Origin of the sequence: Pseudomonas sp. G5001 (assembly GCF_013385475.1) — a bacterium.
Lineage (GTDB): Bacteria > Pseudomonadota > Gammaproteobacteria > Pseudomonadales > Pseudomonadaceae > Aquipseudomonas.
Genome location: NZ_JACAPZ010000006.1, coordinates 1 through 223,883, shown reverse-complemented (window position 1 = coordinate 223,883; position 223,883 = coordinate 1). Strand labels below are relative to the sequence as shown.

The following is a 223,883-nucleotide window of genomic DNA, read 5'->3' as shown; positions in this document are numbered from 1 at the left end:
CAACACTCAAGCCGGCCGGGAGGCCGCTGTGCTCTTGCTTTTGATCTTGATCTTAGGCGCCCCGTTAAACCACGCTGGCCGAACGCAGGCTTTGGAGCGTGGGTAACCCGGCAGGACGCCGGGTTAGCCGCGCTGGGCCAAGGATGGCCCATCGCGGCGGCCCACGGTCCAAAGCCGGAGNNNGCGAGGTGCCGAGTGGTGGGGCAAGAGCGTTTTGCTTACTTTTGCGCTCTTCAAAAGTGAGCCGCTGTAAGAGCGGAACCATAAGCCGCCGTTACCTAAATAACGGATATGTCCCCCATCTAACCCACACCAATCATCCCCCAGCCTTATCGCGCACCATTCACCCCCAGCCGTATTTATTGTGACCCCAGGCCCCGTGCCTGACACTCAACCCATCCACCCCTAACCACCCCTGGAGTCCCCAATGAGTGAGCCTGTGCAGTTCCAAGACAAGGTCGTGATCGTCACCGGTGCCGGCGGCGGACTAGGCCGCGCCCACGCACTCCTGTTCGCCAGACACGGCGCCAAAGTGCTGGTCAACGATCTTGGCGGCTCAACCCAGGGCGAAGGCGCCAACGCCTCGGCGGCCGACCGCGTCGTCGCCGAAATCCGCGAAGCCGGCGGCATCGCCGAGGCCAACCACGACTCCGTCACCGACGGTGACAAGATCGTCCAGAACGCCCTCGACGCCTTCGGCCGCATCGACGTCGTGGTCAACAACGCCGGGATCCTGCGGGACAAAACCTTCCACAAAATGGAAGACAGCGACTGGGACCTGGTCTACCGCGTGCACGTCGAAGGCGCCTACAAAGTCACCCGCGCCGCCTGGCCCCATCTGCGTGAACAAGCCTACGGCCGGGTGATCTTCACCGCCTCCACCTCCGGTATCTACGGCAACTTCGGCCAGTCCAACTACGGCATGGCCAAGCTCGGCCTGTACGGCCTGACCCGTACCCTGGCGCTGGAAGGCCGCAAGAACAACATCCTGGTCAACGCCATCGCCCCCACCGGCGGTACACGCATGACCGAAGGCCTGATCCCGCCGCAAGTCTTCGAACGCCTCAAGCCGGAATTGATCAGCCCGCTGGTGGTGTACCTGGGCAGCGAGGCGTGTCAGGAAACCTCCGGGCTGTTCGAGGTGGGCGGCGGCTGGATCGGCAAGACCCGCTGGGAGCGCAGCCTGGGGGTGGGGTTCGACCCTGAAGCCGGGTTCTCCCCGGATGATGTCGCCGCCCACTGGCAGCAAATCTGTGACTTCGACGGGGCCGCTCACCCCAAGGACAACATCGAGGCCTTGAAGGAGATGATGGCCAACCTGCAGAAGTACAGCCTGTGATCATTACGTGAAAAAGTTTTAATCAAGCGGGGCGCCATGGCGCCCCGCTTTATTTCAGGCATAAAAAAAGCCGCTGCAAAGGCAGCGGCTGAAGTAAGACGTTTGATCAAGGAGCAATAAATCAACGTCAGTGAACACCGGTAACAGATTGAAAATATTGATCAATCCATAAAAAACTGGCTGTTCCTCCAGGTTCTGGAAGCGGGCGGTTTGCCCTGAAAGCCAGGCAAGAATAGGCTTTTGTTACAAAATGAAAAATAGCGATTCGAGACAAGGACTGTTACCAAACCCGCAACAGTGGCAATAACACCTCATCCATCCTCCTGATAATCCTTCATCCATCTCGTCCATGGCCTCTCCAAGACCCCGGCCAGAGCGCCCTCTCATCCTTTCGAGCGACAACACGAATACCTCCTTGGTGCGCTTATCGCTCCTGATCGCGGGCAGTAGGGTGGGGCCTTCTGTCACACCACCGGGGAAGACGCATGACAAAAACAACAATGCGCGCCATCTTCAGGCCACAGGCGCTGGCCGCTGCGGTTGCTTTGGGTTGCTGTGCCCAGGCGCAGGCTGTTTCGTTCAACATCGGCGAGATCGAAGGGCAATTCGATTCCTCGCTGTCGGTCGGTGCCAGCTGGGGCATGCGCGATGCCGACAAGAAGCTGGTGGGCATTCCCAACGGCGGAACGGGCCAGGCTTCCACCGGCGATGATGGTCGCCTGAACTTCAAGAAGGGCGAGACCTTCTCCAAGATCTTCAAGGGCATCCACGACCTGGAACTCAAGTACGGCGACAGCGGCGTGTTCGTGCGCGGCAAGTACTGGTACGACTTTGAACTGCAGGACGAAGACCGCGAATTCAAGCAGATCAGCAATAACCACCGCGACGAAGGCGCACGCTCTTCCGGCTACGAATTACTCGACGCGTTTGTCTATCACAACTATTCCATCGGCGATTTGCCGGGCAACGTGCGCGTCGGTAAACAGGTGGTCAGTTGGGGGGAAAGTACGTTCATCGGCAACTCCATCAACAGCATCAACCCCATCGACGTTTCCGCGTTCCGCCGCCCTGGCGCCGAGATCAAGGAAGGCCTGATTCCGGTCAACATGGTGTTCGCCTCCCAAAGCCTCACCAACCAGTTGAGCGTGGAAGGTTTCTACCAGTTGAACTGGGAAAACACCGTGGTGGACAACTGCGGCACCTTCTTCGGTAACGACGTGGTGGCCCATGGCTGTAACGGCAACTACACCGTCGGCAGCCCGGCGATTGCGCCGTTGCAGCCGGTGGCGGCGGCGTTTGGCCAGGGCTTCCAGGTCACCAACGAAGGCGTTGTAGTGCAACGTGCAAAAGACCGCGAGGCGCGCGATGGCGGCCAGTTCGGCATGGCGTTGCGCTGGCTGGGAGATGACACCGAGTACGGCCTGTACTTCATGAACTATCACAGCCGCACGCCCACCGTCGGTACCATCACCGCCAACACCAACCTGGCAACCATTGGCGCTATTGCCAACGCGGCCAACGGGATCGCCCCGGGTTCCGGGGCCGGCCTGGCGCAAAGCACGATGCTCGGTCGCGGCCAGTATTACCTCGACTACCCGGAAAACATCCGCCTGTTCGGTGCCAGCTTCTCGACCACCTTGCCCACCGGCACCGCCTGGACCGGCGAAATCAGCTACCGCCCGAATGCTCCCGTACAACTCAACACCACCGACCTGACGCTGGCCCTGGTCAACCCGATTGCCGGCAACGCCGCTTCACCGATCAGCAGTTCCTTCGGTGCCGACAACGCCGGCTACCGCCGCAAGGAAATCACCCAGATCCAGAGCACCATGACCCAATTCTTCGACCAGGTACTGGGCGCCGAACGCCTGACCCTGGTGGGCGAGGCGGCCTTTGTGCACGTCGGCGGGCTGGAGGCGAAATCCAAGCTGCGTTATGGCCGTGACTCGGTCTACGGCCAGTACGGGTTCGGCGGCGACACCGATGGGTTTGTCACGGCCAACTCCTGGGGTTATCGCGCCCGGGCCATCCTCGATTACAACAACGTATTCGCCGGGGTCAACCTCAAGCCCAACGTGTCGTGGTCCCAGGACGTCAGCGGCTACGGCCCCAACGGCCTTTTCAACGAAGGCGCCAAGGCCATCAGCGTCGGCGTGGATGCGGACTACCGCAACACCTACACCGCGAGCCTGAGCTACACCGATTTTTTTGGCGGTGACTACAACACCCTCACCGACCGCGACTTCATCGCCCTCAGCTTTGGCGTGAACTTCTGATTTGGCTTAAGTAAGGACAAGAGACTATGCGCAAAATGATTCTGCAATGCGGGGTGTTGGCCCTGAGCCTGTTGGCCGCCAACGTGATGGCCGCAGTGTCGCCGGAAGAAGCGGCCAAGCTCGGCACTACCCTGACCCCGGTGGGCGCCGAGAAGGCCGGTAACGCCGATGGTTCGATCCCGGCATGGACCGGTGGTATCCCGAAAAACGCCGGGGCGGTGGACAGCAAGGGTTTCCTCGCTGACCCGTTCGCCAATGAAAAGCCGCTGTTCGTGATCACCGCCGCCACGGTCGACAAATACAAGGACAAACTCTCCGAAGGCCAGGTGGCGATGTTCAAGCGCTACCCGCAAACCTACAAGATTCCGGTGTACCCGACCCACCGCACGGTCAACCTGCCGCCGGAGATCTACGAGTCGATCAAGCGCAGCGCGCTCAACGTACACGCGATCAACGACGGCAACGGCCTGGAAAATTTCACCGGCAACCGCTACTACGCCTTCCCGATTCCGAAAAATGGCGTGGAAGTGCTGTGGAACCACATCACCCGTTACCACGGCGGCAACCTGCGCCGCATCATCACCCAGGCCACGCCGCAGACCAACGGCAGCTACACGCCGATCCGTTTCGAGGAAGAAGTGGCCGTGCCGCAACTGATCCCGGACATGGACCCGGTCAAGGGCGCCAACGTACTGACCTTCTTCAAACAATCGGTGACCGCCCCGGCGCGTCTGGCCGGCAACGTACTGTTGGTGCATGAGACGCTCGACCAAGTGAAGGAACCGCGCCTGGCCTGGGTCTACAACGCCGGCCAGCGCCGGGTACGCCGTGCGCCGCAAGTGGCCTACGACGGGCCGGGCACTGCGGCCGACGGCCTGCGCACCTCGGATAACTTCGACATGTTCTCCGGCGCTCCCGACCGCTACGACTGGAAGCTGGTGGGCAAGAAGGAGATGTACATTCCCTACAACAGCTACAAGCTCGATTCGCCGACCCTCAAGTACGACGACATCATCAAGGCCGGCCACATCAACCAGGACCTGACCCGCTACGAGCTGCACCGGGTCTGGGAAGTGATCGGCACGGTCAAGCCGAGCGAGCGGCACATCTACGCCAAGCGCCACATGTACATCGACGAAGACAGCTGGCAGGTGGCGCTGGTGGACCACTACGACGGCCGCGGCCAGCTGTGGCGTGTTGCTGAAGGTCACGCGCAGTTCTACTACGACCATCAGGTGCCGGCCTACACCGTCGAAACCCTGTACGACATCATCGCCGGGCGCTACATCGCCCTGGGCATGAAGAACGAAGAGAAGAGCAGCTTTGTGTTCGGCTTTGCGGCCAAGGCGGCCGACTACACGCCGGCAGCATTGCGCTCGGAAGGCGTGCGCTAAAACCTGATTGAAGTGCGATGAAACTGTGGGAGCGGGCTTGCTCGCGAAGGCGGTCTGTCAGTTAAAGCATCAGTGACTGATACACCGCCTTCGCGAGCAAGCCCGCTCCCACATTTACGGTGTTCCACCTTTAGAACGAGTGCCGGGCTGCCTTTTGGCTCCCGGCTTTTTTATGCCCGCCAATCAGCCTGCTGAATACTCCTCAACAACCGCCAGCCACAGGACTAGGGTAGGGCGCACGCCGCCTAATAATAAAAAACAGGGACGCAGTAATGACCGCCATGACCCGTTGTCTGGATCGTCCTGGATTCATGCCACGCTTGTCTCCCCATCATCTGTTGCGCCCGCGCCTGGCCGTGCCGCTGCTCAACGCCACCGCGCGGGTGAAGTTGCTCTGCGCCCCGGCCGGCAGTGGCAAGAGTGCATTGCTCGCCGAGTGCGCGTTGCAGGCGCCTTCGCAGTGCCAGGTGTACTGGTTGCCGCTGAATGGCGTGGCCTCGGATTTGTGTCAGCGCCTGGCGCAAAGCCTTGGCCTCGACTTTGTTGATGAGCCCACGTTGCTGCTGGCCCTGAACCGCTGGCAAGCGCCGGGCTGGTTGTTTCTCGATGACTTCTGCCGCGTGCCGGCGCCTGAACTGGATGGGTTGCTTGACCGCATTCTGGCGGCCAGCAGCCCGGCCTTGACCTGGTGGATCGGCGCGCGGCGGCGGCCGGCCTGCAACTGGCCCCGGCTGTTGCTTGATGATGAACTGTGGGAATGCAGCGCTGCCGAGTTGGCGTTTGACCCCAGCGAAATCCAGCACTTGGCCGGGCCCAGCGCCGACAAGGTATTGCAGTTCAGCGCCGGCTGGTGCGCCGGAGTGCGTATCGGATTGCTTGAAGGCGACGGGCACCCGGACAAAACCTTGCTCGACTACCTGCAACACGAGTTGTTCACGGGCCTGGCGCCGGAATTGGCTGAGGCCTGGCGCGTGCTCGCGCACCTGCCACGCTTCAACCCGAGCTTGTGTGACCACCTGTTCGGCTTTGGTGACGGTGGCGACTACCTGCGAGACTTGCAGACGCTGGGCGCCTTTATCGAGCCCTGGGAGGAGTCCACCGACTGGCTGCAAGTCTTCCCGCCACTGGCCCAACTGATGCGCGCCGAACCCTGGCCAGCCAGGCGCTCCTGGCACCGGCGCGCGTGCCAATGGTTTACCGCCGCCGAGGACTGGCAAGCAGCGTTTGAGCAAGCGTTGCAGGCCGAAGAGTACGAAGTGGCCGTGAGCCTGTTGCAGCACTTCAGTTTTGAAGACCTGTTCCGCCAGCAAAATGCGGTGCTGTTGTTGCGCCTGCATGAGCAGCATGGTGATGAATTGATGCTGGGCTCGGCGCAACTGGTGGGCTTGGTAACGGCGGCGTTGCTGTTTGCCGGGCGTTTCGACCAGGCGGCGTTGTGCATTGACCAACTGGCGCGTTTCACTCCGCAACCGACCGCGCACCTGCAGCGTTATCTGCTGGCCCGCTGGCAGGCGCAATGGGGCTGGCTGTTGCATCTGGGCGGCGAAGCCGCACGGGCCCGGGAACATTTTCTCGAAGCTCTGCAAGACTTGCCCGAGAGCGCCTGGACGTCGCGCCTGATGTGCCTGTCGGGCCTGACCCAGCAAGCCTTGCTGCGTGGCGAGCTGGACGTGGCCCAGGCGCTGAACCGCGAGGCGTTGTGCCTGGCGCGCTCCCACGGCTCACTGCTGTTGGAGGCATTGTTGGAGCTCGATCATGCGCAGTTGCTGGAGCAGCGCGGCGCGCCGTATCGGGCCCAGAGCCTGCTGGAAAATGTGCAGCGCATGCTGGTGCAACAGCGGCTTAAAGCCGGGCCGTTGATGGGGCGGATTTGCTTGCGACGTGGGCACCTGGCGCTGCGCCAGGGCCACGACGCCGTGGCCGCCGAATGCTTCGAATCCGGCCTGGGCATGTGCCTGCACAGCCAGGACAAACGCGTGCTCTACGGCTACCTGGGACTGGCGCTATTGGCCGCCAACAAGGGCGATTACGCCCAGGCGTTTATCCAGTTGCGCGACGCTGAACGCCTGATGCAGCAACGCCAGGTGCCCGACACCGTCTATCGCGCCGTATTGCTGTTGCTCAGCGGGCATTTCTGGCTGCAACAGGGCCGTGCCGAACTGACCCTGGAGGCGGTGACCCGGGTGCTGCGGCACTACCGTGGCCCCAAGGCGAAACAAGCACCGCCGGCCACCCTGGAGTTGATCCCCAGGCTTGAATATTTGCAGGTGCTGGCCGATGTGAAATTGCATCGCGCCGAAGAGCCTGTCGCCCGCCTGAGTGCGTTACTGGAGGCCGCCCGTCAGCGGGGCATGCTGTGCCTGGAAGCGGAGTTGCACTTGGTGCTGGGGGAAGTGGCCTGGCAAGTCGGCGATCGCCCGTTGGCCGTGCGCTCGCTGGAAGCCGGATTGGAACTGGCGGGGCGTTGCCAGGTACAGCAGGCGATTCGCGAGCTGCGCCTCAGGCAACCGGGGTTGTTGAGTGCATTGGGGCTGGAACCGCAGGAATGCCCGGCGGCGGCGGGGGAAAATCCCCTGAGCCAGCGCGAGCTTGAGGTGCTGCAACTGATTGCCCAGGGCAATTCCAATCTGGAAATTGCCAGCCAATTGTTTATCTCGCTGCACACGGTAAAAACTCATGCGCGGAGGATTCACAGCAAGTTGGGGGTGGAGCGGCGCACCCAGGCAGTGGCCAAGGCCAAGACGCTGGGCTTGATGGCTTGAAGCCATGCACTATTCGTCAAACAATGACGATCAAATGTGGGAGCGGGCTTGCTCGCGAATGCGGTGTATCAGTCACTGATGCTTTAACTGACAGACTGCATTCGCGAGCAAGCCCGCTCCCACATTTTGTTCTGTTGGGTGCCTGATACTGAGCGTTACGGCTGATAACCCATGCGCCAACTCACCGCCTGGGTCGCCGCCAGCAAACGCTTCGCCGCCGGGCCGTCTTCATCGGCATGGAACAGCGACGTCGGCCCCACCACGGTCAACACCGCCGCCACTTGCCCGACCGCGTTGAACACCGGCGCCGACAACGCGTCCACACCCGGCATCAGCAAACCATGCACAAAGTGCAAGCCGCGCTGGCGGATCTGCTCACAGGTGGTCGCGTATTCCTGGTCATCCGCCAACGCATGGGCGACGCCCGCCTGAATCTCCCGCTCGCGCAACTCCACGGTTTCCCGCGACGGCAGGAACGCACTGAACACCAGCCCGGTGGACGAACTGAGCAACGGCAACACCGAGCCCAATTGCGTGACCACCGTCACCGCGCGCACCGCCGGCTCGATATGCACCACGGTCGCGCCCTGGTTACCCCAGACGGCCAGGAAGCAGGTTTCATTCAACTCATCCCGCAGTTCCGCCAGGGGCAGGGCGGCGACTTTCAGCACGTCCATGCTGCCCAGCGCGGCCAGCCCCACGCGCAAGGCTTCGCGGCCCAGGCCGTAATGGTTGGTGGCGGTGTTCTGTTCGGCAAAACCCGAGGCAATCAGCGCCTGCAAATAGCGGTGGACCTTGCTCGCCGGCATTTGCACGTGCTCGGCCAGACGCGACAACGAGGTGGCCGGCGACAGTTCAGCCAGGGCCTTGAGGATGTCGGTGCCCACTTCAGCCGAGCGGACTTTCTGTTTACCGGTGTCGCGGGGGACGGGCGGCTTTTCCATGGAGGGCATGAATCCGAAAGACGAATGGGCGTCTTTATAGCTTGACGGTCAACAGGTATCAAATTACGTTATGCGTAACTGGATTACGATAAAAACAACTTCCGCTCAGAGGACGATCCATGACCCTCGAATACCTATCGGGTTTTGGCAATGAATTTGCCACTGAAGCCTTGCCCGGTGCATTGCCCGTCGGCCAGAACGCCCCGCAGAAAGCGCCCTACGGGCTGTACACCGAACTCTTTTCCGGCACCGCCTTCACCATGGCCCGCAGCGAAGCCCGGCGCACCTGGTTGTACCGCATCCAGCCGTCGGCCAATCACCCGGCGTTCGTCAAGCTGGAACGGCAATTGGCCGGTGGACCGCTGGGCGCTGTGACGCCCAACCGCCTGCGCTGGAACCCGCTGGATATTCCGGGTGAGCCGACAGATTTCGTCGATGGCCTTGTAGGCATGGTCGCCAATTCCGGATCGGAAAAACCCTCGGGCATCAGCATCTACAACTACCGCGCCAACCGTTCGATGGACCGCGTGTTCTTCAACGCGGACGGCGAACTGTTGATCGTTCCCGAGCAGGGCCGCCTGCGCATTGCGACCGAACTGGGTGTGCTGGAAGTCGAGCCACTGGAAATCGTCGTGCTGCCCCGCGGCCTGAAATTCCGCGTCGAACTGCTGGATGCCCAGGCCCGCGGTTACGTCGCCGAGAACCATGGCGCGCCACTGCGCCTGCCGGACCTTGGTCCTATCGGCAGCAACGGCCTGGCCAACCCACGGGATTTCCTCACGCCCGTCGCCCATTACGAAGACCTCAAGCAACCGACCACGCTGGTGCAGAAATTCCTCGGCGAACTGTGGGGCTGCCAGCTCGACCATTCGCCGCTGAACGTGGTGGCGTGGCACGGCAACAACGTGCCGTACAAATACGACCTGCGTCGTTTCAACACCATCGGCACCGTGAGCTTCGATCACCCGGACCCATCGATCTTCACCGTATTGACCTCGCCCACCAGCGTGCACGGCCTGGCCAACCTCGATTTCGTGATCTTCCCGCCCCGCTGGATGGTCGCCGAAAACACCTTCCGGCCACCGTGGTTCCACCGCAACCTGATGAACGAATACATGGGCCTGATCCAGGGTGCCTACGACGCCAAGGCCGAAGGCTTCGTGCCCGGCGGCGCGTCGTTGCACAGCTGCATGAGCGCCCACGGCCCGGATGGCGAGACTTGCACCAAAGCCATCAACGCGACGCTTGAGCCCCACAAGATTGATAACACCATGGCGTTCATGTTCGAGACCAGCCAAGTGCTGCGTCCTACACAGTTCGCGCTGGAATGCCCGCAACTGCAACCTTCCTACGACGCTTGCTGGGCCTCGCTCCCTGCAACCTTCAACCCGAATCGGAGATAACCCATGACTCAGCTTAATCTCACCCGCAGTTGGGTGGTTTCCGCCAACGGTCACCGGGATTTCCCGCTGCAAAACCTGCCGTTGGGGGTGTTCAGCCTTAATGGCTCGGCACCGCGCAGTGGCGTGGCGATTGGCGAGCAGATTCTTGATCTGCACGCCGCGTTGGAATGCTTTGAAGGCGAAGCCCGCCGGGCCGTTGAAGCCACCGCTGGCGGCCAACTGAACGCATTTTTCGAACTCGGCCGTGGCCCGCGCGTGGCCCTGCGTGAACGCCTGCTGGAACTGTTGGCCGAAGGCAGCGAACAGCAAGGCAAACTGCAAGCTGCGCTGCGCCCGGCTGCCGATTGCCAGATGCACCTGCCGGCCAAAATCAATGATTACACCGACTTCTACGTCGGCATCGAGCACGCACAAAACGTCGGCAAACTGTTCCGTCCCGATAACCCGCTGCTGCCCAACTACAAATATGTGCCGATCGGTTATCACGGCCGTGCGTCGACCATTCGCCCATCGGGCACCGACGTGCGCCGCCCTAAAGGCCAGACGCTGCCAGCCGGTCAAACCGAGCCGACCTTCGGCCCCTGCGCCCGCCTGGACTACGAGCTGGAGCTGGGCATCTGGATCGGCCAGGGCAATGCCATGGGCGACTCGATTGCCATCGGCGACGCGGCTGATCACATCGCCGGTTTCTGCCTGCTCAACGACTGGTCGGCGCGGGATATCCAGGCCTGGGAATACCAGCCGCTGGGCCCGTTCCTGTCGAAGAGTTTCATCACCAGCATTTCGCCATGGGTGGTGACGGCTGAAGCCCTGGAACCGTTCCGCAAGGCACAACCGGCGCGCCCTGAAGGCGACCCACAACCGCTGCCATACCTGCTGGACAAGCGCGACCAGGCGGCCGGTGGTTTTGATATCGAACTGGAAGTGCTGCTGACCACCGCCTCGATGCGTGAGCAGAACCTGCCGGCCCATCGCTTGACCCTGAGCAATACCCAACACATGTACTGGACCGTCGCGCAGATGGTTGCGCACCACAGCGTCAACGGCTGCCAGTTGCAGGCGGGTGACCTGTTCGGTTCGGGCACCTTGTCGGGGCCGGAAGCCGGGCAATTCGGCAGCCTGCTGGAAATCACCGAGGGCGGTAAAAAGCCGATCGAACTGGCCTCCGGCGAAGTGCGTAAGTTCCTCGAAGACGGCGACGAAATCATCCTGCGTGCCCGCTGCACCCGCGACGGTTTTGCCTCCATCGGCTTCGGCGAATGCCGGGGTACCGTGGTCGCGGCGCGCTGAGAGGGCAGGGCCATGGAACTCTATACCTACTACCGCTCCACTTCGTCCTACCGGGTGCGGATCGCGCTGGCCCTCAAGGGCCTGGACTTCACCGCCGTGCCGGTCAACCTGCTGGTGCCCAAGGGCGGCGCCAACCATCAGCCGGAGTACCTGGCGATCAACCCGCAAGGTCGCGTGCCGGCCTTGCGCACCGATGAGGGTGATGTGTTGATTCAGTCGCCGGCGATCATCGAGTACCTGGAGGAACGTTATCCACAGGTGCCGTTGCTCTCCACGGATCTGGCAACCCGCGCCCATGAGCGCGCGGTGGCGTCGGTCATCGGTTGCGACATCCACCCGCTGCACAACTCCAGTACCCAGAATCTGCTCAAGCAATGGGGGCACGATGAAGCGCAGGTGCTGGAGTGGATCGGGCACTGGATCAGCCAGGGCCTGGTGGCGGTGGAGCAGTTGATCGGTGATCAGGGTTACTGCTTTGGCGAGCAGCCGGGGATGGCGGATACGTTCCTGATTCCACAGTTGTATGCGGCCGAGCGGTTCAAGGTGTCGCTGGCGGCATACCCGCGCATTCAGCGGGTGGCGGGGTTGGCGGCGCAGCATCCGGCGTTCATGGCGGCTCATCCCGCCAACCAACCGGATACCCCATAAATCTCCAGGCTCACACCGGCCAAATGTGGGAGCGGGCTTGCTCGCGAATACGGTGTATCAGTCAGCAGATGTATTGACTGGCATACCGCTTTCGCGAGCAAGCCCGCTCCCACATGTGATCTTCAGCGTGTCCAAAATATATAAAAACAATACAGGTCCCTTGCGATGCACAATCAGATTGCCAGCTTTCGTGCGGCACTCGACGCCCGTCCGGTGTCGCGCTATCAGTGGTTGATTCTCCTGTTGCTGGCACTGTTGCTGGTCACCGATGGCTACGACGCCCAGGTCCTGGGCTACGTAGTACCGGCGCTGGCCAAGGACTGGGGCCTGGAAAAAGCCGCGTTCGGCCCGGTGTTCAGCGCCAACCTGCTGGGGCTGACGCTGGGCTCCCTGGCCGTCACGCCGCTGGCGGATCGCTTCGGGGTGCGGCGCATCCTGCTGTGCTGTGTGTTGATCTACGCCAGCCTCACGGTGCTGATGGTGTTCGCCAACTCTCTCAATACCTTGATGGCCGCCCGCTTTATCTGCGGCATCGGCATGGGCGGTGCAATGCCCAGCGCCATGGCCCTCATGTCGGAATACTCACCACCCCGCCTGCGAACATTGATGGTGACGCTCGCCGCCTGTGGCTTTTCTTTCGGCGGTGCGGCCGGAGGTTTTGTCGCGGCCGGGTTTATCGACAGTTTCGGCTGGCAGGCGGTGTTCCTCGCCGGTGGTGTGACGCCATTGCTGTTGTTTCCGTTTCTTGCCTGGATGTTGCCCGAATCCCTGCCACGCCTGCTGCGTGATGCACCGCCGTATGCGCGCCTGCAAAAAGTCACTGCGCGGATGCTGCCAGGCTGGCTACCGCCGGCGGCGAGCGAGGAGCAAAACCGCCAGGAGCAAGGCAGCAAACTGACGGTGGTGGAGCTGTTCCGCCATGGCTACGCGCGCCCGACATTACTGCTGTGGGCGACGTTTTTTGTCAGCCTGATCCTGCTGTATTTCATGATCAGCTGGCTGCCTTCGCTGTTGCTGGAAAGCGGTTTGGGCCTGAACGAAGCCAATCTGGTGACCTCGATGTTCCTGTTCGCCGGGACCTTGGGCGCCATCGGCATGGCCTGGTTTGCCGACCGGCTCAAAAGCAAAGTGCGCCTACTGTCCGGCGTGCTGGCAGCGGCTGCGGTGTGCACCATCCTGCTGGGGCTGAATCACGACAATCCGCTCTATCTGGTGGCCTGCGTGTTTGCGGCGGGCTTCTGCATCATCGGCGGTCAACTGACCCTGAACGCGTTCGCCAGTAACTTCTACCCGGCTCACGTGCGGGCCACCGGTACAGGCTGGGCACTGGGTGTCGGGCGGTTCGGGTCGATCCTGGGGCCGCTGTTCGGCAGCCTTCTGCTGGCGATGCACATACCGGTGCAGCAGATTTTCTTCTTCTGCGCGATTCCGGCGGTGATAGCGGCGTTGTTGATTATCCAGGTGCGCTCGCCAGTCAATGCACCACAGAGTTCGGCGGCAAATGCCCCAGCCGTTCGGTCAGGCGTAGACGCTGGATCGGGTCTTCGCTGAGCATCAATGCGTGTTCCAGGTCAAAACGCTCGGCGTTCGGGCAATCCAGGCGCTGATACAAACTGGCCCGGGCCAGGTAATCGGCGGCGCTGGCATTGCCCAGCTCCAGCACGCGTTCGGCATCCACCAGAGCGGCCAGGTGGTCGTCGTTGGACAGGTGCAACTGGCGCAGATTACGCGACAGCCGTTGCAGGATCGATCGCGGCTCGGCGGTGTGCAGGTGGTCGGCCTGCAACTTGAGATTGGGCCCGTATTGGCGGGTCAGCAGGTCGCGGCAATCGTTGGGGTACAGGCGTCGGCCGCCGCAGGGGTCGAGCAGGTGATCGGCGCCCGGCACGCGCAACAGGAAGTGCCCCGGGAAGTTGACGCCGACCAAGGGGATGTCCAGGCGCCGCGCCAGCTCCAGGGCAATCAGCCCGAGAGCCAGCGGCTGCCCGCGTTTACGCTTCAACACCTTGTCCAGCAGCGCGGCGGCGGGGCGCAGCGGGGTGTGGTCATCCTGGGCGAACCCCAGGTCGTTCATGCGCCGCAGCAACGGTTGTCCGAGTTCATCCGCCGGCAGCATCGGCATGCTGAGGCTGACCAATTGCTGCAATACCTTGAAGTCCTGCAGGATGGCCAAGGGGTCCACCGCCGGGTCGTGCTCGGCCGCCATCCACAGCGCGGCTTCAAACAGCGCGGGCGGTGACCGTTCCAGGCAGGCAAAAAAGGCGTCGCGGGGCTTCATTGGGTTCTCCGGCGGATGTCTCGTTTTAGCCTTGCTGTGAACTTTCGTCCAGTGCCTTAAGACAGGTCCTACCTGTTTATGTCGCAAACCCTTTAAAACCGGTGGTCTTATTCCTGCGCGCTTCAGCAGGGTTTCGCTGGCAGTCCTATACTTGGCGCCTACCAGAAGTGATTCGGGAGCTTGACGATGTTTGCGCTCATGCACAGCACCCGCCTTGAATCGCTGCACCTGAGCGTTGACCCGGCCACCGGGTTGAAGGCGGTCATTGCCATCCACAACAGCCGCCTGGGTCCCGCCCTTGGAGGCTGCCGCTACCTCTCTTACCCCGACGATGAAAGTGCCGTGGCGGATGCCGCGCGCCTGGCCCAGGGCATGAGCTACAAGGCCGCGCTGGCCGGTTTGCCGGTGGGTGGCGGCAATGCGGTGATCATCCGCCCCGCCCATGTGGAAAGCCGCGCGGCATTGTTTGAAGCCTTCGGCCGCTGCATCGAGCAGTTGGATGGCCGCTACATCACCGCCATCGACAGCGGCACCTCGGTGGCCGACATGGATTGCATCGCCCAGCAGACCCGCTATGTCACCAGCACCACGGCGGCCGGCGATCCCTCGCCCCACGCGGCGATGGGCGTGTTCGCCGGCATCCGCACCACCGCGATGGCTCGCTTGGGCAGCGATAACCTGGAAGGTCTGCGCGTGGCGATCCAGGGCCTGGGCAACGTCGGTTATGCCCTCGCCGAGCAGCTGCACGCCGCCGGGGCTGAATTGCTGGTGAGCGACATCGACCACGGCAAGGTGCAACTGGCCATGGAACAACTGGGTGCGCACCCGATTGCCAACGAAGCCTTGCTCAGCACCCCATGCGATATCCTTGCGCCCTGTGGTGTGGGCGCGGTGTTCAACCGCTACACGGTCGCGCAGTTGCGATGCGCAGCGGTGGCCGGCTCCGCCAGTGCGCAACTGACCAACCTGCAAGTGGCCGATCAGTTGGAAGGCCGTGGGATTCTTTACGCGCCGGACTACGTGATCAACTCCGGTGGGCTGATCTACGTGGCCCTCAAGCACGGCGGCGCGGAGCTGGAAACCATCACCGCGCACCTGTCGAACATCGGCACACGCCTGACCGAAATCTTCGCCCATGCCCAGGCTGAAAAGCGCTCACCCGCGCGGGTAGCGGATGAGCTGGCGGAGCGCTTGCTGTACCGCTGAGGCGGGTCAAAGCTGATATTTCTCCCGGGCCAGTTGGCCCACGCCCATACGATCAAGTATGTGCATCGGGCACAGAATCGTGACCCGCACGGTTCCCGGCAGGCGGCTGATTTCAATCGAGCCGTTGATGGTCGCGCGGTTGCGCACTTCGTCGAGCGGCAGCCCGGTCACGGCGGCGGCGCGTTCCAGTCCATTGTCTGTCGCGACGTTGAGATTGGTCCCACTGCCGATGAAGGTGATGGGCGCGTTCTCCTCGATCTCCACCTGGCCCCAGCGCTCCCCCAGTGCCTTCACTCGCAGGCGTTGCTCCGCGGTCATCGGGCGCGCCATGGGCGGCAGGTCATCGAGGTTTTGCAGCAGGATCGGCCCGTCCAGGCTCAGGCCCTTGATCACCTGCACCGTCAGTTCGGTTTCCCCCGACACATCGGTGGCATGCCCGGCAATTTCGCCATTGCCCTGTTGAGCATGCATATCGCCCATGTACACCCCGGCGCCGGGGACCTTCACCGGGCAGATCAGGATGCAGCCTTCGCGCACGGAATTGGTGTCCATGTGGCCATCGGTTTTCGCGGCGTGCAGTTCATCATGGGTCATGCCGTAGCGATGGGGCGCGCCCACCAGGTACTGGCCGAAGTCGCCGCAGTTGTGGGAATCCGGCAGATCCCGTGAAGGCGTGGTGCCGATGTTGCCCAGGAATGGGCGCATATGCGCGGCCAGGCCCGGGATATCGGCGCGGGCCAGGGACAGGATCGAGTGCTGGGCAGACAGTTCGGGCAGCGCCGACAGGTCCGATGCCTTGCCGGCCAGGCGATCCGCCACGGCCTGGTTGACCGTCAGGCTCACCTGATGCTCGGCATCCAGAACGATCACGTAACCATTGCTGAAACGAAACGCACTGACCTCGGCGCCACAGGCATCGCAACGAATGGCGTCATCGCCAATGCCTTGGACGTGGCTGGCGGGATGCTCTTGCCCGCAGTTGGAGCAGAACTTCGCGACGAACGGGTCGCCATGGTAGCGACCTTCGACGAAACTCATGACTCCCGAGGACGTGGCCAGGGAGGTGACGCGCATGCGCTTGATCTTCAGCGCCACCGCGTCGCCGATTTCGGCGCCGGCGATGAACACGGGCTGGGTCACTTCATGGCCACCCTCAAAGGCCGGTGTGATCATCGGGCCCCAGCAACCGGGCGGGGTGCCGGTGATCAAGGTGCCACCGTCGGCCAGCGGGCCGAGCATTTTCTGGCTGGGGCCGAGCAGCCCATTGGTGTAGGAGGTGACGGTGAGACGGTCGACAGAAGGGAGGTTATTCATTTTATTTTCCGGGCCCTGGGTGATTGAATGTTGAACAGGCTTCATCACTTAAGCGCCGATGTGTATCTGTCGTGTGTCGCGCTGCCGCGATTGCCGGTACGTGTGTATCTCAGGGGCATCCATACACACTCTGATACACCCGCAGTGGCGGACACGTGCAAATACAGATATCTCTGTTATCGGCTTATTTTTTCAAACCCATCAGAACGAGGTTGGCATGTCCAAACAAACAGCAGGGCGCTCCAGCGGGCGCATGATTACCTTCAAACGCCCGGATGGCGCTGACGTCAACGGCTACCTGGCCAGCCCGGCGGTACTCGAAGGCGCGCCGGCGATCGTGGTGATCCAGGAATGGTGGGGCGTAAACGATCAGATCAAGGGCGTGGCCAATCGACTGGCCGAATGCGGTTACCGCGTGTTGGTGCCGGACCTTTATCGCGGCGCGTCGACCGTGGAAGAGGAAGAGGCTCACCACCTGATGGATGGGCTGGATTTTGGTGACGCGGTTTCCCAGGACATCAAGGGCGCTGTGCAGTACTTGCAGGCGGATTCGAAAAAAGTCGGTGTGACCGGTTACTGCATGGGCGGGGCGTTGACGTTGCTGGCGTTGAACGCGATTCCGGAAGTGGCTGCGGGCGTGGTGTGGTACGGCTTCCCGCCGCTGGAGTATCTGGATGCTTCGAAGATCAAGGCGCCGCTGATCGGGCATTGGGGCACGCAGGATGCCTTCTTCAATATCGACACCGTGGCGGAGCTGGAGGCAAAACTGCATGCTGCGGGTGTGGACGCGACTTTCCATCGCTACCTGGCGCGCCATGCGTTTGCCAACGAGACGGCGATTGGTGATGGTCGGATTGCAGACACGCAATACGATGCCGCCTGGTCGCAACTGGCGTGGGACCGCACGTTGACGTTCTTCGGCAAGACCTTGTGGCAGGCATGACACATGTGAAAGGCATCAACGCATAACCTGTGGCGAGGGAGCTTGCTCCCGCTGGGCTGCGCAGCAGACCCAAAAGCTTGGGAGCGCTGCGCACTCCAGCGGGAGCAAGCTCCCTAGCTACAAGCAAGCGCCCTCTGCCACAGCAAGCCCTTTCGCCACTACTGGCAATGCATCACTCAGCCGCTGGCTGCCCAATCTCCGCCAATGCACTCGCATTGTTCTTGAACGCCGCCGCAAACGCCGCGCGGTTCTTGGCCATGAAAATACCGGCATCTTCTGCCTGCTTCTCGCTCAAGCCTTCGACGTTTTTCAACAGCACTTCCATCAGGGACTCTGCCAGTTCAAGCATCTGGTCGTGTGCGTCGGCAAGTTTGCGATCCACGAATGTAGTCTCCAGGTCACGGGTACTGCGATACAGGGTTTCAACAGCCATTTTTCGGCCTCGTCATCGGTGCAGTATTGAAGGGAGTTGCCCTTGGTTCGAGTGTCGCCAAGCGTTCTTGCGACTACTGTATTTATATACAGCTAAAAGCATAAGCCAATCCATGGGCTTTGGGTAGTGGCTTTTTAATGTAGCTGGCAAATGCTGGTTTGCCCTATCGGAAACTTCTCACAGGTTGGTGGGGTTGCAGGAGCGTCATTCAGTGGCTTACCTTCTCCGGGCTTCGCTTATGCGGTACACGAGTTTGGCGGCTCGAATTTAAGGAGCAAACATCTTGTAAATCCAAGGAATGCACCATGGTAAAAATGACTGCCTGTTTTTCTGAGTCGCCTATAAAGCCGCCTACCGCGCTTTTCGCTGTGACCCCAAATACTGACACTGAAACATTACTCGCCAACGCCAGCGAAACCTTGAACAGTGCCCGTGAAATGGCCAGTAGCCTGGCTTTTGAGCTTGAAGGACCACAGCGAAGTTTGCTTCTGGCGATCCATCAACTGCTGGAAATGAGTGGTTTATTGGTCGATCAAGCGTTGGATCAAGTCGCCCCGACCTGACCTGAATCACCCGGTCACCTAGATCGTTCCCACGCTCTGCGTGGGAATGCATACCGTGACGCTCCGCGTCACCTCTACCCGAAACCCTGGGGCATGGGACGCGGAGCGTCCGGGGCGGCATTCCCACGCAGAGCGTGGGAACGATCATCAAGCAGCGAGATAAGTGCCTCATATCACCCCGCCACCATCTCACTCCCTGTTCCCTGGCCTTTTTTCTGCATGCAGAGAAACCGTCACGTCCAACCCGCATTATCCGGTCGAGCCGACCTAAGGAAGCATCATCGTGAAAATCAACTGGGCTGAAAACCTGCGCAAGACCGTGCACCAACTGGCCGAGTCCTTGGGAAATCTGTTCGTCGAGACCTTCCACTACCTGGCACTGTTCGCCATTGGTGCGGTGACCGCCTATGCCGCGGTGATGGAATTTCTGGGGATGCTGGAGACGGGGCACATCAAGATCGATGACATCTTGCTGCTGTTCATCTACCTGGAACTGGGGGCGATGGTCGGGATTTATTTCAAGACCAACCACATGCCGGTGCGTTTCCTGATCTACGTGGCGATCACGGCGCTGACCCGTCTGCTGATTTCCAACGTGTCCCACCACAACCCGCCCGACATCGGCATCATCTACCTGTGCGGTGGGATTCTGCTGCTGGCGTTCGCGATTCTGGTGGTGCGGTATGCGTCGTCGGCATTTCCGTCGGTGAAGGTCGAAGGCCCGCGCCGCAAGGGCGAAGCGAGCCTTGAAACAGAGAAGGGCGAGCTCTAGAACCCTGCGTTGAGCGGCGGCCTGTTGACCGGCGGCCGCTGCAGTACCTGGTGGCTGTCCCCATCGGTCATCACCGCCAATATCTCCATCGCGCTGTGCCCCTGCTCGATCGCAATCCCGAATTGCACACTCTGCACCAGCCGTTTCAGGCGCTGGGGGTCGTTGCGTTGTTCGGCGCTGATCATGCGTTTGGCCACGACGCCGTCTTCATCGGACAGGGTCAGCATGATGCTGCCGTCCAGCCGCTGGATGCTTAAATTGACCCGGTATTTCGGGGCGAAGGTGTCGGTGATGATCTGAAAAGGGTTGTCCATGGTGCGTTACCGCCTGATAAGAACATGCAGTCATTGACGACCGGTGTCGGGATTAGTTCGCGTTTCCTGACCACCGGCCATTCGCTCGCTGAGGTTTTCACAAGGTCCGTTTTCCTCAGTAGCTGTACAGCAAGGGGCGTGCCGTACAGCAATCTGCCTGCCATCAAATTTCCCCTGTGGGAGCGGGCTTGCTCGCGAATGCGGTGTGTCAGCCAATGATTGCTCAGCTGAACGACCGCTTTCGCGAGCAAGCCCGCTCCCACAGTGGGTGGGTGGTGTTTCTGAGTTCGGTGATCCGTTTCAGGGCATGACCGAAAAAACGATCGCAGACAGCGCAATCAAACCGATCAACACCACAAACACGTTGGACGCCTGGCCCGAGTACTGGCGCAGGGATGGCACTCGGCGGATGGCGTACATCGGCATCAGGAACAACAGGCAAGCGATGATCGGCCCGCCCATGGTTTCGATCATGCCGAGGATGCTCGGGTTGAAGGTGGCCACGGCCCAGCAGGTCAGCACCATGAACAGCGCGGTGCAGCGCTCCAGCCACTTGGCGGACATCGAACGGTTACGTCCGCGCAGGGATTTGACGATGAGGCCCTGGAAACCTTCGCTGGCGCCGATGTAGTGGCCCAGGAAGGATTTGGTGATCGCCACCAGCGCGATCAACGGTGCGGCGTAGGCGATGACCGGGGTCTGGAAGTGGTTCGCCAGGTACGACAGGATCGAGATGTTCTGCGCCTTGGCGGCGGCGAGGTCAGCCGGCGACAGGGCCAGCACGCAGCTGAAGCAGAAGAACATCACCGTCAGCACCATCATGCTGTGGGCCATGGCCAGGATGCCGCTGCTTTTGCGTTCGGCTTGCGGGCCGTACACGCGTTTCTGGTCGACGGCGAAGGCGGAGATGATCGGCGAGTGGTTGAAGGAAAACACCATCACCGGGATCGCCAGCCACAAGGTCTTGAAGAAGGCCGGCACGGGCATGCCTTCGCTGGCGGAGGCGAAGAATGCGCCGTTCCAGTTGGGGATCAGGCTCACCGCCAACAGCAGCAGGGCGGCGACGAAGGGGTACACCAGCACGCTCATGGCCTTGACGATCACGCCCTGGCCGCAGCGCACAATGGCCATCAGGCCGAGGATCAGCACCAGCGACAGGATTGCCCGGGGCGGTGCAGCCAGGTGCAGTTGGTGTTCCATAAAGCTGGTCAGGGTGTTGGTCAGCGCCACGCTGTACACCAGTAAAATCGGGAAGATCGCGAAGAAGTACAGCAGGGTGATCAGCTTGCCGGCGCCGATACCGAAGTGTTCTTCCACCACTTCGGTGATGTCGCCGGATTTGCCCGACAACACAAAGCGCGTCAGCCCACGGTGGGCGAAGAAGGTCATCGGAAAGGCCAGCAGCGCCAGCACGATCAACGGCCAGAAGCCGCCCACGCCAGCGTTGATCGGCAGGAACAAGGTGCCGGCACCGATGGCGGTGCCGTAGAGGCCGAGCATCCAGGTGGTGTCGTGTTTGTTCCAGCCTTGTGTAACGGTGGTCGGCGTCAGGTCTACAGCGGGATTTTCGGCAGCAGGTGTACGTACATCGGTCATCGTTATTGCCTCGTTATTATTTTTGCGCGGGCTCACGTTGGGGCGATCAGGGAATGCTCCTCAGCACTCCACCCAGCTAACGGCCAGGCCGCCCCGTGAAGTTTCTTTGTATTTGTCGTGCATGTCGGCGCCGGTGTCGCGCATGGTGCGGATCACCCGGTCCAGGGAGATGAAGTGTTTGCCGTCGCCGCGCAGGGCCATTTGCGTGGCGTTGATCGCCTTGACCGCGGCGATGGCGTTGCGCTCGATGCACGGCACCTGGACCAACCCGCCAACCGGGTCGCAGGTCAACCCCAGGTTATGTTCCAGGCCGATTTCGGCGGCGTTTTCCAGTTGCTCCGGGGATGCGCCGAGCACGTCTGCAAGGCCGGCAGCGGCCATGGCGCAGGCGGAACCGACTTCGCCCTGGCAGCCGACTTCGGCGCCGGAGATCGAGGCGTTTTTCTTGCAGAGGATGCCGACGGCGGCGGCAGCCAGGAAGAAATTCACCACGTCATCGTCGGACGCGTCCGGGTTGAACTTCATGTAGTAGTGCAGCACCGCCGGGATGATTCCCGCCGCGCCATTGGTCGGCGCGGTGACCATGCGCCCGCCGGCGGCGTTTTCTTCATTGACGGCTAGGGCGAACAGGTTGACCCATTCCATGGCCGACAAGGTCGAGGTGATGACGTTGGGTTTGCCGATTTCCAGCAGGCTGCGGTGCAATTTCGCCGCGCGCCGTGGCACATCCAGACCGCCGGGCAGGATGCCTTCGTGGCGCAGGCCTTGTTCGACGCATTCACGCATCACCGACCAGATATGCAGCAGGCCGCTGCGGATCTCGGCATCGCTGCGCCAGGCCCGCTCGTTGGCCATCATCAGCTCGGAAACCCGCAGGCCGTGCTTGTTGCACAAGGCCAGCAGTTCGACGGCGCTCGAAAAGTCGTAAGGCAATTGCACTTCGCTGGTCGGCGCGATGCCTGATTCGGCTTCTGCCGCTTCGATGATGAAACCGCCGCCCACCGAGTAGTACGTATGCTCGCTCAACGGGCCGTTTTCGCCGTAGGCATGCAGGGACATGGCGTTGGGGTGGTAGGGCAGGCTTTCGTCCAGCAGCAGGAGGTCGTGTTGCCAGTTGAAGGCAATCGACGTGCGGCCGCCGAGCAGCAATTGGCCGGACTCGCGCAGTTGCTGGATGCGTGGGCCGATGCTGGTGGGGTCGATGCTGTCTGGCCATTCGCCCATCAGGCCCATCACACAGGCGCGGTCGGTGGCGTGGCCGACACCGGTGGCGGACAGCGAGCCGTACAAACGCACCTCTACGCGACGGGTTTCGTCGAGCAATTGCTGGTCGATAAGCGCTTGGACGAAGGTCGCCGCGGCCCGCATCGGGCCGACGGTATGGGAGCTGGAAGGACCAATGCCCACTTTGAATAGATCGAAAACACTGATAGCCATGCTAAACCCTTACAAGCAATGGAGTAGGAATCGCTGCCATGTTTTGTAGGACAAGCGGAATTGGCGCGATACTGAGCCTCTGGATCGGCACTGACCAACGAATTATCCTAAGACACCCTTTAGCAGGACTAAACCCTATGGCTCGCCCGCTTCATGGCCAGACCTACGTCTGGTTGCACGTTTTTTCCTGCGCGGCACGGCATTTGTCGTTCACCCGCTGCGCCGAGGAACTGCACATCACCCCGGGCGCGGTCAGCCAGCAAATCCGTCAGTTGGAGGAGCGTCTGGGCTTTCGCCTGTTCCATCGGCGCGCACGCGGGGTTGAGCTGAGCGCAGAGGGCCAGCGGTTGGCGATCACCGTGGGCGAGGCCTATGGCAGCATCGATGCCGAGTTGCAGCGGCTGGACGCCGGGATGATCAGCGGCACCTTGCGACTGCGCTCGATCCCGTCGTTTCTCGGCAAATGGCTGACCCCGCGTTTGCCGCGTTTGCAGCAGCGCTTCCCGGATATCCAGTTGCGCATGGTTGCCGAAGACAGCAGCGTCGCCCTGCACGAGGGCGACTTCGACCTGGCCATCGACCTTAACGACGGCAGCTATCCCGGCTTGTTGTCCACAGCCTTGCTGGACGAGCAGATTTTCCCGGTGTGTGCACCGAGCCTGCTGCGGGGGCGACCGCCACTGCATGGCCCAGCTGACCTGGTGCATTTCCCGCTGCTGCACGACATCACTGCCTGGCGTGGGAGTTATGAGTACGCAGAGTGGGAGTTCTACCTGAACGCCATCGGCTATGACGCCGCCGACGTACGGCGCGGGCATACCTTCAACCGCAACCACCTGACCATCGAGGCGGCGATTGCGGGCATGGGCGTTGCGATTGCCCGGCGAACCTTGCTCAATGACGAACTGGAACGCGGCACCTTGATCGTGCCATTCGGCCTCGCCGTTCCCAACCACAAACGCTATGTGCTGCTGTACGCGCCGGGTGCGTTGAGCCATCCGGGCGTGCGGGCGGTGCATGACTGGCTGGTGGAGGAAGCGGAGATTTTTCGCGGATTGCACCCGTTGGGAGAGGGGCAATTGTAAGGAAGTTGGCGGTAAGAAGATGTAACTAACTCCCCACCCTAACAGCGTTTTTGGTTGTAGTCAGGGTTAATTTGTAATGTGGGATTTATCTTTGCAAAGGGGTTGAAATGTTCCTCTGTCTGCTCAATTGTGTAATCAGGAGGTCATGGTTTTCACCCATCCGGTGAAGCAGGAATGGCCTTCGGCGAGCTAGCTGAAATAAGGGAAAACTATGCAAATCCAAGTCAATAGCGATAACCATATTGAAAGCAGCATCCGACTGGAGGAGTGGGTACGTACCACCATTGAGAGCACGCTCGAACGTTACGAAGAAGATCTGACCCGCGTCGAGGTTTACCTGCGGGACGAGAACGGTGACAAGCCCGGCCCACACGATCTGAGTTGCCGACTGGAAGCACGGCCAAAAGGCCATCAACCGCTTTCGGTCCTCCATAAAGCCGATACGCTGGAACAGGCGATCGATGGCGCAGCGACCAAGCTGGAGCATGCCCTGGAGCATCTGTACGGCAAACTGCGCGGCAAACCACGCGCCGCGGGTCAAAGCCTGCCCAATACCAAGGCCGACGAGGCCGAGCTAGAAGAGGAATTCCTGGAAAACGAACAGGCTGCGCTTAACGGCTGATAGCTGATACTTTTTTCAACCCCACTGAAAACGGGCCTGCAGATGCAGGCCCGTTTTTTTATGCGCAAAAGGTCAGTGCGGGCTGCGCCGGAAAAAACAGGCGCTCAAGGCCGCCAGTGCGCACGCTCCAACGCCGGCATACAACATGGCCCATCCCGCACCGTTGCGCAGCGCGGCCTGGGCGATCAGTGGGCCCTGCGGCAACACGTCCAGCTTGCCGGCGGCGATGTCCTGACTGAGGGTGGCCAGTTGCGCGGTGTCGGGCAATACGCCAGCCAGGTAATGAGCGATCCCGAGTATCAACACCAACCCCATCAACGCGATATTCAGCGCCAGGGTGATCAGCCGTGCACTGAAGTCGATGCCCGAGGCCATCCCTGCGCGGTCGGATGAAACTGATCCGGTGGTGGTGTTGGTGGTGGGCGAGTTGGTAAACGCCAAGCCGCTGCCGGCAATCCCACAGGCGATCAGGACCCATACCACACTGGGCTGGCCGCTATGATTGATCGCCGCCATTGTCACAAACCCCACGCCCATCAGGCCCAGGCCCAATGGAATGATGCGTTCGGCGCCATAGCGCAGGGCCAGGCGTTCAGCCAGCGGCGGCACCACCAACGTGGGCAGGGTATAGGCGAGCAGGGCGAGCCCGGTGAGCATGGTGTCGTAGCCCAGGCCGGCCTGGAAATACAGCGGCAGGTAGATCATGAAGGGCCAGAAGCTGAAGTTCATGCCGATCGAGCCCATCAGCGCGCCGTTGAAGCGCGGGATGCGAAACACCGAGAAGTCGAACATCGGATGCAGGCTGCGCCGCTCGACAACCACGAACAACAACAGGCTGCCCACCGACAACCCGGCCCAGCCGAGCATGGCCGGGGTGGCAAAGCCGCTCTCGGTGCCCTGGGTGATGAAATAGACCAGGGCGAACACTGCCAGGGTGAGGGTGGCCATACCTGCTATATCGAGGCGATGGGCCGCCGGGTCACGGGATTCCTGCACGCTGATGCGCAGCAACACCAGAGTGAACAAGGTCAACGGCACATGCACCAGGAACACCCAGCACCAATCCGCCACCGCCAGGATCAATGCCCCCACCATCGGCCCGAAACCCAGGCCCACCCCGGCGATCACGCCCCACACCGCAAAGGCCCGGGCCCGGGCCGCCGGCTCGCGGAACTGGTGCGAAAGGATCGCGAACTGGCAGATCATCATCGCCCCGCCTCCCACGCCCTGGACAAAACGCGCCGCGATCAGCGTGGACGCATCGTTGGCCAGCCCGCAGGCCAGCGAAGCCAGCCCGAATACCCACAGGCACAGCACCAGCATGCGTCGGCGGCCAAAACGATCGGCCAATGTGCCGGCGGCCATCAGTACGCTGGTGCAGGCCAGGGTGTAGGCGTTCATGATCCATTGGGCGTCCTGGAAGCCGGTGCCCAGTTGCTGCTCAAGGGTGGGCAGGATGACCGGCACGCTGGAAATCTCCAGCCCGAACATCAGCGCCACCAGGCACACGGCGGTGAGCGCAAGGCCGTCCCGGGCGGTACGTGGCGGGTTGATGGCAGATACAACGGCGTCGGGTGGCATGGCCTCTTCCTTTCAATGGGGGAAGGTGTCATTTTCACGGGAATCTGATTCTTTATTAGCGATACTTCTTCCTGTGATAAGGGAATATAGGGCGACAAACGATCATGGCCACTCCGCGTTTTGATGGTGTTGAACTGTTTTTGCAGATCGTCGAGAGCGGCAATCTGACGGAGGCCGCCGAACGGCTGAACCTCACGCGCTCGGCGGTGGGCAAAGGCTTGGCGCGTCTGGAGGCGCGGTTGGGGACGTCGCTGTTGCAACGCTCCACCCGGCGTCAGCGTTTGACCGAGGACGGGCAGGCCTATTACGAGCATTGCCTGCGTGCGCTGGCGGAACTGGAAGCCGCCGAATCCGTGCTGGAAAGTGGCCGTCAGCAGCCACGTGGACGGTTAAGGGCCAGCTTGCCTTTGGCGTTCGGTCATCACTATGCGGCGCCGGCGTTGTGGGGGCTGATGGACCGTTTTCCGCAACTGGAGATTGAAATTTCCTTCTCCGACCGACTGATCGACCTGGCCCAGGAAGGCTTCGATCTGGCGGTACGCATTGGCGCGCTGCCTGACACCGACCGCCTGAGCGCCCGCCGCCTGGGGGAACAGGCGATTGCCTTGGCGGCGTCACCCGCGTACTTGCAGCGCACAGCTCGGATTGACTCCATCGACGACCTGGCCGGGCACCGGGGCATTGCCTATCGCAGCAATGCCCCGCACCGCGAGCGAGTCGCCTCGCCGTTGATCCTCGATGACCTGCAGGCCGTGGCCGATGCCGCCATCGCCGGGGTCGGCCTGGCCTGGTTGCCCAGTTGGCTGATCGCCCACTACGTGTTGCGCGGGCAATTGCAGGCGGTGCTGCCGGGCCACCGCGAGCAACCGATGCCGATCCATGTCATCTGGCCCACGGCGACGCACATGCCGGCCAAGACCCGATGCGCCATCGACGCGTTGGTGGCCGGCACACCGTCGTGCCTGGCGGGTAGCTGATCAGAACGCGATGGACGTCTGCACATACAGCGTGCGCGGCTCGCCGACGTATTTGCCCTTGTTGTTATCGTCAAACGAGCGGGTGTAGTACTGCTTGTTGAAGATGTTTTTCACACCCACCGCCACGTTCAAATCCGACAGCTGCGGGCCAAAGTCGTACGCCGCGCGGCTGCTGAACAGCATGTAGCCAGGAATGCGTCCGGTGCTGCCATCAGCACTTTCTGCTTCAGTGTTGGCGTTGTCGGCAAACTGGCTGCTCTGGTAGCTGCTGTCCACGTTCAACTTCCAGCGACCTTCGGTGTAACCCACACCCAGGGTGCCCTTGTGCTTGGAGGAGAAGGGTACGCGGTTGCCTTTGTTCGGGCCGTCTTCGCGGATGGTGGCGTCGACGTAGGCGTAGGTGGCGTACACATCAAAACCGGCGAGCGCCGGGCTCAAGCCGTCGAGGGCGTAGTTGATGCTGGACTCGATGCCCTGATGGCGGGTTTCGCCGCGGGCGATCACGGTGTCGTTGGTCTGGTTGCTGTCGTACTGGTTGTCGAAGTTGATCAGGAACGCGCCGATTTCGGCCCGCAGGGTGCCATTGTCGTAACGGGTACCGAGTTCCCAGGTGCGGGCTTTTTCCGGCTTCACTTCGCCACTGGTCACGCGGTTGGGCATCTGGCTGTACTGCACGCTGCCGAACGACCCTTCGGTGTTGGCGTAGAGGTTCCAGTCGTCGGTCAGGTGGTAGAGCACGTTCAGCGCCGGCAGGGCGGTGTTGTAGTCGCCTTTGTATTTGACGTTGCTGAGGTTGTTGGTCTGCTGGGACTCGATCATCTCGTAGCGGATGCCCGGGGTGATGGTCCACTTGCCGATATCTATCCGGTCGTCGACGAAGAACGCATTGGCTTCGGTGCTGCCCCGGGTGTCGCGGTCGTTGCGGCTGTCGGTGGTCGGCAGTTGCTGATTGGCGGAAATCGGCGTGCGGTAGCGCAGTTCGTGGCCGGCCTCGTTGATGTAGCGGTAGCCCACGCCGACTTCGTGGCTGGTTGGGCCGAGGTCGAAGCCTTGGGCGAAACGGGTTTCCAGGCCGCGTACCCAATACTCGCGGGGCGACAGGGAGAGGAAATTGCCCTGGTCCAGGTAACCGCTGCGCAGGGTGGTGGTGAAGAAGCTGTTGACCGTGAATTCCCGGCGATCTTCCTGGTAGCGATAGCCCGCGTTGAACATGGTACGCCGGCCCCAGAACTGGTCGTAGGGGCGGGTGGACTGGTAGGGGTCGGCCTTGTAGGCCGCAGTGCTCAAACCACCGGGCATATCCGCCTTGCCTTCGTAGTACTGCGCCATGGCGTTGAAGCTGTTGGCGTCGTCCAACTGGTATTTGCCCTTGAGGATCAGGTCGTCGATGCGGGTGTCGCTGTTCTCGCGCCAATCACCACCACGGGTGCCGGAATACAGGATCGCGCCGCCCAGGCCGTTGTCCGCCGTGCCGCCGGCCAGCAGGTTGCCGGTGGTCTTGAAGCCATCGTGGCTGGAGGACGGGCTGGTTTCGGTTTGCAGGCCGCCTTTCACCGTTGGCGCATCGGGAATCGCGCGCGTGACGAAGTTGACGATGCCGCCGACGTTCTGCGGGCCATAACGCACTGCGCCGCCGCCGCGTACCACGTCCACGGCATCCATGTTGCCCATGCTGATGGGCGCGAACGACAACTGCGGCTGGCCATACGGCGCGAACGGCACCGGGATGCCGTCCATCAAGACCGTGGAGCGCGAGGCCAGGCGTGGGTTGAGCCCGCGAATGCCGAAGTTCAGCGCCATGTCGTGGCTGCCGGTGCCGTTGTTTTCCGGGGCGTTGACCCCGGGAATGCGGTTGAGCACGTCGCGGGCCTGGGTGGCGCCCTGGCGTTCGAATTCTTCGCGGCGGATCACGTCCCGGGCGCCCGGGTGCTCGAAGACGTTGGTTTGTGCCGCGTCCCCCAGCCAGTCGCCGACCACGTTGGAGGTGCCCAATTCGAGGGTGGCCGGAGCATTCGCCGGTTGCAGGCTGAAGGCGTTGTTGCCCTCGGCACGGGCTTGCAGGCCGGTGCCTTTGAGCAACGCATTCAAGCCTTCTTCAGCGGTGTAGTTGCCCGACAGGCCAGGGCTTTGCACGCCGGCAGTCACGTCCGAGCCAAATGAAATCAGCACGCCGGCTTCCCGGCCAAATTGATTCAGCGCCGCTTCCAGTGACGTAGGGGCGATGCGGTAGGGCTTGGCGTCGGCCGCCATTACGTAGGGAACGGTGCTGAAACTGAGGCTGGCCCCCAGCAACAAGTGGCGCAGGGTGCGGGCGAGTGGCGTCAGGCGAGTCGGTTGCTGGGGCATGAAGTGCGGTCCTGAGAAGGAAGGATCAAGGTGGCTTTCCTTCTCTGTCACGCGAGGTGCGGAAAACGGCTCACGGGGTTTGAAAATATTTCAGGCACGGGCTTCGACAGTGACCCAGTAGCGGGTAAACCGCCGAACCCTGACCGGCAGGCTGACTTGCAGCAGGTCCAGGATTCGTTCGCTGTCGTCCAGCGGGTAGCTGCCGGAAATCAGCAGGTTGGCCACCTGCGGGTCGCAATTGAGCTGGCCACGGCGATAACGGCTCAATTCGGCGAGGAAATCTTCCAGGCGCATGTGGGCCGCCACCAGCATGCCGTCGGCCCAGGCGCCGCTGCCGGCGTCGGTGGGGCGGGCGGTGTCCCAGCCTTTGCGGGTGAAATTGACCTGATGGGCTTTCTCCACCGACAACGGCAAACCGCTATAGGTGTTGGGCATCACGTCAACGTGCCCATCAAACACCGCCAGTTGTGTGTGATCGTTGAATTGCCGCACGTTCAACCGCGCCGCCTGGGCGCTGAGCAGACCCTGGGAAGTGATGACCCGCAGCGGGGCGTTGCCGGGTTTGGCGGTCAGCAGGATTTCGCCTTCGAGCAGGCGGATCAAGCGTTGCTGGCCATCAAAATGCACATCCACCGCACTGCCGGTGTTGAGCTGCAACTGGCTGCCATCCGCCAGCTGAAACTTGCGCCGTTGGCCGATGGGGCTGCGGTAGTCGGCACTCAACGGCGGCAATATATGTTGCTGGCGCAAACCCCAGGCCGCTGCCGACCCGGCGCCGAGTATCAGCAACAACTTCAGGGCCTGACGACGACTGTTGGATTTCGGTGCATTCAAGGCGGCGTGGGCCAGGGGTGATGGCATCCCGCGCAAGCGCTGGTTCACTCGCTGGATGTGCTCCCAGGCCCGCTGATGTTCGCTGTGGGCGTCCAGCCACTGTTGCCAGGCTGCCTGTTTACGCGGGTTGAGCGGGCCCTGCTGCATTTCCATCAGCCAGTGCACCGCTTGTTCGGCGACTTGCGTTGAGAAACTCATAGGGCGAAGTAGCAGCGCATCGCCGCTTTATTCAGATGGCGCTTGACCGTGGCGATGGAGATGCCCAGTTCCGCGCCGATTTGCGCGTAGGTCAGGCCGTCGAGCTGGGACAGCAGGAACGCGCGTTTGACCGGGGGCGCCAAGCCGTCCAGCAACTGGTCCAGCTCCATCAGGGTTTGCAGGATGATTGCCCGCTCTTCCTCCGACGGCGCCACGTGTTCGGGCATTTGCGCCAGGGCGTCGAGGTAGGCGCGCTCCAGGTCCTGGCGGCGGTAATGGTTGCACAGCACACGCTTGGCGATGGTGGTGAGGAAGGCGCGAGGTTCGATCAGCGTCGGTGTTTCCCGTGCGGTGAGCACGCGGATGAAGGTGTCCTGGGCCAGGTCGGCGGCGCTTTCCGGGCAGCCGAGCTTGCGTCGCAACCAGCCGGTGAGCCAGTGGTGATGGTCGTGGTACAGGACTTCGACGGTGTTGGACGGCTGCAACGCGCACACTCCGGCAGCATGGGCATGCTTTAGAGAACAAGAATTGTTCGCATTGTAGGGCGCGCAGGCGGGTTCGGCAATTGCCAGTGATGCGTTCTCTTTTGCTTATGAGAACCTTTATCATTAATATTGCGCACTGACGAACCTGGCGCCTTGTGCATGAAACGCAAAACCTCACTTCCCGTTTCCTACCGTCTTGCCGTGACTTCGCGGGTGCTGGCGGCTGTGGTCGGCGGTTACCTGCTGGCCTCGCTGGCCAGCGTGTGCATGACGCTGTGGCTGCCCACCAGCCGCGCCGATGCGGTGATCAGCGGCATGCTGAGTTCGTTTGTGTTCTACCTGTTGGCGGTCATCTGGTGCTTCGCCTGCCGCACGGCCTGGCGCGCCTGGTTTGGCGTGTTGCTGCCCAGCGCGATAATGGCCACGTTCGCCGGGTTGGCGTACTGGATGGCGCGCACATGAAAGAGGGCTTCCGCCAGGCCATGGCCTGGTTGCACACCTGGGCCGGGTTGATCTTTGGCTGGCTGCTGTTTGCGATTTTCCTGACGGGCACCCTGTCGTATTTCAAGGACGAAATTACCCACTGGATGCAGCCCGAAGTGCAGGCGCATCCCGTCGATGACGCCCGTAGCCTGGCCGCCGCCCAAACCTATCTGCAACACCAGGCGCCCAATGCCGCGCGCTGGTTTATCACCTTGCCGAGCAGCCGTGAGCCGGGCCTGTCGGTGATGTGGCAAGACAAGGTCGACCCGGGCAAACGCGGCAATTTCGTCGAAAAACTCCTCGATCCCGTCAGCGGCCAGCAGGTCCAGGCCCGGGAAAGCATGGGCGGCGAATTCTTCTATCGTTTCCACTTCCAGCTGCAAATGCCGTATCCCTGGGGGCGCTGGCTGTCGACCATCGCCGCGATGGTGATGTTCGTGGCGTTGATCACCGGGATCATTACCCACAAGAAAATCTTCAAGGACTTCTTCACCTTCCGCCCGCGCAAGGGCCAGCGGTCCTGGCTCGACGGGCACAACGCCGTGGGCGTGCTGGTGTTGCCGTTCCACTTGATGATCACCTACAGCAGCCTGGTGATTTTCATGAGCATGGTGATGCCGGCGAGCATCCTCGCTTCCTACGGCAACGACACCCGTGCGTTCTTCAACGATGTGTTTCCGGCCACCGACAATGCGCCGGCCCTCGGCCAGCCGGGGCAATTGCTGCCACTGGGCCCGATGTACGAGCAGGCGCGCGGGCAATGGGCCGGCGGGCATGTCGGACGGCTGGTGGTGAATAATCCAAGCGATGTAAACGCTTCGGTCAATGTGTTCCGCGCCGGGTCGGATCGAGTGGTGCATGACTTTGGCAGCACCGTGTCATTCAACGGCACTACCGGCGAACTGTTGCGGGTGAGCGGCGAGCAGTCGCTGCCGGCGGCGATTGGTGGCAGCTTCTACGGTTTGCACATGGGCCATTTCGCCGGCCCGGTATTGCGCTGGCTGTATTTCATCTGCGGCCTCGCGGGCACGGCAATGATCGGCACCGGGCTGGTGATGTGGCTGGGCAAGCGTCAGCTCAAGCACACCAAAACCGGTGTGCTGCCCTTTGAGCTGCGGCTGGTGGAAGTGCTGAACATCGCCAGCATGTCCGGCTTGATGATCGCCATCGCTGCATTCTTCTGGGCCAACCGCCTGTTGCCGGCCAGCTTTGCCGGGCGCTCGGACTGGGAAGTACAAGCCTTCTTTATTGCCTGGGGCTTGAGCGTCGTGCACGCGATTGTTCGCCAGGGGCGCCGCGGCTGGGTTGAGCAATTGAGTGTGGGCGCGCTGCTGTTTATCGGCGTGCCGGTGCTCAACGCGCTGACCACGACCCAGCATTTGGGTGTGTCCCTGGCCAACGGCGACTGGGCCATGGCCGGTTTTGACCTGACGTGCCTGGGCAGCGGCGTGTTCCTCGCCTGGGCTGCCTGGAAAATGCAGCACCGCCGTGTCCCTCAGCCCAAGGCCGAACGTGCCCGGCCATTGACCCTCAAGGGCGAGGTGAACTGAATGCTCCTGGCGCTATTGCTGTGTTACGCAGGGTTTACCGCGTTGTGCCTGTCCATGGACCGGCACCATGGCGAACTGCTGCACAGTAAACCTTCGCCTCGTCGGCGCCTGGGTTTGCGCGTGGGCGGCTGGCTGCTGTTGATTGTCTCGAGCTGGCCGGCGGTGCTCGCGACCGGGTGGAGCCAGGGGTTGGTGGAGTGGTGCGCGGTCTTGATGCTCAGCGGGTTGTTGCTGGTGTTGCTGTTGCCGTATCGGCCAAGGCTGGCCTTGATCCTGGCGGGCCTCGGCCTGCTGGCCAGTCCGGTTGCGGCCTTCGCGACCCTTTGAGTCCACCGTTGATGATCACCACGCCCCCCGAACATCCAGAGCAGCACGCAGACGCGGCGGGCGGACGGGCGCATTTCCTGCAGGTGTTCCTGTCCCAGCGCTCGCAGATGGAAGCGCTGGTCAGCCGCCGCGTGGGCTGCCGTGCGACGGCGGCGGACCTGGTGCAGGATTTGTTCCTGCGCTTCTGGCGCCGGCCGCTGGTGCAGGTCGAGGAACTCAGCACCTACCTGCTGCGCTGCGCCGGCAATATCGCCATCGACCACCTGCGCAGCGAAGGCGCCCGGGTGCGCAGTAGCGAAGGCTGGCTGCCGGAACAACAGGATAACCAGGGCTGCGAACCCCAGGCCGCGCTGGAGGCGGGCAATGATCTGCGTCACGTTGAAGCAGCCTTGCGCAGCCTGCCGGAACGTACCCGGCAGATTTTCCTGCTCAACCGCATCCATGGCCGCAAGTACGCGGAAATCGCCAAGGCCATGGGCCTGTCCCAAAGCGCCGTGGAAAAACATATGATGCGTGCCCTCGAAGCCTGCAAGGCCAGCCTTCGTGAACCATCGCCAAGGAAAGCCCCGTGAACGCCACTGCCCGCGTCACCCCGACGCCCGACCAGGAACAGGCCGCACTGGCCTGGTTGAGCCTGTTGCACGACCAGCCCAGCAGTGGCGACCAGGCCACGTTCAGCCGTTGGCTGCGGGCCGATCCTGCGCATGTGGAAGCCTATGCCCAGGCCCAGGTGCTGTGGGAATTGAGTGAAGTACCGGCCAGAACGTTGGCGGATGAGGATGCCCTGGCGCTGCAGGGTTACTTGAACGCGATGAATACCTCGAAACGCTCCAGCGTGCGGCGCTGGTCTGGCGCCCTGGCCATGGCCGCCTGCCTGCTGGTGATGATCTCGATGGGCGCCGGCTGGCAGCCGTCACGCTGGGTCGATGACTTCGGCGCGGATTACGTCACCGCGCCGGGTGAGGTGAAGACCGTGACCCTGGCCGATCAAAGCCAGGTCACCCTGGACGCCGACAGTGCGATCGCAGTGGATTTCAAGCATGGCGAGCGCCATATCCAGCTACGCCGTGGCGCCGGTTTTTTCAGTGTGACCCACACTGGCGAATCCTTTGTGGTCGAGGCCGGCAGCGGCGAAGCACGGGTGCTCGGCACGCAGTTTGAGGTGCGCCTGCAACCGGCAGGTGCGCAGGTGACGGTGTTGTCTGGTCGGGTTGGGGTAACGCCGTCGAAGTATGCTCAGCAACAGATTCTGACGGCCGGCCAGCAAGTGGCCTACGCCGACGGTGTCGCCGATGAGCTGCACGCGGTCGACAGCGAGTCGCGCCTGGCCTGGCGCGATGGTTGGCTCAACTACTACAAGGCGCCGCTGGCCGATGTGGTGCAAGACCTCGGCCGCTACTATCCGGGGCGCATTCTGCTGCTCAACGAAGACCTCGGCGCCCGGCGTGTCAGCGGCAGTTTCCCGAGCAAGGACCCCCAGGCGGTGCTCAATGCGTTGCAGGCGGTCTTGGGGTTTGAACAACACTCGCTGCTCGGTCGGATGATCGTATTGCGCTAGATACAGAGCGCTACGCCGCAATGGCGTGGCGCTGTCATTACTTGCACCACCTGCCCTTGAAAATCCCCATGCCTTGGCACATCCGTGTGTGTGGACCTTTCATTTAACCTTCATCGCAATCGCCAAAACCTGTAACCAAATCGTTACGTGATGCACGGATGATCCTCGGATTCCTGAGCAGGTGGTCAGGAAGATTGGCGGCGCTGTTCACCCAGACGAGATCGCCAATACCTCCCCCATAACAACAGATAGATGCATGTAAGGGATCTACTCGTGACCTACAACAAACTCTATGCCCTGCTTTTAGCATCGGGCCTGGGCGGCTTTGCGCCGCTGGTTCTGGCAGACGATTCCCAGGATGTCGGTTCGGTGCACGTCGCCGGCGAACGTACCCTGGGCACCGGCCACATGATTCAGGAAGAAAGTGCCAAGGCCCGGTCCACGGTGACCAAGGAAGCCATGGACGAAATGTCCCCGACGGCCAACGCCATCGACAAGCTCAAGTACACCCCGGGCATCAACGTTTCCAACGACGACGCCAGCGGCATGAGCGGCACCAGCTTCACCATGCGCGGCATGAACTCCGACCAGGTCGGGGTTTCCATGGACGGCGTGCCGATCAACGACTCCGGCAGCTACGGTGTTTACGCCAACCAATTGGGCGACCCGGAAAACGTCGGCGAAGTATTTGTCACCCAGGGCTCCTCGGAAGCGGACGGCCCGCACATTGGTTCCAGCGGCGGCAACATCGGCATGGTCACCATTCGGCCGACCAAGGAGCCGGGGCTGTTCGTCAAGCAATCCATGGGTTCGAACAACCTGACAAAGTCCTTCGCCCGTATCAACACCGGCGACCTCGGCGGCTTCAAGACCTGGGTGTCGGCCTCTCACACCGAAGGCGACAAGTGGCGCGGCAAGGGCACCTTGCGGGGCGACAAGGTGGAGTGGAGCACGCTGTTCGAAGACGACAACGGCAACTCCAGCAACTTCACCATGAAGTACAACACCCAGGAAAACTACAACTACAACACGCTGAGCAAGAGCCAGTTCCAGCAACAGGGCCGCCGCCTGGATTACGCGGAAACGCCGGTCTACAAGAACGGATTGCTGTCGTCTTCCTACAAGCTCAACCGCAACCCTTTCGAAAGTGTCATGACCACCTTCACCCAGCGCTGGCGCCTGCGTGATGACCTGGCCCTGACGGTTGCGCCTTACTACTACTGGGGCAACGGCGGCAGTTTCAGCGGCCAGACCGCGACCAACCTGGGGCCGAAGTCCGACAAGAGTGGCAACTACGACCTGAGCAACCTCAAGTCGGCCAACTACTATCGCCCCTCGTGGACCGAAACCTGGCGCCCTGGCGTGACGGTCAAAATGAAATGGGACATCAACGAGGAGCACAGCCTGGATTACGGCTACTGGTACGAGCGCGCTCGCCAGCGCCAGACCCAGCCGTATATCGGGATCAACAGCGAAGGTGCACCGGACGACGTCTGGGGCGATTACAACAGCGGCGGCCAGGTGGTCGACAAGAACGGCAAGACTGTCCAGGGGCGTCATCAATACACCGTGACCCCGGCCCAGAAGCTGTGGGTGCAGGACAGCTGGCAAGCCACGCCAGACCTGAGTTTTGTCGGCGGCCTGGCGTACCAGTACGTCGAACGTGACGGCGACAACCTCGGTAGCCTGTATGACAAGCCGGAAAAGCGTAACGCCCGCTACCATCAGTTCCTGCCGAACTTCAGTGCCAAGTACCAGGTCGACGAGAGCAACCAGGCGTTCTACAACGTCACTCGCAACATGCGCACACCGCAGAACTACGTGCTGTACAACAAGGGTGACTCCCTCAACCTCAACCCCGAGCTGAGCTGGAACCAGGAGCTGGGCTGGCGCTACACCGAAGAGAAAATGGCCCTCAGCGCCACCCTGTTTTACATCACCTTCAAGGACCGTCAGCTGTCGACCACCGACTTGAACGGTGACTACGTGATGGCCAACGTCGGTGACGTGACCAACAAAGGCCTGGAGTTGGAGTGGAGCGGCCTGCTGCCGTACAACTTCAACTACTACGCGTCGTACACCTATACCAAGTCCGAGCAGCAGGACGACTTTGTCAGCAAGAACGTGTTGTTGCCGACCAAGGGCAACCAGTTGGCCAACGTGCCGGAAAACATGCTCAACCTGGTGTTTGGTTACGACGACAAGCGCTATTACGGCAACATTGCCGGCAAGTATGTCGGGGCGTTCTACGGTGATTTGACCAACAACGAGAAAATCTCCGGGCGCACCGTGTTTGATCTCAACGCCGGTATCTACCTGCCGGTGGACAAGAAGGTCTTCAAGTCGGCCGCGCTGCGCTTCTCGATGCTCAATGTATTTGATAAGGAATACTTGAGCTCGGCGCGCACCGTGTCGTTCAACTCGGCGCCGGTGAATGGCCTGGCGGCCAGTTCGGCTTACTACAACGTAGGAGAGGAGCGTACGGCGATGGTTTCCCTGGAGGCCAATTTCTAACGCGTACGCAAACCCAATGTGGGAGCAGGCTTGCTCGCGAAAGCGGTGGGTCAGTCGCCAGATGTATTGACTGAACCAGCGCATTCGCGAGCAAGCCCGCTCCCACATTTGATCTGCGGTATTTTACAGAGTGAGTTACTTCAGGGCCGCCATGATCGCTTCCGGGTTGTAGTCGCGAATCAGCGTGCCGTTCACGTCCACAAACGGAATCCCGCCGCCCCCCAACGCCTCGTACGCCTTGCGCGCCTGGGCGTCCTTCTCGATATCAAACGCCTGGTAGGGAATCCCCTTGGAATCCAGAAAGCGCCGGATCTGTTTGCAGTAGCCGCACCACTCGGTGGAATACAGCACCACGCGCGCTGCCGCGCGTGTCTGCTCCGGCACCACCTGGGAGGGGTTGAACAACCGCTCGATCTTGCCCCAGTTCTGGAAAACCACCACCACCAGCAACACCAGCAGGACTTTCTTCAGAACCCCGCCCAGCATCAGTTGCGACGCTTGAGCTGGTCGGTCAGCTGGGTCGGCAGGCCCTTGATGATCAAGGTGCCGGCGGCTTCGTCGTATTCGATCTTGTCGCCCAGCAGGTGCGCTTCAAAGCTGATGGACAAGCCTTCGGCACGCCCGGTGAAACGGCGGAACTGGTTGAGGGTGCGTTTATCCGCCGGGATTTCCGGCGACAGGCCGTAGTCCTTGTTGCGGATGTGATCGTAGAAGGCTTTTGGCCGATCTTCATCGATCAACCCGGACAGCTCTTCCAGGCCCATCGGCTCGCCGAGCTTGGCCTGGCTGCTGGCGTAGTCCACCAGGGTCTTGGTTTTCTCGCGGGCGGATTCGTCCGGCAGGTCTTCGCTCTCGACGAAGTCGCTGAAGGCCTTGAGCAGGGTGCGGGTCTCGCCCGGGCCGTCGACGCCTTCCTGGCAGCCGATAAAGTCGCGGAAGTACTCCGAGACCTTCTTGCCGTTCTTGCCCTTGATAAACGAGATGTACTGCTTGGATTGCTTGTTGTTCTGCCACTCGGACACGTTGATGCGCGCGGCGAGGTGCAGTTGGCCAAGATCCAGGTGGCGCGACGGCGTCACGTCCAGCTGGTCGGTCACGGCCACGCCTTCACTATGGTGCAGAAGGGCGATCGCCAGGTAATCGGTCATGCCCTGTTGATAGTGGGCAAACAGCACGTGGCCGCCGGTGGAGAGGTTGGACTCCTCCATCAGCTTCTGCAGGTGTTCCACGGCAATACGGCTGAAGGCGGTGAAATCCTTGCCGCCGTCGAAATATTCCTTCAACCAGCCGCTGAACGGGTGCGCGCCGGACTCGGCATGGAAAAAGCCCCAGGCCTTGCCTTGTTTGGCGTTGTAGCTCTCGTTGAGGTCGGCGAGCATGTTCTCGATCGCTGCCGACTCGGCAAGCTCGGAGTCGCGGGCGTGGAGAACTGCGGGTGTGCCGTCGGGTTTTTTGTCGATCAGGTGGACGATGCAATGACGGATCGGCATGGGCTTCTCGGCTGGTTGAAGGGGAGGGGTGGGGCTCCCGGAAAAAGTCGCCAGTGTACCGCACCCGCTGGGGATGGCGCTGTTCGGAGGGCGTTTTGAGCGCCATCCGACGGGCCATATGCCTTTTTTTCACGGTTTAGAGCGATAAAGCTGACCAAATGAATATGTTGAGGCGGATATTTCCCCGTCTCTGTGCTAGTTTTGCCCCGTCTTACGCGCAGTCTGGGCGTTAAGCGTGCATTCAGCATTTGTCAGGTCGAACCAAACCCGGTTTCAGGTATCTATAACCCCGATCTTCGTGGTTATAGCCCTTGGGTGCCAGGCCTTGATGGCAGGGCTCGATGGCTGACACTGCACTCTGCAATCCAAATGAATTTGATAGGGAAGGAACACCACAATGGCTATTACTAAAGACCAACTGATCGCTGATCTGGCTGAAGCTGTAGACGCACCGAAAACCACCGTGCGTGCTCTGCTGGACCAACTGAGCCAGATCGTTGCTGATCAGCTGGAAAACGGCGGCGAAATCACTCTGCCAGGCGTTGGCAAACTGAAAGTGACCGAGCGTCCTGCCCGTACTGGCCGTAACCCTTCGACTGGCGCAGCCATCGAAATCGCTGCCAAGAAAGTTATCAAGCTGGTTGTGGCCAAAGGCCTGACCGACGCTGTTAACAAGTAAGACGCAGCAAAAAAACCGTGCTCCGGAGCGATCCGGGCACGGTTTTTTGTTGCCTGCGATTTATCAGTCTTTACGGGCCCAACGCTGGCGCCACACCTGTTGCTCGCTCGGGGTCTGGAAGGTCCAGGCGACGAAGCGGCTCTGCTTCTGGCCCTGGGACATCTCTACCACCTGGCTTTCCAGCACACCGGCCTTTTTCAGCGCTGTCTGAATGGCCGGCAAGTTCGACGCTTTCGACACCAGCGTGCTGAACCACAGCACCTTGTGCTGGAAATGCGCGCTTTCAGCGATCAGTTGCGTCACGAACCGCGCTTCACCGCCTTCACACCACAACTCCGCCGACTGGCCACCGAAGTTCAGCACCGGCAACTTGCGTTTCGGATCAGCCTTGCCCAGTGCGCGCCATTTACGCTCGCTGCCCTTGGTCGCCTCATCCATGGACGCGTGGAAGGGCGGGTTGCACATGGTCAGGTCAAACCGCTCGCCTGGCTCCAGCAAGCCCAGCAGGATCTGCTTGGGGTTGGTTTGCTGGCGCAGCTGGATGGCCTTGTTCAGCCCGTTGGACTGCACGATCGCCTTGGCGGCGGCCACGGCGGTCGGGTCGACTTCCGAGCCGAGGAAGTTCCAGCGGTACTCGCTGTAGCCAATCAACGGATAGACGCAGTTGGCGCCCATGCCGATGTCCAGCACCTTCACCGGCGCGCCACGCGGGATCACGCCTTCGTTGACGCTGGCCAGCAGGTCGGCGAGGAAGTGCACGTAGTCGGCACGCCCCGGTACCGGTGGGCACAGGTAGTCAGCCGGGATGTCCCAGTGATTGATGCCGTAGAACGCCTTGAGCAACGCCCGGTTGAACACCCGCACCGCGTCTGGGCTGGCAAAGTCGATGCTTTCCTTGCCGTACGGGTTGATGATCACGAATTGCGCCAGTTCGGGCGTGGTCTTGATCAGCGCCTGGAAGTCGTAACGGCCCTGGTGGCGGTTACGCGGGTGCAAGGTGGCCTCTTTGCGCGGAACGACGGGCTTGGCCGGCGTACTGGATTTTGGCTTCTTGCGCGGTGCTTTGGGTGTGCTGGGGGCGGTCATGGGCTGCGTCGATTCTGCGTTTGTTTCAAAAGTGGCGGGTATTGTCACACATTCCTTGGTCGAACTCGGTCAAATGTGGGAGCTGGCTTGCCTGCGATGCAGGCGACTCGGTGTATCTGCCAGACCGAGGCGATGCCATCGCAGGCAAGCCAGCTCCCACATTGATCGGGTTTCCAAAGAGAAATAGCGGTGTTTTTCCAAGCAAAAAAAAGAGACCCGAAGGTCTCTTTTTCCGCACGGGCAGCCCCTTACAGGCTGGAAATCCGTGCGTGTTGCTCCGCCAGCTTGCCCAAAGCCTGTTCAGCTTCAGCCAGTTTGGCGCGTTCTTTCTCGATCACTTCAGCCGGAGCCTTGTCGACGAACGCCGCGTTGGACAGCTTGCCGCCCACCCGCTGCACTTCGCCTTGCAGGCGCAGGATTTCCTTGTCCAGGCGCGCCAGTTCGGCACCCTTGTCGATCAGGCCGGCCATCGGCACCAGCACTTCCATCTCGCCCACCAGTGCGGTGGCGGACAGCGGTGCTTCTTCGCCAGCGGCCAATACGGTGATCGACTCCAGCTTCGCCAGCTTCTTGAGCAGCGCGTCGTTCTCGGTGAGGCGACGCAGGTCTTCGCTGCTGGCGTTCTTCACGAACACGGCCAGTGGCTTGCCCGGACCGATATTCATCTCGGCGCGGATGTTGCGCGTACCCATCATCAGGGTCTTGAGCCACTCGATATCGCTTTCGGCTGCCTCGTCAATGCGGGCTTCGTTGGCCACCGGCCAAGGTTGCAGCATGATGGTCTTGCCGTCTTTGCCCGCCAGCGGCGCGATGCGCTGCCAGATTTCTTCGGTGATGAAGGGCATGAACGGATGCGCCAGGCGCAACGCCACTTCCAGCACGCGTACCAGGGTTTGACGGGTGCCGCGCTGACGTTCGATCGGCGAGTTCTCGTCCCACAGCACGGGCTTGGACAGTTCCAGGTACCAGTCGCAATACTGGTTCCAGATGAACTCGTACAGGGCCTGCGCCGCCAGGTCAAAGCGGAACTGGTCGAGTTGACGGGTCACTTCGGCTTCGGTGCGCTGCAGCTGGGAGATGATCCAGCGGTCCGCCAGGGACAGCTCGATGGTCTCGCCGTTCTGGCCGCAGTCTTCGCCTTTATCCAGTACGTAGCGCGCGGCATTCCAGATCTTGTTGCAGAAGTTGCGATAGCCTTCGACGCGGCCCATGTCGAACTTGATGTCGCGACCGGTGGACGCCAGCGAGCAGAAGGTGAAGCGCAGGGCGTCGGTGCCGTAGCTGGCGATGCCGTCTGCGAACTCGTCGCGGGTCTGCTTCTCGATCTTCTTCGCCAGTTTCGGCTGCATCAGGCCCGAGGTGCGTTTCTGCACCAGGGTTTCCAGGTCGATGCCGTCGATGATGTCCAGCGGGTCCAGGACGTTGCCCTTGGACTTGGACATCTTCTGGCCCTGGCCATCACGCACCAGGCCGTGCACGTACACGGTCTTGAACGGTACCTGCGGGGTGCCGTCTTCGTTCTTCACCAAGTGCATGGTGAGCATGATCATCCGGGCAACCCAGAAGAAAATGATGTCGAAGCCGGTGACCAGCACGTCGGTGGAATGGAATTTCTTCAGGAATTCGGTCTGTTGCGGCCAGCCGAGGGTGGAGAACGTCCACAGGCCCGAGCTGAACCAGGTGTCCAGTACGTCGTTGTCCTGTTGCAGCGTCACGTCCGCGCCAAGGTTGTGCTTGGCACGGACTTCGGCTTCGTCGCGGCCCACATAGACCTTGCCCGACTCGTCGTACCAGGCCGGAATCCGGTGGCCCCACCACAGCTGGCGGCTGATGCACCAATCCTGGATGTCACGCATCCACGAGAAGTACATGTTTTCGTACTGTTTCGGCACGAACGCGATGCGGCCGTCTTCCACGGCAGCGATCGCCGGCTCAGCCAAAGGCTTGGTGGACACGTACCACTGGTCGGTCAGCCAGGGCTCGATGATGGTGCCGGAGCGGTCGCCCTTCGGCACTTTCAGGCCGTGGTCGTCAACGCTCACCAGCAGGCCGGCGGCGTCGAAGGCGGCAACGATCTGCTTGCGCGCCTCAAAACGGTCGAGGCCGGCGTATTCAGCCGGGATCTTGCCGTCGATGCTCTCGTTCAGCGTGCCGTCGAGGTTGAACACCTGGCAGGCTGGCAGAACAGCGGCGTTTTTGTCGAAGATGTTCAGCAGCGGCAGGTTATGGCGCTTGCCGACTTCATAGTCGTTGAAATCGTGGGCCGGGGTGATTTTCACGCAGCCGGTGCCGAATTCAGGGTCGCAGTAGTCGTCCGCGATAATCGGGATGCGACGGCCAACCAGCGGCAGCTCGACGAACTTGCCGATCAGCGCCTGGTAGCGCTCGTCGTTCGGGTTAACCGCGACGGCGGCATCACCAAGCATGGTTTCCGGACGGGTGGTGGCGACGATCAGGTAATCATTGCCTTCGGCGGTCTTGGCGCCGTCAGCCAACGGGTACTTGAGGTTCCACAGGAAACCTTTCTCGTCGTGGTTTTCCACTTCAAGGTCGGAAATCGCCGTGTGCAGCTTGGTGTCCCAGTTGACCAGGCGCTTGCCGCGGTAGATCAGGCCGTCTTCATGCAGGCGCACGAAGGCTTCCTTCACGGCTTCCGACAGGCCGTCGTCCATGGTGAAGCGCTCGCGGCTCCAGTCGACGGACGAGCCCAGGCGACGGATCTGACGGCTGATATTGCCGCCGGACTGATCCTTCCATTCCCAGATTTTCTCGAGGAATTTCTCGCGGCCCAGGTCGTGACGGTTCTGGCCGGTGGCTTCCAGTTGGCGTTCCACCAGCATCTGGGTGGCGATACCGGCGTGGTCTGTACCTGGTTGCCATAGGGTGTTGCGACCCTGCATGCGGCGGAAACGAATCAGGGCATCCATGATCGCATTGTTGAAGCCATGGCCCATGTGCAGGCTGCCAGTGACGTTCGGTGGCGGAATCATGATGGTGTAGGCATCGCCCGCGCCTTGCGGAGCGAAATAATTCTCGGACTCCCAGGTCTGGTACCAGGAAGTTTCAATAGCGTGCGGCTGGTAGGTCTTATCCATGCGCGGCGGGACCCTAGTTGGCATTAATTCAGGAAAGCCGACAAGTATAACGGGGGATAGGGGAGAGGGGTAGGAGCGAGCTTGCTCGCGAAAAACCTGAGGGCGGCGCGTTCATTCAGGATGTACGCGTTATCGTTCACGCCCTTCGCGAGCAAGCCCGCTCCCACAGGGGATATGTGTCAGCCTTAGTTCTGGTACTGGCTCAACAACCGTTCCATGCGCGCATCCAGCCGGCGCTTGATTTCGGTTTCGATATGCGGGGCAAAATCGTCGATCACGTCTTGCATGATCAGTTGCGCGGCGGCGCGCAGTTCGTTGTCCAGGTGCAGCAGCAGGGCGTCGGGGGCTTTTTCGGCGGCAGGTACGGCAACAGCCGCAGCCGGCGCAGCTTGCACCGCGGGCGTTTCGACAGGTTCCGGCGTAACCGGCTTGCCACCCACCATATCGAACAGCAGGGGAATTTGTACGTCACCGTTGACCGCATCGGTCAGCAGCGGCGGTTGCAGGTCATCATCACCGAGCAGCTTGCGGATCGACTCAAGGTCGTCCAGCAGGTGGTCAGAGTCTTTTAGCGGGTTTGGAGTGTCCATCGTGTGCTCAAAGTCGTTGTAGCCGGTGATCTTGCAGAGAATAGCCCTGTTCGCGGTAGAAACGGAAACTCTCCCGCGCGGCCTGACGAATAGCCGGGTCTTCCACCACCACTTCCGCCACGCGGGCGAAACCCTTGGCGAACGCCGGTACTTTCAGGTCAAGGTTGACCAGCAGGTCTGTGTGATCGCCGCAGTTGTCGCCCAAACCCAGTACCACCAGGCCTTCCGGTTCTGATTCGGCGGCACCGTGGGGCACGAAGCTTTCGCCCTTGAAGCGCCACAGGCGGGCGTCGAGGTCGTCACGCTGGGCGGCATCGCTGCAATGCAGGTAGATACGGTGGCCCATGCGCCAGGCTTTTTCGGTGAGCTTGCAGGCAAAGTCCAGGCGCGCGGAAGGATCGGCGCTGGGCAATATATAGAAGTCGACTTGGGTCATTGCGGTTCCTGAGCCCCGGGCGGCTTTACAGGCGCCCGGGGATCTTCAGTTTCAGGCTTTGGCGCGGTCCAGCAGGTACTGGGTCAGCAATGGAACCGGACGGCCAGTGGCGCCCTTGTCCTTGCCGCCGCTGGTCCAGGCGGTGCCGGCGATGTCCAGGTGGGCCCAGTTGAAGTTCTTGGCGAAACGCGACAGGAAGCACGCCGCAGTGATGGTGCCGGCTTTCGGGCCACCAATGTTGGCGATGTCGGCGAACGGGCTGTCCAGCTGTTCCTGATACTCATCGAACAGCGGCAGTTGCCAGGCGCGGTCGTCGGCAGCCTGGCCGGCGCTGAGCAGTTGGCCGATCAGTTCGTCGCTGTTGCCCAGCAGGCCCGACGTGTGGGCGCCCAGGGCAACCACGCAGGCACCGGTCAGGGTGGCGATGTCGATCACGGCTTGCGGCTTGAAGCGCTCGGCGTAGGTGAGGGCGTCGCACAGCACCAGGCGGCCTTCGGCGTCGGTGTTGAGGATTTCCACGGTCTGGCCGCTGAGGGTGGTGACGATGTCGCCCGGACGGGTCGCGCCGCCGCTCGGCATGTTCTCGGCGCAGGCCAGGATGCACACCAGGTTGATCGGCAGCTTCAGTTCCAGCACGGCACGCAGGGTGCCGAACACGCTGGCGGCGCCGCCCATGTCGTACTTCATCTCGTCCATGCCCAGGCCCGGCTTGAGGCTGATGCCGCCGGTGTCGAAGGTGATGCCTTTACCGACCAGGGCAAATGGCTTCTCGGACTTCTTGCCGCCGTTGTATTGCATCACGATCAGGCGTGGCGGCTGGTCGCTGCCCTGGCCCACGGCATAGAACGAGCCCATGCCCAGTTCCTTGATCTTCTTCTCATCCAGGACTTCGACTTTCAGGCCCTTGAATTCCTTGCCCAGCGCCTTGGCTTGCTCGCCCAAATAGGTTGGGTGGCAGATGTTCGGTGGCAGGTTGCCCAGGTCACGGGTGAACGCCATGCCGCCGGCGATGGCCTGGGCGTGGGTCACGGCGCGTTCGACTTCAGCCTGGGCCGCCTTGATGGTCAGCAGGGTGACTTTCTTCAGGGCGCGGGGTTCGGCCTTGGTGCTCTTGAACTGGTCGAAGACGTAGCCGCCGTCCAGCAGGCTTTCGGCCAGCAGGCGGGTCTTGCCGTAGCTGTCGCGGCCCTTGACCACGACTTCGTCCAGCGCCAGGGCCGCGTCGGTGCCGCCCAGGCCCTTGAGGGTGTTGAGGATGCCGGCGATGATCTTGCGGAACGGACGGTCGCCCAGTTCGGCGTCTTTACCAACGCCCACCAGCAATACGCGGTCGGCTTTAAGGTTAGGCAGGCTTTGCAGCAGCAGGCTTTGGCCGACCTTGCCGGCCAGGTCGCCGCGCTTGAGGACTGCGCTGATGGCGCCGCCGCTCAGTTCGTCCAGTTGCTTGGCGGCAACGCCGAGCTTGCGGCCTTCGCCGACAGCGACCACGAGGGTGGCGGTTTTCAACGTTTCGGGGCTAACGCTTTTTACAACCAGTTCCATTTTCGGGTCCCTTATAAAGGTCAGTGAGCCAGGAGTCTGTACTCCGGCTTGTAAGCTTGGCAGCCTGTAGGCCGCCCGCGACAAAGGCCGCAGTTTGAACCTCGCCGCCCGAGCCTGACAACCCTTGCGGGCAGCTTTGTGCACGCGTATGAGCAAGCTCCGTGACAGGTGCGGTCAATCACAGGATAATGCGCCATCTTTTTAGCCGGCCTGCAGCAATGGGTCGACTCGATATGCTTGCTTGTTTGGCCGCCTTAGCCTGACAACCCTGGAGTGTCTGGTTTGATCGTCTTCCGTTATCTATCCCGCGAAGTCCTGTTGACCCTGAGTGCCGTGAGTGCGGTATTGCTGGTCATCATCATGAGTGGTCGCTTCGTCAAATACCTCGCCCAGGCTGCCTCGGGTGCCCTGGATCCGGGTTCGCTGTTCCTGATCATGGGCTTTCGCCTGCCGGGCTTCCTGCAGTTGATCCTGCCATTGGGCCTGTTTCTCGGGATTCTGCTGGCCTACGGCCGCTTGTACCTTGAAAGCGAAATGACCGTGTTGTCGGCCACCGGCATGAGCCAGCAACGTTTGCTGGCCATGACCATGGTTCCGGCCACCGGTATCGCGCTGGTGGTGGCCTGGCTGAGCTTGAGCCTGGCACCCCAGGGCGCCATGCAGTTCCAGCTGGTGCTGAACAAACAGGACGCCATGACCGAATTCGACACCCTGGAGCCGGGCCGCTTCCAAGCGCTCAACGACGGCACCCGGGTGACCTATACCGAGCAAATGTCGGATGACCGTGCCAACCTGGGAGGGGTGTTCATCTCCCAGAAAAACCTCGGCCAGAACCAGAAAGATCGTGGTATTTCGATTCTGGTGGCCGACAAGGGGCGCCAGGAAGTGCGTCCGGATGGCAGCCGTTACCTGATCCTGGAAGATGGCTATCGCTATGACGGGAGCCCCGGTCAGGCCGATTACCGCGCAATCAAGTACGACACCTATGGCGTGATGCTGGCCCGGCCGGATGTCAGCGATGAGGTCACCGACCGCGACGCGATCCCGACCCCAGACCTGATCGGCAGCAAGGAACTGCGTTCGATCGCCGAGCTGCAATGGCGGATTTCCCTGCCGCTGCTGGTGTTTATCGTGACCTTGATGGCAGTGCCGCTGTCCCGGGTCAACCCGCGCCAGGGCCGCTTCCTCAAGCTGCTGCCGGCGATCCTGCTTTATATGGCTTACCTGACCATCCTGATTTCCGCCCGCGGCTCCCTGGAGAAGGGCAAACTGCCGCCGGCCCTTGGGTTGTGGTGGGTCCACGGGGTCTTCCTGGCCATTGGCCTGGGGCTGCTTTATTGGGAACCGATGCGGTTGAAGATGCGGAGTCGTCGCAGCGTGAAGGAGATGGCCCGTGGTTAAGCTCGACCGCTACATTGGTAGCAGCGTCCTGGTCGCAATCCTTGCGGTATTGGGCATTATTCTAGGGCTGGCCTCGTTGTTCGCCTTCATTGATGAAGTCGGCAACGTCAGCGATACCTACACCGTTACCGACGTCCTGAGCTACGTGGCGCTGACGGCGCCCCGTCGCCTGTACGACATGATGCCGATGGCTGCGCTGATCGGCTGCCTGATCGGCCTGGGCAGCCTGGCCAGCAACAGCGAGCTGACCATCATGCGCGCGGCGGGTGTTTCCATCGGTCGCATCGTGTGGGCGGTCATGAAGCCCATGCTGTTGCTGATGGTGGTCAGCGTGCTGATCGGTGAATACGTGGCGCCTCCAGCCGAGTCCACAGCCCAGGCCAATCGTGCCCTGGCCCAGGGTTCGGGCGATGCCCAGAGCTCCAAGCATGGCCTGTGGCACCGCCAGGGTGAGGAGTTTATCCACATCAACGCCGTGCAGCCGGGTGGCTTGCTGGTGGGTGTCACCCGCTACCACTTCGACAAGGAACGTCACCTGCTGTCGTCGAGCTTCGCCAAACGTGCGCAGTACGCCGACGAAAAGTGGCAACTGAGCGATGTGACCACCACCTATTTCCGTGATATCGGCAAGGGTGCGGCATCGACCACCGAAGTGATCAATGTGCCGACGGAGCAGTGGGATATTTCCCTCAAGCCCGAATTGCTGAATACTGTGGTGATGATCCCGGAAAGCCTGCCGATCTCCGGCCTGTGGGGGTATATCCATTACCTCAAGGACCAGGGCTTGAACAACGGCCGTTACTGGCTGGCGTTTTGGGTCAAGGTGTTGCAGCCGGTGGTGACGGCTGCGCTGGTGCTGATGGCGATCTCGTTCATCTTTGGCCCGTTGCGTTCCGTGACTCTCGGCCAGCGCGTGTTTACCGGCGTACTGGTGGGTTTCACCTTCCGTATCGCCCAGGACCTGCTGGGGCCGTCCAGCCTGGTATTCGGTTTCTCGCCGCTGTTTGCGGTGCTGGTGCCGACCGCCATCTGCGCCGTGGCCGGCTTCTGGCTGTTGCGTCGGGCCGGTTGAGCCCGCGCTTATGAACAAAAAATGCCCCGTTCGAACGATCGGGGCATTTTTGTTCTTGGTCGCCATGGATGACGTCTGGTCTGCGCATCAGGTACAATTCCCGGCTATTTTTCAGCGGGCAGTCTGCCTGCAGCCTTTTTGAGTGTTGATCCGTGAGTGATTTGAGTCATATCCGCAATTTCTCCATCATCGCCCACATTGACCATGGCAAGTCGACGCTGGCCGATCGATTCATCCAGATGTGCGGCGGCCTTGCCGAGCGTGAAATGGAAGCCCAGGTGCTGGACTCCATGGACCTCGAGCGCGAGCGCGGGATCACCATCAAGGCCCACAGCGTAACCCTGTACTACACCGCCAAAGACGGTATCAAGTACCAGCTCAACTTCATTGACACCCCGGGCCACGTCGACTTCACCTATGAAGTCAGCCGTTCCCTGGCGGCCTGCGAAGGTGCGTTGCTGGTAGTGGACGCGGGCCAGGGCGTTGAAGCCCAGTCCGTGGCCAACTGCTACACCGCCATCGAGCAAGGCCTGGAGGTGATGCCGGTGCTGAACAAGATCGACCTGCCACAGGCCGATCCGGACCGCGTCAAGGAAGAGATCGAGAAGATCATCGGCATTGACGCCACCGACGCCGTCGAGTGCAGCGCCAAGACCGGCCTGGGCGTCGACGAGGTGCTCGAGCGCCTGGTCAAGACCATTCCAGCCCCCACCGGCAACTACGAAGATCCGCTGCAAGCGTTGATCATCGACTCCTGGTTCGACAACTACCTGGGTGTTGTTTCCCTGGTACGCGTGCGCCACGGCCGTGTGAAGAAGGGCGACAAGATCCTGGTCAAGTCCACCGGCAAGATCCACCTGGTGGACAGCGTCGGTGTATTCAACCCGAAGCACACGGCTACCACTGATCTGAAAGCCGGCGAAGTAGGCTTCATCATCGCCGGTATCAAGGACATCCACGGTGCACCGGTAGGTGACACCCTGACCTTGAGCTCCACCCCTGACGTCGACGTGCTGCCGGGCTTCAAACGCATCCAGCCGCAGGTTTACGCCGGCCTGTTCCCGGTCAGCTCCGACGACTTCGAGGACTTCCGCGAAGCCCTGCAGAAGCTGACCCTCAACGACTCGTCGTTGCAGTACACCCCGGAAAGCTCCGACGCCCTCGGGTTCGGCTTCCGCTGCGGGTTCCTGGGCATGCTGCACATGGAAATCATCCAGGAGCGCCTCGAGCGCGAATACGACCTGGACCTGATCACCACCGCGCCGACGGTTATTTTTGAACTGGCGCTGAAAACCGGTGAAACGATTTACGTCGACAACCCGTCCAAGCTTCCGGATCTGTCTTCCATCGAAGACATGCGCGAACCGATCGTGCGGGCCAATATTCTTGTGCCGCAAGAGCATCTGGGCAACGTCATTACCCTGTGTATCGAAAAGCGTGGCGTACAACACGACATGCTGTTCCTCGGTACCCAGGTGCAAGTGACCTACGATTTGCCGATGAACGAAGTGGTCCTGGACTTCTTCGACCGTCTCAAATCCACCAGTCGCGGCTATGCTTCGCTGGATTACCATTTTGACCGTTACCAATCAGCTAATCTGGTGAAGCTGGATGTACTGATCAACGGCGACAAGGTGGATGCCCTGGCGCTGATCGTGCACAAGGACAACGCGCACTACAAAGGTCGCCAGTTGACCGAAAAGATGAAAGAACTGATTCCGCGCCAGATGTTCGACGTCGCGATCCAGGCCGCCATCGGCGGGCAGATCATTGCACGGACTTCCGTCAAGGCACTCAGAAAGAACGTACTGGCCAAATGCTATGGCGGCGACGTCAGCCGTAAGCGCAAGCTGCTCGAGAAGCAAAAGGCCGGTAAAAAACGCATGAAGCAAGTGGGTAACGTGGAAATTCCACAAGAAGCCTTCCTTGCGGTGCTCAGGTTGGATAGTTAGGTCCTATGTCACTAAATTTCCCGCTGTTGCTGGTCATCGCCGTTGCCGTTTGCGGTCTATTGGCGTTGCTCGATCTGGTGTTCTTCGCCCCGCGTCGCCGGGCAGCCATCGCGTCCTATCAGGGCAGCGTCAGCCAGCCCGATGTGGCGGTGATCGAGAAACTGAACAAAGAGCCGATGCTGGTTGAATACGGCAAGTCGTTCTTCCCGGTGTTGTTCATCGTGCTGGTGCTGCGTTCGTTCCTGGTGGAACCGTTTCAGATCCCTTCGGGCTCGATGAAACCTACCCTGGACGTGGGCGACTTCATCCTGGTGAACAAGTTTTCCTACGGGATCCGCTTGCCGGTGATCGACAAGAAAGTGATCGAGATCGGTGACCCGCAGCGCGGCGATGTGATGGTGTTTCGCTACCCAAGCGACCCGAACGTCAACTACATCAAGCGTGTAGTGGGCCTGCCGGGCGACGTGATTCGTTACACCAGTGACAAGCGCCTGTTCGTCAACGGCGAGTCGGTGGCAGAAAAACTGATCGGTTCCGAGCCGAACACCCTGGGCAGCGCCGAGCTGTACCAGGAAAAACTCGGGGCGGTAGAGCACGAAATCCGCAAGGAGATGAGCCGCTACCGTTCGCCGCCTGACAACCAGTGGACAGTGCCTGCCGGGCACTACTTCATGATGGGCGACAACCGCGACAACTCCAACGACAGCCGCTACTGGGATGACCCGAATATTCCCAAGGATCTGCTGGGCATGGTCCCCGACCAGAATATCGTCGGCAAGGCCTTCGCGGTCTGGATGAGTTGGCCGGAACCCAAGCTCAGCCACCTGCCGAACTTCTCGCGGGTCGGGCTGATCAAGTAATCCATGCGGCGCTGTGAACACAGCGCCGAATGCTTTTCTGGGGCTTGGACAAAACCAGGCTCCATGCAGCAACCACCAGGATTTGAATTTGAACACAGCGTTAATCGTCGCAGGCCACCGGTGCCTCGAACTGAATGTGGGTAAACCGTGAGCGTTTCTCTAAGCCGTCTCGAGCGCCAGCTCGGCTACATCTTCAAGGATCAGGAATTGATGATCCTTGCCCTCACACACCGCAGTTTTGCCGGGCGTAACAACGAGCGCCTGGAATTCCTCGGTGATGCCATCCTCAATTTCGTCGCCGGCGAAGCCCTGTTCAATCGCTTCCCGCTGGCCCGCGAAGGCCAGTTGTCGCGCTTGCGTGCGCGCCTGGTGAAAGGCGAGACCCTGGCTGTACTGGCCCGTGGTTTCGACCTGGGTGATTACCTGCGCCTGGGCTCCGGCGAGCTGAAGAGCGGCGGTTTCCGTCGCGAGTCGATCCTGGCCGACGCCCTTGAGGCACTGATCGGCGCGATCTACCTCGACGCGGGCATGGAAGCGGCCAAAGAGCGCGTCGTCGCCTGGCTGTCGACCGAAATCGAAAGCCTGACGCTGGTAGACACCAACAAAGATCCAAAGACCCGCCTGCAGGAATTTCTGCAGTCCCGTGGTTGCGACCTGCCGCGTTACGAAGTGGTGGATATCCAGGGTGAGCCGCATTGCCGAGTGTTCTTCGTCGAATGCGAAATCACCTTACTGAATGAAAAAAGCCGAGGTCAGGGTGTGAGCCGTCGTATTGCCGAACAGGTAGCGGCCGCTGCAGCACTGATTGCCCTGGGCGTGGAGAATGGCCATGACTGATTCAACCGCAACTCGCTGTGGCTATGTTGCCATCGTCGGCCGTCCGAACGTGGGCAAGTCCACGTTGCTGAACCACATCCTGGGACAGAAGCTGGCGATCACCTCGCGCAAGCCCCAGACCACCCGCCACAACATGCTGGGCATCAAGACCGAAGGCGCCGTACAGGCTGTCTACGTTGATACCCCGGGCATGCACAAAGGCGGCGAAAAGGCCCTCAACCGCTACATGAACAAAACCGCTTCGGCCGCGTTGAAAGACGTCGACGTGGTGATCTTCGTGGTCGACCGCACCAAGTGGACCGACGAAGACCAGATGGTTCTGGAGCGCGTGCAGTACGTCACCGGCCCGTTGATCGTCGCGTTGAACAAGACTGACCGCATCGAAGACAAGGCCGAGCTGATGCCGCACCTGAGCTGGCTGCAGGAACAACTGCCGAACGCCCAGATCATGCCGATCTCGGCCCAGCACGGGCATAACCTTGAAGCCCTGGAACGTGTGATTGCTGGCTACCTGCCGGAGAACGAACACTTCTTCCCGGAAGACCAGATCACCGACCGCAGCAGCCGTTTCCTCGCCGCCGAACTGGTACGCGAGAAAATCATGCGCCAGATGGGTGCCGAGCTGCCGTACCAGATCACCGTCGAAATCGAAGAGTTCAAGCAGCAGGGCAAGACCCTGCATATCCATGCGTTGATCCTCGTCGAGCGTGACGGCCAGAAGAAAATCATCATTGGCGACAAGGGCGAGCGCATCAAGCGCATCGGCACTGAAGCGCGCAAGGACATGGAATTGCTGTTTGATTCGAAGATCATGCTCAACCTGTGGGTGAAGGTTAAGGGTGGTTGGTCCGATGATGAGCGTGCGTTGCGTTCGTTGGGTTACGGCGACCTGTAACAGGTCTCCGGAACACCGCAGGACAAATGTGGGAGCGGGCTTGCTCGCGAATGCAGGGTGTCAGTCACCAGATGTGTTGACTGACACCCTGCATTCGCGAGCAAGCCCGCTCCCACATTGGATAGTCGTTGTTTTCCAGACCGTGTTCCCGCAGCGAGAACCCCATGTCTCAAACCCCACCCACCGGCCAACCCGCCTACGTCTTGCACAGCCGCGCCTACCGCGAGACCAGCGCCCTGGTGGACTTCCTCACGCCCCAAGGCCGCCTGCGCGCGGTCTTGCGCAGTGCACGCGGCAAGGCCGGCACCCTGGCGCGGCCCTTCGTGGCCCTGGAAGTGGAGTTTCGTGGACGCGGCGAGCTGAAGAACGTCGGCCGCATGGAAGCTGCCGGCGCCTCCAACTGGCTCAACGGTGAGGCGCTGTTCAGCGGCCTTTACCTCAACGAATTGCTGATCCGCCTGCTCCCCGCCGAAGACCCGCACCCCGGCGTCTTCGATCACTACGCCGCCACCTTGCTCGCCCTCGCCGAAGGCCGTCCCCTGGAGCCGCTGCTGCGCGCATTCGAATGGCGCCTGCTGGATGACTTGGGCTACGGCTTCGAACTGAGCAACGACCTGCACGGCGAGCCCATCGCCGCCGACGGCATGTATCGCCTGCAAGTGGACGCAGGCCTGGAGCGGGTCTACCTGCTGCAACCCGGCCTGTTCCAGGGCACCGAATTGCTCGCCATGAGCGAAGCCGACTGGACCGCCCCCGGCGCCCTGTCCGCCGCCAAGCGCCTGATGCGCCAAGCCCTGGCCGTGCATCTGGGCGGTCGGCCACTGGTCAGCCGCGAGTTGTTTCGAAAGCCCTGACATCCCCGTGTATGCTGTGCAGCGATTCCTTCCCTCTTCAGGAGCGCTTTTCGTGACCACCAGCAATCGCATTCTTCTCGGCGTGAACATCGACCACGTAGCCACCCTGCGCCAGGCCCGGGGCACCCGTTACCCGGACCCGGTCAAGGCCGCGCTGGACGCCGAAGAAGCGGGCGCCGACGGCATCACCGTGCACCTGCGCGAAGACCGCCGCCACATCCAGGAGCGCGACGTGCTGCTGCTCAAGGACGTGCTGCAAACCCGTATGAACTTCGAAATGGGCGTCACCGAGGAAATGATGGCGTTCGCCGAGCGCATTCGCCCTGCGCATATCTGCCTGGTGCCGGAAACCCGCCAGGAACTGACCACCGAAGGCGGCCTCGATGTGGCTGGCCAGGAAGCGCGGATCAAGGCTGCCGTGGAGCGCCTGTCGAAGATCGGCAGTGAAGTCTCGCTGTTCATTGATGCCGACGAGCGCCAGATCGAAGCTTCGCGCCGTGTCGGTGCCCCGGCCATCGAACTGCACACGGGCCGTTATGCCGACGCGACCACGCCGACCGAAGTTGCCGACGAATTACAGCGCATCATCGACGGCGTCAACTGCGGCCTGGGCGAAGGCCTGATCGTCAACGCCGGCCACGGCCTGCACTACCATAACGTCGAAGCCGTGGCTGCGATCAAGGGCATCAACGAGCTGAACATCGGCCATGCACTGGTGGCTCATGCGCTGTTCGTCGGCTTCAAAGGCGCCGTCGCCGAGATGAAAGCCTTGATTCTGGCCGCCGCCAAACATTAAAAGAGCGCTGAAGATCCAATGTGGGAGCGGGCTTGCTCGCGAAGGCGGTGGGTCTGTTACTCATGCATCGTCTGACACGCCGCTTTCGCGAGCAAGCCCGCTCCCACACAAGCCCGCTCCCACATGTGGCAATGCGAACCCTTACTGTTTAGGTGATGCCGGTGTATGGTATCTGCCCTTTGCGGGTCTCGGACCCGCGGCAGATACGTGAGGTTGTTGTGTCCCAATCGTTTTCCCGTCGACAAATCCTGGGTGGTCTTGCCGGTCTCGCGGTGGTGGGCGTCGGTGCCGGTGGCGCCTATCGCTACTGGCTCGGGAAGGTGGCCGAGGCCGAGGCGGGGCACGATTACGAGCTGATCGCCGCGCCGCTGGACGTGGAGCTGGTGCCGGGGCACAAGACCCAGGCCTGGGCCTTCGGCCCTTCGGCGCCGGGCACCGAGTTGCGGGTGCGCCAGGGTGAATGGCTGCGGGTGCGCTTTATCAACCACCTGCCGGTCGCCACCACCATCCACTGGCATGGCATACGCCTGCCGCTGGAAATGGACGGCGTGCCGTATGTCTCGCAATTGCCGGTACTGCCGGGCGAATACTTCGACTACAAATTCCGCGTGCCCGATGCCGGCAGCTATTGGTATCACCCCCACGTGAACAGCAGCGAAGAACTGGGCCGTGGCCTGGTGGGCCCGCTGATCATCGAAGAGCGCGAACCCACCGGTTTCAAGCACGAACGCACCCTGAGCCTGAAAAGCTGGCACGTGGACGAAGAGGGCGCTTTTGTCGCCTTCAGCATTCCCCGCGAAGCGGCCCGGGGCGGCACCGCCGGACGCCTGTCGACCATCAATGGCGTGTCCCAGGCGGTGATCGATTTGCCGGCCGGGCAGATCACCCGTGTGCGCCTGCTCAACCTCGATAACACCTTGACCTATCGCATCAACATCCCCGACGTTGAAGCGCAGATCTATGCCCTGGACGGCAACCCCATCGAACCGCGCCCGCTGGGCAAGGAATACTGGCTCGGCCCTGGCATGCGCATCTGCCTGGCGATCAAGGCGCCGCCCGCCGGTGAAGAGTTGTCGATCCGCAACGGCCCGGTACGCCTGGGCACCTTCCGCTCGGTGGCCAGCACCGACACGGCGACCGAATGGCCGCCTGCGTTGCCGGCGAACCCGATTGCCGAGCCGGACCTGGCCAATGCCGAGAAACTCAACTTCAATTTCGAATGGGTTGGATCGGTCTCGGTGAACGTGGACAATAAGCCACCGAGCCTGTGGCAGATCAACGGCCAGGCCTGGGACATCACCGACAAGACCTGCGCCGACCGCCCGATTGCCAAGCTTGCAAAGGGCAAGAGCTACATTTTCGAATTGAAGAACATGACCCAGTACCAACACCCGATCCACCTGCACGGCATGAGTTTCAAGGTCATCGCCTCGAACCGCCACAAGGTGATTCCGTACTTCACCGACACCTACCTGCTGGGCAAGAACGAGCGTGCCCGCGTGGCGCTGGTGGCGGATAACCCGGGTGTCTGGATGTTCCACTGCCATGTGATCGACCACATGGAAACCGGCCTGATGGCCGCCATCGAGGTGGCGTGATGCGCCAGTTTCGCCCCACGGCGATTATCGACCGCAGCCGCGACCAGGACTTCATGCGTGAAGCGCTGGCCCTGGCTGCCCAGGGTGCCGCGCTGGGCGAAGTGCCGGTGGGCGCGGTGCTGGTGCAGGATGGCGAAGTAATCGGGCGCGGCTTCAACTGCCCCATCAGCGGCAACGACCCCAGTGCGCATGCCGAGATGGTCGCGATTCGGGCCGCTGCTCAGGCTGTCAGCAATTACCGGCTGCCGGGCAGCACGCTCTACGTCACGCTGGAGCCGTGCAGCATGTGCGCCGGGCTGATCGTGCATTCACGGATTGCCCGGGTGGTGTACGGCGCGCTGGAGCCCAAAGCCGGGATTGTGCAAAGCCAGGGGCAGTTTTTTACCCAGGGCTTTCTCAACCATCGGGTGCTGTATGAGGGCGGGGTGTTGGCCGAGGAGTGCGGGACGGTGTTGAGCGAGTTCTTCAAGGCGCGAAGAGCCAAAGGCTGACGCGATACCCTGTGGCGAGGGAGCTTGCTCCCGCTGGGCTGCGTAGCGGCCCCAAAATCTGGGGAGCGCTGCGCACTCCAGCGGGAGCAAGCTCCCTCGCCACAACAGCAGTCTTATTTCTTCAACACAACAGCAGTCTTATTTCTTCGCGACAATCACCGCCCGCATCGGCGCCGGCAGCCCTTCGATGGTCTTGCTGTGATCTTCAGGGGCCAGGAAGTCGCTGAGGGACTGATACTTCATCCACGCCGTGCCGCGCTGTTCCTCGACCGTGGTCACGCTCACATCCACACAGCGCACATCACTGAAGCCCGCACGCCGCAGCCACAGCATCAGCGCCGGCACCGACGGCAGGAACCAAACGTTGCGCATCTGCGCGTAGCGGTCTTCCGGCACCAGCACTTGCTGCTGATCGCCTTCAACCACCAGCGTCTCCAGCACCAGCTCCCCACCCTTGACCAGGCAATCCTTCAGCGCCAGCAAATGCTCGATGGGCGAGCGGCGATGGTAGAACACGCCCATGGAAAATACCGTGTCGAAGCCTTCCATGTTCGACGGCAGGTCTTCAAACGGGAACGGCAGGTGCCAGGCCTTGGGCGTCGGCAGATAACGCTGCACCGCCTGGAACTGGCAGAAGAACAACCAGTTCGGGTCGACGCCAATCACACTGTCGGCGCCGGCGCCGAGCATGCGCCACATGTAATAGCCGTTGCCGCAGCCCACATCGAGGATGCGTTTGCCCTTGAGGTCCAGGTGCGGCGCGACCCGTGACCACTTCCAGTCCGAGCGCCATTCGGTGTCCACGTGCACGCCGAACAGATCGAACGGCCCCTTGCGCCACGGGCAAAGGCCCATCAGCGCAGTACGCATTTGCGCACGGGTGTCGTCGTCGCAGTCGGTATCGAGCACGAGGCCGTTCAGCAGGTCGATTTCACTGGGCATGATCTTCGGCAGCGCATCCAGCGCGCTCTGCCAGCGTTCCAGGTCGCCATGGCCTTTTTCCATCTTTGCATCGAGTTGCGCTTGCAGGCCCTGGGCCCATACGGCCAGGGGAGTGCCGACCAGATGGCGGGCGAGGGGAGACAGATCAATCATGGCAAGGCAATCAACGAAGCAAAGTTAAGACACTGGAACCACGGCACGACTTTCGAGAATCCGGCCGCCAGCAGGCGTTCGCGGTGTTCTTCGAGGCTGTCGGGCTTCATGACGTTTTCGATGGCGCTGCGCTTCTGGGCGATTTCCAGTTCGCTGTAGCCGTTGGCGCGCTTGAAGGCGATGTGCAAATCGGTGAGCAGCGCATGTTCTTCCGGGTCATTGAAGCGCAGCTTTTCCGAAAGGATCAGCGCTCCGCCCGGCAGCAGCGATTGGCGAATGCGCGAGAGCAACGCCTGGCGTTGTTCGGGGGCGATGAATTGCAGGGTGAAGTTCAGCGCCACTACCGAAGCCGGCTGGAATTGCAGGGCGAGGATATCGCCCTCGATCACCTCCACCGGCAGCAACTCCTGGAACATCGAGTCCTGGCCGTTGAGGTATTCGCGGCAACGCTCGACCATCGCCGCCGAGTTATCCACCGCGATCACCCGGCAACCGTCGGTGCGCACGTGACGGCGCAGGGCCTGGGTCACCGCGCCGAGGGATGAACCGAGGTCGTAGAGCACACTATTGGGCTGGGCAAACTGCGCCGCGAGTACGCCGAGGTTCTCGACGATGGTCGGGTAGCCGGGCACCGAGCGCTTGATCATGTCCGGGAAAACCCGCACCACGTCTTCGTTGAAAGCGAAGTCCGGCACCTGGGGCAGGGGCTGGGCGAATAGGCGATCGGGTTCTTTGCTCACGGCTGTTCCGGCGACGAAGGGGGAAAGCCGGGCATTTTAGCGTAGGAGCTGGCTTGCCGGCGATGTTCGTTAACGATGACGCGGACTTTCTGGATGAACGCGGCAACTGTGGGTTTTTTCGCTGGCAAGCCAGCTCCTACAGGTTGACGGTTTTTTTCTGAGGAAAGGAAGAGGCCGTAATGCCCCACTGCCCCAGCCAGTAGCTGACAATCAGCAAATACGGCGCCGCTTCAAACGCCACCACAAACCGATTGATCCCGATCAGCGTGTCGGAAAACACGAACGACGCCGCACCTGCGGCCGCCAGGTATGCCGAGCGCTTGGGCACGCCGCTGCCCAACCGCGCAAGCGCTCGCCACAGCATCGCGCTGATCACCAGCGCATACACCACCACCGGCACCAGCAATGGGCCCAGGCCATGGGAAATCAGAATGCTCAGCAAGATCGCGCCCACCACCAGCGCCAGTACCAGCGGCAAAATCGCCGGGCGGCGGCAGTCGCTCAAGTAGGCTTTCAGGTACGCCAGGTGTGCGAACAAAAACGCACCGAGGCCGAAGATGAACAGGTCGCCGGGCCAGGCCAGCAGCACGTCGCCCACCAGGGAAAAAATCAGCCCCAGGCTGATCCAGCGTCGATAGTCGGTGGGCGGCGCATCATGCAGCCAGCCCAGCAGCGCCAGTACCGGCAATGGCTTTACCAACAGGCAGAGCAGGGTGGCGTGGGTGCTCAGGCCGTAGATAAAGGTTACCGCCCCCATCAACGCAAGGATCATCCATGGCATATCAGTTCACCGTAATGGCGCAGTCGAAGGTTTCGGCCGGTTCAGCTTCCGGCTCCCAGGGTTGTTGTGAGGTGAGGCGCAAACGGCCCTGGCCGGCGTTGAAGGCCTGGAAGCGCCAGGTGGATTGGCCGCCACTGCCGACCACGCCGGTGTCGTCGGTGTTGCTGTAGACCTCGGGGCTCAGGCTGCGCAGCACGCCGCCGGCCGAGTCCTGGATGGCCCAGCGGTAACCGGTGGTGGGATTGCTGGGCAGGGTCAGGATCAGGTTTTGCCCGGTCTTGAGTTGCAGCGGGCAGGCGCTCTGTTTTTCCACGGTGACGTTTTGCTTCGGCGCACTGGCGCAGGCGGCGAGCAGGCAAAGGCTCAGGGGGAGAAGCAGACGGGCAGCGGTCATGGGGGCTCCGTTGTTTGGCGACGAAGGGCGAGCATAACCGAAGATGAGACAAGGTGTGACAGATGGCGTTGTGTTGGCTGCACCGGCCTCTTCGCGAGCAAGCCCGCTCCCACATTCGACCGCATTCCAAAGCATGGACTCGGTCAAGTGTGGGAGCGGGCTTGCTCGCGAAGAGGCCAGCTCAGGCGCTACATAACTATCAGAACAACACCTTCGCCACATCCGCAAAGCGCTTGGCAAAGTGCACCGTCATCCCTTCCTTCAGGTACTCCGGCAGCTCTTCAAAGCTCCCCCGGTTAGGCTCCGGCAAGATCAACTCGTGAATCTTCTGGCGCCGCGCCGCAATCACCTTCTCGCGCACCCCGCCAATCGGCAGCACATGCCCGGTCAGCGTCAGTTCACCGGTCATGGCCACGCCTTTTTTCGGCGGCTGGTTACGCGCCAGCGACAGCAGCGCACTGGCCATGGTCACGCCCGCGCTCGGGCCGTCTTTCGGTGTGGCGCCTTCCGGCACGTGCAGGTGCACGAAGGCTTCATCGAAGAACTTCGGGTCACCGCCAAACGACTTCAGGTTCGAGCTGATGTAGCTGTAGGCAATCTCGGCCGACTCCTTCATCACTTCACCCAGTTGCCCGGTGAGCTTGAAGCCACGGTTCAGCGTGTGGATGCGCGTCGCCTCGATCGGCAGGGTCGCGCCGCCCATGCTGGTCCAGGCCAGGCCGGTGATCACACCGGTGCCCGACAGCACTTGCTCGTTACGGAACACCGGCATGCCCAGGGAGGCTTCCAGGTCCTTGTTGCCGATCTTGATCACCGAGTCCGGCTCATCCAGCAGCTTGACCACCGCCTTGCGCACCAGTTTGCCCAGCTGTTTCTCCAACTGACGCACCCCGGCTTCGCGAGCGTAACCATCGATCAGGGCGCGCAGGGCGCCGTCGCTGATGGACAGGCTGTTTTTCGACACGCCGGCTTTTTCCAGCTGCTTGGGCCACAGGTGACGCTTGGCAATCGCGACCTTTTCTTCGGTGATGTAGCCCGACAGGCGAATCACTTCCATCCGGTCCAGCAACGGGCCGGGGATCGAATCCAGGGTGTTGGCGGTGCACACGAACAGCACTTTGGACAGGTCCAGGCGCAGGTCCAGGTAGTGGTCGAGGAATTCGACGTTCTGTTCCGGGTCGAGGGTTTCGAGCAGGGCCGAGGCCGGGTCGCCCTGGTAGCTCTGGCCCATCTTGTCGATCTCGTCGAGCATGATCACCGGGTTCATCACTTCCACATCTTTGAGGGCTTGCACCAACTTGCCCGGCATCGCACCGATGTAGGTGCGGCGATGGCCCTTGATCTCGGCCTCGTCACGCATGCCGCCGACGCTGAAGCGGTAGAACGGCCGGCCGAGGGATTCGGCAATCGATTTGCCGACACTGGTCTTGCCCACGCCCGGCGGGCCCACCAGCAACACGATGGAGCCGGCGACTTCGCCCTTATAGGCGCCCACGGCGAGGAACTCGAGGATGCGACTCTTGATGTCATCCAGGCCGGCGTGGTGTTTGTCGAGTACCTTGCGGGCGTGCTTGAGGTCGAGTTTGTCCTCGCCATACACGCCCCACGGCACCGAGGTGGCCCAGTCCAGGTAGTTGCGGGTGACCGCGTACTCCGGCGAACCGGTTTCCAGGATCGACAGCTTGTTCATTTCTTCGCTGATGCGTTTCTGCGCCTGGGTCGGCAGGACCTTGTCCACCAGGCGTTGTTCGAATTGCTCGACGTCGGCGCTGCGATCGTCCTTGGTCAGCCCCAGCTCTTGCTGGATGACCTTGAGTTGTTCCTTGAGGAAGAACTCGCGCTGGTGTTCGCCGATCTTGCGGTTCACTTCGGCGGAGATTTCTTTTTGCAGGCGCGCGACTTCGACTTCCTTGCGCAGCATCGGCAGGACTTTTTCCATGCGCTTGAGCATGGGCACGCAGTCCAGCACTTGCTGCAGTTCAGTGCCGGTGGCCGAGGTGAGGGCGGCGGCGAAGTCGGTCAGCGGCGACGGGTCGTTGGGGCTGAAGCGGTTGAGGTAGTTCTTCAGTTCTTCGCTGTACAGCGGGTTGAGCGGCAGCAGTTCCTTGATCGCATTGATCAGCGCCATGCCGTAGGCCTTGACCTCGTCGGTCGGCTGGGTCGGCTGGTGCGGGTATTCGACTTCCACCAGGTACGGTGGGCGGTGGTGCTTGAGCCAGGTCTTGATCCGCACGCGGGTCAGGCCCTGGGCGACGAATTGCAGCTTGCCGTTTTCGCGGCTGGCGTGGTGCACCTTCACCAGGGTGCCGTACAGCGGCAGGCTGGAGGTGTCGAAGTGGCGCGGATCTTCGGGCGGGGTTTCCATGAAGAACAGGGCAAGGGAGTGGTGGTCGGACTTGCTCACCAGCTCCAGGGTTTCGGCCCACGGCTCTTCATTGACGATCACCGGCAACACTTGCGCCGGGAAGAAAGGCCGGTTGTGGATCGGGATGATGTAGACCTTGTCGGGCAGGTTTTGCCCTGGGAGGGCCAAGCCAGTGTTGGCGGAAGTGTGTTCAGCGTTTTCCGGGTCGGCGTAGTCGTTGAGGTCGATGTCCGGGAATTCTTGCTGGTCGCTCATGGGGCACCTGCATAAGGAAGTATGCAAGTTAGATGGGGCGGGTCGGCAGTGGTTTCAATGGGTGGGGTGAGATAGCAACATATTGCACAATATTTTCAAAAGCACCGCTGAACAAATGTGGGAGCGGGCTTGCTCGCGAAGGCGGTCTGTCAGTCGATGCATCTGTGACTGATGCGCCGCCTTCGCGAGCAAGCCCGCTCCCACATTTTCGATTGCATTTCGTCAGCTGAGTTTGTGCAAGTAGGCCGGTAAAGGTTGTTCAGGCAGCACCGACAGCACTTTCAACCGCTGCAACATCCGCTGCCGGGCCCGTTGCAGGTGCTCGCGCAGGTTCAGCGCGGCGGCGTCGAAGGCGCCATGCAGCAACAGCTCAAGGATCAGCCGGTGCTCGGCCAGCATCGCCGGATCGGCACCAATGCCCAGCAGCCGGTAGAAAATCCGGCTGATGATCATCGGGCTCTGCCCCTGGCGAATCAGCGCGGCGATCTTGCGATTTTGCAGGCCGGCGAGGCAGTGCTGGTGCAGGTCTTCCTCGATCTGCTCGATCTCTTCCAGGCTGCAATGGGCGCTGTTTTGCGCATCGAGCACGCGCTGCAACATGGCGTGCAGCAGGTCGCGGTCGAGGTTCGGCGCGCTCTGGCGCAGGGCTTCGGGCTCCAGGCAGGCGCGCAGTTCGTAGTCTTCGGTGACTTCCCGGGCAGTCAGTGGCCCGGCCAGCCATTGGGAATAGGGTTCCTTTTCCACCAGGCCACGGTCCCGCAGGCGCATCAGCGCTTCACGCACCACCGCGCGGCTGACGTTGTAGTGCTCGGCGGCGGCCTGTTCATCGAGGCGATAATGCCCGAAGGCGATACAGGTCGAGAGCGCCGCGCCGATTTCCTCGACGATGCGCTCCCCCAGTGGCCGGGTGTCCACCAATTCATCTTCACCGTTGAGGCCCAGGTGCGCATGGCTCAGGGGCAAGCGCAGCGGCTCCATCTCCAGGCCGTCGGGGTTGATCAGGTAACCCCGGCCATCAAAGCGGCAGATCAGTCCTTCGTCATGCAACAGGTTCAGCGCCTTGCGCACCGGCACCCGGCTGGTGCCGAACAATTCGGCCAGCGGCGCTTCCAGCAACACCAGGCCATGGCGGGCGGTGCCGTGGGTGATGGCGTCGCGCAGAACCTGGTGAATCATCGCGTAACGGGAAGCCGAGGCTGACACTGCTTTCATCGGGCTCTCTGGAGCAAACGGGTCGGTGGCCGGGGATTCTCTCATAGTTGCGCCTGTCACTCTGCGCCACGTCGGTGGCACTTTTTTGGGGCCTTCAGAGGGTTGATGTTACTTTTCTGCACCAAAATGTATTTATTAATAAAAGATACATTATTTCATTCCAGGCGAGCCTTAAACTCCAGCCGATATTTCTTTTAATGCCTGAAACCCATCTAGCCCGTGGATCTGCTCCAAAGTGCCAGGTGTGGCAACCGAGCTGTCCACGAGACTGGCACGAAAGCTGCCTTTGTAAAATGTACATTTTATTAATATGTACATTTTTCAAAGGTCATTCCTATGTCAGACGCCACTTCAATGGCCGAGGATTTCGCCAGCGGTCGCAGCGACCCGGTGCAGGTCCTGGAACAGGCACTTGCCCACGCGAGCATGGCCCCCGGCGTGTTCATCTCCCTGACCGCCGAGCGCGCCCGCCGTGAGGCCGAAGCGTCGGCTGCCCGTTGGCGTGCCGGCCAGCCGTTGAGCGTGTTCGACGGGGTGCCACTGGCCTGGAAAGATCTGTTCGATGTGGCCGGCAGCATTACCACGGCGGGCGCGGCCTATCGCCGCAATGCGCCGGCTGTCTTGCTGGACGCACCAAGTGTGGGCCTGTTGTGCCGCGCCGGAATGGTCAGCGTCGGCAAGACCAACCTCAGCGAGCTGGCCTATTCCGGCCTGGGCCTGAACCCGCATTTCGGCACGCCGCACAACCCGGCCAGCGTCGATCAACCGCGGATTCCCGGCGGCTCGTCGTCGGGCTCGGCGGTCGCCGTGGCAGCCGGCATCGTGCCGATCGCCATGGGTACCGACACCGCCGGCTCCATCCGTATTCCGGCTGCGCTGAATGGCGTGGTCGGTTATCGCAGCAGTTGCCGGCGCTACAGCCGCGACGGCGTTTTCCCGCTGGCTCACACCCTCGACAGCCTCGGCCCGCTGACCCGCAGCGTGCGCGATGCACTGGCCATCGACGACCTGCTCAATGGTCGCGAGCAGCGCCCGCCACGCCCGCCCCGCAGCCTCAATGGCCAGCGGTTCTGGGTCGAGCAAAGTGTGCTGGAAGACGCACGGGTTGAACCTGCGGTGCGCGACAACCTGCAACGTTGTGTGGACCGATTGAAGGCAGACGGCGCGCTGATTGACGTGCGCCCCTCGAAGACCTTCCAGGCCACCCTCGACCTGATCCTGCACCAGGGCTGGCTCGGCGCCTTCGAAGCCTTCGCCCTCCACGAAGCCCTGCTCGACAGCCCTGATGCCGAGCAACTCGACCCCCGCGTTCGCCGTCGCCTTGAAGCGGCCCGCACACTGCCGGCCAGCCAACTGCTGGCGCTGTACGACGCCCGTCGCCGCCTGCAACAGCAGCTTGTCGACGAACTCGACGGCGCGATCCTCATCACCCCCACCGTGGCCCATGTGGCCCCGGCCCTGGCGCCGTTGGAAGTCGACTTTGAACTGTTCGTCAGCACCAACCTCGCCACCCTGCGCCTGACCATGCCCGGCAGCCTGCTGGACATGCCCGGCGTCAGCCTGCCCAGCGGCCGCGATGCCCTGGGCCTGCCCACCGGCCTGCTGCTCAGCGCCCCCAGCGGCGAAGACGCGCGCCTGCTTCGGGCCGCGCTGTCAGTAGAAACCGCACTCACTTTTTAAGGAGACACATCATGGCTAAAGACATCCTCTGTGCATTTGGCGTCGACGTCGACGCGGTCGCCGGCTGGCTCGGTTCCTATGGCGGCGAAGATTCCCCGGACGACATTTCCCGCGGCCTGTTCGCCGGTGAAATCGGTGCGCCACGCCTGCTCAAATTGTTCGAGCGCTACGGCCTGCGCACCACCTGGTTTATTCCCGGCCACTCGATGGAAACCTTCCCCGAGCAGATGAAGGCGGTGGCCGACGCCGGTCACGAAATCGGTGTGCACGGCTACAGCCACGAAAACCCGATTGCGATGACGGCCGAGCAGGAAGAAATCGTCCTCGACAAGTCCATCGAGCTGATCACCCAGGTCACCGGCAAACGCCCCACCGGCTACGTCGCGCCGTGGTGGGAATTCAGCAAGGTCACCAACGAACTGCTGCTGAAAAAAGGCATCAAGTACGACCACAGCCTGATGCACAACGACTTCCACCCGTACTACGTGCGCAAGGGCGACACCTGGACCAAGATCGACTACAGCCAGCACCCCGACACCTGGATGAAACCCCTGGTGCGCGGCGAAGAAACCGACCTGGTGGAGATCCCGGCCAACTGGTACCTAGACGACCTGCCGCCGATGATGTTCATCAAGAAAGCCCCCAACAGCCACGGCTTCGTCAACCCGCGTCACCTCGAAGAAATGTGGCGCGACCAGTTCGACTGGGTCTACCGCGAGCACGAACACGCGGTGTTCACCATGACCATCCACCCCGACGTGTCCGGCCGCCCGCAAGTGCTGCTGATGCTTGAGCGGCTGATCGAACACATCCAGAGCCATGCCGGCGTGCGCTTCGTCACCTTCGACGAAATCGCCGATGACTTTATCCGCCGCCAACCACGTACCTGACACCCGTACCTAAACCCTGGCCAACCTCCCGAGGCGCGATTCATGTCTATCTACAACAAGCTTGATCTGACTGGCTGGAAACCCCGGCAACTGACGCCCAAGGAGGTGCGTTTCGCCACCTGGATCGCGTTTTTCGCCTGGGTGTTTGCGGTGTATGACTTCATCCTTTTCGGCACCTTGCTGCCGGAAATCGGGCGGCACTTTAATTGGGGTGAAGTGGAGCAAGCGGAGATTGCGACATGGGTGGCGGTAGGCACCGCCGTGGTCGCGCTGGCCATCGGTCCGATCGTGGACAAACTGGGTCGGCGCAAAGGGATTATTTTCACCGTGGCCGGTTCGGCGATCTGCTCGGCGCTCACCGCCATTGGTGGTGCGTGGGGCAAGTCGTCGCTGATCCTGATCCGTTCGCTGGGCGGCCTGGGGTATGCCGAGGAAACCGTCAACGCGACTTACTTGAGCGAGCTGTACGCGGCTTCCGATGATCCAAAACTGGCCAAGCGTCGCGGCTTTATCTACAGCCTGGTGCAGGGCGGCTGGCCGGTGGGCGCGTTGATCGCGGCGGGTTTGACCGCGCTGTTGCTGCCGGTGATTGGCTGGCAGGGGTGCTTCGTGTTTGCGGCGATCCCGGCGATTGTCATCGCGGTCATGGCGCGCAAGCTCAAGGAAAGCCCGCAGTTCCAGATTCACCAGCGCATCAGCGAGCTGCGTAAAAGCGGCGCGGTGAAAGAGGCGCAAAACGTCGCTGTGACCTACGGCGTGGACTATGACGAACACAGCAAGGCCGGCCTCAAGGCCGCATTCCGTGGCCCGGCCCGCCGTGCAACCCTGGTGATCGGTGCGGCGCTGCTGCTCAACTGGGCGGCGATCCAGGTGTTCAGCGTGCTGGGTACGTCGGTGATCGTCAGCGTGCACCACATCTCGTTCGAGAACTCGCTGATCATCCTCGTGCTGTCGAACCTGGTGGGCTACTGCGGCTACCTCAGCCACGGCTGGATGGGCGACAAGATCGGCCGGCGCAATGTCATCGGCCTGGGCTGGATGCTCGGCGGGCTGTCGTTTGCCGGGATGCTGTTTGGCCCGAGCAACATGGCGATGGTGGTGGGGCTGTACAGCCTGGGCCTGTTCTTCCTGATCGGGCCGTACTCGGCGGCGCTGTTTTTCATCAGTGAAAGTTTCCCCACCAGCATCCGTGCCACCGGCGGCGCGATCATCCATGCCATGGGGCCCATTGGTGCGGTGGTTGCCGGGTTTGGCGCGACCCAGGTGTTGTCGGCCGGCAGTGACTGGCAGACCGCTGCGCTGTGGTTCGGCGCGCTGCCGTGCTTCCTGTCCGGTGCGTTGATGTTTGCCGCGCGCCATGTGCGTCCGGAAACCGTCCAGTAAGGAGTTGATTCGATGAGTCGTAAAGTTGCATTGATTACCGGTGCCGCCAGCGGCATCGGCCAGGCCCTCGCGGTGGCGTATGCCCGCAGCGGCGTGGCGGTGGTGGGTGGGTATTACCCGGCCGATCCCCATGACCCGCATCACACGGTTGCGCTGGTGGAAGAGGCGGGCGGTGAATGCCTGATGTTGCCGCTGGACGTGGGCGATACAAACTCTGTGGATAACCTGGCGGCGCAGGCGGTCCAGCACTTCGGTCGCCTCGATTACGCGGTGGCCAACGCCGGTCTGTTACGCCGTGCGCCACTGCTGGAAATGACCGACGAGCTGTGGAACGAGATGCTCAACGTCGACCTGACCGGGGTGATGCGCACCTTCCGGGCGGCAACCCGGCACATGCATGAAGGCGGTGCGCTGGTGGCGATTTCGTCGATTGCCGGTGGCGTGTATGGCTGGCAGGAGCACGCGCACTATGCGGCGGCCAAGGCCGGTGTGCCGGGGTTGTGTCGGTCGCTGGCGGTGGAATTGGCGCCGTTGGGGATTCGTTGCAACGCGGTGATTCCGGGGTTGATCGAAACGCCCCAGTCGCTGGACGCGAAGAACTCCCTCGGGCCGGAAGGGCTGGCGAAAGCGGCGCGGGCGATTCCGCTGGGCCGGGTCGGGCGGGCGGATGAAGTGGCGTCCCTGGTGCGGTTTTTGACCAGTGAGGAGTCGAGCTACCTGACCGGGCAGAGCATTGTGATTGATGGTGGCTTGACCGTGCGCTGGCCGGACTAACCCCCAGTTTTAAGCCGGACTCGCTCCAAATGTGGGAGCGGGCTTGCTCGCGAATGCGGTGGATCAGTTCCGCATGTATTGGCTGGCACTCCGCTTTCGCGAGCAAGCCCGCTCCCACATTTTTGACCGCGTTCGCCGTTTGATTATTTCAGGAGTTCACCATGCCCCAACTCGCTAACCGCCGTGCCGTGATCACCGGTGCCGGCAGCGGCATCGGCGCCGCCATCGCCCGTGCCTACGCCGTCGAAGGCGCGCGCCTGTTGCTGGCCGACCGCGATGCCGCCACCCTCGCCGAAACCGCCATCACCTGCCGCAACCTCGGCGCCGAAGTCCTCGAGTGCGTGGCCGATGTCGGCACCGTCGACGGCGCCCGGGCCAGCGTCGATGCCTGCGTCACCCACTACGGCGGCATCGACATCCTGGTCAACAACGCCGGCATGCTGACCCAGGCCCGTTGCGTCGACCTGACCCTGGACATGTGGAACGACATGCTGCGCGTCGACCTCACCAGCGTGTTCGTCGCCAGCCAGCGCGCCTTGCCTCACATGATCGCCCAGCGCTGGGGCCGGATCATCAACGTCGCCTCGCAACTGGGGATCAAGGGCGGCGCCGAGTTGACGCACTATGCGGCGGCCAAGGCCGGGGTGATCGGCTTCACTAAATCCCTGGCCCTGGAAGTGGCCAAGGACAACGTACTGGTCAACGCTATCGCACCCGGGCCTATCGAAACGCCATTGGTAGGCGGCATCAGCGACACCTGGAAACGCGCCAAGGCCGCCGAGCTGCCCCTGGGTCGTTTCGGCCTGGCGGACGAAGTCGCGCCGACTGCCGTGCTGCTGGCCAGCGAGCCGGGCGGCAATCTGTTCGTCGGTCAGACCCTTGGCCCGAACTCCGGCGACGTCATGCCATGAGCGGGTACTAAGCATGTGCGGACTTTGCGGCCTGCTGGGCGAAGACCTGCACTGGAGCGACCCTTTGGGCGATGAATTGCCGCGCCGACGCGAACGTCTGCGCCGAATCGCGGCGATCAACCAGGTGCTGGCGGTGTTCCGGCTCAAGGTCGAAGACTTCCAGGGCGCGTCCTATCTGCTGCTGGGCGCCACCGGCAAACAGGAACTGGCCAGCGGCCTGGATCAACTGTGGCAGGCGGCAGAGACCATGCTCGGTCGACCGCTGGACCCGTTGGACCCGCGCCTGCTCGATCATCTGGAACTGTAGGAGCCCGGCTTGCCGGCGATGGCGTCCTTGATATCGCCATCGCCGGCAAGCCGGACTCCTGCAGGGGCATCATTGAGGTAGAACTATGAGCATCGCGCTAAACGTCATCACCGGCTTCCTCGGCAGCGGCAAGACCACCTTGCTCAAGCGCCTGCTGCAAGGTGAAAGCCTCGGCGACACGGCGTTGCTGATCAATGAGTTCGGCGACGTCGGCATCGACCACCTGCTGGTGGAGGAAGTCGCGCCCGACACCGTACTGCTGCCCAGCGGCTGCGTGTGCTGTTCGATTCGCGGCGAGTTGAAAGACGCCTTGCTCGGCCTGTTGCAGCGTCGTGAGCGGGGCGAGATTCCGCCCTTCAAGCGGGTGATCCTGGAAACCACCGGCCTGGCCGACCCGGCGCCAATCCTCGCGACCTTGAACAACGACGTGCAACTGCGCGGGCGCTTTCATATCGGCCTGGTGGTGACGCTGGTGGACGCCAGCCACGCCGCTTTGCAAGAGCGCCTGCACCCGGAATGGCTGGCGCAAGTGGCCGCTGCCGATCGCCTGCTGTTGAGCAAGACCGACCTCGTCGAAGACTGTGGCCCGTTGCGCTTGCACTTGCAGGCACTGAACGCCGGCACGCCGATCCTCAATACCTGCGATATCGACAGCGGTGAACAACTGCTGCTTGGCGAAGGCCTGCGCAGTGCCGAGCCCGCTGCAGAAGTCCGCCGCTGGAAACTCCATCAAACCACCGCCGCCAACCACGGCGCTGCGCAAGTCTGTTGCCTGACCTTCGATCAGCCGCTGGATTGGGTCGGTTTCGGGGTCTGGTTATCGATGCTGTTAAGATGCCACGGCGAACGTATTCTTCGCGTCAAAGGACTGCTCAACGTGAACGCCAGTAACGCTCCCATCGTCATTCATGGCGTGCAGCATTGCCTGCATGCCCCGGTTCACCTGCCTGCCTGGCCGGGGACCGATCGGCAATCGCGCTTGGTGTTTATCCTGCGCGGGCTTGACCCGGCTCTGCTGCGGCGCTCCTTTGAAGTGTTCTCCAGAAGGTTCGCCGCATGATCACGCTTCGCGTCCTCGGCACCTCGGTGACCTTGCTCGAAACCTTGCGTGTGCGAGCGGAAAAAGAGCTGGGCATTCGCCTGGTGTACCAGGTGCATGATGTCGAGCAGGCCCAGCGCATTGCGGTGATGCAGCCTGACAGCTACGACCTCTACGACCAGTGGTTTCACAACGTCGACTTCGTGTGGCCGGCGCGGGCGATCCAGCCGATCGACACCCGGCGCATTGCGCTGTGGCACGAGATCAACGACCTGCCCAAGCGCGGACGCTTGTCCGCCAACGACCGTCTGGGCAGCGGCAGTGTGCCCAGCGAGCGCCTCTTCGTGCAGCACGACGGCAGCCTCGGCAGCACCGTCACCGAACGCATCAGCATGCTGCCCCTGACCCACAACGCCGACAGTTTCGCCTACCGCCCCGAGCGCTTGCCCGAAGGGTTCAACCGCGGCAACGAGAGTTGGGGCTGGTTGCTGGACCCGGCCTGGGGCGCACGCACTGCGTTGCAGAGCGACGCCGCCATCGGCGCCCTGGACGCGGCGCTGGCCGTGCAAGGCGCGGGCCTCGCGAGCTTCAAGGACATCGGCAACATGAGCATCGAAGAGATCGATGTACTGGCCGATATCCTGGTGCGTAAACAGAAGGAAGGCCACTTCGCGGCGTTCTGGTCCGATGACGAGGAAGCCGCGCAACTGATGCTCAGCCCGAGCATCGATATCCAGAGCCTGTGGTCACCGACCCTGATGCGCCTGCATCGGGCCGGGGTCAAATACCGCCTGGCGGTGCCCCGTGAAGGCTATCGCGCCTGGTTCGGCGGGTTGTCGCTGTCGCGCCATGCCAAGGGCCCGGTGCTGGATGCGGCCTATGCCTACCTCAACTGGTGGCTGTCCGGCTGGCCGGGTGCGGTGATGGCGCGCCAGGGTTATTACATCGGCAACCCGGCTCGCAGCCGAGATCACCTGAGCAGCGCCGAATGGGACTACTGGTACGCCGGGCTGCCCGCTCGGGAAGAGCTGTTGGGCAGCGATGGCTTGCCGCTGATCGATGTGGGTGACGTGCGCGACGGCGGTTCCTATGAACAGCGCATGGGGCATATCGCGGTGTGGAACTCGGTGATGGATGAGCACAACTATCTCGTGCGGCGTTGGGGGGACTTCATGCGGGCGCGAACGTCGTAACGGCACCCTGTCGCCAAATTAATGACATATAAACTCCCGTATTTATTGGGTGCACTTCTTCTCTTGCGCAGCTAATCTGGATAATTCAAATATCCCTGTAAAAAGGATATTTATTTGACGCCGGTTCAGCTATCGCGAGGGACGCGTATGACGAAGGGACGTTTCGGCTGGAGGGGGCAGGCGCTGCCAGAGGGCAACAGAATGAGGTGGCGCCATACGTTTCAAACCCGGATTGCCGGGGTGCTGGCGCTGCTGTTGCTGGTGGTCGTGGCGGCGGTGTATTTCGCGGTGAAGACCGCCACCAATCGCGCCGTGGAAAACCAGGCCCAGGTGCAGCTGGAAACCGGCAGCCAGGTGTTCGAACGCCTGCTCGACCTGCGTGGCCGGCGCCTGCAATACGGCTTGAACTGGCTGACGGCGGACCTGCCGTTTCGCCAGGCTGTCGCCGATGGCGAACCCGACGCGATTCTCGCGACCCTGCGCCGACATGGCACCGGCCTGAGTTCCAGCGAGGTATTTGTGCTGGGGCTCGACGGCCGCGTGATGGTCAGCACGTTACCGGCGCTGACGTCCGGCCAGGCCTTTCCCTATAACGATGCCTTGCGCCAGGCCCGGCGCAGCGGCCTGCAAATGTTGATCGTGGCCCTGGATGGCCGGCCTTTCCTGCTGGTGCAACAGGAAGTCGTCGACCCCGCACCGATCGCCCGTGTCGCCATGGGCTTTCCCATGGACGAAATCTTTGCCAGTGAATTGCGCTCCATGAGCAACCTGGAAGTGTCGTTCATCAGCACGCAGCATGGCCAGCCCGGCGAATTGTTCAGTACTCAGCCCGAGGCGCTACAGGCGTCGATTGCCAGCGACCTGCAGGGCGCGTACATCACTCCGGTGGCGCAATTGAACCTGTTCCACGGCCAGCGCTATCTCAGCCAGGTGCTGCCGTTGGGCAACACGGCAGACGGTGGCGAGGTCCGGGTGCTGCTGCAAAGCCCGCTGGACCACGCCCTTGAATCCTTCGCGCCGCTGGACCGGCAATTTCTCGCGATCGCCCTGGTGGTGCTGCTGGTGTCGCTCGCGGGTGCGTTGTTTCTGGCGCGGCGGGTTTCACGCCCACTCAATGCGTTGGTGCAGGCGGCCGAACGCATCGGGGCCGGTGACTATCGCACACCGGTACAGGTGCGCAGCCACGATGAGTTCGGCCTGCTGGCCCAGGCCTTCAACGCCATGCAAACCGGGATCGCGGTACGCGAGCGACAACTGGCCCACAACGCCTTGCACGACCCGCTCACCGGCCTGCCTAACCGCGCGCTGGCCATGGAACGCCTGGGCAGCGCCATCAGCGCTGGCCGGCCGGTGGTGTTGCTGTACCTGGGGATTGAAAACTACCGGGTGATCAACGAAGGCTACGGCCCGGAAGGCGTGGAAGAAATGCTCCGCGAAGCCAGCCGCTGCCTGCTGTCGAGCCTGTCGGCCAGCGACACCGCCGCGCGCATCACCGGCAGCGAGTTTTTGCTGCTGCTGGAAAACACTGCGATCGACCGCGCGGTGGCCCTGGCTGACCGCTTGTATGGGCTGCTCACCGAACCCCAGCGCATAGGTGGCGATGAATTGCGCCACGAAGTGAGCATCGGCATCGCCGCCTACCCGGCCGACGGCCAGCAGGTTGAAGAGCTGATCAGCCGCGCCGCGATTGCCCGCCACGATGCGGCAGCGTTCCCGGGTTACTTACAGATCTACCAGCAGGACCGCGACCTCGCCCATCAACGCCAGATCAGCCTGATTCGTGACCTGCGCCGGGCGCCGACGGAGGGCGAGTTGTACCTGTGTTACCAGCCCAAGCTCGACCTGCACCATGGCCATGTGCGCCAGGCCGAAGCGCTGTTGCGCTGGCAGCACCCGACCCTGGGCCTGGTGTCGCCGGCCGAGTTCATTCCCCTGGCCGAGCGCACCGGCAGCATGGGCAGCCTGACCCAGTGGGTGATCGAAGAAGCCATTCGCCAACTGGCCGAGTGGGCGGTGCGCGGGTTGGAGGTGCAGTTGTCGGTGAACATCTCGGTGGATGACCTCGCCGATGACGGCCTGGCCCCGCGGGTGACCGAGTTGCTGGCGCACTACCGGGTATCGGCCCGGCAACTGATTTTCGAAATCACCGAAAGCGCGATCATGCACAACCCGGCCCAGGCCCTCAGCGTGCTGGAGCAACTGCGCGCTTGTGGCATCAGCCTGTCGGTGGATGACTTCGGCACCGGCTATTCATCCCTGGCGCAACTGCAACGCCTGCCGGTGCAGGAATTGAAGATCGACCAATCGTTTGTGCGCAACCTCGACAGCACTTCCGGCGACGGCGTGATCGTGCGCTCGACCATCGAAATGAGCCACAACCTGGGGCTCAAGGTGGTGGCCGAAGGGGTGGAGTTCGAGCCCAGCCTCAAGCTGCTCAAGCTCTGGAAGTGCGACACGGCCCAGGGCTATCTGATCAGCCGGCCGTTGAATGCCATGGCGTTTGAGATGTGGATGCGCCGCGAGCGCGTGCCGGTCTAGGGCGTCGGTGGCTGCACCGACGCCGGTCTTTCAGTGTTCCACCGTTGCATCGACCAGGCTTTGCAACCGTTCCCACAAGCCTTCGACGTGGTGGCGCTCCGTCCCCAGCGCGCCAATGGACACGCGTACCATCCAGCGCTCGTCGAGCACGGCGGGAGTGACGTAGGCGCTGCCTGAATGGTTGAGCTTTTCCGCCCAGGCCCGGGTGTAGTTATCCAGCGCCTCACCATCAAGGCCTGGTGGCTCGTGGCGAATGCACAAGGTTTGCAGGGTGACGGCGGCTACCAGTTTCCAGTGTTTGCTGCCTTCAATCTGTTCTGCCAGCCAGCGGGCATTCGCCAGGTCACGCCGCAGCCGGGCCTGCAGGCCGCTGACGCCTTGCTCGCGGATCAGGAACCACAGCTTCAGCGCGCGGAACCGGCTGCCCAGGGAGATCCGCCAGTCGCGGTAGTTCCTGACCTGGCCGTCAGCCTTGGACTGTAGATAGCTGGGGTTGGTGGTCATGATGCGAATCAAGTGCTCGGGGTCGCGTACAAAGTACACCGAGCAATCAAACGCCGCCCCCAGCCATTTGTGAGGGTTGAGGACCAGCGAGTCGGCGTTCTCGATGCCGTGCCACAGCGCGCGGCATTCCGGGAGGATCATCGCGGCCCCGGCCATGGCTGAGTCGACATGCAACCACAGGCCGTGGCGTTGCGTCAGGGCGCCGATGGCTTCCAGGGGGTCGATGGCCATGGCTGCCGTTGTGCCGGTGGTCGCAATCACCACACAGGGTCTGTTCCCGGCAGCCAGGTCTTGTTCGATTGCCCGCTCCAATGCGTGCGGTGACATTGCATTGTGTTCGTCGGTTGCCACGGTACGGATATTGTTCTGGCCGAACCCCGCCAGGATCGCGGCCTTGTTCACTGAACTATGGGCGTGGGCCGAGGTGTAGACGATCAAGGGAGCGCCGCTGTTTTGCAGGCCATCGTGCATCAGCGCGTAGTGGGAGCTGCGTTCGCGGGCGCTGATCAGTGCCACCAGGGTGGAGGTCGAGGCCGAGTCCTGGATCACTCCGCTCCAGTTGGCGCTCAGGCCGATCATGTCGCGCAGCCAATCGGTGGTGACTTCCTCGATTTCGGTCAGGGCCGGGCTCGATTGCCACGACAATCCCACCACGCCCAGGCCGGTACTCAAGCAATCGCCGAGGACGGAGGACAGTTCCACATTCGACGGGAAGAACCCGAAAAAGCTTGGATGCTGCCAATGCAACAGACCGGGCATGATCAGTGTTTCGACGTCGCCCATGATCTGTTCGAACGGTTCGGCTGTCTCAGGTGGGCTGGCCGGCAATGCGGACCTGATTTCGCCCGGGGCCGTGGTGGGTTGCACACCGCGTTGCTCGATGTTTTGTCGATAGTCTGCAATCAGGTCGATCATGGCGTGGCCATGTCGGCGGAATTCTTCAGGTGTCATATCAGGGTGTCCGTCAGGAAGAGAAATAAAGGCGTTAGCACCAGAAGTAAAACGGCTGGCCAGTGGTATAGCCGATAAACGACTGGATGCTGATGCGCTTGCCTGAATCGAAACCGCAAATGGCATGGGGACGGCGAGTATTGATAATCACCAGTTCGTTTTTCTGCGGCTGGATGCGCAGCGGTTTTTGCAAACGATCTTCGGGCAGTTCCGCCCCTTCGAAACGGATGACCTCGTCGTAGGTAAACGCCTCGGTATCCCAAATGACCAGTTCACCTCCCGAAGGTGGTACTTCGAGGTAAATATTCGCGCTGAATTGATGTTCCAGTTCGGCAATCGACAAGGGCAGGCAATCGACATGGGGGACTGTTTCGGAGAGGTGGGCTGTCTCCGGGAACATGGCGCGGATAATGCCGCAGAACATCGGCTGGCCCTGGAACGCCGCGGTTGTCGCGCCTTCTGGCCACACCTGCCGGATATGCTCCATCAGTAGATGGATGGGTGGTTTGCGCGGGGCACAGAGGTCATCGATCACGCAGCGCATGTGGGTGGCGTCTGCGTAGTATTTCTGTTGCGAATAGCTGTCTGCGGCCTTGCCATAGGTGGAGTTGAACGGTGTTCCCCAGCGATGGACACCATAGAAATGCTGGACAACTTTTCCGTGCTCATAGGTCTCGTGGTTATATTCCTGGAGCGTCGCCGTTTCGTTGATATGTTTATTTAGTACTTCGCTGGTTTGTTCATTCGCGTAGTCAGGTACCCGGATGGCAAGTATTTCTCCGCGAATAAGTTTTTCCAGGCTGAGTGTGTCGAGTTGCTCAAGCGCCAGGATCCCGGGCACCTGGCTATGCGGGACTGCAGGTATTGATTCAACGCTGTTGAGGTCCGTCATGATGAAAACTCCATGTTAGTTACAGCACGTCATATAGATAACGTTTGTTTGGCTGGGGATTTACTGGCGACAGTGAGCGTCGGATGGCGCAGGGCCAAAGTTGAGGGAAAGACTTTTGGGGAGGTATAGGACTTTTCCGAGTAAACTTTTAAATACATCGGCGCTATCGGATCGCTTTATTTCACGCATAAAAAAAGGCGGCTACCCACTTAGGTAGCCGCCTTTTTCTTACTGCCGGTTTTGCTTAATCCGGCAGTTTGAACGCCATCACATAGTCACCCTGCTTGGTGCCCAGGGAACCATGACCGCCGGCCATGACCAGCACGTACTGCTTGCCGTCCTTGCCGGTGTAGGTCATTGGTGTGGTTTGCGCGCCTGCTGGCAGGCGGCCTTCCCACAACTGCTTGCCGTTTTTCACGTCATAGGCACGCAGGTACTGGTCAAGGGTACCGCTGAGGAAGGACACGCCACCGGCGGTGGTGAAAGTCCCGCCCAGGCTTGGCACGCCCATGGTCAGTGGAATCGGAACCGGCGAGCTGTCACGCACGGTGCCGTTCTTGTGCATCCAGATGGTCTGGTGGTTGGTCAGGTCGACCGCGGCCACATAACCCCACGCCGGCGCCTGGCACGGCAGGCCCAGTGGCGACAGCATGGCTTCGAGGATCACACCGTATGGCGCGCCTTTGTTCGGCTGCACGCCTTCGGTTTCGCTGACACGCGGACCTTGCTTGGCAATGTCGGCGGCCGGGATCAGTTTCGATTTGAACGCCATGTAGCTTGGGTTCACGAACGCGATCTGGCGAACCGGGTCGACGGAAATGCCACCCCAGTCGAACACGCCGAAGTTACCTGGGTAAACGATCGAGCCCTTTAGCGACGGCGGGGTGAACGGACCGTCGTAGCGCATGGATTTGAAGTCAATCCGGCACAGCATCTGGTCGAACGGCGTCACGCCCCACATGTCACGCTCCTTGAGGGGCGGTGGCATGAAGTTCAGGTCGGACTTCGGTTGGGTCGGTGCGGTGTGATCGCCTGCCACTGCGCCTTGCGGTACAGGGATTTCATTGATCGGCACTACAGGCTGACCGTTCGAGCGGTCGATCACGTAGATGCTGCCTTGCTTGGTCGACGCCATCACCGCTTGCTTCACGCCGTCAGCGGTCTTGATGTCGATCAGCGAAGGCTGGCCGCCCACGTCCATGTCCCACAGGTCATGGTGAGTGAACTGGAAGGTCCACTTCACGTGGCCGCTGTCGATGTCCAGGGCAGTCAGGCCGGCGCTGTACTTCTCGGAGTCCGGAGTCCGGTCGCCGCCGTACTGGTCGGGCATCTGGTTACCCATCGGCAGGTAGAGCATGCCGAGTTTTTCGTCCACCGCGAACATCGACCACATGTTTGGCGAGTTGCGGGTGTAAGTCTTGCCCTCGGCCAACGGGGTGGTGTCGTCCGGGTTGCCGCTGTCCCAATTCCACACCAGCTTGCCGGTGTGCACGTCGAACGCACGGATCACGCCGCTAGGCTCGTCGGTGGAGACGTTGTCGGTCACGTGACCGCCGATTACCACCAGGTTCTTGGTAACGGCCGGTGGCGAGGTGGAGTAGTAACCGCCCGGGGCGAAGGTGCCGATGTTGGCACGCAAGTCGATCTGGCCTTTGTCACCGAAGTCTTCGCACATCTTGCCGGTGTCGGCGTTCAGGGCGATCAGACGGGTGTCGGCGGTAGGGACGAAGATGCGTTTCGGGCAGGCATTCGGCGCGGCGGCCGGGCTGGCGCTGCCAGTCGGGCTCTGTTCCGAGGCATAGACCGCGTCATCGTGATACGACACGCCACGGCAGGTCATGTGCGCCCAACCCTTGAAGTTGGCAGCACCTTCGCTGCTGATCTTCGGGTCGAAACGCCAGATTTCCTTGCCGGTGTCCGGGTCCAGGGCAATCACCTGGCTGTGAGGCGTGCACACGTAGAGCATGCCGTTGACTTTCAGCGGGGTGTTTTCCGCGGTGGTTTCACCGGGATCGCCTGGGCCAGGGATGTCGCCAGTACGGAAGGTCCAGGCTGGAACCAGCTTGTGGGCGTTTTCCGGAGTGATCTGTGCGAGTGGCGAGTAACGATCACCGAAGGCCGAACGGCCGTAGGAGTTCCAGTCACCATCAGCCTGGGCCGGCGCAGTGCTGGCCATGCCCGGTACCGCATCGCGGTCCAGCTGGCCTTTCTTGACCATGGCGCCCGGGTCGGTGAATTGGCTGGCCAATGCAGCGGCGCCGGCCAGTACGACGGCGACGCTCAGCGCGCCAGTGCCCAGCGGCGAGGCTTGGCCACGCAGCAACGGACGGCGGAACCACGGGAGCAGCATGACGATGCCGAGGGCAAACAGCAGGGCCAGGCGCGGTACCAGTTGCCACCAGTCCAGGCCGACTTCCCACAGCGCCCATACGGTGCTGGCAAACAGAACCAGTGCGTACAAGCCCAGCGCCGCACGGCGTGTAGCCAGCAGCAACAGGCCTGTGACGGTGATGCCGAGACCGGCCAGCAGGTAATACAGCGACCCGCCGAGCATGCTCAGCTTGATCCCCCCGGCCAACAAGGCCAGGCCCATTATCAGCAGCAAGATCCCCAGCAGCCTGGGCAGCAGGCGACTTGGACTTGAAGCACCATCAGTGCTCATAGTGTGGTTCTCCGTTACGTTTTGAATTGATTGCGCACAGTTCACTGTAGATGACGTTCCGGCGCAGGCTTGGTTCAGGGCTAATTCGTTTTCTTCAGAATTTACTTACAACGTCAGAATGAGCTTTGCAGCTTGATCCCGCCGATGAGCGCGTCATCCACCTGGGCCACGGCTCCGGGGTGACGGATGTATTGCAGGTTCGGGCGCACCGTCAGCCACTGGGTGACATGGATGCCGTAATAGAGCTCAGCGCTGTATTCCGTGTGTTGAATCGGCAGGTAGGATGGGTCATCGAAGTCGTATACCGCGTGGGCCTGGTTGCTTGCCTCGGCATTCTTGCGGTAGGCCGGGTTGACGTGCACCCGGGCCACGGCGAAACCGATATCGTCCTTGGCGCGGGCGTCGAACAGGCCCTTGTAGACCACGCCGGCTTGCACGTAGTTATCCACAGCGTTGGTTTTCTTGTCGTGCATCGTGCCGTTGGCGAACACGTTCAAGCCCCGAGAATGGTCGCTGGCCAGGCTGGTGACTTGCTGCTGCACCCCCAGCCACACCCCGTGCTTGCTGGAGGCGCTGCGATAGGCCTCGCCGCTGAGGGCTGCCGGCTGGTCGTTGCGGTCTTTATACACATCGCTGGCCTTGGCGCTGCTGTAGTAGTAGCCGGCGCGGTATTCTCCGGGCAGGCCGTTCAGCGTAGGCGTCCACACCAGCTCAACCGGGAGCAGGGCGCCTTGGGTGCCGCTGCCGCTGAGCTTGAAGCCATTGCCGCGATCGAGGTTGGACGGGTTCTGTTCGTAGGCGCCGACCTGGGCGTACAACTCGGGCGTCAGGTGATATTTGACCCGCAACGCCCACTGGCTCACCGGCCAGTTGTACCAGATGCTGCCAACCCAGTTACCGACCTGCGAGCCGCAGAATGCGAGGTTCTGGAAGTCGCAGGGGAAGCTGTTGAAGTCTTCACCTTCGCCAAAGCGCCCGGCCTTGATGTCGAGCTTTTGGTCGAAGAATTTCTGCTGGTACCACATCTGCGTCAGGCGCCAGGTCTGGCCACGGCCCCAGACTTCCTGGGACGAGGTAAAACCGCCCACACGCGGATCGTTGACCCGGTCATTGGTGATGTTGTTGCCGCTGCGCTCGGTCACCGTCAACTGGAACTCGGCGTCGTGCCAGCCGAGGATCTTCTGCAGATCCAGGTGCGTGCCCAGGCCGAATTGGTCGCTGTAGCGCGCAGTGCGGTCGTGATCCGAGCCGCCGTGCAGGTTGCTGCCCATTTCGCCGGTGTAGTCGAATTTGAAGTCGTAGCCTAGTTGAGACAGCGCTGTCCGAGTGCCGCCGAAATCACCCAGCATCCACGGTGATTCAGCGTCAAAGGCAGGTGCGGCCTGTGCACAGTTGATCAGGCCGAAAGGTAACAGCGCAGCGCACAGGCGCAGGTTGGGGAAAGCAGGCATAGGCAAAATGGGGTCTTAATATTTTATGGTTTTGAAACGCAAACAGCGGCCTGGCGCGTTCGCACAAGGGCGTTGAACACGGGCGGTCGATGGTTTGGTGGAATGATGAAACGTTTCAGTTTGTTGCTGACAAGGATAAAGCCCTGGCGCGGGGAGAGAAAGGGCTAAACGGAAGATGGATTCTTTCGGATTTGGTAATAGTGCGCTGGGTCGTCGGATTTGGTAGCAATCTGTGCGTTGGTTTGTGTTTGAGGGCGTGGTTATCTGCGTCACCAAAACAGATGGGGGTCGACATGGAAGGCGACGACAACGTAGGTGAGGCAAAGGCCGTAACAGCCGGGGAACTAGTCATTATTCTCGGTCAGTATCACAGTGCAATTGCTAGGCTCGGCTCCGGCATCATTAGCTTGTCCGGTGCGCTCAAACATAGTGAAGACGTGGATGTAAAACAGGCGGCAGATGAAGCATGGGTGAAGCTGAATGAGTTTATCGACTGCATGGAAGGTGTAGCTGATGGACTGAATGCTTTGACCCAAAAGAAGGAGGCCTGAAATGGCGAATGACCTCAAGGATAATGTGAGCTATCTTCGCCAGGAGTACCGTCAAGGTTCGTCATCAGGCTACGACCGCAAAGGCGGCGCAGGCGGTGGGGGCAACGGAGGAGAAAACGATTTGGAAAAGCGTATTTCACAAGTTGAGGCAAGATTGGAGCGCGTCGAGACGAAGCTGGATGGCATGCAGGAGCACATGGCCACCAAGTCCGATCTGATCCAGACCAAAATCGACCTGCTCGAAGCAACCTCCAGGTTGGATCTCTCAATCGCCAATTTCAGAACGGATATGCAATCGTTGGAAACCCGACTGCTGAAATGGTTTGTCGGAACAGCTGGCGCCTTGTCTGCCATCGCCTTTGGCGTCGCCCGACTCGTCCACTGACGTTTTCCGTTCGAAGCCCGGCTTCCCGCCGGGCTTTCTGGTTTTTAAGCCAACTTCGCCAAACACTCTTCAAGAATATCCAGCCCTTCCTCCAGCACCGCCGCTTCAATCGTCAACGGCGCCAGCAGGCGGATGATATGCCGCGATTTGCCGCTGGGCATCAGCAACAAACCCGCCTCGCGGGCCAGTGCCAGCAGCTGGGCCAGTTGTTGTGGCGCCGGGCTGCCGTCGGCGTTGGCCAGTTCGATGCCACGCATGGTGCCCACGCCGGTCAAGCGGCCGAGGTAGGGGGAGAGCCTTTTCGAACACCATGATTCATAGCGACTGACGATCGCTTCTTCCTGCTGCGCGCCCCAACCTTGCAGGTGCTCGTCCGTCATTTCATCCAGGGTGGCCAAGGCCGCCGCGCAGGCAATCGGGTTACCGGAGTAGGTGCCGCCGAGGCCGCCTTTGGGCAGGTTGTCGAGCAATGTCTTGCGACCCACCACCGCACCCAACGGCACACCGCCGGCGATGCTTTTGCCCAGCAGGATCAGGTCCGGTTCGATGCCCAGGCGTGAGAAGGCGAAGCGCTGGCCGGTGCGGCCGAAGCCGGACTGGATTTCATCGGCAATCAACAGGATGTTTTTCTCATCGCAGAAGCGTCGCAGGGCCTGGGCAAATTCCACGTCCAGCGCCAGGAAACCACCTTCGCCCTGCACGGGTTCGATGATGAAACAGGCCACGTCGTCGACGTCGATTTCCACGCTGAACAGGCGGTCCATCGCCTTGAGTGCTTCGCCGCAGGTCACGCCGTTGTCGCGGCTGGGGTAGGGCAGGTGGAACACCGGCCCCGGCAATACGCCGACTTTTTGCTTGTAGGGCGCGACCTTGCCATTGAGATTGAGCGTCGCCAGCGTGCGCCCGTGAAACGCACCGTCAAAGGCGATGACGGCGGTGCGGCCAGTGGCGCCGCGGACAATTTTCAGGGCGTTTTCCGCCGCTTCCGCGCCACTGTTGGTGAGCATGCCACTGACCGGGTAATCCACCGGGATGAATGCGGTAAGACGGTCCATCAGTTCGATGTAGGGCGCGTGAGGCGCGGCATTGAAGGCGTAGTGGGTGAGCCTGGTGGCCTGGTCGCGGATCGCCTCCACCACACGCGGGTGGCAGTGGCCCAGGTTGAGCACGCCGATGCCGCCGACGAAATCGATGAAGCGCTTGCCGGTGGTGTCCCAGACTTCGGCGTTCCGGCCATGGCTGAGGCTGATGGGGTGGACGATGGAAATCGACTGGCTGATGGTTTGGCGGCTCATGGATCCGGGACTCAAGAATAGGATGCGTCCTTTTATCTAAGCCGTGAGCCGCCTTGCCCCGCAAACGAAATAAAGTCGCCGGGTCATTATTAAAAGTCGGGATGTGCTATGGCGAGGGAGCAAGCTCCTTCGCCACATCCACCATCCAGTTCAGGAACGCCTTCACTTTCGGGATCTCCCCGGCATGTTCGGCATGGGCGATAAAGTGCGCGCCGGCACTCGGCATTCTGTAATCCCAGGGGATCATCAGGCTGGCGTTCGCCAATTCCTCGGCCACCAGATACTGCGGCACCAACGCCACGCCGTACCCCGATTGCGCGGCGCGGATGCACATGTAGAACGTGTCGAAACGCGGCCCGTGGTAGCTGTTTTGCGAGTGCAGGCCCTGTTCCAGAAACCACTCGTGCCAGGCTTCCGGGCGCGAGGTGCATTGCAGCAAGGTGTGGCGGGACGAGGCGTCGCTGCCAGCGGCAACAAACCCGGGGGCACAGACCGGCACCACGGCTTCGCGAAACAACTCGATGCAAGTCGCCCCCGGCCACGCTCCCTGGCCGAAGAAAAACGCGATATCCGCCTTGGCCTGCAACACGTCGAACGGCTCCAGTTCGTTGCGCACGTCCAGGTGGATATTGGGATGGCGCGCGGCAAAATCCTTGAGCTTGGGCACCAGCCAGCGGTCACCGAAGGTCGGCTGGGTGGCGATGCGCAGCACTTCGGTCTCGCCACCGTAGGTGAGGATGTAGCGGCTGGAAATATCCACCTGGTTGAGGATCTTGCGTACTTCCTCCAGGTACAGCGAGCCCGCCGGCGACAGGTACAAACGCTGGCGTACCCGCTGGAACAGCGGGTGGCAGAGCATCTCTTCGAGCTGTGCCACCTGCTTGCTCACCGCGCTCTGGGTCAGGTGCAGTTCTTCGGCAGCGCGGGTGAAACTCAGGTGGCGGGCGGCGGCTTCGAAGCACTGCAGGGCGGTCATCGAAGGGGTCAAGCGTTTCGAGATCATGAGAAGTTCATTCCAAATCGGAAGGAGCCTTTGCCTAAACGTCGTTTGTGGCCAAGGTGTAAAGCCGTTGATACTGACCGGCAACACTATAAACGGCGCGGGTTTGTGGCGCCGAATAATAAAGACCGACAGGGAGCGCCTTGCATGAAGCACATGAAATCCACGTTGGCGACATTCACCGCCGCAGCACTATTGGGGCTGGCCGCAAGCGCACACGCGGGGGCGACCCTGGATGCGATCCAGAAGAAGGGTTTTATCCAGTGTGGGGTCAGTGATGGGTTGCCGGGTTTTGGCGTGCCGGACGCCAACGGCAAGATGACCGGCATTGATGTGGACGTGTGCCACGCCGTCGCCGCAGCACTCTTTGGTGATGCGTCGAAGGTGAAGTTCAGCCAGTTGACCGCCAAGGAGCGTTTCACTGCGTTGCAATCCGGCGAGATCGACCTGATTTCCCGCAACACCACCTGGACCAGTTCCCGTGACGCGGGCATGGGCATGGTGTTCACCGGCGTGACCTACTACGACGGCATCGGGTTCCTGGTGAACACCAAGCTCGGTGTGAAGAGCGCCAAGGACCTGGACGGCGCGACCATCTGCATCCAGGCCGGCACCACCACCGAGCTGAACGTCTCGGATTACTTCCGCGCCAACGGCCTGAAGTACACGCCGATTACCTTCGACACTGCTGACGAAAGTGCCAAGGGCCTCGAAGCGGGCCGCTGCGACGTGCTCACCACCGACCAGTCGGGGCTGTACGCCCAGCGGATCAAGATGGCTCACCCGGATGAGTTCGTGGTGTTGCCGGAAGTGATTTCCAAGGAGCCATTGGGCCCGCTGGTGCGCAAGGGCGACGACGAGTGGTTCAGCATCGTCAAGTGGACGTTGTTCGCCATGCTCAATGCCGAGGAAATGGGCATCACTTCGCAGAACGTTGAAGAGCAAGCCAAGTCCAGCAATAACCCGGACGTCGCCCGTTTGCTCGGCGCAGACGGTGACTACGGCAAGGACCTGAAACTGCGCAAGGACTGGGTCGTGCAGATCGTCAAGCAAGTGGGCAACTACAGCGAGGTGTTCGAGCGCAACATCGGCCAGGGCAGCGTGCTGAAGATCAAGCGCGGCCTTAATGCCCTGTGGAGCAACGGCGGGATCCAATACGCGCCGCCGGTTCGCTGAGGTTTCACGAAGAAACCGTGTCCTTGCCCGCCGCCTTGGAGCGATACAACGCCTGATCGGCCCTGGCCATCAGGCAGGCGGGTGACTCATCGTTGCGTCGCTCTACCACGCCGAGGCTCAACGTCACCTTGAAGCTGCCCACGGCGGGCAAGTCCTTGAGCGCACAGCGCATCCGCTCGGCCAATTCCCGCGCGGTCTCCAACGTGCTTTTGGGCACGATGACCATGAATTCATCGCCGCCCCAGCGGGCCAGCAAGTCGCCGTGGCGAATGCAGGCCTCCAGGCATTCCACCACGCGCACCAGGGTTTCATCGCCTACGGCATGGCCGTGCTGATCGTTGATGGGCTTGAAGTCGTCAATGTCCATGGCGATCAGCGACAGCGGCAGGCGAAACCGTTGGGCGCGAGCGCACTCTTCCAGCAGGACGCGTTCAAGGCGGTAACGATTGGCCACGCGAGTCAAGGCGTCGCGTTCGGCCAGGGAGCGATTCTCGTCCAGTTGCAACTGCAGTTGTTGATTGACCCGCGACAGCTCGCGGGTGCGCTCGGCCACCAGGGCTTCAAGGGATTGATTGCGGCGCTCCAGCTGTTCGATGGACTGTTTGCGCGCCTGGATACTGCGGTGGGCGCCGACCATGCGTGCCACCGAGCCGTCGTCGTTACGTGCGATCACGTAGCCGCGGTCTTCGATCCACAGGTAGGAGCCGTCTTTCTTGCGGCAGCGGTATTCGGCTTGATAGTGAGTGGTGCGGCGGTTGATGTAGTTATCAAACAGCACCATCACTTGGGGATAGTCATCGGGATGAATCACGTTTTCCCAGGTGAATACGCTGTTTTCCAGGGAGTGATGGGCATAGCCGAGCATTTCGTACCAGCCGGGGTTGCGGTAGACGAACCCGGTGTTGGCGTTCCAGTCCCAGATCCCGTCGCTGACCAGCTCCATGATGGCATGCAGCATGTCGGCGTTAAGGTCGCAAAAGTCCTTCCTTGACGGTTCGCTGCCGGATGTATCGTCCATTGCGCACTCCCTGCGTGGACTGGCTCCTGGGGCCAGCCAAAATTGATGCCGATACTCCGTGGCTGGCGGTACTGTACAACGGCGCCTTGGCGCTTAGAAGGGGGTCTTTGGTCTAGTGGGAATGTGGCTAAAAGCCACTACTTGCTTGGGTTCAGCTTCTGATCAGGCGCCGCCATCCTGGTCCTGGGCGCCCCATTGGCATTGTGCTGATAAATCGCCTCAGGCTGCCCCTGCCGGTTAAAAAACACCTGCCCGATCCCGGCAGAATTCCAGAGCCGTTCGCCCGCTTCAGCGTGTTCCGGAATATGCGGCACTACCTGCATGAGTCGGCGACGGGTGAACCAGTTCAGCGGTGAGCGCGGTGAGTAGAGCCATCGATTGAGACGGTCGAACCATTCCAGCAAGCGCGGCGGGAATTCGTTCTTGATGCCGCTGCTGGTGATCTGCCAGATTTTTGGACCGGCATTGCGGTGGCGAATCAGCACTTCATAGACGAACGAGTAGTGCACGTCTCCCGAGAGGATCACGTAGTTGCCCGGTGTGCGGGAGTGACGAAAGATGTTGAGGATCACCTGTGCCGCGCCGCGGTGGGCCATCCAGTTTTCCGCGTCCACCAGCAGCGGGTAGCCGCACCAACTGAAGGCCTTCTGCACGGTTTCGATCAGCTTGACGCCGAAGATCGGCGCCGGTGAAACGATGACCGCGCAAGGGTGATCCAGCAGCTCCTGTTGCAGTTCGCTCAGCGCTTCCCAGTCCAGCAGGCCGGAGGGTTGCTTGAGGTTGAACTCGCTGCGCCAGCGCCGGGTACGGGTGTCGAGCACTACCAGTGCGGGGGTGGTGGGCAGCACGTAATGCCATTGCTGGAACTTTAGCAGGTCATCCACCAGCTCATCTTGAGCGTCAGGCTGCAGGTAGTTGTCGTGGGCCTGTGTGGTGAGCGCCAGGGTTTTGCCGATCACCGTATCGAACGCATCCGGGTTATTGCCCCAGCCCTGGCACAGCATATAGGCCAGCAGTGCGTTGCCGATGATGCGCTTGGAGAACGGATGCCCGTAAGCGGTTTCTTCCCATTGGGCGCTGAGGTTCCAGTCGTCGGTGATGTCGTGATCGTCGAAGATCATCAGGCAGGAGAGGTGGGCGAACACCCTGGCCACGCCACCCAGGCCGCCACGGAACGTGTCGATCTGCACTTGCTCGTGCCCATAGCGTACGTGCCCTTCGGCGCGCAGTTGCGGCGCTTGCGGTGTGATCAGCTGCCACGGTACGGGCGACCACGCCAGCAGGTACATCGCCATGACTTCGGCAAAAGTCACCAGGTGGTTGTCGGCGCTGCTGCTGGTGAAAATAGGCTTCTTCACCCCGCCAAAAAAACGCTCGCGCAGGGTCTCGTTGCTCTTCAGGGCGGGCAACAGGTCGGCTCGATGGTAGTAGCTGGCGGCATGCTCATAAAGCGCGGCGCTGTTGTCGACGACGGCACCGTCGAGGTGTTCATCAAACAGGCCGAGGCGCGTGATCAGCGCATGAATGGCCCGCAGCATCGGCCCCGCGACATCGTCGGCGTAGACCTGGTCGCCACTCATCATCAACAAGGCCGGGCGTTCCTCCAGGGTGTTCGATGCGGCCAGCAGCCGGTCGACACACAGCAAACCGTCGGCTGCGCTGTGATGGGGCTTGCGGCAGGAACCGTGGACCAATTGGTGGATGCGGCTGTGCAGGACGAAATGCGGGCCTTGTGCGCCCGGGTAGAGCAGGTGCGGCGCCCATTCGGCGATACCGGCACGGTTTACCAGCAGGTCGTAGCCTATGCTCACGTCCTGGGGCAGGGCTTCCGCCAGCGGTACGTCGATCAGGTGGATAAAGGCCTGGCGCCCGACGGGCACCACCTTGCATTGGCTGGCGTCCAACTCGATATCGAGCGCCGCGCCTTGGGCGACTTGCAGCCTCAGGGTCAATGCCAGGGGACGACTTCCCACCAGCCACATCACCAGGCGCCGCGGTTCCAGGCGTCGCAGCAACGGGCCGGCGAGTACAGCGGGAAGTGTGTCGGGGTGAGGCATCAAGGCAACGGCTCTGGGCAAGGTTGGGCCGAAAAGGTAACGCATTGAATGTCAGCGTTTTGTTAAGGCGCGATACCCGGGCGAGCGGCAAATTACCCGGCGCCCACTGGCCCGGGCTATAAACCTTTCATCTCAAATCATGACTGCGTGGCGCAGGTCTCGCCTTCGGCAATCATCCAGCGCAGCACTTCGGCCAGGGCCACACTGTGCTGGCGCTCGACCCAGCGCACACCCTGCGGGCTGTACCGTTCGACATAGCGGCTCAGCACCAGGCGGCCCTGCTCCGACGACAGGCTCAGGCGGGTCTCCCGGCAGAGCAGGGCGCTGGTCCCGCGTTTACGAACCTGACGTTGCAGGACCAGTGAGCTTGATTCAGAAATCATCGCCGGCTCCCTGTGCACAATTATCGGCCTGAGGCGACGTCGCCCCCTGCTTGCCCTCCAGCACAAAGGCCGCGCGGTGTTCGGCCACCACGTTACGCAAGGCACTGTAGTAGTCCGGCAGCTTTTGCAGGCTGTCGGTCAGCGGCAGCAACGAGGCGCGCGTATCCACTGTGCCACCCACCAGGCTGATGGTGCCCAGGGTTTGCACGGTATCGCTGTCGCCCAGCGGCGCCACCAGGAAGTTCAGGACCTTGCCCGCCGCATCGCGGCTGTTGCCAGTGCCCAGCAACGGCAGTTCGACAATCGGCCCGTTGCCAATCCCCCACACGCCAAAGGTCTGGCCGAAGTCGGCGGTGTGGCGAGGGATGCCCAGCGGGTCCGAGACATCAATCAAGCCGACGATCCCCACGGTGGTGTTCACCGCAAAACGTCCCAGGGTGTTGATCGAGCGCCGTGGGTTGCCTTGCAGCAGGTCGTTGATGAAGACCTTGGGCTCGCTGAAGTTGCTGGCGAAGTTATGCACACCCTGCTGGAAAAACTCCGGCATGTATCGGTAGCCTCGGGCTACAGGCGCCAGGGCGTAGTCATCCACCGCGCGGTTGAAGGCGAACACGCCCCGGTTGACTGGTTCGGCGGGGTCATACACCGGGTAGGAAACCTGTGCGCAGCGTGTGGTACTCGTTACGTTGGCCGGGCTCGCGCAGCCTGTGAGGTAAGACACAGTCAGCAACAACACCGCCTGGCGAGCCAGGTGCTGGGGATACGTCAGCGAGCGCATGGGGTCAGTCTCCGGGAAAAGGAAGCCGATGCTGGCAGCCGCAGCTTGCGCGAAGATGTCTGCTTTATTGCGCCGTTGACGCTTTATTGCACGATTGAAATATATGACGGGCCGCGTCGAATGGTTTTAGATGGCGCATCGACAAGACCAAGTGATGCCCATCGGTGAGCCATCTTTTAATCGTGGACGATGACCTCGAGGTCCTCGCCCTGCTGAAGAAATTCTTCCTGCAACATGGCTACACGGTCGAGACCGCCGCCAATGGCGCCGAGCTGTGGGCGGCCATGGAGCGCACACCTGCCGACCTGATCATCCTCGACCTGATGCTGCCGGGGGATAACGGCCTGTTGCTGTGCCAGCGCCTGCGCCAGCAATACGCAACACCGGTGATCATGCTGACCGCCATGGGCGAACTGAGTGATCGCGTGGTGGGCCTGGAAATGGGCGCCGATGATTACCTGAGCAAACCTTTCGATGCCCGTGAATTACTTGCCCGGGTGCGCGCCGTACTGCGTCGGGCGGGTGAAAACCGGCCGACGTTGGGCGACGTGTCGCGCCCGCTGATTCGTTTCGCCGGCTGGCAACTGGACCTGACGCGCCGTGAGTTGCGCTCGCCGGACCAGGTGATGATCCCGTTGTCGTCCGGGGAGTTCGACCTGCTGCTGGTGTTCGTCGAACACCCGCAGCGCGTGCTCACCCGCGAGCAATTGCTGAACCTGGCGCGGGGCCATAGCCACGACGCGTTCGACCGCAGCATCGACGTGCAGGTCAGCCGCCTGCGACGCAAGCTGGAGTTCGACACCAAGCGCCCGGCGATGATTCGTACCGTGCGCAACGGTGGTTACCAGTTCACCGTCGCGGTGACCCGCTCATGAGCCGCTTCAAACCTCGGGACACCGTGGCCCGCTGGATTGCCCTGACCATCCTGATTGCGATGCTCACAGCGCTGGCCTTCAATGCGCTGTTTGTGCAACTGGCTGGCGTTTGGGCCAGGCCGCCGTTGGGTGAAACCGGCCTGTTGGAGAAGGTCGCGGTGATCGTGCGGATGATCGAAGCGGCAGAGCCGTCCCAGCGCGCCCAACTGACTCGGGCAGTGGCCGATGACAGCTTCAATGTGAGTTGGTCGGCCACCCGCACAGGCATTGATGTGCCGGTTCTGGAAGACCCGGGGTTTCACTCCGACCAGGTGTTCAAGCAGCTGCTCAAGGGGCCGGAGCGGCGAATGGAAGCCTACGAACCGTCCGACTGGCCTGGCCCCGGCGGGCGCTATGCGCTGGTGGTGCAACTGGTGGATGAATCCTGGCTGATGTTCAGCGCGCCGTCGCGCAGCTGGGGCCTGGCGGAAGGCCCGCGAAGCCTGATCGTGCTGATGCTGGTACTGATTTCCACCGCGCTGGTCACGCTGATCGCCACCCGGCGCCTGGCCCGGCCGCTGCAGTATTTCGCCCAGGGTGTGCGACGTTTCGGCGCCGACTTTCGTGCGCCGCCTATCGAGCCGGTCGGCCCCCAGGAAATCCGCCAGGCGATTCTCGCGTTCAACGGCATGCAGGCGCAGTTGCAGCACTTCATCCAGGACCGCACCCAGATGCTCGCCGCGATTTCCCATGACCTGCGTGCGCCGCTGACCCGCCTGCGCCTGCGGGGGGAATTCATCGAAGATGCCGACCAGCAGCACCGCCTGTTCCGGGATGTCGACGAGATGCAGGCGATGATCAACACCGCGCTGGAATTCTTTCGCGACGATGCGCGTCTGGAACAGGCTACCCAACTTGACCTCGCTGAGTTGCTGCAAACGCTGATTGACGATTACCGCGACCAGTCCATCGACATCACCTTCAATGGCCCGCCACGGCTGGTGTATTTCGGTCGCCCGCTGGGGCTCAAGCGAGTGATGACCAACCTGATGGACAATGCGATCCACTACGGGCGGGCGCCGGAAATCGAACTGCAACAGAGTCCGGGCGTGGTGACGATACGGGTACTGGACCGTGGCCCGGGCATCCCGCAGGAGCAGCATGAGCAGGTGTTCCTGCCGTTCTTTCGGCTGGAAGGCTCACGCAATAAAAGTACCGGCGGGGTCGGTTTGGGCCTTTCCACGGCACGGGCGATTGTCCTGGAACACGGTGGAACGCTGACGTTGGAGAATCGCCCGTGTGGCGGGTTGGCCGCCGTGGTGGTGTTGCCGGTTTAGGAAGGCTTAAACCCTCACGGCAAATTGCCTTTTCCCAGATCAGTCAGATTACCGCTATTCGACTGAAAAATTTGCTGGTTGGAGCTGCTACGCGAGGGCTCATCGTTTGGTTTGAGGGCCGGCTGAACAGGTTGGACGGGTTGAGTGGCTTGAGGCGAATGAGTGGGTTGATTGAAGGATTGGATATGGAAAGCGCTGCCAATGATTGGAAAGGACATAGATGTTGGCTCTCATTAGAAAGGACGTGAAGTGTGCGCATTCACCTCCCTTTGAGTGCGTCCTGATCAGTGGCCCTGGCCCGGTCCGGCGTTCCGGGCCTTTGGGTTTCCATATGCTTCGCCGTCTCGATGAGGCGCCGTTTCAAGCCGGCTTGGGCACCGTAAACCGAAATTCGCTGCCTCGCCCCAACTCACTCTCAGCCTCGATCCGCCCGCCGTGGGCCTGCACGATGCCTTGGGTGATGTACAGGCCCAGGCCGCTGCCGGTGGGATTGTTTTCGGTTTGCGTCCAGTAGCGATCAAACACGTGAGGCAACTGATCAGGGGCGATCCCTTCGCCGGAGTCACGCACCGAAAACACGATCTCTTCGCCATTGCTCAACGCACTGATGCCGATATTGCCCTGGCGCGGGGTGAACTTGATGGCGTTGCCGATCAGGTTCGACAGCACCTGGAACAACCGTTCCGGGTCGGCATGGATTTGCAGCCCGGGTTCGGCATTGAAGGACAGGTCGATGCCCTTTTCCATCGCCAGGGGCGCGAGCAGTGAATAGGCCTCCTCGAACATCTGGCTCACGTCCAGGGCCACCGGCTTGACGGTGTAGCGCCCGGCTTCGATCTTCGAGGTGTCGAGCAAATCTTCCAGCAGCACATTCATGCGCCCGGCGGCTTGTTGCATGGTATCGATGGCCGAGGAAATCCGTCGCGAGGTGTGTGGGCCATCGGAACTGAAGGCCTTTTGCATCATGCCGCAGAGCATCGAGATCACCGTCATCGGGTTGCGCAGGTCGTGGGAAACCACCGCCACCAGTTCATCCCGGGCGCGCACCGCCTGTTGTTCACGCAGCACCTGGCGGGCCAGGTCATTTTCCAGGGCCGAGCGGCGCAGGTCGTTGGCGGCGAAGCGGTCACCGTGGCTCCATTTGGTGGAAATGCCGGCCATCTCCACCTTCCAGATTTCAAACGAGGTGCGTGGGCGAAGGTGCAGGCCCGCGTCGGTGCTTTCCAGGTCCAGGGGTTTGTTCGGGTCGCCGCTCCAGTTGATGTTTTCCTTCACTTCGGGACGAAACCACAACACGCCGTTGTCCACCGGCTTGGGCAAGCTCATGGCCAGCACGCCACTGGCTACGTGCTGGTATTCAGCCGCCGGCGGGTAAACCGAGGCCAGGTTATGGCTGGCAAACACCGGCTGCCCGGCCTCTTGCAGCCACTTGTGCAGGGCGCGAATCTGCGCGGGTTCCGGGCAATTGCCGTAACGGTGCAGTTGCTTGTCTTCGATGATCGCCACACCGCCTGCGAGGGTCAGGTCCATCAGCAATTGCGGACGCTGCGCCAGGCCATCGAAGACGTTTGCGGGCGAGGCCTGCATGGCCTGGCTGAGCAAGGCCAGGGCCTCGACTTTTTCTTCGCGCTGGCGGCTTAGGTCCAGGGCCTCCATGGCGCTGATCTGCAACGACAGCACCTGGCCGATGGTCTGGCACGCGGTGCGCAAATCATTGGGCACCAGCAGCGGCTGGCGGTTGCCGCAACTGATCAGGCCCCAGAGTTTGTCGCCCGCCATCAGGGAGATGCTCATGGACGACAGCACCCCCATGTTTTTCATGTACTGGCAGTGAATCGGCGACACGCTGCGCAGGGTGGCGAAGCTCAGGTCCAGGGGCTGGCCGGTGTCCGGGCGCAACCTGGGCACCAGCGGCACTGCCTCGTAATCGGCATTGGGGATGATCCGCAGCCAATTGGTGCGGTACAGCTCCCGGGCTTGTTCGGGGATGTCAGACGCCGGGAAGAACAGGCCGTTGAACAATTCCATCGACGGGGCGGACGCTTCGGCGATCACCTGGCCGTGGCCTTCCTCTTCGAAACGATAAATCAGCACCCGGTCGTAGCCGGTCATGGCCTGGATTTCGTTGACGCTGATTTCATACAAGGCTTGCAGGGTTTTCGCCGCCTGCAGGCGTTGCAGCATCTTGCCCAGGTTGCTGGTCCGGCCATTGAGTGCCCGCGGCTGGAAGTCCTTGAGCCGTGGTTCGAACTCCAGCACCAGTACATCCTGATGGCGGTGCAGCAAGCCTTCGAACTCGGCGCCGTTGAGGGTCATGTGCAGCGGTGCGGCGTCGAAAAAGCTGTTTTGCGTGACCATGGCCCGGACGGCTTCGGCATGTTCAATGCCGATCAATGTGTGCAGCGGCTGGCCCAGCAGGGATTCCGGTGAGTGGTTGAACAGTTCGGCTACGTTGGCGCTCACCTGCACGATATGCAGGTCCGGCTCGGACAGGGTCAGCAGCGCACCGTGGGGCTGGATGGCCCCCGGGAAGCGGATGGGTTCGTCTGCACAGTTGGCAAGCAACTCTTCAAAATCTTCGGGTTTCATAGCAGTACCTCCTGGCTGTCGAGCCATTGCTCAAAGCAGCTGAATGTCGAGCGGGCCGCGTTCACGGCGCGCAGTTTGGCGTGCGCATCGAGGGGCACATGGCTCAGGTAGTCGAGAAAGTCTTTCCAGCGCCGACCGGTTTCGGCGCCGTACACGTTGAGAAACGCGCCGCCGTTGTCGGCATCCAGTCCCAGGCGCTGGGCCATTTCCCGGCGCAGGATCTGCCCGCCCAGGGTGGCACCTTCCAACACATACAGCGCGCCCAGGCAGGCGGCCGGCGTGTCGAGGAGCGGTAGCGACATGCAATGGGGAAGGGCGGCGATGGCTCGGGCGTCCAGGCCCAGGGCGTGAAGATCCGTCAGCAAGGTGGGAGTTTTGCGACGCAGCATCTGATCAAACCCCACGGGGATCAAGCCGCTGTCGTTCAGCGTCGTTTCCAGAGGGTTGTAGAACCCGTAATAGGCCTGGAGCAGGCGTTTATACCGAGTGTGATCGAGCTGCGGGGAGAAAAACGGCAAGCGCTTTTCCAGGGCGACGTGCAGTAAAGCGGTACCCGAGCGCAGGGCTTCAAGTACAGGGGGCGCACTAACGTCATGGGCCTGTGAATGCATTCAGTAAACTCGAACTGGGGGCCTGCTGGCCATGTAAGGTTGCTTAATAACTGACCGCAGGAGTCGCCGTGAAGTTCGCCTTGGCTGATATCGCGATGCTATCAGTGCATGGGCGAACCCTGCACCAGGGCCGACTGCACGCAGTCGATCAGGCGCTTGGTGGTCCATGGCTTGGGCAGGAACCGCACGGTGCTGCCCAACTGCGAGGCCATTGCGGTGTTGCCCGAGGTCAGCACCACCGGCAGCGTCGGCCAGCGATGGGCGACCACCTTGCTCAAGTCGTAGCCATTGAGCAGGCCGGGCATCTGGATATCGCTGACAATCAAGTCTACCGGATCACTGGCCCGTTCAAGAAAAATCATTCCTTCGTCTGCGGACGGGAACGAGGTCACCACCGCGCCGAAATCCTCCAGTACATCTACCATCAACGAGCGAATGATTTCGTCGTCTTCCAGCACCAATATCGATGGCTGAGCCATGATCCTTACTCCACCATCCGGGTTAAGTAAGGTGGAGTGGGGCGCCGTTGAATAGGTTCGATTGGATGTTTTTTTTGCGATGGGTGGTCATTTGGTTGCCTTTGAATTGCGTCAGGGCAGGGCGCTCCACTGGCGAAACCTGCTAGAAGCGTTCATCCAGCAGCGCCGGCAATGTCAGCTCCTTGACGAAACTGGCGCCGGACAGGCTCAAGACCATACGCACCACCTGCACCACGTCATGCACCGGAATCAATTGGCCCTCACCGCGCTGTTCGGCCTGGGTGCGTGAGGTGCTCAAGGAATCTTCGGTATTCAGATAGCCCAGGTTCAGGCAAGTGACACCCAGGCGTTGCTGGCGATAGCCTTCACGCAGCGCATCGGCGATGCCGCGCAAGGCGAATTTCGAGGCGCCGAACGCCACTTCGGGCCGGCCGCTCTGGGGCAGTCCCGAGGTCGAGCCGGTGAGGATGATGCGCGGCTGAGGGCTCTTCAATAACACCGGCAGCAGCCGCTTGATCAACAACAGCGGTGCGGTGATGTTGCAACTGACGATGGCTTCCAGTTGCGTGTCCTCGTCGGTGAGAAAGCTGTACGCCGGATCAAACGCCCGCGCCTCCCAGATGCCCAGGTTATAGATCAGTGTGTCCAGCCCGCCTGCCGCCACCGCCTGCTCGATGACGTGCGCCGCTTGGCCAGGCATGCCAAGGTCTGCTTCCACCCAGCGCACCTCGGCGCCAGTGCTGCACATCAAGGGATCAGGGCGACTGCGGGACACCCCGATCAGCGTATCCCCAACCCCGCCCAGCCCTTCCATCAAGGCCCTGCCCAATCCTTTGCTTGCACCGACCACCATGGTTTTCATCGCTTGTCTCCTGAACCGCTGTGCCGAGAGGAGCGGGCATGCAAGCAGAGTGGTGGGGTGATATCAATTGAGTGGCTGTTTCCAGATGTTAATCTCAGGTGTTTCAACGATCCCGGGTTGCCTCATGCTGACTGTTATCCGACTTGCCGCCGCACCCGACGCAGTGTGTTTACCTGCAATAGAGCGCAGTGCGGCCCAGTCCTTTCGTGCGATCGAATCCTTGAGCTGGCTGGCCGATGCCGAGGTCATGAGTGTTGAACGTCATCTGCAGTTGATCGCGTTGGGTACGTGTTGGGTGGCGGTGGATGCTGCTGGCCAGGTCCAGGGTTTTCTCAGTGCACAGATGCTTGATGACGACCTGCACATCCATGAACTGTCGGTGGCGCAGGTCATGCAGGGCCGTGGCGCAGGGCGGCAATTGCTTGAGGCCGTGATGAATGAGGCTCGCTCGCGCCGGTTGCGGGCAGTCACCTTGACCACATTTTGCGACGTGCCCTGGAACAGCCCGTTTTATCAGCGGCTGGGATTTGAGCAAGCACATTCGCTGGCGCCGGATCATCGTTTGGCAGAGGCTCTGCGTGAGGAGTATCGTCACGGTTTTGCGCCGGGCAGTCGCTGTGCCATGTCATGGCAGGTCGTAGCGCGTTAAGTAAAGGCACCCCAAGGATTCTCATGTTTATCCGAAACCCCCTCGTCCCCGAACTCATCGTGACGGCCCTCACGAGCAGCCTCGACTTCTGGGTCACCCAGTTGGGATTCGACATTGGTTATCAGCGCTCCGAAGAAGGCTTTGCCTACCTCGACCTGCAAGGCGCGCAAATCATGCTGGAGCAATACGATCCGGATGCCGGCCAGTGGCTGACCGCACCCTTGGAAAAACCCTTGGGACGAGGCATTAACCTGCAAATCGATGTGCCTGCCGTGGCGCCTGTTCTGCAGCGTCTGGCTGCCATCGGCTGGCCGCTGTTCCGCGACGTTGAGGACGCTTGGTACCGGGCGGGTGAGGTGGAAGCGGGGCAGCGGCAGTTCATCGTGCAAGACCCGGACGGCTACCTGGTGCGTCTGGTGCAGCGGTTGGGCGAACGACCTGTGGGGACTCATTCATGAAATACGCCGCTTTACTGGCCATTGCCTTGATCGGTGGGGCCTTCAGTCTCCAGGCTCTCGCAGAAGGCGATGCCCAAGCCGGTGAAAAGCTGTTCAGCAAAACCTGTGGCGGTTGCCATAGCGTCGGCGAAAATGCACGGGGCGGTTTCGGGCCGCAACTCAACGGCATCATTGGTCGACCGGCTGGCACCACCACTGACTATCAGTATTCAGATGCGATGAAAAATTCAGGCGTGGTCTGGACGCGGGACAAGCTGGCCGCCTATATCGAGGCGCCGAAAAAGGTGGTGAGCGGCACCCGGATGATTTTCTGGGGGATCAGCGATCAGGAGAAAATCGACAACTTGCTGGCGTACCTTGCGACATTTCAGGCGCAATAAACACCGATCCCAAGACAAGGATTTCACTCCATGGTCGCACCGCGTATCCGGGCGCTTGCCCTTTGTATCTTTCACCGCAACGGTCGAATTCTGGTTCACGAATTCCAGGATGCGGTGAAACAGCAGACAGTCTTTCGCCCCATCGGTGGCGGCATCGAATTCGGTGAACGCAGCGCCGAGGCCATCGTGCGAGAAGTCCAGGAGGAACTGGCGCAGCCGATTCACAGCCTGCGCCTGCTCGGCACGCTTGAAAGCATCTTTACCTACGACGGCCACCCCGGACACGAGATCGTCCAGGTCTACGATGGTCAATTTGCGGATCAGAGCCTATACGAGCAGCCGTATCTTGACGGTGCTGAAAGCAACGGTTTTGCGTTCAAGGTGAGTTGGAAGGGCAGCTCAAGCTTCACCGCGCAGTCGCCACTGGTACCGGAAGGGCTTTACGCGCTGCTCAAGGGCGCCGCGCTACTGGATTGACGGCACGCGTCCCGATAATGCCTCGGGGCCTTTCCTGTCACTCGCTTGAAGGCGTTGCTGAACGCACTTTCAGAACCGTACCCCAACGACTGCGCTAACACGCCCACTGACAGATTCCCCTCGCGCAACGCTCGTTGCGCAAGGCGCATGCGCCACTCGGTCAGGTACGCCAACGGTGGTACCCCGGCAACGCTCTTGAAGTAGTGCGAAAAGGTGGTGCGCGACATCGCAGCCGCCGTAGCCAGGTCTTCGAGTGTCCAGGCACGCCCCGGCTCGCTGTGTATCAAGCGCAGCGCGGGGGCCAGGCGCTTGTCGCTGACCGTGCGCAGCCAGCCTTCGGGTAATACGCCCGAGGTCTCGACATAGGCCCGCAGGATCTGGATAAACATCAACTGCGCCAGTTGCGCCGACGCCAAGCTTGCCCCGAGCAAATTGGCTTGCCCCTCATGTGCCAACTGGCCGAGTAGCCATTGCACGATTGTCGCTTGCGGCGACGTGGCCCGCACGTGGATCAGGGGCGGCAGCGCGTTGGCCAGCAGGCCGCCACTCTCCGGGTCCAGTTGCACGTAGCCGCCGATTTGCACACAGCCCTGGCCGTCACCGATTTGCGGGAAGCGGCCGGCGTCAGCGAATAATTGCCGCGCTTCCAAAGGCGCGACCGACACATCGCCTGCAAGCACAAACGAGCGTTGCGCACACAGCAGGAACACATCGCCCGCCTCAATCAACACCGGCGCCAGTTCGCCATCCATCCACAACCAGCACTGCCCCTTCACCACCCCGAAAAACTTGATCTTGTCCGGCGCGGGAAAACGCAGGGCCCAGGCGCCGCCCGCGCTGAAGCCGCCGGTCATAACCGATTGGGCATTCACGAACGTGAGAATCTCGGAAAACGGGTCGCTGGGCATATTCGTACTTTTACGCATGTAAATGGGATAATCGAGTATTCAGAGTACGGCTTTCGAGGGGTAGCGTGTTAACCACACGTCCAATGGAGACTCTGTCATGCCCACAGTACAAAAACCGATCCACAGCGGCTATGGAGCAGCAACCACCGCCGCCGAAGTCATCCGGGGCGTCGATCTCTCGGGCAAGGTGGCGATTGTCACGGGCGGCTACTCCGGCATTGGCCTGGTCACCGCCCGTACCCTGGCTGCCGCGGGCGCCCGCGTGATCGTCCCGGCCCGTGACCTGGCCAAGGCACGCGCCGTCCTCAAACCTTACCCACAGCTGCAACTTGAACCCCTGGACTTGATGGACGCCCAGTCCATCGAACAGTTTGCCGAGCGCTTTCTGGCGACAGGCTGCCCGCTGCACCTGCTGATCAATAACGCGGGCATCATGGCGCCGCCGCTGAGCCGCAATGCCCAGGGCTACGAATCTCAGTTTGCGACCAACCATCTCGGGCATTTCCTGCTTACCCAGCGCTTGTGGCCGGCCTTGCAGCGCGCCGAAGGTGCACGGGTGGTGACGCTGTCCTCACGGGGGCATGTGCACGGCGCCGTCGACTTTGACGACTGGAATTTCGAGCGCCAGGCCTACGATCCATGGAGGGCCTACGGTCAGTCCAAGACTGCCAATGCGCTGTTCGCCGTGCATCTGGATACGCTCGGTGCGGCGAGTGGGGTAAGGGCTTTTGCGGTGCATCCCGGTGGAATCATTACCGATCTGGTGCGGCACATGAAGCCTGAAGTCTTGCAGGCATCAGGCTATGTCGACGAGCACGGGAAACCGGTGATCGACCCTGAGCGGAACATGAAAACCCCGGAGCAAGGCGCGGCCACCAGTGTGTGGTGCGCGGTGAGTGGGCAGTTGGCGGGAATGGGCGGGGTCTATTGCGAGAACTGTGATGTGGCGGCGGCAGTGAGTGCGGAATCGGAAGAGCAGTTGGGTGTCAGGCCGTGGGCGGTGGATACCGGGTTGGCGCAGCGGCTGTGGATACTTAGCGAGCAGCTTGTCGCAGGGCGATAGGCCGCAGTGTGGGGTCAGCTCACTGACCCCATCGGCCCATCAAGAACCCTGCGGCGTTTCTCCGCGCGCCAAACGCGCATTGATATCGTCGATCACCGCCGGCAGTTCGACGATGGTGTCGATCAGGTAATGCGGCCGCGAGCCCTCGAACATCTGTGTAATGCGCGCACGCTCCAGCGCCAGCTCAGCAGCAGGCAGCGCCTTGTATTGCTCGTAGGTCAAACCCAGTGCGTTGCCGGAACAGGTCAATGCCACCGTCCACATGCCGGCGCTACGGCCTTCCAGGATCCCCGGCCAGGTGTCGTCGACCTTCACGCACGCGGCCACATCGCTGACCCCCAGGGCAATCACGTTGGCCAGTGCCTGCGCCGGATGCGGGCGCCCGTTGGGCACTTCGTCGGTCGCCACCACATGGTCGGCGACGTAGCCGTTCTGTCGCGCCAGCTCGACCACCTTGGCCATCACCACCGCCGGGTACCCGGAGCAGGAGCCAATCTTCAAGCCCTGCCCGCGCAGGGTGTTGATCGCCTCAAGGGCGCCGGGAATGACCGCCGAATGCAGCGCGATTTTCTCGATCTGCAACGGCATGAAGCGTTCATACAGTGCGGTGACATCCTCGTCAGTCGGCAAGCGATCAAACACCGCCCGATAACGCTCGGCAATCTGCGGCAGGTTGCACAAGGTGCGGATGTGATCCCACTTGCCCATGCCCATCGGGCCGCGGGCTTCCTCCAGGGAAACGGCGACGCCGAACTCACCGAACGCCTCGACAAAAATCTGCGTGGGGGCGAAGGAACCGAAGTCGACGACGGTGCCGGCCCAGTCCAGGACCACGGCTTGCAGCTTGGAAGGTTGTTGGTAGTGCATGGCAAGTCTCCATTTTCAGGTGTGAGCAGGCCGTCCCTCTCTCAAAGAAGAGGTAAGCGCCTGGTGAGGGTTTAAACGGTCAAGACGATCAGGTGGCCGGGATCGGGCTGGCCTCGAATAGCTCGGCGATCATCGGTCGGTTGCGGCGGATGCCCAGGCAACACAAGTGGTAGTCGATGAAAAACGGATGGTCGACGAAGGTGATCGGCGTGGTGCCCGGGGTTTCGGCGTATTCCACGGCAGACACAAAGCCGATGCCGATGCCCTTGGTGATCGCGTGCACAATGGCTTCGCGACTGTTCAGCTGCATCACGCAGTTCACGGCGATGCCCTGGCGCTTGCAGCTTTCTTCAACCAGTTGCCGGGTGCGTGAGCTTTTCTCGCGCATCACCCACTTTTCGCGGCTGATCTGTTCCACGTGCACCTCTTTCTGCCGGGCCCACGGGTGGTCATCGCGCACCACCGCAATAATCGGATAGCGCCGGTACAGCTGGGTATCGAAGCGCTGGTCGAACTCCGAAAGTGCCAGGATCGCCACGTCGATATCGAAGTTGAAGAGCCGGTCCAGGGTTTCCTTTTCCGGGGAAAACGAGGTTTCCAGTTCGATGTCCGGGTGGCGCTGCATCAGCTCGTAGGTCAGGTTCATCGCGATCGGCGGCGACACTGCGCCCAGGCGCAGCAGCCCGGTCTTGCGCTGCTTGAAACTCTGCAACAGTTGCATGGCTTCATCCTCCTGGCCGAACAGCCCCTGGGTGATCCCGTAAAGGGCGTGCCCGGCGGCACTCATCTCGATAAACCGCCCGCGACGGTGGAACAGCTCCACCGAGAACTGCTTCTCCAGCCCGTTGACCTGCTCGCTGACCGTCGGCTGGCCGACGCTCAGGTATTCGGCGGCGAGGGTGAAACTGCCGGTCTTCGCCACCGCATGAAACGAGCGCAGCCACTTGTGGTACTGGTACATAACGAGTCCTGTTCCTGAGGTCCGCCGGGCCGGTCATCAACGTCGGATAAACAACGCCACCGCTGCGCTGCACAGGCAGGCCGAGGTCACGACGATGAAGATCAGCGAGGTATTGCCGGTACTGTCGAGCATACTGCCGATCAGCGGTTCCGCCAGGCCGGCGAACAGATAGGATGAGAAATTCATCACGCCCGTGGCCGTACCCGCACGCTTGGCGCCGACCAGGTCCGGGCACAGCGCCCAGAAACTCGACGCCGGGCCATACACGAAGAACCCGCAGAGGAACAACGCTACCAGGCCGATTGCGCTGTGGGGCGGCAAACTCCACATCCACAGGCTGGTGGCGGCGCCGAGGAACATGTAGAGCATGATCGCCAGGTAGCGTTTGGAGCCGAACAGCTTGTCCGAGACCCAGCCGTTGCTCAGGGCGCCGATGGCCATGCCCACCGGCAGGGCCACGGTGATCCACTTGGGGTCGATCATGCTGTCGCCGCTTTTCCAGTTGGCCCCGAGGAAGTGCACCGGCACCCAGACGATCAGGCCGTAGCGGGCGGCGTTCTGGAAACCCAGGGAGATCGCGGCGATGATCAGCCGCGGATTTTTCAGCACCGCCTTGTAGCGCTGCGCCGAGGATTCGACTTCGCCGTGGGCCACTTCATGATTCTTGTCTTCGGCATTCGCCACGCCAGTATCGGCCAGGGGCTCGAAGCCCATGTCTTGAGGCCGCTCGCGGGCCACCAGGTAGAAAATAATGCCGCCCGCCAACATCAACAGCACCGGCAGGCGGAAGATCCAGCGCCATTCCAGTTGGAACACTTCCAGCACCACGATGGAGGTGACGTACGACAGGACCGAGGCGCACCCGGCCGCGAACACATAAAAGCCATACACCTTGCCGCGCTCGCCGGCGCTCCACCAATTGGAAATCAGCCGGCTGCCGGGTGCCCAGCCGAGGGCCTGGAAGTAACCGTTGATGCCCCACGGCAGGATCAGCCCGGCAAAGCCGCTGGCGAAACTGGTGACCCAGTTGGCCGCGCAGGACAGCACCGCGCCCAGGGTCATGATGCGGCGGCCGCCGAACTTGTCGGCGAGGTTGCCGTTGATCGCCTGGCCAATCGCGTAGGCCCAAAGCATCGCCGCGGAGGCCCAACCTAGGGTTTCCTTGGTCAGGCCGAACTCGGCCTGGATCCCGGGGATGGCAAAGCCGAAGGTCTGGCGGCCGGTGTAGAAAAACAGATAACAAAACATCGCCGCCAGCAGCATGCGCCACTGGGCTACGCGAAACGATGAGGTACGGACGGCAGGAACAGGCAGCACGTGTGCACGATTCATGATGTTTTCCTTATTGTTATTCGCCCCGGCGACCGTAGCCGCAGGGGGGCACTCTTGATAGGTGCAACAGGAAACGACCGAATTACGGTGAGTCTAGGCCGCTTGCGCGCCGATGAAATTCTTGCCGCGTGCGCCTTGCAGGGCGAAGCGGATCATCGCCTCGGCCTCGGTGGCATTCACGCCGTAGTCGGCAAATTCGGTCTTCACGTCCAGGCTGTGGAGGAAGTCGCGCAACTGCGCCTGGGCCTGCTGCAGGTCGGTGCCGAATACCCGTTGCAGGGTGCGGTCCCGCGCGGCGTCGTGCCCCCATGCCAGGCCCAGTACCAGCGGCAAAGTGAAGGAACAGGCGATGCCATGGGGCAGGCCGTGGTGCAGAGTCATCTCATAAGAGATGGAGTGGGCGAGGGCGGTCTTGGTGTTGGAAAAAGCCAGGCCGGCTTTCAGCGCCGCCAAGGCCATGCGCGAGCGCAATTCCTGGTTGCCGAGGTCACGCCGCAAGCGCGGCAGGCATTCCAGGATGTCTTCGATGGCGGAGATGGCGAAGGTGTCCGAGACCGGGTTGGCGTTGACGTTCCAGATCGATTCCAGCGCATGGGACAAGGCATCCAGCCCGGTGGACACCGTGACCCCGGCCGGCACCGTCAGCATCAACTGCGGGTCGATGATCGCGACTGTCGGCCAGGTGCAGTCCAGGTGCAGCGAATACTTCTTGAGGCTCGCGGAGTCCCAGATCGTCGCCCATGGCGTGACTTCGCTGCCGGTGCCGGCGGTGGTCGGTGCGGCAATCAACAGCTTGTGGCGGGCCGGCGCGAAAGGTTTACCGGTGGCCAGCAACGCCAGCAGCTCGTCGAAATCCCCGGAATCTGTGCCGACGATCAAGGCCTTTGCCGTATCAATTGCACTGCCACCGCCGACGGCGACCACCACCTGGCAGTCACCGGCCTGCAGCCAGAAACGCTCGTAGGTGTCGCGCAGTTGGGCCACGTCAGGGTTGGGCTGTACGTCTTCGATGACGTACACCAGGCGTTCGCCCAGCAGGGCCTGGATGCGGTCTACCAAACCGAGCCCGCGGGCTTCGGGAAAGGTCACGAGGGCGACGCTCTGGCCTTCGGTAAGAGCGGCGAGTTCTTGCAGGCAGCCCCAGCCGAAGCGGGTGTCTACCGGGTTGTGGAAGCGGGCAGTCATGGCGGGTTCCTGGTTTTTGTTATTGGAAGTGCCGCCATAGTCGGGGAGGGTGAGGTGGACCTCAAATCGATAGATTGTGGGGATGGATTGGCTGGGCCGATAGTACAGCCCGACCGTCAGGTGACTTCAGCGCACGTTCCGGAACAACATCAATCGCGCACTCTCATGCAGGCCACGGGTCAGCCCCTGCAACCGCTCAAACTCCTCGGGATACTGCTGAGCCACATTGTCCCTCGGCGTTTGCGACGCCAGGTCATGCAGGGTCGGCGAGCTGCCGTCGTGCTCCATTTGCAGCAGGAAGTCCTTGGTCACGCCGCCGATCAGCGGGAACGTGCCCTCGCGCAATACCAGCGGCACCACGCGCTCGCCTTCCGGCGCAGGTTGCTGGATATCCCGGCCCATCGCGCCATTGCGGAACGGTATGCCCGCCATGCCGGCCACGGTCGGCAGCAGGTCCGCCAGGCCGACGGCTTCTTCGATCACCCGGGGTTGCAGGCCGGGCGCGTGGATCATCATCGGCACGTTGTTGCTTTCCAGCCCAAGCTGCTCGAATGCCGGCGCCATGTGTGGAATCTGGCTGATTCGGGTGTTGTGGTCGCCGAAGAACACGAAGATGGTGTTGTCGTAGTAACCGCCAGCCTTGGCGATTTCCATCAGGCGGCCGATGTTGAAGTCCAGCAGGCGCACGGCGTTGTACTGCTCGACGCTGCGGCTGCCTGCGGCCTGCACTTGTTCCACGGTGAGGTCATGCACCTTGAAGCCATCGTTGGTCTTGGGGATGGTAAACGGTCGGTGGTTGCCGGAGGTTTGCAGGTAGGCGAAGAACGGTTGGTCCTTGGGGATGGCCCGCAGCAGTTCGTCGCCTTCCTTGAACAGGTCCAGATCCGAAACGCCCCACACGTCCACCCGTGGCGAGCGCCAGTGGCTTTCGTCATACAGCTTCACGCCGTCGATGCTCTGGCGGATCAAGGCGTTGATATTCGCCCAGCCGGCATTGCCGCCGATCATGTAGAGCTTCTGGTAGTCCTCGAACGCATTGATCAAGGTGTGTTGCCGGGTGATCAGCGGGTTGCGGGTTGCCGTCTCCTGGCGGGTAACGTCGGGCACGCCGGTGATGCTCGCCCACACGGTTTTGGCGGTGCCGGTGACGGGCACGTAGAAGTGTTTGAAGAACCAGCTTTCCTTCGCCAGCTTGTCGAGGTTCGGCGTGGGGTTCAGCGGGTTGCCATAGGCGCCCACGGCGCTGGTGCCGAGGGACTCGAGCATCACGAAGATCACGTTCGGCGGGCGCTCGCCCTTGAGCCGATAAGGCTGCACGGCTTGTTCACGGGCGAAGTTCAACTGCTCGGGGTCGGGCTGGCTGACCCCCAGATAATTCGCGACTTGCGGGTAATGCTCTCGCACCCGCGCCTCATCGAATTGCGACTGGCCGACCTTGAGGGTGTCGTACAGAAACAGCACCGGGTTGAGGCCCACGGCGGCGATCTGGTTGTTGCCGGAAAAGAACGCGTCGCTCCAGCGCAGAGGCACCGGGTTTTCGATATTGAGGTTGGCGACGCGGCCGAGCAGGGCCAGCAATACCGCGATCACGCCGACGGTGGCCACGGATGCGATGGCCAACTTGCCAATGGGTTTGCGTTCGCCATCCAGGGTGATGCGTTCAAGGCGAACCAGGGCGTAGGTCCATAGGCCGACGGCGGCAAGCCAGCTCAAGGTTATCCACAGCACCGGGTAGGTTTCCCACACCATCTGTTGTGAAATCTGCGCGTCTTCCAGGTAACGCAGCACCGTGGCGTTGATGCGCACACCGAGGTAGGCGTAGTGGCCGAAGTCGATGATGTACACCAGCCCGACGATGGCCAGCGCCAGCAGCAGATAACCCCGTGCCAGCCAGCGCAGGGCGGGGACAGTCACCAGGTTCCAGCGTGGCAGCCAGGCGAGCAGTGCCAGGGGCAACAGGATCAGCACCGCCAGGCGCAGGTCGAAACGCAGGCCGATGCCCACGGTTTCCAGCAGTGCGGGCTCCCTCAGGCCGACCCCGGAAAATCCCCATACAAACACCAGCCGCAGTGCCGCCAGCAACGCAAATACCAAACCGATCGCGCCCACGCCGTAGCGCAGGCGGCGCGAGTGCAACCATCCCATCATTGACCTCTGTGCAATTTTAAAAGAGGGCGCCAGGCAGCCATCGCCAGCATCCACAACCCGGCCACCAGGCAGTAGCCCGTCAGCAGTGGGTCGATCAGATAGTCCCAGTAGTTTTCCGAGGCCTTGAGCCGCAGCGCGAACGCCAGGGTGCCCGCCGCGAGCATCCACACCGCCAGCGTATTACGCAGCCAGAGCTTCAACAGTGCTGCCGCGCCTATCAGCACGATCATCGGCCGAGGGTTGAAACCCCAGCGGTAGGGGTCGAAATACGTCAGGCCCATCGTCGCCGGGTACAGCACCAGGCTCAGGGCGCCAAACAGCAACAGCACCTGGACCTTCTGCGGGCGCTGGAGCGGCTGCACCACGCCCAACCGGCACAGGCTGACCCACACCAACAACACCAGGGTGCTGATGGCCAGGTCATCGGTGAAGCTGCGCACATACGCCGCCAACGGCAGTTCGTTGACCGGGATAAAACTCACCACCACCAACACCGGCAGCAGCCAGGGGCGCCAGGGTGTTGTGACGCGCAACAGGCTGAGCAGCACAAAACCCAACAGCACAAAACTCAAATGCGCTTGCCATACAGAAACCATCACAGGCGCTCCGACAGCCAGGCTTCGTTGAAGCTGACATGTTTGATAAAGGTGTTATTCCACGAGTACACCAGGTGGTACATGCCGTCCGGGCTGCGGCTGAAGTACGGGTACTCGTATTCGAAATCGCAGCCACGGGGCTTGCACACCCGGTAGTCCAGGTTGCTGAGGAAGCGTTGTTCCAGCGGCAGGCGCAGGGCGCCGCTGGAGGCGCGGAAGCCTTCGCCGATGATTTCCTTGTAGGCCTCGGGGGAGAACGGTTGGCCCAAGGGGTCGGGGGATTGATCCAGTTCCACCACGGTGCGCCACTGATTGAGCTTGGCATCGGTGCCGTACAGGCTGAGCTTGAAGCGGCCGTCCTGCAGGTCGTTGAGGGCCACGAGCAAACCGTCGCCTTCAGTGCTGACGGCTGCCAGCGAGGAATTGGGATTGGACGGTTCCAATGGGTAAGGCTCGCTCCAGGTTTGGCCGGCGTCTTCGGTGCGGCTGGCGAGGACTCGGTGATGGGTTTCGCCGGCGTAACGCAGCATGGCGATGGCGCGTTGGCCGTCCTGCGGGACGATGGTCGGCTGCAGCGAGTTCTTCCCACGGCTGATACGGAATTTGTCGACCACCGCACCGTCGGGGCTCAAGTACAGGTACTCGGCGAATTTGCCCATGAACTCGTGGTACACCGGCAGGCCGATGGAACCGTCAGCGTGGAATACCGGTGCGGCGCGCACCAGCGTGCTGATATTGAAGAAAGGCGAGGTGATCAGTTGCCGAGGGGCCGACCAGTTCGTCCCCAGGTCATCCGAGACCATCACGTTGATCGCGCTGGTGGCCCAGCCGCCTACCGACACCGAAACGTAGAACATCCACAGGCGATTGTCCGGTGCCAGGGCGATCACCGGGTTGCCCAGTTTACGGATGTAGCGGTGCGTGCCGTCGCGGGTGCTTTCACGGGTGGCCAATACTTGCTCCGGGCCCCACTCGGCGCTTTTCGCGTCAAAGCGCGCGGTGCGCACCTGCACATCGGCGGCGCCCTCGCGGGACCCGGCAAACCACACGGCCATCAGGTCGCCGCCGGGCAGGGCGGTGACCGAGGAGGAATGCACAAAGTCATTGAGCTGCGAGGAGACAAAGCGGCTGCTGTATTGCGGGGCGGCCTCTGTTGGCGAGCTGTCCTTGGGGCCTTGGGCAAACGGCGCCAATACGTGGGGCGGATGACTTTGCCAGGCAGCGAAAAACACCACCAGCAGACTGCAGATCATTAAAAGCGGGCGCATAGAGAACCTGTCGGGAAAAAGGATTACTGCGCACGGTCATCCGGCAGGCGCCTCCTGCGGCCGGTGAGCATGGATAACGGCAGGTTGTCCCGCACCTGGATACTTTCAAACAACGCCGCCAGCACATGCACGCCTACCAGGCCGGCCAGTACATTGGCGGCAGTTTCGTGCAACAGCAGCGGCCAATCGGCGCCCCACAGGGCGTCGACTTCCTGCATCAAAAAGCCACTGGCACCGATAGCCAGCAGCGCCAGCAACATCAGAATCATCACCAGCGCGCCAATGGGCGAATGGCCCAGGCGGTGCTGCGGCCGGCGGTTGAGCAGTGAACGCACATGGCCCATGAGCCGTTCCGGCGTTGGCCAGAAGTCCGCCCAGCGCGCGCTGCGCGGACCGACAAATCCCCACACCAACCGCACCAGCAACCAGGCCATGGCGTAATAGCCCAGCCATACGTGCCAGTCGTCGCCTGCTTCGTTGAAGAAGTAATTGGCCACAAAGACGCCGGCGATGGAGAGGTGAAACACCCTCACCACCGGGTCCCAGAGGCGCAGGGAGGTGGCTGGCATCAGCCCTTGATCTCTGTCTTCACGGCCTTGCCGGTGACTGGATCGTGGTAGATCTCGACCTTGCGCTTGTCCTTGTCAAAGCCATAGATCTCGTAGCAGTTGCCGTCAGTAACCTTGAACTTGCTGATCTCGTAGCCCTGGGCCTTGAGTTGCTCCTGAAAGGCCTTCTGGTCCTGCCATTGCGAGCGCTCGGCAGTGGTGCATTGCGGGCCGGCGAAGGCCATGGGGCTGGCGATAATCAGCGACAGCAAGAGAATTTTGCGCATGGAAGCACTCTCAGCAGATGTGGGAGATTTCACTGTGCAAAACCAACCTTAGCGAAAGCTTAGTTGGCAACGGCCCGTAACATCTTTCCCGAAATAGCCTCGACGGTTACACGGCATCATGCCGCCGGTTACTCCAGAGAATCAGTTATGCGCCTGCTCCTTGTCGAAGATGATCGTGCCCTTGGCCAAGGGATCCGCGTGGCCCTGGGCGCCGAAGGCTACACCCTGGACTGGTTGCAGGATGGCGTCAGCGCCTTGCACGCGTTGCGCACCGAAAGCTTCGACCTGCTGCTGCTCGACCTCGGCCTGCCGCGCCTTGACGGCCTCACACTCCTGCAAACCCTGCGCGCCGAGCAATACGACCTGCCGGTGCTGATCCTTACCGCCCGCGACGGCACCGCCGAGCGGATCGCCGGCCTGGACGCCGGCGCCGACGACTACCTGGTCAAACCCTTCGACGTCGAAGAGTTCAAGGCCCGTGTGCGCGCCCTGTTGCGCCGCAGCCAGGGCCGCGCGCAGCCATTGCTGGAGCATGCGGGCGTGAGCCTGGACCCGGCGACCCAACAGGTCAGCTATCAAGGCGAGGACGTTGTGGTGACGCCGATGGAATACCAACTGCTGCACCAACTGATGGTGCGCCCCGGCAAAGTCGTCACCCGCGAGCGGTTGTCCCGCGCCCTGTACGGCTGGCAGGACCGCGTCGAAAGCAACACCCTCGAAGTCCTTATCCACAACCTGCGCAAAAAACTCTCCACCGAACTGATCCGCACCGTACGCGGCGTGGGCTACGTGGTGGAATTCAAGCCATGAACTCGGTCCGCGCGCGCATCCTCATTCCGGTGCTGGTGCTGATCCTGCTGGGTGATGGCCTGATCAGTTGGCTCGTGCTGCGGGACAGCCACCACGAAATCGAAGAAGTCTACGACGCTCAACTCGCCCAAAGTGCCCGTTTGCTGCAAGGCGTACTGCGCCAGCGCGACCCCGGCGATGCCGACTGGGACCGCCTCTACCAGGCTTTCGATCAAGCCATGAGCCGCGTCGGCGAAGACGGCGCCGCGCACCCCTACGAAACCCGCCTGACCTTCCAGGTATGGCGGGCCGACGGCCAACTGCTGGTGCGCTCCACCGACGCGCCGATCCTCAACGCACCGCCCACCACCCTCGGGCCTCACGACCTGATGGAAAACGGCAACGACTGGTGCGCGTTCATGCTCGCCGACATGCAACAAGGCCTGCTGATCTGGGTGGGCGAGCGCGACGACATTCGCCAGGACGTGATCCAGCGCATCATCCGCCACACCCTCTGGCCCATCCTGATTGGCGTGCCGCTGCTGGCGTTGTTGATCTGGCTGACCATCGGCTGGGGCCTCAAGCCCCTGCGCGCCATGGCCCAGGCCATTCGCGGGCGGGACAGCAATACGTTGCGACCGCTGCAGCTTGAGCCATTGCCCACGGACCTGGAACCGATGCAAACCGCGCTGAACCGGTTGTTGGTGCAGGTGGATGACCTGCTGGAGCGGGAGCGTCGGTTTATCGCGGACGCGGCGCATGAACTGCGCACGCCGTTGGCGATATTGCGCATTCACGCGCAGAACGCCCAGAGCGCGGGTACCGGGGAGGAGCGGCGAGAGGCGTTGGACTTCCTGGTGAATGGCGTGGACCGGGCGACGCGCATTGGCAGCCAGCTGCTGACCATGGCGCGGATCGAGCCGCAGTTGAACAACACCGTACGAGTGCGTGTGCCTTTGACGGAGTTGGTGCGCGAAGAACTTGCGGAACTGACGCCCCTGGCGATGGAGAGAGGCGTTGAGTTGGTGCTGGAAGGGGATGAGGAATGCTGGATTGAAACGGACCCCGTGGCGTTGGCGATTGCGCTGCAGAACCTGGTGACCAATGCGCTGAATTTCTCGCCGGCGGGGAATGAGGTGAGGGTGATGGTGCGGGGGACGGATTCAGGAGGGGTGCAGCTGTGTGTGGAGGATGCGGGGCCGGGGATTGATGAGGGGGAGATTGGGCGGTTGTTCGAGCGGTTTTATAGCCGTGGGAATGCAAATGGGGCGGGGTTGGGGTTGGCGATTGTGCAGATGATTGTGGGGAAGATCGGGGGGCGGTTGGAGTTGTATAACCGGGAGGTGGGTGGGTTGTGTGCGCGGTTGAGTTTTAGCGCCTGCGTGCTGAAACCGGTGGGAATACCACACCGTTGAAGGTGTGGGTGCAGCAGTTGCAAAACGGCTTCATGAGCGCGGGTGTCAGTTGTGGGTTAACCTTTTGCAGCAGGCCGGCCTCGTCGACATACAAGCCGCTGTAGTAACTGGATTCGTCCGTTCGTACGTACTCTTTTTTGTCGCTTTCATGCAGAGCAACCATCCAGAACACAGGTTCCGGGCGGTCCAGGCGGGCGTTGGCTTCGCTGAACACACCATCCCAATGATGGCCGACCTTGGACAGAAGAAACCGAAATAGTGGCGTGTAATCGAGACCGTGCCGGTGATGGCTATGCATTGATCCACGGCTGAGCATGGAATTCTTTTCGCTTTTACTATGGCGTTGTTGCCTGTAGGTGCGGCAACTGCCGTGACGCACGTTGTGCGTCCGGGTATTGACTGAACGGTAGAGAGGGGGCTTTTTCATTGGAGTCCTTTATGGTTTCTTGGAGGATTGGGGCGGCCATGTGCCTTGGTAGCTGAAAGAGATTTGGTAATCGAAGTTCACGGGTTCAATTACGTGCTGGAAATGCGGTTGGATAGTCGCTATCCAGCTTGGGCGAACGTTGAACACGTCCGCATATATCGCCGTTTCTTGACTCAACCCTAGTGTTTCAAAAAAGCTCTCCGCGTCATCAATATCTGCCGAGTATTCATCTGCCTTCACGTAATTGCTTTGCTTGTCGTACCAATGCAATCTGACTTTCATAACCATGATGTGTTTTCCACTTATCTGTATATGCGGCGTTCGGGTTTTGCTCGACCTCGGCGCTCACCGGTGTAGGGATCGAATGCGTCTAGGTGGGCAAGGTCACTGTTTCGATAGACTTCTAATTCGCCTTTCTTGGAATCCCACTCAAATATTTTCCTCCCTTTGGCATCTATCCAGCGCTCGCGTAAGCCGCTACCGCCTTTTCTAGGTGTCACGGGTCTTTGGTCTATCAGACCTGGAAAGCCTGTTATGTCTGCAGCGTTGGGGGCCGGGAAATAATCATGGTCCGGGTTTTTAAGCCCCTTTCGTGGTTCGTTAACCACCACATACAGCGGCCGAACCCCCGACTCCACCGAAAAAACCAGAATAAAATCCCGATACTCCGGCGGATAAATCGGGTTCACCAGCATCTGTTTGGCCGCCTCCGTCGGCGGATAAATCCACATCACCGGCGCTTGTGGTGCAGCCTCCAATGCCGGTATGCCAAGGGTGTCGCCAGGATCAATGGCCGGCGTCCAAATCAGCTCCACACCCTCGCCAAGATCCGCCACGAACTGACTGTCACGACGCTGAAACTGCACCACATCGATCATCTGCCAGTCGGTATTTTTACCGGTGTAAAACCCATATCCCTTCAGCGTCCCATCGGCGCGTTGCTCGATATGCAACCGCATCCGCGAACGGGCTTTTTGCAGGTGACGAAGCTGCTCTTCGCTATAGAGCGCACTGTCGCCAAGCTCCGACGGCCAGGCCAGCGCCAACAGCCCTGCAAGCAAACCCCCAGCGGCGGCACCGACCGCCGCAGCCGTGGATTCCAACACGGCTGTGCGCAGTACAAGCTGGCCTAGCCCAACGGGTAGGGTGCTATCACTGATTTTCTTGAGGGAGACGCCGCCATGGCTGTCCACTTCCCGTCCGCCTAACAGCGTGAAGTGGCCGTAATCCTTGATCAGCTCAAGCGGCACATAACCGGTGGGGTTGTTGTAGCTGATGATCCCGTCGGGCAACTGGCACGACTTGGCGAATACATGGCCTGGAATTCTCGCGGGTTCAGGCGTGGGCGCGGGAGGGGCTTCATACAAATCAATGAACGGTGAATACGGAATCTGCTTAGGCTGCGGCGTCAGGATTCGCCGCTTCAGCTGCTCTTCTTCGGTAATTGGATACGCGCGCTCTGTCATGGCTGCTCACTTCCCTGTGCAAGGAAGCGAGCCTATGAGAGCGGAGAAGAACCTGAAATTCTCGTTGTTCGATGGGAGGTGTGGGAAAAGTCACTTTAGCAATCGCTACATTGATTCAAGCACGCTTACTCTGCCTGAGAGCGCTGTATCTGCGCGCCCAACTGCGCGGCTTTATTACGTAACCCGTCCAACCGGTCGTTCAACTCCTTGTATCCAGGCTTCCAGAAAAAAACGCCGCCTTCGCTGCTTTGTCCAAGAACGAGGTCATTGAACGAGCCCATTCCGCCGTATGCAGAGCGCAAATAGGTGATTCCGGAGTAATCGGATGCTTGCAATAAGGTTTTGGCCTTACGCATCCATCGGCTCCAGTGATTGTCCCCATCGCTTTCCAGCAGGATGGCAAGTTCCTCAAGCACATCGATTAGCTCTGCGGTTTTTGGGCCCATAGTGGGAAATCCTTAAAAGCGGAGTTTTCGTAACGGTTCAAAGCACATGCCGGGAAATCACCCTCGATATCTCAACAATCGACGTCTTCCCCGTGAACTCAAACTTCACTTTCCCCACCGCCGAAAAGTAAATCTCCAGCTCCGAATCCAGATCGAACGTCCCGGAGGTTTCCACCGAATACGCGACGATGTTTTTGTACGGCAGGGACGTGAAGTCTTTTTTGCTGCCGGTAATCCCTTGCACGTTCACGGCGATGATGCGCTTGGTGGTGAACACCACCCCATCGCGCATGGCCTTATAGGAATCGATGACCTGCTCATCATCCAGCAGCAATGACGAAACGCGCTCGGCGTATTCGTTGTTCTGCTTGAGCTTGAAGAAGCCTTTGTTGTTGAAGTCGATCATGTGCCTTTCCTTGGGTGAGTGGTGCAGCAGATGCCGGTACCGGTGTATGACGTTTTGCTCGCGGATCTGTATCTAACGGCGTTCCTTTTATCGACCTACCATGGCGCCAACAACCCGCCGGCCATCACAAGGTTTTACGTCGTCAAGGAGCCACACCATGCCCGAACTCTCCAGCCTGCTTGCCTACGGCCTGATCTCGCTCGGCATGGTACTGACGCCCGGCCCGAACATGATTTACCTCATTTCGCGGTCGATCTGCCAGGGGCGATTGGCCGGGCTGATTTCCCTGGGCGGCGTTGCGATGGGTTTTGTCGTCTATATGTTCTGCGCGGCATTGGGTATCACCGCGTTGGTGATGGCGGTTCCCTATGCCTACGACGCGCTGCGGCTCGGCGGGGCGCTGTATCTGGTTTACCTGGCCTGGCAGGCGGTGAAGCCGGGTGGCCGGTCGCCCTTCCAGGTGCGGGACTTGCCCAAGGACAGCCCGCGCAAGCTGTTCATGATGGGCTTTGTCACCAACCTGCTGAATCCCAAAGTGGCAGTGATGTATCTGTCGTTGCTGCCCCAGTTTATCGACCCCAACGGGCACGCCAGTGTGCTGTCGCAATCGCTGGTACTGGGCTTTACGCAGATCATGATCAGCGTGAGCGTCAACGGGCTGATCGCTCTGATGGCGGGCTCGATCGCGGGGTTCTTCATCCGCAAACCGGTCTGGCAAACCGTACAGCGCTGGTTGATGGGCTCGGTGCTGATGGGCCTGGCTGTACGCATGGCGGTCGAAGGCAGGCGTTAAAGGATCGCCTTCAGGTAATCCTTGAGTGCGTTGAGCGGGGCATTGAGTTCTTCGAGTGTCGTCGCTTGGCGCGCATCCACCGCAAGCCGTTGCAGCTCGCGGCCCATCACGGTGTGTGCACCGCCCAGGGATTCGAGGGCCAATGCCAGGCACTCGTCGATCTTATGCTGGATGACGTTGATATCGCCCTTGCGCACCAGCAAGCCAAACACCTCCCGCTCATAGCCGTCCATGACCAGGTCGTCCCGCAGAATCGGGCTCGCGCCTTCGGTCTCATGCACCAGCTTGAGAGCAAAAAGCGCTACAGCTTCCAGCGTCTGTTCCATGGCCAAGGTTCCTCTTTTCTCGCGTTCGCCCGCCCATCATCACTTTCCTGCAGGCGAAAAAAAGACCTTGGACTTCAAGGTCTTTTTAAGATGGTCGCCTCATTGGGAGGGCCAAGCTATTCAGCAACCTTGAGGGCCATAGGTGTTTCAAGTTCGTCCATACACGTGACCATAGAGGGAGGTTTGTGTGACGACGTTTTGTTGCAACTGTTGCCCTGTGAAGATGGCGGGCCGCGACAAGTATACTTACGCAGTGTGCTTACTGTCTGCCTTTGAGGTTGATCCAAACATTGGCCGAGATTTGAAGGGGAGGCAGGGTCGTACGATCAATGTCCAGTAGGCGCATCATATCCTTGGTCGGGCGCGCCGCTCAGTCCAGGGCAACGCTGGTCACTGCGCTTGGCGCTACGGCAGGCTTATCGAATCGAGCGCTCATGTGGTGTCAGAATTTAGGGGGGCTGAGAAAATCCCTACACATTTCTTTACTTTTGTACTGTTTATATGTACAGTTGTTTCTCGCCAGGAAGGCGAGACGATTTAATTTAAGGAATAAGGTAACCAATGTATCAAGATACTCCATATGTGTTTATGCCAAGCGCATCGCTCGATAACGGGCCACAGCTAAGATCAATCATTCAGGCTGGATATCGTTGGATTCAAATCAATCGGGACGTATGCCCGATCAAGACCCCCGTATCTCTCAATAAGTTGGATTTAACTCCGGCTCATGGCCTCATCATCGAGCCAGCACCGGGGATTGAAAAGGTACGAATTGATTCAAGCGGAATCGGCCGCAACCCCAACTCCCCTACCGATCCAAGTTATGCTGCGTTTGATTACCAAGGAAAGGTACGCCCGGCAAGTTATCTTGTTCGCGCAGCAGGTCTGAATCAAACTGAAATTTTCGTCGCTGACGCGACAAAGTATGTGGCGGGGGATTGGATTGTAATTTCGGATGCATCGACTAGTTTTGCAAGTATGCCTCTGCCACTCGACGGACCGATGGAGGTTCGCCAAGTTCTCCGCGTGCTTGGTGGCTCCTTGGTAATTAATAACGCCTTGAAGACGGCACATCCTAACGGCGCTATCGTGGCAACTTGTGTGCCGATTCGTAACGTCTTTATTCGAGGTCTTGAATTTACGGGGAACTCCGCCGTAGGCGTGCATTTACATTACGCTCAGCATTGTACAGTGCAGAACATCACGTCGGTTAATTGGAAAGGACGAGCGCTTGTTCTTATTGATAATGGCGGCAATAACAACTCTGTGATCGACTGTTATTGCACCGGCACTGTGCCAGGCGGTGGGCCAGAGCAGAATGCTTGGGGTGTTGTGATGGAAGGGCAGGACTCATCCCGCATGATAAATAGCGGCGGCGAGCTTTGTGGGAATGGCAGTGCAATGAATTACTGCATTGACAGCGTGTCGGTCGACGCAAGGGCTCGTCGCAATAATGTTAACGTTGGAGTCTACACTCAATCGCTGAGAAGTGGCTTTCTTCGCCCGAGGACCGACATGCCTCTCATCCTTGATCGTTACGAAAGCCCGGAAAACACTGAATGCTATATTTCTAATATGCAAAGTTTTTCTTAAGCGAGTGGCGCATTGTGTTGAGGGGTACTATTGTAATTTAGTCTTCAACTGTAAGCCTTGAAGCTCTCGAGTTGAGATAGTCATTCTGCGCCATTGATGAAACCGCCCCGCCCAAAAAAGCGGGGTGGTTGCTATTTGTTTGGGATAAAGATTTCTGCAGATCCGCTAATGACTTTCTTGCCTTTTACGCTACAGATAGTATCGAAAAAAACTCGGCGTTTTTCCAAGTCTACTTTAGTTACTGTAACTTCGGCAACGATAGTGTCGTCAATATAGACGGGGCGTAAAAAATTCAGGCTCTGCGATACATACACACAACCAGGCCCCGGGATTTTTGTGCCGAATATGGCAGAGAAAAAACCAGCAGACATTAATCCATGTGCGATACGCTTGCCAAACCTTGAAGCCTCAGCATATTCTCTGTCGACGTGTACAGGGTTGTGGTCGCCACTAATACCTGCAAATGCCTTGATATCAGCGTCCGTTATAGTTTGAGAGTAGCTTGCCTTCATTCCAACTGTAATTTCAGCAATGGGAACGGACCCCATGGTAAAGTCTCTCATCAGCTGCCCAGTCCCTTTCGAAGTGGTTTGGCCGGGTTTCCGACAACTACGGTGCCCGGTGCAACGCTCTTGGTCACTACGGCTCCCATCCCAACAACAGCCCCTTCACCAATGACAATTGGTTTTTCTGGTGTTCCCTGCTTAATAATGGCACCTGTTCCTATATAGGCATGATCTTCTATGGTGACGTTACCGTTACATTTTACGCTTGGTGCGAAAGTTACGAAGTCACCTATCGTGCAATCATGTGCGACATAAGAGTACAGGTTGGCGTGAAAGTATTTCCCGATTTTTGTATTGGATGTAATGGTTGTGAATGGGCATAAAATTGCGCCCTCACCTATTACGTTGCAGTCTAAACTTACACTGTTATTGATGGAGTGTATTGTGAATGGCAGCGCTCCCGAAGAAATCATTTCGGCGGCAATTCGCTCGCGAATCCTGCTATTACCTATGGCGATGTTGAAGAATTTTTCGCCTGATGACAATGCATTGAATTCAGCGGTGGTCATCACTGCTACGCCGTTAATCTCTGCCGCTTGCGATCCATCATCGACAAATACAATCTGAAATTTTTCCTCGCTGAGCACGCCGAGTTTCTCTCTTACGAGTGGCAGCACTTCTCGGCCAAATCCCCCAGCTCCAACAATTGCATAAGTATTCATGTTGACTCCTTTTAACGAATTTGGGCAGCTGTCAAGTCACGGCCGGCCCCGAATGAAATTGCTTCGTCACCGACGAGTTGTTGTGTGCCTGCCTTTTGTCATCGTGCCTGGGCTATACCGTCAAAACGATGCGCTGCATGACGATGTTCCTTGTGATTGTCTATCGTCTTGTAAAGAGGCGGCGGTTCTAAAGGGGTTGATTGTACTGTGTTCTGTTGTAATGAGCTTCTACCGGGTGCTCACCTTCGTGCTGAGCTCTGGCCTGAAGCGGCCGGTCAGGGCGTCGCCTGACGCGTCCTTGGCTCGCACATGGATCATGTTCCGCAGTGACTGGCAGGCTTGCTTGCGGCGCACGGAAGTAAGTACGAGCGACGTCATAGGTCTCACAGCACTGCTTGGCTTCGGGTTCAAGTGATAACAGGACTGTGTCAGCGAGAAGGGCGCGCTTGATGCCGGACCGCTTCAATTTTCATGGAGCCAAGTTCGTATTTTTGGCGAACATACATCAACGCCGAATAAGACAACAAGGAACATACTGGAAAAAGAAGGGATAAGCAGAAACAAGAAAGCCGGCGCAGTGGCCGGCTTTGCTGTGTATCAGCAGCATGTCAGAACAACATGAAACCTTTAGATGGTGCCCCGAGGGAGACTCGAACTCCCACTCCTTTCGAAAACGGATTTTGAATCCGCCGCGTCTACCAATTCCGCCATCAGGGCTCAATGGCGGCGAAGTATAGAGATGAGATTACCGTTGGTCAATCACGTTTCATGGTCAATTTTCACTATTTCCGCTAGACTTCCCGGCCCTGCTAGACGAACCCCATCATGCGCGTTGCTGACTTTACTTTTGAGCTCCCTGATTCGCTGATCGCTCGCCATCCTTTGGCCGAGCGTCGCGCCAGTCGACTGCTGACCCTGGACGGGGTCAGCGGTGCCCTCGCACACCGTCAATTCACTGATTTGCTTGAGCATTTACGCCCAGGCGACTTGATGGTTTTCAACAATACCCGGGTGATTCCGGCTCGCCTTTTTGGCCAGAAAGCATCCGGCGGCAAGCTGGAAATTCTGGTGGAGCGGGTGCTGGACAGCCATCGCGTGCTGGCCCATGTGCGCTCCAGCAAGTCGCCGAAACCGGGTTCGAAGATCCTTATCGATGGCGGTGGCGAAGCAGAAATGCTGGCCCGTCATGATGCGTTGTTCGAGCTTGGGTTTGCCGAGGAAGTGTTGCCGCTGCTGGAACGCGTCGGCCATATGCCGTTGCCTCCTTATATAGACCGCCCGGATGAAGACTCGGACCGCGAGCGTTATCAGACGGTGTATTCCCAGCGACTGGGCGCGGTGGCTGCACCGACGGCGGGGCTGCATTTCGACCAGCCGCTGCTGGATGCGATTGCCGCCAAAGGCGTTGAAACGGCCTATGTGACCCTGCACGTGGGGGCCGGCACGTTTCAGCCGGTGCGTGTGGATAACATCGAAGACCACCATATGCACAGCGAGTGGCTGGAAGTCAGCCAGGACGTCGTGGATGCGGTTGAAGCGTGCAAGGCGCGCGGCGGGCGGGTGGTGGCGGTCGGTACGACCAGCGTGCGCTCGCTGGAAAGCGCGGCGCGCGATGGCGTGCTCAAGCCGTTCAGTGGCGACACAGACATCTTTATCTACCCGGGCCGGCCGTTTCATGTGGTCGATGCTCTGGTGACCAATTTCCATTTGCCGGAATCCACGCTGTTGATGCTGGTGTCGGCATTTGCCGGTTATCCCGAGACCATGGCCGCTTATCAAGCCGCCATCGATAACGGATACCGTTTTTTCAGCTACGGTGATGCGATGTTTATCACCCGTAATCCGGCGCCGCGCGGCCCAGAGGAACAATCATGAGTCGTATGTCGTTTGAATTGCTGGCCACGGATGGTAAAGCTCGCCGCGGCCGTTTGACTTTCCCTCGCGGTACCGTCGAGACCCCGGCTTTTATGCCGGTCGGTACCTACGGCACGGTAAAAGGCATGCTGCCGCGTGACATCGTCGCCACGGGCGCCGAGATCATCCTCGGCAACACCTTCCACCTGTGGCTGCGCCCGGGCACCGAAGTGATCAAGAAGCATGGCGACCTGCATGACTTCATGAAGTGGCAAGGCCCGATCCTCACTGACTCCGGTGGTTTCCAGGTGTTCAGCCTGGGCGCCATGCGCAAGATCAAGGAGGAGGGCGTGACCTTCGCCTCCCCGGTGGACGGCGCCAAAGTGTTCATGGGCCCGGAAGAGTCGATGCAGGTGCAACGTGACCTGGGCTCCGACATCGTGATGATTTTCGACGAGTGCACGCCGTACCCGGCCGATGAAGACGTCGCGCGGATTTCCATGGAACTGTCGTTGCGTTGGGCCCAGCGCTCGAAAAACGCCCATGGCGATAACACCGCTGCCCTGTTCGGTATCGTGCAGGGCGGCATGCATGAAAGCTTGCGCAAGCGCTCGCTGGACGGCCTGGACAAGATCGGCTTCGACGGCTTGGCCATCGGCGGCCTGTCGGTGGGCGAGCCCAAGCACGAGATGATCAAGGTGCTGGATTACCTGCCGGGCCTGATGCCGGCTGACAAACCTCGTTACCTTATGGGCGTTGGCAAACCGGAGGATCTCGTAGAGGGTGTGCGCCGCGGTGTGGACATGTTCGATTGCGTGATGCCAACCCGTAATGCCCGCAATGGGCATCTGTTCATCGATACAGGCGTGCTGAAGATCCGTAACGCGTTCCATCGCCATGATGAATCGCCGCTGGATCCTACCTGTGACTGCTACACCTGCCAGAACTTCTCGCGCGCTTATCTGCACCATCTGGACAAGTGTGGGGAAATGCTGGGTAGCATGTTGAATACCATCCACAATTTGCGTCACTACCAAGTCCTGATGGCTGGTTTGCGCGAGGCTATTCAACAGGGTACATTGGCCGCCTTCGTCGATGCCTTCTATGCCAAGCGCGGGCTGCCTGTGCCGCCCTTGGACTGAGTTTTCCGACCCTAAGATTCACTATTTGCAACTGGAGTGCTAAATGAGCTTTTTTATCTCTAATGCCATGGCTGATGCCGCTGCACCGGCCGCTGCCGGTCCTATGGGCGGTGGTTTTGAGTGGATTTTCCTGGTCGGCTTCCTGGTCATCTTCTACCTGATGATCTGGCGTCCACAGGCCAAGCGCGCCAAAGAGCAGAAGAACCTGCTGGGCAGCTTGCAGAAAGGCGACGAAGTCGTGACCACTGGCGGCATCGCCGGCAAGATCACTAAAGTGTCCGACGCTTTCGTGGTTCTGGAAGTCTCCGACACCGTAGAAATGAAGTTCCAGAAGGGCGCCATCGCTGCCACGCTGCCAAAAGGCACGCTCAAAGCGATCTAAGTAACAACCTTTACCAATCGACGGGGCGCGCAAGGCGCCCCGCGTTATAAGCGGGCGGCGTGATGCTGAACAAATACCCTCTGTGGAAATACGTACTGATCCTGGCGGTGCTGGCGATCGGTTTTATTTATTCCGCTCCCAATCTCTATCCTGATGACCCGGCTATCCAGATCACTGGCGCCAGCACTGCGCTGCAGGTCAATCAGGCTGATCTGGACCGTGCGAGCAAAGCGCTCACCGACGCGGGTATCCAGGTTAAAGCGGCAAGTTTGGCTGCTGATGCGAAGGGCGGCTTGTTGCGCCTGACCAAGCAAGAAGACCAATTGCCGGCAAAAGACGTTGTGCGCAAGGTCATGGGTGATGACTACGTCGTCGCACTGAACCTGGCACAGACCACGCCAAAATGGCTGCGCGCGATCGGCGCACACCCGATGAAGCTGGGTCTGGACTTGTCCGGTGGTGTGCACTTCCTGCTGGAAGTGGACATGGACAAGGCCCTCGACGCTCGCCTGAAAGTCTACGAAGGCGATGTGAAGAGCCTGCTGCGTAAAGAGCGCCTGCGTTATCGCAGCCTGCCGCAGCTCAACGGTGCCATCCAACTGGGCTTTGCTGACGAAGCAACCCGCGAACAGGCCCGTGCGCTGATCCGCAAGAACTTCAACGATTTCGACATTGTTCCGGCCGACCTCAATGGTCAGGCGGTACTGCGTCTGGCGATGACCCCGGCCAAGCTGGCGGAAATCCGTGAATACTCGATCAAGCAGAACTTGACCACGGTACGTAACCGCGTCAACGAGCTGGGTGTGGCCGAGCCGATCGTTCAGCGCCAGGGTGCCAACCGCATCGTGGTTGAACTGCCGGGCGTGCAGGACACCGCTGAAGCCAAGCGTATCCTGGGTAAAACAGCCAACCTGGAATTCCGCCTGGCGGCTGAGCCGGGTGCTACCCGTGCTACTGCAGAAGAGTTCGAGTTCCGTGAAGGCAATCGTCCACCAGCACTGATCGAGCGTGGCTTGATCATTACGGGTGACCAGGTGACCGACGCCAAGGCTGGTTTCGGCGAGCACGGTACGCCTGAAGTGAACATCCGCCTGGATGGCCACGGCGGCGAACTGATGAGCCGCGCAACCCGCAGCAACGTCGGTCGCAGCATGGCGGTGATCTTCATCGAGCAGCGTCCTGTCACCACCTACACCAAGCAAGTGGTTGACGGCGTCGAGAAAGACGTACCGGTACAGACCTTTAAAGAAGAGAAGAAGATCATCAGCCTGGCGACCATCCAGTCGCCGCTGGGTGCTCAATTCCGCATCACCGGCCTGAACGGCCAGGGTGAGTCGTCCGAACTGGCGCTGCTGCTGCGTGCCGGTGGTCTGGCCGCCCCGATGTACTTCGCTGAAGAACGTACCATCGGCCCGAGCCTGGGTGCTGACAACATCACCAAGGGTATCGACGCTGCACTGTGGGGCATGCTGTTCGTCTCCCTGTTCATCATCGCCATCTATCGCTTCTTCGGCGTCATCGCCACCGTCGCGCTGGCGGGCAACATGGTGATGCTGCTGGCCCTCATGTCGCTGCTGGGTGCAACGCTGACCCTGCCAGGTATCGCCGGTATCGTACTCACCATGGGTATGGCGGTTGACGCCAACGTACTGATCTTCTCGCGGATTCGTGAAGAGATTGCTGCGGGCATGACCGTGCAACGGGCAATCAACGAAGGCTTCGGCCGGGCATTTACTGCAATTCTCGACTCCAACCTGACCACCCTGTTGGTCGGCGGGATTCTCTTTGCCATGGGCACCGGCCCGGTCAAAGGTTTTGCGGTGACCATGTCCCTCGGTATCTTTACCTCGATGTTCACGGCCATCATGGTGACCCGCGCAATGGTCAACCTGATCTTTGGCGGACGTGACTTCAAGAAGTTGTGGATTTAAGGGGCTGCCATGTTACGTACAATCAACTTCATGGGCGTTCGCAACGTTGCGTTCGGCTTCACCATGCTCCTTACCGTTCTGGCGTTGTTCAGCTGGTTCCATAAGGGCCTGAACTACGGTCTGGACTTCACCGGCGGTACGCTCATCGAGCTGACCTACGAGAAGCCGGCCGACGTTAGCCTGGTGCGCAACGAGCTGGTCAAGGCCGGCTATCACGAAGCCATCGTCCAGAGCTTTGGTGCAACCACCGACCTGCTGGTGCGTATGCCGGGCGAAGACCCGCAACTGGGTCACCAGGTAGCCGAGGCCTTGCAGAAGGTCGGCGGCGACAACCCGGCGTCGGTCAAGCGCGTCGAGTTCGTGGGCCCGCAGGTAGGTGAAGAGCTGCGCGACCAGGGCGGCCTCGGCATGCTGATGGCGCTGGTCGGCATCATGATCTACCTGGCTTTCCGCTTTCAGTGGAAGTTCGGTGTCGGCGCCATTGTGTCGCTGATCCACGACGTGATCGTGACCGTGGGTATCCTGGCCTACTTCCAGATCACCTTCGATCTGACGGTATTGGCGGCGGTGCTGGCAATCATTGGCTACTCCCTCAACGACACCATCGTGGTATTCGACCGGGTTCGTGAGAACTTCCGGGTGCTGCGCAAGGCGACGTTGATCGAGAACATCAACATCTCCACCACCCAGACCCTGCTGCGCACCATGGCGACTTCGATCTCCACCTTGCTGGCGATTGCCGCACTGATGGTGTTCGGTGGCGACAACCTGTGGGGCTTCTCGCTGTCGCTGTTCATCGGCGTGCTGGCGGGTACCTACTCGTCGATCTACATCGCCAACGTGGTACTGATCTGGCTGAACCTCAACAGCGAAGACTTGATCCCTCCTGCCAGCACCGGCAAGGAGGTCGACGACCGCCCTTGATGGGTGATTGTTGATCTGCTGTTACAAATAAGGCGCGAGTATTGAACTCGCGCCTTTTTTTTTGCTCCAAGGCTGGGTATAGCGCGGATCGTTCGGTCCGTTTGTGATGGTCAGGAGGTTCACGTGAACAAGTCGTTACTGGTTGGTGCGGTATTGGGTGCTGTCGGTGTGACTGCCGGGGGTGCTGTTGCCACCTACAGCCTGGTAAAAAGCGGCCCTGAGTATGCGCAAGTGCTGGCGGTGCAGCCGGTGAAAACCCAGATTAAAACCCCGCGTGAAGTCTGCAAGGATGTTGCCGTAACCCGGCAGAAACCTGTGCAGGATCAGCATCAGATCGTCGGTACGGTGGTCGGTGCGCTGGCGGGCGGCCTGTTGGGTAATCAGGTCGGCGGCGGTAATGGCAAGAAGCTGGCCACCGTGGCCGGTGCGGTCGGTGGCGGTTACGCTGGTAACAAGGTTCAGGAAGGCATGCAGAACCGCGATACCTACACCACCACGCAAACTCGTTGTAATACCGTTAATGACATCAGCGACAAGGTTGTCGGGTACGACGTACGTTACACCCTGGACGGCAAGGAAGGCTCCGTACGCATGGATCGTGATCCAGGCAACCAGATCCCCGTCGACAAGGAAGGGCGCCTGGTTATCGGTCAGAACCAGCCGCAGCAGTAATCCCAGGTATAAAAAAAGCACCCCGAGGGGTGCTTTTTTGTGCTCGCTCGCTTAGCGCTTCAGCGAAGCCGGCAGATGCGGCTGGATCGCCGTCAGGACTGCCTTGAAGCATTTGGTGTTGCCGGCAACCACGTGACCCTTCTCCAGGAAGTCGTGACCACCGGTGAAGTCGCTCACCAGGCCGCCCGCTTCTTGAATCAGCAGTGCGCCTGCAGCCATGTCCCACTCGGACAGGCCCGACTCCCAGAACGCATCAAAACGACCGGCAGCGACATACGCCAGGTCCAGGCTGGCTGCGCCGGCGCGACGGATGCCGGCGGTCTGGCCAACCAGGGCGCGGAACATGCCCAGGTAGTTTTCCAGGTTGTCCATCTGGTCGTCACGGAACGGGAAGCCGGTACCCAGCAGGGCGCCGTCGAGGCTGGTGCGACCGCTGACGCGCAGGCGGCGACCGTTCAACTGGGCGCCACGGCCACGGCTGGCGGTGAATTCTTCCTGGCGAACCGGGTCCAGCACAACGGCGTGTTCCAGGCGGCCACGGTATTTGCAGGCAATGCTCACGGCAAAGTGCGGGATACCGCGCAGGAAGTTGGTGGTGCCATCCAGTGGGTCGATGATCCACAGGTAGTCTTCGCCTTCGCCGCTACCTTTGTGCAGGCCGGTTTCTTCACCGAGGATGCCGTGGGTAGGGTAGGCCTTGCGCAGCGCGTCGATGATTTTCTGCTCGGCGGCGCGATCCACCTCGGATACGTAATCCTTGGCGTCTTTTTCGTCGACCTTGATGGTATCCAGGCGCTCGATGGAGCGGAAGATCAATTCACTGGCGCTGCGGGCGGCGCGCAGCGCGATATTCAGCATGGGCTGCATGGATGTGTCACCTAAGGTTGTTAAAGAAAGCCGAGCATTCTAGCAGAAACTTTCTTCAGGTGAAGGACGACGTTACCTTTCATGGCATAACCTTAGGCTGTTCTGTAAGATTTGCTCCCCTTTCCCGTGTCCGAGAGCGCCTCCCTTGCTGCAAAACATCCGTGTCGTCCTCGTCAATACCAGTCATCCCGGCAATATCGGCGGCGTGGCGCGAGCCATGAAGAACATGGGGCTGACGCGCCTGGTGCTGGTGGAGCCGCGTGTGTTCCCGCACCACGAGGCCGATGCGCGCGCGTCCGGCGCCAATGACATCCTCGAAAAAGCCCAGGTCGTTGCCACCCTGGAAGACGCCCTGGTCGGCTGCAACCTCGTGCTCGGCACCAGCGCTCGCGACCGTCGCATCCCCTGGCCGCTGCTGGATCCTCGCGAATGCGGGACCAAAGTCGTGGAAGAGGCCGCCGGCGGCGCTGAAATCGCCTTGGTATTCGGCCGTGAAGACTCCGGCCTGACCAATGAAGAGCTGCAGCGATGTCATTATCACGTGCACATCCCATCAGACCCCGAGTTCAGTTCGCTGAACCTCGGGGCAGCGGTGCAGGTGTTGAGCTATGAAGTGCGCATGGCCTGGCTGGCCGCTGAAGGCCAGCCAAGCAAGGTTGAAAAGGATGAGGTTGCATCGACCAAGAGTGGCGAACTGGCCACCATGGACGAGCTGGAGCGATTCTATGAGCACCTGGAGCAAACCCTCGTGGCCATCGAGTTCCTCGATCCGGAAAAGCCGCGGCACTTGATGGCGCGTCTGCGCCGGCTATACGGACGCAGCTCGGTCAGCCGAGCGGAAATGAATATATTGCGTGGCATCCTCACGGAAACCCAGAAAGCGGCCCGTGGCGAGCTTCTTAAGCGGAAGGATTAAAAATGTTCGAGCGTTTGCGAGAAGATATCCAGAGTGTTTTCCACCGTGACCCGGCGGCGCGCAATGCCTTTGAAGTGCTGACCTGCTACCCGGGCATGCATGCGATCTGGATCCATCGCCTGTCCGGCGCCTTGTGGGGCATGGGCTGGAAATGGCTGGCGCGGCTGGTATCGAACTTCGGCCGTTGGTTGACCGGGATTGAGATTCATCCGGGCGCCAAGGTCGGCCGTCGTTTCTTTATCGACCACGGCATGGGCATCGTTATTGGTGAGACCGCCGAGATTGGTGATGACGTGACCCTTTACCAGGGCGTGACCCTGGGTGGCACAACCTGGAACAAAGGCAAGCGCCACCCTACGCTGGAAGATGGCGTTGTAGTAGGGGCGGGCGCGAAGGTGCTCGGTCCGTTTACCGTGGGTGCGGGCGCCAAGGTCGGCTCCAATGCTGTGGTGACCAAGGCTGTACCGCCTGGCGCAACGGTTGTCGGTATTCCGGGGCGGATCATCGTCAAGCCGGAAGTGGGTGATGAGCAGGAAGCCAAGCGCAAGGCCATGGCCGAGAAGATCGGCTTCGATGCCTATGGCGTCAGCGAAGACATGCCTGACCCGGTAGCGCGTGCCATCGGTCAGTTGCTGGATCACCTGCAAGCGGTGGACGGCAAGCTGGACGGTATGTGCGGTGCCCTGAAAGACCTCGGCAGCAGCTACTGCGCCAAGGATCTGCCTGAGCTGCGCAAGGAAGACTTCGCCGAGATCAAGGACGAAAGTGCCGCCACCAAGGCTGGCTGAAGTCTCGCAATCACTGCAAAACCCATGTGGGAGCGGGCTTGCTCGCGAAAGCTGCGCGTCAGTCACCGAATATATTGACTGAATCACCGCATTCGCGAGCAAGCCCGCTCCCACATTTTGACCTTCATTAGTCCCGAATTCCCGCTTGGCCCTGTTCCCGCTGGTCCATCCCGTCCCGCCCTGCTATGATTCGCGCGCCCTTTTTACGGGTATTCCTGACTAAAGTACTAGGTCTTATAGTTGACTTAAATACTCGGGAATCGCATACTTGCTCCCATTCTGAAACACCTTGGTACTTGTCCATGAGACTGACTACAAAAGGCCGATACGCGGTGACCGCCATGCTTGACCTGGCCTTGCACGCGCAAAATGGGCCGGTGTCCCTGGCCGATATCTCCGAGCGCCAAGGCATTTCCCTGTCCTACCTCGAGCAGTTGTTCGCCAAGTTGCGCCGCAGCAATCTGGTTTCCAGCGTTCGTGGTCCAGGCGGCGGCTATCAATTGTCCCGCGACATGCAGGGCATCCAGGTCGCCCAGGTGATCGACGCGGTGAATGAATCCGTCGATGCCACCAAATGCCAGGGGCTGGGTGATTGCCACGCTGGTGACACCTGCCTCACGCACCACTTGTGGTGTGATCTGAGCCTGCAGATCCATGAGTTTTTGAGTGGTATCAGCTTGGCTGATCTTGTGACTCGCCGTGAGGTGCAAGAAGTAGCCCAGCGTCAGGACCAGCGCCGTTGCAACACCAAGGCGCCGCGTCTGGACAAGATTGAAGCGTCCGCCGTCGAGTGACAGCCGAAGAGCTAACGGCACGCCAGCCAGCCTGATTTAGGAGAAAGTCCATGAAATTGCCGATTTACCTTGATTACTCAGCGACCACCCCGGTTGATCCGCGTGTCGCGCAAAAGATGAGCGAATGCCTGCTGGTTGACGGAAACTTCGGTAACCCGGCGTCCCGTTCCCACGTTTTCGGCTGGAAAGCCGAAGAAGCAGTGGAAAACGCTCGTCGCCAGGTCGCTGACCTGGTGAATGCCGACCCACGTGAAATCGTCTGGACCTCCGGTGCCACCGAGTCCGACAACCTGGCAATCAAGGGTGCGGCGCATTTCTACGCGACCAAAGGCAAACACCTGATCACCACCAAGATTGAGCACAAGGCTGTCCTCGACACCATGCGCCAACTGGAGCGTGAAGGTTTTGAGGTTACCTACCTCGAGCCAACCACCGACGGTATCGTGACCCCTGCGATGATCGAAGCCGCGATGCGTGAAGACACCATCCTGGTTTCCGTGATCCACGTGAACAACGAAATCGGCACCATCAACGACATCGCCGCCATCGGCGAGCTGACCCGCTCCAAGGGTGTGTTGCTGCACGTCGACGCTGCGCAGTCCACCGGCAAGGTCGATATTGACCTGTCGAAACTGAAAGTCGACCTGATGTCGTTCTCTGCCCACAAGACCTACGGCCCTAAAGGCATTGGCGCGCTCTACGTGAGCCGCAAGCCTCGCGTACGTATCGAAGCCACCATGCACGGCGGCGGTCACGAGCGCGGCATGCGTTCGGGCACCCTGGCGACCCACCAGATCGTCGGCATCGGCGAAGCGTTCCGTGTGGCCAAGGAAGACATGGCTGCCGAAAACGTGCGCATCAAGGCCCTGAGCGATCGCTTCTACAAGCAGGTCGAGCACCTTGAAGAGCTGTACATCAACGGCAGCATGACCGCCCGTGTACCGCACAACCTGAATTTGAGCTTCAACTACGTCGAAGGCGAGTCGCTGATCATGGCGCTCAAGGACCTGGCGGTTTCGTCCGGCTCGGCCTGCACCTCGGCTTCCCTTGAGCCGTCTTACGTCCTGCGCGCCCTGGGCCGCAACGACGAACTGGCTCACAGCTCGATCCGCTTTACATTCGGCCGTTTCACCACCGAAGAAGAAGTCGACTACGCCGCGCAGAAAGTCTGCGAGGCCGTCACCAAGCTGCGTACCTTGTCCCCGCTGTGGGACATGTACAAGGACGGTGTCGACATTTCCAAGATCGAGTGGGCGGCACACTAAATATAGAAGCCGCCACCCAAAAGGCTCTGTAAAGACGTGGCGGAAAACGCAGGCGTGTTTGCAGGGTTCCAGAGCGGCCCTGATGAGTGAGGATTCAGTACCATGGCTTACAGCGAAAAGGTCATCGACCACTACGAAAACCCGCGCAACGTCGGCAAGATGAACGCGGAAGACCCTGATGTCGGCACCGGCATGGTCGGCGCTCCGGCGTGCGGCGACGTTATGCGCCTGCAGATCAAGGTCAACGAAGCTGGCGTTATCGAAGACGCCAAGTTCAAGACCTACGGTTGCGGTTCGGCCATCGCCTCCAGCTCCCTGGCGACCGAATGGATGAAAGGCAAGACCCTGGATGAGGCTGTGACTATCAGCAACACCCAACTGGCCGAAGAACTGGCCTTGCCGCCAGTGAAAATCCACTGCTCGGTACTCGCGGAAGACGCCATCAAGGCGGCCGTTCGCGACTACAAGCAGAAGAAAGGCTTGATCTAAGCAATTTGGCGACGAGTAAGGAGTCACGATGGCTATCAGCATGACAGAAGCGGCTGCGCAGCACATTCGCCGCTCCCTGAATGGGCGCGGTAAAGGTGAGGGGATTCGTCTGGGTGTGCGCACCACGGGCTGTTCCGGCCTTGCCTACGTGCTGGAGTTTGTCGACGAGGTGGTCGAGGAAGATCAGGTGTTCGAGAGTCACGGCGAAAAGGTGATCATCGACCCGAAAAGCCTGACCTACCTGGACGGCACCGAACTCGATTTCGTCAAGGAAGGGTTGAACGAAGGCTTCAAGTTCAACAACCCCAACGTACGCGGTGAATGTGGCTGCGGCGAAAGCTTCAACATCTGAGGCTGATCGTGGGTACTCCTTGTCATTTCGCTTTGTTTGAGCTGCAGCCGAGTTTTCGACTGGACCTTGAACAGCTTGCCACGCGCTACCGTGAACTGGCGCGTGGGGTGCATCCGGACCGCTTCGCTGACGCTTCCGAGCGTGAGCAACGCCTGGCGCTGGAGCAATCAGCCAGCCTCAACGAAGCCTATCAGACGCTCAAGAACCCTCCCAAACGCGCGCGCTACCTGCTCGCGATGGGCGGTCGCGAGCTGCCGCTTGAAGTCACGGTCCAGGACCCTGATTTCCTGATGCAGCAGATGCAATGGCGCGAAGAACTCGAAGAACTGCAGGACGAGGCTGATCTGGCCGGAGTCGCAGTGTTCAAGCGCCGTCTGAAAGTGGCCCAGGATGAACTCAACGAAAGCTTCGCAGCCTGTTGGGATGATGCAGCGCAACGTGAACAGGCCGAACGCCTGATGCGGCGCATGCAGTTCCTCGACAAGCTCACCTACGAAGTGCGCCAGTTAGAAGAGCGCCTCGACGATTAACCCAGTGCCGCCCAGGTTGCACGCCTGATATACAGATAAGTCCTGATTACCATGGCCCTACTGCAGATCGCCGAACCCGGTCAAAGTCCTCAACCGCACCAGCGTCGTCTGGCGGTCGGGATTGACTTGGGCACTACCAATTCGCTGGTCGCTGCATTGCGCAGCGGTCTTTCCGAGCCGCTGCCCGACGCGGATGGCCAGGTCATCCTGCCGTCTGCCGTGCGTTATCATGCTGACCGCACCGAAGTGGGCGAGTCGGCCAAGCTGGCGGCGTCTACCGATCCTTTGAATACCGTGCTGTCGGTCAAGCGCTTGATGGGTCGTGGTTTGTCCGACGTCAAGCAGCTGGGCGACCAGCTTCCCTACCGCTTTGTCGGCGGCGAATCACATATGCCGTTCATCGACACGATCCAGGGCCCGAAAAGCCCGGTGGAAGTGTCGGCCGATATCCTCAAGGTCTTGCGCCAGCGCGCCGAGACCACCTTGGGTGGCGAACTGGTAGGTGCGGTGATTACTGTTCCTGCATATTTCGATGACGCTCAGCGCCAGGCCACCAAGGATGCGGCGAAACTTGCCGGCCTGAACGTGCTGCGCCTGCTCAACGAGCCGACCGCAGCCGCTGTGGCTTACGGCCTGGATCAGCACGCCGAAGGCCTGGTGGCTATTTACGACCTGGGCGGCGGTACCTTTGATATTTCGATCCTGCGCCTGACCGGCGGTGTCTTCGAAGTGCTGGCTACCGGTGGCGATACCGCCCTGGGTGGCGATGACTTCGATCACGCCATTGCTGGCTGGATCATCACCAGTGCCGGCTTGTCTGCCGACCTGGGCCCGGGTGCGCAACGTAATTTGCTGCAAACTGCCTGTGACGCCAAAGAAGCGCTGACTGACGCTGCGTCGGTTGAAGTTTCCTACGGTAGCTGGTCGGCTCAACTGACCCGCGAAGCGTTCGATTCGTTGATCGAACCGATGGTCGCCCGCAGCCTGAAAGCCTGCCGCCGCGCCGTGCGTGATTCCGGTGTCGAGCTGGAAGACGTGGTCGCCGTGGTCATGGTGGGTGGTTCGACCCGCGTGCCGCGTGTTCGTGAGGCGGTCGCTGAAGCCTTCGGCCGTCAGCCGCTGACTGAAATCGACCCGGATCAAGTGGTGGCTATCGGTGCCGCGATCCAGGCCGATACCCTCGCCGGTAACAAGCGTGATGGTGGCGAACTGCTTCTGCTCGACGTGATCCCGTTGTCCCTGGGGCTGGAAACCATGGGCGGCCTGATGGAGAAGGTGATTCCACGCAACACCACCATCCCCGTTGCCCGCGCCCAGGACTTCACCACGTACAAAGATGGCCAGACGGCCATGATGATTCACGTGCTGCAAGGCGAGCGTGAGCTGATCAGCGACTGCCGTTCCCTGGCGCGCTTCGAATTGCGCGGCATTCCTGCGATGGTGGCTGGTGCGGCGAAGATTCGCGTGACCTTCCAGGTCGACGCCGACGGCTTGCTCAGCGTTGCCGCTCGCGAACTGGCCTCCGGCGTTGAAGCCAGCATCCAGGTCAAGCCGTCCTACGGCCTGACCGACGGCGAAATCGCCAAGATGCTCAAGGATTCGTTCCAGTACGCCGGTGACGACAAGGTCGCCCGCGTGCTGCGTGAGCAGCAAGTCGACGCCCAGCGCCTGCTCGAAGCGGTGCAGGGCGCCCTTGAAGCTGACGGCGAGCGTCTGCTGGATGCCGAAGAGCGCATGGTCATCGACCTGCAAATGCAGGAACTGGCTGAATTGATGAAAGGCACCGATGGTTACGCCATCGAGCAACAGACCAAGCGCCTGTCGCAAGTGACCGATGCCTTTGCCGCCCGTCGCATGGACCAGACGGTGAAAGCCGCCCTGGCGGGCCGCAACTTGAACGAACTTGAGGATTAACTGATGCCGCAGATCATTTTTCTGCCACACGCCGAGCATTGCCCGGACGGTATGGTTGTGGAGGCTGAGACCGGCAAGTCCATTCTCGAAGTCGCTCACGATAACCACATCGAGATCGAAAGCGCCTGCGGCGGCGTTAACGCCTGTACCACGTGCCATTGCATCATTCGCGAAGGTTTCAATAGCCTGGAAGAGGCTGATGAGCTGGAAGAGGACTATCTTGATAGGGCGTGGGGCCTTGAGCCGACGTCGCGATTGAGCTGTCAGGCAAAAGTGGGAACAGAAGACCTTACCGTCGAAATTCCGAAGTATTCGCTCAACCATGCCGCCGAAGCGCCGCACTGATTCAAGGAAGTGTCATGAGTCTTAAATGGGTTGATGTACAAGAAATCGCTATCCTGCTGGCCGATGGTCACCCGGACTTGAACCCTTATTCGCTGAACTTTGTAGCTTTGCGTGACATGGTCATGGCCTTGCCAGGGTTCGAAGATGACCGGGAACGCGGCGGTGAAAAGGTGCTTGAAGCTATTCAGACTGCCTGGAAAGAAGAGCAGGACTGAAGCCTCCCTTACGCAGTTAGGCAATACCCAAGAACCCGCGTATAATTCGCGGGTTTAATTTTTCGCAAATTACCGTTTCTGGAGTTACACCATGGCTGTTCAACGTACTTTCTCCATCATCAAGCCTGACGCTGTTGCAAAAAACGTCATCGGCGAGATCACCACTCGTTTCGAAAAAGCCGGCCTGAAGGTTGTAGCTTCGAAACTCAAGCAACTGTCCAAAGCCGAAGCTGAAGGCTTCTACGCTGAGCACAGCGCTCGTGGTTTCTTCGGCGACCTGGTTGCCTTCATGATCTCCGGTCCTGTTGTTGTTCAGGTTCTGGAAGGCGAAAACGCTATCGCTCTGAACCGTGAGCTGATGGGCGCTACCAACCCTAAAGAAGCTGCGGCCGGCACCATCCGTGCTGACTTCGCTGAATCGATCGACGCCAACGCCGTTCACGGTTCGGACTCCGAAGCCGCTGCTGCCCGCGAAATCTCGTACTTTTTCGCTGCTACTGAAGTAACCGCTCGCTAAGCATTGGCTTAAAAGAGCGAAGGTGAATCCATGACTACATTGACTGCAAAAACCAACCTGCTGGGTCTGACTCAACAGGAAATGGAAAAATTCTTCGACTCAATCGGGGAGAAGCGTTTTCGTGCCGCTCAGGTAATGAAGTGGATTCACCATCTTGGCGTCGATGATTTCGACGCCATGACGAACGTCAGCAAGGCCCTGCGCGACAAGCTCAAGGCCATTGCCGAAGTTCGCGGCCCCGAAGTGGTCAGCGAGGACATTTCCACCGACGGCACCCGTAAGTGGGTGGTGCGCGTGGCGTCCGGCAGCTGCGTCGAGACCGTGTACATTCCCCAGGGCAAGCGCGGCACTCTGTGCGTTTCGTCCCAGGCAGGCTGTGCCCTGGACTGCAGTTTCTGCTCCACCGGCAAGCAAGGTTTCAACAGCAACCTCACCGCCGCCGAAGTCATCGGCCAGGTGTGGATTGCCAATAAATCGTTCGGCAGCATCCCGGCGACCGCCGACCGTGCCATCACCAACGTGGTGATGATGGGCATGGGCGAGCCGCTGCTGAACTTCGACAACGTTGTCGCGGCCATGCACCTGATGATGGACGACCTGGGCTACGGTATCTCCAAGCGCCGCGTGACCCTGTCGACCTCCGGCGTGGTACCGATGATCGATGAGCTGGCCAAGCACATCGACGTCTCCCTGGCGTTGTCGCTGCACGCACCGAATGACGCATTGCGTAACCAATTGGTGCCGATCAACAAGAAGTATCCGCTTAAGATGCTGCTCGAATCTTGCCAGCGCTACATGGCGACCTTGGGCGAAAAGCGTGTGTTGACCATTGAGTACACCATGCTCAAGGACATCAACGACAAGGTCGAGCACGCGGTCGAGATGATCGAGTTGCTCAAGAACGTACCGTGCAAGATCAACCTGATTCCGTTTAACCCGTTTCCCCATTCTGGCTATGAGCGGCCGAGCAATAACGCCATCCGCCGTTTCCAGGATCAACTGCACCATGCAGGCTTCAATGTCACCGTGCGCACCACCCGCGGCGAAGACATCGATGCGGCATGTGGCCAATTGGTAGGACAGGTGCTGGATCGCACCCGTCGCAGCGAACGTTATATCGCCGTGCGTGAATTGAGTGCCGCCGACGATATGCCGCAAAGCGCCGCGACTCGAACCTGAGAGAGGATCTCTATGCCCTTGCGCCTTGCGCTGCTTTTGCTTGTTGCCAGCCTCGCGGCTGGCTGTGTTTCATCGGGCCATGACAGCCCGTTGCAAACCGGCAAGGGCCGTGACGAAGCGCGCGCTGCCTATGTGCAGCTGGGCTTGGGGTACTTGCAGCAAGGGATGACCGAACAGGCCAAGGTGCCGCTGAAGAAGGCCCTTGAGCTGGATGGCAGCGACGCTGACGCCAATGCTGCGCTGGCTTTGGTGTTCCAGGCCCAGGCCGAGCCTGAATTGGCCGATCAATATTTCCACAAGGCCCTGGCCACACGCCCTGGCGACCCAAGACTGCTGAATAACTACGGCAGTTTTTTGTTTGCGCAGAAACGTTATGCCCAGGCATCCGAATATTTCCAGCAGGCTGCGGCCGATACCCTCTATCCTGAGCGTTCGCGGGTTTTCGAGAACCTGGGGGTGACCTCAATGCTTCTCGGCCAGCGCGACACCGCACGCCAGCAACTGGAAAAAGCCCTGCACCTGAACCAGCGCCAGCCACGGGCCTTGCTCGAAATGGCTGAGTTGTCCTTCGAAGACAGGCATTATGTGCCGGCACGTGACTATTACGAGCGTTTTAGCCTGCTGAGCGGGCAAAATGCACGTAGTCTATTGCTCGGTGTGCGCCTGGCGACGGTTCATGAAGAACGCGACAAGGCCGCACGTTTTGGCCAGCAACTCGAACGACTCTATCCCGGTACGCCGGAATATCAGCAATACCTGTCGGAGCAATGATGAAAGCGGCGCACCCGGAAGTTGTAGCAGCTAATCGTGGAAACCCAGGCGAGACCTTGCGTCAGGCCCGCGAAAGCAATGGTTGGTCGCTGGCAGAAGTGGCCCTCAAGCTCAATTTGACCACGACTTCATTGGGCAACCTTGAAGCTGGCGCATTCGACAAGCTGCCAGGGCACACCTTTGCCCGCGGCTATATCCGCGCCTACGCCAAGTTGCTGGGTATCGACCAGGCTGCATTGGTCCAGGAGTTCGACCAAATCACCGGTACCGATTCCCAGGGCAGCAATGTCCATGGTCTTGGCCGCATTGAAGAGCCTGTGCGGGTTTCCCACACCATTTTGCGCATTGTCAGCCTGTTGCTGCTCATCGCCGTGATCGGCGGTGGTTTTGTATGGTGGCAGGATCAGACCGCCCAGCGTGGCAAGGACTTGTCCAGCAACGCCATGGAGCACGTCGAAGTCGAAAGCGCCGACGGCACCACCCAGATTCATCCGTTGGATGAGCCGGAAGACCAGGCCGTGGCCCAGGGTCAGGCGGCGCCTGAGGCAGAGCCAAGTGCCGAGCAGCCTGCGCCCGAAGCAGGTACTGCCGCCGCAGTGGCACCCGTCGCACCCGCTCCAGCGGTTGCAGTGACGCCTGCTGCTCCAGCTCATACGCCAGCAACGCCAGCAGTACCGGCGCAGGCTCCGGCAACAACGGCTCCCGTCGCCCCGGCGATTTCCGCGCCAACCACCCCGGTACTGATCGCCGGTGATGGCCGAGTACAAATTACCTACGTCGCTGACTGCTGGACGCAAGTCTCCGATGGCAACGGCAAGGTGCTGTTCAGTGGTCTGAAGCGTAAGGGAGATACACTTGACCAGGGCGGCAAGCCTCCTTTGACGCTGCGTCTGGGCTTTGCCCGTGGCGCGCAAGTGGCCTACAACGGCCAGCCTGTGGACGTGGCGCCGTTCACCAGTGGCGAGACTGCTCGCCTCAAGTTGGGACAATAAAGTCATGCACGGCGAATCTCCAATCAAACGTCGCGTATCGCGCAAGATCTGGGTCGGCTCGGTGCCGGTGGGCGGCGATGCCCCCATCGCAGTACAAAGCATGACCAACAGCGACACCAATGATGTGGCGGCCACTGTCGCCCAGATCAACCGCCTGGAAGCGGCGGGCGTCGACATCGTGCGTGTATCCGTACCGGATATGGACGCTGCCGAAGCCTTTGGCCGCATCAAGCAACTGGTCAAGGTGCCGCTGGTCGCCGATATCCACTTCGACTACAAGATCGCGTTGCGCGTGGCCGAGTTGGGCGTCGATTGCCTGCGGATCAACCCGGGCAACATCGGTCGTGAAGACCGGGTTCGCGCCGTGGTGGATGCCGCCCGTGATCGCGGGATTCCAATTCGCATCGGCGTCAACGCCGGCTCCTTGGAAAAAGACCTGCAAAAGAAATACGGCGAGCCGACGCCGGCCGCACTGGTCGAGTCCGCGCTGCGCCACGTAGAACACCTTGAACGCCTGAATTTCCAGGACTTCAAGGTCAGCGTAAAGGCTTCCGACGTGTTCATGGCGGTAGAAGCGTACCGCCTGCTGGCCAAGGAAATCGTCCAGCCGCTGCACCTGGGTATCACCGAAGCCGGCGGTTTACGCTCAGGCACAGTGAAATCTGCGGTGGGTCTCGGTATGCTGCTGGCCGACGGGATTGGCGATACTATTCGCATCTCCCTCGCGGCAGACCCGGTAGAGGAAGTGAAAGTCGGTTACGACATTCTCAAATCCCTGCATTTGCGTTCCCGTGGCATCAACTTCATTGCCTGCCCGAGCTGCTCGCGGCAGAACTTCGACGTGGTGAAAACCATGAACGAACTGGAAGTACGCCTCGAAGACCTGCTGGTGCCGCTGGATGTCGCGGTGATCGGCTGTGTGGTCAACGGGCCGGGTGAGGCCAAAGAGGCCCATGTGGGCCTGACCGGTGGTACGCCAAACCTGATTTACATCGACGGCAAGCCGTCGCAGAAATTGACGAATGACAATCTGGTGGATGAGCTGGAACGGCTGATCCGCCAGAAAGCGGCCGAAAAGGTCGAAGCTGACGCAGCGGTTATCGCGCGCGGCTGATCGAACGAATTTAAGGATTTGATGTGAGCAAGTCTCTGCAAGCCATTCGTGGCATGAACGACATCCTGCCTGAGCAGACGCCCCTGTGGCGCTACTTCGAGGGCACTGTCGCGCGCCTGCTGGATAACTACGGTTACAAGCAGATCCGCATGCCGATCGTCGAGTTCACCGAGCTGTTCAAGCGCTCCATCGGTGAAGTGACCGACATCGTCGAAAAAGAGATGTACACCTTCGAAGACCGCAACGGTGACTCCCTGACCCTGCGTCCGGAAGGTACTGCCGCGTGTGTGCGTGCGGTGCTCGAACATGGCCTCACCGGCGGTGGTCAGCCGCAGAAGCTCTGGTACATCGGCCCGATGTTCCGCCACGAGCGTCCGCAGAAAGGCCGTTATCGCCAGTTTCACCAGATCGGCCTGGAAGTCTTCAACCTAGACGGTCCGGACATCGACGCCGAGCTGATCGTGCTGACCTGGCGCCTGTGGGGCATGCTGGGCATCCGTGATGCGGTCAAGCTTGAACTCAACAGCCTGGGCACCAGCGAATCCCGGGGCCGCTACCGCGAAGCCCTGGTGGAATTCCTGTCGGCCCACCTGGACAAGCTGGACGAAGACAGCCAGCGTCGCCTGAAAACCAACCCGCTGCGGGTACTGGACACCAAGAACGCCGAGACCCAGGCCGTACTGGTGGACGCGCCGAAAATGGCCGACTACCTGGACGACGAGTCCCGTATCCACTTCGAGGGCCTCAAGGCTCGCCTGGATGCAGCCGGTATTCCTTACGTCATCAACCCGAAACTGGTGCGTGGCCTCGATTACTACAGCAAGACCGTGTTCGAGTGGGTCACCGACAAGCTCGGCGCCCAGGGCACGGTGTGTGCCGGTGGTCGTTACGACGGCCTGGTCGAGCAGATGGGCGGCAAGCCGACCACCGGCGTAGGTTTTGCCATGGGCATCGAGCGGCTGATCCTGCTGCTGGAAACCCTGGAGCAGGTTCCCGAAGAAATCTCCCGTCAGGTGGACGTGTACTTCTGTGCCTTTGGCGAGGCGGCCGAACTGGCTGCCCTGGCCCTGAGCGAGAAACTGCGCGACCAACTGCCGAACCTGCGCCTGCAAGTCAATGCCGGCGCCGGCAGCTTCAAAAGCCAGTTCAAGAAAGCCGACAAGAGCGGTGCGTTGTATGCACTGATCCTGGGTGATGATGAATTGGCCCAGCAAGTGGTAAGTTTCAAACCCCTGCGTGGTCAGGGTGAACAACAAAGCATTGCCTTTGATGCGCTTGCAGCGCACCTGGCCACCTGCATCGTGCAGGGTTGAAGCTGTCAAACAGCCGATTTAGCGATTAAGGAGTATTGGGGTGTCGAGTACTGATGATGACCAGCTGGCCGAGTTCAAAGACTGGTGGCAGCGCAACGGCAAGCCCCTGGTCACTGGCGGCTTGCTGGCTTTAGTAGTGGTGTTCGGCTGGCAAGCCTGGCACAAGTATCAGGCTAACCAGTCGCAAGGCGCCTCGATTATCTATCAGCAACTGCTGGAAACCACGCTGACGCCAAACGGCAAGCCTGACCTGGCCCAGGTTGCAGACCTGGCCGGCAAGCTGAAGAGCGAATTCGGCGGTAGCACCTACGCGCAATACGGTAGCCTGTTCGTCGCAAAAGTTGCGGTCGACAACGGCAAGCTGGATGACGCCGCCTCCGAGCTGAAAGCCATCACCGACAAGCCGGCCAACCCGACACTGGGTGAAATCGCACGTCAGCGTCTGGCTCAGGTACTGGCGGCACAGAACAAGGCCGACGAAGCACTGAAACTGCTCGACGGCGATGCTGACAAGGCATTCCTGGCCACTCGTGAAGAGCTCAAGGGCGACCTTCTGGTCCAATTGGGTCGTACCGACGAAGCCAATGCTGCGTACCAAAAAGCCAAGGCGGCGCTGTCTGATGAAGCGGCGGTCGGTGGCTTACAAATCAAGCTCGACGACTTGGCCAAAGGGGATGCGTGACGTGATCCGTTGGAAACATGCAGCATTGCTGGCTCTGGCCGTTTTGGCCGCGGGTTGCAGCAGCAACAGCAAAAAAGAACTGCCTCCGGCCGAGCTGACCAGCTTCAAGGAAGAAGTGGTCCTGCAAAAGCAGTGGAGCCGCTCCATTGGTGACGGTCAGGGCGATCTGTACAACCTGATGGTCCCGGCGATCGACGGTGACACTATCTACGCCGCTGATTCCACCGGTGTTGTGGTCTCCATGGATCGCATGAACGGCGACGTCAAGTGGAAGAAAGACCTCGAACTGCCTGTGTCCGGCGCCGTTGGCGTGGGTTCTGGCCTGGTGATGCTCGGCACGCTGAAAGGCGACGTCGTGGCACTGGATTCGAGCACCGGTGAAGAGAAATGGCGCGCTCGCGTGACCAGTGAAGTGCTCTCGCCACCGGCTACCAACGGTGACGTGGTTGTCGTGCAGACCCAGGATGACCGTGTGATCGGCCTCGACGCCGCCACCGGTAACCAGCGCTGGTTGTATGACAGCACGCCGGCGGTCCTGACCTTGCGCGGTACCAGCGGTCCGGTTGTAACCAGCAACCTGGCACTGGCAGGCCTATCGACCGGTAAAGTGGTCGCCCTGGACACCCAGAACGGCGTCCCGGCCTGGGAAACCCGGGTCGCGATTCCTCAAGGTCGTTCGGAACTGGACCGCGTAGTGGACATCGACGGTGGCTTGCTGCTGTCGGGTGATACCCTTTACGTCGCGACTTACCAGGGCCGTGTTGCGGCGCTGGACGTGCAGAGCGGCCGGATCAACTGGCAGCGTGATGCTTCCAGCTACGCCGGTGTCGCCCAAGGGTTTGGCAGCGTCTACGTAAGCCTGGCGTCCGGCACCGTTGAAAGTGTCGACGAGCGTTCCACCACTGCGTTGTGGAGCAACGACTCCCTGGCCCGCCGTCAGTTGTCGGCACCGGAAGTGTTCTCCAGCTACGTAGCGGTAGGCGACTTTGAAGGTTACCTGCACCTGCTGAGCCAGGTGGACGGTCGCTTCGTGGGTCGCGAACGTATCGACAGCGACGGCCTGCGTGCCCGTCCGCTGGTGGTAGGTAACATGCTTTACGTGTATGGCAACAGCGGCAAACTGGAAGCGCTGACCATCAAGTAATGGTTTGACTATGCTTGGGGTAATTCCCAGGCGGCCCTGCTTCGGCAGGGCATGCGGCGCTTTCGAGCGCTGCCCCGAGCACCAGCCGCTGCCTTGCAGCGGCTTTTGTATTTTCTGAAATAACGAAGTGGAGAGCCGCATGGTTCCCGTAATCGCCCTGGTGGGCCGACCGAACGTCGGCAAGTCCACCTTGTTCAACCGCCTGACCAGGACTCGCGACGCCATCGTCGGCGACTTGTCCGGTCTGACCCGTGATCGCCAATACGGTGAGGCAAAGTGGCAAGGGCGCTCCTACATTATTGTCGACACCGGTGGTATCTCCGGTGACGAGCATGGCATGGACGAAAAGATGGCCGAGCAGTCGCTGCTGGCCATTGAAGAAGCTGATGTCGTGTTGTTCCTGGTGGACGCCCGCGCGGGCTACACCGCTGCAGACCAGATGATTGGCGAGCACCTGCGCAAGCGCAACAAGCGTTCCTACGTGGTGGCCAACAAGATCGACAATATCGATCCTGAAATGGCCCGCGCCGAGTTCAGCCCGATGGGCCTGGGCGATGCGATCCCGATCGCCGGTGCCCACGGTCGCGGCATCACCCAGATGCTGGAAATCGCCCTGCGCGACTTCCCGCGTGATGACGTGGATGAAGTCGAAGGCGAAGAAGAAATCGTTGCCGAAGGCGAGGAAGCCAAGCGCATTCCTGGCCCAAGCGAAAAAGACGGTATCAAGATCGCGATCATCGGCCGTCCGAACGTCGGCAAGTCGACCCTGGTCAACCGCATGCTCGGTGAAGACCGGGTAATCGTCTATGACGAGCCGGGCACCACTCGCGACAGCATCTACATCCCGTTCGAGCGTAACGACGAGAAGTACACGCTGATCGACACTGCCGGTGTGCGCAAGCGCGGCAAGATCCACGAGGAAGTTGAAAAGTTCTCCGTGGTGAAAACCCTGCAGGCGATCAAAGACGCCAACGTAGTGATCTTCGTCATGGACGCCCGCGAAGGCGTGGTAGACCACGACCTGAACTTGCTGGGCTTTGCCCTGGAAGCCGGTCGCGCCCTGGTGATTGCGATCAACAAGTGGGACGGCATGACGCCAAGCGAGCGCGACTACGTCAAGGTCGAGCTGCAGCGTCGCCTGTTCTTCGTCGAGTTTGCCGATATCCACTTTATCTCGGCACTGCACGGTACCGGCGTGGGTAACCTCTACGCCTCGGTGCAGAACTCGTTCAAGTCCGCGGTCACCCGCTGGCCAACCAACCGCCTGACCCAGATTCTTGAAGATGCGGTCAGCGAGCACGCGCCGCCGATGGTCAACAACCGTCGGATCAAGCTGCGCTACGCTCACTTGGGTGGTGCCAACCCGCCGATTATCGTGATTCACGGTAACCAGCTGGAGAAGGTGCCGAAGTCCTACGTGCGTTACCTGGAAAATACCTACCGCCGTGTCTTGAAACTGGTCGGTACGCCGATCCGTATCGAGTTCAAGGGTGGCGAGAACCCGTACGAAGGTAACAAGAACAGCCTCACCGACCGCCAGGTCAACAAAAAGCGCCGGATGATGACGCACCACAAGAAGGCCGACAAAAAGCGCCGCGACAAGCGCTGATCCTGATCGGTTGAAAAAGGGCTCTTTCGGAGCCCTTTTTTTGTGCCTGGCGGTTGACCCTTCGCGGCATGCAGCTTAAAACTTGGGGCTCACCGCAAGGGGCGCACCGATGATCACCAGCAAGCTGCCGAATGTCGGCACCACCATCTTCACCACCATGTCGCAACTCGCTGCCGAAACCGGTGCGCTCAACCTGTCCCAGGGCTTTCCCGACTTTAACGGGCCCCAGGAGTTGCTCGATGGAGTGGGCAGACACATTGCCCTGGGCCATAACCAATACGCCCCCATGACCGGCCTGCCGGTACTGCGCCAGCAAGTGGCGGCCAAGATCGCCCGCAGCTATGGCGCAACGGTGAATGCCGACAGCGAAGTGACCATCACCCCAGGCGCCACTGAAGCGATCTTCTGTGCGATCCAGGCGGTGATCCGCAGCGGTGATGAAGTCATCGTGTTCGATCCGGCCTACGACAGCTACGAGCCTTCTGTGGAACTGGCAGGCGGTCGCTGCGTACACGTGCAACTGGGCCTGGATGATTTCGCCCTGGACTTCGAGCAACTGCGCGCTGCGCTGTCGCCGCGCACCCGCATGATCATCCTCAACAGCCCGCATAACCCCACCGGTGCCCTGATCAGCCGTGCCGAGCTGGACCAGTTGGCCGAGTTGATCCGCGACCGCGACATCTACCTGGTCAGCGACGAGGTCTACGAGCACCTGGTGTTCGACGGTGTGCCCCACGTCAGCGTGCTGGCTCACGAAGAGCTGTATCAGCGTGCGTTTGTGGTCAGTTCGTTCGGCAAGACCTACCACGTCACCGGCTGGAAAACCGGCTACGTGGTTGCGCCTCCGGCCCTCAGCGCCGAGCTGCGCAAGGTGCATCAATATGTCAACTTTTGCGGCGTGACCCCGTTGCAGTACGCTTTGGCAGACTTCATGGCCGAACACCCGGAACACGTCGAGGAGCTGCCGGCTTTTTATCAAGCCAAGCGCGACCTGTTCTGCGACCTGCTGGAACCGTCGCGTTTCAGCTTTACCCGGGTGGCCGGTACCTACTTTCAATTGGTGGATTACTCACAGATTCGCCCGGACCTGGATGACGTCGCCATGTCGCTATGGATGACCCGCGAGCATGGTGTAGCAACCATCCCGGTCTCGGTGTTCTATCGGAACCCACCGCAAGGGCAGCGCCTGGTGCGACTGTGCTTTGCCAAACGCGAGGAGACGCTGCGTCAAGCAGCCGAGAAACTATGCGTGATCTGAGTGCACTGCCCAACCTGAACATCGCCCTGGTGCAAACCACCCTGGCCTGGCACGACCGCCAGGCCAACCTGGAGCATTTTGAACTGTTGCTGGAACAGGCCAAGGGTGCCGACCTGATCGTGCTACCGGAGATGTTCACCACCGGTTTCTCGATGGAATCGGAAACCCTCGCCGAGCCTGAAAACGGCCCCACCCATCAATGGCTGCAGGCCCAGGCGAAGAAGTACAACGCGGTGATCACCGGCAGCGTGATCATCCAGGCCGCCGACCGCAGTCACCGCAACCGCCTGCTGTGGGCGCGACCGGATGGTGAGGTGTTGCACTACGACAAGCGTCACCTGTTCCGTATGGCCGGTGAACACGACCACTACACCCCCGGCGAGCGCCAGGTGCAGTTCGAACTCAAGGGGTGGCGGATTCGTCCGTTGATCTGCTACGACCTGCGATTCCCGGTGTGGAGTCGTGACGCCCAGGACACTGACTTGCTGCTGTACACCGCCAACTGGCCGGGCGCACGTCGCCAGCACTGGAACCGTCTGCTGCCGGCACGGGCCATTGAAAACCTGTGCTACGTGGCGGCGGTGAATCGGGTGGGCACGGACGGCAAGGGCTTTGCCTACACCGGCGACAGCCAGGTCGTGGACTTCCAGGGCGAAAGCCTGCTGAGCGCAGGGGAGGCGGACGGGGTGTTCCAGGTGTGCCTGGACGCAGCGGAATTGGCGCAGTACCGCACGCGCTTCCCGGCGAACCTGGATGCGGACAGCTTCGAGTTCACCTGAAGGATTTTCGCCGCCTTATAGATTGCCTTCGCGAGCAAGCCCGCTCCCACATTCGTCCTGCGCTACCTGAAAGAACGCGGTCAAAATGTGGGAGCGGGCTTGCTCGCGAAGAGGCCCTTAAAATCACCACAAATTCCAATAAAAAGGCCCCTGGATTCTCGTCCCGGGGCCTTTCGCATTTCAGCGGTCGTGTTTATGCCGCTTTCGCTTCCAGCTGGCTCAACGAGCGGTTCAGCGCGCTGAACACCGCCTTGAAGCTCGCCGTGGTGATGTTTTCATCAATGCCCACGCCATGCACCGGACGCTCACCGTTCACTCGCAGCTCGATGTAGGCCGCCGCCTTGGCATTGGTGCCGGCGCCAATCGCGTGTTCGTTGTAATCCATGATCTCCACACCAATCGGCAGCCCGGCCACCAGCGCTTCCAGGGCGCCGTTGCCTTTGCCGTGCCAGCGCAGGTTGGTTTCGCCCTGGCCCTTGCCGGAGACTTCAACTTCCACCGAGCTGTTGCCGTTCTCTTCCTGCAAGCGATGGCTGACCAGCGCGTAAGGAATGTTGGCTTGCAGGTATTCACGCTGCAACAAGCTGTAGATCTGCGCGGCGGTCATCTCCAGGCCCACGCGGTCGGTTTCGGCCTGTACCACCTGGCTGAACTCGATCTGCATGCGGCGCGGCAAGCTGATGCCGTATTCCTGCTCCAGCAGGTAGGCGATGCCGCCTTTGCCCGACTGGCTGTTGACGCGGATCACCGCCTCGTAGCTGCGGCCGATGTCGGCCGGGTCGATCGGCAAGTACGGCACTTCCCACAATGCGTCGTCTTTCTGCTGGGTGAAGCCCTTGCGGATCGCGTCCTGGTGGGAGCCGGAGAAGGCGGTGTGAACCAGGTCGCCGACGTACGGGTGACGCGGGTGCACCGGGATCTGGTTGCACTCTTCGACGACTTTGCGAATACCGTCGATGTCGGAGAAGTCCAGCTGAGGGTCGAGGCCCTGGGTGTACATGTTCAAGGCCACGGTGACCAGGTCGACGTTACCGGTACGCTCGCCGTTGCCGAACAGGCAGCCTTCGACACGGTCGGCGCCGGCCATCAGGCCCAACTCGGTGGCGGCTACGCCGGTGCCACGGTCGTTGTGGGTGTGCAGGCTGATGATCACGCTGTCGCGACGGTTGATATGACGACCGAACCACTCGATCTGGTCGGCATAAATGTTCGGGGTGGCGCACTCGACGGTGGCTGGCAGGTTGAGGATCACCTTGTGCTCAGGCGTCGGGTTCCAGACCTCGATCACCGCGTCACAGACTTCCTTGGCGAACTCAAGCTCAGTGGCGCTGAACGTCTCTGGCGAGTATTCGAAGGTCCACTGGGTTTCCGGCTGCTGGGCAGCGTATTTGACGAACAGCTTGGCCGCGTTGACCGCGATCGCCTTGATGCCGTCCTTGTCCTGGTTGAACACGATGCGGCGGAACGACGGCGAGGTGGCGTTGTACAAGTGAACGATGGCTTTCTTCGCCCCGCGCAGGGATTCGAAGGTGCGTGCGATCAAGTCTTCACGGCCCTGGGTCAGCACCTGGATGGTGGTGTCCGCGGGGATGTGATTGTCTTCGATCAGGGTGCGCACGAAGTCGAAATCGGTTTGCGACGCAGCCGGGAAGGAGGCTTCGATTTCCTTCACACCGACGGCCACCAGGGTCTTCCAGAAACGCAGCTTTTTCACCGCGTCCATCGGTTCGATCAGCGACTGGTTGCCGTCGCGCAGGTCGGAACTGCACCAGATCGGCGCGGTGGTGATGGTTTTCGAAGGCCAGGTGCGGTCCGGGATATCAATGGTCGGGAACGCGCGGTACTTCGAAGACGGGTCTTTGAGCATGCTCATCGGGAAATCCTTTGTCTAGGGGCCGAGAAAAGGCGGCCTGCCGTAAAACTGTTATTGGGGATAAAGCAGAAGACGAGGCAGATCGATTCAGCCTGGCAGTCGTGCGCTGACTAGGCACAGGCTGCGGTGCTGGCGGAGCTGAATGAGGGTGTGAGAGGTTTTCATAGGTCCAACCCTAACCGCCGGGGTGAAAGATGGCAAGCAGTCGGAAAAAATTGAGAGAAGTTCTGCTATTGCTGAGGAAAACGAGATTTTATGGTTGAGAATTGTGTGTGGGGGTGTTTTGTTTGCGCACCCGTTGCCGGGTGCGCAATTGAGCGTCAGGGCTGAAACGCGCCGATAAAGATCGCCGGATCCACCCGTGCGTCGTTCAGGCTGATGTTCCAATGCATATGCGGCCCGGTCGCCCGGCCGGTGGAACCGACCTTGCCCACCACCGCACCACGAGCCAGTTGCTGGCCCACGCTCACATCAATCTTCGACATATGGCAGAACATGCTGATAAAGCCCTGGCCATGGTCGACAAACACGGTGTTGCCGTTGAAGAAGTAGTTGCCGGTCAGGATCACCTTGCCCGCTGCCGGGGTCTTGATCGGCGTGCCGGCGCCCACGGCAAAGTCCAGGCCGGAATGCGGATTCCGCTCCTCGCCGTTGAAGAAACGTCGCACGCCGAACTTGCTCGACAGCGGCCCGTTCACCGGCTTGTCCAGCAGCAGGTTGCTCGGCGTGTTCGGGCTGAAACTGCGATAGGCCTTGAGCTGGACTGCCAGCTCGCCTTCGATGCGCTTGAGTTGCGCCGGGTCCGGGTTCACCTGGCTCTTGTTCTTCAGGGCGATGTGCTGCTCGGGGTATTTCTTGAAGCCCACGACAAACGGCAGGTTCTGGCTGCCGCTGGTGATGCGTTGGGTGCCGGGCTTGACCGTCAGCGGGATGCCCACAATCGCCAGCCAGTTGTTTTGCTCCTTCACCACTAGCACTGGGCGGTTCATGTAGGTGGCTTTGGGCGCCGTGGCCGAAGTGCCGAGGTCGACCACCGCCACGCCACCGGGCACCGGCTTGTTCAGCAGGCGGGTGATGTAGCTGTCGGCATGGGCGTTAAAGGTTAGGCACAGCAGCATCAACAAACTTAAAAAGCGTGGCATCAATCAATCCAGTAACGAGAGGGTGACGGGCGTCAGGTGGTTGTCTTCCACCCGTACCTGCAATTGGCCTTCACCGAGGCGCGCGGTCAGGCGCTGCCCGGTGTGGGTTTGCGCGGCGTTGCGAATCGCCTGGCCGCGTTCGTCGAGCAAGATGCTGTAGCCGCGTCCAAGCGTCGCCAGCGGGCTGACCACGTGCAGCGTCTGCACCTGGCTTTGCAGTTGCAGGCGACGGGCCTTGAGGCCTTCGCGCATGGCACGGGGCAGGCGTTCGGCAAGGCTGTCCAGGCGTTGGCGCAACAGCGCCAGTTGGCGGCCGGGGTGTTGGCCGGCGAGGCGGGTTTCCAGGCGGATCAAACGCTCGCGACGGGTGTTGAGGCTGCGCTCGAAGGCACGCCGCAGGCGCATGTCCAGGTCATCCAGGCGCTGGGCCTGTTGGCGCAGGCGCTCGCCCGGGTGACGCAGGCGACGAGCCATGCCTTCCAGGCGCAGGCGGTCGTGGGTCAGGCGGTTGCGCATCAGCATCACCAGGCGGCGGTGCAGGTTCTCTACCTGGCGAGTCAGGTGGCTGGAGTCCGGCGCCAACAGCTCGGCAGCGGCGGAAGGCGTTGGGGCGCGTACGTCGGCGACAAAGTCGCTGATCGACACATCGGTCTCATGGCCAACGGCGCTGACGATGGGCGTTACGCAGGCATCCACCGCACGCGCCACGGCTTCTTCGTTGAAGCACCAGAGGTCTTCCAGCGACCCGCCGCCACGGGCCAGGATCAACGCGTCGAAGCCGCGTGCATCGGCCAGCTTCAGCGCGCGGACGATCTGCGCCACGGCTTCACGACCTTGTACGGCTGTCGGGATCAACGTCAGTTCCACGTTGGGTGCCCGGCGGCGGAACACGCTGATGATGTCGCGAATCACCGCGCCGGTGGGCGAGCTGATAATCCCGATGCGCCGTGGGTGGGCGGGCAGTGGCACCTTGCGCTCGGCACTGAACAGGCCTTCGGCGCTGAGTTTTTCCTTCAGCGCGTCGAAGGCCAGGCGCAGTGCGCCGTCACCGGCCGGCTCCACCGTGTCGAGAATCAGCTGATAGTCGCCACGGCCCTCAAACAGCGAGACCTTGCCCCGCACCTTCACCGCCAAGCCGTCTTTCAACGCCTGGCGCACCCGGGCGGCGTTCTGCCGGAACAGCGCACAACGCACCTGGGCGCCACTGTCCTTGAGGGTGAAATACACGTGGCCGGAGGCCGGGCGGGCGAGGTTGGAGATCTCGCCTTCGACCCAGATATTGGTGAACACGTCTTCCAGCAACACCCGCGCGCGGCCGTTGAGCTGGCTGACAGTCAGGACTTCGCGGTCCAGGCCCAGACGGGCAAAGGGATCTTTAATCATGGGCGGCAGTTTATAGGCATTCGTGCAGGGTTTGACAGAACTGCTCCACCAGCGCGCTCGGCGTTTGCTGGCAGGCGAGGGCGACGGTGCTTTGGCAATCGGGATCGGCCAGGGGTAAAAAATGAATGTTGGCCGGCGCAATGTCCTGCATCGACTCCGGCAGCAAGGCGATCCCGAATCCGGCCTGGATCAGCTGTAACTGCGTGGTCTTGCGCGACATCACCCGCGCCGCCTTGGGGAAAAATCCTGCACGCATGCACAACTCGGCTGACAGGTAACTCAGCCCTCCGCGCTGGGGGTGAGGGATCGAGATAAACGCTTCGTTCTTCAGTTGCGTCAAATCGATACCGGATGTGTGCCCGGCCAACCGGTGGTTCGGCGGCACGGCCAGCAACAGTCGCTCGCTATATAAAGGCACGATGCGCACGCCTTCGCGCTGGCGCAACACCGGTAAGCGCAACAGCCCGACCTCCAGTCGGCCGTCGGCGATTTCTTCCAACTGGGCTTCGGAGGACAGTTTGGCGATGTCCATCGACACGCCCGGGCATCGTTCCAGCCAGGCACCGATGCCGCGCAGCAGGCGGCCACTCATCGGCACCGTGCTCGAATGGCTCATCCGCAGCGTGCCGAGCTGTCCATTGCCCACTTGCGTCGCCATCTCACTGGCCTTGAGCAGTTCGCCCAGCAGGTTGCGTGCCCGCGGATAAAAAGCCTCGCCCGCAGCCGTCAGCCGTGGCTGGCGCGCAGTGCGTTCAAATAGCGGCGTTTGCAGCAGGTTTTCCAGCTCCTTGATCTGCCGGCTCAGTGCCGATTGCGCCACAAACAGCCGCTCGGCCGCTGCGCTGAAGCTGCCGCTCTCGGCGATTTCGACGAAGTAACGCAATTGCCGGGTGGAAATCACAAGTCATGCCTTTTCGAGATGAGTGATGGGCTTTGAAGATATTAGTCGCAACGCTTGCCAATGGCTAAAGTGATGGCCATCTCTAATAAGGAATACGTCATGAGTCCGGTCGAGCTGTTGAGTCATTGGTCGTTTGGCGGTGTGGACTGGCTGGTGATAGGCGTGGCGATTGCCCTGGCGTATATCGTGTTCGGCATTGCAGGCTTTGGTACCGCATTGGTGGCGGGGCCGATCCTGATTCTGTTCATGCCGCTGTCGAAGATCATCCCCTTGCTGGTGCTGCTGGATTTTGTCGCGGCCTTCGGCAACCTTCTGCAATCGCGCCGGGATGTGGTGAAACCGGAGTTGTTCAGGCTACTGCCGTGCATGGCGATTGGCTGCACCCTTGGGGTGATCTTCCTGCTCAACCTGCACTCTGATTTATTGCTGCTGTTGATGGGGCTGTTTATCAGCGCCTATGCGATCTACAGCCTGGCGGTGAAGGCCAAGCCCACGCAGATGGCAGCCGGCTGGGCGATTCCCATGGGGGTTGTCGGCGGGCTGTTTGGCGCGTTGTTCGGCAGTGGCGGCTTTCTGTATGCGATCTACCTCAACAGTCGATTGCCCAAGGATGGCGCGCGGGCGACCCAGAGTGCGTTGATCAGTTGCAGCACGGTGGTGCGCCTGAGCCTGTTTCTGATCGCGGGCGTGTATGCCGAGCTACCCTTGTTGATGTTGGCGGTGTGCCTGTTGCCGGCCATGGCGCTCGGGCTGTGGGCGGGGCGGCGGTTGACCCTGCGCATGTCCCGCGAGGCGTTTGTGCGGTTGGTGACCTGGCTGGTGCTGGCCAGTGGCATTGCCTTGATTGCCCGTTACTTGAGTACTTGACCTGATTGTTTCAGGGATTAAGCTGCCAGCCTTCAGGGCCTCTTCGCGAGCAAGCCCGCTCCCACATTTGGAACGCATTCCCCCTGTGGGAGCGGGCTTGCTCGCGAAGGCGCCAGTAGCCACGCCGCAGGACTCCCATGAATTCCCAAAGCATCCTTGTCCCGAAAATCTCCACGCTACCCGTCCACGAACCCCGCGCCCGGGCGATCGTGCGCTGGCTGGTGCGCAAGAACATCGTCAAGGAAGAACTCACCACCTGCGGGCGCACCGGCAACCGCATGGGCTATGCCCTGGCCGACGGTGCCCGCGCCGTGGTGCTGCACCCCGACGCGCTGCCGTTCAACGAGCCGATCAACGGCCTGGAGATCATCTACAAGCGCTGCATCTACACCCCGGCCAAAGGCTTCCTGGAAGAGGCCGGCTGTCCCGAGTGCCTCAAGGAAGTCGGCGAAGCCCTGTTCGAAAGCCTGGAAGACTGGATGCCCGGCCACACCGACAACTTCACCTGCCCGCTGTGTGGGCATGAAGACGACATCAATGGCTTCCTGTTCCTGCAGGAATGCGGCTTTTCCAACCTGGGATTCATCTTCAATAACTGGGCGGAGGCGGGGTTCAAGCAGAGTTTTATCGACGAATTTGCCGACTGGCTGGACCAGAAGATGAGTTGGGTCAAAGTCGAACTTTAATCCGATGTGATCGTTCCCACGCTCCCGCGTGGGAACGCTTCCCGTGACGCTTCGCGTCGCCCTGGCCAGGACGCGGAGCGTCCAAAGCGGCGTTCCCACGCAGAGCGTGGGAACGATCAGCGCTGCAAAAATCATCCATCTATCAGTATTACCAAGTTTGTCAGAGTTTTACATTGAACCCGAGGGGGTGTCTGACTATAATGGCGCGCTTCCATTTTCCCGCTCGGGAGCCCCCGCGATGCTGCGTATCAGCCAAGAAGCTCTGACATTCGACGACATTCTCCTAGTGCCCGGTTATTCCGAGGTGCTTCCTAACGAAGTCAGTCTCAAGACCCGCCTAACCCGTGGCATCGAGCTGAATATTCCTCTGGTTTCCGCTGCCATGGACACCGTCACTGAAGCCCGTTTGGCAATCGCCATGGCTCAGGAAGGCGGCATCGGCATCATCCACAAGAACATGACCATCGAGCAGCAAGCTGCCGAAGTTCGCAAGGTCAAGCGTTACGAAGCCGGTGTGGTCAAGGACCCGATCACCATCGAGGCCGATGCCACCGTTCGTGACCTGTTCGACCTGACCCGCCTGCACAACATCTCCGGCGTTCCGGTGCTGCACGATGGCGACCTGGTCGGCATCGTCACTTCCCGTGACGTGCGTTTCGAGAACCGTCTTGAAGTCACCGTCCGTGAAGTGATGACGCCTAAAGAGCGCCTCGTTACTGTCAAGGAAGGCGCCGACAAGAACGATGTGCGCGAGCTGCTGCACAAGCACCGCATCGAACGCGTACTGATCGTCGACGACAAATTCGCCCTCAAGGGCATGATGACCGTCAACGACATCGAAAAAGCCAAGGCTTACCCGCTGGCCAGCAAGGACGATCAGGGTCGTCTGCGCGTAGGCGCTGCGGTCGGTACCGGCAAAGACACCGGTGACCGTGTAGCGGCCCTGGTGGCTGCCGGTGTTGACGTGGTAGTGGTCGACACTGCCCACGGTCACTCCAAAGGCGTGATCGACCGCGTTCGCTGGGTCAAACAGAATTTCCCTGACGTGCAAGTGATCGGCGGCAACATTGCCACCGGCGCTGCCGCCAAGGCCCTGGCCGAAGCCGGTGCTGATGCGGTCAAGGTCGGTATCGGCCCTGGCTCGATCTGCACCACCCGTATCGTGGCCGGTGTAGGCGTGCCGCAAATCAGCGCCATCGCCAACGTCGCCGCGGCCCTTGAAGGCACTGGCGTACCGTTGATCGCCGACGGCGGCATCCGTTTCTCCGGTGACCTGTCCAAGGCCATCGTCGCCGGTGCTTCCTGCGTGATGATGGGCTCGATGTTCGCCGGTACTGAAGAAGCGCCGGGCGAGATCGAACTGTTCCAGGGTCGTTCGTACAAGGCTTACCGTGGCATGGGTTCCCTGGGCGCCATGTCCCAGGCTCAAGGCTCTTCCGACCGCTACTTCCAGGACTCCTCCGCGGGCGCCGAGAAGCTGGTACCGGAAGGCATTGAAGGGCGTGTTCCGTACAAGGGCACCCTGAGCGCCATCATCCATCAACTGATGGGCGGCCTGCGTTCCTCGATGGGCTACACCGGCAGCGCCGACATCGAAGAAATGCGCACCAAGCCTGAGTTCGTGCGGATCACCGGTGCCGGCATGGCCGAGTCCCACGTCCACGACGTACAGATCACCAAGGAAGCGCCAAACTACCGCGTAGGTTGATGCTTCCAGCAAATAGTTAAGTAACCGGGGCTGTCTTATTCAGCCCCGAGTTGTTTCTGATTCATTAGACGAGACTGATCTCATGGCCCTCGACATTCACGCCCACCGCATCCTGATCCTCGACTTCGGTTCCCAGTACACTCAGCTGATCGCCCGCCGCGTGCGTGAAATCGGCGTGTACTGCGAACTGCATCCGTTCGACATGGACGACGAAGCGATTCGCGAATTCGCTCCAAAAGGCGTCATTCTCGCCGGCGGCCCCGAGTCCGTGCACGAAGCCAACAGCCCGCGTTGCCCGCAGGCGGTGTTTGACCTGGGCGTGCCGGTCTTCGGTATCTGCTACGGCATGCAGACCATGGCCGAGCAACTGGGCGGCAAGGTTGAAGGTTCCGAGCTGCGTGAATTCGGTTACGCCCGTGTCGACGTGGTCGGCAAGAGCCGCCTGCTGGACGGCATCGAAGACCACATCGACGCCGACGGCCTGTTTGGCCTCGACGTATGGATGAGCCACGGTGACAAGGTCACCCGGATGCCGGAAGACTTCCACATCCTGGCCAGCACCCCGAGCTGCCCGATTGCCGGCATGTTCAACGACGAGCGCGGCTACTACGGCGTGCAGTTCCACCCGGAAGTGACCCACACCAAGCAAGGCGGTCGCATCCTGTCGCGCTTCATCCTCGACATCTGCCAGTGCGAAGCCCTGTGGACCCCGTCGAAGATCGCTGAAGACGCCATCGCCAACGTACGTGCCCAGGTCGGCACCGACAACGTCCTGCTGGGCCTGTCCGGCGGTGTTGACTCCTCCGTGGTTGCGGCGCTGCTGCACAAGGCCATCGGCGACCAACTGACCTGCGTCTTCGTCGACAACGGCCTGCTGCGCCTGCACGAAGGTGAGCAAGTGATGGCCATGTTCGCCGAGAACATGGGCGTCAAGGTGATCCGCGCCAACGCTGAAGATCAGTTCCTGAACAACCTGGCCGGCGAGTCCGACCCTGAGAAGAAGCGCAAGATCATCGGCCGCACCTTCATCGACGTATTCGATGCCCAGTCCAACAAACTGGACAACATCAAGTACCTCGCCCAGGGCACCATCTACCCGGACGTGATCGAATCGGCCGGCGCCAAGAGCGGCAAGGCCCACGTGATCAAGTCCCACCACAACGTGGGCGGCCTGCCTGAGGAAATGAACCTCAAGCTGGTAGAGCCACTGCGCGAACTGTTCAAGGACGAAGTCCGTCGTCTGGGCCTCGAACTCGGCCTGCCGTACGACATGGTCTACCGCCACCCATTCCCGGGCCCGGGCCTGGGCGTGCGGATCCTCGGTGAAGTGAAGAAGGAATACGCCGACCTGCTGCGTCGCGCCGACCACATCTTCATCGAAGAACTGCGCAAGGCCGACTGGTATCACAAGGTCAGCCAGGCGTTCGTAGTGTTCCAGCCGGTGAAATCGGTTGGCGTGGTTGGCGATGGCCGTCGTTACGCATGGGTTGTTGCCCTGCGTGCGGTGGAAACCATCGACTTCATGACCGCCCGTTGGGCACACCTGCCGTACGAACTGCTGGAGACGGTCAGCGGTCGTATCATCAATGAGATCGAAGGTATTTCGCGCGTGACTTATGACGTGTCGAGCAAGCCGCCGGCGACCATTGAGTGGGAATGATCCTGCCGTAGCAGGTGAGCGCTGAATAACAAAACCCCGGCCTGGTGCCGGGGTTTTGTGTTTCTGGAGTGTGGATATTTACGCGAGAGCTGCACTTGGTCGTTTACCCGAATAAAGATCTATTCAAGATGATTTGCATCGTATACGGTTCATATGTGTGATTTTATCTATTTGTGCATTGTATAGGATGCAGATAAATGGGCGACTTAGGAATACTCATCAAGAATCTCCGCAAAGCCGCAGGCCTGTCACAAAGCCAGCTTGCGCATCGGCATGGGATGAGTCGCGCAACCATTTCGGGGATTGAGAACAACACCGTCCCTGAAGTAGGGATTCGCAAGGTCGCAGCCATCCTTGAAGGCTTGGGGTACGAGCTGACCGCTATCCCCATGCGTCGGCGCAAGACCCTCGATGAACTGAAATCAGGAAACGTCCATGACTAGTCAAAGTGACCGGCTGTATATCGGCGCAGGTGGCGTGCCTGCCGGAACGCTTGGGCGGCGAGAAGAAAATCGGCGTGATTCGGTTTTTTCCTATCACGAGGGAGTCGCCGACGAGAACGCGATTTCCCTGACCATGCCGGTGCGTCTGGAAAGCTACAACTGGGAGTATGGAATCCACCCGGTCTTCGAGATGCACATCCCCGAGGGGCATCTCAAGGACGAGCTCGTGCGACGTTTCAGCAAGTCAGTGCGTGGCTTTGATGACTTCTCTTTGCTGGGCATTGTCGGTCCACACCAACTTGGCCGTATCAGTGTTGCCCATGAAGCGAGTGGCGAGCCGTTGCCTGAGGTCAAGCTCTCCGAGCTGTTGGTCTATGACGGGGCGCAAGAGCTGTTTGATGACCTTCTCAAAACCTACGCAGCCTACTCGGGGGTGTCGGGCGTTCAACCGAAAGTGCTGGTGCGCGACGCAGGCGATAGGCCTCCCGACGTTGAGCGTTTCACTCATCGAGGCGCCACGCATCTGGTTAAGGCGTTCAACGACTCAGACTTTCCGCAACTGGCAGCCAATGAGTTTTTCTGCATGCGGGCCGCACTCCATTGTGGTCTTGAAGTACCTGAATTCCATCTCAGCCAGCAGGGAACGCTCCTGGTGGTGAAGCGGTTCGACATCGGTGAAAGCGCCTACCTCGGATTTGAGGACATGTGCGTTCTATCGGGTTGGGGAACCGCGAAGAAGTACGACGGCAGTTATCAGGGATGCGCGAAGCTGATCCGGTCTTTTGTCACGCCAAGCCGCATAACCAGGACGCTGGAAGACTTCTTCATGATGGTGGGACTCTCTGCCGGTATCCAGAATGGTGACGGGCACCTCAAGAACTTCGGCCTGCTTTATGAAAATTGTGCAGAAGATGCTGACGTGTGGCTCGCCCCGGCTTACGACCTGGTGACCACCACCGTGTACAACGGCAACGACATCATGGGGCTGTTGCTCGGTGGCTCGAAAGCCTGGCCAAAGCGCAAGATGCTGGTTCAGTTCGGGCGTAGCTCATGCGGTTTGACAGAGGCGCGCTGCAACGAATTGCTAGCCAGAGTGCACCAGGGTATGAGTCGCGCTATGGAGGAGCTTTCCGAGTATCGAAGCGTCCACCCAGCGTTCGACGAGGTGGGGGGAAAGATGGTCGCTGCATGGAATGCCGGGCTGGCCAGGAGCATTGTGCCGGAGTGATTTGCCCGACTGACGACGCCGGGCTTTTCGAGGACTCGCCAAGTCGTTTCTTTGTTTACCGCCGCGCAATATCCGAAAAGTAAAACTTATCCAGCGTATGCCGCGACTCGGTGTACTCGAACTGCCGTCCATCCTGCAAAAACGTCTGGTTGCTCACCACGATCACATGGCTCTGACCTTCGAGGTCCAGGTGTGTCTGATCGTCCTTTCCCCGTGGCAGCGCTTCGATGGTGCGCTGGGCATAGCTGATCTGCAGCTGCAAGGTCTGTTCGATAAACGCATAGATCGACTGCTCGGCAATCTCCCGATTCAGCCCCGGTATCAGGTCGGCGACGAAGTGGTTGATGTCGAGGATCACCCGTTTGCCGTCGATCCGCCGCACCCGTTTGACCCGGGTAATCAGGCTGCCAGCTTCGGCCTCAATGTGTTGCATCAACGGGCCTTCCAGCGGGAACTGGCTGAACTCCACCACTTCGGTACTGACGTCGTCGCCGAGGGCGGCGTGGGTCTCGCGAAAGCTGACGATACCGCCGAGCTGGAACTCGATGGGGTTGGGTGACAGCACGAAGGTGCCCTTGCCGTGGATCTTTTGCGCGAACCCACGCTCCTGCAATTGCTCGATCGCCCGGCGTACCGTGCCACGGCTGGCCTGGTAGGCGTCCATCAGTTCGGTTTCGGAGGGCAGGCGCGTGCCGCGTTGCAGGCGTTCGGTGGTGATGCTGGCAAGCAGATCGGTATAGATCTGGTTGTATTTACTCATGGGGAAGGGCTCTGTGCCGCGTTGGCGTTCAAGGCAGGAACCTTAGTGGCAGCGATGGGGTTTGTCCATGCAACCCATTGTAGAACTCGGAAATTTCTGACTCAAAAAACAGAAAATTAATCATTTTCAAACTCGTACATACGAGTTATTGCTTTAACTCGTACAGACGAGTACTTTTGGCTTCGGCGTGCTGCCTATGACCGCCCAATAAAAAAAACCAGAGTGGATACCAAGCATGAGCCACGACTATCCGAATATTGCCCGCGAGATTCTCAAGAACCTTGGCGGCAGCGACAACCTTGAGCAAGCTGCCCACTGCGTGACCCGCTTGCGCCTGGCCCTCAAGGACCCGAGCCTGGCCAACAGCAGCGAGCTGAACCAGGTCGACCTGGTCAAGGGTTCGTTCTTCACCGGCGGCCTGTTCCAGATCGTGATCGGCCCCGGCGAAGTGGAAAAGGTCTACGCCGCCCTGCGTGAGCAAACGGGCCTCGCCGCGTCGACCATCGCGGACGTGAAACAGAAAAGCGCCGACAAGATAAACCCGATGCAGCGCCTGGTGCGGGTGTTCTCCGATGTGTTCATGCCGATTTTGCCGGCGCTGATCATTGCCGGTTTGCTCATGGGGGTGAACAACCTGATGGGCGCCAAGGGCATGTTCATCGCGGACAAGACCTTGCTCGACGCCTATCCGAACCTGGATGGCCTGTGGAGCCTGATCAACCTGATGGCCAACACCTCGTTCGTGTTCCTGCCGGCACTGGTGGGCTGGTCGGCGGCCAAGCGCTTTGGTGGCAGTGAAATCCTCGGCATTGTCCTCGGCCTGATGCTGGTGCACCCCGATCTGCTCAACGCCTGGAACTACGGCAAGGCGGTCGCCGGCCTCGACGGCCAGAGCCTGCCGTACTTCGATATTTTCGGCTGGTTCAAGATCGAGAAGGTCGGCTACCAGGGCCAGATCCTGCCGATCCTGCTGGCCGCCTACGTGATGAGCGTGATTGAGAAATGGCTGCGGGCACGGGTGCCGAATGCCATTCAGTTGCTGGTGGTGCCGATCACTACCATCGTCGTCACCGGCGTACTGGCGCTGGCGATCATCGGCCCGGTGACCCGCCACCTCGGCATCCTGATCACCGAAGGCGTGGTCACCCTGTTTGACCTGGCGCCGATGGTCGGCGGCGCAATCTTCGGCCTGCTGTATGCACCGCTGGTGATCACCGGCATGCACCACATGTTCCTCGCCGTGGACCTGCAACTGATCTCCACCCAAGGCGGCACCTTTATCTGGCCGATGATCGTCATGTCCAACCTGGCCCAGGGCAGCGCGGCGCTCGGCGTGTTCTACATGAGCCGCAATGCACGGGACAAGAGCATGGCGTCCACCTCGGCGATTTCCGCCTACTTCGGCATCACCGAGCCGGCGATGTTCGGGGTCAACCTGCGCTTCAAGTTTCCGTTCTACGCGGCGCTGACCGGCTCGGCGCTGGGCAGTATTTTCCTCTCGCTGAACAAGGTGCAGGCCTCGGCCATCGGCGTCGGTGGCTTGCCCGGGTTCATCTCGATCATCCCGCAGTACATCCCAAGTTTTGTCATCGGCATGGTCGTCGCGATTGTCGTGCCGTTTGTTTTGACCTGTGTGTTGAGCATGAAAATTGTCCGGCCCGGATACCGGGTCGCCTGATCTACCGCTATCGCAGGCAAGCCAGCTCCCACAGTTGATCGCATTTCCAGATTGAAGGAACCCGTCATGCAAAACTGGCAACATTCGGTGATCTACCAGATCTACCCAAAAAGCTTCCACAGCCACGCGGGTAACGCCACCGGTGACCTGCTGGGCATCGTGGACAAGCTCGATTACCTGAAGTGGCTGGGCGTCGATTGCCTGTGGATCACCCCGTTCCTGCGCTCGCCGCAACGCGACAACGGCTACGACATCAGTGACTACTACGCCATCGACCCGAGCTACGGGACCATGGCCGATTGCGACTTGCTGATCAGCGAAGCCGCCAAGCGCGGCATCACGCTGATGCTCGACATCGTGGTCAACCACACTTCCATCGAACACGAGTGGTTCCAGCAGGCCCGCAGCAGCCTCGACAACCCGTACCGCGACTTCTACATCTGGCGCGACCAGCCGAACAACTGGGAGTCCAAGTTCGGCGGCTCGGCCTGGGAATACGAGGCGCAGACCGGCCAGTACTTCCTGCACCTGTTCGACCACACCCAGGCCGACCTGAACTGGGACAACCCCAAGGTGCGCGCCGAAGTGTTCAAGCTGATGCGCTTCTGGCGCGACAAGGGCGTGGGCGGTTTCCGCCTGGACGTGATCAACCTGATCTCCAAGCCGGCGGATTTTCCGGAAGACAACAGCGACGGTCGGCGCTTCTACACCGACGGCCCGAACGTGCATGAATACCTGAAGGAAATGCACCGCGAAGTGTTCGAGGGGCATGACCTGATCAACGTCGGCGAGATGTCGTCCACCAGCCTTGAGCACTGCATTCGTTATTCGAATCCACAGTCGAAAGAGCTGTCGATGACCTTCAACTTTCACCACCTGAAAGTCGACTATCCGAACCTGCAGAAGTGGGTCGCGGCCGACTTCGACTTCCTGCAACTCAAGCAGATTCTGTCCGACTGGCAACTCGGCATGCAGGCCGGTGGCGGCTGGAATGCGCTGTTCTGGTGTAACCACGACCAGCCGCGGGTGGTCTCGCGTTTTGGTGACGACGGCGAGCACCGCGTGGTCTCGGCGAAGATGCTCGCCACTGCGCTGCACTTCCTCCAGGGCACGCCTTTCGTGTACCAGGGCGAAGAGCTGGGGATGACCAATCCGGGCTTCGACACCATCGACCAATACCGGGATGTCGAGACGCTGAACATCTATCGGCTCAAACGCGAGGCCGGTGAGTCCGAGGCATCGAGCATGGCGGCGATCATGCAGAAGTCCCGCGATAACAGCCGCACACCGATGCAATGGAATGCCGAGCAAAACGCTGGCTTCAGTCGCGGCGAACCGTGGATCGGCATCCCGGCCAACGCCGCGCAGATCAACGTGCAAAGCGAGCTGGATGACCCGCAATCGGTACTGCATCACTACCGTGCGCTGATCAAGCTGCGTCGGCATGAGCCGCTGATTCAGGAAGGCGTTTATCGCCAACTGCTGCCACAGCACACCCAGGTCTGGGCGTACCTGCGCGAAGGCCACGGCGAACGCCTGCTGGTGCTGAACAACTTCTACGGCACGCCATGCCAGATCGAACTGCCCGATGGCCTGCTGACGGCGGCGAGTGAGCAACGCCTGCTGATCAGCAACTACGACGACTGCCCACAGCGCTCGAGCCAGGTCTCGCTGCGCCCGTATGAATCGTTTGTGCTGCATCTCAAGGACTGAGACCCGCTTTACCCCCGGCGTGGGAGAGCCGGGGCGCTTAAAAAAACATAATAAAAATATCGGAGTGCTTCATGAAAACAACAATAAAGCTGGGCCTCGTTGCATCCTGCCTGACCTTGCCGATGGCAGCCCAGGCGTTGGAATTTGCCGGCTACTTGCGTAGCGGTGCGGGGACTTCAACCGGCAGTGGCAAGCAGCAGTGCTTCCAGTTGCCGGGTGCACAATCCAAATACCGCCTGGGCAACGAGTGCGAGCAGTACGCCGAACTCGAATTGCGCCAGGACCTGCTGACCCTCGACGACGGCTCGGTGTTCAGCGTCGACGCCATGGCTTCGCTGTACAACAAGTACGACCGGGCGCTGAAGTTCCAGGGCGAAGACAACGGCTCGGCACGCATGCCGCAGATGTACGCGCAGTGGTCGAACATCCCCAGCCTCAACGGCGGTTCGCTGTGGGCCGGCCGGCGCTACTACAAACGAAACGATATCCATATCTCCGACTTCTACTACTGGAACCAGAGCGCCACGGGTGGCGGTATCGAGGACGTGAAAATCGGCGACCTGAAATACAGCTACGCACTTTCCCGCAAGGACAACCTGTACCAGAAGGAATACGCCACCCGTCACGACTTTAACGTGGCCGGGTTCAAGACCAACCCCGGCGGCGAGCTGGAACTGGGCTTGAGCTATATCGAAAAAGCCGGTGGCCGTGACACCAACAGCGGCTGGGCCATTACCGCCCAGCATGTGCAGAAACCCTTCCTCGGCGGGCGCAACAAATTTGCCCTGCAGTACGGCGAAGGCCCCGGCACCGGCCTCGGTTATACCGGCGATACCTTCCTCGATAAAAGCAGCAAGAGCTACCGCGCAGTGGAGTTCTTCGACTGGCAAGTGACGCCACGGTTTGGCGGGCAGATCGAGGCCGTGTACCAGAAGGATATTCGCCCGGGCAGCCAGGATCAGACCTGGATGTCGCTGGGCGTGCGCCCGGCCTATGCGATTTCCGAACAGTTCAAGCTGGTCACCGAACTCGGTCATGATCAGGTCGAGGCTACCGGTGGCACGCGCAAGCTGAGCAAATTTACGTTCGCCCCGACCTGGTCGCCCAAAGGCCCGGATTTCTGGGCACGACCGGAAGTGCGCTTGTATTACACCTACGCGACCTGGAACGAAGCGGCCAAGCGTGCGGCCAATGAACTGGCGGCAGGTTCGGCGTTGTCCGACACCGGCAGTTATGGCTCGGCGTTGCATGGCTCCAACTTTGGTGTGCAGGTTGAGTACTGGTGGAAATAAGCCGTCGATGCCCAATGATTTTTACAGAACCAAACAGCAGGTGAAGTCATGACCACAACCCAATCCCTGGAATTGCTGGCGCCATTGTCCGGGGTGCTGCTCGCCCTGGACCAGGTGCCTGATCCGGTGTTCTCCAGTCGCCTGATCGGCGATGGCCTGTGCATCGATCCGACCTCGCAGACCCTCTGCGCGCCACTGGCCGGGGTGATCAGCAATATCCAGGACAGTGGTCATGCGGTGAGCATCACCGATGACAACGGCGTCCAGGTGCTGATGCACATCGGCCTGGACACCGTGAACCTGGCGGGCAAGGGTTTCACCCGATTGGTCGAGGAAGGCCAGCGGGTGGAAGCCGGGCAACCGCTGATTGAATTTGATGCCGACTACGTGGCGCTCAATGCCCGTAGTTTGCTGACCCTGATGCTGGTGGTCAGTGGCGAGCCCTTTAAGCTGCTGACGCCCGAGCAGGGCCTGGTAGACGTGGGGCAGCCACTGCTGCGAGTCACGCCGCAAGCCGTTGCCGACGAGGTGAAAGACGAGGAGGGTGACGCCCTGTTCTCCAGGCCACTGACCTTGCCCAACGCCAACGGCCTGCATGCGCGCCCGGCGGCGGTGCTGGCGCAGGCGGCCAAAGGCTTCAAGGCGAGTATTTACCTGCACAAGCAAACCGAAAGCGCCAACGCCAAGTCGCTGGTACGGATCATGGCATTGCAGACGGTGCAGGGTGACACCTTGCAAGTCAGCGCGGCCGGCGAGGATGCCGAAGCGGCGATCCAGGCGCTGGTGACCTTGCTGGCCGAAGGCTGCGGTGAAACCGTCGCGGCTCCTCAACCTGGTGCTGCACCCGTGGCGCCTGATTCATCGGCGACCTTGCTGCGCGGCGTGTGCGCCTCGCCCGGTTCGGCGTTTGGCCAGGTGGTGCAGGTCAAGGAGCCGGCACTGACGTTCGTAGAGACCGGCAAAGGTGAAGCGCTGGAACGTGCGGCCCTGACCCATGCCCTGAACAACGCCAATCAGGCGCTGCAAGCCCTGCAGGAAAAGGCCGTCGGCACTGCCCAGTCTGAGATCTTCCGCGCCCATCAGGAGTTGCTGGACGACCCGGCCCTGCTGGAACAAACCCGCGACCTGCTGGACCAGGGCAAGAGCGCGGCCTTCGCCTGGAACAGCGCCACCGAGGCCACCGCCACGCTCTTCCAGGGCCTGGGCAACGCCTTGCTGGCCGAGCGCGCTGCCGACCTGGCAGACGTTGGCCAGCGGGTGCTGAAATTGATCCTCGGGGTTCAGGACAGCGCCTGGGATTTGCCGGAGCAGGCAATCCTGATTGCCGAACAACTGACTCCCTCGCAAACCGCCAGCCTCGACACGCGCAAGGTGCTGGGTTTTGTGACGGTGGGCGGCGGCGCTACCAGCCACGTCGCCATTCTCGCCCGCGCCCTTGGCTTGCCGGCCATCTGCGGGGTGCCGGCGCAGGTGCTGGAACTGGCCAACGGCAAGCAAGTGCTGCTGGATGCCGACAAGGGCGAGTTGCACCTGGACCCGGACCTGGCCGAGATCGAACACTTGCAAGCCAGCCGCCAACAACAAGTGCTGCGCCGCCAGCGGGAAGTGGAGCAGGCGTCGTTGCCCGCTACGACCCGCGACGGTCATCATGTCGAAGTGACGGCCAACGTCGCATCGTTGCAGGAGGTGGAGCAGGCGTTGTCCCTGGGGGGCGAAGGCGTTGGTTTGCTGCGTTCCGAGTTCCTCTACCTGGACCGCAACCGCGCGCCGAGCCCCGAAGAGCAGGCGGGCACCTACAGCGCCATCGCCCGTGCATTGGGCCCGCAGCGCAATCTGGTGGTGCGCACCCTCGACGTTGGTGGCGACAAGCCGCTGGCCTATGTGCCGATGGACAGCGAGACCAACCCGTTCCTTGGCCTGCGCGGGATTCGCCTGTGCCTGGAGCGCCCGGAACTGTTGCGTGAACAATTCCGGGCGATTCTCGCCAGTGCCGGTTTCGCCCGGCTGCACATCATGTTGCCGATGGTCAGCCTGCTCTCGGAGCTGCGCCTGGCGCGGCAGATTCTTGAAGAGGAAGCGCTGGCCCTGGGGCTGACGGAACTGCCGAAGCTGGGAATCATGATCGAAGTGCCATCGGCGGCATTGATGGCCGATCTGTTTGCGCCGGAGGTGGATTTCTTCTCCATCGGCACCAACGACCTGACCCAATACACCCTGGCCATGGACCGCGATCACCCGCGCCTCGCCAGCCAGGCCGACAGCTTTCACCCGGCGGTGCTGCGCCTGATCGCCGCCACCGTCAAGGCGGCCCATGCCCATGGCAAGTGGGTCGGCGTGTGTGGGGCGTTGGCGTCTGAAGCGCTGGCAGTGCCGGTGCTGATCGGGCTGGGGGTGGATGAGTTGTCAGTCAGCGTGCCGCTGATCCCGACCATCAAGGCTACCGTGCGCGAGCTGGACCTGGCGGACTGCCAGTCCATCGCCCGCCAGGTGCTGGGCCTGGAAGAAGCGTCGCAGGTTCGCGAGGCCTTGCGCCTGTATCACGCGGCTACCGTTGAAACCTCATTGGTTGTGGAGAACTGACATGTTCGAGAAATTTCAGCGGGCGTTCTGGAAGGCCCTGACGCCGGATCTGGTGCTTGAAACGCCGCAGGCAGCTCCAGTGAGCGAAACACTGTTGGCCCCGGTAGTGCTGAATGCGCTGGGCGGCGCGGAGAATCTCAAGTCGCAGCAGCGGGTAGCACTGACCCGGGTGCGGGTGCAGTTGCAGGATGCGGGGCGGTTGGATGCGCAGGCGCTCAAGGCGGCAGGCGTGCCGGGCGTGATGGTGTTGGCGGGCGGGGTGGTGCACCTGCTTACCGGCCTGAACACCGCTCTATAAGACGACGAAGATCAAATGTGGGAGCGGGCTTGCTCGCGAAGGCGGTGTGTCAGTCAATCCATGTGCTGGCTGAACCACCGCCTTCGCGAGCAAGCCCGCTCCCACATTGGTTTTGTGGTGTTTGGATAATCGGGGGATTACAGCGGCGGGGTTTCTTCCGTCGGCTTGGTCTTGTCCACACCCGGCACATGCAGGTTGCCTTCGACCACCTGGTTGCCTTCCAGCTGCGGCTGCGTCACCCACGTCAGAATGTCGTAGTAACGCCGGATGTTCGCCACAAAATGCACGGGCTCACCGCCACGGGCATAGCCATAACGCGTCTTGCTGTACCACTGCTTCTGCGACAGGCGCGGCAGCATCTTCTTCACGTCCAGCCACTTGTTCGGGTTCAGGCCTTCTTTTTCGGCCAGCTTGCGCGCGTCGTCCAAATGGCCGGTGCCGACGTTGTACGCCGCCAGGGCAAACCAGGTGCGGTCCGGCTCGGCAATCTTGTCGTCCAGCTCATCCTTGATCTTGGCCAGGTACTTGGCGCCGCCCATGATGCTCTGCTTGGCGTCCAGGCGGTTGGACACGCCCATGGCCTGCGCCGTGTTCTGGGTCAGCATCATCAGGCCGCGCACGCCGGTCTTGGAGGTCACCGCCGGCTGCCAGAGTGATTCCTGGTAGCCGATGGCCGCCAGCAGGCGCCAGTCGACCTTTTCTTCCTTGGCATAGGCCCGGAAGTGTTTCTCGTATTTGGGCAGGCGCTGCTGCAGATGCTGGGCGAAGGTGTAGGCGCCCATGTAGCCGAGTACATCGACGTGCCCGTAATAGCGATCTTTCAGGCGTTGCAGCGTGCCGTTCTTTTCCACCTTGTCGAGGTAGTTGTTGACCTCGTTGAGCAGGCTGTTGTCTTCACCGGCGGCGACCGCCCAGGCCTGATGGCTGGCGTCACCGAGGTCAAAGGCCACCCGCACGTTGGGGAAGTACACCTGGTTCATCGCCACTTCGTTGGAGTCCACCAGCGTCAGGTCGATCTGGCCCTCATCCACCATGCGCAGCAGGTCGACCACCTCAACGGCGTCGGACTCTTCGTAGTCAATTCCGGGAAACTGTTTTTTCAGCTGCGCCAGTTGCTCGGCGTGGGTGCTGCCCTTGAGCACCATGATCTTCTTGCCCACCAGGTCTGCCGCGGTGGTCGGCCGGGACTGGCCGTTGCGGTAGATGATCTGCGGGGTGACTTCCAGATAAGGGTGGGAGAAACGCACTTGTTGGCGACGCTGCTCACTGCTGACCAGGCCGGCGGCGGCCAGTACCGGGCCGTTGGGCTTGCCGATCTGCGAGAACAGGTCATCCAGGTTGTCGGCCGCCTCGATCTCGAGCTTTACCCCCAACTCGTCGGCAAAACGTTTCACCAGTTCGTATTCGAAGCCGGTTTCGCCGTTACGGTCCTGGAAATAAGTGGCCGGACTGTTTCGGGTGACCACCCGCAATACGCCATCCTCCTTGATTCGCTCGAGCGTGTTGGGTTTATCCACACACGCACTGAGCAGCAGGAAGAGTCCGGTAACGAAGAGCCATTTGGCGCATCGCGGGCGTAAAGCAGTAGGGGAGAACATCTGCGCAGTATACGCAAAGGACCCTCGGCGCCATATCTCGACAGCGGGGCACTTGTCTGCTAGCGCCCGTAAACCTTGGCTGCAGCCCGCAGAAACGGGGCTTGGCAGCCGATTGTGACGGTTAAAATAACTGCCCGGAATAGCCTATATGGCCATATGATATCGTGCGATTTATGCCAACTGACGTCCGGCTGCGGCCACTGGTGCCGTTTCGGGTGCCGTTGGCGACGGTTTACGCTAGAATGCACGGCCTCAAAGCACACCCCCTTCCCGAGGCTGTCCCGAAGATGTTGATCCTGCGCGGCGCTCCTGCCCTTTCTGCCTTTCGCCACAGCAAACTCCTTGAGCAACTGAGCCAGAAGGTACCTTCTGTCAGTGGCTTGTATGCTGAATTTGCTCACTTCGCCGACGTTACTGGCGTTTTGACCGCCGACGAACAGCAAGTGCTGGCGCGCCTTCTGAAGTACGGTCCCAGCGTTCCTGTCCAAGAGCCTAACGGCCGCTTGTTCCTGGTCCTGCCACGGTTCGGCACCATCTCGCCCTGGTCGAGCAAGGCCAGCGACATCGCCCGCAACTGCGGCCTGGAAAAAATCCAGCGCCTGGAACGCGGGATTGCCTTCTATGTAGCAGGCCAGTTCAGCGAGGCCGAGGCCGAGCTGATCGCCAGCAGCCTGCACGACCGCATGACCCAGATCATCGTCAGCCAGCTGGAACAGGCCGCCGGTCTGTTCAGCCACGCCGAACCCAAGCCGCTGACCGCGATTGACGTGCTCGGTGGTGGCCGTGCCGCCCTGGAAACCGCCAACACCGAGCTGGGCCTGGCCCTGGCCGAAGACGAAATTGACTACCTGGTCAACGCCTTCATCGGCCTGAAGCGCAACCCGCACGACATCGAACTGATGATGTTCGCCCAGGCGAACTCCGAGCACTGCCGCCACAAGATCTTCAACGCCAGTTGGGACATCGACGGCCAGAGCCAGGAAAAAAGCCTGTTCGGCATGATCAAGAACACCTACGTGATGCACAGCGAAGGCGTTCTGTCGGCTTATAAGGACAACGCCTCGGTCATCGTCGGCTCTGTCGCCGGCCGTTTCTTCCCGGACCCTGAAACCCGCCAGTACGGTGCGGTGCAAGAGCCGGTGCATATCCTGATGAAAGTCGAGACTCACAACCACCCGACCGCGATTGCCCCGTTCCCGGGCGCTGCCACCGGTTCCGGCGGCGAGATTCGCGACGAAGGTGCAACCGGTCGTGGCGCCAAGCCAAAGGCTGGCCTCACCGGCTTCACCGTGTCCAACCTGCAGATCCCGGGCTTCGAACAGCCGTGGGAAGTGCCGTACGGCAAGCCTGAGCGCATCGTCACCGCGCTGGACATCATGATCGAAGGCCCGCTGGGCGGCGCCGCGTTCAACAACGAATTCGGGCGTCCGGCCCTGACCGGTTACTTCCGTACTTTCGAGCAATCCATCACCACCCCCCGTGGCGATGAAGTGCGCGGTTACCACAAGCCAATCATGTTGGCCGGCGGCATGGGCAACATCCGCGCCGAACACGTACAGAAAGGCGAGATTCTGGTCGGCTCCAAGCTGATCGTCCTCGGTGGCCCGGCGATGCTGATCGGCCTGGGCGGCGGCGCCGCTTCCTCCATGGCCACCGGCACCAGCTCGGCCGACCTGGACTTCGCTTCCGTACAGCGCGAAAACCCTGAGATGGAACGCCGTTGCCAGGAAGTCATCGACCGTTGCTGGCAACTGGGTGACAAGAACCCCATCAGCTTCATCCACGACGTCGGCGCAGGTGGCTTGTCCAACGCCTTCCCGGAACTGGTCAACGATGGCGACCGTGGCGGCCGTTTCGAACTGCGCAACATTCCAAACGATGAGCCGGGCATGGCCCCGCACGAAATCTGGAGCAACGAATCCCAGGAACGTTACGTCCTGGCCGTCGGCCCTGCCGACTTCGAACGCTTCCAGGCGATCTGTGAACGCGAGCGCTGCCCGTTTGCCGTGGTCGGCGAAGCCACTGCCGAGCCGCAACTGACGGTCACCGACAGCCACTTCGGCAACAGCCCGGTGGACATGCCGCTGGAAGTGCTGCTGGGCAAAGCCCCGCGCATGCACCGTTCGGCCGTGCGTGAAAACGAACTGGGCGACGATTTCGACCCGTCGACCCTGGCCATCGCCGACTGCGTGGAGCGCGTCCTGCACCACCCGGCCGTTGCCAGCAAAAGCTTCCTGATCACCATCGGCGACCGCACCATCACCGGTCTGGTTGCCCGTGATCAAATGGTCGGCCCGTGGCAGGTCCCGGTGGCTGACGTTGCCGTCACCGCTACCAGCTTCGACGTGTACACCGGTGAAGCCATGGCCATGGGCGAGCGTACTCCGCTGGCGCTGCTGGACGCCCCGGCGTCGGGCCGCATGGCCATCGGCGAAACCCTGACCAACATCGCGGCTTCGCGTATTGCCAAGATCTCCGACATCAAGTTGTCGGCCAACTGGATGTCCGCTGCCGGTCACCCGGGTGAAGATGCGCGCCTGTACGACACCGTGAAAGCGGTCGGCATGGAGCTGTGCCCTGAGCTGGGCATCACCATTCCGGTGGGCAAGGACTCCATGTCCATGGCCACCCGCTGGAACGATGAAGGCGTGGACAAGAGCGTCACCTCGCCGCTGTCGCTGATCGTTACCGGCTTTGCGCCAGTCACCGACATTCGCCAGACCCTGACCCCGCAACTGCGCATGGACAAGGGCACCACGGACCTGATCCTGATCGACCTCGGTCGCGGTCAGAACCGCATGGGCGCCTCGATCCTTGCCCAGGTGCACGGCAAGCTCGGCAAGCAGGCCCCGGACGTCGACGACGCCGAAGACCTGAAAGCTTTCTTCGCCGTGATCCAGGGCCTGAACGCCGACGGCCACCTGCTGGCTTACCACGACCGTTCCGACGGTGGTTTGCTGACCAGCGCCGTGGAAATGGCCTTCGCCGGTCACTGCGGCCTGAGCCTGAACCTCGATGGCCTGGCAGAAACTTCCGCTGACATCGCAGCAATCCTGTTCAACGAAGAGCTGGGCGCCGTTATCCAGGTTCGCCAGGACGCAACCCCGGACGTACTCGCACAGTTCAGCGCCGCAGGCCTGGGCGACTGCGTGGCCGTGATTGGCCAGCCGATCAACAACGGTGAAATCAACATCGTCTTCAACGGCGAAACCGTGTTTGAAGGCCAGCGCCGCCTGCTGCAACGCCAGTGGGCCGAGACCAGCTACCAGATCCAGCGCCTGCGCGACAACGCCGACTGCGCCGAGCAGGAATTCGACGTGATCCTGGAAGAAGACAACCCGGGCCTGAGCACCAAGCTCAGCTTCGACGTCAACCAGGACATCGCCGCGCCTTACATCAAGAAAGGCATCCGCCCACAAGTGGCCGTACTGCGTGAGCAGGGCGTCAACGGCCAGGTGGAAATGGCGGCAGCGTTCGACCGTGCCGGCTTCAATGCGATCGACGTGCACATGAGCGACATCCTCGCTGGTCGCGTCGACCTCAACGAGTTCAAAGGCCTGGTTGCCTGCGGTGGTTTCTCCTACGGCGACGTACTGGGTGCCGGTGAAGGCTGGGCCAAGTCGGCCCTGTTCAACAGCCGTGCCCGTGACGCGTTCCAGGGCTTCTTCGAGCGTAACGACAGCTTCACCCTGGGTGTGTGCAACGGTTGCCAGATGATGTCCAACCTCAGCGAACTGATCCCGGGCAGCGAGTTCTGGCCGCACTTTGTGCGTAACCGCTCCGAGCAGTTCGAAGCGCGGGTTGCGATGGTCCAGGTACAGGAATCCAACTCGATCTTCCTGCAGGGCATGGCCGGTTCGCGCATGCCAATCGCCATCGCCCACGGTGAAGGCCATGCGGAATTCGCCAGCGAAGAAGCTCTGCTGGAAGCCGACCTGTCCGGTACCGTGGCCCTGCGTTTCGTCGACAACCACGGTAAGGTCACCGAAGGCTACCCGGCCAACCCGAACGGCTCGCCGCGCGGGATCACCGGGCTGACCAGCCGCGACGGTCGCGTCACCATCATGATGCCGCACCCGGAGCGTGTGTTCCGCGCCGTGCAGAACTCGTGGCGCCCGGAAGAGTGGAACGAAGACGGCGCGTGGATGCGCATGTTCCGTAACGCTCGCGTCTGGGTGAACTAAGTCGGTGTACAAGCTCAGCTTCTTTGTGCCCGACAGCCACGTGGAGACGGTGAAAACCGCCGTCTTCGCAGCCGGCGGCGGGCGCATCGGCAACTACGACAGCTGCGCCTGGCAGGTCCTGGGCCAGGGCCAATTCCGCGCGATGGACGGCAGCCAACCGTTTATCGGGCAGGTGGGGCAGGTTGAAGTGGTTGAAGAATGGAAGGTTGAGCTGGTGGTGGCGGATGAGTTGATCGTGGCTGTGGTGGCTGCGTTGAAGCTGAGCCATCCGTATGAGACACCGGCGTATGAGGTATGGCAGTTGGCGGATTTTTGATTCGCTGGCTGCAAAACAAGAAACCCGCTGGGCCAGTTTGGTCAGCGGGTTTTTTGTTGCCTGTCACGGCCATTCGCGAGCAAGCCCGCTCCCACATTTGACCGCGTTGCCATGACGGGCACCGATCAAAATGTGGGAGCGGGCTTGCTCGCGAAGAGGCCCTGATGCTCAGCAAAGATTCAGGCTTTTACCCCAACCTCACGGCCACTGACCAACCGCTCCAACGCCTCACCCAACCCCGAAGCCTTGTCACCAATCAGCAAGTGCCAAATCCCACTCTCAAGCTGGCTCACACCCTGGCAACCCAGCGCCGTCAGTTGAGATTCCGACAACACCGAACCATCCCCCAACTCCACCCGCAGCCGCGTCATCGCCACCGCATCCAATTGCAAAACATTGGCCCGACCGCCCAGCGCACTCAGCCATTTCTCGGCCTCATGCACGTTCACCGGCGTGCTCTTCTCAACCGGTGCAGCAGCGACCGGAGTGACTCCAACATACGAAGGCATCGCCAACCGAATCTCATCGGCAATGCTGTCCGCCATCGGCCCGACCACCACCTGCAAACTCCCGCCATTACCCGGTCGAACCACGGCCATCGCACCCAGCGCCTTCAACTCGGCATCCACCGCCTTGTTGCGGTCCACCATGTCCAGCCGCAGACGCGTCGTGCAAGCACCCACACTCAGCAGATTCTCTGCACCACCCAGCGCCCGAATATAAGCCCCGGCCCGTTGGTTATCAGTCATGGCCTCAGCCTGCACCACCTGAATATCCTCACGCCCGGGCGTCTTCAAATTGAAGCGACGGATGCAGTAATTGAACACGCTGTAGTAGATCACCGCATACGCCAGCCCAACCGGGAATACCAACCAGCCGTTGGTGGATTTACCCCAACCCAGCACCATGTCGATAAACCCACCGGAGAAGGTAAAGCCCAGGTGAATGTTGAGCATGTTGGTGATCGCCATCGACAACCCGGTCAGCAGCGCATGCACCAGGTACAGGAACGGCGCGAGGAACATGAAGGCGAATTCGATCGGCTCGGTGACCCCGGTCAGGAACGAGGTCAGCGCCATCGACAGGAAAATCCCGCCCATGATCTTGCGCCGCTCCGGCAGTGCATTGCGGTACATCGCCAGGCACGCCGCCGGCAGGCCGAACAGCATTACCGGGAACATGCCGGTCATGAACTGCCCACCTTTCGGGTCGCCGGCAAAGTAGCGAGTCAGGTCGCCGGTCACTACCGCGCCGGTCGTCGGGTCGGTGAAGGTGCCGAACACAAACCACGCCATGTTGTTGAGGATATGGTGCAAGCCGGTGACGATCAGCAGGCGGTTGAACACGCCAAACACGAACGCGCCAAAGCTGCCGCTTTCCATCAGCAGCACGCCGAAGCTGTTGATGCCTTGCTGCACGGGTGGCCAGATCAAACCAAAGATCACCCCCAGCGCCACTGCGGAGAACCCGGTGACGATCGGCACAAACCGTCGCCCACCAAAGAATGCGAGGTACTCCGGCAGCTTGATGTCCTTGAAGCGGTTATACAGCGCACCGGCCATCAAGCCGCTGGCGATGCCCGCGAGCATGCCCATGTTGATGCTGGCGTCCATCACCTTGAGGGTTGAGACCATCACCAGGTAACCGATGGCGCCTGCCAGGCCCGCCGTGCCGTTGTTGTCGCGGGCAAAACCCACGGCAATGCCGATGGCGAAGATCAGCGCCAGGTTGGCGAAGATCGCCTGCCCGGCGTCGTGCATCACCGCGATGTTCAGCAGGTCAGTGTCGCCCAGCCGCAGCAGGAGGCCGGCGATCGGCAGAATCGCGATCGGCAGCATCAGCGCACGGCCCAGGCGTTGCAGCCCTTCGATAAAATATTGGTACACGGCGTGTCTCCCTATTCTTGTTGTTTTCAGCTCAGCGGCCAGTGGTGTTGACAGGCTTGGCGAACGGCTTTGGCGCTGCTCAGGTTAAGCAGGCTTTGGCTCAGTTGCCGGCATTGGGCTGCGTCCAGGTGACGGACACGGTCCTTGATTTCTCCGATCTGCGGCGGGCTGACGGACAGCTCGCTGATGCCCAGACCGATCAGCACCGGCGTGGCCAGCGGGTCGGACGCCAGCGCCCCGCACACACCGACCCAGCGCCCATGCTTGGCTGCGCCGATGCACGTCTGGGCGATCAGCCGCAACAGCGCCGGGTGCATGGCATCGACCCGGGCGGCGAGGCCGGCGTGGTCGCGGTCCATGGCGAGGGTGTACTGCGATAGGTCATTGGTGCCGATGGACAGAAAGTCCGCGTGCTCGGCCAGTTGTTCGGCCATCAGCGCCGCCGCGGGCACTTCGATCATCACGCCCAGTTCCGGGCGTTGGGTCAGTTCCAGCTCGGCGCACAGTTCATCGAGGCGCTGGCGAATGTGCAGCAGTTCGTCGACTTCGCTGACCATTGGCAGCAGGATGCGGCAACGTTCCAGCGGGCTGACCTGGAGAAGGGCACGCAGTTGCTGGTCCAGCACCTCCGGACGCACTTGCGCCATGCGAATGCCCCGCAGGCCCAGCACCGGGTTGGTCTCGAACGGCAGCGGCAGGTAGTCGAGTTGCTTGTCGCCGCCGACGTCGATGGTGCGGATGATCACGGATTTGTCGCCCATGGCATCCATCACGGCTTGGTAGGCCTGGCGCTGCTCTTGCTCGTCGGGCGCAGTGCGGCGGTCGACGAAGAGAAATTCTGTGCGCAGCAGGCCGACGCCATCGGCGCCATTCTCGAAGGCCAGTTGGGCTTCGACGCTGGAGGCGACATTCGCGGCCACTTCAATACGCACGCCATCCTGAGTGCTGGCGGTGCCTTGAGCCTCCGCGTGCTGCTGTTGGCGCCGCAGTTTCTGTGCATCGCGCAACTGGTGAACCTGAGCGTGGCGCGCATCATCCGGCGTCAGCTCCAGGCGGCCGTTGGCGGCATCCAGCACCACGCGTTGGCCTTGGGGCACATCAAGCAATTCAGTGCCCAGTGCAACCACGCACGGCAAGCCTTTACCCCGCGCCAGAATCGCCACATGAGACGTCGCGCCGCCTTCGGCCATGCAGATACCGGCGGCGTGTTGATTGCTCAGTTGCAGCAGATCCGATGGGGTCAGCTCATGGGCCGAGACGATAGCGCCGGCCGGCAAATCAAAATTCCAGGCCTCGCCCAGCAACGCCCGCAGCACGCGTTGCTGCAAGTCGCGCAGGTCGTTGGCGCGTTCGGCGAACAGCGGTTTGCCTAGGGCGAGCAGCACCGCGCATTGAGCCTGGATCGCATCGCGCCAGGCGTGAGTGGCGGCGCTGCCCTGTTCGATGGCGGCGGTGGCGGCCTCCAGCAACGTAGGGTCTTCCAGCAGGGCCAGGTGGGCGGCGAAGATCTCTTCTTCCTCCACATCCTTGCGCTGACGGGCCTGGTCCAGGGTGTGGCGGATTTCGCTACGCACCTGTTCCAGGGCACTGTCCAGGTGCTGCAGCTGCTCATCCGGGGCGTTGTTGCCCGGGTCCACCGGCAGCTCGATTCCGTTCAGGCGGAACAACGGGCCGCAGACCAACCCCGGCGCGGCACACACGCCTTGCAGTACTCCGGCTTCGGTATTCGCGCGGCGTGGGGCGACGGCCACTGGAGCGTGATGCGCTTCGCCAACTTCCACCGACAGCGCAGCGATCAGTGCTTGCAGCGCCGCTTCACAATCCTTGCCACGACAGGTGACCTGCACCTCGTCCTGCTCACCAATCCCCAGGCCCATCAAGCCGATCAGGCTGTCGCACGAAGCCGACTTGCCAGCGAAATGCAGCTGCGACTGGCTGCTGAATGCCTGTGCAGTCTTGCGGATCAAGGCAGCGGGGCGCGCATGCAGGCCGCCACGATGGGTGATGCGAATAGTCGCGCTGGCTTCGGTGACCGACTCATCAATCACTTTCGCTGCACCGGCCAACCGTGCAACCACATGCAGCAGCGGCTCGCCGACCTTCACTGTTTTCAAGGTGATCGGCCGTAGCTCAAACAGCTCGCTGTTGGTCAGGATGATCAGGCTGACCAGGCTTTTGCACTGGCGCGCAATCAGGTCCAGGTCAAACTGGACCAGTGCCTGGCCCTTGCTGACCCGCGCACCTTGCTTGACCAGCAGCGCAAAGCCTTCGCCATTCAATTCCACCGTGTCGATGCCCACGTGCATCAGCAATTCAGCGCCATTATCGGCGCGAATGGTCAGCGCATGCCCGGTGCGGGCGACGTGGATGATCACGCCATCACACGGCGCGTGCAGGCAATCGTTGAGCGGGTCGATGGCAATGCCGTCGCCCATGGCGCCACTGGCGAACACTTCGTCGGGAACGTCGCCCAGGGTCAGCACCGGCCCACTGAGGGGAGCGCTGAGGGTGAGGTCTTTATTATTGTGGGACATGGGCACGGTACTCATCAGGAAAACGCTGCAATCAACTCAGTGGGTGCGGGTCACTTTGCTCAAGTGACGCGGTTGGTCCGGGTCCATGCCCCGGGCCTCTGCCAAACCGGCGGCCATCACGTAGAAACTCTGGATCGCCAGGATCGGGTCCAGGGCCGGGTGTTCGGCGCGGCTCAGAGTCAGGTCGCGCTCGGCGATGTCATCGGGAGCGGCCAGCAGCACGCGGGCACCGCGCTGGCGCATATCTGCGGCCAGGCTCAGCAGGCCGGCTTGTTCGGCGCCGCGTGGGGCGAAGACCAGCAGCGGGTAGTTGTCATCGATCAGAGCCATCGGGCCATGGCGCACTTCGGCGCTGCTGAAGGCTTCGGCCTGGATCGCCGAGGTTTCCTTGAGCTTGAGCGCGGCTTCCTGGGCAATGGCAAAACCGGCGCCACGGCCGATCACCATCAGTTGCTGGCAGTCGCGCAGGGCGTCGATGGCCAGGCTCCAGTCTTGCCTGGCGGCTTCACGCAAACCTTCGGGCAGTGCCTTACAGGCTTGCAGCAACTCGTCTTCCTGATTCCAGTGGCCGATCAGCTGGGCGCTGGCGCTCAGGGTCGCGATAAAGCTTTTGGTGGCGGCGACGCTGCGTTCCGGCCCGGCGCACAGCGGCACATGGAATTCGCAGGCGGCTTCCAGTGGCGAGTCTTCGGCGTTGACCATCGAGATGCTCAAGGCGCCGCGCTTGCGCAACAGGCGCAGGCTGTTGACCAGGTCCGGGCTCTGTCCCGACTGGGAGAAACCGAACGCCACTTGCCCGCTGACCTTGAGCGGCGATTGCAGCATGGTCACCACCGACATCGGCAGCGACGCCACCGGAATCCCCAGATGTTGCATGGTCAGGTAGGCGAAGTAACTGGCGGCGTGGTCCGAGCTGCCACGGGCGATGGTCATCGCCACTTGCGGTGGCTGGCGACGCAGGCGGCCGGCGACTTCCACCAGCAGCGGGTCCAGGCGTTGCAGTTGAGCCTCGACGGCCTCACAGGAGGCCAGGGCCTCTTCAAGCATTTTTGAAGTCAATGGTTTCTCCTTCGACCATTACGTCGGTGAGGTGCAGGGAGCGGTCCAGGCGCACGCAGTCGGCAAAGCTGCCGGGTTGCAGGCGACCGCGTTCTTCGAGGCCCAGGTAGTCCGCAGGAAATTGCGACAGGCGTTGTGAGGCTTCGCTGATCGGCAGGCCGATCTTCACCAGGTTGCGCAGCGCCTGGTCCATGGTCAGGGTGCTGCCGGCCAGCGTTCCATCGGCAAGGCGGACGCCGCCCAGGCACTTGGTCACGGTGTGGCTGCCCAGCTTGTATTCGCCGTCGGGCATGCCGGCAGCGGCGGTGGAATCGGTGACGCAGTACAGGCACGGGATCGAGCGCAGCGCCACGCGCATGGCACCGGGGTGCACGTGCAGCAGGTCGGGAATCAACTCGGCGTATTTGGCGTGGGCCAGGGCCGCGCCGACGATGCCGGGCTCGCGGTGATGCAGCGGGCTCATGGCGTTGTACAAGTGGGTAAAGCTGGTGGCCCCGGCGGCGAGGGCGGCGACACCTTCTTCATAGCTGCCCAGGGTGTGGCCGATCTGCATGCGCACGCCACGTTCGCTGAGGGCGCGGATCAGGCCGTCATGGCCGGCGATTTCCGGAGCAATGGTGATCACCCGGATTGGCGCCAGGCGCAGGTATTCTTCGACTTCGGCCATCAAGGCGGTGTGGGCGAAGTTCGGTTGTGCGCCGAGTTTTCCCGGATTGATGTAGGGGCCTTCCAGGTGCACGCCCAGGACGCGAGCGGTGCCGGTCGGGCGGCTTTCGCAATAGGTGCCGATTTCGCCGAGCACGCGGGAAATCTCATCCACCGGCGCGGTCATGGTGGTGGCCAGCAGCGAGGTGGTGCCAAACCGCACGTGGGTGCGGGTGATGGTGTGGAAGGCGTCGGTGCCTTCCATGATGTCTTTGCCGCCACCGCCGTGCACGTGCAGGTCGATAAAGCCTGGCAGCAGGTACGGCAGGTCGTTGTCAGCCGGGTTGCACGGGCTGCCTTCTACGGCAGTGACCTTGCCGTGCTGGTGCACCAGGCGGCCGCGAATCCAGCCGTGTGGCGTGAGGATATTGTCTTCGGACATGGGCAGTTCTCTAAATTCGCAGTTCAGCGGAATAGTCGTGGCGGCGCAGTTCTGCGACGAAGTCGTAGTAGTCGTTGCGGCAGTAGGTGTCGGTGATTTCAATCGGGGTGTTGTCGGCGGTGTAGCCCACCCGGGTCATCAGCAGCATGGCGGTGCCAGGGGCGATGCCCACCAGGGCTGCGAACTCGTCCGAGGCGTTGATCGCCTGGATGTGTTGCAGGGCGCGCACGATGGGTTTGCCGATGCTTTCCAGGTATTCGTACAGCGAATTGCCGATGGCCTGCGGGTGGGGGAGGACGGAGGCGGGCATGGCGGTCATTTCAATCGCCATCACCGTGTCGTCGGCCTTACGCAAACGCTTGAGCCGCGCGACTTTGTCGCTGGGTGACAGGCCCAGGCGGATCAATTCTTCATGGGTCGGCGGGGTGATGTCGCGCTCGAGCCATTGGGACGTCGGCACAAAGCCCTTGAGCCGGAGCATTTCGCTGAAGCCCGAGAGGCGCGACAGCGGTTGTTCCAGGCGTGGCGTGATGAAGGTTCCGGAGCCTTGGCTGCGACGGATCAGGCCTTGTTCGAACAGCACTTCCAGCGCCTTGCGGGCGGTCACCCGGGAAATGCTCAGTTGCTCGCTGAGGGCACGTTCCGACGGCAAAGCCTGCTCGGATTTCCACTGGCCGGCATGAATCGCGGCTTCGAGGTTGCGGGCCAGTTGCAGGTACAGCGGCGTCGATTGTTTATCGTCGGGGCGCAGGGCCAGGATGGGGTTCATCGTGTCGGTTTCCGATGCGGTTATTGGAGTGTTGTCGCCCGGTAGTGATCGCAAGCTAATACCACTTAAATACCATGTCAATGCAGCGAAAACAGTGCAGGCGAGCGTTTGCGGGCGTCTTAATAGTGCGCCAGTTCAAGTGGTATTAGAGAGGTCTTTATTTCAGGCAGAAGCGCGCAGCTTGCCGAGGTGAACTGGTATTCACCGGCAGGCCACCCATGGGGCGGGAATTTTTTTTGAATTATTTTACGAGGGGCAGGAAATTACGGACGAATCTCGATCATCGTGCCGTCTTTCACCAGGTTCCAGACTTCGCGCATGTCGACATTGCGCATGCCGATGCAGCCGTCGGTCCAGTCCAGGGTGTGGAACAGCTCTTCGGGGTAGTCCTCGGCGTCGGGGGTGCCGTGGATCATGATCATGCTGCCGGGCTTGACCCCTTCGCGGCGGGCGCGCGCGGAATCGCTGATATTGGGGTAGGAGATGTGCATGGCCAGGTTGAAGCGGTCGCTGGTCTTGCGCCAGTCGATCCAGTAGAAACCTTCCGGGGTGCGGCGGTCGCCTTCCATCAGCTTGGTGCCCTTGGGGTTCTTGCCCAGGGAAATGCGGTAGGTCCTGAGGGGCTTGCCGTCATTGATCAGTTGCAACTGATGGGCCGACTTGAGCACCAGGATTTTCTCGACGGGTTTGCCCCCCAGGATCACTTGGGTGGAGGCTGGCGACAGCGTGGCAAACGACAGGCAGATCAGAGCAAGCAACCAACGCATTGAAACGGTATCCCCTGAAAAGACTACGTGCCGCCTGGATTGTTATTTGGCCAACTGGGTCAGCGGCGGCACCGATTCGCTGCGCACCGGATACGACTGTTGCCGGCGGTCAGCAAAAAAGCATTCTAAGGTACGCCCGACCGTGCGGAAAGCCAGCTCGGACCAAGGGATGTCGGCTTCATCGAATAAGCGCATTTCAAGGCTTTCGGGGCCGGCGGCAAAATCCAGGTCGATCAGTTCGGCCCGGTAGAAGATGTGCACCTGGCTGATGTGCGGCACGTCGATCAGGGTGTAGATGCTCAGGTTGCGCACCCGGGCGCAGGCTTCTTCCAGGGTTTCGCGCATCGCGGCCTGCTCGACGGTCTCGCCGTTCTCCATGAAGCCGGCGGGCAAGGTCCAGAAACCCAGGCGCGGCTCGATGGCGCGCCGGCACAGCAGCACCTGGTCGCCCCACACCGGTACGGTGCCCGCGACGATATTGGGGTTCTGGTAGTGAATGGTCTGACAGTGATCGCAGACATAACGCAGGCGTGCGTCGCCTTCGGGAATGCGCTGGGTGACCGGTTTACCGCACTGGCTGCAGAAGTTCATGCTGGGGTTCCTGGAGAGTGCGCCTATCTTGGCGTGACCGGGTATGGGCTGCAAGTTGTCGTTTAGCGACATGGCCAGGGTTTTGGGGTTGGGCGTGCGCAAGGTTTGGTGCATGATGCAAGGTAGCCAACAGACCGAGATGACTCATGCTGGACGAGCTACTTCGCCGGGTAAGCAATCATACGCCCCACACGCTGGAGACCGACGGTCGTTTCCCGGAAGCGGCGGTACTGGTGCCGATCACCCGCAGTGACGAACCCGAGCTGATCCTGACCTTGCGCGCCAGCGGGTTATCCACCCATGGCGGCGAAGTGGCGTTCCCTGGCGGGCGCCGCGACCCTGAAGATCCCGACCTGATATTCACCGCGCTGCGCGAAGCCGAAGAAGAAATCGGCCTGCCGCCGGGCCTGGTGGAAGTCATCGGCCCGTTGAGCCCGCTGATTTCCCTGCACGGTATCCGTGTCACGCCTTATGTAGGCGTTATCCCCGATTACGTCGAATACCTGGCCAATGACGCCGAGATCGCCGCTGTTTTCAGCGTGCCCCTGGAGTTTTTTCGCCAGGACCCGCGCGAACACACCCACCGTATCGATTACCAGGGCCGCAGTTGGTATGTGCCCAGTTATCGGTTTGGCGAATACAAGATCTGGGGCCTGACGGCGATCATGATCGTCGAGCTGATCAATCTGCTCTATGACGATGCCGACATTAGCCTGCATCGACCGCCGAAAAGCTTCATCAATACCTAAGAGCCAGATGGCCATCGTTCCTGCCGTGAGGATCCACCTATGAAATACCGCCTGGGCGACGCCCGAGTCGAAACCCATCCCAACAGCTGGGTGGCCCCCAATGCCACGCTGGTGGGCAAGGTCAAGCTGGAGGAGGGCGCCAACGTCTGGTTCAACGCGGTGTTGCGCGGCGACAACGAGCTGATCCTGATCGGCAAGAACAGCAACGTGCAGGACGGCAGCGTGATGCACACCGACATGGGTTACCCGCTGACCCTTGGCACTGGCGTGACCATCGGCCATAACGCCATGTTGCATGGCTGCACCGTCGACGATTACAGCCTGATTGGCATCAATGCGGTGATTCTTAACGGGGCGAAGATCGGCAAGCACTGCATCATCGGCGCCAATTCGCTGATCGGCGAGGGCAAGGAAATTCCCGATGGTTCGTTGGTGATGGGCTCGCCGGGCAAGGTGGTGCGGGAACTGACCGACGTGCAGAAGAAAATGCTCGAGGCCAGCGCTGCGCACTATGTGCATAACGCCCAGCGGTATGCCCGTGATCTGGTTGAGCAGGAAGAATGAACCCGGTAGAACGACCCGTCGCCTCGCCGTGCGTGAGCATTTGTGCGCTGGATGACGATGATATCTGCACGGGATGCCAGCGCACGGTGGATGAAATCACCCGCTGGAGTCGCATGGACAACGCCGAGCGCCGGGTAGTGCTGGGGTTGTGCCATGAGCGGGCGAAGGCGAGTGGGCTGGTGTGGATGATTCCGGGGAAGTCCGGCGCCTGATAGACCGCTTTCGCGAGCAAGCCCGCTCCCACATTTGATTGCGTTTATCTTGGAGGAATGCGTTCAAAATGTGGGAGCGGGCTTGCTCGCGAAAGGGCCCGCCCAGACGACATATTTCCAAATGTGAAGTACCCTGTGCCCCTTGTTCACAGGTCCCTCGCCTCATGTTCTTCCTGATTGCCTATATCAGCAGCGTCGTGCTGATCAACTTCGCCTTTTCCACCGCTCCGCACCTGGATGTCATCTGGTCTGCCTGGGGCGGCCTGGTATTTGTCCTGCGGGACATGGTGCAAACCCGTTTCGGCCATGGCGCGATCATCGCCATGCTGGCGGCGCTGGTGCTGTCCTATATCACCTCCGATCCGTCCATCGCCCTAGCCAGCGCCACGGCGTTCGCGGTGTCCGAATGCATTGACTGGCTGGTGTTCAGCATCACCAAGCGCCCACTCCACGACCGCCTGTGGATAAGTTCGGCGCTGAGTATCCCCCTCGATACCTTCATCTTTTTCGGCCTGATCGGCGCCTTGACGCCCGCGGTCGCCGGCACTGCCCTGGTGTCGAAATTCGCCGGCGTTACCGTGGTGTGGCTGGCCATGGCCTGGCGTTTGCGCCGGCAGCGCGTCGCCAACTGAAGCCAATCTTTACAGTTCATGTAAAATGCCGGCCTTTCTCCCCACGATCCGCTCCCCTGAGGACCTGAGATGACCCGAATCGGAACTCCATTGTCGCCAACCGCGACCCGCGTAATGCTGTGTGGCTGCGGTGAGCTGGGCAAGGAAGTGGTAATCGAACTGCAACGCCTGGGCGTTGAAGTGATTGCCGTGGATCGCTACGCCAACGCACCGGCCATGCAGGTTGCCCACCGCAGCCACGTGATCAACATGCTCGATGGCGCCGCCCTGCGTGCCGTGATCGAAGCCGAAAAGCCGCACTTCATCGTGCCGGAAATCGAAGCGATCGCCACCGCCACCCTCGTGGAGCTGGAAGCCGAAGGCTTCACCGTGATCCCGACCGCCCGCGCGACGTTGCTGACCATGAACCGCGAAGGCATCCGTCGCCTGGCCGCCGAAGAGCTGGACCTGCCGACCTCGCCGTACCACTTCGCCGACACCTTCGAGGACTACAGCAAGGCCGTCACCGACCTGGGCTTCCCGTGTGTGGTCAAGCCGGTGATGAGTTCGTCGGGCAAGGGCCAGAGCCTGCTGCGCAGCGCCGATGACGTGCAGAAAGCCTGGGATTACGCCCAGGAAGGCGGGCGTGCCGGCAAGGGCCGCGTGATCATCGAAGGCTTTATCGACTTCGACTACGAAATCACCCTGCTGACCGTGCGCCACATTGGCGGCACTACCTTCTGTGCGCCTGTCGGTCACCGTCAGGAGAAGGGCGACTATCAGGAATCCTGGCAGCCACAGGCCATGAGCCCGATTGCACTGGCGGAATCCGAGCGCGTTGCCAAGGCGGTAACCGAAGCGTTGGGTGGTCGTGGTCTGTTTGGCGTCGAGCTGTTTATCAAGGGCGATCAGGTGTGGTTCAGCGAAGTGTCGCCGCGCCCCCATGACACTGGCCTGGTGACCCTGATTTCCCAGGACTTGTCGCAGTTCGCCCTGCATGCGCGGGCAATTCTCGGCCTGCCGATCCCGTTGATCCGTCAGTTCGGGCCTTCGGCTTCGGCGGTGATCCTGGTGGAAGGCAAGTCGACCCAGACGGCGTTTTCCAACCTGGGTGCAGCCTTGAGCGAGCCGGATACGGCGTTGCGTTTGTTCGGCAAGCCGGAAGTGAATGGCCAGCGCCGTATGGGCGTGGCGTTGGCGCGGGATGAGTCGATTGAGGCAGCGCGGGCTAAAGCCACTCGTGCTTCGAAGGCTGTTGTTGTAGAGCTGTAACCGAGTCGCGCCCATCGCGAGCAAGCCCGCTCCCACATTTGAATGTATTCGCAAATCAAAATGTGGGAGGGGGCTTGCTCCCGAAGGCGGTTTATCAGGCGACCTTGTTCAAATCGTTATTGCGCGTCTCTTTCAGGCACAACACAGCAATCAAGCTGATCACCGCTGCCGCCGACACATACCCGCCGACATAACTCAAACCGCCCATCGCCACCAGCTTGGTCGCGAAGAACGGTGCCGCCGACGCACCCACGATCCCACCCAGGTTATACGCCGCCGAAGCACCGGTATAACGCACGCGGGTCGGGAACAGTTCCGGTAACATCGCGCCCATCGGGGCAAACGTCACGCCCATCAGGAACAGCTCCAGCGCCAGGAACAGTGCCACGGCCCAGGTTGAACCGTGGGTCAGCAACGGCTCCATGGTGAAGCCGGAAAGGATGGTCAGGATCGCACCGACAATCAGCACCGGCTTACGCCCGTAACGGTCGCTGGCCCACGCCGCCAGCGGCGTCGCCGCGCCCATGAACAGCACCGCGAAGCACAACAGCCCGAGGAAGGTTTCACGGCTGTAGCCCAGCGTAGACACGCCGTAGCTCAGGGAAAACGCCGTAGTGATATAGAACAGCGCATAACACACCACCATCGAGGCCGCACCCAGCAGGACCGGCAGCCAATGCTGGCTGAACAGTTCCACCAGCGGCACCTTCACCGGCGCTTCCTTGGCCACGGCGTTCGCGAACACCGGCGTTTCATGCAGTTTGAGCCGCGCATACAGCCCCACCATCACCAGCGCCGCGCTGAGAATGAACGGAATGCGCCAGCCCCAGCTGCGGAACTGTTCGTCGCTCAGGCTCATGGCCAGGATCAGGAACAGCCCGTTGGCCGCCAGAAAGCCAATCGACGGGCCCAACTGCGGGAACATGCCGAACCAGGCGCGTTTGCCCTTCGGGGCGTTCTCGGTGGCCAGCAACGCCGCGCCGCCCCATTCGCCGCCAAGCCCGAGGCCCTGGCCGAAGCGCAGTACGCAGAGCAGGATCGGTGCCCAGGCCCCGATGCTGTCATAACCGGGCAGCAAGCCGATCAGCGTGGTGCACACGCCCATCAGCAGCAGGGAAGCCACCAGTGTCGACTTGCGGCCAATCCGGTCACCAAAGTGGCCGAACAGCGCCGAGCCCAGTGGCCGCGCGATAAACGCGATACCGAAGGTCAGGAACGAGGCGAGCATCTGCGCCGTGCCGGAGGTTTGCGGGAAGAACACCGGGCCGATCACCAGCGCGGCGGCAGTTGCGTAGATATAGAAGTCGTAGAACTCGATGGCGGTGCCGATGATGCTCGCGGTGGCGACCCGGGCCGTCGAGTTGGTCGGGGCGGCGGTCGCCGTCTCGTTATAGGTGGTGCTCATTGAGGTATCCCTGACGGTCATTGCGCGTTTGGACGCGGATTATTATTGGTCGAACACCCATGGATCAGGGTTGTGCGCGGGGCGGCTCGGGATGGGAGCAAACACCGGTCAGACACGGTAAAGCGGTGCCTGGACGCGCTCAGTGCGGGTAGCACGCGGTCGGGCGGGGCTTGGGTAAGCCGCCCGATTATAGGAAGGGGTTTGCGGATCCAACAAGGGGCTTAAGCGGCGACCGGCACCGTGCTGGTGTGCCAGATCAGCACCTTGGCGACGCGGTTGTCCTCGGTCTCGAGGATTTCCAGGCGATAGCGGCCGATTTTCAGGCACACGGCGCAATCCGGAATGGTCTCCAGTGCTTCGGTCACCAGGCCGTTGAGGGTCTTGGGGCCGTCGCTGGGCAGGTGCCAGCCGAGGGTTTTGTTCAAGTCACGGATCGAGGCGGCGCCGTCGATCACGTAGCGGCCATCCAGTTGGGGCTGGATGTGCGGGTTGTCGAGGTGGTGCTCGCTTTCGAACTCACCGACGATTTCTTCAAGAATGTCTTCCAGGGTCACAATGCCCAGCACTTCGCCGTATTCATCCACCACCATGCCCAGGCGGCGCTGTTGCTTGTGGAAGTTCAGCAATTGCAGTTGCAGCGGTGTGCTTTCCGGGACGAAGTAGGGCTCGTGACAGGCCTCCAGCAGCGCTTCCTTGGTCAGGCTGGCGTCCGGCAGCAGGTGGCGGATCTGCCGGGTGTTGAGCACCGCCTCGACCTGGTTGATGTCGCTGTGGAACACCGGCAGCCGGGTTCGGGTGGAAACCCGCAGTTGCTCGATGATTTCCTCTACCGGGTCATCCAGGTTGATGCCGTCCACTTCGCTGCGGGGCACCAGGATGTCGTTGACGGTGATGTTGTCCAGGGCGTGGATGCCCGGCATGCCCGGCGCGCGGGTGTTGGGGATTTCGGCTTCCGGCTCGTCGTCCTGGTCCGGCTGCGGCTCGTCGCTCTTCTTGACCAGCCCGGGCTTGCGGGTGAACGGGCGCAGCAGCAACAGGCTGACACCGTTGAGCAGCCAGGCCAGCGGATAAAGGATTTTCAGCGGCACGCTCAGCAAGGTATTGCCGAAGCCAAGGATGGTTTGCGGGTGGCGAGTGGCCAGGGCACGCGGCAGATAGTCGGCCAGCACCAGCAGCACCGCGCTGGAGATCGCCCAGCCGAGCCACGGGCCGTTTTGCGCCCAGGCGTAGATCGCCAGCAGGGTGCAGAGAATCACCACCACGGCGCGGCACAGGGTATTGCAGAGGATCAGGCTGTTGCGCGGGAAGTTCAGGCGGGCGGCGGCTTTGTCACCCTGGCGGGTGCCGGGGCGCAGGGCCAGCAAATGTTGCTGGGCGGCTTCGATGGCGGTAAACAGCGCCGACCATAAAACCAGCAAGGCTACTACCGCAAGCATCGGCCCCAAGGGCAAGTTGTCCATGTCGGCTGCCCGTCAGATATGCAGGATGTATTCGCGAACCAGCTTGCTGCCGAAATAGGCCAGCATCAGCAGGCAGAAACCGGCCAGGGTCCAGCGGATCGCCTTGTGCCCGCGCCAGCCGAGACGGTTGCGGCCCCACAGCAGCACGCTGAACACCACCCAGGCCAGGCAGGCCAGCAGGGTTTTATGCACAAGGTGCTGGGCAAACAGGTTCTCGACGAACAGCCAGCCGGAGATCAGTGACAGCGACAGCAGCGTCCAGCCGGCCCAGAGGAAGCCGAACAGCAGGCTTTCCATGGTTTGCAGCGGCGGGAAGTTCTTGATCAGCCCCGACGGGTGCTTGTGCTTGAGCTGGTGGTCTTGCAACAGCAGCAGCAAGGCCTGGAACACCGCGATGGTGAACATGCCGTAGGCGAGGATCGACAGCAGGATGTGGGCGAGGATGCCCGGCTCTTCATCAATGACCTGCACGGTGCCGGTCGGTGTGAATTGCGCCAGCAGCACCGTCAGCATCCCGAGCGGGAACAACAGCACCAGCAGGTTCTCCACCGGGATCCGGTAGCAGGCCATCAGGGTCAGCGCGATCACCGCGGCGGCAATCAGGCTGGCAGCGCTGAAGAAATCCAGGCCCAGGCCGACCGGCGTCATCAAGTGCGTGAACAGGCTGGCGGCGTGAGCCAGCAGGGCGAGGACGCCAAGGCCTACCAGCAGGCGTTTGTCGGCCTTGGCGCCTTGGGCCAGACGAGTGCCCTGATAGAGGGTCGCAGCGGCATACAAGATGGCGGCGGCGAGGCTGGGTAGCAAACTGGGTGACAAAGGGAGCATAAATCCTGTTAAGCAGGCCCGAAAGGCGCTGAGTTTGGCATACACCTGCGTAACACGAAAGACTCTCAGGCCAGACAGCGGGTGTGCATGGCGACAGTCTTCGCTATAATCCGCGACCTGCCCACGCCGCAGGCTCGCCGAGCGCTGTTTTTAATAGCGATTTACCACAGCCTGGGCCGCCATTACCTCGGTCTAACAATGCATTTCGATGAATAGGGCCTGAAAGGATCGCGCATGTTTGAAAATCTGACTGACCGTCTCTCGCAGACGCTGCGCCATGTCACCGGCAAGGCCAAGCTGACCGAGGACAATATTAAAGACACCCTGCGTGAAGTGCGCATGGCGTTGCTGGAAGCCGACGTCGCCTTGCCGGTGGTGAAGGACTTCGTCAACTCGGTCAAAGAGCGCGCGGTCGGCACCGAAGTGTCCCGCAGCCTGACGCCGGGCCAGGCCTTTGTGAAGATCGTCCAGGCCGAACTCGAAAGCCTGATGGGCGCGGCCAACGAAGATTTGAACCTCAGCGCCGTGCCGCCAGCCGTTGTGCTGATGGCCGGTCTGCAAGGTGCGGGCAAGACCACCACCGCCGGCAAACTGGCGCGCTTCCTTAAAGAGCGCAAGAAGAAGTCGGTGATGGTGGTGTCTGCCGACGTTTACCGTCCGGCGGCTATTAAACAGCTGGAAATGCTCGCGGGCGAAGTGGGCGTGACCTTCTTCCCGTCCGACCTGAGCCAGAAGCCGGTCGATATTGCCCAGGCGGCTATTAAAGAAGCCAAGCTGAAATTCATCGACGTGGTCATCGTCGATACCGCCGGTCGCCTGCACATCGACGAAGAGATGATGGGCGAGATCAAGGCGCTGCATGCCGCGATCAACCCGGTAGAAACCCTGTTCGTGGTCGATGCCATGACCGGCCAGGATGCGGCCAATACCGCCAAGGCCTTTGGTGATGCACTGCCGCTGACCGGTGTGATCCTGACCAAGGTCGACGGCGATGCCCGTGGCGGTGCCGCCTTGTCGGTACGCGCCATTACCGGCAAGCCGATCAAGTTCATCGGTATGGGCGAGAAGAGCGAAGCGCTCGAGCCGTTCCACCCTGAGCGGATCGCCTCGCGTATCCTCGGCATGGGCGACGTGCTCAGCCTGATCGAGCAAGCGGAAGCGACCCTCGACAAGGACAAGGCCGACAAGCTGGCTAAAAAGCTGAAGAAGGGCAAGGGCTTCGACCTCGAAGACTTCCGCGACCAGTTGCAACAGATGAAGAACATGGGGGGGCTCGGCGGCCTGATGGACAAGCTGCCGAACATCGGCGGCGTGAACCTGGCGCAAATGGGCAATGCCCAGGGCGCGGCAGAGAAGCAATTCAAGCAGATGGAAGCCATCATCAATTCCATGACCCCGGCCGAGCGCCGCGACCCTGAGCTGATCAGCGGTTCGCGCAAACGTCGGATCGCCATGGGTTCCGGCACCCAGGTGCAGGACATCGGTCGCTTGATCAAGCAGCACAAGCAGATGCAGAAGATGATGAAGAAATTCTCTGCAAAAGGCGGGATGGCCAAGATGATGCGCGGCATGGGCGGTATGTTGCCCGGCGGCGGCATGCCGAAAATGTAAAGAATTCGAGCAGAAGTTCGCTTCTGCTCCGACCCGCAGGGATGCGGGATCTCCAGCAAACCCGCCATTGGCGGGAGCTGACTTGCCGTTTTAACCGACGGCTCTATAGCAGATCTGAATGGCACGCTGATAGGCGCCAGAAAAAGACATTTGCAAAAGTCCGGATATTCCTTAGAATATGCGGCCTTTCGGGCACCTATGCCCGCTGTGCATTTAGATTTGCAGCACCGACTACAGGAACGATGTTCACATGCTAACAATCCGTCTTGCCCTTGGCGGCTCCAAAAAGCGCCCGTTTTACCACTTGACCGTAACTGACAGCCGCAACCCACGTGACGGCTCTCACAAGGAACAAGTTGGCTTCTTCAACCCGATCGCTCGTGGTCAAGAAGTCCGTCTGTCCGTGAACCAAGAGCGCGTAGCCTACTGGCTGAGCGTTGGTGCACAACCTTCTGAGCGCGTTGCTCAGTTGTTGAAGGATGCATCTAAGGCTGCGGCCTGAGCAATATGAACGCGACGCCAGCGGTAGCTGATGATTTGATCGTTATCGGCAAGATTTATTCTGTTCATGGCGTTCGCGGCGAAGTGAAGGTGTATTCCTTTACTGATCCGACTGAAAACCTGTTGCAGTACAAGACCTGGACGCTCAAGCGCGAAGGTAGTGTGAAACAGGTAGAGCTGGTCAGTGGACGCGGGAGCGACAAGTTCCTGGTCGCAAAGCTCAAGGGTCTTGATGATCGTGAAGAAGCTCGTCTTCTGGCCGGTTATGAGATCTGCGTGCCGCGCAACCTGTTCCCTGAATTGACCGACGGCGAGTACTACTGGTACCAGCTGGAAGGTCTGAAGGTTATTGATCAACTCGGGCAATTGCTCGGGAAAATCGATCATCTTCTGGAAACCGGCGCCAATGATGTAATGGTGGTCAAGCCTTGCGCTGGCAGCCTGGATGATCGCGAACGCCTGTTGCCCTATACCGAGCAATGCGTGTTGGCCGTCGACCTGGCAGCGGGCGAAATGAAGGTGGAATGGGACGCGGACTTCTAACGTGGCTAACCTGCGCGTTGAAGTGATCAGTTTGTTTCCCGAGATGTTTTCCGCCATCAGCGAGTACGGCATCACCAGTCGGGCGGTGAAACAGGGGCTCTTGCAGCTCACCTGTTGGAACCCGCGAGACTACACGACGGATCGACATCACACTGTGGACGATCGCCCATTTGGCGGTGGCCCGGGAATGGTGATGAAGATCAAGCCCCTGGAAGATGCGTTGGTTCAGGCCAAGGCAGCCGCCGGGGAGAAGGCGAAGGTAATTTACCTGTCCCCTCAAGGCCGTCAGCTGAATCAGTCGGCGGTACGCGAGTTGGCGAATCTGGAAGCATTAATCCTGATTGCCGGTCGCTATGAAGGCATTGACGAGCGGTTTATTGAAGCTCATGTCGATGAAGAGTGGTCGATTGGGGACTATGTCCTGTCTGGCGGCGAGCTGCCGGCGATGGTCCTGATAGATGCGGTTACACGACTGCTGCCTGGAGCTTTAGGGCATGCGGACTCCGCGGAGGAAGATTCCTTCACGGATGGTTTGCTGGATTGCCCGCACTACACCCGACCGGAGGTGTATGCGGATCAGCGTGTTCCCGACGTATTGCTAAGTGGCAATCACGCACACATCCGGCGTTGGCGTTTACAGCAGTCCCTCGGGCGGACCTATGAACGACGCGCCGATCTTCTGGAAAGCCGCTCGCTTTCTGGAGAAGAGAAGAAGCTGCTCGAGGAATACATCCTCGGGCGGGACGATAGTTAACAACGTATCGATGGTAGGTCCGACGACTTACCTTAGGAGCACAGCATGACTAACAAAATCATCCTTGCACTCGAAGCAGAGCAGATGACCAAAGAGATCCCTACCTTTGCCCCGGGCGACACCATTGTCGTTCAGGTGAAAGTGAAGGAAGGCGACCGTTCGCGTCTGCAAGCGTTCGAAGGCGTGGTAATTGCCAAGCGTAACCGTGGTGTGAACAGTGCTTTCACTGTTCGTAAAATCTCCAACGGTGTTGGCGTAGAGCGTACTTTCCAGACCTACAGCCCGCAAATCGACAGCATGGCCGTTAAACGTCGCGGTGACGTACGTAAAGCCAAGCTGTACTACCTGCGTGACCTGTCCGGTAAAGCAGCTCGCATCAAGGAAAAACTGGCTTAAGTCCAGCTTCCCGATGCAGAAAAAAGCAGCCTACGGGCTGCTTTTTTGTTGCCTGAAATTTGTCTATTTCCCCGGTATCTATTCATGACTCCCCGCCTCGAAGAAATTCAGCGTCGCACTGACCTTAAAGACGTTTTCCGCTTTTGTGGCGAGGGAGCTTGCTCCCGTTGGGCTGCGCAGCGGCCCTGAAACCGGCAATAGAAGTCTCTCTGTTGGACCTCAATGGTCAATCAGGGCCGCTTCGCGCCCCAGCGGGAGCAAGCTCCCTTGCCACAGATTATTTGCCCGCTTTCATTGATGTGTAGCGGCCCGTGCTGCGATAGGATCTACCCGACATCGCCATTTTCCCTGCTTGAGCCCTCATGTCCGCCATCGACCACCCCCAGATAGACCGCTTCCTCGACGCCCTCTGGCTGGAAAAAGGCCTGTCGGACAACACCCGCCAGGCTTACCGCAGCGACCTCGCGTTGTTCAATGGCTGGCTGCAGGAGAAAAACCTCGAGCTGCTCGACGCCGGTCGCGAGCTGATTCTCGACCACCTGGCCTGGCGCCTGGAGCAAAACTACAAGCCTCGCTCTACTGCGCGTTTTCTCTCAGGCGTGCGTGGCTTCTATCGCTACCTGCTGCGGGAAAAGCTGATCGCTGTCGACCCAACCCTGCAAATCGACATGCCACAGTTGGGCCGGCCACTGCCCAAATCCCTGTCGGAAGCCGACGTCGAAGCCCTGCTCGCAGCCCCCGACCTGAGCGAAGCCATCGGCCAGCGCGACCGCGCCATGCTGGAAGTGCTGTATGCCTGCGGCCTGCGCGTCACCGAGCTGATCAGCCTGACCCTGGAACAGGTCAACCTGCGCCAGGGTGTATTGCGCGTAATGGGCAAGGGCAGCAAGGAGCGCCTGGTGCCCATGGGTGAAGAGGCGATCGTGTGGATCGAACGCTACATGCGCGACGCCCGAGCCGAGTTGCTCAACGGTCGGCCCAGCGATGTGCTGTTTCCCAGCCAGCGCGGCGAACAGATGACCCGCCAGACCTTCTGGCATCGCATCAAGCACCAGGCCAAGGTTGCCGGCATCGGCAAGTCGCTGTCGCCCCACACCCTGCGCCACGCGTTCGCCACGCATTTGCTCAACCACGGCGCGGATTTGCGCGTGGTTCAAATGCTCCTGGGCCACAGCGACTTATCCACCACCCAGATCTACACCCACGTGGCGCGGGCACGTTTGCAGGAGATGCACGCCAAGCACCATCCCCGTGGATGAAAAACACTTCGGAAAAAGCCCAATTTCCCCGCGACTGGCTGCCCTGCGGCCCAACTGTGGTAGGCTTTGCCGGTTCGCAAAGGGGACGGCCCAAACCCGTGTTTGAAGATCGGTGTTCCTGCTCCCGTCCCTGCATCTGCCTTCAGGAGTTCCCATGCGCTTGACCCAGATTTTTGCCATCGCAGCCATTGCGTTGGTCTCAACCTTTGCCGTCGCCGACGACGCCGCAGAGAAGACAATCCGCAAGAGCCTGGAAGCCCTCCAGCTCGACACCCCGATTGAAAGCATCAACGCCAGCCCGATGGCCGGCCTGTACGAAGTCAAGCTCAAGGGCAGCCGCGTGCTGTACGCCAGTGCCGATGGCCAGTACATCGTCCAGGGCTACCTGTTCCAGCTCAAAGACGGCAAGCCGGTGAACCTCACCGAGAAAGCCGAGCGCCTGGGCGTGTCCAAGCTGATCAACGGTATTCCGGTGGCTGAAACCGTGGTTTACCCGGCCATCGGCGAAACCAAGACCCACATCACCGTGTTCACCGACACCACCTGCCCGTACTGCCACAAGCTGCATGCCGAAGTGCCTGAGCTGAACAAGCTCGGCGTTGAAGTGCGCTACGTGGCGTTCCCGCGCCAGGGCCTGGGTTCGCCGGGTGACGAGCAGTTGCAAGCCGTCTGGTGTTCGGCCGACAAGAAAGCGGCCATGGACAAGATGGTCGATGGCAAGGAAATCAAGGCCGCCAAGTGCGCCAACCCGGTTTCCAAGCAGTTCGCCCTCGGCCAGTCGATTGGTGTGAACGGTACGCCGGCCATCGTTTTGGCTGACGGCCAGGTGATTCCGGGCTACCAGCCTGCGCCGCAAGTTGCCAAACTGGCACTGAACGCAAAGTAAGCATTATCGTCGAGCCTTGACGATCATGATCCGCCGACAGTTCGGCGGGTCATTAATAGAGAGCCGCAGTTGTGCGGCTGTTTTCACGGCCGACCTTGAGTCGGCCGTTTCATGGGGAGTTCTTCAGTGAAACCGGTCAAAGTAGGCATCTGTGGGTTAGGGACCGTCGGTGGCGGCACCTTCAACGTACTTCAGCGTAACGCTGAAGAAATTTCCCGCCGTGCAGGGCGTGGGATTGAAGTGGCACAAATTGCCACGCGTACGCCAAAGCCTCAGTTCCAAACGACCGGTATTGCGATTACCAACGATGTCTTCGAAGTCGCCACCAACCCTGAAATCGATATCGTCATCGAGCTGGTAGGCGGCTACACCGTGGCCCGCGAGCTGGTGCTCAAGGCCATCGAAAACGGCAAGCATGTGGTCACTGCCAACAAGGCGCTGATTGCCGTGCACGGTAACGAAATCTTCGCCAAGGCCCGCGAGAAGGGCGTGATCGTGGCGTTCGAAGCCGCCGTGGCCGGTGGCATCCCGGTGATCAAGGCGATCCGTGAAGGCCTGTCCGCCAACCGTATCAACTGGGTGGCCGGCATCATCAACGGCACCGGTAACTTCATCCTCACCGAAATGCGCGAGAAGGGCCGTACCTTCGAAGACGTGCTGGCCGAAGCCCAGGCCCTGGGTTACGCCGAAGCCGATCCGACCTTCGACGTGGAAGGCATCGACGCTGCCCACAAGCTGACCATCCTGGCGTCCATCGCCTTTGGTATCCCGCTGCAGTTCGACAAGGCCTACACCGAAGGCATCACCAAGCTGACCACCGCCGACGTGAACTACGCCGAAGCCCTGGGCTACCGCATCAAGCACCTCGGTGTGGCGCGCAGCACCCCGGCCGGTATCGAGCTGCGTGTGCACCCGACACTGATCCCGGCCGACCGCCTGATCGCCAACGTCAATGGCGTGATGAACGCCGTGATGGTCAACGGTGACGCTGCCGGTTCCACCCTGTTCTACGGCGCCGGCGCCGGCATGGAGCCGACCGCTTCGTCTGTGATCGCCGACCTGGTGGACGTGGTGCGTGCCATGACCAGCGACCCGGAAAACCGCGTACCGCACCTGGCCTTCCAGCCGGACTCGCTGTCGGCCCACCCGATCCTGCCGATCGAAGCCTGCGAAAGTGCCTACTACCTGCGCATCCAGGCCAAGGATCATCCGGGCGTGCTCGCTCAGGTGGCCAGCATCCTGTCGGAGCGCGGCATCAACATTGAATCGATCATGCAGAAGGAAGTCGAAGAACAAGACGGCCTGGTGCCCATGATCCTGCTGACTCACCGTGTGCTGGAGCAGCACATCAACGACGCCATCGCCGCGCTTGAAGCGTTGCAGGGCGTGGTTGGGCCGGTGGTGCGGATTCGCGTCGAACACCTGAACTAATCGTTTTGCGGCAAGGGCCCCACGCGTTCGGCGGCCCTTGTTCAAGCATGCTCTAGAGGAGCCAGTCATGCGTTATATCAGCACCCGCGGCCAGGCACCGGCCCTGAATTTCGAAGACGTTCTGCTGGCCGGTCTGGCCACTGACGGCGGCCTGTACGTGCCGGAAAACCTGCCACGCTTCACCCAGGAAGAAATCGCTTCGTGGGCCGGCCTGCCGTACCACGAGCTGGCGTTCCGGGTCATGCGCCCGTTCGTCACCTGCAGCATCCCGGATGCGGATTTCAAGAAGATCCTGGAAGAAACCTACGGCGTGTTTTCCCACAGCGCCATCGCCCCGTTGCGTCAACTGAACGGCAACGAATGGGTCCTGGAGCTGTTCCACGGCCCAACCCTGGCGTTCAAGGATTTCGCCCTGCAACTGCTGGGTCGCCTGCTGGACTACGTGCTGGAAAAACGCGGTGAGCGCGTGGTGATCATCGGCGCTACTTCCGGTGATACCGGCTCGGCGGCGATCGAAGGCTGCAAGCACTGCGAAAACGTCGACATCTTCATCCTGCACCCGCACAACCGCGTGTCGGAAGTGCAGCGTCGGCAGATGACCACGATCTTCGGCGAGAACATCCACAACATCGCCATCGAAGGCAACTTCGATGACTGCCAGGAAATGGTCAAGGCCAGCTTCGCCGACCAGAGCTTCCTCAAGGGCACGCGCCTGGTGGCGGTGAACTCGATCAACTGGGCGCGGATCATGGCCCAGATCGTCTACTACTTCCATGCTTCCCTGCAGTTGGGCGGCCCGGCGCGTTCGGTGTCGTTCTCGGTGCCAACCGGCAACTTCGGCGATATCTTCGCCGGTTACCTGGCACGCAACATGGGCCTGCCGATCAACCAGCTGATCGTCGCCACCAACCGCAACGACATCCTGCACCGCTTCATGAGCGGCAACCAGTACGTCAAGGAAACCCTGCACGCCACACTGTCGCCGTCGATGGACATCATGGTCTCGTCGAACTTCGAACGCCTGCTGTTCGACATGCACGGTCGCAACGGTGCTGCCCTGGCCGGCCTGATGGACAGCTTCAAGCAAGGTGGCGGTTTCAGCGTCGAGCAGGAGCGCTGGACCGAAACCCGCAAGCTGTTCGACTCCCTGGCGGTGGACGACGCAGAAACCTGCGAGACCATCGCTGAAGTCTACGCCCAGACCGGCGAGCTGCTGGACCCGCACACCGCCATTGGCGTCAAGGCCGCGCGCGAATGCCGCCGCAGCCTGGACATCCCGATGGTGATTCTCGGCACCGCGCACCCGGTCAAATTCCCGGAAGCGGTAGAGAAGGCCGGGGTTGGCAAGGCGCTGGAATTGCCGCCGCACCTCACCGACCTGTTTGAGCGTGAAGAGCGTTGCACGGTATTGGCCAATGACCTGAAAGCGGTGCAGGCGTTTGTCAGCCAGCATGGCAATCGCGGCAAGCCACTCTGAGCCAACGGCTTTGCGTGGTGGATCAAGCCCGTCTTCGTGACGGGCTTTTTCATTCTGGCGAGCCATACTTGCGCGGCGACCAACAAGAATAATCAAGGAAACCCAACCGGTGTATTTATCGACCCGAGCACACGCGTGGCTGGCATGTGTGCTGCTGCTTGGCCATGGTTCGGCAAGCCTCGCGGCTGTCAGCCTGCCGTTCAAGCTGGTGCCGGCGTTCATTGCCCTGGAGCCCATGCCCCTGACGGTCAGCGAGCAGCAATGGCTGGCGGCCCATCGGCCACTGAGAGTGGGCATTTCGATTGATGACTATCAGCCGATCGATATCACCCGCGACCGCAATCGCTACCAGGGCATCAGCGCCGATTACCTGAGCCTGATCGGCGCGCGTCTGCATGCACCGATGCAAGTCCTGGGTTTTGCCGAGCGGGCGCAGGCGGTGGAGGCCCTGCGGAGCGGCGCCATCGATATTCTCACCAGTGCCAACGGTTACGAGCGTGATGTGTCGGGGTTGCGCTTTACCGAAGACTACATGCCGGACCGCTCGGTGGTGGTCGTGCGCCGGGATGACAGCACCCAGAACGAGGACCTCAAGGACAAGAAGCTGGTGTTGCTGGACGGTTACGCCAACGTCAAGAACGTCCATCAGGCGTATCCCGGCAGCCACATCATGCTGGCACCGAATCTCTACAGTGGCCTCGAAGCGCTGAAGCAAGGTGATGCCGATGCGTTTATCGGCAACGAAGTGATCGTGCGCGCCTATAAATCGCTACGGCCCTACCTGGGCTTGCAGATCAAGGTGGAAAGCCGGCTGGCGCCCATCGGCTTTGCCTTTGCCACGCGGGAGGCCGACCCGTTGTTGGGGACGCTGATGGAACGGGCGCTGGCGAGTATTGATGAGTCTGTGCGGCGGGAGATCCTTGCGCGCTGGACCACCGGACTGGGGGTGGGCATTGCCGCCGAGCGCATCGCCTTGTCGGCCCCGGAGCGGGCCTGGGTACTTCAGCATCCGCATGTGGTGGTGGCGTCCCAGCAACTGTCTCCCTATGTATTCAAGGACAAGGACGGCCAGTGGGTGGGGCTGAATGTGGACTTGCTCAACCGCATTTCACGCATGACCGGCCTGCAGTTCGTGATGGAGGAAGTGTCCTCCACGGCACAGACCCTGGGGTTGCTGGAAACGGGCAGGGCGGACATGAACACCACCCTGGCCGAGAATCAGGAGCGCAAGGCCTTTCTCGATTTCAGCCATGGGTTCGGGGGCTCAGGCTGGGTGTTTATCCAGCGCGCTGACGCACCGCCAGTGGCCAGTTTGAGCGAGCTTTCAGGCAAGGTGCTGGCGCTGCCGGCACGCCATGTCCTGGAGGGATATATTCGTCGCGAGCACCCCGGGATCAAGCTGCAATCGGTGGATAACTACGTCCAGGCCCGTGAGCTGGTAACGCAGGGTCGCGCGGCGGCGACTATCCAGAGTGAAGTGGAAGTGCAGAGTTACCCGGCCGATGAGTTGCGCATCGGCCGCAGTGTCGAGGGCAAGTGGTCGGCCAACAGCCTGTCGGTGCGCAAGGATCAACCGGAACTGCTGAGCATTTTGAACAAGGCGCTGGAAGCGCTGCCGGTCGCGGAATTGAGCGCCCTGCGTTTGCGTTGGCTGGGTAGCGTACCCGTCCCGGTGCCGGCCTGGCAGCGGGTGCCGCCATGGGCCTACTGGACGGTCGCCATGGCGCTGCTGTTTGTGCTGGTGTCCCTGGCCTGGAACAGCCGGCTCAAGCGCCAGATTCGCCAGCGCCTCCAGGCCGAGCAGCGGCTCAACGACCAGTTGGCGTTCAAGCGCGCGCTGCTGGACGGCATGCCCAACCCGGTATTTGTGCGTGATCTGGAAGGACGCCTGGTGACCTGCAACACCAGCTATGAACAACAGTTGAACACCCGGCGCGAGCAGATCCAGGGCCTGACGCTGATGGAAAGCGGGCTGATGCCTGACGCTACGGCCGCGCGCCTGCATGCCGGCCACATGGAGCAATTGGCGAGCCAGCAGTCGCTGTTCGTCGACCGGCAGCTGGAGTTCAATGGCGGGGCGTTTCATGTGTATCAGTGGACGGTGCCGTTCTTCGACGCCAAGGGCCAGCTCCAGGGTTTGCTCGGTGGCTGGGTCGATATCAACGAGCGCAAGGTCCTGGAGCTCCAGCTGATGGATGCGCGGCAGGCCGCTGACGAAGCGAACTACGCAAAAAGCGCGTTTCTTTCGACCCTGAGCCACGAGATTCGCACGCCGATGACCGCCATTATCGGTCTGCTCGAGCTCGAGCAGGAGCGTGCCCAGGCTGAAGGCAAGCCAGTGTCTGAAGCCCTGCGAGTGGCCCATCGCTCGGCGCGTGAGTTGATTGCCCTGATGGGTGACAGCCTCGACCTGGCCAAGATTGAAGCCGGTCATCTGCAACTGGCGCCGCAGGCCACTGACTTGAAAGGTTTCTTCGAGGGCATACAGCGCTTGTTCGAACCCATGGCGCAGAAAAAGGGCCTTCACCTGACCCTGGCATTCGACCCGAGCGCGCAAGGGTATTACTGGTTCGACCCGCTGCGCCTGCGTCAGGTTATCCATAACCTGTTGGGCAACGCGCTCAAGTTCACCTCGCGCGGCGAGGTTCGGGTCAGTGTTGCGCGCAAGCTTGACCCGGCGGGGGCCGAATATTTGCAGCTGTGTGTGGAGGACAGCGGGCCGGGCATTGGCGTCGAGCAGCAGGCGCGAGTGTTCAAGCCGTTTATCCAGGTCAGCGCGCGGACGGCTGCCGAGCACGGCGGCACGGGACTGGGCTTGAGCATCTGCCAGCAACTGGTGGAATTGATGGGAGGCAGCATCACCCTGAGCAGCGTGGTGGGAGAGGGCACGGTGGTGTGCATCGACCTGTACCTGGATCGGGTCAGCAGCGACGACGTGCCAGCATCTGCGGGTGTACCGCTGCTGGTGGCCGGCCGCAACCTGTCGGTGTTGGTGGTGGATGACCTGCCGGCCAATCGGCTGGTGCTGGTTCAGCAGTTGCAGTTTCTGGGTCATCAAGTAGTGGCCGTCGACTCGGCCGAAGCGGCCTTGCAGCGTTGGCACCATGAGGTGTTTGACGTCCTGGTCACCGATTGCAATATGCCGGGCATGTCCGGCTACGCCTTGAGTGAGGCCATCCGCCGGCTGGAAGCCCAGGAGCAACGGCCACGCCTGGCGCTGGTAGGTTGCACGGCGAATGCCCTGGATGATGAACAGCAGCGCTGCCGGGAGGCGGGAATGGATGAACTGCTGGTCAAGCCCGTGACCCTTGAGCACTGGACGCGCGTGCTCGCCCGCGTCGTGCCTGCACGCTCTTTCAGCATCCAGACCCTGCGCACCATGACCCAGGCCGACGGACCGATTTTGCAGCGGATGCTGCAGGAGCTGGCGAGGAGCCTTGAGCAGGAGCATAACCTGATGGCCTCCGCCATGGCGGACCACGACCAGGTCCGGCTGGCCGCCTCGCTGCACCGCCTGAAGGGCATATGCTGCCTGGTGGATGCGTTGCCGCTGGCCAAGGCCTGTGTGGCGCTGGAAGGGTGTATTCGGGAGCAGCGCAACGCTGAGATTGAAATGCATTGGTTAGCGCTGCGCGAAGCATTGATCGAATTCCAGGTCGAGCTTGAGGCTTATCTGGACCCGTCCGAATAAGACATGTCCTATGGGGAAGGCGCGGGGTTTTTATTAGTCTGTGCACCCTCGCTTCTCCCCGGTAACGTTTTTCATGCGCTCCCTCAACGTCCTGATCCTCGAAGATAACCCGTTCCAACTGATGGCCCTGCATCAGATGCTCAACGCCAACGGCGTATTCAATGTACGCACGGCCGAAACGGTCGACGCCGCTCGCCAGTCACTGGAGAGCAAGGGCGCGGTGGACATCGCGATTTGCGATCTGTACCTGGAGCAGGGTGATGGCCTTGAGCTGATTCGGGAAATGGCCGAGCGCCGCCAGGCTCAGGTGTTGATCCTGCTGAGCAACGCCGAGCCGGATGTGCTGGAAGGCGTGGCGCACATGGCCCGACAGTTGGGGCTCAACGTGCTCGGCTGCCTGCCCAAGCCGGCGTCGGCAACGCTGATCGGGAAAGTCCTCGAGGCGTGCCGGGAGCGCTTGCGGCCCGGGCCGCCGGTGGTGTCCTGGGAGCGGGTGCGCCACCTGCTGGACTTGAGCGAATCCGAGCAGTTGCCGCCTTCGGCGGATCTGAGCCAGGCCGCTATAGCCCGCTGCGGCACGGTCTGGTATCAGCCCATTGTCAGCCAGGCGGGCGCGTTGCAAGGTGTTGAAGCGCTGGCCCGCTGGCAGCTTCCTGACGGCGAGTTGCTGTTGCCTGACGCGTTTCTGCCGGTGCTGGAGTTTGCCGGAATGGAAGAGGCGTTTACCTGGCACGTGCTGGAACAAGCGCTGGGCCAGGCGGCACACGTCATGCGCGAAACCGGGCAGGTGCTGCCGGTGGCGGTGAATATCCCGGGGCGGATGCTGGAGCGTCCGCACTTTCCCCAAGTGCTGCAAGGCTTGCTGCAACTTCACGGCGTGCCCGCCCGTGGCCTGACCCTGGAACTGGTGGAAACCTCGCGCCTGAACACCGACAGCGCCCACGTCACCGGCTTGCTGCGTTTGCGGATGATGGGGTGCAAGCTTTCCATCGGTGATTTCGGCGTGGGCGGCACCAGCCTGCAACGCTTGCTGGAATTGCCCTTCAGCGAATTGAAGATCCCGCCGGCGTTTGCCAGCGGCATGGCCAGGGACGATCGCAAGGCGGCAGTGGTTGCTGGCGCCATGAGCATGGCGAGGCGACTGGGTGTGGGTGTGGTGGTGACCGGGGTTGAAAGTGCCGCCGACTATCACGCGGTAAGTGAACTGGGGGCTGCGTGGTTGCAAGGCTGCTTTATCGCCGGCCCCATGGACGCCGAGGCGCTGAAGCAGTGGATCGCGTTTCAGGCTAGGCCAGCCCGTGTTCCTGCACATAGATAAACAGCGCGGCGTCGTTGCTCAGGCCCAGCTTGCGCATGGCGCTGACCTTTTGTGCACTGACGGTTTGCTTGCTGCGATGAAGATTCGCGGCGATCTCGCCTACCGTCAGGCCGCCGGCCAGCAGGCGGATGACTTCCAGTTCACGGGGTGATAGTTGATCCTGGGAGTGCACACGCTCGACGCCTGCCAGGTTCAGTGACTGACTGATGGTCTGGGCCACATAACGTCGCTGCTGGCGCACCTGACGGATTGCTTCAGGCAATTCGTCTGCGAGACTGGCCTTGCTCAGCAGGCCCATGACACCCAACTCCAGGATGGCGTGGAACAGGCCGGCGTTGTTCAGCATGGTCACCACCACGATGGGCAGGCCCGGGTGATGCCGGCGCAGTTGTTCGATCAGGCGCAAGCCGTCGGCCTGGGGCTCGGCGGGCATCATGAAGTCGGTCACCAGAATGTCGCAGGCACAACGTTGCAGCAGTTCGCCAAGGGCCTGGGGTGAGTTGGCTTCACCGACGATGGTTAGCCTCTCGTCACGTTCCAGGACCGCCCGCAGACCGATGAGGAAAATCGGGTGGTCGTCGGCGAGGACGATGCGCAATGGCTTGTCAGACGTTTCGTTCAATACAGGCTCCCGGGGTAATTCGGGGATTCTAGCCTGTTAACGCAGGAGAGGGTCTGAAGGTGCGGTTTACAAAGGTGTAAAAAACGCCGCGTCCCCGTCCGTGGGGCAGCGGCGTTTTTCGTTTCTGGCAGGCCCGGTCGGAGTGATCGTTTAGGCGAGTAGTTTCTGAGCCACTGCCATTACGGTTCCGACAGCCGTGAAGAAGCCGATGGCGATACCAACGGGATACCAGAAATTCTCTCGGGTTATCTTGTGGGATTCTGCGTTTAGCTTGCGTTGCTCGGCATAAATTCTGGATATGTCGGCGTGAATCTTCTCTAGTATTGCCTGCTCTTTTTCGTGTTCCAGCATGGTCTTCGTCCTTCGCAACGGGGCCTTTTGGTATGCGCTGTTTATCGATGTGCCGGCATGATCAGCACTCACCGAGTATAGGATTCACCCTCGGCATCAGCGCCAAAACGGCAACTCATTGAGTAAGCAGTTATGTGCTGCCGTTTTTTGCTTGTCATGTTGCAAGCGCATGCTGGACACGTCATCCCCCGGCAACCCTTGAAAGACGAAAAAGCGAACTTTCCTACGACGCAAATAGTCACTTAGGATAGATGCAGCTCCCGTTTACACGATTGTTTCCGAACTATTGAGTGGTGATCGAGATGGAAAGTATCAGCCTATTGCTCGGTGAAGCACTGAGCCCTTATCAGGTCACGCTGACCACCTCGGGTGTGCAGGGCGAATGCCTGGTGACCGTAAAGAATCCGGCCGGTGCCATCGTGGTCGAACGAGAAGTCGACCAGGCACAATTGACCGACAAGCGTGCATTGGTGGATGTGGTGGACTGTTTGCACCGCGACTTGATGATTGCCGAAGGACGCCTGGAACCCTCGGTCATGGCGGCCCTGCGCAATGCGGCCCTGACTCGGCCGATCGCCTGCGCATGAAGATTTATTTTTGTTGGGAACCTTCCTACGGCAAGGTGAGTCAGATTTTGTAACAGCGAGATCAAGCATTGTGCTCCGGTGCTTGTGGCTCGTTGTTACTGGTCTTTTTAGGCCCTTATTAACCCCGAGTTGTCTCCCCACTGCTCGGGGTTTCTTTTTGCCTGCGATTTGTCATGGGCTCGGGGCATCCTGGAAAAACGTCGGGTGGTCTTGCAGGTATTGCTCACGCATGACCGGGTCGAGCCATGAGGCGTAGGACTGTCGCAGTTGCTCCTGCGGGATCTCGCGCAGCACCTGATTGATCCGCTCGATAGCCGTGCGGCCTGAGGCGTTATCCGTGCAGGCAATCCGGGTCAGTTGATAGGGCGGGGTGCCTTTGATGGGGTAGAAGATCAGCTCTTGTGGATCAATGCCTTGTTGCAGCGCCTGGTAGCGCACTTCTGTCCAGTAACCCAGCACCGCTTCCAGCCGCCCCTTTCGTTGCATCTGCAGCAGGCTGCCGAGGGCGTCATTGCCGTAATGTGGCGCCAGTTTGTGAGCACTGGTGTGCTTCAGCGCTTCATCGATGATGGCGCCGTAGCTGCGTTCGGCGATGATGCCAAGGCGCGCATCTCGTGCATTCAAAAATGCCTCCAGGTCGAACAGTCCATCCACCACAAACGGCGCCAGCAGCGCCCGCTGACCCTGGCGGATCGTCACCCCGTTGCTCACGGCCGCGAAGGCCTGGGCGGAAAACACGATGGTTTTAGCGCGCTCCGCCGTCCACAGCAGGGACGGGTCGCAGGTAAGCGTGCCGGGGTCGCGGAGCATCTGCATGCCGCGCGCGCGGTTCACGTGGAGGATCTGATGTCGATACTCCGGCATGTGTTCGGCGAGTATCGGCAGCAGTTGGTCGAGGGCGCCCTGGCCTTTTTGCGGGCCTTCGAAAATCGTCACTGGCGGCAGGTCACGCAACAGCCAGATCAAGGTTTCCTGGGCCTGGCTCGACAGTGGCCAAGTCCCGAGCAGTGAACCCAGGAGGCAGAGTCGAATGATGAAGCGCCGGCCCATCAGATCGCGCCGTTCTCACGCAGGCGAGTAACGGCGGCCGCATCGTAGCCCAATTCAGCGAGCACCACGCTGTTGTGCTCGCCCAACTGCGGTCCGACCCATTCACAACTGCCCGGTGTGTCCGACAGTTTGGGCACGATGCCGGGCATCTTGAAGTCCTTGCCGCCCGGGAGCTGCGCCTTGAGGAACATCTCGCGGGCGAGAAATTGCGGGTCTCCCAGCATGTCTTCCGCGCTGTAGATACGGCTGGCGGGCACTTCGGCCTTGTTCAACTGTTCTACCACTTGCTCAAGCGGCAGCGAGTTGACCCAGCGATCAATCACCCCGTACAACTCATCGCGCCGGCTGTCGCGGCCATCGTTGCTGGCCAGTGCCGGGTCGTTGGCCAGGTCGTCGCGACCAATGGCTGACATGAAGCGCTTGAAGATCGCGTCGCCATTGGCGCCGATCTGCACATGCTTGCCATCTTTGCTGGTGTGGATCGAGGAGGGCGTGATGCCGGGCATGATGTTGCCGGTGCGCTCGCGGATAAAGCCGAACACGTCGAACTCCGGGATCATGCTCTCCATCATCGCAAAGATCGCCTCATACAGCGCCACATCCACCACCTGGCCGAGCCCGCCATTCACTTCACGATGACGCAGGGCCATCAGCGCCCCGATCACGGCCCACAACGCCGCGATCGAGTCCCCGATGGAAATCCCGGTGCGCACCGGCGGGCGGTCCTCGAAACCGGTGATGTAACGCAGGCCCCCCATGGATTCGCCCACCGCGCCAAACCCTGGCTGGTCCTTCATCGGCCCGGTCTGGCCAAAGCCCGAGAGGCGCACCATCACCAGTTTCGGGTTCAGGGCGTGCAAGGTTTCCCAGCTCAGGCCGAGCTTCTCCAGCACGCCAGGGCGAAAGTTTTCGATCAAAATGTCGGCATCCGCCAACAGTTGCTTGAGGATCGCCAGGCCGTCCGGGTGTTTCAGGTTCAGGGTCAGGGATTTCTTGTTGCGCGCCTGCACAAACCACCACAGCGAGGTGCCTTCATACAGCTTGCGCCACTTGCGCAGCGGGTCGCCGCCATCCGGGGATTCGACCTTGATCACCTCGGCGCCGAACTCGGCGCAGATGCGCGACGCAAACGGGCCGGCGATCAAGGTGCCGAGTTCGATGACTTTCAGGCCGGCAAGTGGTTTGGCGGTAAACGACATGAGGAACCTTTCGGGCAGGGCAGGGATGTGAGCCTTTTAACATAGGCGAGTGGCGCAGTGATAAGGATGATGCAGCGCAGGATTCGTTGAATCACCTCGCCATCGGTTAGACTTGCCGCCTTTCCCTGTCTCTAGAAGTCCGTTCATGGCCCAGCCGTCCACGACCTACAAGTTTGAACTCAACCTCACCGACCTTGACCGTTCGGTGTACGAGAGCGTCAAGCAGACCATCGCCCGCCACCCTTCGGAAACCGAAGAGCGCATGACCGTGCGTTTGCTGGCCTACGCGCTTTTCTACAACGAGCAGCTGTCTTTCGGTCGTGGCCTGTCAGATGTAGACGAGCCGGCGCTGTGGGAAAAAAGCCTGGATGATCGCGTCCTGCACTGGATCGAAGTCGGCCAGCCGGACGCGGACCGCCTGACCTGGTGTTCCCGCCGTACCGAACGCACGACCTTGCTGGCCTACGGCAGCTTGCGCGTCTGGGAAGGCAAAGTGGTGCCGGTGGCGAAGAACCTGAAAAACGTGAGCATCGCCGCCGTCCCCCAGGAAATCCTGGAAGTGCTGGCCAAGGACATGCCCCGGGTGATCAAGTGGGACGTGATGATCAGCGAAGGCACGATCTTCGTGACCGATGACCGTGGGCAGCACGAAGTCCAGCTGGAATGGCTGGCTGGCGAGCGCGGCTGAAACGTCGATAACTGATTGGACGCTGGTCGAGTGTGGGAGCTGTCGAGCTTCAGCGAGGCTGCGATGCAGGCGCTGCGGTCTGACAGGTACACCGAGGTGATCCCATCGCAGCCTCGCTGGGGCTCGACAGCTCCTACAAGGGATCACCGCTAATTTTCAACATTAAAGAGAAGCTTCCGTCACCCCATGCGTATCGATCCTCGCCCGTTGCCTGCCGTCCTGCCATTCCTCGGTGAATTGCCACCGTTGTTGACCCGTCTCTACGCCGCACGCGGGGTGCAATCGGAAGCCGAGCTGGATAAAAGCCTGGCGCGGCTGATCCCGTATCAGCAGCTCAAGGGCATCGATGCCGCCGTGGACCTGCTGGTGACGGCCCTGGAACAGCGCCAGCGGATCCTCATCGTGGGTGACTTCGACGCCGACGGCGCCACCGCCAGTACCGTGGGCACCCTGGGCCTGCGTTTGTTGGGGGCCGCCCATGTCGATTACCTGGTGCCCAACCGTTTTGAGTACGGCTACGGCCTGACCCCGGAAATCGTCGCCGTGGCCTTGCAGCGCGAGCCACAGCTGCTGATCACCGTGGACAACGGCATCTCCAGCGTCGAAGGCGTGGCAGCGGCGAAAGCGGCGGGGCTCAAGGTACTGGTTACCGACCACCACTTGCCGGGCGATGAACTGCCGGCGGCGGATGCGATCGTCAACCCTAACCAGCCGGGCTGTGAATTCCCCAGCAAGGCCCTGGCCGGTGTAGGCGTGATCTTCTACGTGCTGATGGCCCTGCGCGCGCGTTTGCGCAGCCTTGGCTGGTACGAGAACAAGCCGCAGCCGAACATCGGTGAACTGCTGGACCTGGTGGCCCTGGGCAGCGTGGCCGACGTGGTCCCGCTGGACGCCAACAATCGCATCCTGGTTTACCAGGGCCTGGAACGCATTCGTGCCGGTCGTGCCCGGCCGGGGATCAAGGCGATCCTCGAAGTAGCCAAGCGCGATCACGCCCGCATCACCTCCACCGACCTTGGTTTTATCCTCGGCCCGCGCCTGAACGCCGCCGGGCGCCTGGATGACATGAGCCTGGGCATCGAATGCCTGCTCACCTCGGATTTCGCCGCCGCCCGGGAAATGGCCGCGCAACTGGACGGCATGAACCAGGACCGCAAGTCCATCGAACAAGGCATGCAGCGCGAGGCCCTGGCCCAGCTCAAGGACTTGCCGGTGGAGTCGATGCCGTATGGCTTGTGCCTGTTCGACCCGGAATGGCACCAGGGCGTGATCGGCATCCTTGCCTCGCGCATGAAAGAGCGTTACTTCCGCCCGACCATCGCCTTTGCCGACGCCGGTGACGGCCTGCTCAAGGGCTCCGGGCGCTCCGTGCCGGGTTTTCATATCCGTGACGCGCTGGCCGTGGTGGCCAGCCAGCATCCGACGCTGATCGCGAAGTACGGCGGCCACGCCATGGCGGCGGGTCTTACCTTGCCCGAGGCCAACTTCCCACTGTTCGCCGAGGCCTTTGACGCCGAAGTGCGTCGGCAACTGCGCGAAGAAGACCTGACGGGCCGTCTGCTGTCCGACGGCACCCTGGCGGTTGAAGAGTTTCACCTGGAACTGGCTCGCGCCCTGCGCAACGCCGGGCCGTGGGGCCAGCATTTCCCAGAGCCGTTGTTTCACGGGGTGTTCCAACTGGTGGAGCAGCGCGTCGTCGGCGAGCGCCATCTGAAGGTGGTGCTCAAGAGCGAGTGTGGATCGGTGAAGCTCGATGGCATTGCTTTCGGCATCGACCGCGAGATCTGGCCCAACCCCACCATTCGCTGGGTGGAACTGGCCTACAAGCTCGACGTGAACGAGTTCCGTGGCCAGGAAACCGTGCAACTGATGATCGCGCATATCGAGCCGCGCTGAACCCTGTGCAATCCTCTGTTGTCGACTAGTCTCTAAGCACTGTGTGATCGGTCTTGTGACCTTGTCTTATTTCAGCCCGCCGGGGACGGGTTTTTCGTCGACCTTTCAAACAGAACCCTGGAGCCTGCCCACTGCATAAAAGAGGTGCCCCATGAGTCTGCTGCTTGAACCCTATACCCTGCGCCAACTGACCCTGCTCAACCGCATCGCCGTGTCACCAATGTGCCAGTATTCCAGCGTCGATGGCCTGGCCAATGACTGGCACCTGGTGCACCTCGGCAGCCGTGCCGTCGGTGGCGCCGGGCTGATCTTTACCGAAGCCACCGCCGTGACTGCCGATGGCCGCATCACCGCCCAGGACCTGGGCCTGTGGAACGACGAACAGATCGAACCGCTGCAACGCATCACGCGCTTTATCAATGCCCAGGGCGCGGTGGCGGGCATTCAACTGGCCCACGCCGGGCGCAAAGCCAGCACGCACCGGCCATGGATCGGCAAGCACGGCAGCGTCAAGCCGGAAGATGGCGGCTGGGTGCCGGTGGGCCCCTCGCCGATTGCCTTCGATCCGCAGCACACTTCCCCCAAGCAACTCGATGAAGGGCAGATCCAGCAAGTGATCGCTGACTTCGTCGCTGCCGCCAAGCGCGCGTTGACCGCCGGTTTCAAAGTGGCGGAAATCCATGCCGCCCATGGCTACCTGTTGCATCAATTTCTTTCGCCCCTGAGCAACCAGCGCCAGGACCAGTACGGCGGCTCGTTCGAAAACCGCATCCGCCTGGTGCTGCAAGTGACCACGGCGGTGCGTGAGGCCTGGCCGCAAGAGCTGCCGCTGTTTGTACGGGTCTCGGCCACCGATTGGGTCGAGGACGGCTGGAACCCGGATGAAACCGTCGAACTGGCGCGCCGCCTGAAAGACCTGGGCGTCGACCTGATCGACGTCTCCTCGGGTGGCACCGCGGCCAATGCGGAAATTCCTACCGGGCCCGGCTACCAGACCCGCTTTGCCGAGCGTGTGCGCAAAGAGTCGGGAATCGCCACCGGCACCGTGGGCATGATTACCGAGCCCGCCCAGGCCGAGCACATCTTGCGTACCTGTCAGGCCGATATCATTTTCCTCGCCCGTGAACTGTTGCGTGACCCGTACTGGCCACTGCATGCCGACGATGACCTGGGCGGGCGCAAAGCGACCTGGCCGGCCCAGTATCAGCGGGCTACGCATCGCGACCAGCCGATTCATGAGTCGGACTTGCGGGATTAACCTTGCGTAGGAAAACGCCTGAAGCTAATGTCGAAACTATGACTCTATTACTGAACGCCTCGATTATTCCCACCCTCCAGGAGAGGGTGGGCTGACGCGTGCTGGAAAAGCATGAAAAACCCGCCCTTGATCCGGCGGGTTTTTTATTGCCCGCCGATCACCGGCCAAGCCCTGCGACACAAGGAGAAGCTCATGTTGCACCTGATCTGCGGCAAAATCGCATCCGGTAAATCGACCCTGACCCAGCAGTTGTCGCAAGCCCCACAGACGGTATTGATCAGCGAGGATGAGTGGCTGTCACGCCTTTATCCCGGACAGATCCATGCTCTGGGCGACTACGTGCGCTGCACCGGCCACCTGCGCGATGCGTTGACGGCGCATATCATCGCGTTGCTCGGGGCCGGCCTGTCGGTGGTGCTGGATTTCCCGGCGAACACGTTGGCCAGTCGCCGCTGGATGCGCTCATTGTTCGAAGGCGCAGGCGCTGACCATCAATTGCACTACCTGGATGTGCCGGACGAGGTCTGCAAGGCACGCCTGCGTGCGCGCAACGCGGAGGGTACCCACGCGTTCGAAACCAGTGACGCCCAGTTCGACTTGATCACCGGCTATTTCGAAGCACCGACACCTGCGGAAGGCTTCAACCTTGTTCACCATCAACCCTTGGAAGCACAGCATGTTGATCAAGCGTGACCTGACCGAAAAGGACCTGCCGTTGCTGGCGCTGATTGACCGTACCGAACGGATCGAGGCGTGCTATCGCGTGGAGCACGGGGAGTTGCTGCTGTACCCCGAGCACCACGACATGCGCGGCTGGCCCGAAGGCGAAGCCGAGCAGGATGCCGTGGCCTTGCAGGCGTGCCTGAAGCGCGGCGGGTGGCTGCACGGTGTGTTTGACGATGCAAAGCTGCTGGCGGCCGTGGTAGTGGACAACCGGGTTATCCTCAACCAGGGCCTGCGTATGCGCCAGCTCAAATTCCTGCATGTGAGCCATGGGGCCCGTGGCCTGGGCCTGGGTGGCCAGCTGTTTGCCCTGGCCTGTGAACACGCCCGTGCAGCCGGGGCCGAGGCGTTGTACGTATCGGCCACGGAATCGCGCAATACGGTGGAGTTCTATCTGCGGCTCGGCTGCCGGTTGCTCAAGCAGCCGGATCCCGAGCTGTTTCAACAGGAGCCGCACGACATCCACCTGTACCGGCCGCTTGTGGGATAACGCTGTAGGTCATTGCCCTGCAAGCGTTTTTTTAAGTGATTACTCTAAAAAAGTCCCACTCCCTGCAAGATAGTTTCTACGCTTAAGGTAAGCATGATTTCTGGCCCAGGAAATCAGCTTGTTGATCCTCGCAGGTCGCATCGCGGGATGGGGTTATGGGCAACCAGGAGCAGTTGATTGATACGAGGAGACAGTCCATGGCCAAGTCTTATGGTGTAGCGGGGGTGTTGTCGTCTTTTCTGGCCCGCAGGATGTCGCTGCGCAGCCGGCGCCTGAGTTCGGACGAAGAGCAATTGCTGGAACAGTACCGCGCCCTGACCGAGAGTGATCAGGTGGCGATGCGGTACTTGATCGGGGCGATGAAGAGTATTTCGCGGTTCTGAAGATCCCGAAGGGGCGTTCCCACGCGAGCGTGGGAACGTTCGGTATCAGGTGTACTTGCGCTTGTCTGGTGCAGGTGGGAAGTATTGGTACAGCCAGGTTTCGCTCAAGGTGCGGTCCTGGGTGCGGATGAACAGCCGCAGTTCAACCGGCTCGACGCTGTCGCTGGTCGGGTACCAGTCAAACAGAATTCGATAGCCCTTGATGGCATCCAGTACCAACACGCTGAAGTCTTTGACCTCACCATGGGAGCAGGTCACCACCGGCTCGATCCCGGTGCCTTCAGGCAAACGATCCAGCCCGCCGCCGTTGAAGTCCACGGCAAAGCGCCGCGCCCAGACTTCGGGGTAGTGCTCGCCCGGTGCCCAACCTTCGGTGAAACCGCCCATGCCCGAACGGGTGGCATTGACCTGCGCCAGTGGCGTGCTGACCGGCGGCAGGGCGCTCCAGTAGAGCTTGTAGCCGTAGTTCAGGGATTCGCCGGCAGCGACGGGCTTCTTCGGGGTCCAGAAGGCCACGATGTTGTCCAGGGTCTCGCCGGTTGTAGGAATTTCCAGCAGATCGATAGAGCCTTCACCCCACGCAGTAGTAGGTTCTACCCACAGGCTTGGGCGTTTGCTGTACCAGTCCACCGTGTCCTGATAGCTGGCGAACTCATGATCGGTCTGCACCAGGCCGAAGCCTTTCGGGTCGGTGTCGGCAAACGCGTTGAATTGCAGGGTAGCCGGGTTGTTCAGCGGGCGGCAGATCCACTCGCCATTGCCGCGCCACATGGCCAGGCGATCCGAGTCGTGGATTTGCGGGTGAATGGTGTCGCACATCCGCCGCTCAACGGTGCCGCAACTGAACATGCTGGTCATCGGTGCGATGCCCAGTTGCTCGATGGCGGTACGCGCATTGATATGGGCGTCGATGGCCATTACCACCTGGTTGGCCTGGCAGTCGATATCGAAGCGATAGGCACCAGTGGCGCTCGGCGAATCCAGCAGGGCGTAGACCACGAAGCGGGTGCTGTCCTTGTCCGGGGTTTCGAACCAGAACTTGGTGAAGTCCGGGAATTCCTCGCGCTTTTTCGCGTAGGTGTCGATGGCCAGGCCGCGTGCAGAAAGGCCGTACTGGCCGGTGGAATCCACCGCACGGAAGTAGCTGGCGCCGAGGAAGGACAGCACGTCGTGGCGGTCCAGTTCCGGGGCCTTGAACAGCTTGAAGCCGGAGAAACCCAGGTCGCCGGTCAACTGCTTGGTGTCTACCGTGGTTTTTTCATAGTTGAACAGCGAAGGGCGGAAGTGCACCTCGCGGGCCTGGCGGGTTTTCGGGTCGACGCTGTACATGCGCACCGGCGTCTTGAAGCCCATGCCGACGTGGAAGAACTGCACGTCCAGTTGGCCGTTCAATTCTTTCCACAGCGAATGCTTGCCGTCGTAGCCGATGGCGTTGAAATTCTGCGGGGTCATGGTCGCCAGGGTCGGCGGCAATACCTGCTTGGTGTCCTGGTAGCGATTGCTTGCCAACTGCTTGGCCTGGATCTTCAGGGCCTCGAAATCGAAGGCCTGGGCCTCGCCATCAGCGGCGCGGTTGCCCGCCCAGGCCTGGGCGGCCAGCAGGCCACTGGCCGACAGACCGGTGTAAGCCGCGATGGCCATGGACGCTTTGAGCAAATTCCTGCGGTGCATAAATACAACCTGTCGTGAACAATCCCGCGCCGTTCCTGGCACGTGCTGGATCAAGGAAAACGGTTCGGACATGCCTTCGGCCAAACGCAACGGACATTAAACAGATGCCAAATAGCTTAAGCGGTTCGGTGCGCAAGGAAAAATGATTGATGGCGGGTTGATGGCGCTGCATATGAAACAAGACGTTTCTGTGGAAACCGTGTGGCGAGGGAGCTTGCTCCCGTTGGGGCGCGAAGCGACCCCAGCTCAGGCGATGAAGATCCTTCAGGGATATCTCGAGCGCCTGGTTTGGGGCTGCTGCGCAGCCCAGCGGGAGCAAGCTCCCTCGCCACAATAATCTCTTCCTTCAGGAACGCCGGGATCAGCCCACTTCGCCTACCGCTCGATACGCCTCATCAATCGCCGCATGGGCATACGCGCTCCACGCGGCATCCGAGTTGGCGATGCTCACATGTCCCACCGGCTGGCGCGCCAGGTCCTTCAGTTTTTCGCTTTCATCGGCATCGTCAAACAAGCTGTTGGAGAAGGTCGCATAGCCGTGTGACCAACGGTTGACAGTGATCGCCAGAATGTCGGTCTGGTGGTTGAAGCCACCCGGGCCGAGCATGCGCTGCAGTTGGTCGCGCAGCTGCGCTTCCAGTTGTTCAAATGTCTGCCCGTACAACTTGCCCCGCCCGGCGCGGGCCTGGTCGCGGCCGTTCATGCCGCTGTTGGGGCTGGTGGGCACGTACACCATGTGCAAACCAATCGGCTGCGTCGGGTCGCGCGGGTGCTCGTAGCCGCCCATGCTCACCGGGTAATCCAGCTTGATCCGGCTGTAAGGCTGGGTCGCTGCATAAATCTCGTGCACCCCCAGCTTCTGGAACGACGTCCAGTTGCGCACCACCACTTTGGTGTAGACCAGCGGGTACTTCACGTTCTGGCTCAGGGCCTGGGCTTGTTCTGCCGGCAGGTCCCGCAGCAGGTACGGGATCATCATGTTGTAGCAGGCCAGGATGCAGCGTTTGCCGCGGACCTGTGCGAGTTGGCCGCCACGGCTGTAGCCGATGTGCACACCGTCACCGACGTTACGCACACTGACCGCAGTACTGTTCAAACGCACCCGCACCGGTGTCCTGGGCTGATCAAGCCTGGCGTAGTCAAACGGCGCCAGCACGATGTCATCCATGGTGTGCCCCGGTGCCACTGCCGGAATCAGGCTGCGCACCAGCAAGCGTGCCAGCGAGGCGTTGCCGTCGGGGAAGTGGTAGATGTAGGGTTCTTCCATTTCTGCGGCGGCTTCTTCGCTGATCGGTGCCAGGTTCATTCCGCCGAAGCCAGGGAAACCCACGCTGTAGGCATCAGCCGACGCCACCGCATCGATACTCAAGGCCATGAAGTCGTTGGTGCGGCTTTGGAAGTACTTCACCGCGCCTTCCGAGAGTCCTACGTTCTTGAGCAGGAAATCGCGGTAGCTGGTGGTCGCGAGGTACTCGGCCTTTTCCTCGGCAGTCTTGCCCGGCAGGTAATCCTTGGGCGCGACGTGCAAGGCAATCAGCGCCTGACGGTCGGTTTCCGGCAGCGGGAAATCATTGATGAAGTCGCTGATGGAGCGCGCATGCAACTGGTTCGGGGCGATGTCGTCGGCGACCATCGGCGTCGGGTCGCCGGTCACCAGTTTGTCTTCGCCAAAGTTTTCCTTGTCGAAGAACACCCCGCGGGACAAACCCAGGCCCGGGTAGAACTGGCGGTCGAAGGCGGTCTCGAAGCGCTTGATGTTCACCCCGAGTTTTTTCAACAGCCCGTTTACTTCCTTACTGTAAAGATGATTCGGTGACTGGAACGCTTCGCTGCCGCCGTAGCCGATGATCAGCCGGCCACCGGCCTGGAACTCATTGCGCTTGGCATGGCCGCCGAAGTCGTCGTGGTTCTCCAGGATCAGGATCTTCGCCTTCGGGTGCTTCTCACGGTAGAACCACGCCGCCGACAAACCGCTCAAGCCACCGCCGACCACCACCAGGTCGTAGTCTTCGGTGATCGGCAGTTTATCGGTGTCGAAGGCCTTCTTTTCCCAGCCCATCTGGTGGGCAACTTCGAATGAGCCGACATGGCTGCCGCGCAAGCCGGTGAGGGCGGGCGGGTAGTAGCGCCCATCGGGAGCGGCCTGGAGGATTTGCAGCGGGGTCATACCGGCGGCAATCGTGATAGCGACGCCGTTGAGGAAGTCGCGGCGGGTGATGTCCATGGGAACCTGCGAATTATTTATTGTTATGAGATCCCTGCAGGAGCCGGCTGTTGTGGAGAGGGAGCTTGCTCCCGCTGGGCTGCGTAGCGGCCCCAAAAAACCTGGGAGCACCTCGCACTACAGCGGGAGCAAGCTCCCTCGCCACAGTGAGCTCGCTTCGACAGGGGTAAAGGGTCAGTGCTTGAACATCACATGGCGAACGGTGGTGTAGTCCTCCAGGCCGTACATGGACATGTCCTTGCCGTAGCCGGACAGTTTCTGACCGCCATGGGGCATTTCGCTGACCAGCATGAAGTGGGTGTTCACCCAGGTGCAGCCGTACTGCAACCGTGCAGCCAGGCGATGGGCGCGGCCGACGTCGGCGGTCCACACGGAAGAGGCCAGGCCGTAGTCCGAATCGTTGGCCCAGGCCAATACCTGGGCCTCGTCGTTGAATTTGGTTACCGACACTACTGGCCCGAACACTTCGCGGCGCACGATTTCATCGTCCTGCTGCGCGTCGGCCAATACGGTCGGCTCAAAGAAGAACCCGTTGCCTTCCACCGCCTTGCCACCCGTGATCAGGCGGATATGGGATTGCGCCACGGCACGCTCCACAAACCCGGCCACACGGTCACGGTGCTGTGCGGTGATCAGCGGGCCCAGCTCGGTGGCCGGGTCATCCTGCAAACCGTATTTGATGCTGGCAACCGCCGCGCCGAGCTTCTCGACGAACGCGTCGTAGATATCGGCCTGTGCATAAATCCGGCACGCAGCGGTGCAATCCTGCCCGGCGTTGTAGAAGCCGAAGGTGCGAATGCCTTCCACCGCCGCGTCGATATCGGCGTCGTTGAAGATGATCACCGGCGCCTTGCCGCCCAGTTCCATGTGCATGCGTTTGACGCTGTCGGCAGTGCTGGAAATGATATTGGCCCCGGTGGCAATCGAACCCGTCAGCGACACCATGCGCACTTTCGGGTGATTCACCAGCGGGCTGCCCACGGTTGGCCCACGGCCAAACACCAGGTTGAGTACACCGGCCGGGAAAATTTCAGCGGCCAGTTCCACCAGGCGCAGCGCGGTCAGCGGAGTTTGTTCCGAAGGCTTGAGCACCACGGTATTACCGGCGGCCAGGGCCGGGGCGATTTTCCAGGCGACCATCATCAGCGGGTAGTTCCACGGCGCGATGGAGGCAATTACGCCCACCGGGTCACGGCGGATCATCGAGGTGTGGCCCGGCAGGTACTCGCCGCCGGCCGAACCGCTCATGCAGCGGCTGGCGCCGGCGAAGAAGCGGAACACATCGGCCACCGCCGGGATCTCATCGTTCAGCGCGGCGCTGTAGGGTTTGCCGCAGTTGTCCGACTCAAGCTTGGCCAGCTCTGCGCCGTGGGCTTCGATGGCGTCGGCGAGTTTGAGCAGCAGCAGCGAGCGATCCTTCGGTGGCGTTTGCGACCAGCCTTCAAAAGCGCTGTCGGCAGCACGCACGGCGGCGTCGACCTGGGCTTCGCTGGCTTCCTTGATTTCCACCAGTACCCGACCCAACGCCGGGTTGAACACCGGCTGCGCCGGGCCTTCGCCTTCGACCAGATGGCCGTTGATCAGCAGTTTGGTTTGCATGGTTCATTCCTCTTAAAGCTGCATCGTTTCCCCTGCCGAAACCGGTTCAAGTGTGGGAGCGGGCTTGCTCGCGAATACGGTCTTTCAGTTGATACATCACCTGACTGATACACCGCGTTCTCGAGCAAGCCCGCTCCCACATTTGAACCTCATTCCTTCAGTGGCAATGTGTTGTCAGTTATTTACCGCCACTACCGGCCACGCTTTCGCCGCCGCGGGTCAGGTAATAGGCACCCAGGATCGGGAACATCGTCACGATCATCACCAGCATCGCCACCACGTTGGTCACCGGCACATCCCGTGGCCGGCTCAACTGGTTGAGCAGCCACAGCGGCAAGGTGCGCTCGTGGCCGGCGGTGAAGGTGGTGACGATGATTTCGTCGAACGACAGCGCGAACGCCAGCATGCCGCCGGCCAGCAACGCCGAGCCGAGGTTGGGCATGATGATGTAGCGGAAGGTCTGCCAGCCGTCGGCGCCGAGGTCCATCGAGGCTTCGATCAGGCTGTGGGAAGTGCGGCGCAAACGGGCGATCACGTTGTTGTAGACGATCACCACGCAGAAGGTCGCGTGGCCGACGATGATGGTGAACATCCCCGGCTCAATCCCCAGGGTCTTGAAGGTCGCCAGCAACGCGATACCGGTGATGATCCCCGGCAGTGCAATCGGCAGGATCAGCATCAGCGAGATGCCTTGCTTGCCGAAGAACTCCCGGCGATACAACGCCGCCGAGGCCAGGGTGCCGAGCACCATCGCAATCAGTGTGGCGATGGCCGCGATTTGCAGCGACAGCTTGATCGCTTCCAATACGTCCGGCCGCGAGAAGGCCACGCTGAACCACTTCAGGGTGAAGCCCTGGGGTGGAAAGCTGAACGCCGCCTCTTCGGTGTTGAAGGCGTAGAGGAAGATGATCAGGATCGGGAAGTGCAGGAAAACCAACCCGCCCCAGGCCGCGATTTTTAGACTGAGTGAGGCTTTTTCAGAGTGCATCGAAGGCCCCCAGACGTTTGACGATGGACAGGTAAACCGCGATCAGCACGATCGGCACCAGGGTGAACGCCGCGGCCATGGGCATGTTGCCGATAGCGCCTTGTTGCGCGTACACCATGCCGCCGACGAAGTAACCCGGCGGGCCCACCAGTTGCGGCACGATGAAGTCGCCCAGGGTCAGCGAGAACGTAAAGATCGAACCCGCCGCGATCCCCGGCACCGACAGCGGCAGAATCACCTGCATGAAGGTCTGGCGCGGCTTGGCGCCGAGGTCAGCCGAGGCCTGCAGCAACGATGGCGGCAAACGCTCCAGCGAGGCCTGGATCGGCAGAATCATGAACGGCAGCCAGATGTACACAAACACCATGAACCGCCCCAGGTGCGAGGTGCTCAAGGTGCTGCCGCCCACGCCGGGAATGCCCATGATGAATTGCAGCGCCGGCTCCAGGCCCAGGTGCTGCACGAACCACTGCGCCACGCCGCCCTTGGCCAGCAGCAGGGTCCAGGCGTAGGCCTTGACGATGTAGCTGGCCCACATCGGCATCATCACCGCGATGTAGAAAAACGCCTTGGTCTTGCCGGTGGTGTAGCGCGCCATGTAGTAGGCGATCGGGAACGCGACGATGGCACTGGCGATGGACACCACCACCGCCATGCTCAAGGTGCGCACGATGATGTCGAAGTTCGACGGCTGGAACAGCGCGGCGAAGTTGGCCAGGGTCAGGTCCGGGGTGACCGCCATGGTGAAGTCATCGAACGTATAGAAGCCTTGCCACAGCAAGGTCAGCAGCGAACCCAAATAGATCGCGCCGAACCAGATCAGCGGCGGCACCAGCAGCAGCGACAGGTACAGGTTGGGCTTCTTGTACAGCAGGTTGGAAAACCTGCGCATCGGGGGTTGGGACAGGGCCAGGCTCATGTCACACCTCGCCTGCGATGTCGGTCAACGGCGTCATGGCTTCCCGCGCCCAGCGCGCGGTGATGGACTGGCCGACTTGATGCCCGGCGGTGGTGTCCAGCCATTGGTTGTTGGCCTGGCTGATGTTCAGGGCCTGGCCGTTTTCCAGTTTCAGTTCGTAGCGGGTGGCGCTGCCCTGGTACTGGATGTCATGCAGCAGGCCGCTGACTTCCACCTCGCCGCTGCCCAGCGGGCCTTCGGCGAAACGCACGTGTTCCGGGCGGATCGAGAACGGCTGCGGGTTACCGCTCAAGCGTTGCGCCAATTCGCCGCGAATCACGTTGGAGGTGCCGACGAATTCCGCGACGAAGGTGGTGGCGGGCTTCATGTACAGGTTGCGCGGGGTGTCGACCTGTTCGATGCGGCCCTTGTTGAATACGGCCACACGGTCGGACATCGACAGTGCTTCGGTCTGGTCGTGGGTGACGAAGATGAAGGTGATGCCAAGTTGGCGTTGCAGTTTCTTCAGCTCGCTTTGCATCTGTTCGCGCAGCTTCAGGTCGAGAGCGCCGAGGGGCTCATCCAGCAGCAATACGCGCGGACGATTGACCAGTGCGCGGGCCAGGGCCACACGTTGACGCTGGCCGCCGGAGAGTTGCACCGGCTTGCGGTCGCCGTAACCGCCGAGGGCGACCATGCCCAGCGCTTCTTCGGCGCGGTTGAGGCGTTCGGTCTTGCCCACGCCTTTGACTTTCAGGCCGTAGGCCACGTTGTCCCGCACGTTCATGTGGGGGAACAGCGCGTAATCCTGGAACACAGTGTTCACGTCGCGCTGATACGGCGGCAAGCCGGCGGCTTCCTCACCGTGGATGCGGATGGAGCCGGCACTGGGTTGCTCGAACCCGGCGATCAGGCGCAGGCACGTGGTTTTGCCCGAGCCGGAAGGGCCGAGCATGGAAAAGAACTCGCCGTCCTGGATATCGATGGAAACCCGGTCAACGGCTTTCACTTCGCCGAACTGACGGGAAACGTGGGTGAATTGGACTGCAAGCGTCATGGTGCGGTGCTCCAAAAAGGCGCGTCTTGTAAAAATTAAATCGGAGGTAGAGGTGATCGTTCCCACGCTATGCGTGGGAATGCAGCGCTGGACGCTCCGCGTCCGCCCTTAAAGTCGTGACGCGGAGCGTCACAGGAGGCATTCCCACGCGGAGCGTGGGAACGATCAACTAGGGAGTGCTTAGCGCCCGCCCATGATCGCGATGTAATCCTGGGTCCAGCGGCTGTACGGCACGAACTTGCCGCCTTCAGCCTGCGGGGTTTTCCAGAAGGCGATCTTCTCGAACTGGTCGAAACCGTTGGTCTTGCAACCCTCGGCGCCCAGCAGTTCGCTTTCCTTGCACGCCGCGGGAACCGCCGGCAACGAACCGAACCACGAGGCCACATCACCCTGGACCTTCGGCTGCAGCGACCAGTCCATCCACTTGTAGGCGCAGTTGGGGTGCTTGGCATCGGTGTGCAGCATGGTGGTATCCGCCCAGCCGGTGGCGCCTTCCTTCGGAATGGTCGAGGCAATCGGCTGTTTCTCGTTCACCAGGCCGTTGACCTGATACGGCCATGCGCTGGAGGCCACCACGCCTTCGTTCTTGAAGTCGCTCATTTGCACGGTGGTGTCATGCCAGTAGCGGTGGATCAACGGCTGCTGGGCGCGCAACAGGTCGAGCACGGCCTTGTACTGGGTTTCGGTCAGCTCGTACGGGCTCTGGATGCCCAGTTCCGGCTTGGTGGCCTTGAGGTACAGCGCCGCATCGGCGATGTAGATCGGGCCGTCATAGGCCTGCACGCGGCCTTTGTTCGGCTTGCCGTCCGGCAGGTTCTGCGCATCGAACACTACGTTCCAGCTGGTGGGCGCGGTCTTGAACACGTTGGTGTTGTACATCAACACGTTCGGGCCCCACTGGTACGGCGTGCCGTACGTTTGCTGGCCGACCACGTACCACGGCGCATCTTTCAGGCGCGGGTCGATGTTCTTCCAGTTGGGAATCAGCGAGGTGTTGATCGGCTGTACGCGCTTGCCGACGATCAACCGCAGCGAGGCATCGCCGGATGCGGTGACCAGGTCGTAGCCGCCCTTGGCCATCAAGCTCACCATCTCGTCGGAGGTGGCGGCGGTCTTGACGTTGACCTTGCAGCCGGTCTCTTTCTCGAAACCGGTGACCCAGTCGTAGTTCTTGTCGCTTTCGCCACGTTCGATATAGCCGGGCCAGGCGACAATATCCAACTGGCCTTCACCGGCACCCACCGCCTTCAGCGGTTCGGCGGCCTGGATGCTGACACTGGCCAGCAGCGCGGTGGTCAGGGCACTGAGCAGAGCGGTCTTGTGCGCAGACATGGGGGTTCCCTCTTCTTTAATTATGGTCGGGGCAGTTTTTGCAGCAGGTGGTGCGTGAGCGTAGTTGTTGTTTTAAAGATGCTGGCCGTGGCGCGCCATGATGTGCCGCACCACGCTGTAGTCCTGTAGCGAATCGCTGGACAGATCTTTGCCATACCCCGAGCGCTTCAAGCCGCCGTGGGGCATTTCGCTGACCAGCATGAAATGACTGTTGATCCAGGTGCAGCCGTATTGCAGGCGCGACGCCACTTGCATCGCCTTGTCCAGGTTCTGGGTCCACACGGAGGAGGCCAGGCCGTATTCCGAGTCGTTGGCCCAGTCCACCGCCTGTTCCAGCTCGTCGAAGCGGGTCACGGTGACCACCGGGCCGAACACTTCGCGCTGCACGATTTCATCATTCTGTTTACAACCGGCCAGCAAGGTTGGCTGGTAGAAGAAGCCAGCACCGGAATGCACGGCGGCGCCGGTGATGCGTTCGATATGCGGCTGGCCGAGGGCGCGTTCGACAAAACTGGCGACGCGGTCGCGCTGGCGGGTGCTGATCAGCGGGCCGAGTTCGTTGTCGGCATCGCGCTTGCCGGCAAACCGCAGGCTGCTGACGGCGGCGCCGAGCTCGGCCACCAATTTGTCGTGGATGCCGGCCTGGGCGTAGATGCGGCACGCGGCGGTGCAGTCCTGGCCGGCGTTGTAGTAACCGTAGGCGCGCACGCCTTCGACCACGGCTTGCAGGTCGGCGTCGTTGCACACGATCACCGGGGCCTTGCCGCCGAGTTCCAGGTGCGTGCGCTTGAGTGTCTTGGAGGCGGCCTGGAGGATCTTCTGCCCGGTGACGATATCGCCGGTCAACGAGACCATGCGCACCTTCGGGTGGCTGACCAAATGGCTGCCGACCCCTTCGCCGCCGCCACACAGGATGTTGATCACCCCGCGCGGCAACAACTGGCTCAGTACGGGCGCCAGGGCCAGGATCGACAGCGGGGTATGTTCCGACGGCTTGAACACCAGGGTATTACCGGCCGCCAGGGCCGGGGCGATTTTCCAGGCGGCCATCATCAGCGGGTAATTCCACGGCGCAATGGAGGCCACCACGCCAATCGGATCGCGACGCACCATGCTGGTGTAGCCCGGCAGGTATTCACCGCTCAGTTGCCCGGTCTGGCAGCGCACGGCGCCGGCGAAGAAACGGAACACATCGACGGTCGCGCTCAAATCGTCCTGACGTGCCAGGTGCAGCGGCTTGCCGCAATTCAGCGATTCCAGGCGGGCGAGGTAGTCGGCTTGTTTTTCGATTGTCTCGGCGATGCCCAGGAGGATGTTCGAGCGCTGCTGGGGCGTGGTCCGCGACCAACCGGCAAAGGCCCGGTGGGCGGCGAGGATTGCGGCTTCTACCTGCTCGGTACTGGCTTCGGCGATATGGGTGAGGATTTCACCGGTGGCCGGGTTGATGATCGGCTCGACAAACCCCTGGCCCGGGACCAGTTCGCCGTCGATCAGCAACGCAGTGAGCAGCGGTGTGGGCGCGCCAGACATTTTTCGCGATCTCTTTTCTTGTGTGGTCATGGCTGTTCTCGTGCGAGGCGCCTGACCTTCTCTTATGGGATGAGCAGAGACTAGAGGTCAGGCGCGAGGTCAACAAATACTAAATACTGAAAGCAGCATTCGATTAAATAGATGGCTTGCGTGGGTGGGGCTGTTCGCGGGCCACCGTCAGGAATGGGTCCACCAGCGCCGGGCGCGCCGTGCCCCGGCGCCAGGCCAGGCCCACGTCGAGGGTCTGGCTGAGGTCGGCAATCGGCCGGGCCTCGATGATGTCGCCTTCCAGGGACCAGGGGCGGTAGGTCATGTCCGGCTGGATCGACACGCCCAGGCCGGCGGCGACCAGGCTTCGCACGGCTTCCGTCGAGGCGGTGCGCAAGGTGACGCGGGGTTGCAGCCCGGCGCCGGTCCACATGCGTTGGGCGTTGTGGCCCATTTCGTCGACGTTCAGCTGAATCAGCGGCTCGCGCGCCACATCCGCCAGGTTGATGCTGTCGTGTTCCAGCAGCGGGTGCTGGGCGGGCAGCCATAAACGGTGGGGCGAGTGGGTGAGCACTTCGGTTTGCAGGGCGTGGCGGTCTTCGAGGTTGGAGAGGATCAGCACGCCGACGTCGATTTCACCGCTGACCAGCAGGTGTTCGATGTAGGGGCGTTCGTCCTCCATCACGCGGATTTCGACATTGGGGTAGGCGCGCTGGAAGCGGGTAAGCAAGTCCGCCAGGTAGTAGCCGGCGACCAGGCTGGTCACGCCGATGATCAACTGCCCGGCCACCTGGTCGGTGCTCTGTTGCAGGCTGCGCTTGGCGTTGTCGACGGTGGCGAGGATGAGGTGCGCCTGGCGCAGGAACTGGTGGCCCTGGTGGGTCAGGGTCATGCCCTTGGCGTGGCGGTTGAACAGGTTGACGCCGATTTCCTGTTCCAGTTGCTGGATCGCCAGGGTCAGGGTGGACTGGGAGATGAAGGCGGTCTGGGCAGCGGCGGAGATCGAGCCGGTCTCGGCCACGGCGATGAAGTGACGGATCTGACGCAAGGTCATCATGCTGGAATTACCAGTGGGGTGTTTTTATAGATTTGTTCGAGTGTATATCGTTTTAATTGAGGGGTAAGCGCGTTACATCTGGAAGCACTCTAGATCGGGGGTTTTTGGCACTTAGTTTTACGCTGGGGGCCTATTGGTCCTGTGAACTTGAGTTTCTGGAGGTTGTGAATGAATACCCGTGGATTGCTCGATCAACTGCTCAAATCCGGCCAGGACATGTTGCAGAACAAGGCTGGCGGGCAGCGCAAGTCAGATGACAAGGGTGCACTTGGCGGACTGCTGGGTGGCGGCGGGTTGGGTAGCTTGCTTGGCGGTGCCGGTGGTGGGGCCCTCGCGGCCGGCGCCATGGGCCTGTTGCTGGGCAACAAGAAAGCCCGCAAGTTTGGCGGCAAGGCGCTGACCTATGGCGGGTTGGCTGCTTTGGGGGTGATTGCCTACAAGGCCTACGGTAATTGGCAGGCGCAGCAGGCGAGTGCGCCTCAAGGGGAGCCGCAGACCATTGATCGGTTGCCACCGGCCCAGGTCGAACAGCACAGCCAGGGGATTTTGAAGGCGCTGGTGGCTGCGGCCAAGGCTGACGGGCATGTGGATGAGCGTGAGCGGGCGTTGATCGAAGGGGAGTTTGTGAAGCTGGATAACGATCGTGAGTTGCAGCAGTGGTTACATGCCGAGCTGAACAAGCCGCTGGATCCGGCAGATGTGGCTCGGGCTGCCAGTACTCCGGAGTTGGCTGCCGAGATGTATATCGCCAGTGTGATGTTGGTGGATGAGGAGAACTTCATGGAGAAGGCTTACCTCGATGAGTTGGCGCGGCAGCTTAAGTTGGAGCCAGGGTTGAAGGCTGAACTGGAGAAGCAGGTGCGGCAGGCTGAGGTGGTTTGATTGTGTACATATCCGTTTCTGCGGTAACGGCTACTTATGGTAAAAGCAAAGACCAGAACGAAAGCAGAGACGCTTTTCTGTAGGAGCTGGCTTGCCGGCGATGCAGGCACCTCGGTCTTCCAGACACACCGAGGTGATGCCATCGCCGGC

205 protein-coding genes and 1 tRNA gene are annotated in these 223,883 nt (G+C 61.1%); 119 read left to right on the top strand and 87 right to left on the bottom strand.

The features are described 5' to 3' along the window. The first annotated feature begins 427 nt into the window (after window positions 1-427). From HX805_RS05965 to HX805_RS05950, 4 genes are all read left to right on the top strand, one after another. Window positions 428-1,339 (top strand): SDR family oxidoreductase, encoded by a 912-nt coding sequence (locus tag HX805_RS05965; protein ID WP_008438591.1) that lies wholly within the window; start codon window positions 428-430, stop codon window positions 1,337-1,339. Window positions 1,340-1,824: 485 nt separating this feature from the next. Then, window positions 1,825-3,615 (top strand): DUF1302 domain-containing protein, encoded by a 1,791-nt coding sequence (locus HX805_RS05960; RefSeq protein ID WP_177020369.1) that lies wholly within the window; start codon window positions 1,825-1,827, stop codon window positions 3,613-3,615. A 26-nt stretch (window positions 3,616-3,641) separates the two neighbouring features. Then, complete coding sequence (locus HX805_RS05955; protein WP_003212808.1) at window positions 3,642-5,009, top strand: DUF1329 domain-containing protein; 1,368 nt, start codon at window positions 3,642-3,644, stop codon at window positions 5,007-5,009. 272 nt (window positions 5,010-5,281) lie between these two features. After that, on the top strand, window positions 5,282-7,771 hold the full coding sequence (locus tag HX805_RS05950) for a LuxR C-terminal-related transcriptional regulator (protein ID WP_177116692.1): 2,490 nt from the start codon (window positions 5,282-5,284) through the stop codon (window positions 7,769-7,771). A gap of 155 nt (window positions 7,772-7,926) precedes the next feature. Here HX805_RS05950 and HX805_RS05945 read toward each other — a convergent pair whose 3' ends face one another. Next, a complete protein-coding gene (locus tag HX805_RS05945; RefSeq protein ID WP_102605170.1) occupies window positions 7,927-8,715 on the bottom strand; it encodes an IclR family transcriptional regulator in 789 nt (262 codons plus the stop codon). 119 nt (window positions 8,716-8,834) lie between these two features. On the opposite strand from HX805_RS05945, the gene hmgA reads away from it, so the two are divergent. The 4 genes from hmgA to HX805_RS05925 all read left to right on the top strand — a co-directional run bounded on the left by hmgA (window position 8,835) and on the right by HX805_RS05925 (window position 13,607). Then, the gene (gene hmgA, locus HX805_RS05940) at window positions 8,835-10,118 is read left to right on the top strand and encodes a homogentisate 1,2-dioxygenase (RefSeq protein WP_177081162.1); all 1,284 of its coding nucleotides are present in this window, start codon (window positions 8,835-8,837) and stop codon (window positions 10,116-10,118) included. A 3-nt stretch (window positions 10,119-10,121) separates the two neighbouring features. Continuing rightward, the gene (gene fahA, locus HX805_RS05935) at window positions 10,122-11,408 is read left to right on the top strand and encodes a fumarylacetoacetase (protein ID WP_177081161.1); all 1,287 of its coding nucleotides are present in this window, start codon (window positions 10,122-10,124) and stop codon (window positions 11,406-11,408) included. A 12-nt stretch (window positions 11,409-11,420) separates the two neighbouring features. Continuing rightward, a complete protein-coding gene (maiA, locus tag HX805_RS05930; protein WP_177081159.1) occupies window positions 11,421-12,056 on the top strand; it encodes a maleylacetoacetate isomerase in 636 nt (211 codons plus the stop codon). Window positions 12,057-12,221: 165 nt separating this feature from the next. Beyond that, window positions 12,222-13,607, top strand: coding sequence for an aromatic acid/H+ symport family MFS transporter (locus HX805_RS05925; protein ID WP_177116691.1), 1,386 nt, complete (start codon window positions 12,222-12,224; stop codon window positions 13,605-13,607). Here HX805_RS05925 and HX805_RS05920 read toward each other — a convergent pair. Continuing rightward, complete coding sequence (locus HX805_RS05920) at window positions 13,531-14,334, bottom strand: SirB1 family protein (RefSeq protein WP_003212796.1); 804 nt, start codon at window positions 14,332-14,334, stop codon at window positions 13,531-13,533. The genes HX805_RS05925 and HX805_RS05920 overlap by 77 nt on opposite strands. A 186-nt stretch (window positions 14,335-14,520) precedes the next feature. Between HX805_RS05920 and HX805_RS05915 the strand changes: the two genes are divergently transcribed. Further along, window positions 14,521-15,540 (top strand): Glu/Leu/Phe/Val dehydrogenase dimerization domain-containing protein, encoded by a 1,020-nt coding sequence (locus HX805_RS05915; RefSeq protein WP_010176963.1) that lies wholly within the window; start codon window positions 14,521-14,523, stop codon window positions 15,538-15,540. 6 nt (window positions 15,541-15,546) lie between these two features. On the opposite strand, the gene HX805_RS05910 is transcribed toward HX805_RS05915, so the two are convergent. After that, complete coding sequence (locus HX805_RS05910; RefSeq protein WP_177116690.1) at window positions 15,547-16,854, bottom strand: acetamidase/formamidase family protein; 1,308 nt, start codon at window positions 16,852-16,854, stop codon at window positions 15,547-15,549. A 217-nt stretch (window positions 16,855-17,071) separates the two neighbouring features. Between HX805_RS05910 and HX805_RS05905 the strand changes: the two genes are divergently transcribed. Continuing rightward, complete coding sequence (locus tag HX805_RS05905) at window positions 17,072-17,797, top strand: dienelactone hydrolase family protein (RefSeq protein ID WP_023659147.1); 726 nt, start codon at window positions 17,072-17,074, stop codon at window positions 17,795-17,797. A gap of 172 nt (window positions 17,798-17,969) precedes the next feature. Here HX805_RS05905 and HX805_RS05900 read toward each other — a convergent pair whose 3' ends face one another. After that, a complete protein-coding gene (locus HX805_RS05900; RefSeq protein ID WP_003212789.1) occupies window positions 17,970-18,230 on the bottom strand; it encodes a YebG family protein in 261 nt (86 codons plus the stop codon). Window positions 18,231-18,535: 305 nt separating this feature from the next. Here HX805_RS05900 and HX805_RS05895 point away from each other — a divergent pair, with 305 nt between their 5' ends. Both HX805_RS05895 and HX805_RS05890 read left to right on the top strand, forming a co-directional pair. Continuing rightward, entirely contained in the window at window positions 18,536-18,793 is a 258-nt protein-coding gene (locus HX805_RS05895; protein ID WP_008438570.1) for a DUF6124 family protein, read from the top strand. Between the two features lie 283 nt (window positions 18,794-19,076). Next, window positions 19,077-19,565 carry a phosphate-starvation-inducible protein PsiE gene (locus tag HX805_RS05890; RefSeq protein WP_003212783.1) on the top strand — a complete coding sequence of 163 codons (489 nt, stop codon included), beginning with the start codon at window positions 19,077-19,079 and terminating at the stop codon, window positions 19,563-19,565. Here HX805_RS05890 and HX805_RS05885 read toward each other — a convergent pair. The 3 genes from HX805_RS05885 to HX805_RS05875 form a co-directional block, all read right to left on the bottom strand. After that, on the bottom strand, window positions 19,562-19,879 hold the full coding sequence (locus tag HX805_RS05885) for a DUF3509 domain-containing protein (RefSeq protein WP_177116689.1): 318 nt from the start codon (window positions 19,877-19,879) through the stop codon (window positions 19,562-19,564). The two genes, HX805_RS05890 and HX805_RS05885, sit on opposite strands and share 4 nt — an antisense overlap. Before the next feature lie 300 nt (window positions 19,880-20,179). Then, a complete protein-coding gene (locus tag HX805_RS05880; RefSeq protein ID WP_102605175.1) occupies window positions 20,180-21,475 on the bottom strand; it encodes a serine/threonine transporter in 1,296 nt (431 codons plus the stop codon). A gap of 60 nt (window positions 21,476-21,535) precedes the next feature. Then, window positions 21,536-22,912 (bottom strand): L-serine ammonia-lyase, encoded by a 1,377-nt coding sequence (locus HX805_RS05875; protein ID WP_177116688.1) that lies wholly within the window; start codon window positions 22,910-22,912, stop codon window positions 21,536-21,538. Window positions 22,913-23,049: 137 nt separating this feature from the next. Here HX805_RS05875 and HX805_RS05870 point away from each other — a divergent pair, with 137 nt between their 5' ends. Together HX805_RS05870 and HX805_RS05865 are read left to right on the top strand one after the other, a co-directional pair. Beyond that, the gene (locus tag HX805_RS05870; RefSeq protein WP_003212775.1) at window positions 23,050-23,997 is read left to right on the top strand and encodes a LysR substrate-binding domain-containing protein; all 948 of its coding nucleotides are present in this window, start codon (window positions 23,050-23,052) and stop codon (window positions 23,995-23,997) included. 211 nt (window positions 23,998-24,208) lie between these two features. Continuing rightward, entirely contained in the window at window positions 24,209-24,619 is a 411-nt protein-coding gene (locus tag HX805_RS05865; RefSeq protein WP_003212772.1) for an HPF/RaiA family ribosome-associated protein, read from the top strand. A gap of 72 nt (window positions 24,620-24,691) precedes the next feature. Here the strand turns inward: HX805_RS05865 and HX805_RS05860 are convergent, their stop codons facing one another. Continuing rightward, a complete protein-coding gene (locus tag HX805_RS05860; RefSeq protein WP_177081154.1) occupies window positions 24,692-26,200 on the bottom strand; it encodes an MFS transporter in 1,509 nt (502 codons plus the stop codon). A gap of 104 nt (window positions 26,201-26,304) precedes the next feature. On the opposite strand from HX805_RS05860, the gene HX805_RS05855 reads away from it, so the two are divergent. Next, window positions 26,305-27,177 carry a LysR family transcriptional regulator gene (locus HX805_RS05855; RefSeq protein ID WP_177081153.1) on the top strand — a complete coding sequence of 291 codons (873 nt, stop codon included), beginning with the start codon at window positions 26,305-26,307 and terminating at the stop codon, window positions 27,175-27,177. Here HX805_RS05855 and fecA read toward each other — a convergent pair whose 3' ends face one another. The 3 genes from fecA to HX805_RS05840 all read right to left on the bottom strand — a co-directional run bounded on the left by fecA (window position 27,178) and on the right by HX805_RS05840 (window position 31,040). Continuing rightward, entirely contained in the window at window positions 27,178-29,523 is a 2,346-nt protein-coding gene (fecA, locus tag HX805_RS05850; protein WP_003212766.1) for a TonB-dependent Fe(3+) dicitrate receptor FecA, read from the bottom strand. It lies immediately after the preceding gene. Between the two features lie 90 nt (window positions 29,524-29,613). Then, entirely contained in the window at window positions 29,614-30,555 is a 942-nt protein-coding gene (locus tag HX805_RS05845; protein ID WP_087695174.1) for a FecR domain-containing protein, read from the bottom strand. Then, window positions 30,552-31,040, bottom strand: a complete 489-nt coding sequence (locus tag HX805_RS05840; protein ID WP_008438527.1) for a sigma-70 family RNA polymerase sigma factor — start codon at window positions 31,038-31,040, stop codon at window positions 30,552-30,554. The genes HX805_RS05845 and HX805_RS05840 overlap by 4 nt, the downstream gene beginning before the upstream one ends. 159 nt (window positions 31,041-31,199) lie before the next feature. On the opposite strand from HX805_RS05840, the gene HX805_RS05835 reads away from it, so the two are divergent. From HX805_RS05835 to HX805_RS05810, 6 genes are all read left to right on the top strand, one after another. Beyond that, on the top strand, window positions 31,200-31,502 hold the full coding sequence (locus HX805_RS05835; protein ID WP_003212759.1) for a DUF3649 domain-containing protein: 303 nt from the start codon (window positions 31,200-31,202) through the stop codon (window positions 31,500-31,502). After that, window positions 31,499-33,073, top strand: coding sequence for a PepSY domain-containing protein (locus HX805_RS05830; protein ID WP_177081150.1), 1,575 nt, complete (start codon window positions 31,499-31,501; stop codon window positions 33,071-33,073). Before HX805_RS05835 ends, HX805_RS05830 begins: the two co-directional genes overlap by 4 nt. Then, a complete protein-coding gene (locus tag HX805_RS05825; protein ID WP_177081149.1) occupies window positions 33,074-33,400 on the top strand; it encodes a DUF3325 domain-containing protein in 327 nt (108 codons plus the stop codon). It begins immediately after the preceding gene. A gap of 11 nt (window positions 33,401-33,411) precedes the next feature. Then, complete coding sequence (locus tag HX805_RS05820) at window positions 33,412-33,972, top strand: RNA polymerase sigma factor (protein ID WP_003212753.1); 561 nt, start codon at window positions 33,412-33,414, stop codon at window positions 33,970-33,972. Next, window positions 33,969-34,958 carry a FecR family protein gene (locus tag HX805_RS05815; protein ID WP_003212751.1) on the top strand — a complete coding sequence of 330 codons (990 nt, stop codon included), beginning with the start codon at window positions 33,969-33,971 and terminating at the stop codon, window positions 34,956-34,958. The genes HX805_RS05820 and HX805_RS05815 overlap by 4 nt, the downstream gene beginning before the upstream one ends. Before the next feature lie 273 nt (window positions 34,959-35,231). Then, complete coding sequence (locus HX805_RS05810) at window positions 35,232-37,472, top strand: TonB-dependent receptor (protein ID WP_177081148.1); 2,241 nt, start codon at window positions 35,232-35,234, stop codon at window positions 37,470-37,472. Between the two features lie 135 nt (window positions 37,473-37,607). Here HX805_RS05810 and HX805_RS05805 read toward each other — a convergent pair whose 3' ends face one another. After that, window positions 37,608-37,958 (bottom strand): glutaredoxin family protein, encoded by a 351-nt coding sequence (locus HX805_RS05805; RefSeq protein WP_003212747.1) that lies wholly within the window; start codon window positions 37,956-37,958, stop codon window positions 37,608-37,610. Further along, window positions 37,958-38,962, bottom strand: a complete 1,005-nt coding sequence (gene yejK / locus HX805_RS05800; RefSeq protein WP_003212745.1) for a nucleoid-associated protein YejK — start codon at window positions 38,960-38,962, stop codon at window positions 37,958-37,960. The genes HX805_RS05805 and yejK overlap by 1 nt, the downstream gene beginning before the upstream one ends. A gap of 397 nt (window positions 38,963-39,359) precedes the next feature. On the opposite strand from yejK, the gene HX805_RS05795 reads away from it, so the two are divergent. Next, window positions 39,360-39,641, top strand: a complete 282-nt coding sequence (locus HX805_RS05795; RefSeq protein ID WP_003212743.1) for an HU family DNA-binding protein — start codon at window positions 39,360-39,362, stop codon at window positions 39,639-39,641. 63 nt (window positions 39,642-39,704) lie between these two features. Here HX805_RS05795 and rlmF read toward each other — a convergent pair whose 3' ends face one another. The 5 genes from rlmF to HX805_RS05770 form a co-directional block, all read right to left on the bottom strand. After that, a complete protein-coding gene (gene rlmF / locus HX805_RS05790) occupies window positions 39,705-40,727 on the bottom strand; it encodes a 23S rRNA (adenine(1618)-N(6))-methyltransferase RlmF (protein WP_003212741.1) in 1,023 nt (340 codons plus the stop codon). A 248-nt stretch (window positions 40,728-40,975) separates the two neighbouring features. Beyond that, window positions 40,976-43,822, bottom strand: a complete 2,847-nt coding sequence (locus HX805_RS05785) for a valine--tRNA ligase (RefSeq protein ID WP_177035650.1) — start codon at window positions 43,820-43,822, stop codon at window positions 40,976-40,978. 185 nt (window positions 43,823-44,007) lie between these two features. After that, window positions 44,008-44,412 (bottom strand): DNA polymerase III subunit chi, encoded by a 405-nt coding sequence (locus HX805_RS05780; RefSeq protein ID WP_177027932.1) that lies wholly within the window; start codon window positions 44,410-44,412, stop codon window positions 44,008-44,010. 7 nt (window positions 44,413-44,419) lie between these two features. Beyond that, window positions 44,420-44,848, bottom strand: coding sequence for a DNA polymerase III subunit chi (locus HX805_RS05775; RefSeq protein WP_087695165.1), 429 nt, complete (start codon window positions 44,846-44,848; stop codon window positions 44,420-44,422). Between the two features lie 51 nt (window positions 44,849-44,899). Continuing rightward, window positions 44,900-46,390: a leucyl aminopeptidase gene (locus tag HX805_RS05770; RefSeq protein WP_003210444.1), complete on the bottom strand. Its 1,491-nt coding sequence runs from the start codon at window positions 46,388-46,390 to the stop codon at window positions 44,900-44,902. 282 nt (window positions 46,391-46,672) lie between these two features. Between HX805_RS05770 and lptF the strand changes: the two genes are divergently transcribed. From lptF to tadA, 10 genes are all read left to right on the top strand, one after another. Beyond that, on the top strand, window positions 46,673-47,791 hold the full coding sequence (gene lptF, locus HX805_RS05765) for an LPS export ABC transporter permease LptF (RefSeq protein ID WP_003210442.1): 1,119 nt from the start codon (window positions 46,673-46,675) through the stop codon (window positions 47,789-47,791). Next, the gene (lptG, locus tag HX805_RS05760) at window positions 47,784-48,863 is read left to right on the top strand and encodes an LPS export ABC transporter permease LptG (RefSeq protein WP_003210440.1); all 1,080 of its coding nucleotides are present in this window, start codon (window positions 47,784-47,786) and stop codon (window positions 48,861-48,863) included. Before lptF ends, lptG begins: the two co-directional genes overlap by 8 nt. 152 nt (window positions 48,864-49,015) lie before the next feature. Beyond that, entirely contained in the window at window positions 49,016-50,815 is a 1,800-nt protein-coding gene (lepA, locus tag HX805_RS05755) for a translation elongation factor 4 (protein WP_003210439.1), read from the top strand. Between the two features lie 5 nt (window positions 50,816-50,820). After that, the gene (gene lepB / locus HX805_RS05750) at window positions 50,821-51,675 is read left to right on the top strand and encodes a signal peptidase I (RefSeq protein WP_003210437.1); all 855 of its coding nucleotides are present in this window, start codon (window positions 50,821-50,823) and stop codon (window positions 51,673-51,675) included. Between the two features lie 147 nt (window positions 51,676-51,822). Next, a complete protein-coding gene (rnc, locus tag HX805_RS05745) occupies window positions 51,823-52,512 on the top strand; it encodes a ribonuclease III (protein ID WP_177116687.1) in 690 nt (229 codons plus the stop codon). Next, on the top strand, window positions 52,505-53,407 hold the full coding sequence (era, locus tag HX805_RS05740; protein WP_003210432.1) for a GTPase Era: 903 nt from the start codon (window positions 52,505-52,507) through the stop codon (window positions 53,405-53,407). Before rnc ends, era begins: the two co-directional genes overlap by 8 nt. Before the next feature lie 164 nt (window positions 53,408-53,571). Then, on the top strand, window positions 53,572-54,261 hold the full coding sequence (gene recO / locus HX805_RS05735; RefSeq protein ID WP_003210428.1) for a DNA repair protein RecO: 690 nt from the start codon (window positions 53,572-53,574) through the stop codon (window positions 54,259-54,261). 52 nt (window positions 54,262-54,313) lie between these two features. Next, window positions 54,314-55,057, top strand: a complete 744-nt coding sequence (gene pdxJ / locus HX805_RS05730) for a pyridoxine 5'-phosphate synthase (protein ID WP_003210427.1) — start codon at window positions 54,314-54,316, stop codon at window positions 55,055-55,057. Between the two features lie 218 nt (window positions 55,058-55,275). Further along, the gene (locus tag HX805_RS05725; protein WP_087695164.1) at window positions 55,276-56,655 is read left to right on the top strand and encodes a multicopper oxidase family protein; all 1,380 of its coding nucleotides are present in this window, start codon (window positions 55,276-55,278) and stop codon (window positions 56,653-56,655) included. Next, the gene (gene tadA / locus HX805_RS05720) at window positions 56,655-57,146 is read left to right on the top strand and encodes a tRNA adenosine(34) deaminase TadA (RefSeq protein WP_003210422.1); all 492 of its coding nucleotides are present in this window, start codon (window positions 56,655-56,657) and stop codon (window positions 57,144-57,146) included. The genes HX805_RS05725 and tadA overlap by 1 nt, the downstream gene beginning before the upstream one ends. Before the next feature lie 138 nt (window positions 57,147-57,284). On the opposite strand, the gene cmoB is transcribed toward tadA, so the two are convergent. The 6 genes from cmoB to HX805_RS05690 form a co-directional block, all read right to left on the bottom strand. Beyond that, a complete protein-coding gene (gene cmoB, locus HX805_RS05715) occupies window positions 57,285-58,241 on the bottom strand; it encodes a tRNA 5-methoxyuridine(34)/uridine 5-oxyacetic acid(34) synthase CmoB (protein ID WP_177116686.1) in 957 nt (318 codons plus the stop codon). Then, window positions 58,238-58,981 carry a carboxy-S-adenosyl-L-methionine synthase CmoA gene (gene cmoA, locus HX805_RS05710; RefSeq protein ID WP_003210418.1) on the bottom strand — a complete coding sequence of 248 codons (744 nt, stop codon included), beginning with the start codon at window positions 58,979-58,981 and terminating at the stop codon, window positions 58,238-58,240. Before cmoA ends, cmoB begins: the two co-directional genes overlap by 4 nt. Window positions 58,982-59,117: 136 nt before the next feature. Then, window positions 59,118-59,762: a lysoplasmalogenase gene (locus tag HX805_RS05705; RefSeq protein WP_003210415.1), complete on the bottom strand. Its 645-nt coding sequence runs from the start codon at window positions 59,760-59,762 to the stop codon at window positions 59,118-59,120. A 1-nt stretch (window position 59,763) separates the two neighbouring features. Next, window positions 59,764-60,156: a protease inhibitor I42 family protein gene (locus HX805_RS05700; protein ID WP_003210413.1), complete on the bottom strand. Its 393-nt coding sequence runs from the start codon at window positions 60,154-60,156 to the stop codon at window positions 59,764-59,766. A 199-nt stretch (window positions 60,157-60,355) separates the two neighbouring features. After that, a complete protein-coding gene (gene lon / locus HX805_RS05695) occupies window positions 60,356-62,776 on the bottom strand; it encodes an endopeptidase La (protein WP_003210412.1) in 2,421 nt (806 codons plus the stop codon). 222 nt (window positions 62,777-62,998) lie between these two features. Then, window positions 62,999-63,988, bottom strand: a complete 990-nt coding sequence (locus HX805_RS05690; protein WP_177021377.1) for a GntR family transcriptional regulator — start codon at window positions 63,986-63,988, stop codon at window positions 62,999-63,001. A 336-nt stretch (window positions 63,989-64,324) separates the two neighbouring features. On the opposite strand from HX805_RS05690, the gene HX805_RS05685 reads away from it, so the two are divergent. The 9 genes from HX805_RS05685 (at window position 64,325) to HX805_RS05645 (ending at window position 74,703) form a co-directional block, all read left to right on the top strand. Continuing rightward, window positions 64,325-65,668 carry an amidase gene (locus HX805_RS05685; protein ID WP_177116685.1) on the top strand — a complete coding sequence of 448 codons (1,344 nt, stop codon included), beginning with the start codon at window positions 64,325-64,327 and terminating at the stop codon, window positions 65,666-65,668. An 11-nt stretch (window positions 65,669-65,679) separates the two neighbouring features. Next, complete coding sequence (locus HX805_RS05680) at window positions 65,680-66,558, top strand: polysaccharide deacetylase (RefSeq protein ID WP_003210406.1); 879 nt, start codon at window positions 65,680-65,682, stop codon at window positions 66,556-66,558. 42 nt (window positions 66,559-66,600) lie between these two features. Next, entirely contained in the window at window positions 66,601-67,941 is a 1,341-nt protein-coding gene (locus HX805_RS05675) for an MFS transporter (protein WP_177047167.1), read from the top strand. A gap of 12 nt (window positions 67,942-67,953) precedes the next feature. Next, on the top strand, window positions 67,954-68,715 hold the full coding sequence (locus HX805_RS05670) for an SDR family NAD(P)-dependent oxidoreductase (RefSeq protein WP_177116684.1): 762 nt from the start codon (window positions 67,954-67,956) through the stop codon (window positions 68,713-68,715). 161 nt (window positions 68,716-68,876) lie between these two features. Further along, window positions 68,877-69,626, top strand: coding sequence for an SDR family NAD(P)-dependent oxidoreductase (locus HX805_RS05665; RefSeq protein ID WP_177020385.1), 750 nt, complete (start codon window positions 68,877-68,879; stop codon window positions 69,624-69,626). Between the two features lie 13 nt (window positions 69,627-69,639). Further along, window positions 69,640-69,933, top strand: coding sequence for a hypothetical protein (locus HX805_RS05660; protein WP_003210398.1), 294 nt, complete (start codon window positions 69,640-69,642; stop codon window positions 69,931-69,933). An 85-nt stretch (window positions 69,934-70,018) separates the two neighbouring features. After that, a complete protein-coding gene (locus tag HX805_RS05655) occupies window positions 70,019-70,993 on the top strand; it encodes a GTP-binding protein (protein WP_177008177.1) in 975 nt (324 codons plus the stop codon). Then, complete coding sequence (locus tag HX805_RS05650) at window positions 70,990-72,165, top strand: PotD/PotF family extracellular solute-binding protein (protein ID WP_102368164.1); 1,176 nt, start codon at window positions 70,990-70,992, stop codon at window positions 72,163-72,165. The genes HX805_RS05655 and HX805_RS05650 overlap by 4 nt, the downstream gene beginning before the upstream one ends. A 201-nt stretch (window positions 72,166-72,366) precedes the next feature. Next, window positions 72,367-74,703 (top strand): bifunctional diguanylate cyclase/phosphodiesterase, encoded by a 2,337-nt coding sequence (locus tag HX805_RS05645; protein WP_177116683.1) that lies wholly within the window; start codon window positions 72,367-72,369, stop codon window positions 74,701-74,703. A gap of 30 nt (window positions 74,704-74,733) precedes the next feature. Here HX805_RS05645 and HX805_RS05640 read toward each other — a convergent pair whose 3' ends face one another. The 4 genes from HX805_RS05640 to HX805_RS05625 all read right to left on the bottom strand — a co-directional run bounded on the left by HX805_RS05640 (window position 74,734) and on the right by HX805_RS05625 (window position 81,163). Then, window positions 74,734-76,158, bottom strand: coding sequence for a pyridoxal-dependent decarboxylase (locus HX805_RS05640; RefSeq protein WP_008438501.1), 1,425 nt, complete (start codon window positions 76,156-76,158; stop codon window positions 74,734-74,736). A 34-nt stretch (window positions 76,159-76,192) separates the two neighbouring features. Further along, the gene (locus tag HX805_RS05635) at window positions 76,193-77,050 is read right to left on the bottom strand and encodes a 2OG-Fe(II) oxygenase (RefSeq protein WP_003210388.1); all 858 of its coding nucleotides are present in this window, start codon (window positions 77,048-77,050) and stop codon (window positions 76,193-76,195) included. 244 nt (window positions 77,051-77,294) lie between these two features. After that, complete coding sequence (locus tag HX805_RS05630) at window positions 77,295-79,712, bottom strand: glucose/quinate/shikimate family membrane-bound PQQ-dependent dehydrogenase (RefSeq protein ID WP_177051602.1); 2,418 nt, start codon at window positions 79,710-79,712, stop codon at window positions 77,295-77,297. A gap of 113 nt (window positions 79,713-79,825) precedes the next feature. Then, the gene (locus tag HX805_RS05625; protein WP_087695158.1) at window positions 79,826-81,163 is read right to left on the bottom strand and encodes a carbohydrate porin; all 1,338 of its coding nucleotides are present in this window, start codon (window positions 81,161-81,163) and stop codon (window positions 79,826-79,828) included. An 89-nt stretch (window positions 81,164-81,252) separates the two neighbouring features. Between HX805_RS05625 and HX805_RS05620 the strand changes: the two genes are divergently transcribed. Both HX805_RS05620 and HX805_RS05615 read left to right on the top strand, forming a co-directional pair. Next, on the top strand, window positions 81,253-81,714 hold the full coding sequence (locus HX805_RS05620; protein WP_177116682.1) for a hypothetical protein: 462 nt from the start codon (window positions 81,253-81,255) through the stop codon (window positions 81,712-81,714). A 1-nt stretch (window position 81,715) separates the two neighbouring features. Continuing rightward, complete coding sequence (locus HX805_RS05615) at window positions 81,716-82,099, top strand: DUF1640 domain-containing protein (protein ID WP_177116681.1); 384 nt, start codon at window positions 81,716-81,718, stop codon at window positions 82,097-82,099. 44 nt (window positions 82,100-82,143) lie between these two features. On the opposite strand, the gene HX805_RS05610 is transcribed toward HX805_RS05615, so the two are convergent. Beyond that, complete coding sequence (locus HX805_RS05610) at window positions 82,144-83,394, bottom strand: aspartate aminotransferase family protein (protein WP_177116680.1); 1,251 nt, start codon at window positions 83,392-83,394, stop codon at window positions 82,144-82,146. Between the two features lie 106 nt (window positions 83,395-83,500). After that, a complete protein-coding gene (locus tag HX805_RS05605) occupies window positions 83,501-84,397 on the bottom strand; it encodes a LysR substrate-binding domain-containing protein (RefSeq protein WP_102605928.1) in 897 nt (298 codons plus the stop codon). A gap of 144 nt (window positions 84,398-84,541) precedes the next feature. Between HX805_RS05605 and HX805_RS05600 the strand changes: the two genes are divergently transcribed. Beyond that, a complete protein-coding gene (locus tag HX805_RS05600; protein ID WP_177116679.1) occupies window positions 84,542-85,570 on the top strand; it encodes an amino acid ABC transporter substrate-binding protein in 1,029 nt (342 codons plus the stop codon). Between the two features lie 4 nt (window positions 85,571-85,574). On the opposite strand, the gene HX805_RS05595 is transcribed toward HX805_RS05600, so the two are convergent. The 4 genes from HX805_RS05595 to HX805_RS05580 form a co-directional block, all read right to left on the bottom strand. Next, window positions 85,575-86,588, bottom strand: a complete 1,014-nt coding sequence (locus tag HX805_RS05595) for a diguanylate cyclase (protein ID WP_023659140.1) — start codon at window positions 86,586-86,588, stop codon at window positions 85,575-85,577. 137 nt (window positions 86,589-86,725) lie between these two features. After that, entirely contained in the window at window positions 86,726-88,645 is a 1,920-nt protein-coding gene (locus HX805_RS05590) for an alkaline phosphatase D family protein (RefSeq protein ID WP_177116678.1), read from the bottom strand. A 137-nt stretch (window positions 88,646-88,782) separates the two neighbouring features. Continuing rightward, window positions 88,783-89,028 carry a hypothetical protein gene (locus HX805_RS05585; RefSeq protein ID WP_003210371.1) on the bottom strand — a complete coding sequence of 82 codons (246 nt, stop codon included), beginning with the start codon at window positions 89,026-89,028 and terminating at the stop codon, window positions 88,783-88,785. Continuing rightward, on the bottom strand, window positions 89,018-89,806 hold the full coding sequence (locus HX805_RS05580; RefSeq protein WP_003210369.1) for a VacJ family lipoprotein: 789 nt from the start codon (window positions 89,804-89,806) through the stop codon (window positions 89,018-89,020). The genes HX805_RS05585 and HX805_RS05580 overlap by 11 nt, the downstream gene beginning before the upstream one ends. Before the next feature lie 164 nt (window positions 89,807-89,970). Here HX805_RS05580 and HX805_RS05575 point away from each other — a divergent pair, with 164 nt between their 5' ends. Both HX805_RS05575 and HX805_RS05570 read left to right on the top strand, forming a co-directional pair. Further along, complete coding sequence (locus tag HX805_RS05575) at window positions 89,971-90,681, top strand: response regulator (RefSeq protein ID WP_023659139.1); 711 nt, start codon at window positions 89,971-89,973, stop codon at window positions 90,679-90,681. After that, window positions 90,678-91,997: an ATP-binding protein gene (locus tag HX805_RS05570; RefSeq protein ID WP_102368174.1), complete on the top strand. Its 1,320-nt coding sequence runs from the start codon at window positions 90,678-90,680 to the stop codon at window positions 91,995-91,997. Before HX805_RS05575 ends, HX805_RS05570 begins: the two co-directional genes overlap by 4 nt. Window positions 91,998-92,357: 360 nt before the next feature. Here HX805_RS05570 and HX805_RS05565 read toward each other — a convergent pair whose 3' ends face one another. The 4 genes from HX805_RS05565 to HX805_RS05550 all read right to left on the bottom strand — a co-directional run bounded on the left by HX805_RS05565 (window position 92,358) and on the right by HX805_RS05550 (window position 96,538). Beyond that, on the bottom strand, window positions 92,358-94,586 hold the full coding sequence (locus HX805_RS05565) for an ATP-binding protein (protein ID WP_177116677.1): 2,229 nt from the start codon (window positions 94,584-94,586) through the stop codon (window positions 92,358-92,360). Continuing rightward, a complete protein-coding gene (locus tag HX805_RS05560) occupies window positions 94,583-95,197 on the bottom strand; it encodes a biliverdin-producing heme oxygenase (protein WP_003210363.1) in 615 nt (204 codons plus the stop codon). The genes HX805_RS05565 and HX805_RS05560 overlap by 4 nt, the downstream gene beginning before the upstream one ends. 101 nt (window positions 95,198-95,298) lie before the next feature. Further along, the gene (locus HX805_RS05555) at window positions 95,299-95,676 is read right to left on the bottom strand and encodes a response regulator (protein ID WP_003210361.1); all 378 of its coding nucleotides are present in this window, start codon (window positions 95,674-95,676) and stop codon (window positions 95,299-95,301) included. 142 nt (window positions 95,677-95,818) lie between these two features. Then, a complete protein-coding gene (locus HX805_RS05550; RefSeq protein ID WP_003210358.1) occupies window positions 95,819-96,538 on the bottom strand; it encodes an SDR family oxidoreductase in 720 nt (239 codons plus the stop codon). A 124-nt stretch (window positions 96,539-96,662) separates the two neighbouring features. Between HX805_RS05550 and HX805_RS05545 the strand changes: the two genes are divergently transcribed. Genes HX805_RS05545 through HX805_RS05530 form a run of 4 tightly spaced genes read left to right on the top strand, consistent with a single transcriptional unit; the run spans window position 96,663 to window position 98,502 of the window. Beyond that, entirely contained in the window at window positions 96,663-97,187 is a 525-nt protein-coding gene (locus HX805_RS05545) for a GNAT family N-acetyltransferase (RefSeq protein ID WP_177116676.1), read from the top strand. Window positions 97,188-97,210: 23 nt separating this feature from the next. Beyond that, window positions 97,211-97,645, top strand: a complete 435-nt coding sequence (locus HX805_RS05540) for a VOC family protein (RefSeq protein ID WP_087695151.1) — start codon at window positions 97,211-97,213, stop codon at window positions 97,643-97,645. Then, complete coding sequence (locus HX805_RS05535) at window positions 97,642-98,025, top strand: cytochrome c family protein (RefSeq protein ID WP_087695150.1); 384 nt, start codon at window positions 97,642-97,644, stop codon at window positions 98,023-98,025. The genes HX805_RS05540 and HX805_RS05535 overlap by 4 nt, the downstream gene beginning before the upstream one ends. Before the next feature lie 30 nt (window positions 98,026-98,055). Beyond that, a complete protein-coding gene (locus HX805_RS05530) occupies window positions 98,056-98,502 on the top strand; it encodes an NUDIX hydrolase (RefSeq protein ID WP_177116675.1) in 447 nt (148 codons plus the stop codon). Here HX805_RS05530 and HX805_RS05525 read toward each other — a convergent pair. Further along, on the bottom strand, window positions 98,466-99,428 hold the full coding sequence (locus tag HX805_RS05525) for an AraC family transcriptional regulator (RefSeq protein ID WP_256347040.1): 963 nt from the start codon (window positions 99,426-99,428) through the stop codon (window positions 98,466-98,468). The genes HX805_RS05530 and HX805_RS05525 overlap by 37 nt on opposite strands. Window positions 99,429-99,507: 79 nt before the next feature. On the opposite strand from HX805_RS05525, the gene HX805_RS05520 reads away from it, so the two are divergent. Then, window positions 99,508-100,473, top strand: a complete 966-nt coding sequence (locus HX805_RS05520) for an oxidoreductase (protein ID WP_177116674.1) — start codon at window positions 99,508-99,510, stop codon at window positions 100,471-100,473. Window positions 100,474-100,512: 39 nt separating this feature from the next. On the opposite strand, the gene phnX is transcribed toward HX805_RS05520, so the two are convergent. From phnX to HX805_RS05475, 9 genes are all read right to left on the bottom strand, one after another. Next, window positions 100,513-101,340 carry a phosphonoacetaldehyde hydrolase gene (gene phnX, locus HX805_RS05515; protein ID WP_003210349.1) on the bottom strand — a complete coding sequence of 276 codons (828 nt, stop codon included), beginning with the start codon at window positions 101,338-101,340 and terminating at the stop codon, window positions 100,513-100,515. Between the two features lie 88 nt (window positions 101,341-101,428). Beyond that, window positions 101,429-102,301: a LysR substrate-binding domain-containing protein gene (locus HX805_RS05510; protein ID WP_087695146.1), complete on the bottom strand. Its 873-nt coding sequence runs from the start codon at window positions 102,299-102,301 to the stop codon at window positions 101,429-101,431. Between the two features lie 36 nt (window positions 102,302-102,337). Further along, window positions 102,338-103,633 (bottom strand): MFS transporter, encoded by a 1,296-nt coding sequence (locus HX805_RS05505; RefSeq protein ID WP_003210345.1) that lies wholly within the window; start codon window positions 103,631-103,633, stop codon window positions 102,338-102,340. 93 nt (window positions 103,634-103,726) lie between these two features. Then, the gene (gene psrA, locus HX805_RS05500; RefSeq protein WP_003210343.1) at window positions 103,727-104,818 is read right to left on the bottom strand and encodes an iron-containing alcohol dehydrogenase PsrA; all 1,092 of its coding nucleotides are present in this window, start codon (window positions 104,816-104,818) and stop codon (window positions 103,727-103,729) included. A 126-nt stretch (window positions 104,819-104,944) separates the two neighbouring features. Beyond that, window positions 104,945-106,963: an LTA synthase family protein gene (locus HX805_RS05495; protein WP_177008164.1), complete on the bottom strand. Its 2,019-nt coding sequence runs from the start codon at window positions 106,961-106,963 to the stop codon at window positions 104,945-104,947. Beyond that, window positions 106,963-107,562 (bottom strand): hypothetical protein, encoded by a 600-nt coding sequence (locus tag HX805_RS05490; protein WP_177116673.1) that lies wholly within the window; start codon window positions 107,560-107,562, stop codon window positions 106,963-106,965. The genes HX805_RS05495 and HX805_RS05490 overlap by 1 nt, the downstream gene beginning before the upstream one ends. Further along, window positions 107,562-108,830 carry an exo-alpha-sialidase gene (locus HX805_RS05485; RefSeq protein WP_102606350.1) on the bottom strand — a complete coding sequence of 423 codons (1,269 nt, stop codon included), beginning with the start codon at window positions 108,828-108,830 and terminating at the stop codon, window positions 107,562-107,564. Before HX805_RS05485 ends, HX805_RS05490 begins: the two co-directional genes overlap by 1 nt. Before the next feature lie 23 nt (window positions 108,831-108,853). Then, window positions 108,854-109,399: a cytochrome b/b6 domain-containing protein gene (locus tag HX805_RS05480; protein ID WP_003210336.1), complete on the bottom strand. Its 546-nt coding sequence runs from the start codon at window positions 109,397-109,399 to the stop codon at window positions 108,854-108,856. Beyond that, window positions 109,399-109,665 carry a PepSY domain-containing protein gene (locus HX805_RS05475; RefSeq protein ID WP_003210334.1) on the bottom strand — a complete coding sequence of 89 codons (267 nt, stop codon included), beginning with the start codon at window positions 109,663-109,665 and terminating at the stop codon, window positions 109,399-109,401. Before HX805_RS05475 ends, HX805_RS05480 begins: the two co-directional genes overlap by 1 nt. Window positions 109,666-109,812: 147 nt before the next feature. On the opposite strand from HX805_RS05475, the gene HX805_RS05470 reads away from it, so the two are divergent. Both HX805_RS05470 and HX805_RS05465 read left to right on the top strand, forming a co-directional pair. After that, entirely contained in the window at window positions 109,813-110,475 is a 663-nt protein-coding gene (locus HX805_RS05470) for a response regulator (protein WP_087695141.1), read from the top strand. Continuing rightward, a complete protein-coding gene (locus HX805_RS05465) occupies window positions 110,472-111,869 on the top strand; it encodes a sensor histidine kinase (RefSeq protein WP_177116672.1) in 1,398 nt (465 codons plus the stop codon). The genes HX805_RS05470 and HX805_RS05465 overlap by 4 nt, the downstream gene beginning before the upstream one ends. Here the strand turns inward: HX805_RS05465 and HX805_RS05460 are convergent. From HX805_RS05460 to HX805_RS05440, 5 genes are all read right to left on the bottom strand, one after another. Next, complete coding sequence (locus tag HX805_RS05460; RefSeq protein ID WP_087695139.1) at window positions 111,826-112,296, bottom strand: hypothetical protein; 471 nt, start codon at window positions 112,294-112,296, stop codon at window positions 111,826-111,828. The genes HX805_RS05465 and HX805_RS05460 overlap by 44 nt on opposite strands. Before the next feature lie 9 nt (window positions 112,297-112,305). Beyond that, window positions 112,306-112,584 (bottom strand): colicin E3-like toxin immunity protein, encoded by a 279-nt coding sequence (locus HX805_RS05455; RefSeq protein WP_177116671.1) that lies wholly within the window; start codon window positions 112,582-112,584, stop codon window positions 112,306-112,308. A 14-nt stretch (window positions 112,585-112,598) separates the two neighbouring features. Next, window positions 112,599-113,762: an S-type pyocin domain-containing protein gene (locus HX805_RS05450; protein ID WP_177116670.1), complete on the bottom strand. Its 1,164-nt coding sequence runs from the start codon at window positions 113,760-113,762 to the stop codon at window positions 112,599-112,601. A 125-nt stretch (window positions 113,763-113,887) separates the two neighbouring features. Further along, window positions 113,888-114,208: a hypothetical protein gene (locus tag HX805_RS05445; RefSeq protein WP_008438441.1), complete on the bottom strand. Its 321-nt coding sequence runs from the start codon at window positions 114,206-114,208 to the stop codon at window positions 113,888-113,890. Between the two features lie 37 nt (window positions 114,209-114,245). Beyond that, a complete protein-coding gene (locus tag HX805_RS05440) occupies window positions 114,246-114,614 on the bottom strand; it encodes a PH domain-containing protein (RefSeq protein ID WP_003210321.1) in 369 nt (122 codons plus the stop codon). Between the two features lie 157 nt (window positions 114,615-114,771). Between HX805_RS05440 and HX805_RS05435 the strand changes: the two genes are divergently transcribed. After that, window positions 114,772-115,407: a LysE family translocator gene (locus HX805_RS05435; protein ID WP_102605677.1), complete on the top strand. Its 636-nt coding sequence runs from the start codon at window positions 114,772-114,774 to the stop codon at window positions 115,405-115,407. Here the strand turns inward: HX805_RS05435 and HX805_RS05430 are convergent. Then, window positions 115,404-115,733 carry a hypothetical protein gene (locus HX805_RS05430; protein ID WP_008438439.1) on the bottom strand — a complete coding sequence of 110 codons (330 nt, stop codon included), beginning with the start codon at window positions 115,731-115,733 and terminating at the stop codon, window positions 115,404-115,406. The genes HX805_RS05435 and HX805_RS05430 overlap by 4 nt on opposite strands. 561 nt (window positions 115,734-116,294) lie before the next feature. Here HX805_RS05430 and HX805_RS05425 point away from each other — a divergent pair. Then, on the top strand, window positions 116,295-117,326 hold the full coding sequence (locus tag HX805_RS05425) for a hypothetical protein (protein ID WP_177116669.1): 1,032 nt from the start codon (window positions 116,295-116,297) through the stop codon (window positions 117,324-117,326). Window positions 117,327-117,457: 131 nt separating this feature from the next. On the opposite strand, the gene HX805_RS05420 is transcribed toward HX805_RS05425, so the two are convergent. The 3 genes from HX805_RS05420 to HX805_RS05410 form a co-directional block, all read right to left on the bottom strand. Next, window positions 117,458-117,889 (bottom strand): MaoC family dehydratase, encoded by a 432-nt coding sequence (locus HX805_RS05420; RefSeq protein WP_087695135.1) that lies wholly within the window; start codon window positions 117,887-117,889, stop codon window positions 117,458-117,460. Then, window positions 117,889-118,554 carry an acetyltransferase gene (locus HX805_RS05415; RefSeq protein WP_008438437.1) on the bottom strand — a complete coding sequence of 222 codons (666 nt, stop codon included), beginning with the start codon at window positions 118,552-118,554 and terminating at the stop codon, window positions 117,889-117,891. The genes HX805_RS05420 and HX805_RS05415 overlap by 1 nt, the downstream gene beginning before the upstream one ends. 632 nt (window positions 118,555-119,186) lie before the next feature. After that, window positions 119,187-119,271, bottom strand: a tRNA-Leu gene (locus HX805_RS05410). A gap of 108 nt (window positions 119,272-119,379) precedes the next feature. Here HX805_RS05410 and queA point away from each other — a divergent pair. The 6 genes from queA to HX805_RS05380 all read left to right on the top strand — a co-directional run bounded on the left by queA (window position 119,380) and on the right by HX805_RS05380 (window position 125,459). Continuing rightward, a complete protein-coding gene (gene queA, locus HX805_RS05405; RefSeq protein ID WP_008438293.1) occupies window positions 119,380-120,429 on the top strand; it encodes a tRNA preQ1(34) S-adenosylmethionine ribosyltransferase-isomerase QueA in 1,050 nt (349 codons plus the stop codon). A 5-nt stretch (window positions 120,430-120,434) separates the two neighbouring features. Further along, window positions 120,435-121,550, top strand: a complete 1,116-nt coding sequence (gene tgt / locus HX805_RS05400) for a tRNA guanosine(34) transglycosylase Tgt (RefSeq protein WP_166742186.1) — start codon at window positions 120,435-120,437, stop codon at window positions 121,548-121,550. 43 nt (window positions 121,551-121,593) lie between these two features. Continuing rightward, window positions 121,594-121,932 (top strand): preprotein translocase subunit YajC, encoded by a 339-nt coding sequence (gene yajC, locus HX805_RS05395; RefSeq protein ID WP_003175975.1) that lies wholly within the window; start codon window positions 121,594-121,596, stop codon window positions 121,930-121,932. A gap of 62 nt (window positions 121,933-121,994) precedes the next feature. Continuing rightward, entirely contained in the window at window positions 121,995-123,863 is a 1,869-nt protein-coding gene (secD, locus tag HX805_RS05390) for a protein translocase subunit SecD (protein WP_003210312.1), read from the top strand. 9 nt (window positions 123,864-123,872) lie between these two features. Beyond that, window positions 123,873-124,787 (top strand): protein translocase subunit SecF, encoded by a 915-nt coding sequence (gene secF / locus HX805_RS05385; RefSeq protein ID WP_003210311.1) that lies wholly within the window; start codon window positions 123,873-123,875, stop codon window positions 124,785-124,787. Window positions 124,788-124,910: 123 nt separating this feature from the next. Beyond that, window positions 124,911-125,459, top strand: a complete 549-nt coding sequence (locus HX805_RS05380) for a glycine zipper 2TM domain-containing protein (protein WP_003210309.1) — start codon at window positions 124,911-124,913, stop codon at window positions 125,457-125,459. A gap of 51 nt (window positions 125,460-125,510) precedes the next feature. Here HX805_RS05380 and suhB read toward each other — a convergent pair whose 3' ends face one another. Further along, window positions 125,511-126,326: an inositol-phosphate phosphatase gene (gene suhB / locus HX805_RS05375; RefSeq protein ID WP_003175971.1), complete on the bottom strand. Its 816-nt coding sequence runs from the start codon at window positions 126,324-126,326 to the stop codon at window positions 125,511-125,513. Between the two features lie 145 nt (window positions 126,327-126,471). On the opposite strand from suhB, the gene trmJ reads away from it, so the two are divergent. The 21 genes from trmJ (at window position 126,472) to HX805_RS05270 (ending at window position 145,292) form a co-directional block, all read left to right on the top strand. After that, window positions 126,472-127,242, top strand: coding sequence for a tRNA (cytosine(32)/uridine(32)-2'-O)-methyltransferase TrmJ (gene trmJ, locus HX805_RS05370; protein WP_003210307.1), 771 nt, complete (start codon window positions 126,472-126,474; stop codon window positions 127,240-127,242). 2 nt (window positions 127,243-127,244) lie between these two features. Continuing rightward, window positions 127,245-128,030, top strand: coding sequence for a serine O-acetyltransferase (gene cysE, locus HX805_RS05365; protein WP_008438291.1), 786 nt, complete (start codon window positions 127,245-127,247; stop codon window positions 128,028-128,030). 302 nt (window positions 128,031-128,332) lie between these two features. Continuing rightward, a complete protein-coding gene (gene iscR, locus HX805_RS05360) occupies window positions 128,333-128,824 on the top strand; it encodes a Fe-S cluster assembly transcriptional regulator IscR (protein ID WP_003210305.1) in 492 nt (163 codons plus the stop codon). 50 nt (window positions 128,825-128,874) lie between these two features. Next, complete coding sequence (locus HX805_RS05355; protein ID WP_008438290.1) at window positions 128,875-130,089, top strand: IscS subfamily cysteine desulfurase; 1,215 nt, start codon at window positions 128,875-128,877, stop codon at window positions 130,087-130,089. A gap of 102 nt (window positions 130,090-130,191) precedes the next feature. Then, a complete protein-coding gene (gene iscU / locus HX805_RS05350; RefSeq protein WP_003209682.1) occupies window positions 130,192-130,578 on the top strand; it encodes a Fe-S cluster assembly scaffold IscU in 387 nt (128 codons plus the stop codon). 28 nt (window positions 130,579-130,606) lie between these two features. Then, window positions 130,607-130,930, top strand: a complete 324-nt coding sequence (iscA, locus tag HX805_RS05345; protein WP_003209680.1) for an iron-sulfur cluster assembly protein IscA — start codon at window positions 130,607-130,609, stop codon at window positions 130,928-130,930. Between the two features lie 8 nt (window positions 130,931-130,938). Further along, complete coding sequence (gene hscB / locus HX805_RS05340) at window positions 130,939-131,460, top strand: co-chaperone HscB (protein ID WP_008438289.1); 522 nt, start codon at window positions 130,939-130,941, stop codon at window positions 131,458-131,460. A gap of 51 nt (window positions 131,461-131,511) precedes the next feature. Next, window positions 131,512-133,374 (top strand): Fe-S protein assembly chaperone HscA, encoded by a 1,863-nt coding sequence (hscA, locus tag HX805_RS05335; RefSeq protein ID WP_177116668.1) that lies wholly within the window; start codon window positions 131,512-131,514, stop codon window positions 133,372-133,374. 3 nt (window positions 133,375-133,377) lie between these two features. Next, window positions 133,378-133,719 (top strand): ISC system 2Fe-2S type ferredoxin, encoded by a 342-nt coding sequence (fdx, locus tag HX805_RS05330; protein WP_003209674.1) that lies wholly within the window; start codon window positions 133,378-133,380, stop codon window positions 133,717-133,719. Window positions 133,720-133,733: 14 nt separating this feature from the next. Then, entirely contained in the window at window positions 133,734-133,934 is a 201-nt protein-coding gene (gene iscX / locus HX805_RS05325; protein ID WP_177116667.1) for a Fe-S cluster assembly protein IscX, read from the top strand. A gap of 91 nt (window positions 133,935-134,025) precedes the next feature. After that, window positions 134,026-134,451 (top strand): nucleoside-diphosphate kinase, encoded by a 426-nt coding sequence (gene ndk / locus HX805_RS05320; RefSeq protein ID WP_003175956.1) that lies wholly within the window; start codon window positions 134,026-134,028, stop codon window positions 134,449-134,451. A 30-nt stretch (window positions 134,452-134,481) separates the two neighbouring features. After that, window positions 134,482-135,630 carry a 23S rRNA (adenine(2503)-C(2))-methyltransferase RlmN gene (gene rlmN / locus HX805_RS05315; RefSeq protein ID WP_003209670.1) on the top strand — a complete coding sequence of 383 codons (1,149 nt, stop codon included), beginning with the start codon at window positions 134,482-134,484 and terminating at the stop codon, window positions 135,628-135,630. A 12-nt stretch (window positions 135,631-135,642) separates the two neighbouring features. After that, window positions 135,643-136,401, top strand: coding sequence for a type IV pilus biogenesis/stability protein PilW (gene pilW / locus HX805_RS05310; RefSeq protein WP_008438284.1), 759 nt, complete (start codon window positions 135,643-135,645; stop codon window positions 136,399-136,401). Continuing rightward, window positions 136,401-137,393 (top strand): RodZ family helix-turn-helix domain-containing protein, encoded by a 993-nt coding sequence (locus tag HX805_RS05305; RefSeq protein ID WP_003209667.1) that lies wholly within the window; start codon window positions 136,401-136,403, stop codon window positions 137,391-137,393. Before pilW ends, HX805_RS05305 begins: the two co-directional genes overlap by 1 nt. Before the next feature lie 4 nt (window positions 137,394-137,397). Further along, the gene (gene ispG, locus HX805_RS05300) at window positions 137,398-138,507 is read left to right on the top strand and encodes a flavodoxin-dependent (E)-4-hydroxy-3-methylbut-2-enyl-diphosphate synthase (RefSeq protein WP_003209666.1); all 1,110 of its coding nucleotides are present in this window, start codon (window positions 137,398-137,400) and stop codon (window positions 138,505-138,507) included. A 23-nt stretch (window positions 138,508-138,530) separates the two neighbouring features. Then, window positions 138,531-139,820 (top strand): histidine--tRNA ligase, encoded by a 1,290-nt coding sequence (gene hisS, locus HX805_RS05295; protein WP_003209664.1) that lies wholly within the window; start codon window positions 138,531-138,533, stop codon window positions 139,818-139,820. A gap of 40 nt (window positions 139,821-139,860) precedes the next feature. Continuing rightward, window positions 139,861-140,502 (top strand): tetratricopeptide repeat protein, encoded by a 642-nt coding sequence (locus tag HX805_RS05290; RefSeq protein ID WP_003209663.1) that lies wholly within the window; start codon window positions 139,861-139,863, stop codon window positions 140,500-140,502. Further along, window positions 140,495-141,646, top strand: a complete 1,152-nt coding sequence (gene bamB / locus HX805_RS05285; protein WP_003209662.1) for an outer membrane protein assembly factor BamB — start codon at window positions 140,495-140,497, stop codon at window positions 141,644-141,646. The genes HX805_RS05290 and bamB overlap by 8 nt, the downstream gene beginning before the upstream one ends. A 139-nt stretch (window positions 141,647-141,785) precedes the next feature. Further along, on the top strand, window positions 141,786-143,255 hold the full coding sequence (gene der / locus HX805_RS05280) for a ribosome biogenesis GTPase Der (RefSeq protein ID WP_003209661.1): 1,470 nt from the start codon (window positions 141,786-141,788) through the stop codon (window positions 143,253-143,255). A gap of 109 nt (window positions 143,256-143,364) precedes the next feature. Next, the gene (locus HX805_RS05275; RefSeq protein ID WP_003209660.1) at window positions 143,365-144,513 is read left to right on the top strand and encodes a pyridoxal phosphate-dependent aminotransferase; all 1,149 of its coding nucleotides are present in this window, start codon (window positions 143,365-143,367) and stop codon (window positions 144,511-144,513) included. Beyond that, complete coding sequence (locus HX805_RS05270) at window positions 144,501-145,292, top strand: amidohydrolase (RefSeq protein ID WP_177027909.1); 792 nt, start codon at window positions 144,501-144,503, stop codon at window positions 145,290-145,292. Before HX805_RS05275 ends, HX805_RS05270 begins: the two co-directional genes overlap by 13 nt. Window positions 145,293-145,485: 193 nt before the next feature. Here HX805_RS05270 and leuA read toward each other — a convergent pair whose 3' ends face one another. From leuA to HX805_RS05250, 4 genes are all read right to left on the bottom strand, one after another. Beyond that, window positions 145,486-147,165 carry a 2-isopropylmalate synthase gene (gene leuA, locus HX805_RS05265; protein WP_102605673.1) on the bottom strand — a complete coding sequence of 560 codons (1,680 nt, stop codon included), beginning with the start codon at window positions 147,163-147,165 and terminating at the stop codon, window positions 145,486-145,488. Between the two features lie 320 nt (window positions 147,166-147,485). Then, on the bottom strand, window positions 147,486-148,307 hold the full coding sequence (locus HX805_RS05260) for a peptidoglycan DD-metalloendopeptidase family protein (protein ID WP_003209655.1): 822 nt from the start codon (window positions 148,305-148,307) through the stop codon (window positions 147,486-147,488). 3 nt (window positions 148,308-148,310) lie between these two features. Next, the gene (gene xseA, locus HX805_RS05255) at window positions 148,311-149,690 is read right to left on the bottom strand and encodes an exodeoxyribonuclease VII large subunit (protein WP_003209653.1); all 1,380 of its coding nucleotides are present in this window, start codon (window positions 149,688-149,690) and stop codon (window positions 148,311-148,313) included. A gap of 10 nt (window positions 149,691-149,700) precedes the next feature. Then, entirely contained in the window at window positions 149,701-150,591 is an 891-nt protein-coding gene (locus HX805_RS05250; protein WP_177027908.1) for a LysR family transcriptional regulator, read from the bottom strand. Window positions 150,592-150,690: 99 nt separating this feature from the next. Between HX805_RS05250 and HX805_RS05245 the strand changes: the two genes are divergently transcribed. From HX805_RS05245 to HX805_RS05220, 6 genes are all read left to right on the top strand, one after another. Then, entirely contained in the window at window positions 150,691-151,458 is a 768-nt protein-coding gene (locus HX805_RS05245) for a sulfite exporter TauE/SafE family protein (RefSeq protein ID WP_003209649.1), read from the top strand. Window positions 151,459-151,595: 137 nt separating this feature from the next. Continuing rightward, window positions 151,596-152,144: a hypothetical protein gene (locus tag HX805_RS05240; protein ID WP_003209647.1), complete on the top strand. Its 549-nt coding sequence runs from the start codon at window positions 151,596-151,598 to the stop codon at window positions 152,142-152,144. A gap of 238 nt (window positions 152,145-152,382) precedes the next feature. After that, the gene (gene guaB / locus HX805_RS05235; protein WP_003209646.1) at window positions 152,383-153,852 is read left to right on the top strand and encodes an IMP dehydrogenase; all 1,470 of its coding nucleotides are present in this window, start codon (window positions 152,383-152,385) and stop codon (window positions 153,850-153,852) included. A gap of 82 nt (window positions 153,853-153,934) precedes the next feature. After that, on the top strand, window positions 153,935-155,512 hold the full coding sequence (gene guaA / locus HX805_RS05230) for a glutamine-hydrolyzing GMP synthase (protein ID WP_003209644.1): 1,578 nt from the start codon (window positions 153,935-153,937) through the stop codon (window positions 155,510-155,512). Window positions 155,513-155,709: 197 nt separating this feature from the next. Continuing rightward, a complete protein-coding gene (locus tag HX805_RS05225) occupies window positions 155,710-155,955 on the top strand; it encodes a helix-turn-helix transcriptional regulator (protein WP_003209640.1) in 246 nt (81 codons plus the stop codon). Continuing rightward, the gene (locus tag HX805_RS05220; RefSeq protein WP_177116666.1) at window positions 155,948-157,183 is read left to right on the top strand and encodes a type II toxin-antitoxin system HipA family toxin; all 1,236 of its coding nucleotides are present in this window, start codon (window positions 155,948-155,950) and stop codon (window positions 157,181-157,183) included. The genes HX805_RS05225 and HX805_RS05220 overlap by 8 nt, the downstream gene beginning before the upstream one ends. 55 nt (window positions 157,184-157,238) lie before the next feature. Here the strand turns inward: HX805_RS05220 and treR are convergent, their stop codons facing one another. Next, on the bottom strand, window positions 157,239-157,943 hold the full coding sequence (treR, locus tag HX805_RS05215) for a trehalose operon repressor (protein ID WP_102368193.1): 705 nt from the start codon (window positions 157,941-157,943) through the stop codon (window positions 157,239-157,241). A 235-nt stretch (window positions 157,944-158,178) separates the two neighbouring features. On the opposite strand from treR, the gene treP reads away from it, so the two are divergent. The 5 genes from treP (at window position 158,179) to HX805_RS05190 (ending at window position 165,504) form a co-directional block, all read left to right on the top strand. Continuing rightward, the gene (treP, locus tag HX805_RS05210; RefSeq protein WP_177021404.1) at window positions 158,179-159,621 is read left to right on the top strand and encodes a PTS system trehalose-specific EIIBC component; all 1,443 of its coding nucleotides are present in this window, start codon (window positions 158,179-158,181) and stop codon (window positions 159,619-159,621) included. A gap of 66 nt (window positions 159,622-159,687) precedes the next feature. Then, a complete protein-coding gene (gene treC, locus HX805_RS05205) occupies window positions 159,688-161,334 on the top strand; it encodes an alpha,alpha-phosphotrehalase (protein WP_003209630.1) in 1,647 nt (548 codons plus the stop codon). Window positions 161,335-161,405: 71 nt separating this feature from the next. Further along, entirely contained in the window at window positions 161,406-162,626 is a 1,221-nt protein-coding gene (locus HX805_RS05200) for a carbohydrate porin (RefSeq protein WP_087695126.1), read from the top strand. Window positions 162,627-162,674: 48 nt separating this feature from the next. Beyond that, window positions 162,675-165,206, top strand: coding sequence for a phosphoenolpyruvate--protein phosphotransferase (gene ptsP / locus HX805_RS05195; RefSeq protein WP_177116665.1), 2,532 nt, complete (start codon window positions 162,675-162,677; stop codon window positions 165,204-165,206). Window position 165,207: 1 nt separating this feature from the next. After that, entirely contained in the window at window positions 165,208-165,504 is a 297-nt protein-coding gene (locus HX805_RS05190; RefSeq protein WP_177116664.1) for a PTS transporter subunit EIIB, read from the top strand. A gap of 137 nt (window positions 165,505-165,641) precedes the next feature. On the opposite strand, the gene mltF is transcribed toward HX805_RS05190, so the two are convergent. Further along, window positions 165,642-167,102 (bottom strand): membrane-bound lytic murein transglycosylase MltF, encoded by a 1,461-nt coding sequence (gene mltF / locus HX805_RS05185; RefSeq protein WP_177008154.1) that lies wholly within the window; start codon window positions 167,100-167,102, stop codon window positions 165,642-165,644. 287 nt (window positions 167,103-167,389) lie between these two features. On the opposite strand from mltF, the gene purL reads away from it, so the two are divergent. Further along, window positions 167,390-171,286: a phosphoribosylformylglycinamidine synthase gene (purL, locus tag HX805_RS05180; protein WP_177116663.1), complete on the top strand. Its 3,897-nt coding sequence runs from the start codon at window positions 167,390-167,392 to the stop codon at window positions 171,284-171,286. 4 nt (window positions 171,287-171,290) lie between these two features. Continuing rightward, window positions 171,291-171,602, top strand: coding sequence for an NGG1p interacting factor NIF3 (locus tag HX805_RS05175; protein ID WP_087695123.1), 312 nt, complete (start codon window positions 171,291-171,293; stop codon window positions 171,600-171,602). 179 nt (window positions 171,603-171,781) lie between these two features. Here the strand turns inward: HX805_RS05175 and nagE are convergent, their stop codons facing one another. From nagE to HX805_RS05140, 7 genes are all read right to left on the bottom strand, one after another. Next, window positions 171,782-173,440 carry an N-acetylglucosamine-specific PTS transporter subunit IIBC gene (nagE, locus tag HX805_RS05170; RefSeq protein ID WP_218167297.1) on the bottom strand — a complete coding sequence of 553 codons (1,659 nt, stop codon included), beginning with the start codon at window positions 173,438-173,440 and terminating at the stop codon, window positions 171,782-171,784. A 74-nt stretch (window positions 173,441-173,514) separates the two neighbouring features. Then, window positions 173,515-176,022 carry a phosphoenolpyruvate--protein phosphotransferase gene (gene ptsP, locus HX805_RS05165; protein WP_177116662.1) on the bottom strand — a complete coding sequence of 836 codons (2,508 nt, stop codon included), beginning with the start codon at window positions 176,020-176,022 and terminating at the stop codon, window positions 173,515-173,517. Between the two features lie 36 nt (window positions 176,023-176,058). Next, entirely contained in the window at window positions 176,059-177,081 is a 1,023-nt protein-coding gene (locus HX805_RS05160) for an SIS domain-containing protein (protein WP_023659131.1), read from the bottom strand. Continuing rightward, window positions 177,062-178,168: an N-acetylglucosamine-6-phosphate deacetylase gene (nagA, locus tag HX805_RS05155; RefSeq protein WP_087695120.1), complete on the bottom strand. Its 1,107-nt coding sequence runs from the start codon at window positions 178,166-178,168 to the stop codon at window positions 177,062-177,064. The genes HX805_RS05160 and nagA overlap by 20 nt, the downstream gene beginning before the upstream one ends. A 10-nt stretch (window positions 178,169-178,178) precedes the next feature. Then, complete coding sequence (locus HX805_RS05150) at window positions 178,179-178,937, bottom strand: GntR family transcriptional regulator (RefSeq protein WP_003209609.1); 759 nt, start codon at window positions 178,935-178,937, stop codon at window positions 178,179-178,181. Between the two features lie 263 nt (window positions 178,938-179,200). Beyond that, window positions 179,201-179,704, bottom strand: a complete 504-nt coding sequence (locus tag HX805_RS05145) for a murein L,D-transpeptidase family protein (protein ID WP_003209608.1) — start codon at window positions 179,702-179,704, stop codon at window positions 179,201-179,203. A gap of 42 nt (window positions 179,705-179,746) precedes the next feature. Continuing rightward, the gene (locus HX805_RS05140) at window positions 179,747-180,295 is read right to left on the bottom strand and encodes an NUDIX hydrolase (RefSeq protein ID WP_177116661.1); all 549 of its coding nucleotides are present in this window, start codon (window positions 180,293-180,295) and stop codon (window positions 179,747-179,749) included. 146 nt (window positions 180,296-180,441) lie between these two features. On the opposite strand from HX805_RS05140, the gene HX805_RS05135 reads away from it, so the two are divergent. From HX805_RS05135 to purT, 5 genes are all read left to right on the top strand, one after another. Then, entirely contained in the window at window positions 180,442-181,044 is a 603-nt protein-coding gene (locus tag HX805_RS05135; RefSeq protein ID WP_003209605.1) for a CoA pyrophosphatase, read from the top strand. A gap of 39 nt (window positions 181,045-181,083) precedes the next feature. Beyond that, window positions 181,084-181,608: a gamma carbonic anhydrase family protein gene (locus HX805_RS05130; RefSeq protein WP_008438249.1), complete on the top strand. Its 525-nt coding sequence runs from the start codon at window positions 181,084-181,086 to the stop codon at window positions 181,606-181,608. Continuing rightward, window positions 181,605-181,820, top strand: a complete 216-nt coding sequence (locus HX805_RS05125) for a DUF1289 domain-containing protein (RefSeq protein WP_087695119.1) — start codon at window positions 181,605-181,607, stop codon at window positions 181,818-181,820. The genes HX805_RS05130 and HX805_RS05125 overlap by 4 nt, the downstream gene beginning before the upstream one ends. A gap of 164 nt (window positions 181,821-181,984) precedes the next feature. Beyond that, window positions 181,985-182,452 carry a hypothetical protein gene (locus HX805_RS05120; RefSeq protein ID WP_003209599.1) on the top strand — a complete coding sequence of 156 codons (468 nt, stop codon included), beginning with the start codon at window positions 181,985-181,987 and terminating at the stop codon, window positions 182,450-182,452. 69 nt (window positions 182,453-182,521) lie between these two features. After that, window positions 182,522-183,703: a formate-dependent phosphoribosylglycinamide formyltransferase gene (gene purT, locus HX805_RS05115; RefSeq protein WP_023659130.1), complete on the top strand. Its 1,182-nt coding sequence runs from the start codon at window positions 182,522-182,524 to the stop codon at window positions 183,701-183,703. 94 nt (window positions 183,704-183,797) lie between these two features. Here the strand turns inward: purT and HX805_RS05110 are convergent, their stop codons facing one another. From HX805_RS05110 to HX805_RS05100, 3 genes are all read right to left on the bottom strand, one after another. After that, window positions 183,798-185,108 (bottom strand): MFS transporter, encoded by a 1,311-nt coding sequence (locus tag HX805_RS05110; protein WP_003209595.1) that lies wholly within the window; start codon window positions 185,106-185,108, stop codon window positions 183,798-183,800. Window positions 185,109-185,329: 221 nt separating this feature from the next. After that, the gene (locus tag HX805_RS05105) at window positions 185,330-186,568 is read right to left on the bottom strand and encodes a transporter associated domain-containing protein (protein WP_177116660.1); all 1,239 of its coding nucleotides are present in this window, start codon (window positions 186,566-186,568) and stop codon (window positions 185,330-185,332) included. A gap of 12 nt (window positions 186,569-186,580) precedes the next feature. After that, window positions 186,581-187,393: an inner membrane protein YpjD gene (locus tag HX805_RS05100; protein WP_010176828.1), complete on the bottom strand. Its 813-nt coding sequence runs from the start codon at window positions 187,391-187,393 to the stop codon at window positions 186,581-186,583. Window positions 187,394-187,627: 234 nt separating this feature from the next. Here HX805_RS05100 and ffh point away from each other — a divergent pair, with 234 nt between their 5' ends. The 11 genes from ffh (at window position 187,628) to HX805_RS05045 (ending at window position 201,260) form a co-directional block, all read left to right on the top strand. Further along, window positions 187,628-189,004 (top strand): signal recognition particle protein, encoded by a 1,377-nt coding sequence (gene ffh, locus HX805_RS05095; RefSeq protein WP_003209589.1) that lies wholly within the window; start codon window positions 187,628-187,630, stop codon window positions 189,002-189,004. A gap of 250 nt (window positions 189,005-189,254) precedes the next feature. Then, window positions 189,255-189,506: a 30S ribosomal protein S16 gene (rpsP, locus tag HX805_RS05090; protein ID WP_003209587.1), complete on the top strand. Its 252-nt coding sequence runs from the start codon at window positions 189,255-189,257 to the stop codon at window positions 189,504-189,506. Between the two features lie 5 nt (window positions 189,507-189,511). Further along, on the top strand, window positions 189,512-190,048 hold the full coding sequence (gene rimM, locus HX805_RS05085) for a ribosome maturation factor RimM (RefSeq protein WP_003175898.1): 537 nt from the start codon (window positions 189,512-189,514) through the stop codon (window positions 190,046-190,048). A 43-nt stretch (window positions 190,049-190,091) separates the two neighbouring features. Continuing rightward, window positions 190,092-190,802 (top strand): tRNA (guanosine(37)-N1)-methyltransferase TrmD, encoded by a 711-nt coding sequence (gene trmD, locus HX805_RS05080; protein WP_231988895.1) that lies wholly within the window; start codon window positions 190,092-190,094, stop codon window positions 190,800-190,802. A gap of 45 nt (window positions 190,803-190,847) precedes the next feature. Further along, window positions 190,848-191,198 carry a 50S ribosomal protein L19 gene (gene rplS, locus HX805_RS05075; protein WP_003175895.1) on the top strand — a complete coding sequence of 117 codons (351 nt, stop codon included), beginning with the start codon at window positions 190,848-190,850 and terminating at the stop codon, window positions 191,196-191,198. A gap of 362 nt (window positions 191,199-191,560) precedes the next feature. After that, window positions 191,561-192,457: a site-specific tyrosine recombinase XerD gene (gene xerD, locus HX805_RS05070; RefSeq protein WP_003209584.1), complete on the top strand. Its 897-nt coding sequence runs from the start codon at window positions 191,561-191,563 to the stop codon at window positions 192,455-192,457. 154 nt (window positions 192,458-192,611) lie between these two features. Continuing rightward, window positions 192,612-193,343 (top strand): bifunctional protein-disulfide isomerase/oxidoreductase DsbC, encoded by a 732-nt coding sequence (dsbC, locus tag HX805_RS05065; RefSeq protein ID WP_003209582.1) that lies wholly within the window; start codon window positions 192,612-192,614, stop codon window positions 193,341-193,343. Window positions 193,344-193,469: 126 nt separating this feature from the next. After that, window positions 193,470-194,774 carry a homoserine dehydrogenase gene (locus tag HX805_RS05060; RefSeq protein WP_003209580.1) on the top strand — a complete coding sequence of 435 codons (1,305 nt, stop codon included), beginning with the start codon at window positions 193,470-193,472 and terminating at the stop codon, window positions 194,772-194,774. 67 nt (window positions 194,775-194,841) lie between these two features. Then, on the top strand, window positions 194,842-196,251 hold the full coding sequence (gene thrC / locus HX805_RS05055) for a threonine synthase (protein ID WP_177116659.1): 1,410 nt from the start codon (window positions 194,842-194,844) through the stop codon (window positions 196,249-196,251). A gap of 109 nt (window positions 196,252-196,360) precedes the next feature. Further along, window positions 196,361-199,942: a transporter substrate-binding domain-containing protein gene (locus tag HX805_RS05050; protein WP_177116658.1), complete on the top strand. Its 3,582-nt coding sequence runs from the start codon at window positions 196,361-196,363 to the stop codon at window positions 199,940-199,942. 73 nt (window positions 199,943-200,015) lie between these two features. Beyond that, window positions 200,016-201,260: an EAL domain-containing protein gene (locus HX805_RS05045; protein WP_177116657.1), complete on the top strand. Its 1,245-nt coding sequence runs from the start codon at window positions 200,016-200,018 to the stop codon at window positions 201,258-201,260. On the opposite strand, the gene HX805_RS05040 is transcribed toward HX805_RS05045, so the two are convergent. Both HX805_RS05040 and HX805_RS05035 read right to left on the bottom strand, forming a co-directional pair. Beyond that, window positions 201,229-201,882: a response regulator transcription factor gene (locus tag HX805_RS05040; protein ID WP_003209573.1), complete on the bottom strand. Its 654-nt coding sequence runs from the start codon at window positions 201,880-201,882 to the stop codon at window positions 201,229-201,231. The genes HX805_RS05045 and HX805_RS05040 overlap by 32 nt on opposite strands. Before the next feature lie 150 nt (window positions 201,883-202,032). Continuing rightward, complete coding sequence (locus HX805_RS05035) at window positions 202,033-202,233, bottom strand: hypothetical protein (RefSeq protein WP_003209572.1); 201 nt, start codon at window positions 202,231-202,233, stop codon at window positions 202,033-202,035. Window positions 202,234-202,535: 302 nt separating this feature from the next. Here HX805_RS05035 and HX805_RS05030 point away from each other — a divergent pair, with 302 nt between their 5' ends. Further along, a complete protein-coding gene (locus HX805_RS05030; protein ID WP_003209570.1) occupies window positions 202,536-202,820 on the top strand; it encodes a DUF3509 domain-containing protein in 285 nt (94 codons plus the stop codon). Window positions 202,821-202,991: 171 nt separating this feature from the next. On the opposite strand, the gene HX805_RS05025 is transcribed toward HX805_RS05030, so the two are convergent. Both HX805_RS05025 and HX805_RS05020 read right to left on the bottom strand, forming a co-directional pair. After that, the gene (locus HX805_RS05025; protein ID WP_177021411.1) at window positions 202,992-203,870 is read right to left on the bottom strand and encodes a TIGR02285 family protein; all 879 of its coding nucleotides are present in this window, start codon (window positions 203,868-203,870) and stop codon (window positions 202,992-202,994) included. Further along, window positions 203,870-205,069 carry a CaiB/BaiF CoA-transferase family protein gene (locus HX805_RS05020; RefSeq protein ID WP_177116656.1) on the bottom strand — a complete coding sequence of 400 codons (1,200 nt, stop codon included), beginning with the start codon at window positions 205,067-205,069 and terminating at the stop codon, window positions 203,870-203,872. The genes HX805_RS05025 and HX805_RS05020 overlap by 1 nt, the downstream gene beginning before the upstream one ends. A gap of 145 nt (window positions 205,070-205,214) precedes the next feature. Between HX805_RS05020 and HX805_RS05015 the strand changes: the two genes are divergently transcribed. The 6 genes from HX805_RS05015 to HX805_RS04990 all read left to right on the top strand — a co-directional run bounded on the left by HX805_RS05015 (window position 205,215) and on the right by HX805_RS04990 (window position 210,507). Further along, on the top strand, window positions 205,215-205,757 hold the full coding sequence (locus HX805_RS05015; RefSeq protein ID WP_003209567.1) for a YaeQ family protein: 543 nt from the start codon (window positions 205,215-205,217) through the stop codon (window positions 205,755-205,757). A 186-nt stretch (window positions 205,758-205,943) separates the two neighbouring features. Then, complete coding sequence (recJ, locus tag HX805_RS05010; RefSeq protein ID WP_076017504.1) at window positions 205,944-207,653, top strand: single-stranded-DNA-specific exonuclease RecJ; 1,710 nt, start codon at window positions 205,944-205,946, stop codon at window positions 207,651-207,653. Window positions 207,654-207,804: 151 nt separating this feature from the next. Then, window positions 207,805-208,911: an NADH:flavin oxidoreductase/NADH oxidase gene (locus tag HX805_RS05005; protein ID WP_003209564.1), complete on the top strand. Its 1,107-nt coding sequence runs from the start codon at window positions 207,805-207,807 to the stop codon at window positions 208,909-208,911. A gap of 192 nt (window positions 208,912-209,103) precedes the next feature. Continuing rightward, on the top strand, window positions 209,104-209,604 hold the full coding sequence (locus tag HX805_RS05000; RefSeq protein ID WP_177081114.1) for an ATP-binding protein: 501 nt from the start codon (window positions 209,104-209,106) through the stop codon (window positions 209,602-209,604). Further along, window positions 209,588-210,124 carry a GNAT family N-acetyltransferase gene (locus tag HX805_RS04995; RefSeq protein WP_102605530.1) on the top strand — a complete coding sequence of 179 codons (537 nt, stop codon included), beginning with the start codon at window positions 209,588-209,590 and terminating at the stop codon, window positions 210,122-210,124. The genes HX805_RS05000 and HX805_RS04995 overlap by 17 nt, the downstream gene beginning before the upstream one ends. Window positions 210,125-210,321: 197 nt before the next feature. Further along, window positions 210,322-210,507: a hypothetical protein gene (locus HX805_RS04990; RefSeq protein ID WP_003209560.1), complete on the top strand. Its 186-nt coding sequence runs from the start codon at window positions 210,322-210,324 to the stop codon at window positions 210,505-210,507. 45 nt (window positions 210,508-210,552) lie between these two features. On the opposite strand, the gene HX805_RS04985 is transcribed toward HX805_RS04990, so the two are convergent. The 9 genes from HX805_RS04985 to HX805_RS04945 all read right to left on the bottom strand — a co-directional run bounded on the left by HX805_RS04985 (window position 210,553) and on the right by HX805_RS04945 (window position 222,851). Beyond that, on the bottom strand, window positions 210,553-212,178 hold the full coding sequence (locus HX805_RS04985; RefSeq protein ID WP_102368202.1) for a glucan biosynthesis protein D: 1,626 nt from the start codon (window positions 212,176-212,178) through the stop codon (window positions 210,553-210,555). Window positions 212,179-212,539: 361 nt separating this feature from the next. Beyond that, complete coding sequence (locus tag HX805_RS04980) at window positions 212,540-214,402, bottom strand: FAD/NAD(P)-binding protein (protein WP_177081113.1); 1,863 nt, start codon at window positions 214,400-214,402, stop codon at window positions 212,540-212,542. A gap of 174 nt (window positions 214,403-214,576) precedes the next feature. Beyond that, window positions 214,577-216,001 carry a gamma-aminobutyraldehyde dehydrogenase gene (locus HX805_RS04975; RefSeq protein ID WP_003209554.1) on the bottom strand — a complete coding sequence of 475 codons (1,425 nt, stop codon included), beginning with the start codon at window positions 215,999-216,001 and terminating at the stop codon, window positions 214,577-214,579. A gap of 178 nt (window positions 216,002-216,179) precedes the next feature. Beyond that, window positions 216,180-216,989 (bottom strand): ABC transporter permease, encoded by an 810-nt coding sequence (locus HX805_RS04970; RefSeq protein WP_003209553.1) that lies wholly within the window; start codon window positions 216,987-216,989, stop codon window positions 216,180-216,182. Then, entirely contained in the window at window positions 216,979-217,908 is a 930-nt protein-coding gene (locus HX805_RS04965) for an ABC transporter permease (RefSeq protein ID WP_003209552.1), read from the bottom strand. Before HX805_RS04965 ends, HX805_RS04970 begins: the two co-directional genes overlap by 11 nt. Before the next feature lies 1 nt (window position 217,909). Beyond that, window positions 217,910-218,944 carry an ABC transporter ATP-binding protein gene (locus tag HX805_RS04960; protein ID WP_003209551.1) on the bottom strand — a complete coding sequence of 345 codons (1,035 nt, stop codon included), beginning with the start codon at window positions 218,942-218,944 and terminating at the stop codon, window positions 217,910-217,912. Between the two features lie 180 nt (window positions 218,945-219,124). Next, complete coding sequence (ydcS, locus tag HX805_RS04955) at window positions 219,125-220,276, bottom strand: putative ABC transporter substrate-binding protein YdcS (protein ID WP_003209550.1); 1,152 nt, start codon at window positions 220,274-220,276, stop codon at window positions 219,125-219,127. A 72-nt stretch (window positions 220,277-220,348) separates the two neighbouring features. Beyond that, complete coding sequence (locus HX805_RS04950; RefSeq protein WP_003209549.1) at window positions 220,349-221,806, bottom strand: gamma-aminobutyraldehyde dehydrogenase; 1,458 nt, start codon at window positions 221,804-221,806, stop codon at window positions 220,349-220,351. Between the two features lie 133 nt (window positions 221,807-221,939). Continuing rightward, window positions 221,940-222,851, bottom strand: a complete 912-nt coding sequence (locus tag HX805_RS04945; RefSeq protein WP_003209548.1) for a LysR family transcriptional regulator — start codon at window positions 222,849-222,851, stop codon at window positions 221,940-221,942. 168 nt (window positions 222,852-223,019) lie between these two features. Here HX805_RS04945 and HX805_RS04940 point away from each other — a divergent pair, with 168 nt between their 5' ends. Continuing rightward, the gene (locus HX805_RS04940; protein WP_003209547.1) at window positions 223,020-223,733 is read left to right on the top strand and encodes a tellurite resistance TerB family protein; all 714 of its coding nucleotides are present in this window, start codon (window positions 223,020-223,022) and stop codon (window positions 223,731-223,733) included. Window positions 223,734-223,883: the final 150 nt, after the last annotated feature.

Bases quoted from the DNA above. Each gene is read 5' to 3' on its own strand.
- HX805_RS05965 (WP_008438591.1), top strand. From the start codon at position 428: ATGAGTGAGCCTGTGCAGTTCCAAGACAAGGTCGTGATCGTCACCGGT.
- HX805_RS05960 (WP_177020369.1), top strand. From the start codon at position 1,825: ATGACAAAAACAACAATGCGCGCCATCTTCAGGCCACAGGCGCTGGCC.
- HX805_RS05955 (WP_003212808.1), top strand. From the start codon at position 3,642: ATGCGCAAAATGATTCTGCAATGCGGGGTGTTGGCCCTGAGCCTGTTG.
- HX805_RS05950 (WP_177116692.1), top strand. From the start codon at position 5,282: ATGACCGCCATGACCCGTTGTCTGGATCGTCCTGGATTCATGCCACGC.
- HX805_RS05945 (WP_102605170.1), bottom strand. From the start codon at position 8,715: ATGGAAAAGCCGCCCGTCCCCCGCGACACCGGTAAACAGAAAGTCCGC.
- hmgA (WP_177081162.1), top strand. From the start codon at position 8,835: ATGACCCTCGAATACCTATCGGGTTTTGGCAATGAATTTGCCACTGAA.
- fahA (WP_177081161.1), top strand. From the start codon at position 10,122: ATGACTCAGCTTAATCTCACCCGCAGTTGGGTGGTTTCCGCCAACGGT.
- maiA (WP_177081159.1), top strand. From the start codon at position 11,421: ATGGAACTCTATACCTACTACCGCTCCACTTCGTCCTACCGGGTGCGG.
- HX805_RS05925 (WP_177116691.1), top strand. From the start codon at position 12,222: ATGCACAATCAGATTGCCAGCTTTCGTGCGGCACTCGACGCCCGTCCG.
- HX805_RS05920 (WP_003212796.1), bottom strand. From the start codon at position 14,334: ATGAAGCCCCGCGACGCCTTTTTTGCCTGCCTGGAACGGTCACCGCCC.
- HX805_RS05915 (WP_010176963.1), top strand. From the start codon at position 14,521: ATGTTTGCGCTCATGCACAGCACCCGCCTTGAATCGCTGCACCTGAGC.
- HX805_RS05910 (WP_177116690.1), bottom strand. From the start codon at position 16,854: ATGAATAACCTCCCTTCTGTCGACCGTCTCACCGTCACCTCCTACACC.
- HX805_RS05905 (WP_023659147.1), top strand. From the start codon at position 17,072: ATGTCCAAACAAACAGCAGGGCGCTCCAGCGGGCGCATGATTACCTTC.
- HX805_RS05900 (WP_003212789.1), bottom strand. From the start codon at position 18,230: ATGGCTGTTGAAACCCTGTATCGCAGTACCCGTGACCTGGAGACTACA.
- HX805_RS05895 (WP_008438570.1), top strand. From the start codon at position 18,536: ATGGTAAAAATGACTGCCTGTTTTTCTGAGTCGCCTATAAAGCCGCCT.
- HX805_RS05885 (WP_177116689.1), bottom strand. From the start codon at position 19,879: ATGGACAACCCTTTTCAGATCATCACCGACACCTTCGCCCCGAAATAC.
- HX805_RS05880 (WP_102605175.1), bottom strand. From the start codon at position 21,475: ATGACCGATGTACGTACACCTGCTGCCGAAAATCCCGCTGTAGACCTG.
- HX805_RS05875 (WP_177116688.1), bottom strand. From the start codon at position 22,912: ATGGCTATCAGTGTTTTCGATCTATTCAAAGTGGGCATTGGTCCTTCC.
- HX805_RS05870 (WP_003212775.1), top strand. From the start codon at position 23,050: ATGGCTCGCCCGCTTCATGGCCAGACCTACGTCTGGTTGCACGTTTTT.
- HX805_RS05865 (WP_003212772.1), top strand. From the start codon at position 24,209: ATGCAAATCCAAGTCAATAGCGATAACCATATTGAAAGCAGCATCCGA.
- HX805_RS05860 (WP_177081154.1), bottom strand. From the start codon at position 26,200: ATGCCACCCGACGCCGTTGTATCTGCCATCAACCCGCCACGTACCGCC.
- HX805_RS05855 (WP_177081153.1), top strand. From the start codon at position 26,305: ATGGCCACTCCGCGTTTTGATGGTGTTGAACTGTTTTTGCAGATCGTC.
- fecA (WP_003212766.1), bottom strand. From the start codon at position 29,523: ATGCCCCAGCAACCGACTCGCCTGACGCCACTCGCCCGCACCCTGCGC.
- HX805_RS05845 (WP_087695174.1), bottom strand. From the start codon at position 30,555: ATGAGTTTCTCAACGCAAGTCGCCGAACAAGCGGTGCACTGGCTGATG.
- HX805_RS05835 (WP_003212759.1), top strand. From the start codon at position 31,200: ATGAAACGCAAAACCTCACTTCCCGTTTCCTACCGTCTTGCCGTGACT.
- HX805_RS05830 (WP_177081150.1), top strand. From the start codon at position 31,499: ATGAAAGAGGGCTTCCGCCAGGCCATGGCCTGGTTGCACACCTGGGCC.
- HX805_RS05825 (WP_177081149.1), top strand. From the start codon at position 33,074: ATGCTCCTGGCGCTATTGCTGTGTTACGCAGGGTTTACCGCGTTGTGC.
- HX805_RS05820 (WP_003212753.1), top strand. From the start codon at position 33,412: ATGATCACCACGCCCCCCGAACATCCAGAGCAGCACGCAGACGCGGCG.
- HX805_RS05805 (WP_003212747.1), bottom strand. From the start codon at position 37,958: ATGCTGGGCGGGGTTCTGAAGAAAGTCCTGCTGGTGTTGCTGGTGGTG.
- yejK (WP_003212745.1), bottom strand. From the start codon at position 38,962: ATGCCGATCCGTCATTGCATCGTCCACCTGATCGACAAAAAACCCGAC.
- HX805_RS05795 (WP_003212743.1), top strand. From the start codon at position 39,360: ATGGCTATTACTAAAGACCAACTGATCGCTGATCTGGCTGAAGCTGTA.
- rlmF (WP_003212741.1), bottom strand. From the start codon at position 40,727: ATGACCGCCCCCAGCACACCCAAAGCACCGCGCAAGAAGCCAAAATCC.
- HX805_RS05785 (WP_177035650.1), bottom strand. From the start codon at position 43,822: ATGGATAAGACCTACCAGCCGCACGCTATTGAAACTTCCTGGTACCAG.
- HX805_RS05780 (WP_177027932.1), bottom strand. From the start codon at position 44,412: ATGGACACTCCAAACCCGCTAAAAGACTCTGACCACCTGCTGGACGAC.
- HX805_RS05775 (WP_087695165.1), bottom strand. From the start codon at position 44,848: ATGACCCAAGTCGACTTCTATATATTGCCCAGCGCCGATCCTTCCGCG.
- HX805_RS05770 (WP_003210444.1), bottom strand. From the start codon at position 46,390: ATGGAACTGGTTGTAAAAAGCGTTAGCCCCGAAACGTTGAAAACCGCC.
- lepB (WP_003210437.1), top strand. From the start codon at position 50,821: ATGTCACTAAATTTCCCGCTGTTGCTGGTCATCGCCGTTGCCGTTTGC.
- era (WP_003210432.1), top strand. From the start codon at position 52,505: ATGACTGATTCAACCGCAACTCGCTGTGGCTATGTTGCCATCGTCGGC.
- recO (WP_003210428.1), top strand. From the start codon at position 53,572: ATGTCTCAAACCCCACCCACCGGCCAACCCGCCTACGTCTTGCACAGC.
- tadA (WP_003210422.1), top strand. From the start codon at position 56,655: ATGCGCCAGTTTCGCCCCACGGCGATTATCGACCGCAGCCGCGACCAG.
- cmoB (WP_177116686.1), bottom strand. From the start codon at position 58,241: ATGATTGATCTGTCTCCCCTCGCCCGCCATCTGGTCGGCACTCCCCTG.
- HX805_RS05705 (WP_003210415.1), bottom strand. From the start codon at position 59,762: ATGCCATGGATGATCCTTGCGTTGATGGGGGCGGTAACCTTTATCTAC.
- HX805_RS05700 (WP_003210413.1), bottom strand. From the start codon at position 60,156: ATGACCGCTGCCCGTCTGCTTCTCCCCCTGAGCCTTTGCCTGCTCGCC.
- lon (WP_003210412.1), bottom strand. From the start codon at position 62,776: ATGAGCGACCAGCAAGAATTCCCGGACATCGACCTCAACGACTACGCC.
- HX805_RS05690 (WP_177021377.1), bottom strand. From the start codon at position 63,988: ATGAAAGCAGTGTCAGCCTCGGCTTCCCGTTACGCGATGATTCACCAG.
- HX805_RS05685 (WP_177116685.1), top strand. From the start codon at position 64,325: ATGTCAGACGCCACTTCAATGGCCGAGGATTTCGCCAGCGGTCGCAGC.
- HX805_RS05680 (WP_003210406.1), top strand. From the start codon at position 65,680: ATGGCTAAAGACATCCTCTGTGCATTTGGCGTCGACGTCGACGCGGTC.
- HX805_RS05675 (WP_177047167.1), top strand. From the start codon at position 66,601: ATGTCTATCTACAACAAGCTTGATCTGACTGGCTGGAAACCCCGGCAA.
- HX805_RS05670 (WP_177116684.1), top strand. From the start codon at position 67,954: ATGAGTCGTAAAGTTGCATTGATTACCGGTGCCGCCAGCGGCATCGGC.
- HX805_RS05665 (WP_177020385.1), top strand. From the start codon at position 68,877: ATGCCCCAACTCGCTAACCGCCGTGCCGTGATCACCGGTGCCGGCAGC.
- HX805_RS05660 (WP_003210398.1), top strand. From the start codon at position 69,640: ATGTGCGGACTTTGCGGCCTGCTGGGCGAAGACCTGCACTGGAGCGAC.
- HX805_RS05655 (WP_177008177.1), top strand. From the start codon at position 70,019: ATGAGCATCGCGCTAAACGTCATCACCGGCTTCCTCGGCAGCGGCAAG.
- HX805_RS05650 (WP_102368164.1), top strand. From the start codon at position 70,990: ATGATCACGCTTCGCGTCCTCGGCACCTCGGTGACCTTGCTCGAAACC.
- HX805_RS05645 (WP_177116683.1), top strand. From the start codon at position 72,367: ATGAGGTGGCGCCATACGTTTCAAACCCGGATTGCCGGGGTGCTGGCG.
- HX805_RS05640 (WP_008438501.1), bottom strand. From the start codon at position 76,158: ATGACACCTGAAGAATTCCGCCGACATGGCCACGCCATGATCGACCTG.
- HX805_RS05635 (WP_003210388.1), bottom strand. From the start codon at position 77,050: ATGACGGACCTCAACAGCGTTGAATCAATACCTGCAGTCCCGCATAGC.
- HX805_RS05630 (WP_177051602.1), bottom strand. From the start codon at position 79,712: ATGAGCACTGATGGTGCTTCAAGTCCAAGTCGCCTGCTGCCCAGGCTG.
- HX805_RS05625 (WP_087695158.1), bottom strand. From the start codon at position 81,163: ATGCCTGCTTTCCCCAACCTGCGCCTGTGCGCTGCGCTGTTACCTTTC.
- HX805_RS05620 (WP_177116682.1), top strand. From the start codon at position 81,253: ATGGTTTGGTGGAATGATGAAACGTTTCAGTTTGTTGCTGACAAGGAT.
- HX805_RS05615 (WP_177116681.1), top strand. From the start codon at position 81,716: ATGGCGAATGACCTCAAGGATAATGTGAGCTATCTTCGCCAGGAGTAC.
- HX805_RS05610 (WP_177116680.1), bottom strand. From the start codon at position 83,394: ATGAGCCGCCAAACCATCAGCCAGTCGATTTCCATCGTCCACCCCATC.
- HX805_RS05605 (WP_102605928.1), bottom strand. From the start codon at position 84,397: ATGATCTCGAAACGCTTGACCCCTTCGATGACCGCCCTGCAGTGCTTC.
- HX805_RS05600 (WP_177116679.1), top strand. From the start codon at position 84,542: ATGAAGCACATGAAATCCACGTTGGCGACATTCACCGCCGCAGCACTA.
- HX805_RS05595 (WP_023659140.1), bottom strand. From the start codon at position 86,588: ATGGACGATACATCCGGCAGCGAACCGTCAAGGAAGGACTTTTGCGAC.
- HX805_RS05590 (WP_177116678.1), bottom strand. From the start codon at position 88,645: ATGCCTCACCCCGACACACTTCCCGCTGTACTCGCCGGCCCGTTGCTG.
- HX805_RS05585 (WP_003210371.1), bottom strand. From the start codon at position 89,028: ATGATTTCTGAATCAAGCTCACTGGTCCTGCAACGTCAGGTTCGTAAA.
- HX805_RS05580 (WP_003210369.1), bottom strand. From the start codon at position 89,806: ATGCGCTCGCTGACGTATCCCCAGCACCTGGCTCGCCAGGCGGTGTTG.
- HX805_RS05570 (WP_102368174.1), top strand. From the start codon at position 90,678: ATGAGCCGCTTCAAACCTCGGGACACCGTGGCCCGCTGGATTGCCCTG.
- HX805_RS05565 (WP_177116677.1), bottom strand. From the start codon at position 94,586: ATGAAACCCGAAGATTTTGAAGAGTTGCTTGCCAACTGTGCAGACGAA.
- HX805_RS05560 (WP_003210363.1), bottom strand. From the start codon at position 95,197: ATGCATTCACAGGCCCATGACGTTAGTGCGCCCCCTGTACTTGAAGCC.
- HX805_RS05555 (WP_003210361.1), bottom strand. From the start codon at position 95,676: ATGGCTCAGCCATCGATATTGGTGCTGGAAGACGACGAAATCATTCGC.
- HX805_RS05550 (WP_003210358.1), bottom strand. From the start codon at position 96,538: ATGAAAACCATGGTGGTCGGTGCAAGCAAAGGATTGGGCAGGGCCTTG.
- HX805_RS05545 (WP_177116676.1), top strand. From the start codon at position 96,663: ATGCTGACTGTTATCCGACTTGCCGCCGCACCCGACGCAGTGTGTTTA.
- HX805_RS05540 (WP_087695151.1), top strand. From the start codon at position 97,211: ATGTTTATCCGAAACCCCCTCGTCCCCGAACTCATCGTGACGGCCCTC.
- HX805_RS05535 (WP_087695150.1), top strand. From the start codon at position 97,642: ATGAAATACGCCGCTTTACTGGCCATTGCCTTGATCGGTGGGGCCTTC.
- HX805_RS05530 (WP_177116675.1), top strand. From the start codon at position 98,056: ATGGTCGCACCGCGTATCCGGGCGCTTGCCCTTTGTATCTTTCACCGC.
- HX805_RS05525 (WP_256347040.1), bottom strand. From the start codon at position 99,428: ATGCGTAAAAGTACGAATATGCCCAGCGACCCGTTTTCCGAGATTCTC.
- HX805_RS05520 (WP_177116674.1), top strand. From the start codon at position 99,508: ATGCCCACAGTACAAAAACCGATCCACAGCGGCTATGGAGCAGCAACC.
- phnX (WP_003210349.1), bottom strand. From the start codon at position 101,340: ATGCACTACCAACAACCTTCCAAGCTGCAAGCCGTGGTCCTGGACTGG.
- HX805_RS05510 (WP_087695146.1), bottom strand. From the start codon at position 102,301: ATGTACCAGTACCACAAGTGGCTGCGCTCGTTTCATGCGGTGGCGAAG.
- HX805_RS05505 (WP_003210345.1), bottom strand. From the start codon at position 103,633: ATGAATCGTGCACACGTGCTGCCTGTTCCTGCCGTCCGTACCTCATCG.
- psrA (WP_003210343.1), bottom strand. From the start codon at position 104,818: ATGACTGCCCGCTTCCACAACCCGGTAGACACCCGCTTCGGCTGGGGC.
- HX805_RS05495 (WP_177008164.1), bottom strand. From the start codon at position 106,963: ATGGGATGGTTGCACTCGCGCCGCCTGCGCTACGGCGTGGGCGCGATC.
- HX805_RS05490 (WP_177116673.1), bottom strand. From the start codon at position 107,562: ATGGTTTCTGTATGGCAAGCGCATTTGAGTTTTGTGCTGTTGGGTTTT.
- HX805_RS05485 (WP_102606350.1), bottom strand. From the start codon at position 108,830: ATGCGCCCGCTTTTAATGATCTGCAGTCTGCTGGTGGTGTTTTTCGCT.
- HX805_RS05480 (WP_003210336.1), bottom strand. From the start codon at position 109,399: ATGCCAGCCACCTCCCTGCGCCTCTGGGACCCGGTGGTGAGGGTGTTT.
- HX805_RS05475 (WP_003210334.1), bottom strand. From the start codon at position 109,665: ATGCGCAAAATTCTCTTGCTGTCGCTGATTATCGCCAGCCCCATGGCC.
- HX805_RS05470 (WP_087695141.1), top strand. From the start codon at position 109,813: ATGCGCCTGCTCCTTGTCGAAGATGATCGTGCCCTTGGCCAAGGGATC.
- HX805_RS05465 (WP_177116672.1), top strand. From the start codon at position 110,472: ATGAACTCGGTCCGCGCGCGCATCCTCATTCCGGTGCTGGTGCTGATC.
- HX805_RS05460 (WP_087695139.1), bottom strand. From the start codon at position 112,296: ATGAAAAAGCCCCCTCTCTACCGTTCAGTCAATACCCGGACGCACAAC.
- HX805_RS05455 (WP_177116671.1), bottom strand. From the start codon at position 112,584: ATGGTTATGAAAGTCAGATTGCATTGGTACGACAAGCAAAGCAATTAC.
- HX805_RS05450 (WP_177116670.1), bottom strand. From the start codon at position 113,762: ATGACAGAGCGCGCGTATCCAATTACCGAAGAAGAGCAGCTGAAGCGG.
- HX805_RS05445 (WP_008438441.1), bottom strand. From the start codon at position 114,208: ATGGGCCCAAAAACCGCAGAGCTAATCGATGTGCTTGAGGAACTTGCC.
- HX805_RS05440 (WP_003210321.1), bottom strand. From the start codon at position 114,614: ATGATCGACTTCAACAACAAAGGCTTCTTCAAGCTCAAGCAGAACAAC.
- HX805_RS05435 (WP_102605677.1), top strand. From the start codon at position 114,772: ATGCCCGAACTCTCCAGCCTGCTTGCCTACGGCCTGATCTCGCTCGGC.
- HX805_RS05430 (WP_008438439.1), bottom strand. From the start codon at position 115,733: ATGGAACAGACGCTGGAAGCTGTAGCGCTTTTTGCTCTCAAGCTGGTG.
- HX805_RS05425 (WP_177116669.1), top strand. From the start codon at position 116,295: ATGTATCAAGATACTCCATATGTGTTTATGCCAAGCGCATCGCTCGAT.
- HX805_RS05420 (WP_087695135.1), bottom strand. From the start codon at position 117,889: ATGAGAGACTTTACCATGGGGTCCGTTCCCATTGCTGAAATTACAGTT.
- HX805_RS05415 (WP_008438437.1), bottom strand. From the start codon at position 118,554: ATGAATACTTATGCAATTGTTGGAGCTGGGGGATTTGGCCGAGAAGTG.
- queA (WP_008438293.1), top strand. From the start codon at position 119,380: ATGCGCGTTGCTGACTTTACTTTTGAGCTCCCTGATTCGCTGATCGCT.
- tgt (WP_166742186.1), top strand. From the start codon at position 120,435: ATGTCGTTTGAATTGCTGGCCACGGATGGTAAAGCTCGCCGCGGCCGT.
- yajC (WP_003175975.1), top strand. From the start codon at position 121,594: ATGAGCTTTTTTATCTCTAATGCCATGGCTGATGCCGCTGCACCGGCC.
- secD (WP_003210312.1), top strand. From the start codon at position 121,995: ATGCTGAACAAATACCCTCTGTGGAAATACGTACTGATCCTGGCGGTG.
- secF (WP_003210311.1), top strand. From the start codon at position 123,873: ATGTTACGTACAATCAACTTCATGGGCGTTCGCAACGTTGCGTTCGGC.
- suhB (WP_003175971.1), bottom strand. From the start codon at position 126,326: ATGCAGCCCATGCTGAATATCGCGCTGCGCGCCGCCCGCAGCGCCAGT.
- cysE (WP_008438291.1), top strand. From the start codon at position 127,245: ATGTTCGAGCGTTTGCGAGAAGATATCCAGAGTGTTTTCCACCGTGAC.
- iscR (WP_003210305.1), top strand. From the start codon at position 128,333: ATGAGACTGACTACAAAAGGCCGATACGCGGTGACCGCCATGCTTGAC.
- HX805_RS05355 (WP_008438290.1), top strand. From the start codon at position 128,875: ATGAAATTGCCGATTTACCTTGATTACTCAGCGACCACCCCGGTTGAT.
- iscU (WP_003209682.1), top strand. From the start codon at position 130,192: ATGGCTTACAGCGAAAAGGTCATCGACCACTACGAAAACCCGCGCAAC.
- iscA (WP_003209680.1), top strand. From the start codon at position 130,607: ATGGCTATCAGCATGACAGAAGCGGCTGCGCAGCACATTCGCCGCTCC.
- hscA (WP_177116668.1), top strand. From the start codon at position 131,512: ATGGCCCTACTGCAGATCGCCGAACCCGGTCAAAGTCCTCAACCGCAC.
- fdx (WP_003209674.1), top strand. From the start codon at position 133,378: ATGCCGCAGATCATTTTTCTGCCACACGCCGAGCATTGCCCGGACGGT.
- iscX (WP_177116667.1), top strand. From the start codon at position 133,734: ATGAGTCTTAAATGGGTTGATGTACAAGAAATCGCTATCCTGCTGGCC.
- ndk (WP_003175956.1), top strand. From the start codon at position 134,026: ATGGCTGTTCAACGTACTTTCTCCATCATCAAGCCTGACGCTGTTGCA.
- rlmN (WP_003209670.1), top strand. From the start codon at position 134,482: ATGACTACATTGACTGCAAAAACCAACCTGCTGGGTCTGACTCAACAG.
- pilW (WP_008438284.1), top strand. From the start codon at position 135,643: ATGCCCTTGCGCCTTGCGCTGCTTTTGCTTGTTGCCAGCCTCGCGGCT.
- HX805_RS05305 (WP_003209667.1), top strand. From the start codon at position 136,401: ATGAAAGCGGCGCACCCGGAAGTTGTAGCAGCTAATCGTGGAAACCCA.
- ispG (WP_003209666.1), top strand. From the start codon at position 137,398: ATGCACGGCGAATCTCCAATCAAACGTCGCGTATCGCGCAAGATCTGG.
- bamB (WP_003209662.1), top strand. From the start codon at position 140,495: ATGCGTGACGTGATCCGTTGGAAACATGCAGCATTGCTGGCTCTGGCC.
- der (WP_003209661.1), top strand. From the start codon at position 141,786: ATGGTTCCCGTAATCGCCCTGGTGGGCCGACCGAACGTCGGCAAGTCC.
- HX805_RS05275 (WP_003209660.1), top strand. From the start codon at position 143,365: ATGATCACCAGCAAGCTGCCGAATGTCGGCACCACCATCTTCACCACC.
- HX805_RS05270 (WP_177027909.1), top strand. From the start codon at position 144,501: ATGCGTGATCTGAGTGCACTGCCCAACCTGAACATCGCCCTGGTGCAA.
- leuA (WP_102605673.1), bottom strand. From the start codon at position 147,165: ATGAGCATGCTCAAAGACCCGTCTTCGAAGTACCGCGCGTTCCCGACC.
- HX805_RS05260 (WP_003209655.1), bottom strand. From the start codon at position 148,307: ATGCCACGCTTTTTAAGTTTGTTGATGCTGCTGTGCCTAACCTTTAAC.
- xseA (WP_003209653.1), bottom strand. From the start codon at position 149,690: ATGATTAAAGATCCCTTTGCCCGTCTGGGCCTGGACCGCGAAGTCCTG.
- HX805_RS05245 (WP_003209649.1), top strand. From the start codon at position 150,691: ATGAGTCCGGTCGAGCTGTTGAGTCATTGGTCGTTTGGCGGTGTGGAC.
- HX805_RS05240 (WP_003209647.1), top strand. From the start codon at position 151,596: ATGAATTCCCAAAGCATCCTTGTCCCGAAAATCTCCACGCTACCCGTC.
- guaB (WP_003209646.1), top strand. From the start codon at position 152,383: ATGCTGCGTATCAGCCAAGAAGCTCTGACATTCGACGACATTCTCCTA.
- guaA (WP_003209644.1), top strand. From the start codon at position 153,935: ATGGCCCTCGACATTCACGCCCACCGCATCCTGATCCTCGACTTCGGT.
- HX805_RS05225 (WP_003209640.1), top strand. From the start codon at position 155,710: ATGGGCGACTTAGGAATACTCATCAAGAATCTCCGCAAAGCCGCAGGC.
- HX805_RS05220 (WP_177116666.1), top strand. From the start codon at position 155,948: ATGACTAGTCAAAGTGACCGGCTGTATATCGGCGCAGGTGGCGTGCCT.
- treR (WP_102368193.1), bottom strand. From the start codon at position 157,943: ATGAGTAAATACAACCAGATCTATACCGATCTGCTTGCCAGCATCACC.
- treP (WP_177021404.1), top strand. From the start codon at position 158,179: ATGAGCCACGACTATCCGAATATTGCCCGCGAGATTCTCAAGAACCTT.
- treC (WP_003209630.1), top strand. From the start codon at position 159,688: ATGCAAAACTGGCAACATTCGGTGATCTACCAGATCTACCCAAAAAGC.
- HX805_RS05200 (WP_087695126.1), top strand. From the start codon at position 161,406: ATGAAAACAACAATAAAGCTGGGCCTCGTTGCATCCTGCCTGACCTTG.
- ptsP (WP_177116665.1), top strand. From the start codon at position 162,675: ATGACCACAACCCAATCCCTGGAATTGCTGGCGCCATTGTCCGGGGTG.
- HX805_RS05190 (WP_177116664.1), top strand. From the start codon at position 165,208: ATGTTCGAGAAATTTCAGCGGGCGTTCTGGAAGGCCCTGACGCCGGAT.
- mltF (WP_177008154.1), bottom strand. From the start codon at position 167,102: ATGTTCTCCCCTACTGCTTTACGCCCGCGATGCGCCAAATGGCTCTTC.
- purL (WP_177116663.1), top strand. From the start codon at position 167,390: ATGTTGATCCTGCGCGGCGCTCCTGCCCTTTCTGCCTTTCGCCACAGC.
- nagE (WP_218167297.1), bottom strand. From the start codon at position 173,440: ATGCTGCCGATCGCGATTCTGCCGATCGCCGGCCTCCTGCTGCGGCTG.
- ptsP (WP_177116662.1), bottom strand. From the start codon at position 176,022: ATGTCCCACAATAATAAAGACCTCACCCTCAGCGCTCCCCTCAGTGGG.
- nagA (WP_087695120.1), bottom strand. From the start codon at position 178,168: ATGTCCGAAGACAATATCCTCACGCCACACGGCTGGATTCGCGGCCGC.
- HX805_RS05150 (WP_003209609.1), bottom strand. From the start codon at position 178,937: ATGAACCCCATCCTGGCCCTGCGCCCCGACGATAAACAATCGACGCCG.
- HX805_RS05145 (WP_003209608.1), bottom strand. From the start codon at position 179,704: ATGCGTTGGTTGCTTGCTCTGATCTGCCTGTCGTTTGCCACGCTGTCG.
- HX805_RS05140 (WP_177116661.1), bottom strand. From the start codon at position 180,295: ATGAACTTCTGCAGCCAGTGCGGTAAACCGGTCACCCAGCGCATTCCC.
- HX805_RS05135 (WP_003209605.1), top strand. From the start codon at position 180,442: ATGCTGGACGAGCTACTTCGCCGGGTAAGCAATCATACGCCCCACACG.
- HX805_RS05130 (WP_008438249.1), top strand. From the start codon at position 181,084: ATGAAATACCGCCTGGGCGACGCCCGAGTCGAAACCCATCCCAACAGC.
- HX805_RS05125 (WP_087695119.1), top strand. From the start codon at position 181,605: ATGAACCCGGTAGAACGACCCGTCGCCTCGCCGTGCGTGAGCATTTGT.
- HX805_RS05120 (WP_003209599.1), top strand. From the start codon at position 181,985: ATGTTCTTCCTGATTGCCTATATCAGCAGCGTCGTGCTGATCAACTTC.
- purT (WP_023659130.1), top strand. From the start codon at position 182,522: ATGACCCGAATCGGAACTCCATTGTCGCCAACCGCGACCCGCGTAATG.
- HX805_RS05110 (WP_003209595.1), bottom strand. From the start codon at position 185,108: ATGAGCACCACCTATAACGAGACGGCGACCGCCGCCCCGACCAACTCG.
- HX805_RS05105 (WP_177116660.1), bottom strand. From the start codon at position 186,568: ATGGACAACTTGCCCTTGGGGCCGATGCTTGCGGTAGTAGCCTTGCTG.
- HX805_RS05100 (WP_010176828.1), bottom strand. From the start codon at position 187,393: ATGCTCCCTTTGTCACCCAGTTTGCTACCCAGCCTCGCCGCCGCCATC.
- ffh (WP_003209589.1), top strand. From the start codon at position 187,628: ATGTTTGAAAATCTGACTGACCGTCTCTCGCAGACGCTGCGCCATGTC.
- rpsP (WP_003209587.1), top strand. From the start codon at position 189,255: ATGCTAACAATCCGTCTTGCCCTTGGCGGCTCCAAAAAGCGCCCGTTT.
- rimM (WP_003175898.1), top strand. From the start codon at position 189,512: ATGAACGCGACGCCAGCGGTAGCTGATGATTTGATCGTTATCGGCAAG.
- trmD (WP_231988895.1), top strand. From the start codon at position 190,092: ATGTTTTCCGCCATCAGCGAGTACGGCATCACCAGTCGGGCGGTGAAA.
- rplS (WP_003175895.1), top strand. From the start codon at position 190,848: ATGACTAACAAAATCATCCTTGCACTCGAAGCAGAGCAGATGACCAAA.
- xerD (WP_003209584.1), top strand. From the start codon at position 191,561: ATGTCCGCCATCGACCACCCCCAGATAGACCGCTTCCTCGACGCCCTC.
- dsbC (WP_003209582.1), top strand. From the start codon at position 192,612: ATGCGCTTGACCCAGATTTTTGCCATCGCAGCCATTGCGTTGGTCTCA.
- thrC (WP_177116659.1), top strand. From the start codon at position 194,842: ATGCGTTATATCAGCACCCGCGGCCAGGCACCGGCCCTGAATTTCGAA.
- HX805_RS05045 (WP_177116657.1), top strand. From the start codon at position 200,016: ATGCGCTCCCTCAACGTCCTGATCCTCGAAGATAACCCGTTCCAACTG.
- HX805_RS05035 (WP_003209572.1), bottom strand. From the start codon at position 202,233: ATGCTGGAACACGAAAAAGAGCAGGCAATACTAGAGAAGATTCACGCC.
- HX805_RS05030 (WP_003209570.1), top strand. From the start codon at position 202,536: ATGGAAAGTATCAGCCTATTGCTCGGTGAAGCACTGAGCCCTTATCAG.
- HX805_RS05025 (WP_177021411.1), bottom strand. From the start codon at position 203,870: ATGGGCCGGCGCTTCATCATTCGACTCTGCCTCCTGGGTTCACTGCTC.
- HX805_RS05020 (WP_177116656.1), bottom strand. From the start codon at position 205,069: ATGTCGTTTACCGCCAAACCACTTGCCGGCCTGAAAGTCATCGAACTC.
- HX805_RS05015 (WP_003209567.1), top strand. From the start codon at position 205,215: ATGGCCCAGCCGTCCACGACCTACAAGTTTGAACTCAACCTCACCGAC.
- recJ (WP_076017504.1), top strand. From the start codon at position 205,944: ATGCGTATCGATCCTCGCCCGTTGCCTGCCGTCCTGCCATTCCTCGGT.
- HX805_RS05005 (WP_003209564.1), top strand. From the start codon at position 207,805: ATGAGTCTGCTGCTTGAACCCTATACCCTGCGCCAACTGACCCTGCTC.
- HX805_RS05000 (WP_177081114.1), top strand. From the start codon at position 209,104: ATGTTGCACCTGATCTGCGGCAAAATCGCATCCGGTAAATCGACCCTG.
- HX805_RS04995 (WP_102605530.1), top strand. From the start codon at position 209,588: ATGTTGATCAAGCGTGACCTGACCGAAAAGGACCTGCCGTTGCTGGCG.
- HX805_RS04990 (WP_003209560.1), top strand. From the start codon at position 210,322: ATGGCCAAGTCTTATGGTGTAGCGGGGGTGTTGTCGTCTTTTCTGGCC.
- HX805_RS04985 (WP_102368202.1), bottom strand. From the start codon at position 212,178: ATGCACCGCAGGAATTTGCTCAAAGCGTCCATGGCCATCGCGGCTTAC.
- HX805_RS04980 (WP_177081113.1), bottom strand. From the start codon at position 214,402: ATGGACATCACCCGCCGCGACTTCCTCAACGGCGTCGCTATCACGATT.
- HX805_RS04975 (WP_003209554.1), bottom strand. From the start codon at position 216,001: ATGCAAACCAAACTGCTGATCAACGGCCATCTGGTCGAAGGCGAAGGC.
- HX805_RS04970 (WP_003209553.1), bottom strand. From the start codon at position 216,989: ATGCACTCTGAAAAAGCCTCACTCAGTCTAAAAATCGCGGCCTGGGGC.
- HX805_RS04965 (WP_003209552.1), bottom strand. From the start codon at position 217,908: ATGAGCCTGGCCCTGTCCCAACCCCCGATGCGCAGGTTTTCCAACCTG.
- HX805_RS04960 (WP_003209551.1), bottom strand. From the start codon at position 218,944: ATGACGCTTGCAGTCCAATTCACCCACGTTTCCCGTCAGTTCGGCGAA.
- ydcS (WP_003209550.1), bottom strand. From the start codon at position 220,276: ATGTCTGCGCACAAGACCGCTCTGCTCAGTGCCCTGACCACCGCGCTG.
- HX805_RS04950 (WP_003209549.1), bottom strand. From the start codon at position 221,806: ATGTCTGGCGCGCCCACACCGCTGCTCACTGCGTTGCTGATCGACGGC.
- HX805_RS04945 (WP_003209548.1), bottom strand. From the start codon at position 222,851: ATGATGACCTTGCGTCAGATCCGTCACTTCATCGCCGTGGCCGAGACC.
- HX805_RS04940 (WP_003209547.1), top strand. From the start codon at position 223,020: ATGAATACCCGTGGATTGCTCGATCAACTGCTCAAATCCGGCCAGGAC.